This window comes from Mesobacillus jeotgali (assembly GCF_031759225.1).
GTDB lineage: Bacteria > Bacillota > Bacilli > Bacillales > Cytobacillaceae > Mesobacillus > Mesobacillus jeotgali_B.
This window is the reverse complement of record NZ_CP134494.1, coordinates 2546199-2776884: the sequence shown is the minus strand read 5'-3', so window position 1 is coordinate 2776884 and position 230686 is coordinate 2546199. Positions and strand designations below refer to the sequence as shown.

Sequence of the window (230686 nt, the reverse complement as noted above, 5' to 3'; positions counted from 1 at the left end):
TGTTACCTGCCTTTTTTCATACTATTTTTAGTGTGGTCTTAATCCGTAAAAAAACAGATGTCTTTTTATGGGAAAGATTTTTATGGAGTTTTTAGTGTGAAAAAGATAAAATGTTGAAAAGGCTTGAAGGAGGTGCGGTTATGGTGCAAATATTGTATTTGAACGTCGGTATGCCAGAGGAAATCAATTGGAACGGCAAAAAAGAACAGTCAGCAATCAGGAAAAAAAGGGTGGCACAGGCTTTTCTCTCGAAAGATTCATTCAGGGGAGATGGTGTGGCAGCTACAGAATTTCATGGTGGTCCTGACAGAGCTGTCTGTTTTTATCCGATGGAGCACTATACAAAATGGTCAGATGAATTCGGAAAGGATCTTGCAGCGCCGACCTTTGGTGAAAATATATCCGCATCTGGCATGACGGAAGCTGACATCTATATAGGTGATACATATAAGCTTGGTGAAGCTGTGATCCAGGTGTCACAGGGCAGAGTGCCTTGCTCGAAAATTTCAAAAAACAACCAAATTGGCCAACTGCTGAAAAGGGTAGTCGAAACAGGCTATACCGGTTATTTCTTCCGGGTTATTCAGGAAGGAATGGTCTATGAGGATTCGGAAATTATTTTGTTGGAGAGGAAACAAAATAACATGTCGATCCTAAGAGCGAATAAGATTTATTTTCACGATCGAAATGACTATGGTGCAATTGAAGAACTACTGCATATCGATGAGCTGGCAGAAGAGTGGAAGAAAAACCTTGCAACGCTGTTAAAACATAAAAATTAAAATATTTGATTTTTATGTTTGACATTTGCCATTTACCGCTTTAATATAGTAAATAATATAAGATTGAGCGATGACGAAGAGTAGTAACTGGATCAGGTACTTCAGAGAGCTGATGGGTGGTGTGAATCAGCGTAACTGTTGCAGCGAATGGACTTCCGAGCTTCCGGACCGAACCCTGAGGGCAGTAGGCTCTGGCGAAATGGCCTTATCGTTATAAAAGGCAGGCATTAGGCATTTTATGCTCGATGCTGTTAAGTGAGCTGTTTTAAACAGCTAATTAAGGTGGCACCACGGGTCTCTCGTCCTTATTGTATTCAATGAGGATGGGAGGCCCTTTTTGTTTATTTAAATTTAATGATAATAATATTATGTAAACTCGATGAGCAAGAAGAGTAAGCAGGATGATTTCTGTTACAGAGAGCCGGGCAAGGTGAGAACCGGTACAGAAATGCCCGCTGAATGGCCTTGTGAGAGGCAGCCTGAAGGAACAGTAGGGCTGCCCGGGATTCCTCCGTTATAAGGATAGGGTATATCGAAAGCTTCTTTGGCTTTCCTGTACCTGAAGAGAGGGAGCTCTACAGCTCCAATTTGAGGTGGCACCGCGGTCCAATCGTAATCGTCCTCTATACAGCACAATCTTTGTGCATGTATAGGGGGCTTTTTTATTTTTAAAGGAGGATCTATATGAAAGTAAAAGCAGCAGATGTTTTAATCGAGGAGATTGAGGGAGATACGTTAACTCCTATATCTGTATTTCAAATGATTTCTGGAAAGAAAAAATTCCTTCTGGAAAGTTCTCATAAGCATAATGACTCAGGGCGGTTTTCTTTTATAGGCTGCGATCCGATTTTCGAGCTTTTGAATGAAAAGGGCGAGACGTATCTGGCAAGAGATGGCGTTAAGGAGCGATTACCTGGCTCATTTTCTGAGGCGCTTAAAGAGATGCTTCCTAAAATAGATCAAGGACTGGATATTCCTTTTTTAGGAGGCGGCGTAGGTTTTGTAAGTTATGATTTCATTCGCGAGTTTGAAGAAATTGGACCGCTAAAGGATGATCCCCTCGATATGCCAGTAGCACATTTGATGTTCTTCAATGAAGTCATCGTGTTTGACCATCTTAAACAAAAAATCAACCTGATCGGAATCCAGTTCCCAGGATACAGCAGTGATGAGCTTTTAGAGAAAATAAAGACACGTAAAGAAGAACTGGATACGTCAGTGAAAAAACAACGTGAAAATAGATTTTCTCTATCTGATTTTAAATCCTCGCAAACCAGGGAGGAGTTTGAAAAATCGGTCAAGATCGCAAAATGCTTGATTGAAGAAGGAGAAATCTTTCAGGTGGTGCTCTCAAGAAGGCTAACAGCGGATGCAAAAGGAGATCCATTTTCGTTCTATCGAAAGCTGCGAGTGGATAATCCCTCCCCTTATATGTACTTCATTGATTTTGAAGGCTATGTTGTTGCCGGTACATCCCCTGAAAGCCTTGTGAAGTACAGGGATGGAACGATGATCACAAATCCGATTGCAGGAACAAGGCCAAGAGGAAAAACAGCTGATGAGGATACAAAACTGGAATTGGAATTAGCCCATGATGAAAAGGAATTGGCCGAACACAAGATGCTTGTCGACCTGTCAAGGAACGATTTAGGGAGGATATGTGAAATCGGCACTGTAAAGGTGGATAAATTCCTGGCTGTTGAGAGGTACCAATTTGTCATGCATCTCGTATCCGAAGTGAGCGGGAGGCTCTTGGCGCTTGCTCACCCGATTGATGGTCTAGCGGCATGCCTGCCTGCAGGAACAGTGTCAGGGGCTCCCAAAATCCGGGCGATGCAGATCATCAACCAGCTTGAAGCTGAAAAAAGAGGTGTTTATTCAGGAGCAGTCGGTTACTTCTCTGCTTGTGGGAGTATGGATTTTGCCCTCGCAATCAGAACATTGGTTGTCAAGGATGGTAAAGGCTATCTTCAGGCAGGTGCCGGTATAGTATATGATTCTGATCCTTCAAAGGAGTTCGATGAAACCAACCATAAATTAAAAGCATTGATGGAGGCAGCCAATGATTCTTCTCATTGATAATTATGATTCATTTACCTATAACCTTTACCAATACTTGAGTGAACTGGGGGCTGAAGTGAAAACAATCCGGAACGACAAAATAACGATTCAGGAAATCTCTCGGATTAAACCCGAAGCAATTGTCCTTTCTCCCGGTCCAGGCCGGCCAGAGCAAGCTGGAATCTGTGTCGAAGTTGTTGAACAATTGGCGCGAACTATTCCGATTCTGGGGATATGTCTTGGCCATCAGGCGATAGCCCATGCATTTGGCAGTTCGATCATCAAGGCTAAAAAAGTCAGGCATGGAAAAGAGTCAAAGCTTCATCACACAGGAATTTCAATAATGAATGATTTGGATATTCATCCTGAAGTAATGAGGTATCACTCTTTGGTAATCGACCGGGCGACGCTGAATGAAGATTTTGAGGTGCTGGCGGAAGCAGCTGATGATGGGGAAATCATGGCTATCAAGCATAAACATTATCCTTTATACGGACTTCAGTTTCATCCAGAATCGATTGGCACGAAGAACGGAAAACAGATTTTGTCGAACTTTTTAACTGAAATCAGAGAGGAGAGTTTAACTAATGAAACAGTATCTTGAAATGGTGGTTGAAGGAAAATCGCTGTTGGAGTATGAAATGGAAGAAGCAGTACAGGAAATTTTCACCCAGGATACTTCAGATGCCGAAATTGCCTCATTCCTGACTGGACTTAAAGTAAAAGGAGAAAGTGCTGAGGAAGTATCAGGTCTGGTAAAGGCAATCAGAAAACATGCACTGAATTTTACAAAAAATATACCGAATGTTCTGGATAATTGCGGGACAGGTGGAGATGGATCTAAAAGCTTCAATATTAGCACCACATCCGCCTTTGTCATTGCCGGAGCCGGTATTACCGTTGCGAAACATGGCAACAGAAGCGTATCGAGCAAGACCGGAAGTGCAGATGTCCTGGAGGTGCTGGGTGTCAGCCTTGACTTCACCCCAGAAGCCACAGAGGAAATCCTAGAACAGAATGGAATTGCATTCCTATTTGCACCTCATGTCCATCCGAAATTAAAGCAAATCATGAAGGTAAGAAGGGATCTGAAAATACCGACAATCTTCAACTTGATTGGACCTCTGACAAATCCTGTACAGCTTGATTTCCAACTGCTTGGGATTTACCGGAGGGATATGCTCGATAAGTTTGCCCATGTGCTGGCAAACCTGAACAGGAAGCGGGCCATCGTCATTAACGGAGCGGGTGGAATGGATGAAGCATCTCTAGCGGGTGAAAACAAAATGGTCCTCGTTTCTGATGGAGAAATCAAGAAAATCAATCTCAACCCCGAAGAAGTGAACTTGCCTCTATACGATAACAGCAGGATCAGGGGTGGAGATGCACGTGAAAATGCTGACATATTGCTACAAGTCCTTCAAGGGAAAAAAGGTGCACAACGCGATACAGTGCTGTTGAACGCTGGACTTGGAATTTATACCGCCGGTAAGGCGGAGTCGATTCTTCAGGGAGTGAATCTGGCAGCGGAGAGCATCGATTCTGGCAGGGCATTATCCAAACTCGAGAATTTAATCAGCATCAGCAATCAAAACAAAAAGGCGGTAGGATGAGATGGGAACGCTACTTGATTCAATCATAGAAAGAAAAAAAGTCGAGGTGGAAGAGCTGAGGAAGTCAGCCAAGGAGATACTTGAAGTTTCTTCGGAGTCCCGATCTCTGCTAAAGGCGCTAAAACAGGCAAACAATGTGGCAATCATTTCAGAGTTTAAAAGGGCTTCGCCTTCGAAAGGAGACATCAATCCCTCTTTGGATCCAGCTCATCAGGCAGGAATATATGCCTTGTCAGGTGCATCGGCTATATCAGTGCTGACGGATGAAAAGGGCTTTAAGGGGTCTTTCAGCGATCTGAAAAAAGTCAGAGAAGCAGTTGACCTCCCGGTTCTTTGCAAGGATTTTATCGTTGATCCTATTCAAATAGACATGGCCCGTTCGGCAGGAGCAGATGTCATCTTGCTCATCGCAGCAGCATTGCCCCTGGAAAAACTTTCAGAGCTATACAATTATGCCTCTGAAAAAGGGCTTGAGTGCCTCGTTGAAATCCACGACGAGTCAGATTTGGAAAAGGCACTTCATATAAATGCCAAAATAATTGGAGTCAACAATCGTGATTTGAAGACATTCGAGGTCAATCTGGAAAATACCGAAAAACTCGGACCTCTTGTCAAAAAAGCAGGTGCGATGCTGATCAGCGAAAGCGGTATAAAAACACGGGAGGACATAGTCCGTGCATCGGCTGCAGGTGCCAGCGGGGTATTGATAGGAGAAACTTTTATGACCTCATCAAATCTCCAAAAAACTTTCAGCGAGTTCTCCGTTCCGATTGTGAGGGAACAGCATGAAGGTTAAGATTTGCGGCATTAAAACGGTTGAAGCAGCGAGCCATGCTGTAGGGAATGGAGCCGATGCTCTTGGATTTGTCTTTGCAGAAAGTAAAAGGCGAATAACAGTTCTGCAGGCACAACAGATCATTTCGGACTTACCGGCACATGTCTGGAAGGTAGGTGTTTTTGTGAATGAGGGTGCTGCAACAGTAGAGAAGATTGCCGAAACTGTCGGCCTTACTCATATTCAGCTTCATGGAGATGAGGTGCCTGAGGATTATCGATCAATTGGGCTGCCGTTAATAAAAGCTGTTTCTGTTAAGTCACCGGGAGACCTTGAGAAAATTACAGAAATAAAAGCAGATTATATCCTCCTAGACAGTCCGCCAGCTGAATATCGGGGAGGAAACGGTTCAAGTTTTGAATGGGATCTGGCAAGTGCATTAGGAAAGTCAAACAAAACTGTCATCCTTGCAGGTGGCTTGGATTCTGCCAATGTCAGCAAAGCAATTGCCAAGGTCAACCCCTTGATGGTTGATGTCAGCAGCGGTGTCGAAACAAACGGAGAAAAGGATCCAGTGAAAATAAAAAGATTTATCCATAACGCAAAAAAATCGGGGGAGGAATAACAGAATGAGTTCAATTACTTATAATTTACCAGACGAAAAAGGGCATTTCGGAAATTTCGGTGGCAGGTTCGTACCAGAAACATTGATGCAGGCAGTTCTCGAATTGGAGAAAGAATACAACAGGGCTCTGGAAGATGAGGAGTTCCATAACGAATTGAATAAATTAATGAAGGATTACGTCGGCAGGGAAACGCCATTATACCTGGCAAGTAATCTTACAGAGCATGCTGGCGGAGCAAAAATCTATCTTAAAAGGGAGGACCTAAATCATACAGGTGCCCATAAAATCAACAATACTGTCGGTCAGGCCTTGCTTGCTGTCAGGATGGGAAAACGGAAAATTGTCGCTGAAACTGGGGCTGGCCAGCATGGAGTTGCTACTGCAACAGTATGTGCTCTGCTTAATTTGGAATGTGTGATATTTATGGGCAAAGAGGATATCAGGCGTCAGCAATTAAATGTTTTCAGGATGGAACTCCTGGGGGCAAAAGTAATCAGTGTAGATGCTGGCAGCGGGACATTGAAGGATGCGGTCAATGAAGCTCTTCGCTACTGGGTCACAAATGTCCAGGATACTCATTATATCCTTGGATCCGTAATGGGTCCTCATCCGTTTCCAAAAATGGTTCGTGACTTTCAAAGTGTCATCGGAAAAGAAACGAAACAGCAATTTTTCGAGAAGGAAGGAAAGCTGCCAGATGCTCTTGTAGCTTGCATTGGAGGGGGCAGTAATTCGATTGGTTTGTTTTATCCGTTCATTGAGGATGAAAGTGTGTCAATATATGGTGTAGAAGCGGCGGGACTCGGCCTTTCGACTGACAAGCATGCTGCTTCACTAACCAAGGGTAAACCAGGAGTGCTGCATGGCGCAATGATGTACCTTCTCCAGGATGAGGATGGACAAATTCAGGAAGCACATTCAATATCAGCCGGCCTGGATTACCCTGGCATTGGTCCTGAACACAGTTATCTTCATGATATTAATCGAATCACATATGAATCTGTAACAGATGACGAAGCACTTCATGCCTTTCAACTGCTTTCAAAATTAGAGGGAATCATCCCTGCTTTGGAAAGTGCCCATGCCATTGCATACACAGTCAAGCTAGCCGCCAGGATGAGTAAAGATGAAAGTATTGTTGTCTGCTTATCTGGCCGGGGTGATAAAGATGTACAGACAATAAAGGACAGAATAGGGGGACTGGAATAATGGATAAAATTAAAAAAGCTCTTACTGAGAAAGGGAAAAAGGCATTTATTCCATATATAATGGCTGGGGATGGTGGACTTGAAACTCTGGAAGAAAAGCTTTTGTATTTACAAGAGTGCGGTGCTGATGCCATAGAAATTGGCATCCCATTCTCTGACCCTGTTGCGGACGGACCCACCATCCAGAAAGCTGGCATCCGTGCGCTTCGAAGTGGGACGACATTGCGGAAGGTACTCGAGACCATTCAAACCTTCAAAAATGAAATCTCAGTACCTCTTATTCTGATGACCTATATGAATCCCCTTGTAGCATATGGAATCGAAAAGTTCGCTGAGGATGCCGCGGAAGCTGGTATTTCAGGCTGTATCATTCCTGACCTTCCAATTGAGGAGGAAAATTTCGTTCTCCCAGCGTTTGAGCAGCAGGGAATCTCACTGATCAGGCTCGTGACTCTCACAACACCTGTTGAGAGAATAAGAGAAATCGGAGCGAGGGCGACAGGATTCATTTATGCAGTTACCGTAACCGGAATCACGGGTGCACGAAACAATTTCAGCAAGGAACTTGCCGGTTTCTTAGATATGGTAAAGAAATCCAGTTCCGTTCCAGTGCTGGCGGGGTTCGGAGTTTCAAGCGAAGAACAAGTAAGAGAAGTGTGCCAGCATTGCGATGGTGTGATCGTTGGCAGTAAAATAATTGATTTATTGGAGCAAAATGATTTAGCGGGAATAAAACAGCTCGTTTCCAGCGCTGAAGAGGCTGGTCTGCAAATTTATAAGTAACTTTTAATCTTATAAATTGTGACAAAGGGAGTCGCTAAACCAAAAAAAAAGCCGCTGCAAAAAAGCAGCGGCTACTTCTTTTCAGCCGTGACACATACTGTCAGAACGGGTCTAACGTCAAGATATGAGACCTCTGGGTTTTTGAATCCCGCATTAAGTAAATCTTTGCTCATACGTTCTCCCAACTGCTTGGCAGTGTCTGCAGTCGAGCCTTCTTCACGAGGCTGGACAGTTAGCACAATCCTGCCTCCTTGTTTTAACAATTGAAATAAATGCCTTAAGGAAGTAAGAGGCTGGTCCCAAAGGGGGTAATTGTTTACAGAAATCATCTTATTGTAACGATGATCTGGTTGGAAGTCGGCAACATCACCGATGGTCAAATGTACTTTCCGTGTATCAATCCATTCTTTATTTCTCTTTGTCGCTTCGTCCTTCATTTTAGCAGATAAATCAATTCCATCCACTTCAATTCCACGATAATTTGACATCAAAGTCTTTATACCATACCCCGGTCCGAAGCCAATTTCGAGGATTTTATCATATCTATTCACTTGAAGCTTCCTTATACTCCATTTGTTAATTTTCCGGTTCTCAAAATACATTATAGTACCTGCAAGCTTTCCAAGTATGCCTTTTGGCTTCTCGAACTGCTTCGCCATTGAATCAATCATATTGGTCACTCCTGATTTTTTTACCCAGAATAAATACTGGTTTTTCTTCTATACCAGTAATCCTCTATTTTTAAACTTCTGTGTTCTAACCAATCATTTGTAGTGTGACTTCGAGGAATATAGACAGTCTATTCTGAAAATTATTTCTCGGGAAAGCGCAGAAAAAGACAAATACCTACATTAAATTAAAGATAAATGAAAAGATTGACTGAATTTGTCAAACTTTATAAATGTTTTTTTGGTAAAAGCGTGCGATTTGTTACAGTACAATACAATATTTGTTGTTTATACTTTATTTAAAGATTTTGATCAATAATTTTTGGCTCTGATAAAGCTCATGTTGTTTTCATTCTGTTGATTGTTGTGGTAGGCGAAGCGACATGAACGAAAATCACAGCCGTGTTTAACAGAGCCATTTTTTAAAATAGCGAATTAATCAGTTTCAATAAAGGACGTTGAACGAGATGAAAATGTATGAAGCGATTCTCGACATCTTAGGGAAAAAGGGAAATGCGACGATACCAGTGATTTGCCAGGAAATGAGTGAACAAAATCAAAGCATTATTAGCAATGCACAAGATATAGTAGAACCCTCCTATATAAAAACTCTGGTTAGCAGCAACAAAGAATTATTTCTAGTAAAAGATGATATCGTTTCAATAAGGCCTGATAAAGAACCGGTCATGATGACGGTTGTACTGCACGGATATCCTGGTCCTGAAATGAGGGTGAGAGTAGATTTTAAAAGGAATATCTTCACGTATTTCGAATGGCATCTTGATTCAAAAGCTTCTCAGCCACTAATAATAGGGACATTTGGAAGCGTAGAGGATTTTAAAAAGAAGCTGTATCCATTGAAATTATGGGAGTGGGAAGAAGACTATCAAACAGACGGCATCGTAGTGGATGGTACCAGCTGGTCAGTAATATTAAAAACAAAGGGCAGGACCTATGAGAGCAGGGGCCTTGATTCCTTTCCAAGACAGTGGAAAGAATTCTGCCAGGCTGTCAGCATACTCGTGGGAAAAAAGTTTTCATGTTAACCGCAGTGTTTCTGCGGTTTTTTCTTTTCATAAATATGATAGGGTTAGGATGATTCAAGGATATAATGATGAAAACTTTGCGATTTTTAGGTACAATATAGAGATGTAGTTTCAAACATGCGACCATGGAGGTCAATCGGAAAATGAAAGATATATCAGTACAAGAATTAATCAGCTCAAAAGAATTCATACCAGTCGATGTAAGGGCGCCAATCGAGCATAATGATTCGGCAATACCCGGATCGGTCAATATACCATTATTCACTGACGAGGAAAGACAAGAAATAGGCACGATTTTTAAGCGTTCAGGTGAAGAAGCTGCAAAATGGAGAGCCATGGAGATTGTTTCCCCGAAACTCCCACACTTGCTGGGGGAGATTAAGGACCTTAAAAAGACTGGTGCTGAGCCAGTGATCCATTGCTGGAGAGGCGGGATGCGAAGCAGGTCTGTAGCGTCCTTTCTTGAATACGCAGGCATACCAGCTTTGCGCCTGGAGGGCGGTTATAAAGCATACAGGGAATACATTCTGGAGAAAATCCCTCAGCTGCTGCCCGAAAAGGCCATCGTTTTGCATGGAATGACTGGTACCGGCAAAACGGATATTTTGCAGGCTCTCCAGGAAAAGGGATACCCCGTTGTAGATCTAGAAAAAATGGCAAACCATAGGGGATCTATTTTTGGAATGATTGGCAAGGGAGAGGCACATAATCAAAAAACATTTGACGCTTTACTGTTTGACAGGCTGAATGAGATAAAAGGTTCAACCTACTTCATCATCGAAGCGGAGAGCAAAAGGATCGGACGGGCAGCCCAGCCTGAAGTGATGCTCCAGAAGAAGCTGAATGGGATCCATTACCTGGTGAAAAGCTCCATACCAGAAAGAGTCGAACGAATTTACAACGAATATGTCCAGCCATTTATTGGACAAGGCTGGTTTGAAGAAGAAGTTACGGAGAAGGTAACAAAGCTGATTAGGCGGATCAATCACGAAATTTCACCATCACTGGCAATAGCCCTGGAGGAGAAAAATTACAAAGATTTAATTGAGATTTTGCTGGTCCATTATTATGATCCACGTTACAACCACGCACTACTTGAATATAAGGGCCCTTTTACAGAAATTGATGCAGACGACCCAGATGTCATAAAGAATATTGAAAAAGTGATACAGAAAACACTTTCTGGCTCAACAGCGGTTTAAAAATGATTGATAAAAGGTAATGAAGTAGGGAAGGCATAAATTGCTTTCCCTTTTTTTCTTTTTCAAAAGCGCAGGGTTAAATTATTTTGATCTTGAATTCGATATTCGTCACGCAAAATTCTGAATATTTGATATATAATTAAAATGTGGAACACTTCAAACAGGAGGATGAATATGCGCGAATCGAAAAATTGCCACCACCGTTTTTCATTGCACGAGGAACATGTTGGATTTACGACCAATGATGGTGTAGACATTTTTACAGCCGGAACAAGATTTCAAAAATGCATCACATGCGGGCATATTGAAATGCCTGTAGAACATAGTGAGATGATTGAGACTAGTCAGATTGAAAAGAGAAATAATCTTTTTGCACCTAAAAACATGTATGCTACTTTGATGAGTTTATAGATTATTAGCAATGAATTCATAAACCGGTATAACCGGTTTTTTTGTTGTCCTTTTTAAAAGATAGAATTTTATTGAAATAATAAAAGCTTATGGTGAAATTAACACTATATTGATAGTCAAAACCTTTGGTTAAAAGAAAATATCATGTTAATATATTATGTAAACGGTTGATATCTGAATTATAATATTATTCTTTGAATTGACAGTTAAAAATGAGCACGACAGGTAACAGATAATTAATGATTATTAGAATTGGCAAGGGGGTTTTTTTGTGAAAAAGCCAGTTTCGGGAAGCAAGGCATGGCCAGGATTTCATGGGCCAAACCAGGGGTATGTCGAAGAGTTATATGAAATGTTCCTTCAAGATCCAGATTCCGTTGATGCTGATATCAGGGAGTATTTTGAACAGAACTCTAATCTTCAAACTAACGAATCTGAAATTCGTAATGGAGCAGAAGTCGCTGCAGGAAAACCAGCAGGATCTCCTGCCAAAATCGCAGCTGCATTAAGATATGCAGACTACATTCGGTCCTATGGCCATTTATCTGCGAATATTTATCCATTGCAGGGCAGCAGCAAGGATCCTCAGCTTGAGGACTATGAGAAATGGGGACTGACTGACGCTGATTTGACGGATATTCCGGTAGATCTCGTTTGCCCAAGCGCACCTTCTTCTATTAAGAATGGCAAAGAGGCTTTTCAATTTTTAAAAAAGGTTTACTCAGACACGATTGCGTACGAATTTGAACAAGTAAATGAAATGGCTGAAAAAGAGTGGCTAAGGCAAAAGGTCGAGTCGGGTGAATTGATCCCTAATGTGGATAGAGAAAGAAAAATCAGCTTGTACGAACGCCTTACAGAGGTCGAAAACTTTGAAAAATATCTGCACCGGACTTTTGTCGGCCAAAAGAGGTTTTCAATCGAAGGCCTGGATTCAATGGTACCGCTTCTTGATGAAGTCATCTCTGGTGCGGTGAATAATGGTGTTGAAACAATTAACATTGGAATGGCCCACAGGGGGAGACTCAATGTCCTAGCCCATGTTCTCGGCAAACCGTATGAAATGATTTTTGCAGAGTTCCAGCACGCGCCAAACAAAGAACTTGTGCCATCCGAAGGTTCAATTGGGATTAACTTCGGCTGGACTGGCGATGTGAAATATCATCTTGGACTTGACCGGAAAATCAAGTCGGACACTACAGCCAATGCCAGACTGACACTGGCCAATAACCCGAGTCACCTTGAATTTGCCGGCGCTGTGGTTGAAGGTTTTACACGCGCTGCCCAGGATGACAGGAATGAACCGGGATACGCAAAATATGATCCTGTAAAAGCAATGGCCATCCTGATCCATGGCGATGCTGCATTCCCAGGGCAGGGAATCGTGGCGGAAACGCTGAACCTGAGTCGTTTACATGGATATAAAACAGGTGGAACGATTCATGTCATCGCAAATAACACAATCGGCTTTACAACCGAATCTATGGATTCACGTTCCACTCGTTATGCCAGTGACCTGGCGAAAGGATATGAAATTCCGATCATCCATGTCAATGCCGATGACCCAGAGGCATGCTTGATGGCTGCCAGGCTCGCATTTGAGTACAGAAAGACCTTCGGAAAGGATTTCTTGATTGACTTGATTGGGTACAGACGCTTTGGCCATAATGAAATGGATGAGCCAATGACAACCAATCCTGAAATGTATGTGATGGTCCATAAACATCCGACTGTCAAGAAAATCTATGGAAATATGCTTGTAGAACAAGGTTCTATGTCAGAAGAGACGCGGACTCAGATTGAGCAAAGAATCTCAAACAGACTGACAGAAGCGTACGAAAAGGTACCTAATAAGGAAAAAGAAGTCAAGAATGAACCGGAAATCCCAGAAGTAGTGGAAATGGGAATACCGCAAATCGAAACTGGGGTTCCAATTGAAGTATTAAGGAAAATAAATAGTGATCTACTTAACTGGCCAGAGGGCTTCAATGTCTTCAATAAGCTGGAGAAAATCCTTCAAAGAAGGAAGGATGCTTTTTCTGAAAGCGGTAAAATCGACTGGGGTCTCGCTGAAACTTTAGCATTTGCTTCGATCATAAAGGATGGCACGCCTGTCCGACTGACTGGGCAGGATTCAGAGAGAGGAACCTTCGCCCAGAGGAATCTAGTACTGCATGACAGTGAGACTGGCAAGCAGTTTTCGCCTCTTCATGTGTTGCCTGATGCAAAAGCTTCATTCTCGATTCATAACAGTCCGCTTTCTGAAGCTGCGGTAGTAGGCTTTGAATATGGCTATAATGTGTTCGCCCCAGAGACCTTGGTCCTCTGGGAAGCACAGTACGGGGATTTCGCGAACGCTGCCCAGGTATTATTCGACCAATTTGTAGCGGCTGGAAGAGCGAAGTGGGGGCAAAAATCAGGTCTTGTCATGTTGTTGCCTCATGGTTATGAAGGACAGGGGCCAGAGCATTCAAGTGGAAGAGTGGAAAGGTTCTTAACGCTCGCCGCTGAAAATAACTGGACGGTTGCAAACCTTTCTTCTGCGGCGCAATATTTCCATATCCTAAGGAGACAGGCGGCGATTTTAAAACAGGAAGCTGTACGTCCGCTAGTGTTGATGACGCCTAAGAGTCTGTTGAGAAACCCTACCGTTGCGGCGGATCCACAGCAATTGGCAGAAGGCAGTTTCAAGCCGATCATTGAGCAGCCAGGACTTGGAGGCCAGCCGGAAAAAGTCGAGCGCGTTGTACTGTGCACAGGAAAAGTGAGCATAGACATCGCTGAAAAAATACAACCAGAAGAGCATGGATGGCTGCATGTATTGAGAATCGAAGAAATCTATCCATTCCCTCTTGAACTATTAAAAGAGATGTTAGGTCGTTATCCTAATTTGAAAGAAATCGTCTGGGTTCAGGAAGAACCAAAGAATATGGGTGCATGGACATTTGTTGAGCCTAGAATCAATGAAGCAGCACCGAATGGGCTGGAAGCTTCCTATATTGGCAGAAGAAGACGCTCAAGCCCGGCAGAGGGAGATCCAAACATCCACAAGTTGGAGCAGGCAAGAATTGTAAATGATGCACTGACAAGGACAAATGGAGGAGGAAATGAAAATGGCAGAGATTAAAGTTCCGGAATTAGCCGAATCAATCACCGAGGGAACGATTGCCCAGTGGCTGAAGAAAAAGGGTGATCAAGTGGCGAAAGGTGAATATGTTGTTGAATTGGAGACCGATAAAGTAAATGTTGAAATTATCTCTGACTACGATGGAGTACTGACTGAGTTACTCGCTGAAGAAGGAGATACAGTGAAGGTAGGGGAAGCCATCGCCATCGTTGGCGATCAGCAAGGTGGAGATAATACCGGGAATGATTCTGCAGCATCTAGCACAGGCAGAGAATCCGAGTCGCCAGATGAGACTGCTGGAAGTGCTGGAGAAGGGGAAAGCACTGAAGCGAGCCAATCAAGTAATCAGCCTGCTGCTGAGGAAGCATCAGAGCGGATCATCGCGTCACCTGCTGCAAGAAAGCTGGCCAGGGAAAAAGGCATCGACTTGAGCCAGGTAACCTCTCAAGATCCACTTGGCCGAGTACGGAAACAGGATGTGGAGTCTTATACTCCAGAGCAAAAAAATACTCAAAAGCCTGCTGGTGAAAAAACAGCTGCGCCAAAGGCTGCTCCTGCCGGAAACTCAAATAATGATGACGGCCGCGTTGAGCGAATCAAAATGTCACGCAGACGTCAGACAATTGCCAACAGGCTGGTTGAAGTCCAGCAGACAGCGGCGATGCTTACGACTTTCAATGAAGTCGATATGACGGCCGTAATGGAACTAAGGAAAAAATGGAAAGACCGTTTCTATGAAGAAAATGATGTCCGTTTAGGCTTTATGTCCTTTTTCACAAAAGCAGTTGTAGCAGCATTGAAGAAGACTCCTTACCTGAATGCTGAAATCCAGGGAGACGAAATCGTCCTTAAGAAGTTCTATGACATTGGAGTCGCTGTCGCTGCGGACGAAGGACTTGTAGTCCCAGTCATCAGGGATGCAGACAGGAAAAACTTCGCCGAAATCGAAAATGACATAAACGAACTGGCTGAAAAGGCCCGAACCAACAAACTATCCTTGAAAGACCTTCAGGGAGGAAGTTTCACAATCACAAATGGTGGCGTCTTTGGATCATTGCTATCAACACCAATCATCAATGGCCCACAGGTAGGTATCCTGGGAATGCACACAATCCAGCTGCGCCCAGTAGCGATCGATAAAGAACGAATGGAAAACAGACCGATGATGTACATCGCATTATCCTATGACCACAGAATAGTCGACGGAAAAGAAGCCGTTACCTTCCTCAAGCGTATCAAGGAATTGATGGAAGACCCAGAATCATTGTTGTTACAGGGGTAAACATTAAGAGCACTGCCGGAAAATTAGTCGGCAGTGCTGTTTTTTTTTTGATTAGGTATGGGACATGTTGCGGTGACTGGTGGTAAAGCAAATCGACAAAGCTGGGTAAGCATGATTCGATATTTTGGTAGATTTAAGGGTGGTTGAAGCCAGATTGGTTTAAAAACTGTTGGTATTGTGACAGGTATCAGGGTGTAGGGTCCAAAGCTGTCAAGAAAGCGCCGTTATTGTGACAGGTTTCAGTGTTTCGAGCCCAAAGCTGTCAAGAAAACACCGTTATTGTGACAGGTTTCAGTGCTTCGAGCCCAAAGCTGTCAAGAAAACACCGTTATTGTGACAGGTTTCAGTGTTTCGAGGCCCAAGCTGTCAAGAAAGCGCCGTTATTGGGACAGGTTTTAGTGTTTCGAGCCCAAAGCTGTCAAGAAAACACCGTTATTGTGACAGGTTTCAGTGTGTGGAGCCCAAAGCTGTCAAGAAAACACCGTTATTGTGACAGGTTTCAGTGTTTCGAGGCCAAAGCTGTCAAGAAAGCGCCGTTATTGTGACAGGTATCAGTGTTTCGAGCCCAAAGCTGTCAAGAAAGCGCCGTTATTGTGACAGGTATCAGTGTTTCGAGCCCAAAGCTGTCAGGAATCCAATGTTACTAATAGACTCAATAAAAAAACGGACTATAATTCATCACTTAATTCGTGTTTCAATCAAAATAAGAATCCTTAGTCTTTCCTGTTGATTTATAATTCTTCTTCAACACCCTCAAGAACGTCCTCCTACTAACCTTCCCATTGCACCAATCATAAACGGTTTGCGTGGTGATCTTCTTTTCTGGAAACAGAACTTTGATTTCCTCTATGTGCCGGACGATTGCTTTTTCAATTCTTTCGCGCGTCCCACACTTTCCGCAAACGAGGTCATATTGATCAATTTCGGTATTCAATGACCCGCATTCGCGGCAATTCATTCCTTTTTCCAGGTGGTCATATCGGTACTCTGGCAGAGTGGCGAACGGGTTCTTAACCTGATGCATGGAAAGTAGTGTTTGGGCAAGTTTCTTGTGGCTTTCATCTAACTTGGAGGGAGTATTATTTAATTCTTTTAGGAACCGATTAATTTGTGTGGGTAATATGATTGGTTGATCCATCGGGGCCTGGTAGAGGGTGAATTCAGGATTGTTGAAGACGACAGTGGCACGGACTAGGTGATTCATCTTGAGGTTTTGCAACAGCTGCCGGAAGAGGGTTTCACTTCGTGTCAGCTGAATGACGGGGTTTTTGTACTCTCGTCTTCTATTGACCGAATATAATTTGTCCCCTTCGAGATAGTAATCACCTTCGTGATATTTGATGTCGATAAGATACACTGCATCTTGGGCAATGATCACTTTATCCAGCTGGAAATAAGAATTATTCGCTTTGAGCAGGAGATCGTCGATAATAAACCTTTCTTCCGCGAGGCTTTCGGTCATCCGGTCGAAGTGCACTTCTCCGGTAAAACCTTTTTCCATAGTCCAAAGCTGGAATTTATCCGATGATGATAATTCCATTCTTTTGTTTAGATGTCGCAATGCGATTAACTCAGTTGGTTCAGTGCGTGTTTTTAGTAGCATGATCCACTTCCTTTCTATACGCTAATTTTAATCTATCCACAAAAGTAATTTTGTGAATTTTTTGTTAAATTTTTGATAAATAAAAAAACCGCTCAACTGCCAATCTGGCAGCAAGCGGCTTTGTCACGTGGCGACGATGTTTCTGATTAACGGTTCTTAAATGGTTTTAATCCTCTTTTTGAGATTTCTGTTTTAAGTATTTTTGCCCATTCTTTATCACTTTCCGACTTTAATGCATCACGATACGAGACCACCAACATTTCATTGCTCATAATTTTCATTTGCATTCCTCCTCGGTAAGAATGGATTGAATTTTCAAACTATATTGTATAGTTTCATTCATTGTAAAGGTTTATTAAAGTTTTGAAAACCCATTATGAAGAATTTTTATTAGAAATTTTTTCTTGTTTTGGTATTGGGGCAAAACCTTAATACTCGAACTGCTTTAAAAGCCGCCTCCACATTGTTAATCTAACGAATTCGAAAGCCTCCATTTAATTATCGGATATGTACAAAACCACCATAGCCACATTATTTAACAAAAAAAGCTTGCATTTTACATTCGAAGAATTTATTATATACCCATAAGGGTATCGAGTGGGGATTTGATACTCAACATAATCAATTTTTACAACGGGAGGAATTATAATGGGTATGCAAGCTATTACTGCTGAAAAATTAAATGAATGGGTAGTAAGCAAAAAAGAATTCTTTATTTTTGACGTTAGGAATGTAAAGGATTTTGAAGACTGGAAGGTTGAAGGGGAAAATATTGAATATCTTAATATCCCTTACTTTGATTTGATCGATGGTGTGGAAGAAGTAGTTGACCAGCTTCCTAAGGATAAAGACATCGTGGTGATTTGCGCCAAGGAAGGTTCTTCTGTAATGGTTGCTGAAATGCTTTCTGATGCGGGATTTGATGTGTCTTATCTTTCTGGGGGAATGAAGTCTTGGAGCGAATATCTTTATCCTGTTGAGGTTTATAAAGATGAAAAAATCAAAGTGCTTCAGTTCATTCGTGTTGGCAAAGGCTGCCTTTCTTACATGGTCCTATCTGAAAACGAGGCACTTGTTGTGGATCCATCAAGGTTCACGAACCGTTATACTGACATTGCCAAAAGCGAAAATGTAAACATCACTCACATCGTGGATTCTCACCTTCATGCTGACCACTTATCGGGCGGCAAGGAGCTGGCGGAGGTTACGGGAGCGAAGTATTACCTTATGAAGAGTGAAGGTGCTGTATTTGACTTTGAAGCGCTTGAGCAGCATGATAAAATTGAGTTTGATAACATTTCACTTGAAGTCTTAGCCGTTAAGACACCTGGACATACCCCGGGAAGTGTTTCTTTCTTTGTGAATAATAAACTTCTCTTCTCTGGCGATACTATTTTTGTAAATGGGCTTGGCCGCCCAGACCTCGGCGGCAAGGCTGCTGAGTGGGCAAAAGACCTGTATGATACTGTTTATAGCAAAGTTTCCCAAATTGCGGATGATGTAATCGTATTGCCAGGACACTATGCTGCTTTTGATGACGAAGTAAATGAAGAAGGTTTCATTGGAAGCCAGTTAGGTCTGATCCGCAAGCAAAATGAAATCATGACCGGCAAAACAATTGAAGAGTTCGTCGACCATGTAGCACAATCCGCATCAAGCGAGACACCACCAAACTTTGAAGATATCGTTGCGATCAACCGCGGGGTAAAAGAAGTGACAGCAGAAGAAGCGATGGAGCTGGAAATCGGCCCTAACCGCTGTGCTGTGCACCACACTCATTAATGCCTTGTTCAGCTTCTACAGGCTATTAAGCTTCATATCCGTGTAAATACTATGAAAAAGAGGAGAGCACAGCTTTCCTCTTTTTAAACGTAATACTGTGCGCACTTTATGCTTGTGAGGTGAGAATTTTGGAAGAAGAAAAAGATAAAACGAACCAATGTGCTGGGGGTTCCTGAGGCATTGGACCAAAGCGTACAGGTGATGAAGGGCAAGGGAAGTTTTCTGGCTTTCCCCCTATATGACCGGGCACGTACGTATGGCTCCTGGCAGGAGTCATTTATTTGATTTCCAAATTATTTTAAAAATAACCTCCCTGCAGATAGGGGGAGGATACATAAGATTCAGGGGGAATAGATCAAATGCTGGATGTACTAGTAGTTGGAGGCGGGATTTCAGGTGGATCAGCTGCAATATATACTTCCCAGGGCGGGTTGAAGACGGCAGTCGTTGATTCACGGAAATCCCAGATCAAGCAAGTTTCAAAATTAATTAATTATCCGGGCGTAAAGGAAATTACTGGTTCAGATCTTCTGGAGAACATTAAGGAGCAGGCAATTGCTTCAGGTGCTGACTGGTACGAGGGTGCAGTGGAATCTGTCGACCAAAATGATGAAGGCTATTCAGTCATTTTAACTGACGGAAAAACATTGACAGCAAAGTATGTGGTTATTGCTACGAACCTTCAAACTTCACTGCTAGAGAAGCTTGGCTTTGAGTTGGCAGTGAATGAAAAGGTACCTAGCGGTAAAATTAAAAAGGTTATGGGAATTGATCGCGATGGAACCACAAAACTTCCAAATCTTTATATCACCAGCTTGTTAGCGGGTCTTTCAAGTCAATCAGTCATTGCCGCAGGACATGGAGCTTCAATCGGCATTTCGATTGTGTCAAAGGAAACTGGAAAAACCTATATGTGGCATGATACGTGACCATAAAAGCGGGGAATTTTCCCTGCTTTTTTTTATATTTTTTAGTAAAAAGGAAGGAATGAATTTTAAAAATATTGAATATTCAAACAAGGGTGTTATAGTTATGAGTAAACGCTTACATAATTAAACTTATTTAGGAGGTTGATTGAATGGAAAATTTGCTGCCATACACTGTAGGTGAGTTATTGGAAGTCCAAGCCAGGAATTATCCGGAACACGAAGCGGTCGTATATTCAGACCGTGACTTGAGGATGAATTATAAGGAGTTCAACACGCTTTGCCGTAAAGCTGCCAGAGGATTAATGAAGCTTGGAGTGAAGAAAGGCGAACATATTGCTGCGTGGTCCTCTAATACGCCTGAATGGGTGGTCTCCCAATTTGCCACTGGAAAAATGGGGGCAGTCCTTGTGACGGTCAACACCAATTATCGGACGGCTGAATTGGAGTATCTATTAAAACAGTCGGATTCTACGACAATCATATTGATGGAGCAATTTAAGGATGCTTCATATATTGACATGGTCTACGAGATTGTCCCAGAGTTGAAATCGAGTGAACCTGGAAAGCTTGATAGCAGTACTCTGCCATATTTGAAAAATGTCATTGTAATGGGGGAAAAACGTTTTCCAGGGACGTACAGCTGGCAGGACATCCTGGATATGGCCGATAATGTGACAGAGGAAGAACTTGACGAACAAATGGCCACTCTGAAGCAGAGTGATGTCATTAATATGCAGTATACTTCAGGTACGACTGGATTTCCTAAGGGAGTTATGCTGACTCACAGCAATATTGTCAATAACGCCTATAATGTTGCCTCCGCAATGAAGCTTACGGACCAAGATAGATTGTGTATCCCTGTCCCGTTTTTCCATTGCTTCGGCTGCGTAATGGGGACGCTCGCTTGTGCCACTGTGGGAGCTACAATGGTGCCGGTCCAGGAATTCAGCCCAAAAGCAGTTCTTGAGACAGTCGAAAAAGAAAAGTGCACTGCACTTCACGGGGTTCCAACTATGTTCATCGCTGAGCTGAATGATCCTGACTTCGAAAAATATGACCTGTCCTCTTTGAGAACTGGAATCATGGCTGGGTCCAATTGCCCGATTGAAGTGATGAAGGCAGTCAATGAAAAAATGGGTGCTACAGAAATTACCATTGCCTACGGCCAAACAGAATCCTCTCCGGTTATTACGCAGACCAGGACGAATGATCCACTCGAATTGAGGGTGGAAACAGTGGGTAAAGCCCTTCCTGAGGTCGAGGTGAAAATCGTCAAGCCGGGCACGATGGAGGAAGTTCCAAGAGGAGTTCAGGGAGAACTGTGCACTCGCGGATATCATGTAATGGACGGGTATTATAAAAATCCTGATGCAACAAGGGAAGCAATTGATGGTGAAGGATGGCTCCATACAGGGGATCTTGCAGTCATGGATGAAAACGGCTATTGTCGAGTAACTGGCAGATTAAAAGATATGATCATCAGGGGCGGGGAAAACATTTACCCGCGTGAAATCGAAGAATTCCTGTACAGACATCCGAAAGTCCTTGATGTCCAGGTGGTAGGCATCCCAGACAGCGTGTATGGTGAGGAAGTCATGGCCTGGATCATTTTAAAGGATGGAGAAGCTGCTACAGCAGAAGAAATCAAAGAATATTGCAAGGGGAAAATTTCGAAGCACAAGATCCCAAGATATATCGAATTCACAGATAGCTATCCAATGACCGCGTCAGGTAAAATACAGAAGTTCAAGCTGAAAGAACAAGCATTGGAAGCTGTAGAAGAGCTAAAGAATGTATAAAGAGGAGAGGATGGAATCACAGAGATTCCATCCTTTTCCTTTTGCAATCCGTCGTATGATGTTTCGAACTATACAGGAAGGTTCTAAATGACTAAAATTAAGCTAAAGGTATATTTTGGAGGAAATACAATGCTGATTAATGAAAAGGAATTTAAAATTAAGGATCTGGATTACATAATCAGATCTGCGGTGGAAGCGGATGCCGAGGCTTTATCAGAGTTAAGGCTCCAAATCGATGGGGAGACTGAAAATCTTGACCGCGAGCCAGGGGAGGCATTCATTGATGCTCAGGGATTTAGAACACTCATAAAAGCGGATTCGGAGAGTGATAGGAACCTATTTTTGGTGGCTGAGACTGATGGGAAACTGATCGGTTTTTCTAGATGTGCTGGAACTGAACTGAAGAGGTTCAGGCATAAGGTGGAATTCGGTGTCTGTGTTTTAAAAGGATTCTGGGGCTATGGTATTGGCAAAAACCTTTTACAAGAATCGATTTCATGGGCAGACGGGGAAGGGATTAAGAAAATGACTCTGAATGTGATGGAATCCAATGAAAATGCCAAAGCACTCTATGAAAAGTTGGGCTTTGAGGTAGAAGGCATCTTGAAGGATGACAAACTTTTATCTGACGGGAAGTACTATAATATGATTGTTATGGGGCGCTTAAATCATGTTGATGAGGAGATAAGCAATGAATAATGCCTTACAGGAAGCTTTTGATCAATCAAAATATAAGTTGACCGGCCATGGAAGGCGAAATATCCAGGTCTTAAAGGATGCATTTGAAGATGTCGATGGGCAGCTTGATAGTGATCTTTATGGAGAAGGAAAAGTAATTGAGGACTTTCAGGACAAAATGGCTGCGTTCCTCGGCAAGGAGAGGGCTGTTTTCTTTCCGAGCGGAACGATGGCACAACAAATCGCATTGCGCATTTGGTGTGATGAAAAAGGATTGCCAAAAGTAGCGTATCATCCTTTAAGCCACCTGGAAATCCACGAGGAAGACGGACTAAAGGAATTGCATAATATCAAAACGACCCTCATTGCAGATGAAACCCGTGTCATCGAGCTTGAAGATGTAGTATCCATGGAGGACTCCGTTGCTTGTTTATTGCTGGAGTTGCCGCAGAGAGAAATTGGCGGGCAGCTTCCAAGCTATGAAACTCTTGAAGGCATATCAAAATATTGCCGAAATAATGGGATCAGGCTGCATCTTGACGGTGCGAGGCTCCTGGAAGTTCTGCCTTATTATGAGAAAACGGCTTCGGAAGTGTGCGAACTTTTTGACAGTGTCTATCTCTCTTTTTACAAAGGAATAGGAGGGATTGCAGGTGCAATCCTTGCGGGCGGGGAAGAATTCGTCACTAAGTCAAAGGTGTGGAAAAGGCGATATGGCGGAGATTTGATTAGCCTTTACCCATATATTGTTTCAGCAGATCATTACTTCAACCAGAAATCAAACAAAATGCCGCTGTATTATGAGAATGCAAAGGAACTGGCGGACTTCTATAATTCGTGCCATTCTGTATCGACTCTTCCCAAGATTCCCGTTTCGAACATGTTTCATGTTCATTTTCCTCAGCCTAAAGAGGAGATAGAGACGGTCTTAATTGAAGTGATGGGCAAAACAGGAGTGGGGTTAATAAATCACCTAAGGGCAACGGGAGAATCATCATGTTATTTTGAAGTAAGTGTTGGGGATCGTTATGGAGAAATTCCAATAGAAGCAGTGAAACATGCCTTTATACAGCTGGATGAATGCATGAGAAATAAATTCCCATCATGATATTTACAATTTAGCAAATAAATCACACACCGTTGACGAAATTTAGAACATCATTTTGAACATTTTGTTACAACTGCACCGGCAATATATTAATTAATATCATTACTCCCTATAATATAGTGTATATACCTGAATCAATATCAAGGTTTCAGGTTAATGGGGGTATGGTCTTATGAAATGGCTTTGGGTTTTAATGCTGTCGGCCATAAGTGTTCTATTCTTGTTTAAAGGAATTGAGCTATGGTCGGTCATTGACCATGTGGATGGGGATGGCATCGGGATAACCTTTTTAGGTTTTAGCATTAACGATAGAGTTTTGAATGAAAGTATATCGGGATATGCGCTGGGTTTTACGATTGCGTCGATCATACCATTTCTGGTTGCAGCAAATATTGCTCTTAGGGCAAAAATGAAAAAGCATTTAGATGCAGAAAAGATATAGATTAAGCCTGGCTCAACAAAAAGCCTGGCTTATTTTTTTACACAAGAAGATGTTACATCCATAACACGACGGGAAAAATAGTACAAAACTGAGGGAGGAAGCAAAATGTGCGGAAGGTTTTCATTGTTTGAGGACATAAATAGTTTAAAAGAACAATTTCAATTCGATTTTCCGGAGGAACTTGATGCCAGGTACAATATCGCTCCTGGACAGGACATCCTGACGGTGATTGGTAATGGAGAAGGCAGAACAGGGACCAGGATGAGGTGGGGATTGATTCCCTTCTGGGCGGACGATGAAAAAATCGGCTACAAAATGATCAATGCGCGTGCTGAGACAGTCGATGAAAAAGCGAGCTTCAAGCATGCACTTAAACAAAGGCGCTGCCTCATCCTTACTGATGGTTTTTATGAATGGAAAAAAGAAGGGAAACAAAAGCAGCCATACCGTTTTGGGATGAAAAATAAAAAGCCCTTTGCTTTAGCAGGGCTGTGGGAAAACTGGAATAAGGACGGGAAGGAGATTACTTCCTGTACGATTATCACGACCAGTCCAAATGAAGTCACCGAAAAAGTTCATGACAGAATGCCTGTGATTCTTCCTGAAGACAAGCTTGGTCTCTGGCTTGATTCTTCTATGGATCAAACAGATAAGCTAAAAGAGCTGTTGGTGCCATACAAGGCTGACTTCATGGAATTTTACTCAGTTTCCACCGCAATAAATTCGGCTAATAATGAAGGAAAGGAATTGATTGCTCCAATAAACAGCTTGTAAAAAAAAACTCTTTAACCCTTCGATGTTTAATACAAGTCTTGATGGTGGTATAGAAAGACACAGCCAAACACCAAGATGAAAACATCCTGGAAAGAGGGGTTAACATGAATGGATTTACTAAAACAGGATTTTATGAGCTGATTTACAAGAATGAACGTTTTTCTTTTTTACAATATATTCGAAAAGATGTAATATGTGATGTTTGTTATATAACTTTGAAGAATGTAATTACTGGTGAAACAATGACATTTGATCAATCAGAAGTGCGTGCTCTGAAAATAGCAGGGGAAGAAGCGAATGCCAGCTAACTGTTGCCTAATGGATCATCTATTCTTTATACTATAGTATAAGAAATTAGTTAAAGGAAGTGCAGAAGATGATCCACACCAACTGGCACGAGCGCGAAACAATTAAGAAACTGAAATGCGTTCACACAGATGCAAAGAAATACATTGTAAATGACAAGCTGACATCTGGAAAGGTATATGATGTCAAAAACGAGACGGAGGAATTTTATTTCATAGTAGATAATTCCGGCAGAGTTGGCGGTTATTACAAAGATTATTTTGAAGAGGTAAAATAAGTTAGCAGGCTGCACTGAAATCGTGCGGCCTGCTTTTTCGATTGGCCAGCATTCTATTTCATAGAAGTAATTCCCAGACTATGTTCCCTGGTGGTATGATAAATGGATATACGACCAAACGGGAGATGGGAAGATGGAAAAAATCATGCTGGAAGGTAATACAGTAAAACTGTTGCCAATGGAAAAAAGTCATCTTGATGGTTTATGGGAAGCTGGTCATCATCAGTCAATTTGGGAATTTACATCTTCAAAGGTCAGAAGTAAGGCCGAAATGAAAACGGTCATTGAAACGGCAATAGCAGAGAGGGAGAAAGGAACGCAAATTCCATTTACCGTTTTTGACAAGAAAACGGGGAAAATAGTTGGAAGCACAAGATTCCTGGATATTTCAGAAGCACATAAATCACTTGAAATAGGATGGACCTGGTACAGTCCGGATTATTGGAGAACAAGGGTGAATACAGAATGTAAATTCCTTCTCCTTCAACATGCTTTTGAAAAAAAGGGAGTAAACAGGGTGCAGTTTTGTACTGACTCGAGGAATGTTCGCTCCCAGGCAGCCATTGCCCGTCTCGGTGTAGAAAGAGAAGGGGTGCTGCGCAAACATCGAATTATTGCTGATGGCTATGTAAGGGATACCGTCATCTTTAGCATTCTGAAAGAAGAATGGCCAAGGATTAAAAAAGGATTACAAGAAAAATTGAAGTGAAATAGTAGCAAAAGGAAGGTTATTTCTTTGGTATATTTAGGAGTAGGGCTTGGGGGAATGTTAGGCAGCCTCTTGCGATACTTGGTCAGTCTAAGTACAAATAATATTTTAAATATTGGCTTTCCCATGGGCACGCTAATTGCGAATCTTGCTGGCTCGTTGTTCTTAGGTTGGTTCACAGCCCGTATCGTAGAAAGAAGCAAATTGAATCCTGTGCTGATGGCAACCATAGGTACGGGGTTAACAGGATCATTCACCACTTTTTCAACCTTCAGTTTAGAAACCTTGTTAATGATTGAGAAAGGCAGCATAGGGTTAGCAGTATTCTATGTGCTTCTTAGTGCTGTTGGTGGTTTGCTCCTAGCTGCAGCAGGCTATAAACTTGGTGCAGAACCTGGCAGGGAGGCTGGAAAATGAATGGACTTGTAATGGTAGCTTTAGGAGGAATGGCAGGAGCTCTCTCGAGGTTCGGAGTTCAAAAAATAATGCCTCAAACGTTTTTGCCGGCAGCAACGCTCTCTGTGAACCTACTGGGATCATTTTTGCTTGGATGGATTGTCGGTCAAGGAATCCATGGGAACCTTTATCTTTTCGCAGCCACAGGCTATATGGGAGCATTCACTACTTTTTCAACTCTCAATGTTGACTTAGTCAAGTTGATTAACAACAAACAAAGTAAACCTGTTGTGGTCTATGTGATCAGTACTTATATCGGTGGCCTTATCTGTGCAGCAGCAGGTTTATTTTTGGGCAAAATATAACACCATTTTATACTGCACCATCATGTTAGTTCAGTGGCTAACAATTTCGGTGCAGTGTATAATGGTGTTTTTTCTTTAGGTTTTATTGTAATTCTCTCTTTTTCTTCAAAAGCTCTGATAGGAGCTTGTCGAGTTGCTCATATCCAGGTTCATCTTTGGACATGAAGGACAGCCTGCCAATAGTGGCGTTGATTTCATTTTGGAGTACCATCAATTCCTCTGTTTTGTCCTTATTTTCTGGATTAGGCAAAGAATTTTGGCTGTTCAACTCTTTCATGCCGAATTCTTTTCTGCTGATCTTTCCGTTATCGATCCATAAAATTTTGTCACTGATTTTCTCTTGAAAATAAACATCATGGGAGACCACCAGGATCGAACCATGAAAATTCAATAGTGTTTTTTCGAGACTTTCCCTGCTGGCAAGGTCGAGGTGATTTGTCGGTTCATCCAGAATCAGCAAATCGATTTCAGCCAACAGCATCATTACAAGCTTCACTCTCGTCCTCTCACCAAGACTCAAGTGGCTTAAAGGTACGATAAGCTTTTCTTCTTTGAGACCCATATTGGCAAATATGGTCCTCGCTCTGCCAATCGACTCCCTATTTGAAAGTCCAGTATACTCAAGTGCCGTTTTATTTGGGGGGAGGTCTGAAACATCCTGGCTAAGATATCCGATTTTTAATGTCTCGCTCACCCATACCTCACCGGATGTTGTTTTTTCTTCACCAATCAATATCTTGATCAGCGTAGATTTCCCGCTGCCGTTTTTACCTAGAAGGGCCATTCTTTCTCCATGGTTCATATAAAAATGGCTTTCTTTAAACAAACAACGGCTGCCAAAGGACTTTGACAGCTTTCGGGCTTCTAAAATCCGTTTCCCTTTTTTTCGCCCATCCTGAAATTCGAAGCGGACCTTAGCCTCTTCCTTGGGTTGTTTTACCTCATTCTTTTCAAGCTCTTGATTCAGACGTTTCATCTTAGATTTAATTTGATTGTCCATCTTCTTTGCCTTCATCCGATGGTATTCCTTATATCCGATTTGCCTTCTTTCGGAAGCAGAACCTTGTTTCGTCGAATCCCTATGAGCCTTTTCTGACCAGTTTTTAAGATTAGCCATTTGCTGTTCAATTTGTTGCTTATGTTTTTGCTGAATTTCGTATTGATGAAGCTGGATCTCATACAATCTCTCTTTTTCCTTGCGGTAAGAAGTGTAGTTACCTTTATATAAGCTGGTTGCACCATCCTCAATTTCGATAATTTCTGTGACCGTCCGGTCGAGGAAATACCGATCATGTGAAATGATGATCACGGCGCCTTTAAAAATCTTCAATTCGTCAATCAGCCACTCTACGCCCTGCAAGTCCAAGTGGTTTGTCGGCTCATCCAATATGAGCAGTTCCGGCTTGCTTGCCCAAACACCCGCGAGTGATATTTTCAACTTTTCACCGCCGCTTAACTTGCCCCAATCAGGATTTGCCAAATCAATTTCCTTGTTAAGTCCTAACCGGCTTGAAAGCTGAAAGAGATTTCCGTCTGTAAGAGAATAGCGATCTCCCAATTCATGAATGGCATATTCAGTTGATTGTTTAAGATAACCGATATTCAGGCTTCTGTTAAAAGTTTCGATCCTCCCTTGATCAGGGGTCAGACTACCATTAATGATATTTGCCAAAGTAGTCTTACCAGCACCATTGTTGCCCACAAGGCCAATTCTGCTGTCTTTTTTTATATCTAATTCAGCATTTTTCAGTATTTGCTTCTCATCAAAGCTCTTTTGAATACCTCTTATTTTCATGATCGTCATAAAAAATTCCACCTTTCGTTTTGTGACTACTGAATGAAGGTGAGTATTTTCTCCATCAAAAAAACCTCCCAGGTGTTTTCCCGGAAGGTTCTGCAATGGCAATCACAATTGATTCAAGCGCCACAAAACAAGCATAGAAATGCCAAAAGGCAATATGCTTTAATCAGGCTATAAATCGACTTGGAATGGCTAAAAGGGCAGACTAATCCTATTTCCGGGCAACACGTTTTTCATATTGAAAAATCGGGCAGAAAATAAGATTAGTATTTCATCGGCTCTTTACCATTCCCTTCGAGTATCGTTAATACACAGTATAACTTGATGAAAAGTTGAGTGTCAACCACAATATTCCATAAAAAAAGCCTGGCATGAATACCAGGCGGATTGCTTATACTTGTTGTTCAACTTTTACAGAAGTATCTTTTGTTTGATAAATTCTCCTCGCCAATAAAGTTTGGATAATCAGGAATATTCCCCCGATTGTCCAGTAAAGCGGAAGGGCAGAGGGGGCGTTCAGCGAGAACATGACAATCATGATCGGTGACAGCATCCCCATGATCTTCATTTGTTTCTGCTGTTCTGGTGTCATGTTCATCATGCTAACCTTGGACTGAAGGAAGTAGATCACGCCAGCTGCTGCGGTAATCCATAAATCCGAATGTCCGAGGTTAAACCACAGGAATGAATGGCTGGCAATTTCTGCAGAACTACTTATTGCATAATAAAGACCCATTAAAATAGGCATCTGGATCAGCATAGGCAGACATCCGACTGAAAGTGGATTCACTCCATGCTTTTGATAGAGTCCCATCATTTCCTGCTGTAGCTTCCGCTGCTCCGCAGGATCTTTGGTTCCTTTTAGCTTCTTCTGGATTTCATCCATTTCTGGCTTCACGATTTCCATTTTTTCTTTCATGTTCTGCTGGTTTTTATATTGTTTTAACATTAGCGGCATTAATACCAGTCTGATCAACAAGGTGATCATGATGATGGCGAGCCCGTAACTTCCACCGGTCAGCCCTGCAAAAAGCTGAATCAGCCACGTGAATGGATTAACAAATGTTGTCTGAAAAAAGGAACCTTCGCTGGTCATAGCCTGGCAGCCAGTTAATAGAATTGGTATAAATAGAACAAAAATCATGGTGTAAAGCTTTTTCATTATTCTCCTCCTAGAGTATAAATTAGTAATTAACTAAAGGAGAAAAATGGCTGTCTTCATCACCGGGATCAATCTTTATTCTTATTCGTTTAAGGATACGAAGTTGAAATCTTGTTAGGAGATCAGCTTTGTTTTTAAAAGCTGCATCATAATCAGATGACTTCAATTTGATTTGTAAAATATACGAGTCTATAAATGAAGGGTTACTGAACATCCACAGGGCGGACATCGACATGCTTATTAACAAGGTCAAATAAACACTATAAACCGCTGTTGCATCCACGGATTGTGCATATAATTCAAGCAGCATGCCATCACCTCTTTCACTTTTTGACTCATTAATCAAGTATATTTGAACAATCACCTATTATCAATATACGATTAAAGGAAATGAAAAGTTTCGTTTCCTAGAAATTGTAAATATTGAACTGGTTTCAAATTGAAAAAAAGAGGTTAAGTATATAGAACAAATATTCAATATAAACAGCGCCTATTCGAAAGGGGTAGCGATTATGAAAAGAGTATATGGATTAATGATCAATTCAGGAGATGCTGATGAGATGCTCTGGGATCACGGAGTATGGGAAACCGAAGAGGCAGCAAATGAATATATTGTAAATGAAATGTCCACGATCAGCGGTGTGTGGGTGGGAGAAATCCAGGTCAATGATGGAATTCCAGAAGCAGCAGACTATGCAGAGGAAGAAATGGTAGAATGCGCACTATGTGGGATCGAATATAACCCGGAGGATGTCAACACCGATGATTACGACGAAGCTGTGTGCATCAACTGCGAACCGGGATATAAGGAAAATATGAATATAGCATAAAGCTGTATGGCTGACTCAAGGTTGGATAAATTCTGCGCCATGAACTAGAGGTTCATGGCTTTTTGATTAAGTATGCATGCATTTAGACAGCTTTCCAGGATATGGGGGCAAAGCTGTCAAGAAAATTCCGTTATTGTGACAGCTTTTCAGGATATGGAGGAAAAGCTGTCAAGAAAATCCGGTTATTGTGACAGCTTTCCAGAATATGAGGGCAAAGCTGTCAAGAAAATCCGGTTATTGTGACAGCTTTCCAGAATATGAGGGCAAAGCTGTCAAGAAAAGCTTGTTATTGTGACAGCTTTCCAGAATATGAAGGCAAAGCTGTCAAGAAAATCTGGTTATTGTGACAGCTTTTAAGTAGAAGGGGCCAAAGCTGTCAAGAAAATCCGGTTATTGTGACAGCTTTCCAGAATATGAGGGCAAAGCTGTCAAGAAAAGCTCGTTATTGTGACAGCTTTCCAGAATATGAAGGCAAAGCTGTCAAGAAAAGCTCGGTTATTGTGACAGTTTTTTAGGGGAAGGGGCCAGAGCTGTCAAGAAAATCCGGTTATTGTGACAGCTTTTAAGTAGAAGGGGCCAAGGCTGTCAAGAAAATCCGGTTATTGTGACAGCTTTTAAGTAGAAGTGGCAAAAGCTGTCAAGAAAAGCTCGTTATTGTGACAGCTTTTCAGGATATGAAGGCAAAGCTGTCAAGAAAAGCTCGTTATTGTGACAGCTTTTCAGGATATGAAGGCAAAGCTGTCAAGAAAAGCTCGTTATTGTGACAGCTTTTCAGGATATGAAGGCAAAGCTGTCAAGAAAACCCTGTTATTGTGACAGCTTTTCAGGAAAAGGAGGTAAAGCTGTCAAGAAACCCCCACTGGTATCGTATATAAACTTACATTCCCCAGTAAGTGACCGTATCAAAAATTCCAACGACTATTAAAAGGAATCCTGCAAATCTCTGTACAATTGATCCTAGCTTGCGGCCTTTTTTCATCAACGAACCGTTCAGCCCGATGTAGGAGATGATTGCCGCAAAGATAATCAATGGGATCGTAGTACCAATGGCAAAAACAGAAGGCAGCACAGCACCGTAGGAAGTATTCAAAACGATTGGCATAAGGGTAAAAAAGAATAAGGAAAACATTGTAGGACAAAATGCGATGGAAAAGCTTACCCCCATTAAAAACGAGCCTGTTTTCCCGCTTCCTGTCCACTGCGGCAGAACGGAAGTCAAACGAGTAATCCAATTAAATGCGAATAGTCCAATTAGTGACAGGCCAATCAGGATGAATAGGGGACCCATCAATTTACGGAACCCGGAGAAGAACTCTGGCAAAACTTGCTGGAAGCTTTGTCCGACCAGCCAGACTGCAAGGCCCAGCAGTGTAAAGACCAAAATTTTACCTAGCAGGAAATAGAAAATCTCGACCCATTGGCTTTTTGATTGCAAGCTCCTATTGCCATAGTAGGTAATAGCACCAATATTTCCTGTCAGCTGGCATGGGGCAAGTGCGCCGACAAGCCCTAACAGGAAGCTAGCCAATAAGGGAATTTGCTCAGTCTGATTCACAAGCGTGAAAAAAGGGCCACTCAACCAGTTGCTGATTTCCGAAAAGAGTTGATACATACAATTCCTCCACTAAACACTATTAACACCATGATACTAAAAAAATATCAAAATAGTATGCAGAAAAAAACAGCAGGCATTCCTCCTGCTGTTAATTCATTGCTATATGGGCTGTCAGTAGCTTATAGGCATTATCTACTTCATCATCTGATGGAGGTTCGACATCTTTAAGTGGATACTCGAGGCCTAATGCTTCCCATTTATAAACACCAAGCTTATGATAAGGCAAGACTTCAAGCTTTCGAACATTCTGCAGGGTGCCAATAAACTCGCCTAATTTGGTAAGGTCCTCAATTTCATTTGTGACCCCGGGGACGAGTACATGGCGAACCCAAATTGGTACTTGATGATCAGATAAAAAGCGGGCGAAATCCAATATATGATCATTTGCCATACCTGTCAGTTTGATATGTTTTTTCCTATTGATATGTTTTAAATCTAATAGGATCAGGTCAGTGTAATTCAAAAGCTCTGCCAGCTGCTCCTGAAAAAGGGGAGCGGTTGAGTAACAACCTCCAGAAGAATCAATTGTAGTGTGCACTCCGAGCTTTTTGCATTCCTTGAATAGTTCTGTAATGAAAGGAATCTGTAAGAGCGGTTCACCGCCGCTCACAGTGATGCCGCCGCCTGATGCATCAATGAAAGGCAGGTAGGCTTTTAAATCATCGATGATTTCGGAAACAGACATCTGTTTGCCCGTGCCGATCTCCCAGGTGTCTGCGTTATGGCAAAATTGACAGCGCAGGAGGCACCCCTGTGTAAAGATGACATAGCGAATCCCAGGTCCGTCTACGGTTCCGAAGGTTTCAATTGAATGAATGTTTCCGATCATGATGATTTCTCCTTTCTTAAAACAGGAGTTTCCGCCACAGGGGAGGGAACTCCTGTTTCTGTACAAAAATTTTATTTACATTGTTTCGTGGAACGTACGGTTAATGACATCCATCTGCTGCTCACGTGTAAGCTTGATGAAGTTTACTGCATATCCAGATACACGAATTGTCAGCTGCGGATATTCTTCAGGATGCTCCATAGCGTTCAACAGAGTTTCTCTGTTAAAGACGTTGACGTTTAAGTGATGTCCTTCTTTGATCGCATAACCGTCAAGGATGGATACAAGGTTATTTGTACGGCTGTCTTCATCTTTTCCAAGCGCCTTTGGCACGATGGAGAAAGTATTTGAAATGCCGTCCATTGCATAGCTGTATGGCAGTTTTGCTACAGATGACAGGGAAGCAAGTGTTCCCTTTGTATCACGGCCGTGCATTGGGTTAGCACCTGGCGCGAATGGTTCTCCAGCGCGGCGACCATCTGGTGTATTGCCAGTCTTTTTGCCATAAACGACGTTTGAAGTAATCGTTAAGATTGACATTGTATGAACAGAATTGCGATACGTCGGATGCTTCCGCAGTTTTGTCATGAAGTTTTTCACGAGTTCAACAGCGATGCAGTCAACACGATCATCATTGTTTCCATACTTAGGGAAATCGCCTTCAGTTTCAAAATCAACGGCAATGCCGTTTTCGTCACGGATTACTTTTACCTTGGCATGCTTGATAGCGCTCAATGAATCCGCCACTACGCTTAGGCCTGCGATTCCAGTTGCCATGGTGCGAAGGACTTCAGTGTCATGCAGCGCCATTTCGATTCTTTCGTAGCTGTATTTATCATGCATGTAGTGGATGACATTGAGTGTGTTGATGTAAAGGCCAGCAAGCCATTCCATTACATTATCGAATTTTGCCATTACTTCTTTATAGTCAAGTACATCGGAAGTGATCGGGCTAAATGCTGGAGCCACTTGGACCTTGAGTTTTTCATCAACACCGCCATTGATTGCATAGAGCAATGCCTTTGCCAGGTTTGCACGTGCTCCGAAGAATTGCATCTGCTTTCCGATTTCCATCGCTGACACGCAGCATGCAATACCATAGTCATCTCCATATTCACAGCGCATCAAATCGTCATTTTCATACTGGATTGAGCTTGTTTTGATGGACATCTCAGCACAATACTTCTTGAAATTCTCAGGCAGGGCAGGTGACCATAACACTGTCAGGTTTGGTTCTGGTGCAGGACCGAGATTATCAAGTGTATGAAGGAAACGGAAAGAGTTCTTCGTAACAAGTGATTGTCCGGTATGTGCCATACCGCCGATTGATTCTGTTACCCAGGTAGGGTCACCGCTGAATAACTCGTTGTAATCAGGTGTACGTGCGAATTTCACCAGGCGAAGTTTCATGACAAAGTGGTCAACAATTTCCTGTGCTTCTTTTTCAGTAAGTGTGCCATTTTGAAGGTCGCGTTCAATATAGATGTCCAGGAATGTTGCCACGCGTCCAAGGCTCATCGCTGCGCCATTCTGTTCTTTGATTGCTGCAAGGTATGCGAAGTAGACCCATTGGAAAGCTTCTGTTGCATTGGATGCTGGCTTGGAAATATCATAGCCATAGCTCTGAGCAAGCTGCTTCAATTCATTCAATGAACGGTATTGCTCAGAGATTTCTTCTCTCAGGCGCATGGTGTCCTCAGTCATGACATTACTAGTCATTCCATGATCTTTCTTCTTTTGCTCCATCAGGAAGTCAACACCATAAAGAGCAACACGACGGTAGTCACCGATGATGCGGCCGCGGCCATATGCATCTGGCAAGCCAGTAATGATACCGGCCTTACGAGCCTGAAGCATCTCCTTTGTATAGACGTCGAAAACACCCTGGTTATGCGTCTTACGGAAATCAGTAAAGATCTTTTCGACTTCCTTATCCAATTCAAAACCATATGCTTCACAAGCGGCCTTAGCCATGCGAATGCCGCCGAATGGCTGCATAGAGCGTTTGAATGGCTGGTCAGTCTGGAAACCTACAACCTTTTCTTTTGATTTATCAAGATATCCTGGCCCGTGGGAAGTGATCGTCGATACAACCTTGGTATCCATATCAAGGACACCGCCATTGTCACGTTCCTGCTTTGTTAATTCCATTACCTGCTGCCATAATTGAAGTGTTTCTTCAGTTGCCCCTTCAAGGAAGCTGGAATCACCAGTATATTCAGAGAAGTTTCTTAAGATGAAGTCCCTAACATTGATTTCTTCCTGCCAAGCACCATTTTTAAAGCCTTTCCATTGTTCCATTTAAGTTCACCTCTAAAATAGATGTTTATATAACAGTTGCTACACTTTAATCATACTACGGATATAACAGTTTGAGTGTGACATATTTGTGAAAATATGAACAAAGTAATATTTATCTGGATTCAAGTGAAATTTTTCAAGTGAAATAAAAATCTGTATTATAATTGGATGAGAGGAATTCAGTTCTGTTATATAAGAATCCCTTTATATATATAATTCTATCAGGAAATTTTACACTGTGTTTATAGTGTTATGTATGTTTTGTGTCAATTACAGCAAAAGAAAAAACAGGATGAAATATCCTGTTCTTAAAAGAGCTTAATCGACGACGATATAGGCGATCATCGGTCCATTATGTTCTGCTGACGGATGTGTAAGGCAAATCAGCCTGTACGTTCCTTCTTTATCAAACTGTAAGGGCACTACAGTTTCTTTCCCTTTTTTTACTACCCCTTTAATATCGGTTCCTTCTATAATGAAAGGGTGTTCCTTTCCGTTGACTCCAAGTATTTTCAAACTAACCTTTTCACCTTTTTCCAAAAAGATTGTACCTGGATCCCATCTGTATGCTTCAATTTCTTTTCCATCTTCCATAGTGGACTTAAACTCGCCGGTCACCATGTGGATTTCCCGGATCTGCTCATTCTGGCCGCCTATTGCCGGGGTGGCATCAGGCTTTAGGCTCAACCAAATAGATCCGACGATGGCAATAAAAGCGATTAGTGCAATAAAGTATAATGTTCTTCTTTTTAACACAAAGAAATGCATTGTTTTCACCTCCTTAATATCCTCTTTAAATATCTATGCTCGTCCCCTAGCTGAACTTGTCTAATTTTTTTTGAATATCGCTTGTATAGATTAACAGGGCAACAACAAACTATAGATTAGATAGAAAACAAGGAGGAAAGTATGTACCGTTTATTTACGCATAATGACTTAGATGGTGTGGCCTGCGGGATCCTTTTCAGGCTTGCATTCGGTGAAAAAGCAGATATTCGTTATAACTCTGTTTCGGGGCTAAATTTTCAGGTTGAGAAATATTTTGAAAGAATGAATGACCGCATGAAAAAGGAAGACCACTTGTACATAACAGATTTATCTGTCAACCATGATGTGGCAGAAAAAATAAATCAGTTCGTAAATGATGGGGGAAAGGCAAAACTGATTGACCATCATAAAACAGCATTGCATTTCAATGAAAATAGCTGGGGCATTGTAAAAGTAGAAGATGAATCGGGGACACTGACAAGCGCGGCATCACTTGTATATGACTACTTAGTCCAAGGAAACCATTTGGCCAGGAATGGTGCGCTTGATGAGTTTGTTGAGCTTGTCAGACAATATGATACCTGGGACTGGGATATTCTGAAGAACTACAAAGCTAAAAATTTAAACGACCTGTTTTTTATGGTTTCGATTGAAGAGTTTGAAGAGCGGATGGTCCCCCGTCTGACATCAGGCGATACATTTGAATATGATGATTTTGAAAAAAAACTACTGGAAATGGAAGAAGACAAAATCGAACGATATATCAGGAGGAAAAAACGGGAAATCATCCAGATCGAAACAGATGGGTTATATGGCGGAGTGGTTCATGCTGAATCCTATCATTCAGAATTAGGGAATGAGCTTGGAAAGGAATATCCACATTTGGATTATATAGCGATTTTGAATTTGGGCGGAAAGAAAATAAGCTTCAGAACCATCCATGATGACGTAGATGTTTCTGCTGTCGCAGGGGAGTTTGGCGGAGGCGGACATGCCAAAGCTTCTGGTTGTTCAATGAATAAGGAAGCCTATAACCGCTATATTGAACAAGCTTTTCCGCTGGATCCGATCAAGCCGGATGCCTTTAGAAATACTTATAATGTAAAGGATTCGAAAAAGGGCTGCCTCTATGAAAATCGTGACCGGGAATTTTTCTTGATTTATACTGATGGAACCAGTTATTTTGTTCAGTTGGAAAGTAAAGAGCGGCATGGACCTTTCGACAGTTTTGAATCAGCTGACCGCTTTTTGAAAAGAGAGTACGGAGCAGCCCTTGCAAGGGATGAAGTTTATATCTCCTATTTAGAAAATATCGTTTTTAACGGAAGGAATTGAAGCAGACTAGGGTGCCAAAATCATAGTCAATTATTTAAATGTAGGTCACCGATGAAATTTATTGGTGGCCTGTTTTTGTGTAAAGTTGGATGGTAATAAGTTAGGATTGTTCCATTATCGGGAATCAACTAAAAGAACTGATTTTCAGCATTCCTTATAAAAAGGTTCGTTTAAAGTTTACAATCTTTTCAGATTATTCCAGTTTGATTAAAAAACAATAACACTAGACAACTTTCGACAGATTTCTGTTAAAATGGGTGAAGAGATTAGACACTGGATGTGGTAGGATGAAGAATGTTTTTGGCCTGTTTATGTTGTTATTAATAATAATCTATTCTTCTGTTGATTTAGTGGCAGCAGAAGGAGAAGAAGATCCCATTTTGACTTCTGAAGCTGCTGTCTTAATGGACACGGAATCAGGTGCGATTTTATTTGGGAAAAATGAAGAAGCAAAAATGTATCCTGCGAGCCTGACAAAGATTGCAACCGCCATTTATGCAATAGAATCAGGTGACCTTGATGAGTTAGTCGTTGTTAGTAAGGAGATTGAGAATATCGATGGTACAAGGGTTTATCTCAATCCTGGAGAGCAAGTGCCTTTAAGGAAACTGGTTCAGGGAATGCTCATTAATTCAGGCAATGATGCTGCATTGGCAATCGCTATTCATTTGGACGATTCAATGGAGAGCTACTCAAAGAACATAAATAAGTTTTTGGAGACCCATATTGGTGTGGAAGACACACATTTCGTCAACCCACATGGTCTATTCGATGAAAATCATTATACAACAGCCAAGGACCTTGGCATGATCCTAAACTATGCAATGAATAACCCTGATTTCAGGGAGATCTTTGGCACTAAACAATTGGAATGGGATGGAGAATCGTGGGATACTACGATACTTTCCCATCATCGTATGCTTAAAGGTGAAATTCCTTATGAAGCTGTAACTGGTGGAAAAACAGGTTTTGTGGACCAATCGAAGCAAACGCTTGCAACCACGGCAGATAACGGCAATTTGAAATTGACGGCCATATTGCTGAAATCGGAATATAAACGAAAAATTTATGAAGACACCATCAAGCTTTTCGACTATGGTTTCGCTGGTTTTAATTCCTCTCAAATCAAGAAAGGGGAAACCTTTGCAGCTGGTGATTTGAAGTTCAAAGCTGGCGAGGACCTCTTTGTGACTGAACCAATAGAAGATGGCAAGAGAGTGGTCGAAAAAGACGGAATTTTGAAGATCGAGAATAAGGATGGAGAAATCATTCAATCCATTGAGCTTAAACCATTGATTGGAAAAAAACCTGAAGTAAAGAAGGAGGCTTCGCCAAAACCTGAGCAAAGTGGATTGCTTTCTGTCAATACGATATTGGGAGCATTGGTACTAGTGGCGGCAGCTGGAGTGTGGGTAATAAATCGAAAACAAAAAAAGAACAGAAGATTCCGAAGCAGGTGATTTAGCCTGCTTTTTTATTTTCCTGAATCTGAAGTTTTTTCCCATAAAAGTAAAAAATTTGATTGTAAAGAGGCTTTACAAGGAATTAAAGTATTTTTACAGTGTGTTAATAAGAGATTAATAGAGTCCCATTATAGTAGAGAGCGTAGTAAACAACTTATCTGGAGGTCTTGAAATGATTAAAGCTAACTTTAAAAAGAAGATTCTTCCGCTCGCGGTTCTATCAACTGTAGCGTTCGGCAGTATAGTGGGAACGTTCAACGCTGAGGCCAAAAATGAAAAAAAAGATAATTCTGCAGAGATTAAAAATGTCATTTTCCTAGTCGGTGATGGAATGGGAGTTTCTTATACTTCTGCATACCGCTACTTAAAGGACGACCCGAATACAACTGAAGCTGAAAAAACTGAATTTGATAAATATCTTGTTGGCAATCAAATGACTTATCCTGAAGACCCTGAACAAAATGTAACTGACTCTGCTTCCGCAGCAACAGCAATGTCTGCGGGAATCAAGACGTATAATGCAGCAATCGCTGTTGACAATGACGGCTCTGAAGTAAAGACAGTTCTTGAAGCTGCTAAGGAAAATGGAAAGGCAACAGGCCTTGTAGCGACTTCCGAGATTACACACGCAACTCCTGCATCTTTTGGGGCGCACGATGAAACCCGCAAGAACATGAATGGTATTGCTGATGATTACTTTGATGAATTGGTTAATGGAGAGCACAAAATCGATGTCATGCTTGGCGGCGGGCTAAGCAACTTTGAACGTCCAGACAGAAACCTTGCAAATGAATTCCAGAAAGATGGTTATAGCTATGTAACGAACAAGCAGGAGTTGCTCGATAACAAAAACGAAAAGGTACTTGGACTTTTTGCACCTGGTGGTATGGACAAGATGATCGACCGCAATGAAGAAACTCCATCCCTTGAGGAAATGACAAAATCAGCAATTCAGCGTTTGAACAAAGACAAGGATGGCTTCTTCCTGATGGTAGAAGGCAGCCAGGTTGACTGGGCTGGCCATGACAATGATATCGTTGCTGCGATGAGTGAAATGCAAGATTTCGAGATGGCATACAAAGCAGCGATCGAATTCGCGAAAAAGGACAAGCACACATTAGTTGTTGCGACTGCTGATCACTCAACAGGCGGATACTCAATTGGTGCTAACGGCATTTACAACTGGTTCGGTGCACCAATTAAGGCCGCCAAACGCACGCCTGACTTCATGGCTGCCGAAATTGCAAAAGGAGCTAATGTAGAAGAAACATTAAGGAAATATATTGATTTTGAATCTCAAGATCTTCCATCGCTGACAGTCGAAGAAATTCAATCTGTAAAAGATGCTGCTGCAGGTAAAGAAAGGGACATTGACAACGCTATTGAGAAGATTTTTGACACACGTTCAAATACTGGCTGGACAACAGGCGGCCACACTGGTGAAGATGTTCCCGTATACGCATTCGGACCTGGTAAAGAGCGTTTCTACGGACAGATTGACAATACTGACAATGCAAAACACATTTTTGATATTCTGGCTAACGGCAAGAGGAAATAATGAAATAACCACTCCCGCAGAAACCTTGGATCTGCGGGAAGTTTCTTGAGAGGGGTTTTCAATATGAAAAAATACCTGCAATTAATATTGGCTGTTTCAATGCTGACAGGCTGTTCATGTGCCGAGGCGGAGTCAAGTAAGGAAAGTATAACTGCAGAAACCTTTGCGGAGAAACCAATAAAGAGAAATACAGATGTATTTGTACCTAATCCGCAAGTAACGGATGACAGGGAACTTAAAAAACCAGGCGATTCTTTTACTGACGATAAAGGAGAATTAACCCTTAAGGCAGTGAAGGAAGTCAATAAAACATTCAATCTGGATGGAATTGAATACCGAGTTAAAGATGTTAAGTTGCTGCACTTTATTCCTGATTACAGCCTGATTGATTTCTTCCATCCGTATACACATGAAGAAGAATTTGATTTTGTTAAAATTGGCGTGGAAGTAAAAAATCTTTCCAGTGAAAGCTATCATTTTGGTCCGGTGGCTATGGTGAATATCAATGATACAATTCATAAAACATGGGAAGATGATTTTTACCTGGAGGAATTACATGGTGAGATTTTAACCGGACAAGAGAAGCAAGGGAATCTTGGATTTATCGTGGATGAGCTTGATACCCTCGAAAAAGTAGAAATCCTTTCAGGCGACCTGGTTGATAAAGATAAAAAGAAAATCGGGGAACCCATTAACCTTGTTGTAACTTTTGAATAAAAGGTTAATATTTTTCATGGCATGGGTTTTACTGGATGTCAGTTTGGTTTTACAAACTAACGAGAAGTTCAGACCACATAATAGTCTTATTGAATGCAGAAAGCCATGGAGCATCCATGGCTTTTTTTAACGGAATTACAGGTTTGGATTGTTATTGTTTTAATAATGAAGTAGAAAGAAGCATAATGAATGATATTATTATCATGGCAATTACCCATAGCCAGGCCGACTGCATGTTTCCCGACTCAAGCGCTACATAGATTGCAGTTGGGGCGGTTTGGGTCTTTCCGGGCAAATTGCCGGCAAACATAAGGGTAGCTCCAAATTCCCCGAGGGCTCTGGAAAAGCTTAAAATAAGTCCGGTGATTAAAGTTTTTGCTGAAAGGGGAAGAGTAACATATAAAAAAACCTTCCACTCATTTGCTCCGTCTACTCTCGCAGCTTCCTCCGCTCCAGGATCTATTGACAGGAACCCAGTCTTTGCTGATTGATACATCAATGGAAAGGCTACGACAGACGCAGCAATGACAGCTGCCCACCAGCTAAAAATAATGGGACTGCCGAATACAGATTCAATTAGTCTTCCAATGGGGCTATTGATGCCAAAGATTACAATCAAGAGAAATCCCACCACAGTGGGAGGGAGTACTAAAGGCAATGTTAACAGCGTTTCTACAGCTGTTTTACCAAAGAAATGCCTCCTTGCCATAAACCTTGCAGCGAATATGCCGAATAAAAACACAAACAATACCGACACAGAAGCAATCTCTAGCGAAAGTTTAATGGGGCTCCAGAACTCAGTGCTCATAAAATATCATTCCAATGCTGCTTTAAAGCCATATTTTTTGAAAATTTCCATTGCTTCTTGTCTTTTTAGGAAATTGAAAAAGTCGACAGACTCATTAAGATGCTTAGTTGCTGCAACTACACCGACTGGATAAACAATAGGATCGTGAAGTTCTTTTCCCTCCAAAGGAATGATCCTTACTTTATCGGAAATCAGTGCGTCTGTCTTATAGACAATGCCAGCATCAACATTTTCTGTTTCAACGTATGAAAGAACCTGGCGGACGTCCTTAGTGGGTATGATTTTCTGCTCTAAGTCATCCCATAATTGCAATGAAATCAGGGCTTGTTTCCCATACATGCCGGCAGGAACAGATTCAGGAGTGCCAATGGCAATCCTTTTAATGTTGTCGGCAGTTAAGGATTCTGCTGAGGTAATACCTTTGCTAGTTTTTTGTGTAATCAATACAAGTTCGTTCTTTAAAAGTCTTACGCTATGTTCTTGATGTAAAAGCTTCTTGGAATATAAGTAATCAAATTTATCTTCAGCTGCGGAGATAAACAAATCCACGGGGGCACCCTGGGAGATTTGCTGTTGCAGGGAACCTGACCCGCCAAAATTGTAGACTATCTTAATTCCCGGATTTTGTTTCATATATAGCTGTCCCGTCTCTTCCATTACTTCACGGAGGCTTGCTGCGGCAGAGATGGTCAATTCGGTTTGGGTTGTTGCATTGTCAGCCGAACAGCCCGAAATGAAGAGTGACAAGGCGGTGAAAAGAATAATATGTAATTTCTTCAATCCTGACATCCTTTCAAACGTCCTTTTTAAACATATTCAATAGATATAACTGATTATATCGAAATTAGCTAGATCCTACATAGAGAAAATATCACAAGTTGGTGAAAATATCATGAAAAGGGGGCGGAAAAAAGAATATAGGGGGAAAAAGAAAAACTGCCAGATCGGCAGTTTTGCAATTGTTATTGACTCTGTCCAGTTCTTTGATCAATCTGCCTGCAAACCTCGTCTGCGGATAACCCGTTCGCCTCAATGACTGATCCTTGTGTTGAAACATCCTGCATTCCCATGACGTTTGAGTCCATCCCGGTCAGAACACAATAGTCACAGCCTTGAGCATCAGCTTCTGAGCGTATTTCGACGACATCATGCCCTCTTTCACGCAAGGCTTCTGAAATGTTTGTAAGAGATTGCTCTACACCTATTCTTGCCATCAGTAACACCTCCTCACTAATCTAAGTTGTCCGCCAGCCGTATAAAATATTCTTTTCGCAAGACAATATTAAAGAAGACTTTAGTAAGTGGAGGGGTATACATGAGCAATAAAAGAAAAAAGGATCCTTCAACAATCGGATTGAATTCATCCCAGGTTGAAGGGCAGGGCACTACGGTAAGCGAGACAGGCAGCCGAACAGCATCTTCTGCACGAAAAAAGCAAAAAAGAGGTTAACGGGATGTAATAAAGGCAAAAGTAAAACCCTCGGAGAGTATCCGAGGGTTTTGATGTTTAAGCATACATTTCAGCAATTTGTTTTTGGAGCTCTTCATTTTCAAGGTATTCATCATAAGTCATCTGTTTATCAATTAACCCAGAAGGAGTAATCTCCATAATTCTGTTTGCCACAGTTTGAACGAACTGGTGGTCATGTGATGAAAAGATCATTGACCCTTTAAAATTGATCATGCCATTGTTCAATGCCGTAATCGATTCAAGATCCAGGTGGTTTGTTGGCTCATCCAATAGAAGCACATTTGCACCTGATAGCATCATTTTTGACAGCATACAACGAACTTTTTCTCCTCCGGAAAGGACACTTGCTTTCTTAAGGACTTCTTCACCAGAGAACAGCATACGTCCAAGGAAACCACGGAGGAAGCTTTCGCTATCATCCTTTGGAGAGAATTGGCGGAGCCAGTCTACCAGTGTAAGGTCGCATCCTTCAAAGAATTCAGAGTTGTCTTTAGGGAAGTAAGCCTGGGAAGTCGTTACACCCCATTTGAATGTCCCGCTATCAGGCTCCATTTCACCAGTAAGAATCTTGAACAATGTCGTAATCGCGATTTCATTTTTTCCAACGAGCGCGATTTTGTCATCTTTATTCATGATGAAGCTGATATTATCCAATACCTTTACTCCATCAATCGTTTTTGTAATTCCGTCCACTCTCAATAGGTCGTTGCCGATTTCGCGGTCAGGAGTAAAACCAACGTAAGGATATTTGCGTGATGATGGTTTAATATCATCCAAAGAGATTTTATCAAGCAGCTTTTTACGGGAAGTAGCCTGCTTGGATTTAGATGCGTTTGCACTGAATCGCGCAATGAACGCTTGTAATTCCTTTATTTTCTCTTCTTTTTTCCTGTTTGTATCCGACTGCATTTTCAATGCCAGCTGGCTTGATTCATACCAGAAATCATAGTTCCCTACATAAAGTTGGATTTTACCAAAGTCCAGGTCAGCAATATGGGTACAAACTTTATTCAAGAAATGACGGTCGTGGGATACAACAATAACTGTGTTCTCGAAGTTGATCAAGAATTCTTCGAGCCATTGTATCGCAGCGATATCAAGATGGTTTGTAGGTTCATCAAGAAGGAGAACATCCGGCTTGCCGAATAGTGCCTGTGCAAGAAGCACTTTTACTTTTTCTCCACCGCCGATATCAGCCATTTTCTTATCATGAAGCTCCTCGCCAATCCCTAGACCTTTAAGAAGAATCGCTGCTTCAGATTCTGCTTCCCAGCCATTAAGCTCAGCAAACTCACCTTCAAGCTCAGCGGCCTTCATACCGTCTTCATCAGTGAAGTCAGCCTTCATGTAAATCGCATCTTTTTCCTGCATCACTTCATATAAACGGGCATGTCCCATGATGACGACTTTCAGCACTTCCACATCTTCATATTCAAAGTGGTTCTGCTTCAATACTGCCATCCGCTCACCAGGTGTCATCGATACATTGCCTGTTTGCGCTTCGATTTCACCAGATAAAATTTTAAGGAAAGTCGATTTGCCTGCTCCATTAGCACCGATCAGGCCATAGCAATTTCCCGGTGTGAACTTAATATTAACGTCTTCAAAAAGCTTGCGGTCACCATATCTCAAGCCTACATTTTGAACTGTAATCATTTATTTAGTAGCCTCCAATAATATATATCCCAAAGATTATAACATGTTTAAATGCTATGAGCGAATGTATAAAACATTTTTTTGCGTATTGGTGTTTCTAAAGGGAATAAAATGGGAAAAGGCGAGAGTAGTAATTAATGAGTTCGTTGGATTCGGGTTATCATAATGTCGACGAAGTGTCTATTGGGAAATTAGTGAATTTTTTTGATTGTCGGTGTCAATTTTTTTGCTCATTTTCACACATATTTCATATTTTTCATGTAAAATAAAACTAGACAAAGATGGTAAAAGGAGTTTTTGAAAATGGCTAAAAAGCAGCTGGTTGATTTTGTTAACCGTCTAAAAGAATCAGGGATAAAAGTCAGCTTCACTAAGCCAAAATCAGAATTTTTCTCCCTGAAAAAAACAGAGAAACATCCCACCACAGTGAATTCACATTAAGAGATAGACAGGCTTTTCATTACAAAGTTTCCTTCGTCTAAGCAATAAAAGACAGTAATAAGGGTGAGTAAACTCAAGAAGGTAAATAGACCACCAAAAAAACGGTTTTCAGCCGTTTTTTTGGTGGTCTATTCTTTATATTTCTTCCATTATTTTCTTGAACACTTCATCTTTATTGAAGTCTTCACCCATAGGGAATTTTTTTATGAATTTGTTGTTTTCATCGATCAGATAAGTAAATGTACTGTGGACATAGAACCCGTTACCTGGATCACGATATTGGAATTGGAATGTATCGGCAACTTGTTTAATTTTCTTTTGTTCCGCCAGTGTGTCGCCCTGATCACCAGTCAAGAAAATCCAGTTACCATCATTTTCGAGTCCGAAGTTGTCCATATACTTCCTGAGGACTTCAGGGGTATCTCGATACGGATCAATTGTAATAGTTACAAATTGAACATCCTTACCGTAAACACCTTCTTTTATTAAGTCTTTTCGCAGCAGGTTCATCTTTTGAGTTGTCGTCGGACAGATGTCAGGACAATGGGTATAAATAAATTCCACCAATTTGATGGTTTCTTTTTCTTCTCCAAAAGTATATTGTCCCTCATCCATGGTTACGAGCGTAATGTCCTCTGGTATCTGTGCATTTGCATCCCTGACTAGAAAATATGAAATTCCAGATGTAATTCCTATTAAAATAATAAGTGAACTGATAAGATATATTTTTTTCATTACACAATCCTCCCCCTTATAAAGATATAAAAAATATAAGGAAAATCATATGGACATTGTGTGAACTATGTTTAATAAGTCTTTTTTAAGAAAATGTTAAGTGAATATTCTTGAAATAAAATAAATGAGATTTATAATGAAGTGTAAAAACATTTTCAATGTTCATGGGATTAAAAAGGGGAATAAGACTTGAAAGCTGATAAACTTATAAAATTTATTTTACAGATCATAGGATTGATCCTGATTAATAAAGCTGGTTTTTTTATTGTAGAATTATTAAACCTACGCATCCCAGGGAATGTCTTGGGAATGATCCTTCTTTTCGTGCTGTTATGGACAAGAGTAGTCCGGCTTGAATGGTTTGAGGGTGCAGCGGATTTTCTCGTCAAGCATCTATCGTTCTTTTTTGTGCCGATTTCAGTTGGATTGATGACTCTCGGGGGATTGATTGCCGAAAAAGGGATTCAACTTGCGGTTATTTTAGTATTGAGTGCTATTGTAGGCATGGTGTTTGCGGGGGGCACTTCAAATGTACTGATAAAGCGAAAGGAGGGGAAGGAAACTGGAGACTCTGCTCACGATTTTTAGTATACTCATAACTCTGCTTGCGTACCTTTTCGCCAGGAAGGCTGCAGGCAAATATCCGTCCCCATTAACTTCCCCGGTATTTTTGAGTACAGTGATTGTCATTGCCGTATTGCTGTTGCTGAACATATCTTATAAGGAATATGAACCTGCAAGTGAGATTATGACCTATTTTCTTGGGCCTGCTACAGTAGCTTTAGCGGTCCCATTATATCGCCAAAGAAAAATCATCTCTGCCTATGCAGTTCCCGCTCTGTCCGGTCTTGTCGCAGGAATTGTCTCGACCATACTCTCAGCTGTGTTCATCGCGTATTTGCTTGATTTGTCGGATTTGATACTCGTTTCTTTGACAATCAAGTCTATTACAATACCTGTAGCTTCCGAGGTTGCCAGGATCATCGGGGCAGACTCGATTCTGGTCGCTGCGTTCGTCATGATTACAGGCATGCTTGGGGCGATGATTGGCCCATTTCTTATGAATTCCATGAAAATCCGAGACCCTTTTTCAAGAGGGTTGGCAATCGGCACCATTGCTCACGGAATAGGGACAGCAGAAGCCGCCAGGGAAGGAGAACTGCAGGGCGCAGTTTCAGGGGCAGCAATGGGAATGGCTGCAATAATCACTTCGTTGTTCCTGCCGATCATTCTCCCTGTGTTTTTGTAAAGAAGCGTATGAAAAAGGAGACCTTCACTGGTTTCCTTTTTCGTATTTATTCTATATTGCAGTACTCGACCGGACAATTCTCACAGTCGATCTGTTGTTTTAAGTAGTCCAGGTTATGGATGATGATCCTCTTCTTGTGTATGGAGATGATCCCTTGATCCCGCAGTTCCCCGAGCATGCGGCTGACGCTTTCTCTGGCGGTTCCGCAGTAGTTTGCTAAATCCTGATTCGTGATTGGCACATTAATGTGTATGCCGTCCTGCTGTTCTGTGCCATAACTATTGCTCAGCCTGATGAGAGTCGAATACAAAGCTCCTTTTTTGCCGTTCAAGACAAGGTCGCGGAATTTAGTGATTGTTCTCCGTATATGGTCATTCATCCACTTAAGAAATTGATACGCGAGCTGGCTGTTATTGAACAATGTTTGTTCCAGGTTTTCAATATTAACAGCTGCTGCTTCACCATCTTCCACCACTCGTGCGTTGAATAAATACCGTGGTCCAGCTGTAAAAAGGGTTAGCTCACCTACAATATCGTTTTTTTTACATAATCTTAAATACAATTCTTTCCCTTCGGCGTTCATTTTAGAGATTTGTACCTTGCCGGACAGAATAACAAACATTTCCTTGGCTTCCTGCCCCTCGCGGAATAAAAAAGTACCTTTCTTGATCTTGATGATCCTTTCTGATGCTTTTATTAGTTCGCTCATCTCATAAGTTAAGTTATTTGGATTATCCTGGCTGGCCACACAATCTCCACCTTTTCCGTTCGTTATTTATACCTAATTTAATATGAAATATAAACAAGAGGTCAATAGAGAAAATGTGAACAATCTTTTAGGGCAAGTGTTTTTTATATTAATTGGATAAATGTGGTTGACTAATTGTATATAAACGAAGTAATCTATAATAGAAGAAAAATTTTTCAATAGGGAGTATGTTTTATGTTAGGTGTCGTTCTTAACTAACCGTTAATTTCATACGGTCAATCCGGATTTATTATAGGCCTGATATAGGTTTATTTAAATATGCACTGGATTGAATGTTAAGAACAATGAACATAGTAAAGCATGCTTGATATCCGTGAGCATAAGCTGTGTCCTTGTACACAGCTTTTTCTTATGGAGAGGTTTGCCTGCAGCAATGGCTGCGAGGCATTTTTAAGCCGCTGTGGACTTGTTCCATAGCGGTTTTTTTATATTCTAAGGAGGTAAAGAAATTGAACGAACAAACTTTTACGGTTCTTGGTTACGATAAAATCAGGGAAGAGATAGCCGGCTTTGCTTTGACACAATCAGGCCGTGTGAAAACACGGGAAATGCAGCCGTCCACGAATCAGAAGCAGATTGAATCGTGGCAAGAGGAAGTTTATGAAGCGATTGAAATCCTGAAAATCAGTTCCAGTGTCCCCATCCACGGTCTCGAAGGTATGGAAATGATTCTTAAAGGATTTTATAAAGGAGTCCCGCTTCGGGCGGAGCAACTTGTGCTCCTGCTTTCTTTCCTGGAAACCTGCAATAAGATCCGCCGTTTCATGAAGGATAAAGAGTTTGTCGCTCCAAGAGTGTCTGCTTATGTGTATGGGATCGAAGAGCTTCCCGAACTAGCCGCAGAAATTCAAAGATGTATCAGGAACGGACAAATTGATGATTATGCATCTAAGGAACTATTAAAGGTTCGGAAACAAATTGGCATCCAGGAAGAACGATTGAAGGAAAAGCTTAACCAACTGTTGAAATCCGCAAAAATAAAACCATATCTTCAAGAAGCTGTTATCAGTCAAAGAAATGGCAGGTATGTTGTTCCTGTAAAAAAGGAATATCGAGGGAAAGTAAGAGGTTCGGTCCTTGATACTTCAGCATCGGGCTCCACTCTTTTTGTGGAACCTGAAGAAATTGGCTTCTTCCAGGATCAAATGGAGTGGCTCTTTTTAGAAGAACAGGCAGAAGTGGAAAAAGTGCTGTTTCACTTGACTGGCCTGGCAGAGGAAAAAGAGAAGGAAATCCGAATGGCTATGGAAACAATGGCTCATTATGACTTTCTGTTTGCAAAAGCGAAATATTGCAGGTCAATTGATGGGAAGAAAGTTAAAATTCATGATGACCCAGTCATTGTATTTAATGAAGCACGCCATCCGTTGCTTGGAGAAAAAGCGGTTCCGTTAAGGATTGAAATTGGAACAGATTATCATGCGCTCGTCATTACTGGACCAAATACAGGCGGAAAAACTGTGTCAATCAAGATAGCAGGATTGCTGATATTAATGGCGCAAAGCGGATTGCTTTTGCCGGTTGGTGAGGAGAGTGCCGCGGGAATCTTTCATAAAGTGCTAGTCGATATAGGCGACGGACAAAGCATTGAGCAAAACCTCAGCACCTTTAGTTCTAGGATTGTAAATATTATAGAAATATTGAAGGAAGCCAATGACAAGACGCTTGTCCTTCTTGATGAACTTGGTTCAGGAACTGATCCAGGAGAAGGGATGGGCCTAGCAACAGCCATCCTTGAGAACTTGAACAATAAAGGGGCAACTATATTTGCCACAACCCATTACAGCGAGATTAAAGATTTCGCGGATCATCATGAGGATTTCATGAATGGTTCAATGGAATTCAATCTCGAAACTCTTAAGCCTACTTACCGTCTGCGAATAGGAAAAGGGGGGGACAGCCAGGCTTTTGCCATTGCGCTGAAATTAGGCATCCATCCAAAGTTGCTGGAACGGGCCCATCATATAACCTATAAAACGGATAAAGATTACACATCGTTATTTGTGGATGACCCTGCTGCATTGAAAGAAAGAGAACAGCAAATCACCGCAAACAGGCACAAAAGACAGAAGTCATTCAAAGCCTCGAAGAAGCCAGTGAAAGTGTTTGAGATGGGGGATAGTGTGCATGTATTAAGCACAGGGGATCTGGGAGTGATTTTCAAGGGACCGGACAGTCAAGGGAATTATCTAGTCCAGATCAGGGAGCGTAAGATCGAAGTGAATTATAAACGGCTTAAACTGAATCTGCCTGCTTCAGAACTTTATCCGGAAGACTATGATTTCAGTATTATATTTGAGTCCAAAGAGCATCGAAAGCTATTGAACAGGATGGAGAAAAAACATATTGAAGAAAGTATTATACGAGAAGATATCTAGTTCTATTTTTTAGTTATGTCTGTATGGAGAGCCTTTAAAAAAGGCTCTTTTGTCCGAATTTGTCCGAATTCTATGTGATATCTTGAGTGATTTCCCCTATATATTATTCGGTTCCAACCAAGTTCCTAATAAAAACGCTTAGGAATAGGGATGTAAACGCTTCGAAAATGGACATAAACAGTTCATGGGGTTATCTATTAACAAACTTAGAGTTGAGGTTTAAGATGAATCTAACAGTAAAAAATGTGACTTTATTCACAAATAGAGGAGTCTTAACAATGAGTGAACAACCAATCGAAATTGCCATCTCCACTGCATTAAAAAAGAAGAAATACCTCATGCAATCAAAGGGGAAGTACCTCTTGCGTGCAGCGCTGGCTGGTGTTTATATCGGCTTCGGCATTATAGTCTCTTATCGGTTGGGTGAATATTTTTCTGATGCTCACTCAGCTGCAACACCTATCGCAAGTTCGATTTTTTTCGGTTTGGCACTGGTCTTGATTTTGTATGGCGGGGGAGAATTGTTCACAAGCAACACAATGATGATGACGATCAGTTCTTTGAAGAAGGCAACGACGTGGAAAGATACCATTGAAAACTGGATTGCATGTTATTCAGGAAACCTATTGGGAGCATTGTTTTTTGGAGTTCTAATCATGCTGTCGGGACTCTTTATGTCGCCAGAAAAAACTCAATATATGATGGAAACTGTGAGCATGAAAATGAACACCCCGGCTTATCAACTGTTCTTTCGAGCAATCCTTTGCAATTGGCTGGTTTGCCTTGCTGTGTGGGTTCCATTCAGTATTAAAGGAGATGGAGCAAAAATAGGAGTCACAATGCTTTTGGTCTTTGCTTTTGTGGTGTCAGGTTTCGAGCACAGTGTCGCAAACATGGTACTCTTTTCGGTCGCGCTTCTCGTGCCGCATCCTGAAACCATCAGTATGGCCGGCAGCGTGTATAATCTGGTGCCTGTAACATTGGGAAATATAATAGGCGGCGCTTTCTTTGTCGGCACTCTTTATGTATACCTGAATGCCAAAGGGGTTGCAAACGAGGAGAATCAAACAGCAGCCCGATCAGTGTATGGACAAAATTTACTAAAACGTATGTAACTAAAAAAAATCCGCGGATTTCCGTGGATTTTTTTGTTATCGCTATATTTAATCATTTCAATAAAACATGCTCATCATAGCATCTGATAGCTCCATTCAGTTTTAGGCATTTAGAGAAATTGCAAATGCCTAAATGCGGGTTTCATGATAGAGCTATTTGCTTAGGCGGTACGATCAACCTTTAAAGGAATTCAAAATCCACTCTCCAACAACCCCGCCTAAATAAACTCCCACGATTCCAAGGACTCCTGCGAGAACTGGAGGTGCTGGAAGAGGCAGCTTCAGGAATTTAAAAAGAATCCCAACTATTACACCAGCCACTAAGCTTAAAATGATTTCTTTCATGTTTTCACCGCCTCTTATGGCAAAATGGTTAATAAATGATATAGTGAACAGACGTCTGATCAATTAGCAACATTATTTTAACATGACCAAGATAAAATGAAAACGCTTTATTTATTCTTATATATTACATAAAACGAAATAATCTATTCTTATATTAAAATAGTGGTAAGATATAACTCTATAACTCGTGTACGGAGGATTTTTATGGACAGGCACGTTAAGCGCAATATCTTTACATTGCAAGGTTTTTATCTTTTTGTCTTCTTTGGTATAGGCAGTTTATTTCCTTTGTTAAGTGTTTACTTAAGCGAAGTTGAAAACTTGAATGGATATCAGATTGGTTTGATTCTGTCGATTGGTCCGGTCATTATGATTTTCTTCCAGCCATTTTGGGGAATGCTCGCCGACATGAAAAATTCCCATAATGCGCTGCTTACATTAACTACATTCGTAACAGGTATGGCTGCTTTGGGTTATGTTTTCTTTGATGGTTTTGTTTCGTTCATGATCATCGCAACGACCCTGGCGATTTTTCAAAGTGCTATCATCCCGTTATCGGATAGTATTTCCTTAAAATATACAAGTAAAACGGGAGTCAATTATGGGAATGTCCGATTATTTGGTTCACTTGGTTTTGGACTTGCGGTTTTTGAGATGGGCAGATTGTCTGAATGGAACCCCCAAGTAATATTCTACGCTTTCTTCCTGACCTTATTGGTTTCGGCAGCTATTTCAATAAAGATGCCTCAGGAACCTTCAGGTCGGCCAACAGGACTATTCTCAGGAATGAAGGATTTAATGCGGATGAAGAAGTTTCTTATCTTTCTAGGAGTAACATTCATGATTTTCGGACCAAATCTCGCCAACAACTTTTACTTCAGCCTGTTTGTGGAAGACAGGGGTGGTACTTATACAGGGATTGGAATCGCCTTTCTTATCGCGGTGTTATCTGAGATTCCCTTTATGAGGGTTGCAGGAAGCTGGATCCGTAGACTAGGACTGCTGCAGGTCGCTTTTATTGCAGCGATTGTTTCATTAATAAGGTGGATTTTTTATTTTACAGAGCCGGATTTATCATTGGTTTACGCATCGGCTGTGATCCAGGGGTTTTCGCTTGGACTGTTCATTCCTGCGGGTTTGCAGTATATCCGCGATATCACTCCACTGCATATTACGGCTACAGCAGTGACGATATACTCTGCAGTTGGCAATGGCTTGGGCAATTGGTTTTTTACATTCTTCGGCGGAATCGTTTTTGAGGAATTCAATATTTATGGAGTGTACCTCTTTTTTGCTTCGCTGACCTTAATGGGAGTTTTGCTGACAGTCTGGTTAATAAAGGATGAAAAAAGAAGTCATTCAAAACAGATTACTACAAACTAAGATCTTTTATGAAGTATTCCCAAATGCCTGTCCTCCATTATAGAAGGGCAGGCTTTGTTATTTCTTTCAATAGGATATAAAACTGTAGTATGGATTCAGCGTTTATTTCAAAAAATAAATGAAGTACGAAAGGAGGGACTTTCCATGAGAGAGAATAAGGGTAAAAATACCGAGCTTGCAGGGCGTATATATGATACATCGGATTATCAGAAAAATGACGAACTTTCGAATGGGCTTGCAATGACACATGAGCAGGCTAGCGACAGTTATGTAGAAGGGCAAATCGGCGGGAAAATTGAACGTTCGTCCGGTGCAGAAGAAGAATTGAACAACAGAGGATATCAGTAAACAGGAAGTAGGGGATCCAAGTGTCACATAAAGGTGAATTCCAGTCAAATCGCGATCAATACAAAATGCCGGACGCCTTAAAGCAAAAGAAGGACTTTGTCTATCGAGTAGGCTATACTTCAAGTACTGGCAATCAGACAAATAACGAAGAAGAACCGGTCAAGAGATCGGATCTATGAAAATTGCAGGCCCTTGTAAAAAAAGGGCCTGTTTCTATCTGGGGCGGGCTACGATCCCGTTATGGACCTTGATAAAACCATGTTTCAGGATATCCAATCCGTTTTCGTATAAATAGAGTCCCATCTGCTCGACGGTCATCAGTTCCCGGTATGTGTGGTTCATGACATCGGCCATGATTTCATAGTACAGCTTGGATTTTAATTGAGCTCTCGGTGTTGTCATGATGATATATCCGCCTGTTTTTAGGAATCTCTTATGCCAATCCACGACTTCGCTTTTTAAAGTATCCGGAAAGTGCTCAAGCAACCCGACACTTAGGACGATGTCAAATTCATGGCCAAAAGGAAGATTGCGAATATCTTCAACAATGTACTCAGTCTCAAAATCCTTTTTATGATAGACTTTATTTCCTCCTGTTGAAGGATTGCTTCCGAGAAAGGGATAGGTATCAGGAAAATCCCTGAACCTTGTATCCTTACAGAATGGGTCATAATCCACAAACACAATTTCGCCGCCAGGATACATGGCACTTAACTGCATGGCTTCATATCCTTCGGCAGCTCCGAGAAAAAGGATTCTAGGCTTGATTAAATCCAATCCTTCGAATAAAGCGCGCTTGCCCCTCGGGTCCCAGATCCCATCCTCAATCCTGTGTGCGTAATTCCAAAGGTGAATCCTGATCAGTTCACCTAATGCAGACTTTGTTTCTGCGAGCTTGAAATTACTTAGGCTCTTCATGAAATTCCGTTTCGACATATCCATTTCAGCAGGAACATCCTTGACGAACCACTCGTGGAATGATTTATTGAACATTTGCCATGATACGTTCGCTGGAAGACTTTGTTGATGTTCTTCTTCCCAATCTTTTTTTTCCTTAGCGAAGGAAGTTACCTCATATGGTCTTCCTATATCTTTCCAACGCAGCTGACTCCAATCATTCACGGTATTCAGTTTTACAAACTTATTGTAGTCCTTTTCGGAAAAATTCCTGAGATCCATTCTGTGCGAAGGCTGCAAGCGGGTTTCATTTAGCTGAATGTCAGTTTCCATACCTAATTGAAGCAAACACATCACCCCAAATCCATTTATTGTTAACTTAATTCGAGTCAAGGTGAATAAAACCCTTTAAAATAGCTGGAAATTACAAAAAAGCACATCCTTTAGTGGATGCGCTTTTTGGAAAGAGGATTTGTTCATTTAAAGCTTTCCGCGTCGTATCACTTTTTTGGGGGTTAGGGTGCCTTTCTTTAGATAGACAAATCCTCCTTCGAGTGCAGAGCCAAAGACGAGCTTAGAAGATGCTGATATAACCTTCATCTTCATCCCTCCTAGAAAGAATTGGCTTGCGTAATAATTTTACCCTTCAGAAAAGTTGTTAAAACTTCAAAAAATAGGATCGATACCTAAGAATGATAAGGATCCGTTGCTTCAAAATAAGCTTTTTCCGCTGCATCCTGTGTAGCAAAGAGAGCATCATCATCCTCAATTACATGCAGGGTCTCATTCAGGAATAGTGCAAACGCATTAGGGTCTTTCGGGTGCTGGACAATTTCGCCAGCTTTTATGTTTGATACAGAAGGTACATGCGGGTTTCGGTAAATGACATATACTTCATCACCAAACTTCAAGTTTTTCGGGTCGATTACATCCATTTGAATATCCCCTTTCGAGAGTTTCAGTGTTTGGACTTACGAAAATCTGTCACATGGAAAGCATATTTCCTAGTCCTTATTGGCAGGTGAAGAGAACCATCTATAAATTCTCATTTTGCTGTTTTATTTCATCACCCGTTAGGATGATATTTCCTGCTTCAAAATCGCGATGCTCATCAACAGATCCGCCAGGCACATATCGTTGATTTGGAGTATATGTTGAACTGAATGAATCTTTCTCTCTTTTCAAATCATCTTTTTCAGCGTCCATTATTTCACCCCCTGATAAGGGTAGTTTTTGTATTGAGATAAAGGATATACAGCCTATTATTTAGTTCGTAATTCTTGGAATAGACACTAATTCGTCACAAATGTAAGGGTTTACATTCTGATGTGGTGGTATAATAAAAGTGTAGAAAGAAAGTATTTAACATCTTAGGAGGCTCAACCAAATGTGTTCGTTCCGTAGTGAACGAAAATTGGTTATTCCTAAAGTGTTGCAAGTTCATCTTCAAAAAGTCAGCATCACCAGTTGCAGGGATCAATACCTATTCGCAAGTTAACCAGATTGATGTTGTTCTTCCGATGGAGCAATTCAAAAGGGAAAAAGCAGATGTTCAGCCTACTAAAGACTTGTACGCTGGAAAGAAGCTTCTTACCAAAAGAGAATCAAGGTAATCAATTGATACTTGGAATGGCACCGATTCAAAAGGAAGTCAACAAATTTCAGGTGAAACAGTCTTAGGATCGTCGCTCCTTGTAAGCAGTTGCCATTCAAAGCGAGTGGTCAGTTGGGATGCATGACACAATTGAAGAAAAAACAGCTAACACTATAGAGGATAATGAGTCTCTCGGTGATTATACCGAAAAATGTGTTTGTAAAGGTGGTCAGTATGAGAGAAACCTTTTAAATGGCACCTTTAATGCGGAACAAGCACACATCGGCTATAGTAAGAGGATCATACAACTCAATAGTTCCAAAAAAAGTTTTGGGCTGATGCTGGTTGGGTCTCCTAAGATGTTAAGAAAGAAGCTCGAATATGAGCTTCTTTTTCTTTGTAAATATACTTCTGTTTAAATCTGAAAAGGCACCTTTCTCAAGAAAGGTGCCTTGTTAGGTTACTCCTCTTTTTTCGATAAGCAACGATCACATTCCATTAAATATGATTCTGCTTGTTCCTGCATGCCTTCACCACATTCAGGGCACACCTTTTTTGGTAAGTTACGAAAAAATTCCACCGGACTCATCATTCTAAAACTCCTCCTTTTATAGTACAATTTATATTTTATTTAACCTGTTATAGTACAGTATAAACATTATCTGATAATTTGTGTAGCCTTTTTTTGAAAAAATTAAAAAATAGGTGTTTGTTCATATCATTGAGTTAGGGTATTAGTCATTTGGAGGGAAGGTTGATTTCTTTTTGTGGAAGCCTGAAAGAAGTCAAAACCAGTAATTACCAATAGTCTTAAAAGTCAATAGATAAAAGTGACAAATTTATTACATTATATTTAATAAACCCTTTTATTCTTTCCTGTTTTAACATACAATCGAGATGAAACTTTAAATGGGGAATGATGCCTAAATGGATAATCCGGAATTATCCTTCAATCCAATACTATTGTTTGCAGCTATCTTATTGACAGTAATGTCATCTTATACAGCACTTGATTTGTTCAGTCTTATTAAATCTTCAGACCGTAATAAAAGATTCCTGTTTCTGGGTGGGACATTTTCACTTGGTATTGGGATTTGGGTTATGAACTTCTTTGGAATGCTTGCCATGAATATCAATGGCACTGTTTCGTATCGAATTCCAATAACCGTATTATCCATTATCCTTGTTATTTCTTTTACAGCGATGGCGTTTTATACACTGACTGGCAAGACGTTGAAAAAGAGCAATTTGATTGCTGGAAGTTTATTCATGATGCTTGCAGTCCTGGTTGTCCATATCCTGGGTATGTACTCAATGAGGTTGGATTTCAGTTATGAACCATCGATCCTGATTATTGCTCTTATACTTGTATTCGTGTCATTTTACTTTTCCTTTTGGATGCTGTTCTTTTCGAAAGGCTTCACTCAAGGAGACCATGGGTGGATTAAACCGCTAAGTGCTCTTTTCGTAACCGCTGCTATTGCTGAAGGACATTTCCTTTTAACAAGAGCATCCTCAATTAATACGAAGAACGGTATCGTTGAGCAGACCGGAATACCAGAGTCCTTAATCAGCTATCTAATTGTTTTTATTTCCGTACTCATCCTTGCTGGTTTGATCGGTTCAAGTGCATTAATCAGCAAAAGGCTTGCAGTTACTGATACGAACTTAAAGGATATAACCGATGCACTAAACTCATCTTCGATCGTTGCAATAACTGACCCTAAAGGTAATATTACTTATGTTAATGAAAAGTTCATTGAAATCTCAGGCTACAGTGAGGGTGAACTTTTAGGCCAGAATCACTCGATTTTGAATTCAGGTTTGCATACAAAGGAATTTTTTAAGCAAATGTGGAAAACAATTGGCTCCGGTGAGGTTTGGAAGGGGGAGATCCGTAATAAGAAGAAGGATGGTTCTTATTATTGGGTCGATACGACAATAGTACCCTTCTTGAATAGTAAGGGACGGCCATATCAATATGTCTCGATTCGTTCTGATATTACGCTAAGAAAACAGGCGGAAGCAAGCCTGAAAGAAACACTGAAAGAAGTCAGTGACATTAATTTTGCGCTTGATCAATCTTCCATCGTGGCTTTTACCGATGAGAAGGGGATTATCAAAAGTGTGAATGATAAATTCTGTGAAATTTCTAAATACACCAGGGAAGAACTGATTGGTAATGACCATAGCATATTGAATTCCGGATTGCATTCAAAGGAGTTCTTTAAGAATCTTTGGAAAACCATCGGTACTGGCCAGGTTTGGAAAGGGGATATCCGGAACAGGGCGAAGGATGGTTCGTTTTACTGGGTGGCTACTACGATTGTTCCTTTCCTGAATGAAAATGGCAAGCCATATCAGTACCTGGCAATACGAAATGACATCACTGAAAAGAAAAAGTCAGAAGAGATGCTGCACCGCCAGGATAAACTTGCTGCTGTCGGACAGCTGGCTGCTGGTGTTGCCCATGAAATCAGGAATCCGCTGACATCGATGAAAGGATATGCTGAATTCCTGCAGCTCGATGAAACAGATCCACAACGCCAGGAGTTTATAGAAATCATTCTTGACGAAATTGACAGAGTCAATAATATAGTCGAGGAGTTCATGGTTCTTGCCAAACCAAAGGCTGTCGAGCTTGAGGAACAGAATATCATTCCGATTGTCCAAAATGTAGTATCAATGTTGAAATTCGAAGCTAGGAAAAGGAATGTCAGGCTGGATTTTGATGCAACAGAGGAAATTATCCAAATCGAGTGCGATGAGAACCGTCTGAAGCAAGTATTCTTGAATTTCATTAAAAATGGAATCGAAGCAATGCCGGATGGCGGAGATCTGAAAGTGAGAACAGAGATACAAGATGATAATGTTGTCATTTCCATCAAGGACACAGGTGTAGGAATCCCGCCGGAAACTCTTAAGAAAATTGGCGAACCGTTTTATACCACTAAGAAAAATGGAAACGGACTTGGTCTGATGGTAAGCTTCAAGATCATTGAAAGCCACAATGGCAAGGTTTATATCGAAAGCGAACAAAACAAAGGAACAACATTCAAAATTATGCTGCCGGCAAAAACTGCATAGTACATTTTAAAAGAGGCTGACTCAGAAGGTCGCCTCTTTTATTATGTTATTCAGGTGGAATTTAATAAAAAAAGTTTGTGTATTAGGGAGTGATCTTCCAAATTAATACCGAGTTGATTGAAGTCGAAGGCGTGTAGACTCCTCCGAAAATGCTAACGCATTTCCATCGTGTGTGGGCGAACTCGAAGAAGCCTATTCAAAGTCCTGCGGGCTTAGCTGGGTATCTGAGACCCCGCAGGCGCCAAAGGCGACGAGGAGGCTCAGCGTCAGCCCCGCGGAAAGCGAAGCGCATGGAACGGAAATCAACGGACTATTATTACACTCTAAATATCAGAATTTGTCGATAAAATGTTGGAAATATGACAAAAAAATTGATGATTTTTTCACATCGCAATGAAAATTTAGACTACTATGAAATTAAGGGAATTATTAAAAATATTTACCGGAGGGGAAGCTATGTCATCGATTAGCCAGGTCAGGACGGTCTGTGGTTATTGTGGAACAGGCTGCGGTTTAATATTAGATGTAGTAGATAATACGATAGTGAAAATCAGGGGAGACAAGGAGGCACCTGTAAATAAAGGACAGACATGCGTAAAAGGTGCTTTTGCTTATCAATATGTCCATGCCCAAAAAAGATTGAAAACTCCAATGATCAGGAAAGCAGGGAAGTTGGTAAAGGCGACATGGGAAGAAGCATACACTTACATGGCAAGCCGATTATCTGAAATCAAAACTGATTTTGGACCAGATGCTATATCAATGTTTGCATGCGCGAGGACTACCAATGAATCAAATTATATTACACAAAAGTTCATGAGGACTGCTATCAGAAGCAATAATATTGATGGCTGTAACCGAACCTGACACGCTCCAAGTGTCGCCGGTCTGGCGACTGTTTTTGGAAGCGGTTTCCCGACAAACACATTGGAAGATATTGATGAAGCAGAAGTGCTTTTACTTATGGGGTCGAACACGACTGAAGCACATCCAATCATAGGAAATAGAATGAAAAAGGCTGCCAAGGGCGGTCTGAAGATAATTGTCATTGATCCAAGAAAAATTGACATGGTCAAGTCTGCCCATAAGCATCTGCAAATTAACGTCGGAACGGATATTGCGCTGATCAACGCAATAATCCGAATTATCATCAAAGAAAAGCTCTATGACCAGGAGTTCATTGGCAAGCATACTGAAGATTTCGACGCCTTGCTGTCAAAGGTCGAACGCTATACACCAGAATATTCAGCAGAAATCACCGGTTTGGCGGCAGAAGATATCATCGAGGTTGCTCGTCTATACGCAAATGCCGGCAAGTCTATGATTGCATACACACTTGGTATTACTGAACACCACTGTGGAGTGAACAATGTATTTGATATTGCTAATCTTGCTCTGCTTACTGGCCACATTGGCAAGAGTGGTTCTGGCATCATGCCTTTAAGGGGACAGAATAATGTCCAGGGTGCCGGAGATATGGGATGTTTGCCGAACCAGCTTACAGGAGCAGTCAGCTTATTGAATGACGAATACCGTGCACGTTTTGAGAAAGCATGGAATATGCAAATCAGCAAAAAAGTCGGTGACACCCAGACAAGGACCTTCGATAAAATTGAAACAGGTGATATCAGGGCCTTGTATTGCATAGGTGAAAATCCATTAGTCGCAGATGTTCATATGAACCATACAAGAAGCTTATTGGAAAAGCTTGATTTACTCATCGTCCAGGATATTTTCATGACAGAGACAGCCGAGATGGCGGATGTTGTACTGCCTGCCAAATCATGGGGGGAAGTTGATGGGACATACACGAATACAGACAGGAGAGTCCAGCGGGTACGTACTGCGGTCGCTGCCCAAGCTGGAGTGAAAGAAGATTGGGAGATATTGTGTGAACTATCGACAAGGATGGGCTATCAAATGGAGTATAGTTCCAGTGAAGAGATCTGGAATGAAGTAAGAGAACTAGCCTGGGAGATGTATGGAGGCATATCATATCCACGCCTTGAAAAAGAGTATGGAATTCACTATCCATGTCCTGATGAAAATCACCCTGGCACGAAAGTACTTCACGAAAGATTCCACGCTGAAAAAGAAACTAAGAAACGCTCGAGTTTCGTGCCAGTAGAATTCACGCCACCTTTAGAACAGCCTGATGAACAATATCCATTCACCCTGACGACTGGCAGGAGGTATGAGTCATATAATACTCATACCCAAACTCGACACTATGCAGCAGGAGTGAAAATCAAACAAACTGAAGAAACCCTGGATATCCATCAGGAAGATGCAAGTCGACTGGGTATTAATGATGGAGATCTCGTAAGAGTCAGTTCACGTCGTGGTACTCTTGAAGTTAAGGCGAAAATAACAGAACAGGTTGTACCAGGTCTCGTTTTTATGAGTTTCCACTGGTCCGAGGTGCCAACGAACGTACTGACACTGAATGAGTATGACCCAATTTCAGGTACTGCAGAATTTAAGGCTTGTGCCGTTAAAGTCGAAACCATTGCATAATAAAGCTAAAAAGCTAAAATCCCGCAAAAGGGGTTTTAGCTTTTTTTATGTCCTGAGAACTTTCTATATTGATTCTGACTAATGTTTATTGTCATGAGCAGCGATTTTTTTTAATTTCATGACTGGGTGTTTTTGACGCCATTAATTATCCGAAAGTTGACGGTATTGCCTGTCCAGAATTAGTCGATTATAATGTCCGTATATAATTCGAAACATTTCGACATTTATTCTGGAGAAAGGAAAAGACGTCCCCCATAAATGTATAACTGCGCCAACAGTTATACAGGAGACGTCCCACCAAAAAGTATATGGTTATTGTATCAGATTATCAGCTGATTGAAAACACTCATACTGGAGTTTTTAGTTAGGGGTGCGGGGAGGATTCCTTCCCCATGCTGTGGTAAAGACATGTTGGTTAGAGGTACAAAGAATCGAAAAGCCAAGGATCATACAGGTCAGAGTAAAACATATAACATCCGAAGATTGCAGTGCACCAATTGTCAGACCATCCATCATGAACTTCCAGATTTATTGATTCCTTATAAACGCTATGAGGCTGAATGTATCGAAGACGTTCTTACGAACCCGTCCGCCCATATTGTTGCTGCCGATGATTCCACTCTTTCGAGATGGCACGGCTGGTTTCATCAATTTGTGGATTATTGGATTGGCTGTTTGAATTCCATCATGATCAGGACCAACCAGGGAAATATCCCCCAGGATGTCACGTCCAAATGTTCAGGGACCGCACTTCAAAGGATAGGACGCTTGGCAGGAGATGCCAATGGATGGCTGACAAGAATTGTCCGGCCCATCGTAAATATTAATTTATGGATACATACCCGTTCCGCATTCATTGTCCAATAGCACCTGATTTACACTCGTGATAGACACAGAGAGGAGAGTGTATCATGAGTGATCATAAGAAATCAGAAGAATTGGCAGTGCATCGTTTTCAGCTAATATCCCCTTTATTAGCAGAGGGGCTTGACGCTGGGAAAGTAAAGGAATTAAGAGACCAGATAGCGAAGGCCAGCGGTCTTTCAGAAAGAACCATCAGGCGATATTTGGCTCAATTTCAGGAAGATGGGTTTGGGGGACTAAAGCCACAAGGAAGAAAAGGTGCTCGAAAGTCTGAGGCTATCCCTCCTCATTTATTGGAACAGGCAATCCTTCTGCGTAAGGAAGTGCCGAGCCGGAGCGTGGCTCAAATCATACAGATACTCGAATGGGAAGGGTTGGCTGAACCAGGGCAGATCAAAAGATCAACGCTCCAGGAAAAGCTCGCTGAAAAAGGTTACAGCACCCGGCATATGCGACTCTATTCCCAGACAGGAGTAGCTGCCAGAAGATTTCAGAAGCGACATCGCAACCAACTCTGGCAGTCAGATATCAAGTATGGTCCCTACTTGCCGATTGGTCCGAATGGAATAAAGAAACAAGTGTATCTTGTCGCCTTTATCGATGACGCCACCAGGTTTGTGCTTCACGCAGCTTTCTATCCTACCTTGGATTCAAGGATCATCGAGGATGCCTTCCGCCAGGCTATCCAGAAGTATGGTGTTCCAGAGGCTGTTTATTTTGATAATGGAAAGCAATATCGAACCAAATGGATGTCGCGTACCTGCTCAAAAATAGGCACCCGCCTTACTTACACACGGCCGTACTCAGCTGAATCAAAAGGGAAAATTGAACGCTTCAATAGAATCATAGATTCATTCATTAGTGAGGCTGTCATCGAAAAGCCCAATACACTTGATCGTCTGAATGAGCTTTTCCAAGTGTGGCTCACAGAGTGTTATCAGAATAAGCCTCATTCTGCACTTGGGGAGAAAATCAGCCCGGAAACGGCATTTCGTTCAGATAAAAAAGCGATTAGGTTCATCGATCCTGATACCTTGAGTAATGCATTCCTCCATTGTGAAACAAGGAAAGTCGATAAATCAGGATGCATAAGTTTCATGGATCAAAAATATGAGGTCGGCCTGGCTTTCATTGGACGACAGGTTGAGGTGGTTTATGATCCTGCGAATATCGAGGAGCTTACCATTGAGTTCGAGGATCATACTCCTTGGAAAGCCAAGAAACTTGTCATTGGGGAAAGAGCTGGGAAGCGTCCTGCATTACCTGAGCACCTGCAGGTGCAGGGTGTAGAATCTTCAAGACTATTAAAGGCAGCTGAACGAAAGAACCAGGAACGCCTAACCGAACAGAAACCTGCCGTGACCTTCCGTGCCGTTTGGAAGGAGGAAGATTCCCGTGTTTGAAGCATTCTATGAAATGGACAACACTCCTTTCGCCAGAGATCTTCCGACTGATCAATTGTATGATTCCTCCATGGTGCAAGAAATCCTTGGTAGGCTGAAGTACACAGCTGAAAGACAGCTTTTTGCCGTTCTGAGTGGGGATAGTGGTACTGGAAAGACCACAACCATCCGTAAGTTTGTGGACAAATTGGATAAAGGGAAATTCCATATCCTTTACCTGTCCGACTCTAAGTTAACGCCTCGTCATTTTTACAAAGGTCTTTTGGAACAGTTAGGCTCTGAAGCGAAGTTTTATCGAGGAGATGCAAAACGGCAGCTTCATCGTGAGATTGAATTAATGAAAGGCATACGAGGGCTACAACCTGTAGTGGTAGTGGATGAAGCTCATCTTCTGGACCGGGAAATGCTTGAAGAGGTTCGTTTCCTACTGAACTTCAAAATGGATTCGCAAAGCCCGATGGCGCTTATCCTGGTCGGTCAAAGTGAATTATGGGATCGGCTTCGACTCCAATCATACGCAGCCATACGCCAAAGAATCGATATCCAGTTTCAGCTAGGACATCTCGACCGTGCCCAGGTTGAAGAATATGTTTCTAGGCACCTTCGATATGCCGGTGTTGATCAACCAATATTCTCTGATGGAGCACTTGACGAGATTCATCGCTTCTCTGGTGGTGCCGCAAGGCTCATTAATAAGCTCTGTACACATAGTCTTCTCTATGGTTCACAAAATGGCCGAAGGATCATTGATGATCATATGATCAAGCAAGTCATCCAGGGGGAACTTTCATGAAAACCCGCTGGAAAGAGATGAATTATAATGAAGAATTGGATTGTTGGGTTGTGTTTTGGGGAGAGAACTCCGGCTATAAGATGCGATGTGGTGAATGGTTTGATTTACATCTAGGAAATGGTCGGACCCTTTCCTGCCGCCTGGAGCTGGGCAGAGATTGGTATATTCTTACCGGCCGAAATGACGTTAGATTCTATCTTAAGAAAAATGAGACCTATCAAGTTGATTTGTAAAAACTTTTGGGAAGCATGTGAACTGCTTCCCTTTCAATTTTGGACAGTAGTTCCGTCAGTTTTAGGACAATTAACATCGTCAAGTTCTGGACATTGTAGAACGTCATTAACAACTGGGGAGCATTAAGAAAAAAATGGTATTACAAGAAAACAATAGAATTAATTTCTAATTAACTAGAAATTATTCCTACGAAAGCTTCATTTAGACTGAATATTCAGTAAATATGACATGTTCTCGTTATAAATCTGTTATTCTCGTAATCCAATTTAAATATGGCTGTTCTTTTTGTACCGAAATTCTATGTTACGATAATTCACGTGATAAAAATTAGCCGATGGGAGGCAAACAAATGAAAAAATCATTATTATCTTTGGTTGCAGCAGCGGCAATTTCTGGAGCTGCCGGGACTCAAGCACAGGCAGAGGAAATCGTCGTACATAAGGGAGATACACTTTGGGGTATTTCTAAGGAATACGGCGTAACAGTAGATTCACTTAAAAAATGGAATAACTTAAAGAGTGATATCATCCATCCAAACGACTTACTAGAAGTATCTCCTATTAAATATGCACAAGTCAGAAAAGGCGATACGCTTTGGAGTATTGCAAAGGCATATGGTGTTACAGTAAATGATCTTAAAGGCTGGAATAAATTATCATCTGACTTAATCCATCCGGGGATGAGCCTGGCAGTTTATACAAATATGCCGGCTGAAATGAAAGTTGAGAAAACGAATGATGTTAAGCCGGCCGCAACACCAGCAGCTACGACTACAGCCGCTCCAGCAAGCCAGGCAGAAGCAAAACCAGCTGCAACAAAGCCTGCAGCACCATCAAACCAAATTACTGTTGAAGCTACGGCTTATACAGCGAATTGTACGGGTTGCTCTGGAATTACGAAGACGGGTGTGGATTTGAAAGCTAACCCTAACGCAAAAGTAATTGCCGTTGACCCAACTGTCATTCCTTTAGGATCAAAAGTATATGTTGAAGGCTATGGCTATGCTACAGCAGAAGACATTGGCGGAGCTATTAAAGGAAATCGAATCGATGTCTTCATCCCAACTCAAAATGAAGCAATTCAATGGGGAAGAAAACAAGTGAAAGTGACGATTTTGGATTAAATTGCTGTTAGAAAGCATTGGAATTTTGAACTGCACCCCGATTGTTAGTCCTACCTAACAATTGGAGGTGTAGTTTTTTTATTTTTCCTGTTTCGCTTTCGTTTTAAACGTTTTACCATTGATAACTTTCTTTTGAGTGATATTGGGCAAGATAAGACTTAAGAAAAACTGTGTGAATCTGGAGTATTGTTCTTCGATTTTTTCAAGGACTATGTTAGCTTTCTGGGAAATAGAGGTCTTGATTTCGGAAAGTTGTTCATTTATTGTTTCTCCTGCAGCATCCTGTTTTCCGAGTCGTTCCATGATTGTTTCATGGAATATTCCTTGTAAATCTGCATGTTTTGAAAGCATCTCCTGCAATTCTTCCTGCTTTTTAGCCTGTATAGCCAATGCTTCAGTCACATCTTCATATTCAAGAAGCTTCCGGTTCAGATCCTGAATCATTGCTTGCTGATGGGCAAGCTGGTTTAATATCACTTCGCTCGTCAGTTCACGATTCACGAGGTCCTTGGAAAATTGCTCGTGCATCTTTTCGAGTTTAATCAGTTTATCATCGATTTCAGTTGTGGATTCCTTTTGCTCAGAGATGTTTTCCATAACTTTTTCTGAAAAATCCTCCTGTTTCGCCAACAAAGAAACCATTTCTTGAAATTGAGTGATTTGTTCTTTTCTGCTTTCCTCCAGGGAACGGTTATAGTTTGTTACGCTTCCTGTCAATTCATCATTCAGCTTTTGCTGCTCATTCAGTATTTCTTGTAAATAATTGAGACGGAACTTCTCCTGGTTACTCTGTTCTGTGACTTCGTCCGTATTACTAAAAACCTGTGGTGAAATAAATCCATTGACGAATATAGGCATAGGCATCACTCCTGTAATAAGTTGTCATATATATTATGACTTCTGCTGAAAAAGTGGTACCGGCGGAAAAGATAACACTTATTACCTTTTATTAAATGGAGCAGATTGCAGCAAGCTAATAAAAATTGCACTAAAGAAAGGAGCAGCTGTTATGCTAACACAAGGGCAACTGTCGGCATTCAAGGCAGAGCTTCTCAAAAATAAACAAGATCTTGAGTCCCACCTTGACGAGAATGACCATTTTGACCTAAGAAGCGGTCATGCACATGAGTCAACCGGCGAACTTTCAAGCTATGATAACCATCCTGGTGATGAGGGTACCGAGCTATATGAGCGGGAGAAAGATATCGCGCTGAATGACCATATTGAATATCAGATCCAAAGTATAGAAAAAGCTGTCCAGGCCATTGATAAAGGAACTTATGGCAAATGCGAAATATGTGGGCAAGAGATTCCATATGAGCGACTTCAGGCCGTCCCGGAAACGACATTTTGTGTAGAGCATACCCCAGACCGGACTGTTTCTCATAACCGCCCAATAGAAGAGGGTGTGCTAATGCCGCCTTTTGGAAAGTTTGATTTGGATAACAAGGATGAAAATGTTGCTTATGATGCCGAAGATGCCTGGCAAGAGGTATCCAGTTGGGGAACTTCTGAAACACCATCTGATTTTATGACGCCTCAGGATCACTATAATGACACCTATATTGAATCTGAAGAAAATGTAGGCTATGTTGAAGATTTTGAGAATTTCATCGGCAACGATATTACAGGCAAGGAAGTAACGGTTTATCCAAATAAGCAGCATGAGAAATACGAAAGCGCATTGGATGAAGAGGGAATCATGACAACATTTGGTGATCTTCCTGCTTATGAACATGACCCATATGTAGAGGACGATAAATAGTTCTACCAAAAGACCAGAAATGGTCTTTTTTTTTATTACATATCTATTGGATGTTTTGTCAGGATTAAAACATCCCATGACAGGGAAAAGACAAGTATACTGAATGGGCTATGAGAGGTGAATCATCATTGAAAAAGAAACTTAAGTATTATGGCAAGAGTTTAATGGCAGAACTCAAAAAAGACAGAGCGACCGGCCTTGCTGCTCAACAAGCGTATTATTATATGCTTGCTTTGTTTCCATTGCTGATTCTGTTGATTGCAATAGTGCCTTATTTGAATATCGATCCCCAGAAAGCAATAAATGTCGTGAATTCATTACTGCCTTCGGAATCGGCCGAATTATTAAGGGATAATGTTGTCAAATTAGTAAGTGAACGGAATGGCGGCCTGCTTACTTTTGGTATCATTGGTACGATATGGTCAGCATCCAATGGAATGAACGCTTTTATTCGAGCGATGAATATTGCTTTTGATGTTGAGGAAACGAGATCTTTTATCAAGGCAAGACTTGTCTCGATTATGCTGACTTTCGGTCTAATCCTTGCATTTATTGTTGCACTCCTGTTGCCTGTCTTCGGAAAAGTAATACTGGATACGGTGCAATCGGTCATCCATATTCCGGAACCATATGATATTGTGTTCAACATTGTAAGGTGGATTGTCGCAATTGTCGTTATGTCTGCAGTGTTGGCAGGTTTATATCGAGTAGCACCAAATAAACATTATCCATTCAAGCATGTAATACCGGGAGCTATATTCGCAACAATTGTCTGGCAGCTGATTTCTCTTGGATTTTCTTTTTACGTTAGCAATTTCGGAAACTATTCAGCCACATATGGAAGTATTGGTGGTGTCATCGTCTTGATGCTATGGCTGTTCCTGACAGGACTTGCACTTGTTCTTGGCGGTGAGATCAACGCAATTTACCACAGGGATAAGACAGGTGAAGAGCCGGTAGAAGAGCATGGAGAATCAGTCAACGCTTAAGATATTTCAAGAAAGTTTCTTTGGGAAAATCAATCCTTTATTCAAAAGAGCCATAGAAAAAACAGCAGATCCTCTGCTGTTTTTTTATGGACTTTTATTGAATTACAATGGGTGAATTCGAAATGCGTCCTGACTATCGAAAAAAATAGAGTCATCCGCATTTCGAAGAAACTGCAAAAGTAAAGTCGTATTTAATAGAGCAATTCATAAACTTCATTCAATTGCTGTGAGCGTTTATCGTCCATTTCGTTTTTGGCATATTCAATGGCTTCAGGAAGAATTTTATTCAAAAATTCAATTTCCTCGGCGGTTAGGTCTTTAACAAAGTCACCTTCAGAAGGGTAATTACCATGTTCCAAGCGACTATAAATCTTCTTGCTAAGTGGATAGGTCTCTGTATAGTTGGATATGATTTCGCGTAGATAAGCCTGTGTTTTTTCCATTGTCTACTCCTTGAAATACTCTTTGAATTGATCGGAATCAGTTATTTGATCATTTTGGTAATATGGATTCTCCTCAGTTGCATCACTTGGATCCAAATTTGTTTTGATGACCAGCTGCGGTCCTTTAGCAGGTTCTCCGATCACTCGGTCGGTCATTTCCTTGAAATCAGGCAGTCTTTTATTTCCGGGCTGTTTAGGCTCCATTTTTGAACACCTCCATATTTATAAGTTGCATAAGTAAAGAGTAATTTATGTACACAGCTAATTATTGGAAAACCTTCCATAAGTGTTTTCTCTTGTTCCTTGCAGGGAAACATAAAATGTACTTAATAGGAATGGGGTGGCGAATTGATGAAAGCAGTTACTTATCAGGGTTCTAAGGATGTACAAGTTAAAAATGTAGAAGCACCAAAGATTGAACATGAACAAGATATGATAGTGAAGATTACTTCAACGGCTATATGCGGATCGGACCTCCATCTGTATCAAGGCAATATGCCACTTAGACCAGGCTACATCATTGGGCATGAGCCAATGGGTATCGTCGAAGAAGTGGGCCCTGGAGTGAAAAAATTGAAAAAGGGAGATCGAGTGGTCATTCCTTTCAACGTTTCATGTGGTGAGTGTTTTTACTGCCAGAACCAGATGGAAAGTCAGTGTGATAACACCAATGATTATAAGGATACCGGTGCCTATTTTGGTTACACAGAGCAGTATGGCAACCATCCGGGTGGGCAGGCAGAATATCTAAAAGTGCCTTACGCTGATTTTACATCATTCGTCGTTCCTGAATCATGTGAGCTGGAGGATGAATCGCTTCTGTTCCTCTCCGATGTCATCCCAACTGCATGGTGGAGTGTGGAACACGCGGGTGTAAAAAAAGGGGATACGGTTATTGTACTAGGCAGCGGTCCGGTAGGATTGATGACTCAAAAATTTGCCTGGATGAAAGGGGCAAAGCGTGTCATCGCTGTCGATCACCTAGACTACAGACTGATGCATGCTAGAAAGACCAATAATGTAGAGATATTTGATTTTACACAGGAAGATGATCCTGGGAAATTCCTGCAAAACTTGACTGATGGCGGAGCGGACGTGGTAATTGATTGTGTGGGAATGGACGGAAAGAAGTCTGTCGTGGAAAAGGTAGAACAAAAACTGAAGCTTCAGGGAGGAACTCTTTCCGCTCTGGAAATCGCCCATACAGCAGTAAGGAAATTCGGTACTGTGCAAATTACAGGTGTTTATGGCTTAAGATACAATATGTTCCCCCTTGGCCGATTCTTCGAACGCAATATTACGATGAAAATGGGCCAGGCTCCGGTAATTCACTATATGCCGAAACTGTTCGATATGGTCACAAACGGAGAATTCGACCCAACTGACATTATCACTCATAAAATTCCGTTAGAGGATGCAGCAAAAGGATATGAGATGTTCAATGATCGGAAAGACGACTGTATCAAGGTTGTTTTAAAGCCTTAAGAGTTTAGGTTTATATCTGGATTATGAAATGGGCAAAAGTAAAGTCTGGAAGTTATATACAAAGGTCCTGGATAAAGCAATAGCTTTTTCAGGACCTTGTTTATTATAATGGACAAAAAGGTAACGGTTAGGAGCACTAATATTGGGAAAAATGTTTGCGTTTTTTTATGATAAACTCATGGGGCCTCTTGAAAAGAAATGGATTGCGAGTGTCCGGAAAAAAATAGTTTCTGGATTAGAGGGAAATGTACTGGAAATAGGAGCAGGAACAGGAGCGAATTTCCCATATTATTCAAAGGGGAAGTTGGAAAGGCTTGCTTCATTGGAGCCAAATCCTTATATGCTTGAACAGGCAAAAGACAGGGCCAAAGAACTTGACTTGCCTGTCGAGTTCTATGAAGGGAGAGCAGAATCCCTTCCATTTAAGGATGGGGAGTTTGATATTGTGGTAGCCACACTTGTTCTATGTTCGGTGAGCGATCCGCAAAAGGTGTTTAAGGAAATGAGAAGGGTGTGCAAAAAAGGCGGGAAAATTGTCCTTTTCGAGCACGTAAGAACGGAATCAAAATCGCTTGCTGCCCTGCAGGATTTCCTTACTCCCGCGTGGAAAAGGTTGTGTGATGGTTGCCATTTAAACAGGGATACAGGACGGTATATGGAAGAATCCGGAATCGAATTGGTGAAAGAAAAGAAGTATTTTAAGGGTGTTTTTGTTGAATACGAGGGAGTTAATCCAGGATAAGCCGGCCAGGCACATCATTTCACTCTCTCCATAGACTAATAAAAATAGTCTGGGGAGGTTTGACATGTATCCATATTATGACCATTACAGACAGAACCAAAAGCTTATAAGTGCCCTGATTAAAGCGATTAATGGTGAATACAGTGCAACACAATGCTACGAAAAACTTGCCGGGCTGGCACCTAATTCAGAACAGAGGGACCAGATCAAAGAAATACTAGAAGATGAGAAAAGGCATTTGCGTCAATTTACACAAATTTATACAACATTGACAGGAAAGCAGCCACAGCTGCAGATGACTGAAGAATGCAGCGACACGTATAGGCAAGGACTTGAATCATCTTTCAAGGATGAGCAAAAAACGACGGATTTTTATCACGAGGTAGCGGATGAAGCTACTGATCCGGTCATAAAAGAAGTGTTCAGGCGTGCAGCTTTTGATGAACAGAACCACGCTGTGTGGTTCCTCTATTATATTGGGAAAGAGAAGTAGGAGCTGGTTAATTCCAGCTCCTTTTCCTATTTTTATAGTTTTCACTATTTCTACATATTTAATATAAAAATAGGTCTATAACTTATACTAGAATGGGTATAGAGCAAATGAAAAGCAAATTTACATAAGGAGGAACAAAAATGAAAAACAGTCTCGCAATTATAATTGGATTTTTAATCTTCGGCTCATTATTTGTTGGCTGGAAAATAAGCCAGGACCTTGGGGCAGCCGAGACAGCCAATGCGCCTCAGCCGCAAACTGAGAGTTCAAGCAAAGAAATTGAATTCAACCCGCCAAGCATGGAGGACATCCCTGATGGACCTCTTGGAGAAAGTATTAAATATGGACATGAACTAGTGATGGAAACGAATACAGTTGCCGATGAATATGTAGGCAATAATCTCTCATGCGCCAGCTGCCATGCGAATGGAGGCACAGTAAAAGAAGAAGCACCAATGATTGGGCTTTCTGCGGTTTATCCTGAATACAGGCCGCGCGAGGGAGAGGTTTACACTCTGGAAGATCGAATCAATGGGTGTATGATCCGTAGCATGAATGGAAAAATGTTCCCTACGGACAGTAAGGAAATGCGTGCAATGATCGCTTACCTGCAATACATGTCAGAAGGTGTGCCGGCTGGTGCGGAACTTCCGTGGAGAGCGCCAAAAGAGCCAAAACAATTCCCTGTCCCTAGTGTAGAAGATGGTGAAAAGCTTTATGCACAATCATGTGCTAGCTGCCATGCTGCTGATGGTTCCGGTACGGGAACAAATACAGGCCCAGCTGTTTGGGGAGAAAATTCATTCAATGACGGTGCAGGTATGTCAAGACTGACGAAAATGGCGGGATATGTGCAGAAAAACATGCCTAAAGGTCAGGGAGGAACCTTAACTGATCAGCAAGCGATTGATGTTGCTGCCTATATCCTTTCCCATGACCGACCTGAATTCAAGGGACATGAAGCTGACTGGCCAAAAGGCGGAAGGCCGGCTGACATCATGAATAAGGAAAAACGCGAACAAGTCAAAAACGGTACAATCGACTGGGAAGCCATTCTTTCTGTGAAAAATTAAAAAAGCAAAAACCAGCACCTGGATGATGTTCAGGTGCTGATTTTTTATAGTTCACCTTTGTACAGATCAAGGTAACCTAGCATGTATGAGGTAAAAGCACTTATAAGAACAATGCTGACCATCAGGCATAGCAGCAGCCAGTCCTTTTTGGAGACGGTGATGACTTTGTGAAATTCTCGGGACCTACTTCCGGTAAAACCTTTTGACTCCATTGCAATGGCGGTTCTTTCAGCTTTCCTGATCCCGCTCGCAAGCAGGGGAATCGCGTACTGCTTTATTTGCCTGATCTTATCCGAAAGTGTGATGTTTCTTCCTGCACCTCGTATTCGATGGGCACTTCTGATAATCTCGAATTCTTCTTTTATCAAGGGAAGGAATTGATAGCCCGCCATGATGGAATAAGCAATTTTTGGGGAAAGCCTGCATTGCTGCATCAAGCTAAGCAAGAAATTAATCGGATTTGTCGTAAGGGCAAAAAGCAGTGAAAGGGAAGCAAAGCTCAGCACTCTTAATCCGAGCGATAAGCTTCTTTCAAACCCTTCTGAAGTGATAGAAATGAAAGACCACTCCCAGATTATGCTTTCTTCTGAAGATACTCTTGGAAACAATAGAGATGACCACATATAGACAATGCCCATAAAAAGAAAAGGAGAGAATAATAGTATCCACTTTTTGAAGCTGACCTTGCCAAAAATAAAAGTGACCGCAATAGTTAAAATGAGACTTAGCAAGGGGGTGACTGGATCGAAAAATATTGACAACAGCAAGATGCTGACAAGAATGCTTAGGGCTTTAATGCTTGGATTCATCGCATTTAACTGCATAGCTTCCCTCCAGATGCTTCTCCAATTCCCTGAGGAAAGGCAGCCTTAAATTTGCTCTTGCCAAAATCTCAGGCTGTTTCCAAAGCTTGTCAGGAGAATCGTAAAATATCATTTTTCCTTGATCAAGTACCAAAACTCTATCTGCGACACGATCAATTAAATCCATATCGTGAGTAATAATAATCATGCTGCCCATCTCTGGTACAGCCTCCAAAGCAAAATCGATGATTTCCTTTGAGGTGATTGCATCCTGTCCGAACGTAGGTTCGTCCATGGTCAGGACTTCCTGTCCATTCACCAGCATCACAGCCACACTTAGCCTTCTTTTTTGGCCCTGGCTCAACGCAAATGGGTGGCTGTATAAGTGGTCGTCCATTCGAAGCCTTTCCAAAATATCTCTATTTTTATATTTTAGCGTTCCATGTTTCGCATGCAGGCTGTAATTAATTTCTTCGATCACTGAATCAGTAATAAATTGATGCTCAGGATTCTGGAATACGTATCCTAGCTTGCTCCATTTCTTCTGTTCGTGCCAATCTCTTAAAGGGTGGCCATAAAATTTTAATTCGCCTTGTGAAGAAACTAATCCGGACAAGCATTTAGAGAGAGTCGTTTTTCCTGATCCATTTGAACCGGCAATTGCAATGAATTCACCTGCATTTATGGATAAAGTAATATCCTGGAGGATCGATTGGCCACCTTTTGTAAAACCAACATCAGATGCTTCGAAAATTGAATCAGGAGAATTTTGCTTTGACCTGCGGATATTAGCAGATAAATAATCAATTGTCCTGCTTACATCTTTACTGTTTTCAATAAGCTCATTGATTGTCAGTGGCAGGGAAGAGGACTTTAGCAAGCCAGCTTCCAGGAGATTCAGCCCCGCGTCTATAGAGCGGGGAAGCCATATCCCTTCTCTTTTCAATTCCTGGGCATATTCAGCAAAGCAATCACCAGTATGACCATCAAAAAATAGCTCCCCATCAGAATTCAATATGATGCAGCGTTCCACCGTTTCAAGCCAGTAATCCAGATTATGTTCGATAACCAGGATGCTGAAGGTGTGGTCATTCTTCAATTTTTTTAATGTCTTTACTAATTCAATACTGGAAGCAGGGTCCAGATTAGCGGTAGGTTCGTCAAGAATCAATAATTCTGGATCCATTGCCAGTGCACAGGCAATCGCAAGCTTTTGCTTTTGCCCGCCGGATAGGGAATGGATCAGCCTGTTTTTATATCCTGCCATGTCAACTAAATCAAGGGCATGATCAATTTTTTCTTCCATTTTTATCTTGGGACAGTGTATATTTTCTAGTACAAATGCGATCTCTTCCTCGACCGTCAGCATGCAAAACTGTGCATCAGGATCCTGCATGACCAATCCGATTTTTCGATTAATCTCTCCGGGCCCAAAAGAGGTTAAAGCACGTCCTCTATAAGTAATTACGCCATTCATTATTCCATCCACTGAAGATGGATATAGATTGTTCATGCAGTATGCGAGTGTGCTTTTACCTGAGCCGCTAGGTCCCAATACAAGAATATTTTCATTTTCGTAAATATCAAAACTGATATTCTTCAAAACATTCTCCTTGTCTGAATCGAAACGGAACGTTAGGTCTGAGACTTCAATTAAGGGAAGACTAGGCTGAGATCTCATTGTCCTGCTTAGCCTTTCTCGCTTCCTTTCCAAGGGGGAAGCTATTCAACGCTCCTGTTTTAGCGAGGCTGTCACTTATGTATTTGCCTAGTAGGCCGGCCAAAATAGCACCACTCACAAGCCTGGTGAAAAACATTGCAGCCACATAACCAGGTGAAAGTGCGGCAAAGCCGCCCAAAAAGTAGCCCCATATGAAGCTAGTGACTGATGCCCCCATTCCAGCTGCTACAAGCACCCATGTTGAGTAGTTTTTCCACTTGGTTGCCGCAAAGGCTGCTTCTGCTCCTAATCCCTGAATAATGCCAGCCAGGATCAACCTTGGACCAACCGCATTACCCAGCATGACTTCAATTGTTGCAGCTATCGTTTCTGAGAGAACCGCGGCCCCAGGCTTCCTGATAATATAGGCAGCTATGATGGATACAATGAACCAGATGCCGAATATGAAGTCATAACCGATCAGGCCGAATAGCCCCACTAGCAAATTGCCGAACTGTAGGAAAAGGAGGTAAATTACGCCGAAAACGACTGCCAGGACGGATAAGACAACAACCTCACGAAGCTTCCAGTTAGCAAGCATTATTGGCCCTCCTTACGAGTAGGGCTATTTGCTGACATGGTTACGGTCATGACGATATGGGAAGAGTCACTTTTGCGTGCACCTTCAAAAGCGCTTTCCAAGGCGGTAAAAACTTTATTGGCATCACCATCTAATCTCGAAGCATAATGAACTCCTCCGTTAAAAACACCTTGCTGTTCTACAGTCTTTATCTGTTCCATAATGACATCCATATATCCTGGAATACCTAATGGATAGAGGGCAAACTGTGTTGCGACCTCCTGGCTGATTTTTTTAGTAAGCTCGTGGTTCATTAAGACAGAATCTTCCGCCATGAAGGTATCACCGGCACTGTCACCAGGACATCCATTTGAGAAGGTAGCGTTGAGTACTACATGGTCTCCATCCTTTGAAGCATTCAGGAAAATCGTTTTAACTACATCAAATACATGTTCAGACCGGCCTCGCACACATGTGCTGACATCATCTGTCCCCATCCAAACTTTTGAAGTGTCTACTTCCTTAAGGGAGGAGAGGATAATTTCCACGAATCTGTCTGACATAGGGTAAATTGAAAACCTCGCGCCAGTAATCTCGCTAGTACCGCAAAACTCTTTCATTTTACTTCAGCTCCTTTTTTAATTGAATGAAAAACAAAAAACTGCATCCAGCGTGGTGGATGCAGTTGAATTCATTCGTTATTTAAAAGAGGCATAACGAAGAGCTTCGCCTGCACTTCCCCACGCTGGTATTATCCAGATCGGGTGATAAGGGTCAGAACAATGTTCTTCTCAGCCAAAAGCTCCCCTAGTGCGTATAACTATGCAGTTGTTGTTTCCAAAATCATCTTAAGGGAAATGAATCTAAATGTAAATGGCTAATTTTAAAAAATTTAAATCATTCGGAATCATTCCCGAAGAATTTCCTTTGGTAATAGCTTTCAAGGGTGCCGAGTTCTGCATTCAGCAGTCTCTCCATTTCCTGTAAATCAGATTTCGAGACAACCGGGTCACTCAATGACCAATTAATGGTATAGACAAAATAGTAATCTTTGATTTTACGGAAGATCACAATCGAGTTCGGAAAAACATCAAATTGTCCTTTGATATTATACCTCTTTGTGTACGACCAATTTGTAAGCTTCATAGAAAGTCTCCATGTTTTTCGAAAATAATAGGGGTAAGATTGAAAGCCGCTATTTATGCATTATGGTAATAAAACAGATTAAAGAATTCTCCATATTAGATACCCTAAAAGGCTAAAGGAAAACCGGTATTTGAAGCGACATAGTGTTGTAAATTGATAGATTATGTTAAAATAAAGTTCGTGGTTAGCGACATATATCTACATAATATCAGACTGCTAGCAATGTGATGAATTGTATTTTTTACATAGAAGTAGTAGGATTTGGAGGGAAATCTATTCCATGAATGAGGCCCAGAGAATTCAATTGAACGTAAGAGTGTCCAAGGAAACATCTGATAAGCTTGATGAGATTGTCGAATATTATCAGGAGAATACAAAAATCGGAAGAATATATAAAGGCGATGTTTTGACAGATATTATCGAAAAATCATATGAGATCATGCAAAAACAAAAAAAGTTGAATAGATAAGATCCCCTCTTGAATCAATGCTTTACTGTTGACACATAAATTATCGTAATTCTTTTACGTTGAGACTTCCTCACAACATTTAGATCACGCTCGGATTTTTTGGAGAGCTAGAATGTTTTTCGAAATGAAATATGAGCAAAAAGAACTATGTCAAATTGTCAACGTACAAATATGGCGAATTAGTGAACAAAACAGTTGCACTAATCAATAATAAGTCGTATTATTTAAATAATCTGATAATACGATAAGGTGGTTATTGATTATGATGCGAATGGCAATTGCAGGTGTAGCCGGCTTTGTCCTTGTGTTCATTGAGTCATATATTGTGATGGTTTTAAAACAGTATGAGACGATTGAGTTCGGAGGGATGGCCCCGTTTGTAAGTGTCTGGTCGATGAACTTTTTCCTTGTCTTCTCTATCTTAACCCATATTAAATTCTGGTACGAGGAACGGGAAGCACAGCGTGAGGAAGATGCTGCGGAAAGAGACCGATTCATTAGTTGAATTTATGTTGTCAAACACATATGAGGTATTTTAGGGAGAGAAAGGCAAGTAAGCCTTTCTCTTTTATTTTGTCTGGTCCTGGTCACTATTATCGCGGTCGCGTTCTGCATCCTCAGCTGCTATTCTTAATTCCTGAAAGAAAAGTTGATCATTGCAGACCATGCTATGCTGTTGTTCATTTTCCTCATTTGTCTTCTTATGATGACTCTGTTTTTGCTCCATGAATTATTCCTCCTTAGGCTTTTATTCCTTCATTCCCTTTTCAACAAGAATCATGCTTGAGATAACTTGTTGTAAGTATTTGCTATTGATATTAAATCATGCAAATAAATTCATTAACCTGGATTGCTGTGGGAAACTAATGTTACTTTGACTGAGGGGAGTTTTGGATGGAATGAAAACGGTTTATCATTTTGATACAGATCAGCAATTTCTTAAAATTGATTTTATACCAGCACCAACACTGGATCCATGGCATGCTTATGTATTTGATGAAAATTGGAATGACATCATACATACTGCGACAGCCATATCAGACACTATGGGAGAGGCTATCGAATATGTTTATGAAAGCCTCGAAATACGAGGCAGGATTACCGTACTGACCGACCTCAAACCTGTGAATTCCCTGGCAGAGCATGTGGATGTTTCTTTATTTCATTTGCAGGCATTACTCTTTGCTTCTGCAATCATCGTTAAAGGTGATTTTCCGGATTTAGAACGCTTTGGTTTTTCAAGAATGAAGACAGGCAGGGGGAATATACTTTATATTCTTTCCTCTGAGGAAATAGAAAATGATTCATGCCGTTTTTTATAATGTATCTTAACAGAGTCTTTCCTCTCAGGAAGGGCTTATATTTTTGTTCCAGTGGCAATGAACGTTGGATTTTCGAGGGTTCGTTTTCTTCCGTTTATCTGATTGATTGTTTTTGCTGGTTTTCGGGATCGAGGTAAGAGGGAGATTTTGGTATAAGGTAAGTAAAAGTATGGGAAAATGGAGGTGATAGCAGAAGGAGTGATAGAATGGGTGAAAAGGAAATGCAAGATATGTTCGAATGGGCAGGTTTAACAGATGTATATGAGCAGCATGGCTATAAAATGTGGCTGAGCGGTCTTGAAGATAGCATTGATGTCGAACTATTGGATCATTTTTCGGACGCTTATTCATTTGAAAGTGCCGAAAGCATGTTTTATGACGAGTTCTTGTTCCACCTAAGGGTTTTCAAGAGTATCACCAAGAATAATGAGCTTCCTCACCGGTATTGGTGATGTTTTTGTAGATAGATAACAAGGGAGAGGAGTTGAGAATATGGAGCCGATCTCAGATCATTTAATGGAGAACCTGGACGTTATTTTTGTCGGTTTCAACCCAAGCATCCGTTCTTCGGAAACTGGTCATCATTACGCAAATCCAAACAACCGATTTTGGAAGATACTTTTTGAAGCAGGGATCACACCTAGAAAATATGTATCTTCCGAGGATTATAAGCTGCTGGAATTAGGCTGCGGGATGACGAACATCGTAGCCCGTCCGACTAAAGCTGCGGATGAAATTACAAAAGAGGAATACCAGCAGGGCAAGGAGGAGCTAAAGAAAAAAGTCCAAAAATACAGGCCGAAAATCGTTTGTTTCGTCGGAAAGGGCGTTTACCAGCAATATAGCGGAAAAAAAGATATACCGTGGGGAAAGCAGAAAGAATCCGTTGTGAGAGGCACTGTCGATTTCGTCGCCCCATCCTCAAGCGGACTCGTAAGGATGAAAATGGATGAAGTAGTGAGGATTTATAAAGAACTCCCTCTCTTAAGGGATGGTTTAAAATCCAAATAAAAAAAGGAACTGAGATGTAGAGAAGCCGAGTTCATAAAGTGCTCTTATGGGCTTGAAATCGCCTTCCATAGGGGCACATTTAGGAGCTAATCGCACCCTTTTATCGAGTAACCAATTCCGATAAGGGTGCTTATTATTATTCTAGGGACTTAACTATACCAGAGTTTGTGTGCAATTTCACGAACCTGATGTGCTCCATTTATTTACTATGACAAGGGCATCGACAATCGAATCATATCTCTGCACTGAATCCCATTCTCGAAAATAGGTTCTTCATAATTCCTTATAAAAAAATCATGTTCTATTCCGGTGATTCTGAAGCCAACTTTTTGATAAAGAGCCAGTTGGTTGATACTTGAATTCCCTGTACCGATTTCAATCGTATCGTAACCGTTCTCGGCTGAGGTTTGAATTCCATGTTTAAGCAGTAAGGTACCTAAACCTTTGCCTTGGTGAGATTCGTCGACAGCCAGGTTCATAATTTCGATGATATGGTCACTGACCGGGACAAGTACGATTACCCCAATTGTTTCCCCATTTTCTGACTCCGTAACATAGCATAAGCCTTCATCTAAATACCTCGAAACTAAAGCTTTAGAAGGATCAGCCATGAGCAGCAATTTCCAGGGAGGCTGTTCGCCTTCTTTTAACATTCTAATGTTCATGTGTTTTCCCCTTATATAATAATCGATATGTGATTTTGATTAAGAGATACCCCAAAGCACCGCCTACTGTATTAAGAATGATATCATCGATGTCGAAACTGCCAACCCTTGTGGCAAACTGGAGGATCTCTACGGATGAAGTTGCCAGAAAAACAGAAGTGGCCGTCCGCCAAAATCCGATGTGGCTTTTAAACAGCCAGGGAAGGAAGATTCCTAACGGGAAAAAGGCAAGAACATTGCCTAATAAGTTGGACTTCCAGATATTTTGATTGATGTGAGAAGAAGCTTTTATGTAATCTGTGATTGTTTTAAATGGGATGATGTTATAAGGGTTGGTTCCTGTAGAATTGATTTCATACGCAGCCTGCCTGTATGGGCTGAGAAATAATAAAATGACGGCAATGATAATGTACAAAATGAATAAAGTATAGGATATAGCTGAAATCCATTTCTTGTACTTAATATCTATTATATTTATCATAAATTCTCCTTTGGTGATCACGAAGATATTTTAAAAGATACATAGGCTTTAGTTAAAAAGACATATCAGATATTAGTTACCCAAACCGGCAAAAAATTAAATAGAAAATTATACTTATTAGTAATTAAATAAAAACCTTGCCACATGGCAAGGTTTTAGAATATGTATTACATCATCCTGCCAAGGCAGGGCCCCTGCCGTCCGTACAGTGGTTAAGTGTCCCGCAACAAGCGAATGTCCGGCAGAGGCAGTTATATTTTAACACAATCATGTTGGAAAAATACAATTTTAAGGTGGATACTTTTATTTTTATTTGTAATAGTGGTATGATAACAGTGATTTTAACACAAGGAGATGATTTACATGGCTAAAAAAGGATACATACAAATGCAAAACGGTGAAAAAATCGAATTCGAACTATACCCAAACGAAGCACCTGGTACAGTTGCGAACTTTGAGAAGCTAGCTAACGAAGGCTTCTATAACGGATTGAACTTCCACCGTGTAATTCCTGGTTTTGTCAGTCAGGGAGGATGCCCTCACGGTACTGGTACTGGCGGTCCTGGCTACACAATCAAATGTGAAACAGAAGGCAACCCGCACAAGCATGTACCAGGTTCACTTTCTATGGCACACGCAGGTAAAGATACAGGCGGCAGCCAGTTCTTCATCGTACATGAGTCACAGCCACACTTAAATGGCGTGCACACTGTATTCGGTAAAGTTACTTCTAATTTGGAAGCGGCTAAAGCGATGAGCAACGGTGATGTTATGGAAAAGGTAGTTGTATCAGAAGAATAGGATCATAAAAAAGAGCCTGATGGCTCTTTTTTTGTTCTTATTTACCCATTGAAGCGAACGTACGCTCTTGTTAAAATGAATTCAAAAGAAAATTGTCTACAATGTTAAATTCAAGAGTCTAATATTTAATAAATTTGACTATACTATCTAATTTATTTAAAATTATATAAAATAGTCGAATTTAAATGGTTAGGTGGAATGGCAATGGAGCCAGTATCTGTTTTCATAATGGATGTTACGGATTCTTCTTCTGCAGGTTATGGTGAGGAGTTGAGTGATTATTTAGGGAAGCTCGAGACAAATATAAAAAATTGGTATGGAAAAATTGGTTCCGTACAGGTTAAACACCGGTCTGGAGACGAGCTCATTTTTCTGAGTGAAGGATACTCATCAGCCTTCATCACAGCTTTTTATATCAGCTCGATCTGGAGCTACGAAAAAAACCTTCCGTATTTTGGGCTTGCCTATGGCAGACTCGATAAGAAAGTAAAAGAAATTGATATTGAAAAGTGGATTCATCCATTGGTGAAGCAGGCAAGAAATGCGAACGAGCATATTAAAAAACAGAAGGACAGGGAAACCTTTTGTTTTCAAATTCCCGACAAGGAGCCAGGTTTGCAAACATTAATTAATGGGATGCTTAGCCTGCAGAATGTACTAAGAATGGAGCAGACTGATATACAGCGGCTTGTATGCTCGCTCTATCTTATTTATGGCAAACAAAATACTGTGGCACAGCTTCTCGATCGCTCAGCTCCTACGGTTTACAGCCATTATAAAAAAGGGCACTGCGAGCAGATCCTCCGAAGTTATCGTGAAATTGTCAGTGTTTTGGATGACAGTGAAGCACATGAGTTCCCAAATAAGGAATATAAGCAAATGAATACGCTTGAAGAATCCATAAGAACAAATCTAAAAAGCCAGGTGCAGCACATGTTCAACCTCTAGATTCTGGTGAAAGGAGCATGCATGCTTTTATTGAGTCTGATTTTAGCGCATCTACTAGCCGACTTTTACCTGCAGACGGACACTATGGTACAGGACAAGCTGAAAAATATTAAAAAGCATATTTTTCATCATTTTCTGATGAACTCAACCGTACTTGGTGCAGGCTGGTTATTTTTTTACCCTCAGGATGATCCCTTGATGGCAATCATTTGGCCGTTATTATTCATACCAGGCTCACATCTAATTATTGACCTTGTTAAGATCAAGCTTGTGGATCAACTTACCGCACGTGAAAATTTAAATAAACTATGGTTTTTTATAGTAGACCAGCTGCTTCATCTTTTCATGCTACTGGTAGCGATGCAGTTATTTTTTAATATATCACTCGTTTCTAATATTGATAGATTCATAAGGCTTCTGTTTGAGAAAGGTAGGGATTTGGACCCTTCTGGTACAATCCTGGTGATTGTCATTATTTAAATATTGGGAACAACTGTCAGCGGCCATATGATACGGATCCTTCTAGGCTCTCTGCCCGGGCAGCTGTTAACCTTTGAAGGGAAATATACCTTTAAAAACGAACTGAAGGAGCCGGCATACCCACAAACGAGCATGGGTGACAGAGGACTGTCTGAACAATACAGTTATATGATTTTCAATAAGCACGATATGTCACGCGGAAAGCTGATAGGGTATATCGAGCGGCTTCTGGTTATTTTGCTTACGTACTACAGTTCATATCCGGCAATCGCCTTCATTGTGACCGCAAAATCAATCGCCCGTTTTAAGCAGATGGATGATCGTGACTGGGCAGAGTATTTTCTCCTGGGAACTTTGACGTCCATGTTCCTAGGAATCATGTTTGGGATTCTTTTAAGGGAAATATTAAATTAAGAGTCACTTTCAGTTGAAGCTGAATTAAAAGACATTTTGCAGTTGAAGCAAAAATGAAAGTCAATTTTTACAATCGAAGCCTTTAGACAATCTGCAATGATGATGCAACCCTTTGTACCAGCTCCAGGGGGCAAAAAAGTTGGAAACAGCTTTCAAAGTGCCAAGGTATATGAGTAAATAGCGGAGTGATTTGAATGAACATCGTCCTTTTCAATAAAGATTTGCGTATTTCCGACCATCAGCCTCTGGCAGAAGCGGCTAAAGCGGGGGAGGTATTGCCGCTGTATATATTTGAGCCTTCACTATGGAAGGAGACCGCTCTTTCCGCCCGTCATTTTCAATTTATTGTTGAAAGTCTGGAAGAGCTGGCAAAAGGAATTGAGGGGAAGGGAGGACGCCTCTTATACGCAATTGATGAGGTGGAAAGAGTTCTGGATAACCTCTTGGATATCTATGACTCCATAAACTTATTTGCCCACAAGGATTATAGGTTAATAGACAAAGCTGAAAAATGGGTGAAGCAAAATGAACAGGTTCTTTTTACTTTTGGTCCGGAACTTGAAGATGTTCGCGATAAGCAGTTCGATCATCGTTTGAACTCTTACTTGAAAGAAATGTTAGCAGAAGTTCCATCCAAGATTGATGTTCCGTTAAAGACACCAGATTTTTTACTGACCGATTTAAAAAAACTCAAAAATTTCAAGTTCAAGGGAAATAAAATCCGCTTCGGTCAGCAAGGGGGAGAAGGGAATGCGGAGGAAACACTGGATTCTTTTCTAGAAGGCAGATTTTCAAACTATATCGAAAATAGCCAAAAACCGCTGCCTTCCTCCCTTTCATCTTCAAGGCTTTCTGCTTATATTACATGGGGAAATATTTCAATCAGGTCCATTTATCAAAAAACAGCAGAAAAGTCGCAAGCATGTGAGCTGGAGGAAGGTAAAAAACAGCTTGATGAGTTTTTATCAAAGCTCATTGCCAGGATTAAAGTTTCCAGTATGGAAAGGCAGAATGAACAACTTGCAGATCTAAGTGTAATCAAAAGGGAGTGGAATGAAGATTGGTACCGGCGCTGGCTCGCAGGGAGAACAGGGATCCCGATTATTGATGCAGCCATGAAGAGTCTGGATAAAACGGGATGGATGAACTTTTCGTTGCGGGGTATGGTAATATCCTTCATCACTAATTCACTGCTCCTTGATGAAGAGAAACCGTCCACTGCACTGGCTGAGCTTTATTTGGATTATGAACCAGCTTTACATGATTACTATATCCAGCTATATTCTGGGTTGCGCGGCAAAATGAAAATCATGGACCCTGTTAAAATTGGCAGGCAGCTTGATCCGGATGGAGCTTTTATTCGCCGGTACATACCTGAATTAAGCAGGCTTCCGGCTGAATATATCCATGAACCATGGCTATATCCTGGCTTTTATCAGCTTGGATACGATGCTCCGATGGTCGATGTGAAAAAAGTGAATAAATATGCCAGGCTTCAATATCATGAATTTATGGGCAGAGGTAAGCCAGGCAGGCAAAAAACAGTAGGGGATGACGAACAGTTATCCTTTGATATTTAACGAGGATTCAGCCATTTCATTCCTCCCCTTAAAATAGGTCAATGAAACTCCGATTAGGGTAATCATGCCGCCTGCTATTGTCATGGATGCTGGTACTTCTCCCAGCCAGATCCAAGCGATTATGAAAGAAGCAGCGGGAGTAAGGTACAGAGAACTTGCTGCTTCCGAGGTACCAGATTTTGCCGTAATATAGGCTAAAGCAAAGTAAGCAACCACCGTTGGGAAGAGACCGAGGTAAATAGCGCTCATCGTGGCTCCTATCGGGGCTTCAGCAATCTCATCCACAATCCCTGGAGCAAGGAAACCCATGAACAAGGTAGCTGCCCATATCGTATAGGCTGTAAAAGGAAGAGCACCATACTTGTTCAAGTAATTTTTTTGAAACACAAAATAAAGAGATTCGGATAATGAAGCAATTAATATTAGAAGTACACCAAAACCTAGATTAAAACCTCCTTCAGCTCCCATCGAGATGAAAATGATTCCGAGCATGCTGATCGAAGCGCCGGCCCAGTACCATTTCCCGGTACTCTCCTGGTAGAAAATTCTCCCCAAAAAACCAATAAAAACAGGTGAGGTAGAAACAAGCAGGCTGGCGGCTCCGGCGCTGACACTTTGTTCACCAAAATTCAGGGCTGTTTGGTAAACTGCGAAACCCAGGAATCCGAACAGGAATATTACAGGCCAATCTTTTCTTTCTGGAAGCTTCATTTTTGTTAGTGCAGCGTAGCAAAGAAGAGCCACTGAGCCAATAAAAAGCCTAAGGAATGACAAATGTTCTGGAGAATAGCCTTCTAGTCCATGCCGAATCCCCGCAAATGCCGACCCCCATAATAAAATCACGAGCACATGTGCAGCTGCCATCCTTATGTCCATGTAATTCACCTCGAAAAAACCATCCAATTTAACCCTGTGTATCAGGTTTATCTTTCAAATATAACGAGGTATTGGTAAAATGTATCCAACCAATAGGGGGATTTTAAAACCAACCAATTATGAATGGAGCAGGTTCATGAAAGCGCCAAAGTATAAAGTAATAATCAATTACGTGAAAGAACAGATTACACATGGGATATGGCCAGTTGGCAGCAGGCTGCCGAGTCAGCGTGATCTTGCAAAACAATTCGGTGTGAACAGAAGCACAGTCGTCACAGCGCTGGAAGAGTTGGCTGCTGATGGACTGCTCGAGGGGAAGCTGGGGATGGGTACAATAGTCATTAACAATACCTGGACCCTCATGCGGTCTGCGCCTCCTGTTAATTGGAATGTACAGGTAGGGCGGGGCACTCATCAGGCAAGTTTGTCTACAGTTCAGACTATAAATTTGGCAGAATCCGATAAGAGTTTGATCCAGCTGAGTAAAGGAGAACTATCACAGGATTTATTTCCGCTAGAGGAAATGAGGTCTGTTTTAATAAAAGTTGGACATGAACTGGAGCCATTCGGATATGAAGACCCAAAGGGAAACCGGCAGCTTAGGGAAGCGATTGCTCAATACCTCGCTCAAAAAGGAATAATGGTTGATGCTTCATCCATTTTAGTCGTATCTGGTGCTTTACAGGCATTGCACCTCATTTCCATCGGGTTATTGGAAAGGGAATCAACCGTTTTCCTTGAGAATCCATCTTATGTGCAATCCTTGTCCACCTTCCAGTCTGCAGGCATGAAACTTCATGGTATCTCGATGGATACTGAGGGGATCATCCCTGAGATGATAAAGGAAGCCCATCAAAGCAAAAATTCTGTGTTATACTGCCATCCGAATTTTCATAATCCCACCGGTACTCTTATGGGAGAAACCAGAAGGCATGAGCTGCTTAGACTGGCAGAGACAGCTCAGCTTCCAATCATTGAGGATGATGTTTACGGAGATCTCTGGCTGGATTCTCCGCCGCCGTCTCCTATTAAATCTCATGACAGGCACGGAAATGTTCTATATCTTGGGAGCCTTTCGAAGAGCCTGAATCCTGGGTTGAGAATCGGGTGGGTTGCCGGTCCAGAAGCAGTCATCGACCGGCTGGCTGACCTGAAAATGCAAACAGACTACGGTTCGAGCTCTTTATCGCAGCGAGCAGCTGCAGAATGGCTGTCAAGCGGATTGTATGAGAAGCATTTAACCAACGTCAGGGAGCATTTAAAGGTGCGAAGAAATGCTGCCCTGGAAGCATTGCAAAAACACTTGGGCAATTATGCAGAATGGGAAAAGCCTGAAGGCGGATTTTTCATATGGGTAAAAATGAATTCGGATATATCCCTGTCTGATTTATACCGAAAAGCCCTCGCACATGGAGTGTTAATCAACCCCGGGCGAATTTATGCCACCCAAAAAATGCAGAATTTCCGGCTTTCTTTTGCGAATGCACCAGTTGAGGATCTCATTAAGGGGATCGCCATATTAGAATCGCTGATTGAAGACTGATAGAATACAAGAATATGAGTTTTTAAATAAGGAGAATATGTTTATATGAAATTAGTATCTTGGAATGTTAATGGCATAAGGGCATGCGTACGTAAAGGGTTCATGGATTTTTTCAAAGAGGCGGACGCAGACCTTTTTTGTATACAGGAAACGAAATTGCAGGAGGGCCAGATTTCCCTTGAACTTGAAGGGTATCATCAGCTCTGGAATTATGCTGAAAAAAAGGGGTACTCCGGAACGAGGCCACTGAAAAAGTCCCCACTGGATAGCTTGTTAAATAGGACCGGTTGATTTCCACTCCAGGTTGCTTCGCTTTCCGCGGGGCGTGCGGTGAGCCTCCTCAGCGCTAAAGCGCCTGCGGGGTCTCACCTGTCCCGCTGATCCCGCAGGAGTCTACGCACCTTCCGTTCCAATCAACCTAGTGCTACTAAACCTTATTTAGACAAACTATAAACCGTTCAAATCCTGACTTTTTTAAGGGATTTGGGCGGTTTTTATTTTATAATAGAATTAATTTAGCTGAAATGGGTGGTTCCAATGATGTCAATGCAACAATCAATCAAACTAAGTCCTTATATGGGTCTCTATGACCTTATCGTGCCAAAGGATAATATGTTGCGTCAGATTAATGATCTGGTTGACTTTACCTTTGTTTATGAAGAGCTCAAGGATAAGTATTGCCTTGATAACGGCAGGAACGCAATCGATCCCATTCGCATGTTCAAATATCTATTATTAAAAACCATCCATGACCTTTCGGACGTGGATATTGTTGATCGTTCGAAGTATGATATGTCGTTCAAATATTTTCTGGATATGACTCCAGAAGAGGAAGTTATAGACCCGAGCTCCCTGACCAAATTCCGTAAATTGAGGTTAAAGGATATTAACCTCCTGGATCTGCTTATTAATAAAACGGTGGAGATTGCTTTAGAAAAAGAGATCATCAAAAGCAAATCCATTATTGTCGATGCCACTCATACAAAAGCCCGTTATAATCAGATGAAACCGAAAGAAGTTCTGATGGAGCGTTCCAAGAAGCTAAGGAAGGCAATTTACCAAATCGATGAATCCATGAAATCCAAATTTCCTTCCAAGACAAAGACTGATGTGTTGGAGGATGAAATTGCCTATTCACAGAAACTCATTGAAGTGATTGAAAAGGAAGAGACCCTGATTCAATACCCGGTAGTAAAAGAACAGCTTAACTTATTGAAAGAGACGGTCGCAGATGACCTTGAACAGATCAAATGCTCAAAGGATCATGATGCGAAAGTGGGACACAAGACGGCAGATTCCTCTTTCTTTGGATACAAGACCCACCTGGCAATGAGCGAGGAACGAATCATAACGGCAGCTGTCATTACGACAGGCGAGAAAAACGATGGCAAGCAACTTCAAACTCTTATTGAGAAAAGCGAAGACGCAGGTATACAGGTTGAGACTGTGATCGGCGATGCGGCGTATTCAGAAAAAGACAATATTAAGTACAGTAAAACAAACAAAATAAACTTGGTCGCAAAATTGAATCCAAGTGTTACCCAGGGATTCCGCTCAAAGGAAGACGAATTCGAATTTAATAAGGACGCTGGGATGTATGTCTGTAAAGCAGGACACCTCGCAATCAGAAAGGCTCGAACCGGAAAGAAAAACACTGGAACGAACCAGGTAGATACCTATTATTTTGATATTGATAAGTGCAAGCGTTGCCCCTTAAGGGAAGGCTGTTATAAAGAAGGTGCGAAAAGTAAGACGTATTCTGTTTCCTTGAAGTCAACTGAACACCTAGACCAGGCAGAGTTTCAGGAAAGTGAATACTTTAAGCAGAAGTCCAAGGAGCGCTATAAGATTGAAGCGAAGAATAGCGAGTTGAAACACAGACACGGGTATGATGTAGCCACATCCTCGGGTCTAATTGGCATGGAAATGCAAGGCGCCATGGCCATTTTCACGGTCAATTTAAAAAGAATTTTAAAACTGAAAGGGCAACAATAGAGGCCAAAGGGGACAAGAAACTGGAAAAAAAGCCGATTCAATTCCAAAAATATGGAGTTGGATCGGCTTTTTTGTTTGGTTATCATGAAAATCTAAAAAATCGGCAGATTTTCAGTGGCCTGCTCCGGAACGGCTGTGTTTTCAAAAAAACAGCCACTTTCAGTGAGGTATGGCATCGGATCAGCTGAGCATGACCATGAGGGTCGAGCCATAACTGCGGAGTTCGAGGAATTTTATCTTGTCAATGTCTATACTCCTAATTCCCAGCGTGATCTGGCGCGCCTCGGCTACCGCCTATCCTGGGAAGAACTGCTCAAGGAATACTTGCTGGAATTGGAGAAGACGAAGCCTGTAATTCTTTGCGGTGATTTGAACGTCGCCCATAATGAGATCGATTTGAAAAATCCAAAACCGAACCGGGGGAACTCTGGTTTTACAGACGAAGAACGAGGCAAGATGACTGAACTTCTAGCCAGCGGCTTCGTAGATTCCTTCAGACATCTGCATCCTGAAGTGAAAGATGTCTATACCTGGTGGTCTTATATGTCTAAAGTAAGAGAAAAGAACATCGGATGGCGTATCGACTATTTTATCGTTTCTGAAAAACTGGCCTCTGCAATCAAAACTGCAGGCGCAGAATGTTTTGTCATGGGCAGCGACCACTGCCCCGTGACACTTGAATTAAGTCTATAAAGTGATTGAATCCCCTGAGCTGTGCTCCGGGGATTTTTTTATCTCGAGTTTGGACAGCTTATCGCTGTTTTCTCTTAAAGCTGATAGAAGCAGCCCCAGGTTCGGCCAACCAGAAATAAGTAACAGTATGACATATTTAAGTTGATTAAATAAAAAATCTTCCCATTAGACACTATGATACTCTGCTATTTTAATAAATTCAAAGAATTATCAAAACCTTTCCTTTTGCTTTTTGGTTAAATGTTATATACTATAAGTTAATAAGGATAACACATTAAAAAATCCTTGATAATAATTACATATTAATTATTGGGGGTACGTTGGTGGTGAGTTCTATTAAACTAACAAAACGGCAGGAAGAAATCGTTCAAATTGTCAAAGAGGATGGCCCTATTACAGGTGAGCAGATTGCCGAAAAGCTTAAGCTGACGCGGGCGACTCTCCGGCCAGACCTGGCGATTCTGACGATGGCAGGGAGCCTGGAGGCGAGGCCAAGAGTGGGTTATTTTTTCAATAAGGAAAAAGAGAGGCTGTTTGAACCTACTGAAGTTCTTAATCTCAAGGTAAATGATTATAAAGGCCATCCGATTGTCGTCCAGAAATCATCTTCCGTTTATGATGCGATTGTCCAGATGTTCCTTGAGGATGTAGGGACGCTATATGCAGTTGATTCGGAAGGCTGTCTTGCTGGGGTCATCTCAAGAAAAGATTTGCTGAGAGCTGCGATCGGGAACAAGAATCTGGAGGATCTTCCTGTTAGCGTCATCATGACGAGGATGCCAAACATTATCACTGTGAAACCCGAGGAAACACTTGTCCAGGCTGCTAAGAAGCTTGTGACGAACAGGATTGATTCTCTCCCTGTCGTCCGGGAACTCTCAAATAAATCCGATTCATATGAAGTCATCGGACGAATTACCAAAACAACCATAACTAAGGTTTATTTAGAAATAGCAGAGCAAAAATCTGTCTAGGAAGTGAGCGCATTTTGGATATGAAGGAAGTTGTTTACGTAGTATCTGATTCAGTCGGGGAAACGGCGGAATTTGTAGTTAAGGCTGTGGCGACCCAATTTAATGGAGGACAGGTCGATATCAGAAGGAATTCATATGTGGAGGATGAGGAAGACATTGAGGATGTCATCATGGTTGCGAAGCAAGGGCGTTCCATTATCGCATATACCATTGTCGTTCCATCTCTCAAGGCCTATCTCGATAAAAGGGCTCAGGAGGAAGGAATCTATGCGGTTGATTTGCTCAATCCATTGATGAATGCCTTTGAAAAGAAGTTCAATAAGGAGCCAAACCATCGGCCAGGCATGATGCGCAAGCTGGATGATGAGTACTTCCGTAAAATTGAAGCGATTGAGTTTGCGGTCAAATACGATGATGGCAGAGACCCTCGCGGCATTTTAAGAGCGGATATCGTACTTGTTGGCGTTTCCCGTACTTCAAAAACACCTTTGTCGATGTATCTTGCCCACAAGCGCTATAAGGTCGCCAATGTACCGATCGTTCCTGAAGTCAAGCCGCCAGATGAACTGTTTCAAGTACCTAGGAGCAAATGTGTAGGTTTGATCATTTCGCCTGATAAGCTGAATGAAATCAGGACGGAAAGGCTGAAAGCGCTTGGGCTGGGTGCGAGGGCGAATTACGCAAGCTATGAACGAATCCTGGAAGAGCTTGATTATGCTGAAAAAATCATGAAACGTGTGGGCTGCCCTGTCATCAATGTTTCCAACAAGGCGATTGAAGAAACAGCAGGATTGATACTTGATATTTTAAAAAGTGAGAGGAGTTTTGGCTGATGTCTAAATTTGTTTATCTTTTTAATGAAGGAAATAGCGGAATGAAAGAAATCCTTGGAGGTAAGGGAGCGAACCTGGCAGAAATGACGCGTATCGGGCTTCCTGTACCGTTCGGATTCACGATTTCCACGGAAGCATGTAATGCCTATTATGACGCAGGCAAGACAATTCCTGCAGAAGTACAGGCGCAGGTTCTTGAAGCTCTTGCTGAACTTGAAGCGAAAACCGGCAAGAAGCTGGGGAATCCGGAGAACCCGCTGCTGGTATCAGTACGTTCTGGTGCAGTATTTTCAATGCCCGGGATGATGGATACCATCCTGAACCTTGGCATGAATGATGAGACCGTCGAGGGTATGGCCAAACTAACCAATAATCCACGTTTTGCATATGATTCATACCGTCGCTTTATCCAGATGTTCAGTGACGTCGTTCTCGATGTTGATGTCTTTTTCTTCGAGCGATTACTGGAAGAAACAAGGGAAGCGAAAGGCTACACAGCAGATCCGGAAATGACCGCGGAAGACTGGAAAGAAGTTATCCAGGGCTATAAAAATATCGTTACGAAACATACAAGAAAACCATTTCCTCAGGATCCAAAGGAACAGCTATTCCTTTCTATCAATGCTGTGTTTGATTCCTGGAATAATCAGCGTGCAATTGTTTACCGCCGTTTGAATAAAATCCCTTCCCATCTGGGGACTGCTGTTAATATCCAGAGCATGGTATTCGGAAATATGGGTGATGATTCAGGAACTGGTGTTGCTTTTACTCGTGACCCGTCTACCGGTGAGAGCATCCTGTATGGCGAATACTTGATCAATGCGCAAGGCGAAGATGTCGTAGCTGGCATAAGGACACCTCAGCCAATCCAAACATTGAAAAATGAAATGCCTGCCGTTTATCAGCAATTCGTTGAAACATGCAATCGCCTCGAACAGCATTATGAGGATATGCAGGATATTGAATTCACAGTTGAACGCGGGGAGTTGTTCATCCTACAGACCCGTACCGGGAAGCGTACTGCTCAAGCAGCTATCCGTATTGCGACAGAACTTGTAAATGAAGGGATCATTGATAAAAAGACAGCCCTTCTTCGTGTGGATCCGGAACAGCTCGATCAGCTTCTGCACCGCCGTATCGATGAGGATTTTGAGCGGAACCAACTGGCAAAAGGACTGCCTGCTTCACCAGGGGCTGCCACTGGGAAAGTGGTATTTGATGCCGATGAGGCTGAACTTCTTGCAAATGAAGGTCAAAAAGTCATTCTTGTAAGGCCTGAAACAACTCCGGATGATATCCATGGAATCATTGCTGCCCAGGCGGTCGTCACAAGCCGCGGAGGAATGACAAGCCATGCCGCTGTAGTAGCGCGAGGTATGGGTAAGGCTTGTATCTGTGGCTGCGAAGCGATGAAAATCGACTTGCACGAAAAGCAATTTCGCGTTGGCGATGTGGTAGTAAAGCATAGTGATATCATTACGATCGACGGTGGAACCGGTGAAATCATGCTTGGTGAAATCCCGATGATTGAACCTGAACTTTCAGAGGAGTTCCAGCTTCTCCTTTCATGGGCCGATGAAGAGCGTAAAATCGGCGTTCGCGCCAATGCGGATAATCCTGAGGATTCTGCCAAGGCACTGGAATTTGGTGCGGGTGGTATCGGACTTTGCCGTACTGAGCATATGTTCATGGACGCTGCAAGGGTCCCAATTGTCCAGAAGATGATTCTTGCCGAAACGTTTGAGGAGCGGAATGCCGCATTGGATGAACTATTGCCGATGCAGAGGGAAGACTTTGAGGGCATCCTTGAAGTGATGCAGGGATTGCCTGTAACCATTCGTTTGCTCGATCCGCCTTTGCATGAATTCTTGCCTGATAAAGAAGAGCTCTTGGTTGAAATTACAAAACTGCAAATCCTGGACCCTGAATCGAAAGTGCTAAAGGAAAAGGAAGCGCTGTTAAAGAAAGTGCGACAATTGGATGAATTCAATCCGATGCTTGGCCACCGTGGCTGCCGCCTTGGAATGATTCACCCTGAAATCTATGAAATGCAGGCGAGAGCCATTTTCTACGCTGTAGCTAACTTAGCTGATAAAGGAATTGATGCTCAGCCTGAAATCATGATTCCGTTAGTTGGCCATGTGAATGAATTGAAGGAAATGCGTGAGCTAGTGAACGCAGCTGCGCAAAGCATCAAGGAAGAAACCGGGAAGAACTTTGAATACACGGTCGGAACAATGATTGAGATTCCGCGTGCAGCTTTGACTGCGGATCAAATAGCTGAGGAAGCAGACTTCTTCTCATTTGGTACGAATGACCTTACACAAACAACATTCGGCTACAGCCGCGACGATGCAGAAGGCAAGTTCCTTCAAGCATATATTGAACAGAAAGTACTCCCTGAAAACCCATTTGCCGTACTTGATCGTGAAGGAGTAGGCAAATTGGTTGAGACGGGTGTAGAACTTGGCCGCAAGACAAAGCCGGGCTTAAAGACTGGGATTTGCGGGGAGCATGGCGGTGAAAAGAGTTCGATTGAATTCTGCTACAATGCAGGGCTTGACTACGTAAGCTGTTCGCCATACCGTGTACCGCTTGCGAGGCTGGCTGCTGCTCAGGCAACAATCCGCCACGAGAGAAACAACGAAAAAGAGGCTGTTATAGCGAAATAATCCTTAATGGGGAGCGTGATTTAATATCGCGCTCCCTTCAATTCATCATGATTATTTCCTTATTAATAGGTAACTGATGGAAAAAAGGGTATACTAAACTATATACGCAATTCCTCGGGTCTTCTGGTGTTTCCACTTACCATGAGAAGGCGTGAGACCAAACCAGAGAGGATGAGGGAAATGTTAGTGAAACTTTACCAGGCAAAAGCAGGAGATGGAAGCAAAAAAAAGGGATTGAGGAGAACGCAATCCTATTTCATGACACCTGAGGATGCATTATCAGAAGCATTTGCTTTAAAAGAAAAAATGGATTCAAAATATGCAAATGAAATAGAATGGGATTATCAGGGTCCTTTTACAGGTACCTCTGAAAAAATGAAAATACTTAAGGGATACTTAAAAGGCAACAGACAGAGCAGTCCGTTCTATCTTGAGATCCTGAGCGTCGAGAATGTTGATAAAATTAAACCGGTGTCACCAATCAAGCCTAAAAGTTTTACTAAGGATGACAAAAAGGTTCAAACCAAAGTCATGCAAAAGTTGAAAGTGAAGAACGCCTAGTCAAGCCGTTCCGCTGTATTTAAGAATCATACCAGATGGAAGGGCATGCACAGTATTTGTGCGGCCCTTTCTTTAGGTATTTTTCAAAGCTCTTCTCGTGCTTTTTTATTGCTTAATTTACATATTTTAAGGGGTTCAGCTATGAAGCAAATTGACATGATCCACCAGCAGGCCGTGGAAAATACCAAAACTAAAATAATGGATGACATCGAGAAATTCCTCGGTGAAAAGGAAGCCCTTCCTGATTTCAAGGAGTATTTAGATAATAGAAGTACTTATATCAGCCAGATTTGGCTGAATGTGTGGCTGACAAAATCCACGAATGACTTTTCTAAGCGTGATAAGAAGGCTTTTTTAAGTGAGCGCGGATATGTAGTTGAAGGTGTGGACCGAAAGCTGATCAATAAGCTTTTCAGAAATGAAATGAGAGACTATGAGCCCTTCAATACCATGGGGTGGGTAAAGTCCAGGATTGATGAACAAAACTGGGAAGAACAATACTACAACGCAAGAAAGAAGTTCCTCAAAAAAGTGGAGGAAGATCGGTTGCTTGAGCATAAAGCAGGCATCAAGGAAAAAATATACCAGGTTGCCCAAACGGTCTTAAGTGACTTCCAGGAGTCAGCCTATTTAAAAATCAGGCATATGATGGCAAAGGAATTAAAGAAGATTTTTAATGAGAATCAGAAATATGAGGATATCGATACATATATGCTGGAAGAGAGATTGACTGTGATTGGGTCTTTCAATCCGGATGATTATAGGACCATGGCTGACTTTTATGATGAATTGACCGGCCAGATTCACCAAATAGCTAGCTGGGGGCGCTTTTATTTTGAATATGAGACCTATGAGTATCATTTCGAAAAAAAAGTCTTAGAGTATTTTTCCCAGGTAGCTGCAGAAAAGATAATGGGAAGTCTGGATCAGCAACTGCTCAGCGAGTATGAGGATGTGTTCGAGGACAAACTTTCAGCTGGAGAGTTGAAACGAATCATTAAAGACCTCACTGAAGCTTATTTAGACGGTTTTCTTTTCAAGCTGCAGGAAGAGTATGTAACGGATTTAATGAACCTCGCTGATACAGAATTTGATGAAGCTGGACATCGAGCAATATATGAAAGTGACCTTCGGGAGAGGATGCGCAGGAAAGAAGAAGAGAGGGCGGAACTTGAGCGGAAAAGGGAAGAAGAAGCTCGCATGCTGGAGGACATTTTCGGCCGTGAATACAATCCTTCACTTAGGAGAAATGTTCGATATATTCTTCATATCGGAGATACAAATACAGGCAAGACTCATCACGCTCTCGAAAGGATGAAGGAAGCGAGAACTGGCTTGTATTTGGCACCGCTTCGTCTGCTTGCTCTTGAGGTGTATGAAAAACTCAATTCTGAGGGTGTACCATGTTCCCTTAAAACGGGAGAGGAAGAAAAGCCTGTAGAAGGTGCCAACCATATATCCTGCACGGTTGAAATGTTCCATGAAAAAGACTTTTATGAAGTGTTTGTCATTGATGAGTCCCAGATGATCGCTGATAAGGATAGAGGATTTTCCTGGTTCAAAGCCATTACAAATGCAAATGCAGAAGAAGTCCACATCATCGGCAGCAAAAATATCAAATCCATGATGATGGACCTGCTGGATGATGCAGTGGCAGAGATTTACGAATATACCCGTGATATCCCGCTCCAGGTCGAGAATAAAGAGTTCAGCCTGAAGCATACGAAGAAAGGCGATGCTCTTGTTTGTTTTTCCAGGAAACAGGTGCTTGAAAATGCATCGAAACTGCAGAACAGCGGCCGCCAGGTGAGTATGATTTATGGAAGCATGCCGCCAGAAACAAGGAAAAAGCAAATGGACCGTTTCATCAAGGGAGAAACAAGCGTCGTGGTTGCAACCGACGCGATTGGAATGGGACTGAATTTGCCAATCAGGAGAATCATCTTTTTAGAAAATGAAAAATTCGATGGAACAAGACGAAGGAGGTTGACTTCCCAGGAAGTAAAGCAAATAGCAGGACGTGCCGGCAGAAAGGGCATTTACAATGTTGGCCGGGTTGCTTTTACCTCAGATATAGGGTTGATGACAAAGCTGCTCGAAAAAGAAGATAAACCGGTAGAAACGTTTTCGATTGCTCCCACCTCCGGGATTTTTGAGAGATTCCAAAAATATCACCGTTCTCTTGCGGTATTTTTTGAACTATGGGATAAATTCGAGAGCCCTAAAGGGACGAATAAAGCTTCACTTTCGGAAGAAAGGGAGCTGTATGAGTACGTCAGGGATACTGAAATCGAAGCCAGACTGCCGATGATGGAGCTATATGGATTTCTTCACTTGCCTTTTTCATCCAAAGAACCTGCCCTCATTGAACAATGGCTCGAAACGATCAAAGCAATCGTCGCAGATGAAGAATTGCCCGAACCACCTGTCAAAACTTCTTCTTTGGAGGAGCTGGAGCTGTCTTACAAAGCTATTGGCCTCCATCTGTTGTTTTTATACAAGCTTGGAAGGAAAACAGAGGCTGTTTACTGGGAAAGGGTTCGTACGGAGTTAAGCGACGATGTCCATGAGTTCTTAAAGTCAGAAGTCAAAAATTATAAAAAGAAATGCAGGCATTGTGGAAAGGGAATTCATGTCGATTCCCCATATCAAATTTGTGATTCCTGCTACTCAGCAAGAAACAGGAAAAGGGCAGACAACAGGGATCGATGGAGATAGGCTGCTGTGGGCAGGGCTTCGAAAAGAAGCCCTGCTTCTTTTAGGTACAGTAGTATATAATAGCTCAACCGCCATATGATTATAGAAGGAAAAAATAAAAAGGTGTGATCAGATGACTGTCCATGTAGTTAGGTCTGGCGAAAACCTTTGGGCAATTGCCGTGGCATATGGTGTATCGATCCAAAGCATTGTCGATGTCAATGGGCTTCCTTCCACTAGCTTAATCATTCCGGGACTGGCACTATATATTCCAGATCAGCAGCCTATTATTCGCTATTATAAAATCAAGGCTGGCGATACACTGTGGCGAATTTCTTTACAGTTTAGGACGAGTGTCAGCAGCATCATGAATGCGAATCCGGGACTGGATCCAAATAATTTGTATATTGGCCAGAACATCAATATTCCTTCCCCAGTTCAACCACAGTTTTCAACACTTGGATTTATCGTACCAGGCTCCTCTCCAACCTTCCTTGCCGATTTGGACAGAATGGCGCCTAATCTAACTTTCATTGCTGTTGCAGCATTTTCCTTCACGAAAGAAGGTTATGCCTATGTGATTGGCGATGATGGCCCCATTGTCCGCAGAAGCCAAGAATTGAATATCATCCCCTTATTATTGATCCAAAACACTACTTCGGCCGGTTTCAGCAAAGAACTGGCAGGCGATGTCCTGGCCTCCCCGATATACCGCAGGAACCTGGTTGCCAGTCTGGTCAATTTAGCGAATCAAAGAGGGTATGGCGGTATAAGCGTGGACTTGGAATTTATTCCTCCACCTCAGAGAGAAGATTTCAATAGCTTCCTCCGTGAACTGAAAGCGGCAATGGGCAATCTTATTTTACATGTGAATGTCCACGCGAAGACTGAAGATATCCCAACCAATCCAATCATTGGAGCCTATGACTATAAATCAATTGGTGAGATTGCTGACATTGTGGCCGTCATGACAATTGATTACGGTTACCCTGGAGGTCCGCCCGATCCCGTTTCTCCCTTATGGTGGATTGCACTAGTTGTCAGATACTCATTGACCTTGATTCCCCGTGAGAAATTACAAATCGGTCTTCCACTTTATGGTCATGATAAGGTGGTTTCGACCAATCAATATCGTGCTCTGTCAGTCCTTGACGCCCAGAATCTTGCTATTTCTACCGGTGCAGTCATCCAATATGATACCGCAGCCAGGTCACCATGGTTCCGGTACTGGAAAGGGGCTGAAGAGCATATTGTCTGGTTTGAGGATATCCGGAGCTATATTGAAAAATATAGACTGATTGATTTATATGAGCTTTATGGCGCAACCTACTGGCAGCTTAGTTTGAAGGCTCCACAAAATTGGGCTTACCTGGATAAGGTCAATGTCATCAAACGATGAATTCTTCATGAATCGTCCCAACTTGTGGCTAATTCAATGCCTAAGGAGAGCAGGTTGAGAGGGGATTTGACACTTCATAGTAAGTACCTGTTTTTTCGTCAAACAGGTGCTTTTTTTACTTAATAGGGTAATTGCCTGCTCTTTTGGGGTATTAGTAAGTAAATTGATTCATATAAGAGGAGGTCGATGAAATGAATAACTTTCTGAAGAGCGGCTTTTTACTCGGACTTGGAGCTGCGGTCGCCGGCAAGGAAAAAGTAGATGAAACCATCATGAAGCTGGTGGAAAAGGGGAATATGACTCAGGCTGAAGCAGACACGATTTTCGACGACTTTTTTAAAAAAGGTGAATCGAAGAGCGAGGAATGGAATGGAGAATTCAAAGAGATGGCGAGAAACCAGCTATCAGACCTTGGATTTGTAACAAGGGAAGAATTAGACACTGTCAAGGCGCAGCTTGTGCTTTTGCAAAAAGAAATTTCACAATTGCGCAATGGCGGATTGAATAAGGATATTGACCAGGTTGAAAACAGAATGGAGAATGTTCCTCCTGGATTTTCAAAAGACATTGATTAGCAGCAGGTGATGGAATGTTGACGGACCGACTGAGACGTTTAAATAGATACAGAGAGATCGCATCAACCTTTGTTAAGTATGGGTTTGGCTATGTACTTGAAGAGGTGGGGCTGTTCCATGTCCTTTCTTTGAAGGATAGGATTGCTGCTGATGTGAAGAGCGGAAACACAAAGGAAGCGGGTTATCGTATAAGGTGCATGCTGGAGGAATTGGGGCCAGCTTTTATTAAGCTCGGCCAGCTCCTGAGCATCAGGAGTGACATGGTGCCTGAAGAGATTGTTAAGGAATTGGAATTGCTTCAAGATCAAGTTCCCCCAGTGCCTGTGGATGAAATAAAGGAAAAGCTCCATCATGAGTTTGGCAGGCCTGTTGAGGATGTGTTCCGCTATTTTAACGAGGATTACGTTGCTGCCGCGTCGATTGGACAGGTTCATGAAGCCTTATTGGTAACAGGAGAATCTGTCATGGTCAAGGTCCAGCGGCCAGGCATTATCCGGACTGTTCATACAGACCTTGAAATTCTAAGGGACATAGCAAGATTGATCGAACAAAGATATGAATGGGCTCAATATTACAATATTACAGACATGGTTGAAGAGCTGTCTGAATCCATTCGCAGGGAACTCGATTATACAGAAGAAGCACGAAATACGGATATGGTCCAGATGCAGTTTGAAGATTGCGATTCTATCAAAGTTCCTGTCGTTTTCCATGATTTTTCGACGCCCCAAATTTTGACCATGGAGAAGGTTGAAGGAATCAAACTCAATGAATTGAATAGGACTATGATTCAGGACGAGGAAAGGCGAAGGATTGCCGAACTATTGGTAAGTGCATTCATTACTCAAATTTTAAGGGAAGGTTTTTTTCACGGTGATCCACATCCTGGCAATATTTTATATAACCCTGAAGCTCAACAGCTAATATTCATCGATTTTGGACAAGTAGGCCGTTTGTCAGCAAGCTTGAGATATGATACTGCCTCAATGATGATGGGCATTATGCAAGAGGATACCCACCGAATCGTCAAGTCGATATACAGTATGGCCTATGTTCCTTCAGACATTGATGACCAGCATTTTTATGACCGGGTAGATGGAATCAGGAAGACGGTTGAAAGGTCATCAAAAGAGGGATTGAGCTTAGGAATTACGGTCAAAGAATTGTTTGCGGCTGCACAGGAACATCGGATTATCCTGCCTAAGGAAATGACTATGATGGGAAAAGCGCTGATTACGATTGAGGGCATCATTTCTGAAATCGATCCAAGCCTTGACATGATTGAGCTGGCCAGGCCTTATGGAGAGCAGATCATGAGGGAGCGGTATGATCCGATAAAAATGGGCAAACGGCTTTGGAATCAGGCGGAGGACTTAACGGATACAATCACCAATATTCCAAATCAAGTTGAAAATGTTCTGGATCAGGCTTCCAAAGGGGATTTGAAATTTGAAATAAGTTTATCGGAAATAAATCGGATTCTCCATAAGTTTGACAGGATCAGCAACCAGGTTTCTTTCAGTTTGACACTGCTTGCTTTCAGTATTGTTGTCCTTGGGCTGATTGTCGGGGCAACATTTGGCAATAATACTATACTGACGAGCGTACCTGCTATTGAAGTCGGGTTTATCATTGCATTCGGAATGTTCTTATGGATTATTTATTCTATATTAAAGTCGGGTCGCTTTTGATAAGACTTTAGAATAGGCAGTGTTGACCCCATTGCCTATTTTTTATGAAAATAGATAGAATATATTTTTGAATTTTATTCGGAGGAGTTTATTATGCCTTGCAGGACTACTGATGAACTGAACGAACTGGTAGATGAAGCAAAAAAATACACTGATGGCGGAAAGGTTGCAGACTATATTCCTGCTTTGGCGAAAGCGAATCCTGAGGAGTTGTCTGTCGCTATTTTTCATGATGATGGAACTTGTGTTTCAGCTGGAGACATTCATCAAAAACTGACATTGCAAAGTGTTTCCAAAGTGCTGACGCTTGCGCTTGCCCTGATTGATTACGGGGAAGAAGCTGTGTTCAACAAGGTGGGTTATGAGCCAACTGGCGATCCATTCAATTCAATTGTCAAGCTGGAATTCAGCCCTTCGAAACCGTTGAATCCCATGATTAACGCTGGCGCTTTAGCCGTTACCCATATGATCAAAGGGAAGGACGCAGAGGAACGATTCGAACGGATTCTTTCTTTCATTCAGGATCTGGCTGGAAATTCTTCTATTGGTTATTCATTGGAAGTCGCGGATTCAGAGTATGAAACTTCTGATCTCAATAGGGCCTTATGCTATTTTTTGAGGCAACATGGTGTGATTGATGAGGATGTGGAAGAATTACTGAAGGTTTATACGAAGCAATGTGCAATCGAAATGGACTGCCTCGATCTTGCACGTATTGGCTGCGTGTTCGCAATGGATGGTTTGGAGCCAGTCACAAATCGAAGGTTGATACCTGCCCATGTCGCTCGCCTTTGTAAAACGTTCATGGTTACTTGTGGGATGTACAACGCCTCAGGAGAATTTGCTGTCAGGGTAGGGATTCCTGCGAAAAGTGGTGTATCAGGCGGTATTATGGGATCAGTACCAAACAGATTTGGAATTGGCATTTTAGGGCCAGCCCTGGACGAAAAAGGAAATAGCATTGGCGGAATCAAGCTGCTGGAGAGAATGTCTGACAAATATAATATGAGCATGTTTTAATGGTATTGGGTTTGTTAACATAAAAAAGCAATCAGTCAGAAGCAAAAGTGAAGGACGAGTACATGAGTACCGTCCTTTGCTTTTTGTTATAGAAGAAATTATACAAGGCGCTTGCGCTTTTTGTACTAGCCCCCGAATGCTTCAAGTATATCCTCAACTTCCTTCATGTTGAGTAGTTTTGCAGCATCTGTTTGTTCATTCATGGTTCTTGCCTTAACAGGTGGCTGGATAAGATAGCTGCCATTTTCCAGCATTGATCGTATGTCAGCTAGCTGCTGGAGGATTTCAGCAGACCCTCCACTCAATACGGGTTTGGGCGTTAGGTAGTGATGGAGAGCGGAGAGAACAAGATGACCCAGCGAACTGTTTTCGGCATGATATTCGATTTGGTCAACGATTTTTTGTGAAACCGAATAAGACTCACCGGTTTTGACATCAATATATCGTTCAGGGACAGTTATCGCGATTTTATTAACATAATCCGTATAGGTGTTTGACATACCGATCATCCTTCAATGGAAATTAGTTCCTCGGTATTCTCATGTTGTTTTTTAAGCTGGTTCATTTTGGCTAAAATCATGAGTCCGAAGACGTTCAGTTTTTCCAGGTTCTCTGGAAAAGTCAGCTCAATCGGGCGCCCCTTATCAGCCCATCTTACTGCAGCTTCCTGAATTTGTTTTTGTGCCAATTTTGCCGCACCGCCCACGGCGATGTAGCGTGATGCCCCTTTGATTTCGCTGGAACTGCTTCTGGCGCGGTCAAAGTGCTCAAGATACTTTATAGCCATGATTCTCAATTGTGGAATCACATATTTGCTGATGTCTTTCCTGACACCGGCAAAGGGTTCGACATACCATTCTGATTGGCCGGCGAAAAGCTTTTCTTCTAGCTCTGACCGAGAATCAAAAGTGTATAATTCATTCTTGCTTACTTTTTTTATGATCGTATCCAAGAATAAGTTGATTCCAAAATGGTCACCTTCAACTGAGGCAACAGGTTTACTGTTCTTGATTCCAACAAAGTCTACTGAATCCCCGCCAAGGTCACCAATGATGATTCCTTTCTTGGAATCCTTCACCAGGTTGTCGTCCTTTATTGTCAATGTGTCAATGTCCCGAATTAAACCTAAATAGGCACATGCTCCTTCCGCACCGACAATCACATCCTTGATTTCCAGTTTGACAATCAGTTCTTTTGGCTCAGGAATTCCTGCCACTTTATGGAGAGTAATGGTATGGCTGCCAATCAACTTCTGCTTCAGTAATTCTTTTCTCTCCTTATATTGTGTGGTTGGAAGAGAGACAGCTAATTGGTCGATGCAGTAGTTTAATTCTATATCGGTTGAATTTATGACAGAAGCATGGTAGGCTGCAGCGGCAAACAGAAGGATATATGTGCGGTCTTCGTCAGCTTTTTGATTATTGCTTGCGGTCAGGCTGACATTTCTTTGCTTGGCAGCAGCCTTTCCAGCATAAAAAATTTCTCTTTTGTTTGTGATCGCCGGGCTTTTTATCTCTACGATCAAATTTTCCTCTAGTTCAATATCTTCCTCGTCATAGGGCTTTTCATAAAACTCGTCATCATACAATGCGATGGCGTTTGGCATTTGGTACTCCCTGAGCTCTCCTTGGTCAGAGGCCAGGACTTTATACCAGCTGTTGCCTATGTCGACTGCGAAATAATTAAAATTGTTCATTTTATCCTCCTCCTTTTGAATCCTATGCAAAATGCATGTTCAATTGTGCAAGTACCTAATTTTTATAGAATGAAAGAATTACAATCGTGTAAAATTCAAAGAATGCGAAAAAATCCGCATTTGTACTGATTCATTCATCTAGTCCAAAAAACCTGGCAGGAATAGGATAAATTGTACAAGAAATTAAAAAGGAGGAAATATGAATGACTAATGATCATAAAGGTTCACGTGGTTGTGTGAATGTGAATAAATCTGCTTCAATGCCGGAATGCGAAAATGTTAGGGCGGTTCCTGCTGGAGTAGGACCTCTTGCCAACCTTCCTATAACACTGGCTGATGTCAGAGTAACAGATCATCTTGTAGCAGAAATCCACTTCCCTGACCCAGTACTTGAAATTAAGGATATTAAAAAGCGGGTGAAAATTGTCCAATGCAGATTGCTTCTAGGGACTACATTCCCTACAGCAGGCGTCCCGTTGTTCATCAAAGGCTACATCCGGAAGAATATCCAGTATGCTACACCTTGCCATCACGCTAAGAGTGATTGTGTATCATCAGAAATCCGGTCATTGACTGTTGATGTTCCTTTTGAGTGTGTAACTGTCCTGACACGCGATCGCTTCATTAGAGGACCAATTTTACCTGTAGCGAATACTCGTGATGAGTTTGATTTCTTCAGAGCTCAAAAGCTAGGACATGGATTCCCTGAAAAGGACGAATTATTATCAAGCGACTTGTCACAATTCCATCAGGTAAGCACTCAGAACTATAACCCAATCACATATTGTGAATTAGTGGAAAGCAGCATTGTACAATGGGATGAAGCAATCGACCGTTATCCGCTGCCTAATAATGGGCCATTCGAGGAAGGGACATTCCAAACGATCATTGAAAAAACATTCCTGCAATTTCGTGTGAGAGTTTATCAAAACCAGCAAATCGATATCTCTGATTTATTCGATGGGGATTAAGAAGTAGCAGGATTCCATTAATACAGAAACTTTCAAGGCGATAAAAGCATGGCGAAGTCCAGAAAAATCTGGCGCCGCCATGTTTTTTTGTCTTTATGTTCCATACATATTCACGATTAACACTTTTTGCTAATTGACAATAGAAGGAAAAAAAGCGTCAAAAAATTTTTTGTGTGGGTGTTTGGCCAGTACATCACAAATAAATAAAGGGTTCACACCGGGTATCTGTCTTGAATTTCCCGAAAACATAGGGGCATACGCCTAGACCCAAAAAGTCTAAGCGCATAGGATAGAACATCTTCACTCTAAGGAGTTCTAAGGAGGAGCCATGTATGTTTGAACTAGATAAAAATAAAAAGCCTGATTTTGAGTGTAAGCCTTCAACAGATCACTTTGAATGCACACCAAAGCATCACCATCCACATGTAAGCCTAGGAAAGGTCGTAACGAAAGTTCCAGTCGTCCTGGCGGAGCTGACCCTGCACGTGAATCTGGATACGATGATCAATTTCCCAGAGCCGGTGCTAGAGATTAAGGATATTAAAAAGAGGATCAAATTGACTCAATGCAGACTGCTATTGCCAACGAATAAATTATTTATCAAAGGGTTTGTAAGGAAGAACATCCAATATGCAAGTCCGAGCCAGGAAATTGAAGCTTCTACATCCTCATCAGTAGCTTCTGACCTGCACTCATATACTGTTGACATTCCGTTCCAGGTAGTGACAGAGGTAAAGCACTTCCTTTCCCATCCTGTCATGCCGCAAGTGAACAACCGGAAGGAATTTGATTTCTTCGTCTCTAAACCTTTGTCAACTGGATTCCCGGAAAAAGATGAATTGCTGACAAGTGACCTGAGCCAATTCCACCAGGAAAGCTCTCAACATTATAATGAATTGCCTTTCTGTGAATTAGTTTCAAGCCAAATCATCGAATGGGATGAAGCAATTGACCGTCAGCCGCTTCCAACATCTCATCCAATTGATGAAGGATATTTCCAGACAATCGAAGAGAAAATGGTCATCGACTTTACTGTACGTGTTCTTCAAAATCAACAAATCCGCGTTTCTTCAGCAACAAATGATCCAGATTGCTATGACGAATCAGAATAAATAACAGTTTAAGGCGGGGTATTATACTAGGCATCATTAGTATATGCCCCTTTATGTTTTGACCTCTCTAGAGAAAGGAGGGCAGGGATAGGTTGCAATAAAAGCAGACCCTTCCATTAAAGATGGAAAAAAGAAATAGAACGTTACATGAAATGAATTTATTCCAGGGCAATTGGCGAAATCATTCATTGGGTCATGAGGAATCGAGGGTTGACTCAGAAATGGATGAAGTATTCGATGAAATCGATAAGGTTCTAGCCCGAGATTTCAATGAAACTGGATTCAGGCCTAAGGGAAAGAGTTCAGGGAAGCCGTTGATTCTCGCTCCTCCTGTTATTAAAAGTGTCGAAGAAAAACCTTCTTCTAGGAGACAATTTACAATGGAGGAAGTCGAGGAAGAATCAAGTGACTTATTAGAGGTTGTGGGCGGAATCGAGGATTATATAGAAGAGGAACCGCAGGAAAATTATGAGGAATCCTCTAGTGAAATACTATTTGATGAGTCCAGCAATCTTTCAGATAAGGTTGCAGATCAGTTATTAGCTTTAGATGAATCCACGGACGAACCTTATTATTATGAAGACCTTGATGAATCAGTTGAAAATCATTATGAATCCACTGACTATCAATATGAATCCGCTGAATCGTCCTCGGACCCTATGAAATTAGCAACTGCCGCATATAGTGGAAAGAATTCAAAGACGGAAATGACGAAAGTGAGGCTGCCGTTACACCTGGCAGATGTAGATCTTGAAATTGACATTTTTGACACATTCACACTTGCGAGACCAATTTCGGCTGTGTCTAATGTAGAGTGTTCACTTCACTCGATTGATGCTGAGGTATTGCTGCCTTCAGCCAGCTTATTCACCAAAGGCACCCTTCTGTTGAATATCGATTATGCATGTACTGATAAATCAGGGACCATGCACTCTCTCATGATTCACATCCCATGGAAAAAGATCATTCCGGTAAAATGGATCCATCAGCCCGAGCTATCTTCCAAGAATAACAAGGAATATTTATTCACTTCTAGTCTTGGAATGGAAGAAGGTTATACCCGCGAGTATCGTGAGAGTTTAGTTGAAAAAGTGGAAATTAGCCTATCAGGCTTGCATTGTATATGGAATGAACAATTCATACAAAACGACAGAGTCATGATCCAGGGTACGGCAAGGATGCAAATTGATCTCTATCAGAAACAATCCCTCGACTTACAAAAGCTGCTTTCTCTATAAGGAAAAAAAGGGTGCCTCAGGTGAGACACCCTTGCTTGCGTGTTAACTTTCATGCCGCTTCATTAGTTCTTTCATCCTGTCTTTCATGCTCTTAGGCTGATGGTCCATCTTGTAGCCTGTGTCGCAGGAAGAAGAGGATTCTTCTTCTTTGCCGCCATAGCAGTACCCTAAATTTACCTGCTGTTTCTGAAGCAATTTGAAGAATAAGCCGACTTCCATCTTTTCTGTGATTCTGCTGAATCGGCCCCAGTTGTCAAAATCCTTGTAAAGGTCAAGGTCATTGACAAAAGATGCAAGCAATTTGCAGTCAATCGGCTCATTGTAGTACTCATACGTATACGCACCAGAAGTACAGTTATCAGCACCATGGCCTTTCTTGTCAATGAATCTTCTTTCGTACACAGTGTTCTTTTGGCTCAAGTGTTCGTAATCTGGGTAATTGTAAACTTTGACAGCCTGGCTGCAAGTGAATGGTACATCGACGCTGTAGTCCTTCAATACTCCGCTACACTGTTCTACATATTGGATATTCTTGTGGACAACTCCAGTTATATAGAGTTTAACCTTGTCATAGTCCATTGCTGAACGGATTGCCTTACATTGTGTAAGAGATACATTCCTGCGCATATGCTTGATCTCGCGTGCTGCTGTAGGAAGTTCAATGTCGCTTTCTACCTCAACTTGCAGCTCAACTTCAGCTAGCGCTACATCAATGTCAGCGACTGGATACTGAAGGTAATTGCCATAAGGATAGTAAGAATCATTATCGCAATCAACCCGAAGCGTCTTAGCTTCATCACATGAAAGCTGTGGCGGGCAGCCATGGTTTGAATTGCAACCTGTATTTCTCTTCATATCTTTCACTCCTTTTTTTTTAATCAAAAGCAGTAAGAAACAGTATAAGTCTGCTCCTTTCTTTTGACTTACTATTTTATATGCCAGTACTACACTAAATGAATAGACGAATGATAGAGGGCAATCACATATTTTTATTATCAGGGAAGTGGAGTTAATAGGATTCGGGACAAGTGCTGAGATTCAAACGCAAAACAGAACCCCACATAGATGTGGGGTGGGTGTTTTGTTTACTTATTCAGGAAAATCAACGTCCAGAGCATAATAGCTTCTTAGGATCCATTTTCTTCGCTTTTACTGGCGGGAAGCAGGTAATGCCGACGAAATCTTTTAAATCTACTTCGAAACAAGCCCCCGTCCTTACGAAGCCTTCAATTCCATGTTGTTTCCCTTCACAACGTTCCGGGCAGAGCAACTCGAGGATCGCACAGCATTTGGAACCCTTTGTAAAATCAACTACACGGAAAAAAGTAGACTTGATATCATAAAAGCATCCATCGATTTTTACAACGCCGGTACCCACGAAGGTCTCACAGTCGCCTTTGCTGCATCCGCATAATAGTTTGAATGGAATGGTATCGTAATTCGACTGTTTGCACTGATTTAAGAGTTCTCTGATTGATCTTTCACAGCTGACATCACAACCATCTTTATTCTGCTTTACTTTATGCTGTGCATCATTAATGTCCCTGACCTTTTTGCACACACAATGATGGGAATGTTTATCATCATGGTGGCCTTTTTGGCAGCCACAATCGTCATCATCCCAATCTTTATGCTTATCTTTGTCTTTTTGCTTCTCCCAATCCTTATGATCATCCCAATCCTTATGGTCATCATATTTTTTACGCTTACCCATATTGCGGTCCCTGGACTTTTCCTTTTTATGATCGTAATCATCGTCAGGTCGATGGTCATTTTTGTAATAATAATTCATAAAACGCGCCTCTCCTTTCTTATAGAGTGGTGTTATACTAACAAGATATGGGGAAAAGCAGTGGTTTGTATGGGGATGTGACTATACAAAAGAAATTCTTAAAGAAATTCTGGGAAAACTGATCTAGAAAATTTGCTATTTGCCTATTTTACATTCAATATAAATATCACCAAAACGATTAAGGAGGCCATCCAAATGTTGAAAGAACAGGTAGAGAAGTATATAGGATCTCAAGGGGGTACAGTTGAATTACATAATGAAGAAAAAGAATATGCAGAACGTCATGGACTTCTTAATGGGGTTCATGTAAAAGAATTAGAGCACGGAGCTCGGTTCAGAGATGCATATATAGAAAGAGGCAACAAAGAGACTGAAGAGTTCCTCGGTGAAGAATCATCCCAATTCCTTAGTCAGCCAATTGGTTATTTCAAAGAACGAAAAAATGAATTCATGTATTTGGAATCCAGGTGGTTTGACTTGATTGGAGTGGATGCCGTCAGTTTTGAGAAGGATGATGTATTCGGTACATTTGATGTCATGCTCGGACTAAAGCTTCAAAAGAAATATGAATCGGACATCAAGAAATACCTGGGGGAAAACCTGCATGGTGAGGGTTCTAGATTCGATTTGATCTTTGATGCAAATGAAGGAGTATGGAGCTTGAATTTCGCATTCAATGGAATTGAAGGATACAAGGAGGATCTATCCATCGGAGAGGCTTATAATCTGATCTATGGATTTCTTTTTGGTCTTGCAGAGTCAATGGAAAATAGATAACCGAAAAGCGCCTGGATGGGCGCTTTTTTCAATGCTTTAACATGGTATCATACTACTATATTAGAATACTAAAATTTACCATATCTGTTGACATTCACATCAAGGAAACATAAACTTAATATAAGTTATTAGTCAATAGGTAAAATTCAGAAAACGGGGTCGGTCATGAGTAAATTAGCGATTGGGAAAACAGCGATCCTGCTGGCATCATTCACAGAAGCAGAAATGGCTTTTTTTCAGGATACTTTAAAAGGGGTAAGCTATTGCCTTGGCAAAGTAGGATCGATGAATATGCAAAAAGTTATTTCAGCAGTGGAGACAGCTGCCAAACGTCATGGTCTCATCCATCCAAATTTGTATCGTGAAACCCATGCGTTATACCATGCAATCATGGAAGGCATGGAAGGGGTGACACGAGGCCATCTGTCCATTGGTGAAATGAGCCGTACTGTCGGCCTTCGTTTTGCGGTTGTCCGTGGTACACCATTTTCCGATGAAGAAGAAGGAGAATGGATCGCCGTCGCTTTTTATGGAACGATTGGCGCGCCTGTAAAAGGATCTGAACACGAAACGGTCGGTTTAGGAATTAATCACATATAAAGTTGCATTGCCTATAGTCCACTAGTCAGTAGGAGGCGATGATGGTTAAGTATGCCATTGTCGTCTCCTTTTTATTTTATCCGATCAGGAGGTTACTTTAATGGTTGTTTTAACGGGAGAAACGTTATCTTTGGAGCAAATCAGGCAGGTCTGCTACTTCGACGAGGCAGTCGCCATCAGTCCCGAAAGCATGAAGAAGGTTACCGAGAGCAGGGAAGCAGTAGAGAAGATCGTTGCCGACAAGCGTACAATCTATGGAATCAATACAGGATTCGGTAAATTCAGCGATGTCATCATTGATGAACAAGATGTCAATGCATTGCAGTTAAACCTGATCAGGTCTCATGCCTGCGGAGTAGGAGAGCCGTTCCCCGAGGTCGTTTCACGTGCGATGATTTTACTCAGGCTGAATGCGTTGATTAAAGGTTTTTCCGGTATCAGGCCGCTCATCGCTGAAAGGTTGAGGGATTTGCTCAACCTGCGGATCCATCCGGTTGTCCCGCAGCAGGGCTCACTTGGTGCTTCTGGTGATTTAGCGCCACTCTCGCATCTGGCATTAGTATTGTTAGGTGAGGGTAAGGTCTTCTATCAGGGAAGGGTATGCCCGACAGAAGAAGCATATAAAAAAGAAGGTCTTGAGCCAATTGTATTACAGGCTAAAGAAGGCTTGGCGCTGATTAATGGAACGCAGGCAATGACGGCAATGGGTGTGGTCAACTGGATCGAAGCAAAAGATCTGGGACATCAATCAGAATGGATTGCTGCCCTTACAATGGAAGGTTTGGAAGGTGTCATTGACGCATTCCATCCCGCGATTCATAAAGCGCGCGGCTACCAGCAGCAAACGGATGTAGCGGAGCGCATGAGGGATTTACTGGCAGGCAGCAAGCTGACGACTCGGCAAGGTGAAAAAAGGGTCCAGGACGCCTATTCATTAAGATGCATTCCCCAAGTGCATGGGGCATCATGGCAGGCGCTTGACTATGTAAAAGAAAAACTTGAAATAGAAATGAATGCAGCAACAGACAATCCACTCATTTTTGACGGGGGAGAAACCGTCATTTCGGGAGGCAATTTCCATGGCCAGCCGATTGCGATTGCGATGGATTTTATGAAAATAGCTGTTGCGGAATTTGCCAGTATTTCTGAAAGACGGATTGAAAGATTGGTCAATCCGCAATTGAATGACCTTCCGCCATTCTTGAGTCCGCAACCTGGACTTCAGTCTGGAGCGATGATCATGCAATACAGTGCAGCATCACTCGTTTCTGAAAATAAGACCCTTGCTCATCCTGCAAGTGTAGATTCGATTCCCTCCTCTGCCAACCAGGAGGATCATGTGAGCATGGGAACCATTGCTGCCCGCCATGCACATAGTATCATCCAAAACGTCAGACGGGTACTAGCTATTGAATGTATTTGTGCTCTTCAGGCAGTCCAATATCGAGGTGTTGAAAAAATGGCACCTAAAACCAGGAGCTTCTATCAGGAGGTAAGAAAAATTGTTCCTTCCATCACAGAGGACAGAATTTTTTCTGAGGATATCGAGAGGCTTGCAGACTGGCTAAAAAAAAATGAATATCAGTGGACAGCTGTAACACAGCAGGAGAGTCTGGTTTAATACTATAAAAAATCGAGGAGTGTTGTAAAAATGGCAATTGAAGCAAAGCGCAATATCAAAGCAAAAAAAGGCCTTGACCTGGAGTGTAAAGGATGGGAACAAGAAGCAGCATTAAGGATGCTCTATAACAATCTTGATCCAGAGGTGGCTGAAAAGCCCGAGGATCTAGTTGTCTACGGCGGAATTGGCAAAGCGGCGAGGAACTGGGAGGCATTCGACGCTATCGTTGAAACGCTGCGCAGGCTGGAAAATGATGAGACAATGCTCGTTCAATCTGGCAAACCTGTCGCCGTATTCAAAACCCACGAAGCTGCACCAAGAGTGTTGATCTCCAACTCTGTATTGGTACCTAAATGGGCGAACTGGGATCACTTTCACGAATTGGATAAAAAAGGATTGATGATGTACGGACAAATGACTGCCGGAAGCTGGATTTACATCGGTTCCCAGGGAATCCTCCAAGGCACATATGAAACATTCGCAGAGGTAGCGAGACAGCACTTCAACGGTTCCCTTAGAAACACCATTACGCTCACTGCAGGGCTAGGCGGCATGGGTGGAGCGCAGCCTCTGGCAGTTACGATGAATGATGGCGTCTGCTTAGCAGTGGAGGTAGATCCAGAACGAATCAAAAAGCGAATCGATACACGATATTGCGACAAAATGACACATTCAATCGACGAGGCAATACAGTGGGCAAATGACGCCAAGCATAAGGGAGTGCCTCTTTCAATCGGCCTGGTTGGCAATGCGGCAGAGGTCCATCTGGAATTACTGTCGAGAAAATTTAAGGTTGATATTGTAACGGACCAGACTTCCGCTCATGATCCATTGAATGGTTATATCCCGGTTGGTCTTACTTTGGAAGAAGCGGCAAAACTTCGTGTCGAAGATCCTGAAGAATATGTGAAGCAGTCTTCTTTCTCAATGGCAAAGCATGTCGCTTCCATGCTGGAATTCCAGCGGAGAGGTGCTGTTACATTTGATTACGGCAATAACATCCGCCAGGTAGCCAAGGATCAAGGTGAGCAGCATGCATTTGATTTTCCAGGATTTGTTCCTGCATATATCCGGCCGCTGTTCTGTGAGGGAAAAGGGCCGTTCCGCTGGGCTGCTTTATCTGGAGACCCGGCAGATATTCATCGTACAGATGAACTGATCAAGGAGCTTTTTCCTGAAAACAAAGCCCTTCAGCGCTGGATTGACATGGCCCAGGAAAAAGTCGAATTCCAGGGACTGCCGTCAAGAATTTGCTGGCTTGGCTATGGTGAGCGAGTGAAAATGGGATTGGCAATCAATGAACTGGTGCGTAATGGTGAATTGAAAGCGCCGATCGTCATTGGTCGCGATCATTTAGACAGCGGGTCCGTCGCTTCTCCGAATCGTGAAACAGAAGCAATGAAGGATGGCAGTGATGCAGTCGGCGATTGGGCGATTCTTAATGCACTAGTCAATGTTGCAGCAGGCGGATCATGGATTTCTGTCCATCATGGCGGGGGCGTAGGCATGGGATACTCCCTTCATGCAGGAATGGTCGTGGTAGCGGACGGTACTGACCTTGCTGAAGAGAGGCTTAGGAGAGTCCTGACTACGGATCCGGGAATGGGCGTAGCCCGCCATGCAGATGCAGGCTATGAAAAAGCAATCGAAACAGCGAAAGAAAAAGGCGTCGACATCCCGATGCTTCCCTAATTTGTAAAAGGGCAGTGTTTAAAGGTTTAATATGAAGCATTGTCCATCCTATTCTAGGAAATTTTAGAAAGAAAGGATGAGAAGATTGACATATGATGTAATACTTCACAATATAGGCCAGCTAATTTTGCCCAAAACTTCTGATTATCCACTGAAGGGACAGGATATGAAAGAACTGAACATAAGTGAAGACGCAGCATTAGGAATTCAGGATGGAAGAATTGCCTGGATTGGTAGCGATGCTCAAGCTGGATCACTTAAATCTACCGAGAGAATTGATGCTGAGGGTAAGGTAGTGTCTCCAGGGCTCGTTGATCCGCATACACATTTGGTATTTGGCGGTTCCCGTGAACATGAACTTTCATTGAAGCAGGCTGGAGTTCCTTATTTAGAAATCCTCGCTCAGGGAGGCGGGATTTTATCGACCGTTGGTTCCACTAAAAAAGCGAAAGAGGATGAATTGTTTAGAAAAGCCTCCTTCCATCTAGAAAGAATGATTTCATACGGTGTCACCACCATGGAAGCAAAAAGCGGCTATGGTCTGGATGCTGATACAGAACTTAAGCAGCTAAGGGTGATCAAACGCTTAAAGGAAAAGTATCCTATATCTGTCGTTTCAACGTTTCTTGGTGCGCACGCTGTCCCGCCTGGATTTAAAGGGAAAGAGGAGGAGTTCCTGGACGAAATGGCCGGGCTGTTCGATGTAATCAAAGATGAAGAACTTGCAGAGTTCGTAGATATTTTTTGTGAAACAGGTGTTTTTACAATCGAACAGTCAAGGAAGTTTTTACAACAAGCAAAGGAAAAGGGATTTGGCTTGAAAATTCATGCTGATGAAATTGACCCGCTTGGAGGTACGGAGCTTGCTGTATCATTGGGAGCGGCAAGCGCAGACCACCTGGTTGCTGCCTCAGATGAAGGAATAAGACAGCTCACGGAAGGCAATACAGTGGCAGTCCTGTTGCCAGGAACGACGTTTTACCTGGGGAAGGACCATTATGCCCGTGCGAGAAAGATGATTGATGAGGGTGCGGCAGTTGCTTTGGCGACAGATTTCAATCCGGGAAGCTGTGTGACTGAAAACCTGCAGATGATTATGTCACTCGCTGCCTTAAAACTGAAAATGTCCGCTGAGGAAATATGGAATGCAGTCACGGTCAATGCGGCCCATGCAATTGGAAAAGCGTCTCAGGCAGGGTCTTTGGATGTAGGAAGATCTGCAGATTTCGTCATCTGGGATGTTCCTAATTATCAATACATCCCGTATCACTATGGTGTGAATCACGCACAAAGTGTCTACCATTCTGGTAAAAAACTTTGGGAAAGGACCCCTTATGGTGAAATTCAGTTTTCTTCAGCCAGGTAAGCCAGCGGTCTTCAAGGACCGGTTCGTGACGAAGGTCAATGAACAGCTAATTCCTTATTCAGAGGGCGAAACTGGCGAGATTGGCTTAATCGGTCTTCCATACTCTAAAACATCAATTTCTTTATCACAGGCATCTGATGCACCTAAAACGATCAGGGCAAGCTTAAGCTCATTTTCAACTTTTTCTGGTGAGAGAGACAGAGATTACGAGGATGTAAAGATACTTGACTTTGGCGATGTGCAAACCCATCCAACTGAGATGGAGGAATCGATTGATAGACTCCATATCAGTGTCAGGGAAATGCTGGAGAAAGATGCCTGTCAAAGGTATATCATGCTTGGCGGAGACCATGGTGTCAGCTATCCTTCCATTCGAGCCTTCAAGGAGCACTACGGAGAAATAGGAGTTATCCAATGGGATGCACATCATGATGTCAGGAATCTTGATGATGGCGGACGGACAAACGGCACCCCATTCCGAAGCCTTATTGATGGGGGACACTTGAAGGGTGAGAATCTTGCACAGATTGGGATTCGCGATTACGCGAATGCCAAAGAATATCATTCCTATACGATAGAAAAAGGGATTTCAGTCTATACCATGGAGGATGTTGAACAAAAAGGGATTCTCCCGATCATTGAAAGGGAACTTGAAAGACTCTCAAAATTAGTGGATGTAATATACTTATCTGTTGATATGGATGTTGTGGACCAGGCTTTCGCGCCAGGATGTCCAGCAATTGGGCCAGGCGGCATCACTAGCAGGGAATTGCTTGCAAGTATTTCAACTGCTGCCTCCCATGAAAAAGTGAAGGGGATGGATATCGTAGAAATAGATCCTTCAAAAGACTTCAGGGATATGACAAGCAGGCTGGCAGCTGCCGCTATGCTTCGTTTTATGTATAATTGACATGCAAATCAAACAGCCTGCAGAATTCTTGTCTGCAGGCTGTTCTTTTTTAGGTCAAACCGCTAGGATATTAAAGAATATCTAGCTTTGCCACCAGGGTAACCAGAATTTGAAGGAGCGCCTGGATATTCACCGCAACATCAGTATCTGTTGTCTTGACCTCAACATGCTTGGATCCTTCAATAATAGTTTTTTGGGTATTTCGCTGTTTTGTTTTAATCACTTGTTTGATTTCATTGACAACGGCTTTACCTTTATCAGAATCACCAATCGCGATGCTGATGACAGCAGCAATTGCAGCCTGGAGACCAAGTTGTAAGGAGATAGCTGCCTGAGTATCAGTTGTATGAACATCGATGCATTCGGAATCCTTGATAATGATCCATTCGAAAGACTGTTGCTTTGTGACTAGCTTTTGATCAGCTTCCTGAACCACATCTGCTTCGTTTCCTTTTCCAGTATCACAATGATCCAACGCTCTCCATTTTTTTTCATTGCTCATCTTTTTCACCTCTTTCAAGATTAATAGATTACAGAATGTCCAATTCAGCAACGAGGGCAACAAGAACCTGCAGTAATGCTTGAACATTTACTGCTACATCTGTATCAGTTGTTGTGACGTTGACATCTTTGGAATTATTGATAATGATTTTTTGCGTGTTTGTTTGTTCAGTTCCCATTTCCTGAATCAGCTGCTGAGAGACGTATTGTCCTTGATCAGAGTCTCCAATTGTGATGCTGATGACTAATGCGATGGCTAATTGCAGGGCAACCTGCAATGATACCGCTGCTTGTGTGTCAGTAGTATGAACCTTGATGTTGCAAGAGTCTTTAATCCAAATTAACTCATCAGAGTCCTGCTCTGTATACTCTAACTGGACTGCCTCCTGCTCCACATCTGCTTTTTTCTTGCAGCTTTTACCAGAATGGTGCGGGTTGTGATTATGGTAATAGTTTGACATTGCTTTCACTCCTTTTAATCTAGTATGGAATATCTTATTACTGGAGCCTCTCAATAGCTTGTGTATATACCCTAAATAGAGTCCATTTTATAAAAAATAGACACCCATCTATAGGGTGTCTGGGGGTTAGTCTATTATTTCTGTGATCCCTTGTTTGAATTGCTGTTGACGAATGACTCCACTTGCTTGCTTAAATCTTCAACCAATTCTTTGATGGCCTGTTTCTTATCATCAGTGATCTTATCTTTAATATCCTTTTTGCTGATTCCGTTTTTCTGCAGAATGTCCGTTACAAATAAGTCGACAAGACTATTAGGAATTGGATTTGGTTTTTTCGGATGTTCACTCACGGTATTCACTCCCTGTAAATTATTTCGTCTTATTAAGATATGAATTCATTTGAATAATGGACAGGGCGGAAAACTAAACTTAGTGACATTTAGGCAGTAAAAGGAAGAAAAGCAATTGTCCAATTTTCGTTGCTTGAACTATTTTGCTTTTAAAGTTAGAGTTATTTTATACATATCTAAAGAGGGTGTAAGCATTTGAGCAAGAGGTATTTTACCATTGGGATGGCAGGTCATATTGACCATGGAAAAACTTCACTGACCAAGGCGTTGACGAATGTCGATACTGACCGCCTGAAAGAAGAAAAAGAGCGGCAAATTTCAATTGAACTTGGCTTTGCGCCATTATATGAGGATGAGGAATTGCAAATTTCCGTAGTCGATGTTCCAGGACATGAACGCTTCATCCGCCAAATGATTGCCGGCGTTGCCGGGATCGACCTCGTCGTGCTGGTGGTCGCTGCGGATGAAGGCGTCATGCCGCAAACAAGGGAACATCTTGATATCCTCGGGTTTCTCGGAATCCGCTCCGGTATTATCGCGATCACAAAGACCGACAGGGTAGAAGAGGAATTCATAGAACTCGTGAAAGACGATATTTTAAGTGAGCTTGATGGCACAGTCTTTGAGAACGCTCCTTTTATGATGGTCGATAGTCTATCTAAGAAAGGAATTCCGGAATTAAAAGAATTGATCATTGAAACGCTTAAAGAGCAAGAAATGAGGGATGCCAAAGGAGCGTTCCGGCTGCCGATTGACCAGGTATTTACAGTGAAAGGGCAAGGTACCGTTGTGAGAGGCACTGTTTACGAAGGAACGGTAGAAGAGGGCCAATTATTAAAAATCCTGCCGACCGGTTTGGAGGTCAGAGCACGCCAGCTGCAGGTTCATCATCAGCCGGCGAAGATGGCTTACGCAGGTCAAAGGGCAGCCATCAATCTATCTGGCGTCTCTCGGGATGATCTTGAACGCGGGGAAGTGCTTGTGTCGTCCGAGCATTTTATCGTAACGAATACCATTGATGTGGCGATCCGAGTCGTAGAGGATCTTGAGCACCTGGTAAAACAAAGAACGCCTATTAAGTGCCATATCGGAACTGCAGAGGTAATGGGACGGATTGTCTTTTTTGACAGAAATGAACTGAAAGAAGACAACGGGGAAATCCTTTGTCAGCTTCGTCTTGATGAAAAAATCGTCACGAAGCGGGGAGACCGGTTCATTGTCCGCCGTCCAAGTCCACAGGAAACGATTGGCGGCGGCTGGGTTATTGACCCTCGTGGAAATAAATATCGTTTTGGCAAGCAGACGATTGAAGAGCTTGAGAAAAAGAAGGCTGGCACCCCAATTGAACGGATAAATGCCGCTTTATATGAAGCAAAAAGTTTACCTGTCGAAGAACTGATAAAGCGAACCGCTCTTGATGAAGAATCGATTTTGTCCAATTTAAATGATGACCAATTCGTCCAGATTTCGAATAAGGAGTATGCTCTAGTATCCGTTGTTGAAGTCATTGAAGAAGAAATCAAGGACCGGCTGGAAGACTTCCATGTTGAAAATCCAATGCGAATCGGGATGAACAAGGCCGAATTGCTACAATCACTGCAAAAAACTTTCTCTAAAACCCTGCTTGAATTTGTGATTGATAACGCTATAACCAAGGGGTTACTGAACAGGAAAGAACAGTATATTTCTTTGGGGAACTTTGCTCCACACGTTCCGAAAAACTGGGTGAAGCGAACTGAAAATATGCTAGACGAACTCAAGAAGGATGGCCTGAAGGTTGCATACCTGAATGATTATATAAAAAATGCCGGAATCCCTGAATCTCTTACAGCTGAATTGAAACGATTCCTTGAAGATCAAGGAGAGATTGTCATGCTCGATGATCAATATGCCTGGTATGGCGCTCATTTTGCAGATGCAGTGGAGAAACTGAAAAAACATACAGGTGATGAGTTCGAAGTACCACAGGCAAAGGAAGCCGTGGAGTTATCGCGAAAATACATGATTCCTTTCCTCGAGCGGCTCGATGCACTGGGGTATACACGAAGAGTTGAAAACAAGAGGGTTTGGCGGAAATAATACGTTTCATGAAATTGAATAATAACGGTAGAAGTGCTCTAATAAGAGTGTCTTTCTGCCTGAACGGAATCCTTATGAATGAGGAAATACATGCATAAGGGTATCTATCCACTTGAACGAAACCCTTATGAGTGGGGAAATACATGCATAAGGGTATCTACCCACCTGAACGGAACCCTTATGTGCGGGGAAATACATGCATAAGGGTATCTATCCACCTGAACGGAACCCTTATGAGTGAGGAAGTGCATGCATAAGGGTATCTATATACTTGAACGCTATCCTTAAGTGTGGACTTCTGAAGTTAGACAAAAATGAACAATTAAAAACAGCAGATTTCAGGGAATCTGCTGTTTTTAATTAGTTTACATAACAATATTATTTAACTCTCAGTGGATTTCACTTGCAATGGAGGTGGAATCAACCAACCTTTTGTTTTATTCAATTTAAGCATTTTGGCTCCGAATTGTGCTTTAGCCATATGGAATTGACCATACATAATGCCTATATCTTCCCTGATGGCTTGGCCAATCATGGTGCTGGCAGCTACTAAGCCTTCTGCAACATCCTTCGAAACGGCAGCGGCAATTTCAGGGTCACTGAATCTTGCTCCTGGAGGGATATCTTCCAGATGGGCAACTGGGCGTTCTGGAGGTGCAGGAGGAAGACCAATTCCATTTGATTTTAGCAACTCTTCTACCTGTTTGTTTTCTTCCTGCATTGCTTCAATAGCTTCCTGGACTAGTTTTTTTAGATCCTCATCACCTATATGATTGATAAACGTCTGGTATGCTGCAATCAATCCATGATTGACTGACAGATGAGTCCATGTTCCAAATACTTCACCATAATGCAATGGTTCATCTTTAGGATTTCCGCTTAATACTCCCATGATCGCACTCCTTATCGTTTCTAAATTCATTATTTTTGCTCCTTATTAAAGGAAGTTGGTCCATTGATTATTTTGCATTCTGCAGTTGTATTCATACCTTCTTCTAAGTGGGAAATTAATACATTAGTGATCAAGCAAGGACAAGCAACGAAAAAAAGGAGTTATATTGTAATTGACAATCCCATTTTACGAAATTAAACGACCTTGAAATTCCATCATACATTGAGGAAATACGTATGTTACAGTAAAGGAGAGAGGATGATCTTTTTGAATAAAACAGTCTTTACAGTTTTTTTAACAACAAGCATTTTGTTTGCCGGTTGCACTAAGGACCAGATAAATGTCACTGAACCAGACCAAAAAACGATTGAACAGGCAATGTTGGACAGTGGGATCGCGCCTGACAACATTATTTTTACTGAAGAGATAAAGGGGCAAAATGCATTTTCAATATATGAACAAGTAGAAGGATTTGGCGTCACTCACTATGTTAAATCAGATAAAGGTTGGCAATACAGAGGGGGATCAGAATTTGGGCATCCTGCAGGAGATCCTGAACCTCTATCATTTGGTGTGGCAACATGGTTGCTCGGAGACTATTCCCTTGATGGGAATAGCAGATATAATACCGTGTTCCTCGGAGAAATCCACCAACCGGAAATTTCTAAGATCATTTTGGAAGTTAACCATGGTAAGTACACTGCAAAAATCATATCCAGTAATAGCAGGAAATTCTGGTACCACCAATCAGGTATTGTAGATGCCCAGAGTCTTGTCACTAAAATCTCCGGGTATAATTCTAATGGAAAATTGATATTTGAAAAAAATTTAAATTTGAACGAACAATAAAGAGCTTGGTCATTCCCAAGCTCTACACTCATTCCCCGAAAAATCCTTCGTATATTTTGTTGATATCATCTCTCAACTTTTCAACTTGTACGATCCTGGCTTCCCTCAAATATTCTCGCCCATCTGCATAGAGGACGAGGACGGGTACGGTAAAAGCCATTAGAAATCCAGCGATCTCTTCAACTTTTCCTGCGTTTACCAATCCTGTTTTGATTTTAGGGAAATCCTTCATGACTTCCTCAACCTGAGGAAGCAAACCATGGCAGACGCTTCAACTGTCAGTCAATACATAAATGAAGCTTAATTCATTATTGCTTATCAAGCTTTTGACTTCGTCCATCGACATTAATTCTTTCAACTTTTATCAACCTCCTATCATTTTTTACCCATTAATAATTAGGTTAGCCTTCTGTTCTTTAATCATACTAAAAAAAGGGTAATGGGTATAATAATGAGGAAGGAGTGACAGTGTATGGGAAATCCATGGCATGAGCGTTTTGGTTCTGAAGAGTATGTGTACGGTGAAGAGCCAAATCTTTTTATAAAAAAACAGTCTAACAGGCTGGAGAAGGGGAAAAAAGTTGTCTGCTTCGCTGAAGGAGAAGGCAGGAATGCTGTTTACCTTGCGCGAGAAGGTTATGAAGTTACTGCCTATGACTATGCGCTTAATGGCTTAAAAAAGACGGAAAAACTGGCTCAACGTTATGGAGTCAATATCACCACAAAACAAAAGGACCTTATCCAAGAACAGGTACCAGTTGAGGAATTTGACGCAGCCATAATGGTTTTTGGCCATTTTTCCAAACAGGACCAAAAAACAGTATTCGACAAACTAGTATCTGCTGTAAAACCTGGCGGCATAGTCATGATGGAAGTATATTCAGAAGACCAGGTCCGTTATGGAACAGGCGGGCCAAAAACAATAGATATGCTATACGATCCAGTTGACCTGCTACAGTGGGTGAAAGGATATAAAACATTGCATTTCTTCTACGGAGAAGAGGAGAGAATCGAAGGCCAATTGCATACCGGTGTTGGACATATTATTCAAGCAATAATTGAAAAATAAGGCATGATAGACAAGGCGATTCTTCATAAAAGAAGGTCGCTTTTTTGTGTTTTTTACAAGGATTTTCCAATGGATTGTCGAATTATATACAAAGGAGAAATGATAGGACAAATCGAGACGCACCACAAGTGTCAACTCAACCTTGTTTCACTGCTGATAGGGTGAACAGGGAAGAAGTCTGGGGAGGTATTATGAAAGAAACAATTCATAGCTATGATGATTTATTAAGAATGCTAGATCAACTTCTGAAAGAAAAAAGCGAGTTCAATTGGGATCAGTTTTACTCTGACCGCGAGAGAAAAATTCCTTTTTTTAAAGATCATCCTGATGAGAATTTAATGGAATATATGGAATTGAAGAAAATAAAAGCAGGAAAAGCTTTGGAATTAGGCTGTGGACCAGGGAGGAATGCTATTTATTTGGCCCGGCACGGTTTTTATGTTGATGCCGTCGACCAATCGGCAGAAGGACTGGAATGGGCTAAAGAAAGGGCAATAGAACAAAAGGTTCAAGTGAATTTTATTCAAAAGGATATTTTTGAAATGGAAATTGAAGAGGGTACATATGATCTTGTCTACGATTCAGGCTGCTTCCACCATATCCCGCCGCATAGGAGAATGAGCTATATTGATCTCGTCCAGAGAGCTTTAAAGCCTGATGGTGCATTTGCGCTAACCTGCTTTGTACAGGGAGGAGAGCTTGGTGGGGCGGATATTTCTGATTGGGAAGTGTATAGAAGGAAAAGCATGCACGGCGGCTTAGGCTTTACTGATGAAAAGCTTAAGGGGATTTTTCACCATTTCACACCGGTTGAAATCCGGAAAATGAGGGACTTAAATTCTGAGACCGAAAAATTCGGGACATCTGCTCTTTTAGCTGCCCTTTTCAAAAATAAATAATGGAGTGAATAAATTGGGATATATACGTGAGCTAAGAAGGCTGGTCGGCCATAGGCCACTGATTTTACCAGGAGCAGTCGTGCTTATATTTAATGATGTAGGCCAGTTACTGCTCCAGCATCGAAGTGATGGTGGATGGGGGCTTCCGGGCGGTTTGATGGAATTAGGAGAGAGTCTTGAAGAAACTGCAAGAAGGGAAGTTAAAGAAGAAACAGGACTCGACATAGGAGAATTGAAGCTCGAGGGTGTGTTTTCAGGTGGACAATATTACTTGAAAGTCGCAAACGGTGACGAACTTTACTCAGTAACTACTGTCTATTCAACAAAGGATTATAAAGGTGAACTCGTGTCGGATGAACTAGAGTCGATCGATCTGCAATTCTTCAGTTTGCATCAATTGCCCGATAGTTTGCAAAAAAGCTATCTGGATTTTATACAACATTATATTCAACAAAACACCATAGACTGTTGTTAAAAGAAGCTGAATATATATGTTATTAATGACCCTGAAAAATTATACAGGAGTGTTCAAATGACGACTGAACAAAAATGGGAAGATTTCTATTGTGAGGAAGTTATATCAGGCAAAACACCGGTTGAAAAGGTATATGAAACGGAGCATTCCCTCGCGTTTTATCATACTCGGCCATATTATGAGGTACATATTATTGTCATTCCTAAAAAACATATTTTATCATTTTTAACAGTATCGGATGATGAAACGGAGATTCTGAATGATGTTCTCAAGGTAGTAAAGATGGTCGCCTCTAAGCTCGAGAAGGATTTTGGAGCATGCACCATTTCTACTAACATAGGAAACTATCAAAGCAACAAGCATTTGCACTGGCATGTTCATTTTGGTCCGAGGATACGAGACGGGCAAGGAAGGTTGCTTCATGATCACGAAACAAAATAATGGTTTTGAGTTAATAGACATACTTGAAATAAACGTAATGGATATGGAGCAATACCAGCCGCTGGCAGGATCATACGCCATTATGATGGTGAGAGGAAAATATCTAATTGGATATAACACTTTAAGGCAGCAATGGGAACTACCGGCCGGGAAAAGGGAAAATGATGAAACCCCTTTGGATTGTGCTAGAAGAGAACTTCTTGAAGAAACTGGACAATCCGTCATGGATCTTAAATTTGTTGTCCTAGCATGGGTAAGGAATCATCTTAACGGAGCAGAAAAGTTCAACCCATTATACTACTCGACAACTTATTTTCTGTCCCCCTTTCAACAAAACCAAGAAATGTCTAAAATAAAACTCTGGGACCTTAAAGAAACTGTTCACATCGACCAGGTTGATTTGGCAATTTTAGAATACATTCATCAGTTAGAACATTAGGAGTTATAATGAAAAGAAGATTAAATCTAAAACAAGTGCTTGTCGCAAGCTTTTTTATCGCTACAATTCTAACAATCGCGAATAATATGATTGATTGGGAAAATAAAATTTACTCTGGCATTTTTGCGTTTATGGTCAGTTTAGCAGTTTTCAGTATTTTGGAGAAAATGTTTAATGAATAAATTTGAAAGGACTTAGGCTTAAGTCCTTTTGTGTTGTGTAGGAGTTTTTTTAGAGGTTGGATATGGTGGGTTGGTATTAATATTAGTTCTAGTTGGATTGAAAAAGGGGAAAAGGAAATATGCTAGCTGCGGGAATTCATGGATTCATCCTTGCTTTCGGATTGATTCTTCCATTAGGAGTCCAGAATGTATTTGTTTTCAATCAGGGATCAATGCACAAACAATATAGGCGAGTTTTGCCAGTGATTTTGACAGCTTCGATCAGTGATACAGTCTTGATCACTCTTGCAGTTCTCGGTATATCAGTGATCGTTCTAAAAATTGCCTGGTTAAGTACGTTGTTAATATCAGCTGGCACTCTGTTTTTAATCTACATGGGTTTTTTAACTTGGAGAAGCAGGCCAACTGATGTAACTGCAGAGGCAGAAGCCTTTTCCCCGAAAAAACAGATAACCTTTGCGGCATCGGTTTCTTTGCTTAATCCGCATGCGATTATGGATACAATCGGGGTAATTGGAACGAGTTCATTGAACTATGCGAGACCAGCGAAATTCACCTTTGCACTTGCCTGTATTTTGACTTCCTGGATCTGGTTTTTCGTTCTTGCCTTAATTGGACGGCAAGTGGGGATGTTAGGGAAATCAAATAGTTTTCACATTATCTTAAATAAAATTTCCGCTTTAATTATGTGGGGAACGGCCATTTACCTGGCGTTGACTTTTTAAAGCTAAGGAAGTTATGCAAAGAGAGAGAAACAAGAGTTCTTCATAAATCATGAAGGGCTCTTGTTTCTTATCGTCTTCTGCGACGTCGAAGATATTGAACTTCTGACTCAAGTCCATCCACACGCTTATTGTTTTCTGCTAGCTCGCTCTTCATTGCATCCAATTGCACTTTAACATCCTTCAACTCCCCTAATAGCTGTTCTACCTTATTTTCTAATCCTGAAGTATTTGCTTCTTCTTTTTTCGAGTCTGATTTATTCAATGTCTTGGAAAACAATGATAAAGTCGTTGGATTTACAAATCCCTGTACAGCTGTCATAAGAGAATTAAGGTTATCTGCATTTAATTGGCTTTTCTGTGAATGGCCATTATCATCTTTTCTTCCTTCTGGTAATTGATTGAAAATCGCCTGTGTGAAGTTAAGTATTCCATCTAGTGACGGTTCTTTTTTTAAGGATTCAATATGTGGCTTTAAATCTTTTTCATTCATCTAACATCATCCTTTCTTTTAATATAGAATCTCCCCGGCTAATACCGGTATAGCCAGGGAGACTGTAAGGAACTTCAGGTCACAAATCTTTCAGAGATTAAGCAGCACCGTTTTCTGTAGCAATTACCTCGCCGATGCAGTTGAAAAGGACGTCAACTAAAGCATCCTGAGCCAACAAGATTGCAACGACCAAAGCAATTGCCAACAAAAGAACTACAATCGCAGTGATTAACATCTCTCCACCTCCCTCCACTTTAGAAGATAGGTAAGATCCGAACCTTACAACAACATCATATGTAAAAATATCGGACGAGCATCAGCTTGTATCATAGAAAAGAAAATAAGGGCTGCCTATTTATATAACTACGAGTGAAATGATTTATCTAACCTTTTTTGAGGCTGGCAGAGAGCTTAGCAAGGTGGATTGAAATAAACTTCAAGTGCTGGCCTTATCTAAAAATCCAGGTTCTCCGTCAAGAGAGGTCTTTTTAGGATAAAAGAGGATTTCTAATTTAATGGACGAATTCTTTTATTAGTCTATAAAAAAGGGGAATCCATGTGATTGAATTAGTGAGTGTAAAACAGGAGGATGAAGCAATTCTCCAAAATTTAATACAATTTTATATCTACGAATTTACTGTCTTTCAGGATATCAAACTTGAAGAATCGGGATTTTTTGCTCCATTTGATTTAAAACCGTATTGGACTGAAGTCGATTTACATGCTTTTTTTATCATGCATGAGGGAGAACTGGCGGGTTTTGCCATGGTTGAAAGTGGAGATCCGAATGTCATCCTGGAGTTTTTTATCATGAGTAAATTCTACCGAAGAGGATTTGGGAAAGCAGCGGCGGTCAAGCTGTTTGATCAATTCCTGGGGAACTGGAGTATCACTCAGGTAGAGAAAAATGAGCCGGCAAGGAACTTCTGGCGTAAAGTGATTGGCGATTATACTGGCGGCAACTATATTGAAAAGGTCGATGATCACAATCGTTCAATCCAAGAATTTAATACCGGATTATATGCGAAAAAATGATTGCAAAAGGTCTGAAGAGTTGTTTATAATGGTAAAAATATCAAATCGATGAAAAAGAGAGTAGTTATTCTATCTTTGCTTCAGCGAGCCAGGGACGGTGGAAGCCTGGTGCATCAGAATAATGAAGCGCACTTTTGAGATGCGGTCCTGAATTTGAGTAGGGATTGCCGGGATTTACCCGTTATCAATGGAAGAAGGTTCCGAATTTCGGAACAATTGGAGTGGTACCGCGGGATAACTCTCGTCTCTTATTTAGAGACGGGAGTTTTTTATTTTTATAAGGGGGGTCATTTGATGGACTATGTAAAACTGTATGCAGAAGTGCTTGCCGCTGGGCTAGAGGGGGTTCTCACGTCTTCAGAAATAGAACGTATTATTGAGAAACCGAAATTTCTGAATCAGGGTGACTTAGCTTTTCCGTGCTTCCAATTGGCAAAAACGATGAGAAAACCGCCAGTCGAGATTGCGAAGGAGTTAAGTGCTCGGTTGCAAAGCTCAATTGATGATTCGATGGAACGTTTTGAAGCGGCCGGTGGCTATGTAAATGTGTTCCTAAACAAGCCGAAAGTGACCAAAGAACTCTTCATTGAAATCGGGCAAAAGAAGAATCATTACGGTGACCTTGATCTTGGGGAAAATCAGATTGTGACAATTGACCTTTCTTCCCCCAATATCGCTAAGCCCTTTTCCATGGGCCATCTGCGGTCAACTGTTATAGGAAATTCATTGTCGCTTATTTATGAAAAGGCTGGATATAAGACCGTAAAAATCAACCATTTAGGAGATTGGGGAACTCAATTCGGCAAGCTCATCACTGCATATAAACTTTGGGGAACAGAGGAGAAAGTAAAGAAAAACCCAATACAGGAGCTGCTGGCGCTTTATATAGAGTTTCATGATGAAGCAGAAAGCCAGCCTGAGCTGGAGCAAGAGGGACGGAACTGGTTCAGGCGTCTGGAAAATGGGGATGCTGAGGCACTTGAGCTATGGAAATGGTTCAAGGATGAGTCACTTAAGGAGTTTAAGAAGATTTACGATCTCATGGGAATTGAGTTTGATTCATATGCCGGAGAAGCTTTTTATAATGACAAAATGGATTCAATCGTGGAAATGCTAAAAGACAAGGAGCTGCTTATAGATTCGGATGGGGCACAGGTAGTCAGCTTGGAAGGTCATGAACTACCGCCATGTTTGATAAAGAAATCGGATGGCGCGACTTTGTACGCTACGCGGGACTTAGCCGCAGCTAAGTACAGATTCGAGGAATATTTATTTCTAAAATCATTGTATGTGGTCGGCAATGAGCAAAGTCTGCACTTTAAACAGCTAAAAGCAGTGCTGGGAAAAATGGAATTCCCATGGGCTGATGGTATTATTCATGTTCCATTTGGCATGATGTTAAAGGATGGCAAGAAAATGTCCACGAGAAAAGGGAAGGTAGTCTTGCTCGAAGATGTTCTTAATGATTCCATTCAGCTGGCAGAAAAGAATATAGAAGAAAAAAATCCTTACTTGGAAAATAAAGCAGAGATTGCAAAAATGGTTGGTACCGGCGCAATTGTTTTTCATGACCTTAAGAATTTTCGGATGAACGACATTGAATTTTCCCTTGAAGAAATGTTAAAGGTCGAAGGGGAAACAGGACCTTATGTTCAATATACAAATGCAAGGGCACAATCGTTATTGAAAAAGGGAGGATATGAAGGGGCGAATGGAGACTTCAAAATGGCTGCTATCGCTGAGTGGCCAGTGATCACTGAGCTACAGAACTTTCCGGAAACAATCAAGAGAGCGATTGATAAAAATGATCCATCTCTGATTGCTAAATATGTTCTTGATTTGTCCCAGGCATTTAATAAATACTATGGAGAAGTCCGCATCCTCGAAGAAAATGCAGAAAAGAATGCACGTCTTCTATTGGTCCATTGTGTAAGCACTGTGCTCGAAGAAGGCCTTAGAATACTGGGAATCAAGGCACCAAAAGAAATGTAAAAGGAGTCCCTGGTATCAACCAGGGACTCTTTTAGATTCAATTATGTTCTATATAACTGGCGAAAATTTCACCAGCGGTATCGCTGTACTTCAATTCTACATCTGTTTTGTCAAAAAACCATGTATCGTTTGCTTCTACAAAAAATGTGATGCCGTCAATCTCTTGCTGTTCGGCGGCTATGGCAGGAGTTTCAAGTGAGAATGCCAGGCTGTAACCTTTATTCTTGTCGCCAAACCCGGCATATTGAGGATAAAGGCGGATGTGAAACGGTTTCTGTGTATCAAATTCCTTTTCAAACCATTTGTATGCGTTTTGATCAATCTTGATTGTCATCTTTGCACCATCCTTTCGTTAGCTTTATTGTAAAACCTCAAAGGTACTGGCTGCCGTGCTTTATGTCACACTTTTCGCAATGTCATGACATTGTCAAAAATGTTCAAATTAAAAACAGCTCCCCAGATGAGGAGCTGAAAAGCCTAAAGACTAATTTCCTTTTTACGCATTGCTTCGGGGATATAAACACAAAAAGGCTCACTGGCCATATAGTCTCCAGTGACAGCATAGGTTCTCGAACGTGAACCGCCGCATACATAGCGGAATTCACAAACGCCACATTTCCCGCTGTATTTGTCAGGACTGCGCAAGTCTTTGAAAATAGGGGAGTTTCTATATATTTCTGCTAATGGCTTTTCACGGATATTCCCTCCGACAAGGGGCAGGAGCCCTGATGGCATGACATCGCCGGTGTGGGAAATAAAAACAAAACCATTGCCGTCATTCACCCCTTTAGGAGCCCGCTTTAACCCATCAATGACGGAGGCCATATCTTTAGTCAATGTATCCTCATAGCGGATGCCTAGTTCTTTGGTGAGTTTATTTTCTCTTGCTTTTTGCTGGTATACCACACGTCTGTAATGCTGGGCAGCTGTGGTCTTGATGTCGTATGGTGCAGTTTTGCTTAACTCATAAAGCCATCTGAACACTTTTTCGTGTTCTGCCGGAGTTAAGCAAGCATCGAGTTGTCCCCGACCTGTCGGCACAAGCAAAAAGATATACCACATTACTACCTTTAGTTCTTTCATTAATTCTGCCATCTGTTCAAGGTGGTCATAATTGTAGCGGGAAATAACGGTATTAAGCTGCAATGGCATGTTTAATTCGTACAAGTACTTTACTTTTTCAATCGTAAGTTCAAATGAACCGGGAGTTCCGCGAAAATGATCATGGATCTCTGGAGTAGGGCCATCAAGGCTAAAAGCCCATCGTGAGAGCCCAACTTCCTTAGCCCTTTGCATTTTTTCCATTGTCACATTATCTGTTGCACTAGGGGTCATGGACACGCGCATCCCTTTTTTTATTGCATAATCTGCAAGGTCAAAAAGGTCTTCCCGCATCATGCAATCTCCGCCTGTAAAAACAAGCATGGGATTACCCATGTCAAAAATTTGGTCGATCAGTTTTTTACCTTCTTCAGGGGTCAATTCCATTGGATCAGGTTTATTCTGAGCATCTGCCCTGCAATGCAAACATTTAAGCTGACAAGCCCTTGTAACTTCCCAAATAACGATGTAAGGATTTTCATCAAAATCAACCATTCCAGGATGGAAGCCTGAGGATTGGGAATGTCCAACTTCATGCATAAATATCACCAACTTTTTTATCTTTTATTTATTCATTATAAAATATGTGATTTTATGCGCATGTAATGAATGTTACATAATATCGAAAATGGTCCACACTAAAAAGTATAGACAAGACTTCCTCTATAATCCTGAGAACACCGAATAGCAAACACAGCTTTCAATAAATTATTTGAATAATTTGAAACTTATTTTCTGACCACAACGTCTATTTATAGGGAGCATCAGGATTGGGAAAAAGGGGGATATCAGTGAAGAAGTCAGTTCCGTGGATCACCTTGTCTATTTTAGTTGTAGTAAGCATATCCAGTTGGATCACTTATAGCCTTTATAAGCCTGCTCCACCTGAATTAGAAGTTGTTGCTGCCAAGCATGTTGTGGAGGTAAAGCCTGTAACTTATTCATTAAGGAAGTGGGGAAGGACTGCTTCAGCAGATATTAATACTGACCCTGCTGTCCTTGTAAGAGAATCCACTCCACTCATTGTTGATCCAAGTGACAATATTGAGCTATTATTTAATCACTCACCTGATACGGTTAAATGTTACTTATGGGAAATGGAGACAGGCAAACTCGCATACAAAGAACTAACAGCATACCCATTGAACCTCGAGTCGTCTAATATAGCTTCTGGGGATTACGCCTTGGAGATTCTTGCCAAATGGGAAAATGGCTATGTCCTGTATAATACAAGAATCATTGTAAATGATGATAAACCTTGACCAGCCATGGGCTTGCTGAAAAGCATCCTCATGGCTTTTTGTTTATTCATCGCACCGAATAATTCCTTTTCAGCCATGCCATACTAAACTAAAACAGTACCAATTGATGTGCAATACAGTTGGTAAAAAGTCCTGGAAGGGGCAGGTGGAACCGGCCCTTTTCTTTTTTTGCAGAGGGGATGTAATTTGACAATAGTATCAGACGTTAATCAACTAATATCAACGATAAAAGGAATTGAAGCACAGTTATCTTTAATGGCGTTGAGCACCACTGTGCCTGAAGCAAGTAAAACCTTTCATGACACAATGCTAGTTCTTGGGGAAATAAAGACAGATCTGCAAAACAGGATAACACATATTGAAATAAAAAATCCCCAACATAAAAGCTAGTAGGTGAGGAAATGAATGAATGGACGCACATTATTATTTCGTCTGTGCTATTCGTTGTGACATTATTTGCAATCACGAAGATTGGTGGAAAGAAGCAACTGTCTGAGCTGTCTTTTTTTAAATATGTTTCGGGCATTACGATAGGAAGTATTGCTGGCGAAGTAATAATGGGTATGGAAGGTAATTTACTTCATGGAGTATTGGCAATTGTTATATTTGGATCATTCACATATTTGCATGACCTTATTGGAATTAAAAGCAAAAAGTTCAGGGATTTATTTGAGGGTAAGGCAACGGTAATAATAAAAGATGGAAAAGTGATGGAAGAGAATCTGAAAAAGGAAAAATATACAATTGATGAATTGAATTCTTTGTTAAGGCAGAAAAATGTTTTCAAAACTGCAGACGTTGAGTTTGCTGTTCTAGAGCCAAAAGGTGATTTGAGTGTATTGTTAAAAAAGGAATACCTCCCATTAACTCCGAATGATTTAAACATGCCGGTAACTCCTGAAAAAGAAACGAATACGGTCATCATGGATGGAAATGTATTGAATGATCAATTATCATTGGCTGGGAAAAACAAAGCATGGCTGGACATTGAGTTAGCTAAAGTAGGAGTAACTCTTGATAATGTGTTTATAGGTCAAGTCGATTCTTATGGCAGGCTATATATTGATACATATGATGACAACGTTAAAATCCCATCACCTCAACCGGGGAAGTTATTGTTGGCCATGCTGAAAAAATGCCAAGCAGACCTTGAAATATTTGCTCTTGAAACAGAGACTTCTGAAGCTCAGGATCTGTATAATAAGAACGCAAGAAAATTGGAAGAAGCCATCCAAAAAGTAAAGCCGTACCTGAAAGAGTAAACAAATCCTATGTAATCATTTCCGGTATAACGCTTAGACTAAATCAAATACTAATTGATGGGGGAGATATAAATACTCCTCTAATTCAAAATAGGAGTGCTGCCGGATGAATAGATCTGCATGGATTTCTACGTTGATGAAATCGAATATGTCTCAGAATATGATGAAAATGTTCGGATACAGACGGAAGAGAAATCGCTCCATGACCTACTCGATTATGGGAGTTGTAGCAAGTGCTGCAGCAGCGTTTATTTTCCGTAATCGAATGGGAGGTGGAATGAGGCAGCTTATCCAAAATTCTAATGCTGGATCAGCTTTTAATAAGCCAATGGCGGCAGGTATTACAGAATTTGCAAAAGAAATAACCTCAGGTTTAGATACAAATAAGGCGAACAGTACTACAGGTTTCCATTCGACTACCTCGACGAACCCGGAGAGCAGTCAAATGATTAACCAAATTGCTTCAGCCGCCAAAGACACAGGAAATAGCCAGCAGGTGGATCAATTAGCTGATCAATTGATTAAGCGCAACCTTTAGTAAGGTTATTTCCGTACTAAAACAGATTTTAATAATAGACACCAAAAAAGTCTCGCTGTGCCTTCAGCGAGACTTTCTTGGTGTCTTATAGATGTAATGAAAGTCATTGTATGTTCAATGAATTAGTTCCTTTTTACCTTGTTATGAAAGCGAAATAGTCCTAGTGACATAGTTTGGTAAAGTTACAGCAATATTAAACTTATATTTCATTAATGTAACAAAAAGAGAGTTAATAAGGAAAAAAGCCCCTTCAATCCCTGTAATAATAGGGTTTAGCGATTAATTGCCATGTAAACGGTATTTTTACCAGAGGAAAACTATTCCTCACAAACCAATATTTATAGATTCAAAACAAGTTTGGGAAACTCTACTATTAATTTGTAACGAAATCAAAGGAGTTGCTCAACATGAAAAAACAGCTTTTAACGGTGGCTGCAACAGCAGGGATTTTATTTACATCATTCAATGGATCAGCTAGTGCTCATGATAAATTACACACAGTCCAGTCCGGTGAATCTTTATGGAAGCTTTCAAATATATATAATGTTGCTATAAATGATATTCAAAAGTGGAATAATCTTTCAGGCACAACAATCTATGTAAATCAAAAACTATCAGTCTTAGCTCCTCACAGTCATTCATCCGAATCACATACTGACGTCAAGGAATCTGATTCTACCTATATCGTAAAATCAGGCGATACCTTATGGGGAATATCAAAGTCGTACGGAAAGTCCATAAGTGGACTTAAATCCTTGAACGGATTAACATCTGATGTTATCTACCCTGGGCAAAAATTGAAAGTTTCAGGATCTGCTGCAACAACAGCAAGCTCTCCAACAGCAAATACGTCCAGCACATACACAGTCCGTAGCGGTGACAATTTGTCAACGATTGCTGCTCGCCATAATTTATCGCTATCACAATTGATGTCTATCAATAATCTGAAATCTCATCTGATCTATCCTGGTCAGGTATTGAAGCTATCCGGTTCATCAACAACACCAGTAGCGACTAATGTGTCAGCATCCAATACAACAGTAATGGCCACATATGGTTCAACATCTAAGGTGAATTCATTGATCGGTGAAGCGAAAAAGTATATAGGAGTACCATATGTTTGGGCCGGCAGCACCCCGGCTGGATTCGATTGTTCAGGTTATTTAAATTACGTATATAACAATGTTGGCATTTCGATCCCTAGAACAGTAGAAACCATTTGGAAAGCAACAAAATCTGTTTCTACTCCACGCGTAGGAGACCTTGTATTCTTTGAGACATATAAAGCAGGTCCTTCTCATGCTGGTGTCTATCTAGGTGATGGTAAGTTCATTCATGCTGGTTCTTCAAGAGGTGTAGAAATCAGTGACATGAACAACTCTTATTGGAAGCCGCGTTATCTGGGCGCTAAAACAACATTTTAATCTGATTGTTTACCAATACCCTGCTGCTTGAATTTCGAAACCTCCAATTTGGAGGTTTTTTTATTTTATTGGATCTTTTTAAGCGAAATGTTTTTTTATCTCATGTTGATTGTAGTGGAAGGCGCGAAGACTCCTCGAAAATGCTACCGCATTTCCTTCGTGCGTGGGCAAGTTCGAAGATGCCCAATCAATGTCCTGCCGGAAGAGCAAGTCATGGGGAGACTCCGCAAGCGCATAAAGCGACGAGGAGGCTCCCCGACTGCAAGGAAGAATTGGTTTATGAAAAATCCGGCCTCTGGGATTTTTCATTATTCTTCCCCGCGGAAAGCGAAGCGCATGGAACGAAAATCAACAGCCCAGTTTAACAGAGCCATTTTTATTAAACGAAGACTATCATTTTACTTAACACAGCTTTTAATTTGTAAACCATATTATATATAGCGTATAATCCAATTAAAATCTTATTTACTAACGTGCAAGTGGTTGGATGTTGACCATTTAAAATGAAAATTATTTGTACATAGTGAATTCTGGTGAGTTTAATGATTTGGAGGCATATAAAATGAGAATTCCTATTTTAAAATTAAAAGATTATTTATTGGTTTCAATTCAAGTAGAACTAGATGACCAGACGGTACTCACTTTTCAAGAAGACCTGTTAAATAAAATTAAAGATACAGGAGCAAAAGGTGTTGTAATCGATTTGACTTCTGTAGATATGATTGATTCTTTCATTGCAAAAGTTTTGGGTGACGTGATCGTAATGACAAGCCTGATGGGCACTAAAGCTGTGCTGACCGGTATCCAGCCAGCGGTCGCTATTACCTTGATTGAACTTGGCATAACATTGGAAAACGTCCATACTGCACTGGATCTTGAACAAGGAATTTCGATTTTAAGCCAATTGTTAGAGGGTTAGCCAGATGACAGAACCGATTATTATTAATATTAATAATGAATTTGATATAGTGCTTGCCCGTCAAAAAGGGAGAGAAGTTTCGAAAGAACTCCAATTTGGCGGTGTAGACCAAGCAAGAATAACTACAGCCATTTCTGAACTCGCAAGAAACATTTATTTATATGCCGGAAGCGGAAAAATTACTATCGAGGTCTTAGAAGAAAACGGCCGAAGAGGGATTCAGATTTCTGCTGCTGATGATGGTCCAGGCATAAATGACATCCGGATGGTCTTACAGGATGGGTATTCTACTTCAGGAGGTCTTGGTGCGGGGCTTCCAGGAGTTAAAAGGTTGATGGACAGCTTTGATATTGATTCAATGCCCGGAACCGGTACTAAAATCACGATTACCAAATGGGCGAGGTAACAAGTGATATACGTAAGGATAATTACGACAAAATGAAAAAGGATGTCCAGCGAAAGCTGGACATCCTTTTCACTATCTAAAAGAGCCATTGCTCTTGAACTTGTTTTCGTGCCAACTCCATGATTTCTTCCTCTGATGTTTCACGATCAGCTATGACATTCGTTAAATAATTCTTCCCCTTTAAGTCTACAGAAACTGTTACTTCTCTCATTGTACATTATCCTTTCCTTCTGTGTTTTCGTGATCTGTAATCCTTCCGTGTTCTTCTTTTTACCAACTATCGAGGTTGAATAAACATCGGATACTGGCAGCAATCACTCTTTTTTTGCATTATGTGTCTTGCTAAGGAATGGAACAACATCGATAATAAAAAAATGTGTAGTTTCTGGAAAACACAAAAGTGTTGCAGATTAAGCCTTGGTGTTTGGCCATTTTTGTTAAAGGGAATAGATGAATACAAAGATTAAGGAGGGAAGTACCATGGCAGATTCGAAAAAGGATCAGCAAAGCCTGGTCGAATATGAACGAGAAAAATTAGGGGAAGAGAAAAAGATTGATGAGTTCAAAAATCAGGGTAGAGAACCCGATCAGCAAAATAGATTAAAGGATCAAGAAAACCTCAGAAAATAGTGGAAGACAAGCTGGAGTTAGTCCAGCTTGTTTTTTCTTTGTTTGTTATTGGCTTGAAAAATTAAAAAGTTCTCTTTTTTAGAAGGAAATTTTTTACTTTAAGTTGAATATATATTATGGAAATATAGAGAAAAGAAAAGGGGAACAATATTTTGAATGCACATAATGCTGACCGAGCGGGGAGCTTGCTGATAACATTCGCAGTTATTCTTCTCTTCGCATCCTTACCAATTGGGATTTTTATCGTTACTTTCATCCATCAATCCATCTACATTGATAAGTCGCAATGGTTTTTTGACAGTCCAATGTCTTCCTATATTACAATGGTTTCCATTTTGTTAATTATTCCAGTATTGCTGATTATCATAGCCGTCTATCTTTTCAAAACAGATGAATCGAGAAAAAGAAGTCTCAATGTATTTATTGCTTCCATTTTTACACTGCTAATCATGGCTGCGGGCGGCTACTTAAGTATCGACAATTATTACTATATGGATAAGGATGGCTTATATTATGATGAGCTTTGGAAATTAGAGCAAACCGTATATCCGTGGGATAGAATCACTGAAATGAAACAAGTTAACAAGAAAGAGGCCGGTACATTAACGCCTGATAAGTTGATTTTTACTTATGATAATGAAAAAATTGAATTGCCGTTGAGCCCGAAGCTTAGAAACGAAGTGGATCCCGTCATCGATTATATCGAGAATACAAAAGGAATCGAACTTGTCATGGAAATTATCACAATAGATGAAGAATAGTAGAGAACCCTTCCATCAGTTTGATGAAAGGGTTTTTATTATTCAATCATATTAGCGAAAAAAGGAACGTCGCCTTAATTTTTGAAAATAAAACTGGAAGCCGTAGGCTAAAATCGCAAAGGAATAAATTACACTAAAGAAATATATTGGTTTCAGACGTTGTAATTGATAGATGTCCATTTTCCTGAAAAGATTACTCATAGGGAATGCTAATAAATAATCGATCACAAGATTTATTCCTAAATACTGCCAGATGTTTCCGAACGCAAGCTTGAACACCCATAGATTTGCCACAAAAAAAGGGCCAAGCGTGAAAGTAAGATCATTGTAAATGCGCGTTCCAATACTCCCGGATACTTTCCATAGTTTATATGGGTGTGATAGAACCAGTAAAATAGATACTAATCCTGTAACAAATATCGTGACAGGAAGAAACTGCTTGAATGCCCGTTTTGGATATAATAACAAAGTGGACCATGAAATTAAAAGCAGACCAAGCCTGAATATATTATGTAACATAGTGGCTCCTTTCTGACTCAAATCAAAACTTTTTTCACATAATGCATAGTTTCTCCATAATTACAAAATATAATAATGTCTTATTAAAAAAGTTCTGGTTGTTTTAAAGATTTAAATATGATAAATTTAACCTCACATGACTTTTGTCCTAATAAGGAGAATTTTGCCATGATCAACGAAGAAGAAAAATTAATCTTTTTAAAAGAACTTGGACGTTTGATTGATGATTATAAAAGATGTTGTGATGACGAATATCAGGAACAAATTTATGAAGATATCATGCATTTAATCAACGTAATCAATTAATATAATCAATCCTCCCTGCTTCAATATGTAGAAGCAGTTTTTTTCTATACAAACATGATCAATATATGTATGATAGAAAAAGCAGAGATACTGTAACCAAAAGATTTCGGGAGGGTTTTAGCAGGTTGGAAATGAACAGGCTGAGAGAATTAGAAGATAAAATTCAAGAATATGAAACGATTATTTCTGAAATGTCCGCACCCATTATACCTTCCATTGTTCCTCAAACTATCCTGGTGCCAATCACAGGGCTAATTCGAGCTGAACGGTTTGATAAAATCCGCGGAAAGTTGCTTAACTTTATTCATAATAAGGATATTGAAACCGCAATCATTGATTTGACTGATATCAGTGGAGAAAGAGTTGAGGGGGTTTGCCTTGAGGAAATAGGAAGAGAGCTGCATGAAATGGATTCTTCCATGTCATTGATGGGTGTTAAAACGTTATTCGTAGGGATGAATCCGGAACTTGTCAAGCGAATGGTACTCGATGGAATAAAATTAGAAGCACAGACATTCTCGACTTTTCAATCAGCATTAAAGCATTTAATGAAAGAAAAAGGGTTGGAATTCAGAAAAATATCAGAATAAAGCGAACCCGCCAAAGTAGTGAACTGCCCCCTGTCAAGTAGACAGCGGAAATAATAAAAATGATCTAAGCGGCTTTAGCTCTATATTCCATAGGGCTAAGGCCGTTTAATCTTTTTTGATATCTTTCATGATTATAAAAATGTATGTACTCATCTATCGCAGTGGTAAGTTCCTCGAATGTCTTATATTTATGTAAATAATACTTCTCACATTTCAAAGTCCCAAAAAAAGACTCCATTGGCCCATTATCAATACACCGACCAACTCGTGACATGCTCTGTGTCATCTTTGCCGCATCTATCTTACGTTTGAACCCTTTAGAGGTGTATTGGAATCCACGGTCACTATGGATGAGAGGGTGTTCTCCATTCAAAAATACTGTCGCCTGATCAAGCGTTTTGAATACCAGTTGATTATTATTGGAGTGTCCTAGAACATAACTTACAATTGATCCGTCATAAAGGTCACGAATCGCACTTAAATAAGCCTTCTTGGATTGACCATACTTAAATTCTGTTACATCTGTAACCCATTTTTCATTTGGTTTTTCGGCTGTAAATTCACGATTTAATATATTGTCTGCCACATGTTGAGGTGTAGAGCGTTTATATTGCTTCTTCTTGATACGAATGACAGAGCGTAATCCAGCCACTTTCATCAAGCGATAGATTCTTTTATGATTAAGTTTCTCCTCGAACTTTCTATTCATGTGAAGGGTCATTTGGCGATAGCCGAAGGTGCTATCAACTTTTACATGAAGAATTTTCATCTCTTTAATGATTTCTTCATTCAGTACTTCACGTGAAGAAGGAGTACGATTAAGCCACTTATAGTATGCGGATCGTGCAATCCCTGCGATTTCACATAGTAAACTAATACTTAAATTCTCTTTTTTGTGAAGCTCCTGAATAGCGATGTACTTATCCTCAAATCGTATTTGGCTTATTTTTGCCTCCTTTCGATCTCCTCTAACTTTTTTAAGAATAAATTCTCCGCACGTAACCGTTCATTTTCTCTTTCTAACTTATTCATTTGAAGTTTGATTTTCTCTTCTGGGGTTAGTTTAGCTTCTTCTTTCTTATGACCACGTTTATCCTTTAGCGCTCCATCTCCGCCATTTTCATACTTCTTAACCCATTGATAAACTTGCTGATAAGAAACATTATAAGTATTAGCTGCTTCTTGATAATCTTTTCCGTTTCCCAAGCAGTCAAGTACAATTTGTATTCGTTCCTCCCAAGTTGTTTTTCTTCCCTTAGTCATAGAGCTCGTCCTTCCTTGTGACGTATCTTTTAATTCACTATGACTATTATACTTCTTAATCCAACCTCTGAGGACAGATGCATCCGATATTTCATACAATCTAGCAACCTCACGTATAGAATACGTCCCAGACAGACAATCTCTAATGGCAGCTAGCTTCAATTCCTTAGAATACTTTTTCCAAGTAGAAGACTCTTTTAGACCATCCAAACCATACCTATCATACTTGTGTTTCCAGTCTAGAATCGTTGAATGGTGCACGTTATATTTTGACTCAAGATCATATGTTGAATAATGCTCATCTAATTCCTTTAATATCTCGTATTTCTCTTCTGCAGAGTAATATCTTTTGGACATAACAAATACTCCCCCATAAGCAGCCAGATTTTTATTTTTTAATCTGTCTACCTATAGGGGAGCATATCATAGCTCTGGCGGGTTATTTTGCGGTTTATTTTTCTGGTTGAGATGGAGTTGAGATTTCTTCTAAAGCTTGTCCTGCTTCATCCTCCATCTGACTGGTGACGGCAAGATCTCCTAATGATACAATCCCAATCATTTTTCCGTCTTCTACAATCGGGAGCCTGCGGATTTGCACTTCGGCCATTAAATCAGCAGCTTCTTCAGCGGTCATATGGACAGTTCCTCGGACTGGGTCGGTTGTCATGACCTCGGAAATGGGTGTATCCATTGAAGTATTTTGTGCGACTGCTTTCAAAACAATATCCCTGTCTGTAGCCAAGCCTGTCAATTGGTCATTCTCACAAATCGGCATGACCCCCACATCAAGATCCTTCATTTTAGCTGCTACCTCATGGATTGGCGTATCAGGACTGCAATATTCTACATCTCTAGTCATGACTTTTTCAATATTCACAAGTTCTTCCTCCTTTTCAAATGTATATAGGATGATTACCCGAAAGCTAATAAGGAGAAACTGTTAGTTTTTTGCAGGATCTGTTGGTAAAATATGAGTAAATACGAAATGAGCCTAGAAAAGAGGGGGAAAAACATGATTGATCTTAGAAGCGATACCGTCACAAAACCAACAGAAGAAATGCGCAAAGCCATGTACATAGCTGATGTGGGGGATGATGTTTATGGAGAGGATCCAACAGTCAGGGAATTGGAAGAAACGGCAGCCGAAATACTAGGTAAGGAAGCTGCTTTGTTTGTGACAAGCGGGACACAGGGCAATCAAATTGCTGTACTGACGCATTGCCGGCCAGGACAAGAATTATTATTAGAGGAAGAATCCCATATTTTTTATTATGAATCAGGGGCTGTCGCTGCACTTGCCGGAGTACAGACGAGGACCATACCTGGGCAGAGGGGAGCAATGGACCCACAGGATGTTTTAAACGCGATAAGAACGGAAGATATTCATTTCCCAGAAACTGGATTGATTTGTTTGGAAAATACTCACAACCGTGCAGGTGGAGCAGTCGTACCGGTTGAAAATATGAAATCGATCTATAATATTGCCCAGGCAAATAGAGTACCTGTTCATCTTGACGGTGCCAGATTGTTCAATGCCGCGGCTGCTGCAGGTGTGGATGTGAAGGAATTTGCTAAAAACACAGATACAGTCCAGATTTGTCTTTCAAAGGGACTTGGAGCTCCAGTCGGCTCCATCATTGCCGGTGATGCTGAATTTATCACGACAGCCCGCAAATGGAGAAAGCGCCTAGGGGGCGGCATGAGACAAGCTGGGGTCATTGCGGCACCAGGTTTAATTGCCCTGACAAAAATGAAAGACAGATTGGGAGAAGACCAATGGAATGCAAGGATATTGGCTGAAGCAATTGAGGCAATTCCAGGTATGAAGCTTGCCCGCCAGCCGGAAACGAATATTATTGTTGCGGATGTAGAAGGTCTAAACATGACTTCCGATATTTTTGTCGAAAGACTCCGCGCTGAAGGGATCATCTCCGGTACCTTTGGCCCTACTTTTGTTCGTTTTGTAACTCATTATGATGTAAATGAAGATCAAATTCAGAAGGCAATCGAAGCGATAGCCAAGGTTGCCAGACAATAAAGCAAAAGCTGGATGGTCACATCCAGCTTTTTTTATAGGAACGAAACCTGGATGTTTATAGAGACCTACAGCCTTGTTATAAACCAGGCATAACCATAATAGATATACAGGAGGAATTCTTTATCTACTTTTAAAGTTGAGACTCTAAAAAAGGTAAGAAATCCTAAATAAGTGATCATCCGTTTCTACTATTAACGTAGTAAATTTGAATGGCAACTACTAGAAATGTATAATTGTACTATGTCTCAAAAGGAAATAGGGGGAAATGAATAATGTATATCGTTCATTCAACTGTAGAAATACCAGAGGGCAAGGTAGATGAGGTGATAGGAATCTATCAAAAAAGATCCCGGCTGGTAGATGAATATGAAGGATTCATTTCCTTTAATTTGCTTCAAAACGAACAAAAACCTTCAGAGTTGACCGTCCAAATCTGCTGGGAATCGAAGGAAAATTATATAAAATATATTACGAGTGACGCATATAAGAAAGTTCATGAACTTGAAAAGAATTATCCCGATCAGGAACTTGCTTCCATACGGCCTACTGTTGGACGATACCAGGTGGTAGCACAATGAATCAGACATTAATCAATTCAATTATAGAAGAGGTTACCGACGGGATTTACAAGGATTATCCTATCCTGCTCGAAAAATATGGAGAACGCGGACGTCAAAAATGCAAAGAGGACAATGAACATCATATTAAGTATCTTCAAACAGCGGCTAGCATGGATGAGGAAAAATACTTCATTGATTATGCCCATTGGTTAAATGGGATACTGACTTCAAGAGGGATGAGGACAGAGCATCTTATAGACAATTTTAATAGGTTGATCGGTGCTTTTGAAAAAACAAATGATAATCAATCTGCAAGAGCATTTATTAATATGCTTGAACGCGCGAATGCTTCATTATCAGAAAATGCAATATTAAATGATTGAGGTGAGGTGACATGGACAAGGCAATAGAGCTTTCTCATTTTTTACTTGAAGGTGATCAGGATGCCTCCTGGGAACTGTTAGAAGCCGAGAGAAAGGCTTCGAAAGACAGTTTATATATTTACGAAAACATCATTACGGCCGCAATGAGGCACATCGGCCATTTATGGGAGACTAATAGAATCACTGTTGCCGATGAACATTTGGCAACTTCGACATGTGATTATATATTGGCTCGATACAGCTGGCAAAAGGGCAGGGACATGCAAATTTCCTTAATTGGGAAAAAAGCGATGTTTCTTTGTGTTGAGAATGAACAGCATTATCTTGGACTGAAAATGGCTAGCCAGTTGTTCAGTGAATATGGTTGGGAAACAAAGTTTCATGGGCCTAACCTTCCACTGGAATATATTAAAAAGGCCGCCGTGGAATGGAAGCCGGATGCAATATGTCTCTCTTTTTCGATTCTTTACCATGCGGAACAGCTTCGCCCTTATATTAAAGAGCTAGAGGAACTGCCAAACCGTCCAGCTGTGATTGTAGGCGGGCGACTGCTAAGTCAATATGAATTTGACCGTTATGGGTCGGAACAGACACTTTTCCTTAAAAATCTGGAAGAAGTAAATGATTGGCTGGATCGTCACCAGCATGGAGTGAACTCAAATGTCGGATCTTAAATTTTCACCGCAGCCTTACTTTTTATTAGATAGTGACTATAATATATTAGAATTTTCTCAAATCAGCTCGGAAACTTTTAGTATAGGAGATAAGTTTCTTGATTTGGTGGATTGGGAAAGCCATGCCAAGACGAAGTCTATATTGGGAAATAAAACAGGCAGGGCGGAAGGTGAATTGATCATGAAAACCAAAGAATCGCCCTACGCCCTTTTTGATATTAGTGTAAACTGGAACGAAAGTAAGGGCCATGTCATTTGTATTGAAAAAGACCACCGGCTTATGGAGTTAGAAGGTATTGTTGAAAAACATCGTAAACGGCTGGCAGATACGAATATTGAGCTTCTTGAAAAAAAAGAGTTGGTCGAAAAGACCCTTTTCGAGATAAAAAGTTTGTCATGCCCATTCATCAGATTAACCAAAAGTGCAGCATTGGTGCCGCTTTTTGGGAATTTAGATCATGAACTGATCTTTCAAAATGAACAGAGGGTATTGGAGAAAGCGCAAGAAGGTGGATATCAGGAAGTACTTTTCGATTTTAATGGGGTTGGAGAGTTTACAATTGAAGGAGTAGAAGCTTTTGTAGCACTGGTTAAGGAACTGCAGATGATGGGGCTTCAGCCATTGATTATTGGTATTAAGCCGAATCATGCCTTTTACCTTAATAATTCAAAGACAGTCCCTGATGTTCCTTATTTAAATAGTCTAAGCAAAGCGTTTAAAAGATCAATCTAGATTAGACACTTCGATAATTTTTATCGAAGTGTTTTTTTGTTCTTGAAAAAGAGATATTTATGGCCATAACTTTAGTGTCCTTTTAGCAATTAATCCTATTTAAGCAGTGGTTTCCCAATATTTAAGAATGGGGATTTTCCATTTTTTATATTGGCTCACCATGTCATTGGTACCATGTTATTTTAAAATCTATATAAGGAAGAAACCAGTTCTTAAAGAATTTTAGTACCAGTCTGAACACGTTTTTGAATTGGAAAATAAATTGGTAAAAGACTTCCAAATACAAACTGACATCCATATCATATATACATTTTTCCCAATCAAATAGGCTTAGTTATCTGTTGATATTGGCTGAAAATTTAAAATATACTTATCTCTGCAGCCGGCCAGCTGAAAAATTTGCAAGGGTGAGAGGAGCAAAAGAATGAAAAAGAAGAGAATACTTGGATCTGCAGTACTTAGTTTAGCAATGGGAGTTTCGTTGTTTGCGACAGGGGCTTTTGGTGCAGGAGTGCAAGAAAGCCAGGATACTTACCGAGTTTTAATTAAAGGTCCGAGTGCTGAAAAAGCAAAAGTAAAAGAACAGTATGGCAAGCGCTGGGATTTTGGTAATCAAGGATTTACGGCCGAGGTAAATAGCAAGCAATATCAAGCGTTGTTAAAGAATAAAAATATCGAAGTTTCACAGGTAGGGATCCATTCAATTGATGCTCGTGTTGAAAGAAACAGCAAAGGAAAAGGTAAGGGTGAGTACACTGCCCAGGCATCTTATCCATCTGACCAGACTCCTTGGGGCATCCAAGCGATCTATAATGATAATTACATCCAATCCACAAGCGGAGGAAACGGAATCAAGGTAGCTGTCCTGGATACAGGTATCAACCGCAACCACATTGACTTGACGGACAATGTTGAACAATGTAAGGATTTCACCCAATCGTCATCTTCCATGGTCAATGGAACATGTACTGACCGCCAGGGACATGGCACACATGTTGCCGGTACAGCTGTCGCCAATGGTGGATACGATGGAGCAGGAGTGTATGGAGTGGCGCCGGAAGCAGAACTTTGGGGCTATAAGGTATTAGGAGATAATGGTTCAGGATACTCAGATGACATTGCAGGGGCAATCCGCCATGCTGCAGACGAGGGTGTGCGCACAGGAACTAAAGTCGTCATCTCGATGTCATTAGGATCTAGCGGCAAGGATTCCATGATTGCAAGTGCTGTTGACTATGCATATAGCAAAGGCGCACTAGTTGTTGCCGCAGCAGGCAATAGTGGACCAAGTGCCAACACGATTGGATATCCGGGTGCTCTAACAAATGCAATCGCGGTTGCGTCACTCGATAATGCATTCGTTAATGGTACACATAAGGTTTCTGACTTTTCTTCTCGTGGCAACCCAAATACGGATGGTGATTATTACATCCAGGAAAAGGATGTTGAAGTTGCAGCCCCAGGCGGCGGAATCTATTCAACAGCTGTAGATGGAAACTACACAACTATGAGCGGTACATCAATGGCAACGCCACATATTTCCGGTCTTGCAGCTAAATTATGGTCTTCGAATAAGTCTTGGAGCAATTCACAGCTTCGTTCTGAAATCCAAAGGCGTGCGAAGCTATATGACATCAAAGGCGGAACAGGAGCAGCTACAGGCGATGACTACGCGTCTGGATTCGGTTTCCCACGTGTAAGATAATATTAATTGAAAGTGTCACAAACATATATCTCTGCCAGCCATTCGGGTTGTTTGATCCGGGTGGCTTTATTTCATGAATTGATGTAATATATGAAGAAACAATTTATAAAATATAGAATTTTTAAAAAAATAGTACTTTAGAACTGTTTAAATTGTTGGAAAAGATGGTAGATTAAAATAAAAAAGGAAGGTGAATATATGCAGTTTGGACCACTCATAAAATTTTATAGGATTCAACAAGGTCTGACACAAAAGGAACTGGCAAATGGCATATGTTCAGTTCCCCATTTAAGCAAGATCGAAAGCAATTCTAAAGAAGCCAACCAAGAAACAATGGGGCTGTTACTTGAAAGACTTGGTGTAAACCTTGCTTCCATTACGGAAAATGAAGATCAAATCAAGCAACTGGTAAGCGAACTGAATGAGAAAATTGACTACATACAAGAGGATGAAGCAGAAGTTGTAAGCGAAAAGTTGAAGGAATTTGAAGGTATAATACCGTTTACTACTAATTTACATAAATATGAGCTTACCAAGTTTAGATATTTGATTTTCAAAGGTTCGTTGACTGAAGCACAAGTGCAATATGAACTTTTGAATAAGCAGAAGAAAATATTTTCCCAACCTCAGATGGCTTTATTTTCCTATCTTTATGCTGTAATGTTATTAAAGAAGAGAATTTATAAAAAAGCTGATGTAATTTTAGATAATATCGGCAGAGGATCTAAGTTTGATATATCTGATGGAGAATTACTATATCATCGTGCTCTTGCAAAGACCTCGCTTGAAGATCTGGGGTATGCAATTTATTACGGAAAGATGGCTTTGCAAGAATTTGTGAAGGAACATAATTTTAAACGGATCCTTCATGTGTTGATGTTACTTGGTATTAATTATACAAATTCAAAGATCTATGAAGAAGCTCAGGACTGCTACAAACATCTCATTAGAAATGCCGAGATTTTAAAAGAAGTTAAGCTTTTACCAGAAATATATCACAATATGGGTTATCTCCAGAAAAAACTGAAAAATTATCAAGACGCTATCTTCTTTTTTGAAAAGAGTTTATCTCTACAAAATAAAGAAACTCAACATTATTTGATCACATTATATACAATTGGAGAGATCAATTACGAACTGAAAAACGAAGATAAGGCAAGAGAATCGTTTCAGGAAGTTTACGAGTTGTCGAAACACCCTGAAAACCGTAAATATAGGGTTCTAGCAAATTATTATTTAATGACTCTGGAAGCACCTGAAAAGTCGCTTGCCTATACAGAATCTAAAGTTATACCTTTTCTCGAAGAAAATGATGGCAAGAGTGAAGAATTAATTTGGTTTTACAAAATGCTATCAAACCACTATCAAAAGATAGGTCGGTTTGATCAAGCAGTAAAATATATTGAAAAAATTAATTAAATGGAGGAATGGAAAAATGAAAAAGAAGTTAACTGCTTTAATGACAAGTGCAATGGCTTTAGGTGTTTTAGTAGCTGGTATGCCGCCAATCCTGCCTCCAGTTTAATAAAGTTAGAAAAAAGGCCATCATATGGCCTTTTTGTTTTTTATACGCAAAAACTTGGGAAAGTTTTCATGATGTTAAATTACCCCCAGAACCCTCATATAATAAACGAACTATTTGTACGAAGCAGGACATATTACCTGTCCAGTGAAAACATGAGGAGGTTCGGTATGGGAACAATTAGCATGGATATTGACGAGCTATTGGAAGAGACATCGGATACTGCTGAGCATGATTTGAGTTTTGCGCTGAACCAAATTGAAATTGACACTTTACTTGAAATTACCCGCCATTGGTAGAAAATATCAATCCGTTCCAGGATACTCTGGAGCGGATTTTTTATATTATTGGAAATACAAGAACGTATGTACTATAATTAGTTATAAACATTTCTCTAATTGGGCCAGGTGAGTGGATGCAAAATGTTGTGAAGATACCAGTAAGAACATTGGCTGAGTATGTTTATAAAAGCGGGAGTATCGTATCAGGGTTCAGCTCAACTTCCTCTTTTACCGAAGGCTCTCGAATTCATCGTGAAGTCCAAAAAACATATAAAGAACAAGATCAAAGCGAGGTTTTTTTAAAGACTGAAATTGAATATGAGAATTTGCTTTTTATAATTGAAGGGCGTTGTGATGGCCTTCTGGAATATGATGGCCGCATTACGATTGATGAAATTAAATCAACCTCACTAAGCCTGGAAATGATCAATGAAGATAGTAATCTTGCTCACTGGGCCCAGGCAGAATGCTATGCCTATATGTACTTGCAGGATCATGGGCTGGACTGTATCGATATCCAGCTTACCTATGTACAGAAATCCTCAGGTGAAATGAAAAGGTTCCTTAAAACTAGGACATATGAAGAAATAAAGGAATCAATGGTATACATGCTATCGATATATGCTCCCTATGCAAAATTGCGGTTAGAACATAAATTGATAAGGAATCAAAGCATTAAAGAATTGGCCTTTCCATTTGCCCAATATCGGAAAGGGCAGCGGCAGCTAGCTGGTTCGGTATACAAAACAATCCTTGAAAAAAAGACCTTGTATGCAAGTGCTCCAACTGGTATTGGGAAGACTATTTCTACAATTTTCCCTGCGATTAAAGCAATCGGTGAAAATCATTTGGGAAAGATTTTCTACCTGACTGCCAAGACAACGACCAGACAAACAGCAGAGGAAGCTTTTAGTCAATTGTTTGCCGGCGGCCTTAAAATGAATGTAGTGACTATAACGGCAAAGGACAAAGTTTGCTTTACTGAGCAGGGGATATGCAGTAAAGAGCACTGTGAGTTTGCGGACGGTTATTATGACAAAATCAATGACGCTGTACTCGATATCTTGCAAAATGAAAACTCTTTTAATCGACAGTGCATTGAACAATATGCATTTAAACATAAGATTTGCCCTTTTGAATTTTCACTTGATCTTGCCTATGCAGCTGATACAGTCATTTGTGATTATAATTATATATTCGATCCAAAAGTTTCCTTAAAACGCTTATTTGATGAACAAAAAAAAGATACTGTCCTCCTTGTTGATGAAGCTCACAACCTGGTTGACAGGGGAAGGGATATGTATTCATCGACTCTGGAAAAGGCACCATTTTTACAGCTAAAGAGAGAGTTTAAGGGGAAAAACGAAAACATACATAGGGTATCCAAGTTAATTAACGACTATTTTATCAAGGTGAAAAAGCAGGCAGAACCTTCAAAAAAAATAGAATTTGAAGAGCCTCTTGGGGAATTCAATCAGTTGGTATTGGAGTTTATCGAACTGGCTGAACAGGAGCTGCTTAGCGAAAAATCAGAAAATCAAGAATTGTTGCTTGACACCTATTTTGCAGCGCAGAATTGGCAAAGAATCAGCAAGCTATATGATGAACGGTTCATTCTATATGCAGAGGTACAAGGGAATGAAGTGAAAATAAAGCAATTTTGCCTTGATCCTTCTTATCTAATCAATCATGCAGGTAATAGTTTCAAGGCGCGTGTTTTCTTTTCTGCCACTTTGAGTCCTATTGGATATTACCGTGATATGTTAGGGGGAGAGGAAGATGATTATGTTGTCAGAATTCCTTCCCCATTTTCCCAAGAACAGAACCAGGTAATGATCCAGCCTTTATCAACCAGATTTAAAGATAGAGAAAAATCTGTAAAACCGATAGTTAAAACTCTAGTCGAAACCATTCAGACAAAGCCAGGCAACTACCTGATCTTCTTTCCGTCCTATCTCTATCTGAATTCGGTGTTGGAAGAATGGAATCTCGGCGATCATGGGATACCGACGATTGTACAGGGTTCAGGAATGGGAGATGCCGATCGTGAAGCGTATCTGGAATCCTTCAAACCAGGCGGATCAGATTCACTGGTAGGTTTCGCTGTCTTGGGAGGGATTTTTTCAGAAGGTGTTGATTTAAAGGGTGACCGACTGAATGGGGTGTTGATTGTGGGGGTTGGCCTGCCTCAAATCGGCTTCGAGAGGGATTTGATCAAACGGCATTTTTCTTTTACAAGTAAAAATGGATATGATTACGCCTATGTTTATCCCGGAATGAACAAAGTCCTTCAAGCTGGAGGCAGACTGATTCGTTCCGAAAAGGATACGGGAATAATTATACTGATTGATGATCGTTATTTACAGCCTCAATATCAGTTTCTGATGCCGGAATTATGGAAAAGTTATACTATTAAATAGACAAACATCCTGCTTTTTAGAGGATGTTTTTATTTTATTTTATTTTTTTTGATATATCGAAAGCCAAACCGGCACAACTTCCGTCTAATGAATAAGAACGGAATAAGGAGGTGCACCTATTGCTGCCATTGATTAAAAAAGCACAAAGGGGAAATGACAAAGCATTTCTTGAGCTTTTCCAGCAATATGAGCAGGATCTATACAGAATGGCATTTATATATGTGAAAAACCAGAGTGACGCATTGGATGTTGTACAGGAAACAGCTTACAAGTCATTCAAATCTATTAAAGAACTGAAGGAGCCTAAATACTTTAAATCATGGCTGATCAGAATAGCCATCAGCTGTTCACTCGACATTTTAAGAAAGCGGAAAAAGGTTGTTCCATTGAAACCTGATTTTGAGGAATTTATTTCAGAAGCAGTTGAGGCGGATTTGACTTCCGAAATTACGTTAAGAGAATTGATTGAAGAGTTGCGGGAGGAAGAAAAAAGTGTAATCCTGCTGAGATTTTATCAAGGAATGACTTTGAAAGAGGTTTCTGAGACATTGAATATCCCGCTAGGCACAGCAAAGACAATATTGTACCGGGGGTTGGCAAAGCTTCGCAAAAATTTGAAGGGAGATGACGCAATTGAGCAATAGAATCCAAACGGAAATGAGCAAAATCGAAATACCGAATGAATTGAGTGAGCGAAGCAAATTAGGGATTGGAAAGGCAAAATCTGAGATGGGAAAAAACAATAAAAAGAAATGGCTCGCCTTTGCAGCACCTGGTCTTGCTGCGATCATTGCTTTAGGAATTGCAGGTCCTGGATTGCTATCCAATCAGCCTCCAGAAAATCCCGTCATTCAAACTGTACAAACCAGTCACGCTTTTGATGTTACTGACCCAAAAAGACTTGTCGGATGGGCAGACAATGTATTCATTGGAAAGGTGGAAGGACAGTCTGGAACATACGACGAAGATGGAATGGTTGAAACACAGTTCCAAGTGCAAGTTTCAGAGAATATTAAAGGTGAATTGCATGGAGGGATAACAGTCAACCAGCAAGGGGGCTATGAAGGCAAGAACCTGATCCTGATGGAAAATGACCAGCTGCTCAAAGAAGGAGAAAGCTACTTATTTATATCCAGAAAGAATGAAGAAAAGAACTGGCATACAGTAGTTCCGGTTTACGGAGATATCCTTATTAAAAGTGAAGAACATAAAGCAGAACTCCTAAACAAATATTATCAGGCATATCAGGAAGAAATTCCATTTGAGTAAGGTTAAAAGACCAAGATAGTGGTCTTTTAACCTTTTCTGAAGAAAGCACGAATAGTTTCTTTCATTCTCTCTTTATTCATACTAAATTGCTGCAGGCGATGGCCATTTGCCCCTGAAGGATGTGGAAAGCCTAATAAAATGTTTTCCTCTTTAATTACGCCTTCTCGAATATACCGGGATAAAACCTCTTCTACTCCTTTTCCAAGCGGGATGATTAAAGCGTTTTGAAGTTGTGCTGCCTGGGGTTTAAAGTATGTCTCAAGAAACAGAGTCAATAATTCATTCTTTAGGATTTTCGGGCTATGGCCAGTATAGTTTTTACCATTAATAAATACGGCATAAGGGATCAGAGAGGTAGTGTGGAGCAAAAAATCCTTATCACTAAAAAGCTCCTCAGAGCTCCCCAAGTGCAACACTCTGTTCAAGTCTAAATCGTCGAGCATTTGAATGATGTTTCTTCGAATTATCCCAAAAAACCTGGCCTCTCTCTTACAGATATATGCTGACTCATCAAATGAAAGGTTTTCCTCGAGACATTTTCGTGCTACGGCAATCGATTTATTCATTTGCTGAAATCCGGGTGTAATGCCTATTATGAACACCTTTGCCTCTTTATTGATATATTCATTATGAGTACAATAGTAGATTTCAATGTCACTTTCCTTAGCCAACAGGAAGTCTGGAATCAGTAATTCGTCTCGAGTATAACTCTCTTTCAAAGGGAGATATCCGACTTTCTTGCTGTATTTCTTCAGTCCGATCATCTTTAACCTCATTTCATTCCAAGTTAATTATATTGGTTGTTCCTATCTTAAACTTCGTCTGATTAAAAATTTTTCTATACCAGCTGTGATGTCTGTATGGTTTCTTCTTTTATTTTTCACATATCCTTGAGGAATAAAACAAGGTTTCCATTGCAATTGAATTTGGGAAACTGATCTTCGGCAATTACGTTCACCGTATTTTTTTAATAAAAAAAGTATTGACTCTAACACTGCGTCATAGTTTACGATTTAAATGTGGAGGTGATCGAGGTATGTACAAAGTAAAAGAAGTTGCAGAGTTTACGGGAGTGAGTATACGTACACTGCATCATTATGATCGGATAGGGTTACTTACACCAGAAGCGGTGTCCACTGCAGGGTATCGACTGTATTCAGAAGAAAATCTTGAGCGCCTTCAGCAGATTTTGGTTTTCAAAGAAATGGATCTCTCTCTTCATGAAATTAAGGAGATCATTGATCGGCCGGAATTTAACCGCAAGGAAAATTTAATAAAGCATAAAAAATTACTAATAGCTAAGAAGAAGCGGTTAGAAGAGATGATCATCACGGTGGAACGGACGATTCATTCAATTGAAGGAGGTTATCATATGGCAGAAAAGGATATGTTCCAAGGATTTGATATGAAGGAAATAAAAGAACATCAGAAGAAATATAGTGAGGAAGCGAAAGAGCGGTACGGAAAAGAGGCCGTCGAAAAAGTTGAGAAGAAGACTGCTGGGTATACAGCTGATGATTGGGGGAACATCCAAAGTAAAACCGATGAAATCTATCGGCGGCTTATTGCCGGGATGGACCAGGGACCGGAAGCTCCGGAAGTTCAGCAGGCAGTAGCAGATTGGCGCCAGTTTATCACTGATCATTATTATGAATGCACACTGGAAATCTATCGAGGGCTGGGTAATTTATATGTGGATGACCCACGGTTCACAAAGAATATAGATAAATACCAGCTAGGGCTGGCAGCTTTCTTTAAGGAAGCGATACACGTTTATTGTGATCAGCAAGAAAAGTAACCGAATAGTCACCGATAAAAACAGTCAATTCAGGCTGTTTTTTGGTTTCTATAATGAAACATATCTCTATTTCCTACGTATTATTGATAGCCAGATGTACACACCATGTTTCAAGATTCAATAAAAAGTGAAAGTGGTTAATACTAGTCAGAAGGAGGGTTTTCATGAAGAAGTTTTTTAAAAGAATCAGACTTGTATTTAAGGTGCATAAATTTTTACCCTTTTTAATAGAGTTCTTTACTTCGAGGTTGGTACCATTAAAGCAAAAATTCGTTTCAGCTGGTTTGATCATCGGCTACTTTCTCTTGCCATTTGACATCATTCCTGACTTTTTCACATTAATCGGAGTCGTTGATGACGTAGGTGTCCTGCTTATTATTTTCCAACAGATCATAAAAATGGCTCCAGGTGAGTTAAAGGAAAAACACAAATTGGAATAAAGGGCGATCCGGTATGTAAGTCTATAGTAATGGGTTGGCTCCTTAAATTTTTATATAAGGCATGAGTTTTGATATAATACGAAATAGAGAATCTTGCATCTTGTTACTAATTCAATTTGGTGCATTTCGAGACGGGGGGAAGCTTGGTGCACAGAAATCAATATCTATATGAATACCTTAAAGAAAACAGCAATAATATGACTGAAGAATGGTATGGAAATATCGATAAGCTAAATACTGCCGGTGTATATGCATCTAATGACCCTGGGGTGATCAGGGCGTTAAAAAAACAAAATCATGATTTTCATTTGCATTTTATTGAGTTATTCAATAAAGGGGAACAAGAATTTTTTCAGGATTTCGAGCCATGGATCATCGAGATCGCAAGTGATTTTGAACATATCAATACGCCTATTCAATACGTGATCAGGGAATTTAAAAACGTAAGGAATCAGTATTTTGAATATATCCGTAGGTTTGTTCAGATGAACCCGGGGATCACAAGGGGAGAAGTCGATTTATGGTATGATGTCATCCTTAAAGAAATGGACGAAGTCATTTTACGTTTCGTCGAGGCTACATATAGATACTCTCAAAACGTATTGAAAGCCCAGCAGGAGACAATCAATGAATTAAGTGCTCCAGTTATTTCATTAAGCAATCATCAAGGTTTGCTGCCTCTTATTGGAGATATTGATACGTCAAGGGCGAAAATGATACTCGAAAATACACTTAGACAATGCGCTAAAAGGGATATTCATCACCTTTTTGTCGATTTATCAGGCGTTGTAATGATTGACACTATGGTTGCACATCAAATATTCCAGTTATTGAATGCGCTGAAATTAATTGGCGTAAAGACGACGCTTTCGGGCATAAGACCTGAAATTGCCCAGACAGCCGTCCAGCTTGGACTTTCTTTCAAAGATAATGAAATAAGAACAAATCTGGCCCAGGCTCTAGAACAAAAATAAAAAGGCTTTCCGCAGAAAGCCTTTTTATTTTGTATAGGAAATTATAAAAGTATCTTGTGAGGATAACTCCATATGGGTGTCTTAATCCAGCTCCAGCGCCTAGCCCCTCGAGTCGCTTGTCTAGTTTCGCCTCCTAGAAACTCCGAAACTTCAACTCCGCCGGCAGAAGCAAAAAACGCTTCTTTGTCGGAGTCTCCAGTTTCTGCGTTTCTGGGCAGTCGGCTACACATTTCGATTTCGGTCCTGCCAATGAAGTCAAAGAACGACTTCACTGTCAGGCCCTCCAGCGCTTGTCGGGGCTGGACAAGGCGCTAGCGCTTTTTGTCCTTACGCCATTAAATATTGATCTTCACGAAAACCCGTCTTATCCTGGACAATTTCATCCACTTCTGAACCTTCTAGCGTTTCTTTCTTTAGCAATTCTTCTACGAGTACATCAAATTGTTGTCTGTGTGCATTTATGATCATCTCAGATTTTTCTAGGGCGTCATCGAAAAGCTCCTGCATCTTTGTTTCTTTCAAGCCTTTGCTGAATGTTAGAGAGAAACCTTCCTGCAGCAAGCCGGTGTCAACCATTTGCTCTATAATCTGTTTAGCCTGCTGGACATCACCACTTACTCCGATGCTGTGTTCACCGAGAATCATCCTCTCGGCTACACCGCCAGCAAGAATCATTGCGATACGGTCAATTAAGTCGCTATGAGTCGACAATTGTAGTTCTTTTGGAATCGGAGCCACATATCCCAGGGCTTGCCCTCTAGGTATGATTGTTGCTTTTCTTACAGAACCAGGTTTAGTGACTGCCGATACGAGTGCGTGTCCCGCCTCATGGATGGCAACCCTCCGCTTCGTATCTGCATCCTGAAGAGTACGGGAAGTACTTCCGAGGATGGTCCGATCAAGAGAGTAGTCGATATCACTCTTTGAAATGAAGTCCTGTCCGTTCCTTAACGCTCGTCTGCTCGCCGTTTCAAACAATGAGTGCAGCTCTGCGCCTGAGAATCCAGAAGTACTTTCAGCCAGGGCATCCAGTGATGCTGCAACATCGTTAGCAAGGTTCTTTCCTTTTATATGGATATTAATGATTTCTCTTCTGCCTTTCGTATCCGGAAGGGGGACATTGAATGAGAAATCGATACGGCCAGGACGAAGGAATGCATCATCCAGCATGTCTTTTCTGTTTGTAGCCGCAATGAAAAGGATTCCATCGTTAGAATGTCCACCGTCAAGCTGGACAAGCAGTTCTGTAAGTGTCTTTTCCCCTTCTTCACCGCCATGTGGCTTACGCTTGCCGGCAAGGGCATCGACTTCATCGATGAAAATGACAGCCGGCCCTTGCTTCCGTGCACTTTGGAATAAGCTTCGGACGCGTGAGGCACCAACACCGATGAACATTTCATTGAATGCAGATCCGCTGGCAGAGAAAAAGTTGGCGTTCAATTCACGAGCAATAGCTTGAGCAAGCAAGGTTTTACCTGTGCCTGGAGGTCCATACAACAAAATGCCCTTAGGCGGCTTAATACCCATCTTTGCTGATTTTTCAGGATTTTTCAAGATTGAGAGAGTCTGGAAGATTTCTTCCTTCATTTCGTCTTGCAATCCACCAACATCGTCTAATGTAATGGAAGGCAGAGGATTAGGCTTTGATAGACTATTCTTCATTCTATTGCCTGTACCTATACCACCAGTTTTCTTTTGAATGACAAACGCAGTGCCTAGCAATAGCAATAAAACTCCGCCGAGGATCCAGGCACCATATTTGCTGTTATTCATATATTCATAATTCACATTATTTTTTTCTACTAATTTATCGACCATTTGGCTGCCGGGAGGAACTTGGGAAACTAATGTAGAATCTTTAGTTTCAAGCACTAAAGTTCCATCCATTTTTTCAGTAAGGGTTGCTTCGCTGCCATTAAGGCCTTCTATCGTCTTGACAAGAGAAGAAAAAGGGACAGATACTTTATCATCAGTATTTTGAACTACAAATGTCGCAGCAATCGTAACTATAACCATAAACGCCGCAAAAAGCGGAAGGATCTTAGAAACAAACTTCGGATTAGAATTCATGGTTTCAGCTCCTTATCAATTCTATATACCATTATAAGTAATATACCTATGTTAGTAATGGGTAAATTGTATGACTCGGGCTGGTAAATACATGAAAATAATAGACTAGATGTTTAAAGTGCTTGTAAATGAGGGTATAGAGCCTATTTCCGGAAAATTGTTGGGAAAATTATTGTGGACAAATTGTGACGATTATAGGATTTAGTAAAAAATTGGCATTCATTCAAATAGCTTCTTGAAACTTTTGGAAGTTGAAGATAGGATGGAAAGAGAATAGTTTAGTATTTTTTTTGCATTCATAGTCTGCACACGGGAGGGGTCTGTTTGAAAGGCTGGAAGAATCCCATACTCTTAGTTCTGGGAATTGGGGTTTCAAACATCGGTAATTGGATATATTTTGTAGCTATAAATTTATTAATTTTAAAATTAACGGGTTCTGCCGCTGCTATCGCTGGATTATTCATCATTAGACCATTGGCAATCCTTTTAACAAATACATGGGCGGGCAGCGTAATTGATCGTGTCAATAAACGAAGATTAATGATATACATCGATATCCTGCGGGGGATATTCATTGCAATCATCCCATTTTTCAATACCATTGTTCCAATATACATACTTATGTTCTTAACAAATATAGCGGGGGCATTTTTTGGCCCCACTTCAGAAACTTACATAACAAAGCTTGTTCCACCTGAAAAAAGAAAACGTTTCAATTCCTTCTTTTCGTTTGCAACGTCTGGTGCAATGCTTGTGGGACCAAGTGTATCAGGATTGTTGATTATGTATGGAAGCATAAATACAAGTATTTATATTAATGCTGTAACATTTTTCTTATGTGCTTTGGCTATTTACTTCCTGCCGGATGTGGATGAAAAGCTAAGCGATGAAACAGTTAGAGATCGGATTACGATGAAAATGATCGCAGCGGATTGGAAAGCTGTCATCAGTTTTGGAAAAACAGCATCAGGATTTATGGTGATTTTTCTAATATTTCAATTCATTACTTTAATTTCTTTTTCTCTCGATTCTCAGGAGGTAACCTTCATACAACAGGTTATAGGATTATCCGAAAAGAATTACGGATTACTGGTTAGCCTGACTGGAGCTGGTTATGTTGTTGGTTCATTAGCAGTATCAGCGCTGGCGAATCGCCTTTCAATTAAAATGCTGTTGGGTATGGGGTCTTTTCTGTCGGTAATTGGATACTTAATGTTTTATCTAGCATCTCCAGAAACAGTACCACTGGCTGTGGTCGGCTTCATCATTATCGGGTTCTTTTCACCATTTTCCTTTACTGGATACGCAACTTTTTTCCAAAACAATGTACCAGTTGACTTAATGGGGAGGTTTAGCAGTTCGTTTGCCTTCTTTCAGGCAATGGTTCAAATCGTGTTAACATTGTTATTGGGTTATTTAGCAGAAGCAGTTAAACTGCAAACAGTCACGGTCGCATTTTCTGCAATTGGACTGTTACTCGCAGTAGCCCTGACGTCGATCATTTTTCTGCAGTCAAAGAAGGATCTTTTCATAATTGACGCAGAGAACAATTTAACAGAAGAGGGATAGAAAAGCTGTACTGGTTATCACCAGTACAGCTTTTTTGTTATGTATATGATCTATGTTCGATGAGTCCCTCCATACATAAAACCCTTTGAATAGTAGAAAATACATTTGATTGAAGAAAAGGGAATCAATAGAAGGTGCAAGTGGCGGGTTAAAAGGGAGGGAAGAGTTTGTTCCATGCTTTAGTTATTTTAGGTGGCGTCTCTTTGTCAATTGGAATGGGAAAGTGGGAAAAATGGAAGGAATTTCTGCCTACTTTTTATTATTGGGCCTTGTTTAGCTGCTTCTATGAGTACATATCTTATATCGGCAACAAACACTTATGGCAGTTTGAAAGAAACTTCATCAGTCTATTTGTCACTGAAACACTGTATACCTTCATTTTTTACCCTAGCATGATCATCCTCTTTCTGGGGAACTATCCAGAAGGCAGAACCAAAACAATTTCTCATTACATTAAATGGATATCTTTGTCTGTTTTGATCGAGACCATCGCGTTTAAAATAGGGGCCATTAAATTTGCCCATGGCTGGTCAATGGGTTGGGAAGTTTTTTTCTATAGTACGATGTATCCAATGCTCAGGCTTCACTACAAGAAGCCTTTGGTTGCCTTAATTCTTTCGGTGTTCTTTGTTCTCTTTTATTTATTGATCTTTGATTATCAGCTTATATAGAGTTAATATGCACTTGTGGATTGGCTGGCAATTTAGGGAATAGTTTCAAAAAATGTGCAAATCTTAATATTAATTGAAGCAAATATGAAATTTGAGGTGTAATGTGATTTGTCTTACTTACAGGATAAAGAGCGAAAACTCATCATACTTTCTCTCATTGTGATTTCACTCTTCCTATCCCCTTATTTTATATTAGGAGACGATGCCCACATCCGGGTCCATGACAATCTTGACTCAAATTTGGCCTGGTACAAGGTGCTTGCTGAAAGTGGACAGCTAACCGGTTCTACAGATTCCAGGATACCTCAAATCATCAATGGGTTGCCGAGGAATGCGCTTGGAACCGAGTTTAGCCTGATTGTATGGCTGTATGCTTTGTTCCCGACAATGGTTGCATATGGAATAAGCCAGGGAATCACCAGGTTTATAGCTTTCCTGGGTATGTATTTAGTTTTGAAGGATCATTTTATTAAAGGAGAAGATAAAAGCCTGATTCGTGTCGGCACAGCTCTTGCATTTGCCCTTACTCCTTTTTGGCCGTCCGGGATGCTCAGTACCTTGGGTATGCCCCTTGCACTCTGGGCTTTTTTGCATATCAGGAAGGGGATGGTTTCCTGGTCGCATTTTCTTGTGCTTACACTCTTGCCATTTTACTCAAGTATTGTATTGGGTTTTTTCTTTTTCCTCACTGCAATGGGAATCCTCTGGCTTTATGATGTCATTCGCAGAAAAGGATGGAATTGGGGGTTCTTTTTAGCGATAGCGTATATGACAGCTGTGTATTTAGTCACTGATTACAGACTGGTATACTCTTTCTTATTTGATGGGGAACCGAATAGCAGAGATGAATACTTTCACGCACGCCTGTCGTTCTGGCATTCTGTCAGGCTTACCTTCAAAAATTTCTTCCTTGGACACACACATGTAATGACTGTACATACTTTTATAATACTGCCAGTCATAGTGGCAGCAATGATTCTTATTTGGAAGCATAAAAAGTGGAAGAAAGAACGGAGCTTTGTGATTCTGTTCATCCTTAACTTTGTATTATCTGCCTGGTATGCATTTTGGTTTTATAAAGGCTGGCTTCCATTAACTGAAAGATTCCACTTCTTGGATACATTTAATTTTGCCCGGTTTCACTTTTTGCGTCCATTAGTCTTGTACATACTGTTTGCCATTGGCCTGAAGATTCTATGGAATGAAAAAGTATTGCAGAAAACTGTGCCCTGGTTAACTGCTGCCCAAATTATCCTGCTTTTGTTCTCGAATGAAGAAATCGTGCACCGCAAAAAGCCCAGTGTCGGGGAATTTTACGCAGTAGAACAATTTGAAGCTATCAAAAATCACATTGAAAAACCTCAACATCAATATCGTGTAGCCAGTATAGGCTTGCATCCAGCAATCGCTCAATATAATGGATTTTACACGCTGGATACCTACAACAATTTTTACCCCCTGAGTTATAAAGAACAGTTCAGGAAGATTATCGAAAATGAACTTGAAAAGAATAAGAGGATCCGGATCTACTTTGATGAATGGGGCGGACGCTGTTATCTTTTTACCGATGAATTGGGTAAGCATTATATGTTTAAGAAAACGACAAAGAGAAGAATTCAAAATATTGATGTGAATATAGAGCAGTTTAAAGAAATGGGCGGGGAATTTATCTTTTCTTCAGTTCCAATTGATAACGCATCAGAAAACAACCTGAAGCTGGATAAAGTCTTTGACTCTAAGGAAAGTGCCTGGAAAATTTACCTCTATGAAGCTTTATGACACCAAGGAGGCTAACAGATGAATTTGCCAATCTTTACAATTATCGTACCTTGTTATAATGAAGAGGAAGTTCTGGAAGTGACAATTGATCAGTTGACTGCTAAGCTCAGTGAACTGATCAAGCAAAATTTGGTATCAGAAAAAAGTAAAGTTTTATTTGTCGATGATGGAAGCAAGGATAGGACCTGGCACTTGATTTACAAAGCAAGCTTGAACAATGAAATGGTAAAAGGCCTTAAGTTATCAAGGAATGCCGGACACCAAAACGCCTTGCTTGCCGGACTCTTTTCTGCAAAAGAGGCGTCCGATTGCATGGTAACCATTGACGCTGACCTGCAAGATGACATTCATGCTATTAACGAGATGGTTAAAAAGTACAACGAGGGTTACGAAGTTATATACGGTGTGAGAAGCAGCAGGGAGAGTGACACATTCTTCAAACGTTTTACTGCGGAAGGATTTTATAAACTGATGGACAAGCTGGGAGTCAAACTAGTCTTCAACCATGCAGATTTTCGGTTGATGAGCAAGAGGGCTGTAGATGAATTGGAGCATTTTGCGGAAAGCAATATGTTTCTGCGTGGAATTGTCCCCTTAATCGGTTTTAACTCAACTTCAGTTTGTTACGAAAGAAGAGAACGCCTCGCTGGGGAAACGAAGTACCCATTGAAGAAAATGCTGGCTTTCGCCTTCGATGGCATCACTTCATTTTCAGTGACACCGATCAGATTTGTGATGCTTATAGGATGTCTTTCCTTTTTCGTAAGCCTTTTATTCGGTCTTTATTTTCTCACATTGAAGCTTTTTGGGAACACAGAGCTTGGGTGGACTTCCTTAATAACTTCTATTTGGCTTATCGGAGGCCTGCAGCTGATTGCGCTTGGTTTGGTTGGAGAGTATATAGGGAAAATTTACAAAGAAACTAAGCGGCGCCCGAAATATATTGTCGATGTAGATCTGTTTAATCTGCCAGTGTCGAGAAAGCTGATTAACATGGAAGGAGCAGATTATGAGCCAATCAGTGAAACTCGGAAGCTATCTGAGAATAACTAACCAGCTGGCGCAAAAAATTGGACTTGGGTCTGTAAGCTCTCAGGAAGTCATTAAATTTTTGCTGGTCGGTTTATTGAATACCATTGTAGGAATGGGTTTTATGCTTTTTCTGAAAAATGGGCTGGAATGGCCGTTTTGGTACGCCACATTCACCGGAAATACAGTCGGCGCTATAGTCAGCTTTTTAATGAATAGAACTTTTACATTTAAAAGCAAGGTTCCCATTCTGGTGGGGTTACCGAGATTTACTGCAGTTGTTCTCTTTTGTTATATATTTTCTTTTTCAATCAGCCGGCTGATTACAGGTTCAATGGACTCCTTTTCAATTGGGCAATTTTATATCGATTCAGACAATATCGCAATCCTCTTAGGTTCAATCATCTACACATTCTCTAACTATGCTGGCCAAAAATCCTTTGTTTTCAAGCCTCACACTGAAAGCAGCTCTTGATGCTGCTTTTTTTATTGACTAAATGTCCAATTAAAGATAAAAATTAATAAGTACATTTGCTTTTGTTGTTTTTCGAAATAATGTGAGACAAGTACTTAAATTTAATTATTAAAGGAGCAAGACTACTTCATGAATATTTGGGAATTAATTGTGGCATTTATACTCGGTTTAGTAGAAGGATTAACTGAATTTGCACCTGTATCGTCTACTGGTCATATGATTATTGTCGATGACCTGTTATTGCACTCTAAACAATTGTTTACAGAGCCTGTTGCCAATACTTTTAAAGTAGTTATTCAATTGGGATCTATTTTAGCTGTGGTCATTGTTTTCAAAGATCGATTCATTAACCTGTTAGGCATGGAAAAGGGTGTTTCAATCGCGGATTCCAAGGGCAGACTGAGTTTGCCTAAAGTTATTGTAGGGTTGATTCCTGCAGGGGTGACTGGCGTTTTATTGGAGGACTATATCGATGAACATCTATTTTCGGTAGAAACCGTCATCTTTGGATTAGTAGTCGGAGCATTCCTGTTAATAATCGCTGACCGCTTACAACCCAAAACACTTAAGACCGAAGATGTTGATCAAATCAGCTATAAACAGGCATTTGGAGTAGGTTTGTTCCAGTGTCTTGGATTATGGCCAGGATTCTCAAGATCCGGTTCAACCATAGCGGGAGGAGTACTTCTCGGTATGAGCCATCGTGCGGCCTCAGATTTCACTTTCATTATGGCGGTTCCAATCATGCTTGGTGCAAGTGGGATTTCCCTGCTGAAAAACTGGGAATACTTCACGATTGATGCATTGCCATTTTTCACGGTAGGTTTTATCAGCGCATTCGTGTTCGCGTTGATTTTCATCAGATTCTTTTTGAAGCTAATCAATAAAATCAAATTAATGCCATTCGCAATCTATCGTATTGTTTTGGCAGGGATCATTTACTTTATTTTTCTTTAGTTTAAAAAGGAAAAGGCCATCAAGAGCCTTTTCCTTTTTTACGTTTACAAATATCCTTTACCAGCGGTGGGCTTTCGCGTTCCCTCTTGCAAGAATGGTGTTCTTCGTGACCTGAGTCTGGCCATTCACTTGAGAATTTAAGCGCTTGCGCCTGGTCCAAGGGTGGTGGAAAAGTTCTGAGTGCGGATCCAAATGATCTTTGTAACTCATACAATCACCTCAGGAATGGATTTTTGAAACGTCTGATATTCGAAAGAACATCATCTATAGCGTTTGTATTATCAAATAGCAATATACATCAGACAAAATGAGTGAAGCAAATAAATCTTTTTTTGCTTTTTTTGTAACTTTTTACAATTTTCATCGTATTATTCTTTGTGAAGCCACTTTATATAATTTTTTAGGAAATGAGGAGATTCTATGTCGCAATTTGCCCTCGAGGTAAAGGAGCTGACTAAGACGATTGGTAAAAAAACAATCGTTGATGACGTAAGTTTTCAAGTGGAACGGGGAGAAATATTCGGTCTGCTTGGTCCTAATGGTGCCGGCAAAACAACCATTATCCGGATGATTGTCAGCCTGATCAATCGTACTGGAGGAACTGTCCTTGTAAATGGACATGATTTGGATGATTCTTTTACAGAAGCAATGAATGAATTAGGGGCCATTGTTGAAAATCCTGAATTCTACAAATACCTTAGTGGATACAAAAACCTCAGGCATTATGCTCGTATGGCTTTAAGTGAAATTACGGAAGAGCGGCTAAACGAAGTGACCAAGTTGGTAGGACTTGAAAATGCAATCCATGATAAAGTCCGCACTTATTCATTGGGAATGCGGCAGCGCCTGGGAGTGGCACAAGCGATTTTACATAAGCCCTCAATTCTAATTCTGGATGAACCTACTAATGGACTTGACCCTCAGGGTATTCGTGAGTTCAGGGATTACTTGCGCTTACTCGCAAGCCAGGGGACATCTGTTTTAGTTTCTTCTCATTTATTGTCAGAAATGCAGCTCATGTGCGATCGATTTGCCATCATCGAAAAGGGAAAATTAATACATATTTCTTCTATGCATGAGCATGAAACATCAGAAACCATAGATGTAAAAACGATAGAAATGGAACTTTCGAATCCTGGTCTTGCTTCCAAGCTTCTGGAAGAACAAATGACTGATGTAAAAGTAACATCAAGTAAAGGCAATCGAATGACCTTATCAGCCCGCAAAGAACAAATTCCAATGATCAACAAGCTGTTTGTTCAAAATGATATCGATGTTTACGAAATATTAAATGTGAAAGCTACACTGGAAGATCGATTCCTGGAAATCACCAATAAAGACAAAAAGGAGCAGATGGTATGATTCCTTTAATTCAAAATGAACTGATGAAGATATTCGGCAAAATGGCTAGCTGGATATATATGGTCATTATCGTGATGGCAGTTTTAATTGCCGGAATTATTTATATGAAGTTCAGTGCGGATCCAAATCCGAATTGGAGACAGGACACCCAGGCGGAGATTACAATGCTTGAAAATCAGATGGAAGCCGCCGCCTCTGATGATGAGAAGAAAATGATTCAGAACCAAATTGAACAGACACAGCAATTTCTTGATCAAGATATAAACCCAAATGAAAAAACAAACTGGCACTTCATGAATGACGTGGTTGTAGGTGTCAGCTCACTTGTCACCTTGTTTGTGGTGGTTGTCGGCAGTGCCAATGTCGCAGCAGAATTTTCTGATGGAACAATCAAGCAGCTATTGATTCGTCCGCATCAAAGATGGCGAATCCTGCTCTCAAAGTACATAGCTGTCATCATTTATGCATTATTGTTGGTTCTAACACTGATTGTATCCGGGTTTATCATTGGGTTGATCTTATTTGGCAGTGGTGATTTTAATATGAAGATATTTGAAATCACACTTGAAGGAAGAAAGGTTGCTATTGTCGGTACACAATTCATGTTAAAAATGCTTTACTTCATTCCAAGTTTGCTTATCGTCATGACGATAGCATTTATGCTGTCAACCTTATTTAAAAGCCAGGCTCTGGCGGTTGGAATAGGGATTTTCGTTCTCTTCTTTTCCTCAACGCTTGGAGGTATCATCCTGATGCTAGCTGACAAATACACATGGGCAAAATTCTTGATTTTCCCACATCTGGATTTGACGGTCTACGCATTACAGGATCGAATCCTTGAAGATATAACATTACCGGTATCGCTCTCCATACTGGCTGTATATTACGCAATATTTATGATGCTCACCTTTTTCTTTTTCCAAAAGAGGGATATCAGCATTTAAGCAGAATAAAGTAAAGAGCGGTCTTGTGACCGCTCTTTTTAAATGGTAGATGAAAGGGGAGAGGTGAAGGTGAATCCTGTTTTGTTGGATTTTCCATCCGAATTTGAAACAGACCGTCTATTAATCAGGATGCCGCTGCCTGGTGACGGAGCTGTAACTTGCGAATCAATCAATGCATCTTTAAAAGAACTTAAACCATGGATGCCATTTGCCCAAAAAGAACAAAGCGTTGAAGAAACAGAGATCGTGATCAGGCAAGGCTACATTAACTTTTTGAACCGGTCAGACCTGAGGCTCCTTGTATTTAAAAAAGATACCGGAGAATTTGTAGCGTCGTCCGGTCTGCATAGAATAGATTGGGACGTCCCAAAATTTGAAATCGGTTATTGGATTGACACCCGTTTTAGTGGAAAAGGGTATATGACAGAGGCTGTCCAGGGAATCACTGATTTTGCCGTCCGGGAACTTAAAGCCCGGAGGATCGAGATAAGATGTGATTCATTGAATACCAAAAGCAAAGCGATCCCCGAAAGACTTGGACTTGCTCTCGATGGAATATTAAAGAATGATTCCCTTTCCGTTGACGGTGAATTAAGGGATACTTGTATTTATTCAAAGGTATTTTAACTAATTGGTTGAGGCAAACTGTTTCCAACTGAGGCGAATGCCCGAAATTTTGTCTGAAGTAGTACCAGGTTCAGACAAAATTGCAGCGATTGCCCGTAACTTTATCCGAAGTAATGCCAGGTTCGGACAAGACTGAGTCGAATGCCCGAAATTTTGTCCCAATACTAATCAGGCCTGCTCATAAGATGTAATTTCTTAATATACCATAACAAAACGAGCAGCCAATTCAGGCTGCTCGTTTTTTAATTATTGTCCTTGCCACTCTCTAAGCTTGTCAATTACTTTGTTGCCGACCTTTCCGGCATCTTCCTGCATCTGGTCAAATACTTTTTTCCACTTTGGCGCTTCTTCTTTCAGTTTTTCTTCAACCTTGCCAGCACGCTCTTTTAATTCTTGCTCCAATTCATTTGCTTTTTCCTTGATAGCTTTTTCTGTTTCTTCATAATCAACTGCGGCACCAGACTTCCGTTCGTTGACAGATCGTACCTTGAAATCCTCCTGCTCGATATGGGGCACTGTTTCTTCCATGATTGCCCTGAATAGAGGGACTACATCTTTTGAGCTGCTGCTGGATAAATAATGGTCGCGGTCCGTTTTATCATATCCCAGCCATACAGCTCCCACAATGTTCGGTGTATAGCCAACAAACCATTGATCCTTCGTTCCATTAATATCTGCATAAGGGAGCTGTGTAGAGCCGGTCTTGCCTGCAATCTCAACACCTTCAATATTTGTCCCTTTTCCAGTCCCTGTTTCTACAACATTCAATAGCATGGACGTCATTTCATTAGCCACTGATTTAGAAGTAACACGTGTTGACGTGCCTTTATGCTCTGCAATCACTTTACCTGTCGGCCCGACAATTTTCGTAATCAAATGGGCATCATGCTTCTTCCCGCCATTAGGGAAGACAGAGTATGCTTCTGCCATTCGCAATGGAGAAACACCATTATGCATACCACCCAATGCGAGTGCCAGGTTCTGGTCCTCTTTTTCGACTTTGATGCCAAATCTTCTTACAGCATCGATCCCTTTATTCAAGCCGATCTCATTTAAAAGCCAAACAGCAGGTATGTTAATGGACTTTTCCACGGCCTCATACATGGGAACTTCTCCTTGGTAAGTGTCTGAGAAGTTCTTTGGACTGTAATTTTTAAATGACATCTTCTCGTCGACAAGCATCGAATCATATTCATAACCTTCTTCAAGCGCAGGTGTATAAACGGCCAGAGGTTTCATTGTCGATCCTGGCTGAGCCCTTAGGTGGGTAGCGCGGTTGAATCCACGGAAGACTTTTTCACCGCGGCCTCCACTCAGTGCACGTACGCCTCCATTAGCTGGATCTAGCAGTACAGAACCACTCTGAACCAAAACATCTCTGGATCGATCAGGGAATAGGTGGTCTTGTTGATATACATTTTCCAGTCCTGCTTGTATATCCTGATCAAGTTCAGTATAGATGCGATAGCCTCTGGTCATGATTTCATCCTGGGTAAGACCATATTTACTTGTAGCTTCGTCTAAAACTGCATCGACATAAGAAGGATATTTTCGGTCTGCGAGCGAACCGCCTCCATCTTCCAATACGATCTTTTCAGACTTGGCCTGTTTATATTCGGAATCTGTAATCATTCCTAGTTCGTTCATTTTAGAAAGAACGACATCCCTGCGTTTGATAGCAGCTTCGTAATTATTGTAGGGATCCAGGGCAGACGGTGCTTTAAGCAGGCCGGCAAGCAGTGCGGCCTCACTTATGGTGACTTCCTGAATATTTTTGGCGAAATATTTCTTGCTGGCATTGTTGATGCCAAAGGCGCCACTTCCGAAATACACCTGGTTCAGGTACATTTCTATGATTTCATCCTTTTCATACTCTTTCTCGAGCTCCACTGCCAAAAATAATTCTTCCACTTTACGTTTGTATGTCCGCTCAGATGATAACAAAGCGTTTTTGGTCAGCTGCTGAGTTAGAGTACTCCCACCGCCAGTAATGCCTCCTGCTAATAGGTTTCCGAAGAAAGCACGGGCGATCCCTTTTATATCGAATCCGTTATGTTCGTAAAACCGTTCATCCTCAATAGCGATGACGGCATTCGGAACATGCTCTGGCATATCTTTGATTGACACTCCACCGGTCCGGTTCGTAGCAAGCTTGCTTGCTTCCTCACCATTGCGATCATAAATCGTGGTAGCCTGGCTCAATCCATCCTTCAGTGTCTGCACATTTGCTCTGCTGGCGATAAAAGCAAACCAAAGAATCGATAACAATATGAAAACCAATAAGATTAATAACAAGATTTGCGTCAGGTGACGCCGTTTCCAGAATCGGACAACAGCCTCCCAAAATCGTTGAAGTAAATGCATATCATTTCTCCTTTTATAAATGAAGCTTTAAGTGCAAAAAATCAGGTTAGATTCCTAATTTAAATTCCATTATATATGATTTGCTGTATTTCAGGAAAGTTGAAGCCGTTCACCCAGTATCAGAGAGCCTTAGAGTTATGGATGCATGCTAAATTCCTGGACAAGAAGCGCACTCAGTAACGGAATGACAGAAAGGCTTTAATTTGAGGGAATGTGGCGAGCTAGGTATAAATGTTCAACATACATCAAAACTGACGGATGTATTCTTTCAATCGGAGGCGGACAAATGAAACTTTTAGAATAAATGCTGATTCTCTTAGGAAGGGTAGTAAATAACAAAAGGCATGAATTCATCCATGCCTCCCAAACATTAATTAAAATTTGAAATCCACTGTTTGTTCTTCAAAGGTTTCCTTTTCATCTTGATTGAGAACTTTGCTGGTTGTAACCTGGATAGAGTTGATATCAGAGTTCTCAACGATAAAACCAATATTTCCTGCTTTCTTTTCACCAGGGCGAATTGCTCCATTCAGTTCCTCTAAGTATATATCCTCTGCCCAAGTTTTTTCTTCACCAGTATCAGATTGTATATGGGAAACTGGAGCGAAATTCAGTATTTCGTTTGACTTGTTTTCTATTTCCACAAAGATTTTCAGAAACGTAAATTGCTCTTCATGAGTATAACTGTGGTAAAAGTCTATTAAGCTATAGTCAGGAGTGTAATCAATAATTTTGGCTTCCTTTAGGACCATTTCAATGGGTCCTGCAGTAAGGCCCTTATCTAATTTAGTGTAGGCAAGTAGTTTGGCGGCCCCTTTTTCATCCCTGAATGTTTCACCGGCACTCAACAATGTTCGATCATCAGTAACCTGAGGGTTAGGTGCATAATCATTCATTGACTTCCTAGGCGAGGGAGTAACTTCGTTTCGGTCTTTCTGAATCGGTTGTTCTTTTTCTATCTTTGAAGAGTTGGAGTATTCATCGATATTGCACCCAATAAGCAAAGATAGTAAGAGTACCACAAAAATTAACTTTCTCATTTCGCACCTTCCAGTAGTTGATAAACAGACTTCCCGCTGCCTGAGGGACAGCGGGAGCAGTGATTTCCTTATTTATCTTCAATAACAATTTCTTTATTCCCGTTTTGCAGGATGCTGAATACATGTTTAGCAAGGTCGGTATTTTCAATCTTGCCGGACAGAGCTTCACGTGTTGGGCCAAATGCATAAACGTTAACGTCCTCACCCGTATGGCCGCTGGTTGTCCAGCCTGTATGTGAACGCTTGTTGAAGATTTCTTCAATAGCATTATCGATTTCTGTTACATCCCCTTGAGCAGCAGCTTTGACTGAATCTATTTCTTCAGAAGTCAACTCTAAATCAATATAGTTGGAAAGCGTTTCTTCGATATCTGCACCATCGGCAATTTCAGCTGCCATGAAGTCTGGTGTGCGTTTGGCGGCTTTAATTGGTTCTGGGAACCAGTTGTAAATTCCGTCAGCCCCAATTGAATAGCCGCCAGTTGAGTGGTCAGCAGTAGCAATTACAAGAGTATGCTTATCCTTTTTGGCAAAATCAATCGCTGCCTTGAATGCTTTTTCGTAGTCTTCCATTTCACTCATCGCACCCACGATATCATTATCGTGACCTGACCAGTCGATCTGGCTGCCTTCAACCATCAGGAAGAAGCCGTCTTTATCTTTGTTCAATCTTTCAATTGCCGACTTAGTCATTTCTTCAAGAGAGGGAATATCCTCTGTACGGTCAATCATTTTTGGAAGTCCACGAGGGGCAAACAATCCAAGTATTTTCTCATTATTATCGCTTGCCAGCTGTTCTTTTGTAGAAGCGAAGCTATAGCCATCGTGTTGGAATTCTTCAATTAGGTTACGGTCTTCTTGAACAAAGAGATCAGTGCCTCCTCCAAGAAGGACATCAACCTTGTGTTCACCGTTAATTAAATCATCGTAGTAGTCCTCTGCGATTGCATTCATGTTTCTGCGGCTCTCATCATGTGCTCCGAAAGAAGCAGGAGTTGCGTGGGTGATTTCAGAGGTAGCAACGAGCCCGGTCGCTTTCCCTTGTTCTTTTGCGGATTCAAGTACTGTTTTTACATCGGATTTATCGTTATCGACACCGATAGCCGCATTATATGTTTTAACACCAGCAGACATTGCAGTGGCCGAGGAAGCAGAATCAGTAATATTTTGTTCAGGATCTTCTGCATAAGTTGACTGCTGGCCAACAAGGTATTTGTCGAATTCAGTTCCTTCAGCAAGTTTAGTGTTCGGGTCGTCTTTTAAGTAGCGGTAAGCGGAGGTATAGGATACTCCCATTCCGTCACCAATCATAAAAATGACGTTTTTGATTTTAGCATTATTCTGTTTAGGCGATTCCTTAGCGTCAGCAGTGAAAGCTCCTGAAAGGCCTCCAATGGCGAGCGTTGATACGACAGCAAATGGAATCAATTTCTTTTTGAAGTTATTATTCATTTTCATTTCCCCCTCTAAATTACTAGTTTACGTGCCTATTATAATTAAACTTTTAGAATATTTCTCAATTTAGAAAATCTAGTATTTTTAAGAATAAATAGAAGAGTGAGAGGTTAGAATTAGTAAGTAGTGAGGACTATAACAATGGGATTATTAAGGATTCGAATGTAACTGGGAAAGATAGTGTAAATGTATCGATAAATTGGATATATTTGTAAATTAAATTATTATAGGGCAAAAGAAGTGTTTTTAAAGGGGGAGTAAAAAGACGAACCCTGAGTTCGCCTTTTTACATTGCATTTGCATTTACCAGCCAGCTGGTAGCATGGCAACCGGCATAAGAGATACCTTATAAGTGTATCCGCCATCCTTCGTGCCAGTTGGCCATAAAGCTGTTGCCATGTAGATCACTTTAACAGTGTTATCCTGAGAAAACTCTGTTACGTACACAATTCTGTCAGCCATGAAGCCAATTTGTTCCTGAGTCCATAGAATTCTGTCGGCCATGAAACCAATTTGGTTAACTGTGTAAAGTACTCCATCTAAGGTTTGAGAATAAGAATCCGCACCCATTTGTCCTACTGTTACCAGAACATCAGCGGAAGTAGTAGCAGCTTGGGCTTTTTGCTGTGGACTGCCAACAGCGACTAGAGATAAAATCATCGCAAAAGCAATGATTGATTTGGTGATCATTTTTAACATGCAAATTTTCCTCCTTATTTATACCTTGTTGGGTATTTAATATCACGATTCTTACTATATACCCTAATAGGTATTTTGTCAACTGGAATATTTAAAGTTCCCATTGTGGTTTTAGCAAGTCAGGAGTAAGATGGAAGAGATGAAAAACAGAAAGGAGTTGGTATCTTTGGGTCATTCAAAAGAACCTGATCCCGATAGGTTCGGGGAAGTCGATGATTTATTAGATTTGATACAATTGAATGCTGCAAGACTATCAACTCTGAGTAAAGGTAGTTGGCTTCCTCAATAATAGAAGAGGAGGTTGATCAAATGCTTGAAATCTATAAAAGCAGTGAAGAAAGACATTTACTATGTGTGGAAGAAATCTCAAAAGGCTGCTGGGTTAATATGGTTCATCCTTCTGAGGATGAAATACTAAGAGTAGCGAATGAAACTGGAGTAGCAGTGGATTTTATTAAGGATGCCCTTGATGATGAAGAGCGTCCAAGGATTGAAAAGGAAGATGGAATGGTCTATATAATTGTTGACTATCCCTATATCACGCATGATGAATCTGGCTTCCCAATCTATGAAACTATTCCTGTCGGGATCATTCAAACTCCGTACTGTATCATAACTGTTTCCTTGAAAGAGACACCTGTATTGAATGAATTCAAATCAAACAGAGTCAAGGAATTTTATACTTTTAAAAAAACGAGATTTGCCCTGCAAATCCTATACGTGATTTCGATCTACTATTTGCGGTACCTGAAACAAATCAATAAAAAGACGAATGAGATTGAGCGCGAGCTGCATCAGTCAATGAAAAACAAGGAATTGTATGCATTCCTCGCATTAGAAAAAAGCTTGGTTTACTTCACGACCTCACTTAAATCAAATAAAGTCGTACTTGCCAAAATCATGCGATTCAATTATTTGAAAATGTACGAAGAGGACAAGGATTTGTTGGAGGATGTCATCATTGAAAATACCCAGGCTATTGAAATGGCTGAGACATACAGTTCGATTTTAAGCGGAATGATGGATGCGTTTGCCTCTATTATTTCTAATAACCTTAATATGGTGATGAAATTCTTAACATCAATTACCATCATTCTATCGTTTCCGACGATGGTGGCAAGTTTCTACGGTATGAACGTTGATCTACCATTTCAGCACTATCCCTATGCATTTTTCCTCGCAATCGGTATGGCTGTTTTATTGGCAGGATTAACTGCATTCATTTTCTGGAAAAAGAAATACTTCTAACGGAGCGTCCGGACACCTGTCCGGGCGTTTTTTAGTCTAAAAATTTCATTTATACATATTTATGAATTAACAGAGATGGTATTTTAAATTGATATCACATGCAAAAGGGTGATTGAATGGCTGGAATATTCGTCAATTTTTATAGGAAGATGTTATCTGCTTTAATTATAGTTGTTTGCACGTTCAGCTTTTTCCTAATAGCCGGTTTTATATCGTCCTCAAACATCAGCATTTTTAAATTCAAGGTGAACGGAGATATTGGAGCAGAGGTTTTCTTAAGAATCATAAGTTACGAAAACCCTTTAATCGGACATGCATTGACAGGATCCAATGCTGATTTACCTATATTTTCTACAGGCTTTAAATTGCTTACAAATATTGAAATGAATGATATTAGGAGTCTGGTCAGGACTGAAATACCGGGGTTTATGGCATTCGATTCTAACTTCCTTATTGCGGATGAAGGTGTAGATTTCACGGATATTCCGATCGAATCTGCACCCCCAATGGAAGTTCTGCTGCAAGAAAGGGATATGGCAGCAAAAGAATTGAAGGAGCTGAACAACGGCAAAATTTACAACGGTGCTTCCCCAACAGAAAAATCGGTATTCATTTATCATACTCACAGTTGGGAATCATACCTGCCTTTGCTTGGGCTAGAGGGTGCCGAGAATGAAAATGAAGCTGTTGATGGCAAGACGAACATCACCATTGTTGGTGATTTGCTCGGACAGGAATTGGAAAAGCGAGGGATTGGGGCCAGCGTGGATAAGACTAATATTGGCCAGGAATTAGACAAGAAAGGCTGGCTGACACATAAGTCATATGAGATTTCACGTTCATTGGTTCAAGAGGCGATGGCTGGCAACAAGGAATTAGAATATTTTATTGATCTTCATCGGGATTCTGTCAGGAAGGATTCGACCACAACAACGATCAATAATGAGCCTTATGCCAGATTAGTTTTTGTAATAGGCGAAGAAAATAAGAACTTCCAGAAGAACCTGAAGTTTGCAAACGAGCTTCATAAAATCCTGAATAAGGAATATCCAGGTATTAGCAAGGGAGTCTTGCCAAAAAAGGGAATCGGAGTTGATGGAATTTATAATCAAGATTTGCATGCAAATACGTTAGTAGTTGAGGTCGGCGGTGTTGACAACAATATGAAGGAATTAAAGAATACAATAGCAGCGTTAGCAGAGGCGATCAGCCAGATTTACTGGAAGGCGGAAGAGGTAAATGGCTGATTATGAAAAATATTTCTGGCTAGTGTGGACGATTGCCACTTCAATGATAGCGTATTTTTATTTTCCTTTCACGGTTACCATTGCATCTTTCCTATCAGGAATGTTCATAAGCAGTAAATGCCTTGTTGAGGATTTTTTAACTTTGCAGGAAGAAGAAGAGCAAAAGGAAAAAAACCATTGAAGCATTCAACTTGGTCATGACCCCGTCAAGTAGACAAGACAAAAAAGCTACGCAGCTAACGCGTGTCGATACTCAATCGGCGCGCGTTTCTTTAATTTCTTTTGAGTCCGTTTGTAATTGTAATGATAGATGAATTCTTCGATTGCTTGCCGTATTTCCTCTTCTGATTTACACTGTGCTATATACAACTTTTCGGATTTGAGATGTGAGAAGAATGATTCTACGCATGCGTTATCAAGGCAGTTTCCTTTGCGAGAGTGGCTGCCCTTGACGCCGAATGTCTCTAACCTATTGTTGTATGTCTTGGACGTATACTGGAAGCCTTGATCCGAATGGAGAACGGCTCCAGCTACGTCCTTTTTATTTGTCCATTCATCAACAGTTTTTAATACGAGTTCTAAATCATTTCGTTTGGATATTTGCCATGCCACGATTTCATTGTTGAATAGATCTTGAATGACCGACAGGTAATAAAACTCTTTGCCGTCAGAAACATATGTGATATCTGTTGCCATTTTCTGATTTGGACCCACCGCTTTGAAATTTCTCTTTAGGCGATTTGGACATATAACTGAAGGTGTATGGCCATGGCGTTTCCTTTTCTTCCGGATCACCGACTGTATGCCCATCTCCTTCATCAACCTGTACACTTTTTTATGGTTGATCAAAAAGTCACTTTCCTTTAACCAATCTGTTATTCGAGGACGCCCGAACTCTGGATGAATAAAATGAATGGCCATTATATGTTCTCGTACATCCTGTTCTTGTTTGAACCTTTCCTCGCGTTGTGGCAGAGTTGCTTTCCACTTATAGTAAGAGGCACGCTTGATTCTGGCGATTTCCATTAACCAGGTGACAGGGTATTTCCCCCTTAACCCTTCAATGATTTCATATTTTGCCTGACGGGTGATGTCTTCTCCTCCTTTACCAGATTTGGATACTGCTTTTTTAAGTATTCTACCTGTGCCTTCAAATAATCTCTTTCTTCTTCCACCGTTTTAAAGTTAGTACGTGGCCTTCCTTTTAAAGGGTTTGATACTCCACGCCGCTCATCAAATGACTGTCCGTTCATCCACTTCTTTACCCATACTTTAAGCTGTGTACAATTGCGGATCCCTAACTCTTCGGCCACTACCTTATAACTTTTAGATCCATTAACGTATGTTAATACTGCTTTCTGTTTGAATTCATTTGTATAACGTTGAAACTGTTGTCCTTTCTTAGCCATAGAAAAATCCCCTCCAAGTATCCATTCTTACCTCCATGGTACCATGGAGGTTTTTTTGAATGTCTACTTAAAGGGGATAATATCAACTTCAATGGTTTTTTGTTTGGGTTGATGCGGAATTCTTACTTGAACCAGCCCTTTTTCCTGAACCAGAAGAACATGGTCACTCCGATAGCAAACATGGCGAACAATGCTCCGAAGTAACCATATTGCCAGGAGAGTTCAGGCATATTCTCGAAATTCATTCCATATACCCCAGCGATGAAGGTCAGCGGCATGAAAATGGTTGTTATGACTGTAAGTACTTTCATCACTCGGTTCGTTTCATGTGAATTCATCGATAAATAGGCGTCCCGGATGTCTGTTGTCAATTCACGACTCGCCTCTACTTTTTCGGCTAACCTCAATAAATGGTCATGGATATCCGCAAAATATTCTTTTTGTTCCAGGACTCCAGATAAGCGGTGGGAATTTATCATCCTGTACACTAAATCTCTCATTGGAGTGATAGTATGCCTCAATGAGAGCAATTCATGTCTTGTATCGAATAAATCTTCAAGCAGATCCTCCATCGACCGGTCGGCTGAATTCTCATCTATTTCATTCAATAAATCTTCAATGCGGTAGACGTGAGGAAAATAATTGTCGACTATCTTATCTAAAATATGATAAAGAACAATAGAAGGGTTCCACTCACCAGGCACCTTTGCGTGCTCTAATCTCCTCCAGACTTCATCCACTTCACTCGTACTGACACTATGGTACGTTACGATATAGTTGTGTCCTAGGAATAGATCAACCTCCTCTTTCTGCATAGACTCTCCATGCAATGCCTGAAAAACAAAAAAGTGATAGTCATCATAATAGTCCAGCTTAGGCCTTTGAAGTGTATGGATACAGTCTTCAATGGATAAGGGGTGAAATTGTAGCGGAGAGTTCAATAATTGGATCTCTTCATCTGTAGGTTCATTGAAATCAATCCAGTACCAATTACCAGGGTTTGATACCAATGACTCAAGGCTTTGACCTGTTTGAATATCACCTGAAGGACTAACGGAAATTGTACGTATCATAAATTCTCCCGTAAACTGTAATCTTGGCCAGCTATCAATGATAAATCATTGATCAGAGCATGCAATCATCAATGATGCTGACAACCTCTTTCTATTATATTAGCAATGCATGTCCGGAATCAAAACAGAAGCAATTTGCTTCAGGTAGATTGATTACTTCAAGTCGCCGAATGAAGGATGATGGAAAAAAAGTAAAATTGCTATAATTGGGATTGATAGCAATATGGCATGTAAAGGTCTTTTAAAATGGAGGCCGAGGACGGAGAACATAATGACATTAAAGAATGCTGAATTAAAGATGCCCCAACCATTTTCATAAATGAACAAACCGGCTCTTTGAAAAAAGTATTCAGTGACAGTAAAATTAGCTACCCATGCTAATATATAGAACAACGCATTCTTAAAGGCTTTAGGAATGTATTTAAGATAAATCATTAAAATGATTGGGATAATGATCAAACTGAAGGTTAAATCAATGATTGAGTGATTCAGCCATGATGTACTTGGATTATATGCCCATAAAGTATGATTGAAGAATATGAAGTTATACAATAAATTGCACATTATATAAAATTGAATCGTTGGATAGAAATCCTTCCATCGGTTCCAATCCACAAAAAAATAAGCAAGCACCAGAAGGACCGCTACTACAATAGCAAGATACATAACATAACTTCCTTTATTATTTTATTCTAGTGTTGCCCTTCTCAGGATTCAAAATACAATACAGGTTCGTACAGGAGGATAAGAAAAATGCTGCACCATATAGAAATCAATTAAGCGATATAAAAAAAGTTCAAACTTCCAGCTGATACCCATATCCCATTTTTGATATACTTCATAGTTCAATTCACTTAAGAACCAGCCCCAAAACTCGATGGACACTTATTTGGTTTTTGTTCAAACTCATGAAAAGTTTATTGATGCAGGATATCACCGGTCCCGGGTCGGGTTGAATCATCTCGCCTTTTGTGCAGAATCTCGAGAAAAAGTTGACCAAATGACGGAAAAATTAAAGGAAAGAAACCATATTATCCTTTATCAAGATCGACATCCTTTTGCAGGAGGATCAGACCACTATGCGGTATTCTTTGAAGGTCCTGATCGTATGAAAGTTGAATTGGCAGCACCGTGAATGACAAACGATAATTTTTTCCATGTGTAGATTCCTTATATAAAGGGAAAGGTATTTTACTTTTATATTATAGGAGGCTATGTGGAAATTATGGCAGAGGCTTTTTTGGGAATTGTCATCTCGGCGATGGCAACAGGTCTAGGAGCGATCCCAGTTTTATTTCTAAATAATGTCTCATCAAGGTTAAAGTCATTGCTTCTCGGATATGCATCGGGGATTATGATGGCGGCGACTACCTTCAGTTTGATACCAGAAGCTATGAAAGCATCAAATATTTGGGTCTTATCCTTCGGTATGTTATTAGGTACATTTATTCTGAATTTTATCAATTCGAAGACAGAAGACCTGGATACTAGTGATTTAAAATTTTTATCAGGTGTCGATCGAAAAACATTGGTCATCATTACAGCCATCACATTGCATAACTTGCCTGAAGGACTGTCAGTCGGGGTAAGTTATGGAACCGGAGAAGGTAATCTGGGTGCAATCATTGCTTTTGCAATTGGCCTGCAAAATGCACCGGAAGGATTCCTGGTTGGGCTTTATTTAATCCATCAGGAAATGACCAGAATGAAGGCCCTATTGATCGCTACTTTTACTGGGGCTGTTGAAATAGTAACAGCAGCAATTGGATACTTCCTTGCATCTGAAGTGGATGGTCTCGTTCCCTATGGCTTGAGTTTTGCCGCTGGGGCAATGCTATTTGTTATCTATAAAGAATTGATACCAGAAAGCCAGGAGGATCATCATGTTAAATTCCCAACGTATTCCTTTATCATTGGCTTGATATCCATGCTCTCTCTCACATTGCACTTCGGGTAAATTGAAGGCGCATTAGTCGTCCATGGCCTAAAGAATGAAATTAGAAACGAGTTCTATAATGTGAGGCACCCAACGATTGAGATAAGTACCCTTATGAAGAGTGGTTAAGCTGTGTAAGGGTATCTATGGGATAGAACGGTACCCTTATGAAGAGCGGATAAGCGTTATAAGGGTATCTATGGGGTAGAACGGTACCCTTATGAAGAGCCGATAAGCGTTATAAGGGTATCTATGGGAAAGAACGGTACCCTTATGAGGAGCGGGTAAGCGGTATAAGGGTACTGATGGAAACAATATCCACTGCATCAAAAGGATCTCAAACGTTTCGAGGAGTGTATTCCTTTGCATTAGAAGGGATAATAGCAAAAGTATTGGGTAAAGTCAAAGAGAGTCTGGTATTCTAATGATATACATATAAGGAGGGATCAATATGGGAGAATGTAAAATCGACCACAGTAGAGAAGACGTCCAGAAGAAATACGAGTCACAAAAAGAATTCCTGCCGGAAGAATTTCACCCTATGTTCAATCAATTTTTTGAAGAAGAGCATACTCAGGACATTCTGAATGAAGTATTCCATATGCTGAAAAAGTATGATCTGGTGACAGAAGAGGAAAGAAGCGAGCGTAACAACAGATTGAAATTGGTTTTAAGGAACGTTTAATGAAATGAAAAGGAGCCTGGTGCTCCTTTTTTTTGCTCTGTAATAACTAAATTTTGAGTTGGCAATATTTGAGGAATAAACGGAAAAATTCCGCCTAAATTGGTAACGGTCCTTATTTCCTTAAAAATAAGGGTCGTTTTTCCGTTTATTCAATCAAAATCATTCTAGTTTGGCTTATTTATTGCAATTAAACGGAATATCTCCGCTTATTTCCGCCTCAAAAAGGGTCTCTATTGACAATAACCGGAAATTCTCCACTTATGAATTCTCTTACCTACATGAATAATCAACAATAACGTCCCAGCGTGTTATTTAAAAAAATATGAATCATAGCCAGAGCGCATAGAAAGGTACCCTTTAATAAATACCATGCGAATAAGTGAAATATACAGAAGATTTTTGTTTTTATTTCCAATAAAAAACTTATTGCCAGCAAAAACCAGAAGGAGTAAAATTAGGTGGATATTTCGGTATCCAAAATAATTTGAATCATTCGAAAGAAGAGGGAATGCATGGAAAGTCCTTCACAAATAACAAAGAGGAATGAAAAGAATAGCATTATAAACGGTGTGGCTTCTACGGTTGTTATGAGTATGAGCAATAACTACTTTGCCTTGTTTGCCATTGGGGTCCTTGGTGCTACGAATTATCAAATTGGTTTAATCAGTTCTCTGCCCCAAATTGTCGGCATGTTCGCCATGATTCTCGGCACAGTGATCATGGGCAGGCTTCAGGAAAAAAAGAGGTTCACCAGTCTCTCGATTTTGTTCACTCGTTTATTTTTGCTTGGAATGTTCTTTGTCATATATTTGCCGGAAGAGTACAGGGCCTGGGCGTTTGTTTTGCTCATTGGTTTAATGAATCTTCCCGGATCATTCGCGATGCTTAGCTGGCAGTCATTTATCGGGGATCTCATTTCAGACAGCCGCAGAAGCGGTTTCTTCAGTGAGAGGAACAGGATCCTGACCATTGCTGGTATGGTTACGACATTGCTAATTGGAATCGGGCTGCAATGGTTTGATAAAACTAATCCGCTGCCATATCAAATACTTTTCATTCTCGCATTTCTATTTGGGATTATGGAAATTTTCTATTTAAATAGACATATAGAGCCGAAGAAAGATATTGTAACAGACAAGAAACGGTTTAATTTTGGCTGGGATGCATACCAGCATAAACCATTCATTTACTTCTTGATCTGCGGGTTGTTTTTCAACTTCGCCTGGCAGTTAGCCTGGCCTTTGTTCAATATCTATAACATTAAAGTGGCGCATATGACGGGTTTTTGGATCAGTATCATTACAGTGGCGAATCAGGTAGGCCAAATCATCAGCTTCAAATGGTGGGGAAGAATGGCTGACAAGCACAGCAATGCTAAAATGCTGGCGATAACAGCTGTTGGGATGGCATCAGCGCCATTCCTTACGATACTTTCAACCAATATGTATTATCTAACCTTCGTCAATTTTTCTTCTGGTCTGTTTGTTTCGGGAACAGTGCTTCTGTTATTTAATCAGCTTCTTGAAGTGACGAAGGAGCAAAACCGCGGAAGCTTCATAGCTCAATACAATATCCTTTTAGCGATTATTGGCTTTATCGCACCGCAAGTAGGAGTATACTTGCTCCAATTAAGTTCAATCCATACAGCTATGAATCTCGCATCAATTTTACGGTTGGTCTCCGGAGCGGTATTTTTACTATTCTATATTTACATGAAAAAACGATACTTCAACAGTAACAATGTGGCGGTCCAAAAAGCATAAGGAATGCAGAAGTCAAATTTCTTTTTGAGTGAAGTGCCAAATCAGCTTAGAAAAATCCCGGTCTTTAAAGGCCGGGATTTTTAATGAGGAATTTATAAAGGAATTTGTTGGACTAACACCGAATAAACTTTATTAATATTGTAAGGACAGGTTGTGTAGCCATGACTATTATTTGCTATCTTCTCATTTCGTATCTTCTTGGCAGCTTGATGGCCGGTTATTTCGTGGTGAAGATACTTGGGAAAAAAGATATAAGAGTTGAGGGAAGTGGCAATGTTGGGGCAAGGAATGCCGGCAGGGTACATGGAAAAGTGTCATTCGTCTTTACTTTTCTTGGTGATGCACTAAAAGGGGCGCTTGTGGTCTTGATTGGTGAATATTTAAATTTATCACCCGAATTATTCTTGGTTGGATTAGGGTTTGCCATTCTCGGCCACGTTAAGCCGATAACCTTAAACTTCAAAGGAGGCATGGGGATTTCTACATTTATCGGTGGTATGATCGCTTTTGAACCCTTGTCAGCCCTCATCCTCGTTATTGGTTTTATATTGCTATATCCAGTTTTAAAAAGTTTCACATTTGCTGGACTGGGTTCATTTGTTTTGCTTCCAATCTGTTTTTATTTCCTGGGCGTACAGCTCCTGCCTATTTTAATTGCCGGCGTCCTTGTATTAGCGATCATCTACATCCACCGTGAGGATCTATCTGAAAGATTTGAAAAGAGAGCAAAAAAATAACGTAGGTATAAATGTTGATCAGCTCCTATTAAAATGGACCGCAGTTTAAGAGCAGTTAATGTTTAGCATTCACACATTTTGAGGTAAGGAACTGAATAGGATAATGTATCCATTCGAAAGGAGCCTGAAATATGTGGACTTGGGTTTGGCTCTTGCTGCTGCCGATCATGATATTGCTGCTGATTGAAGAAGTTAGTCAATTTATTTGGCGCAGTTATTTAAAGGAACCTCAAGATAGAAATGAAAGGTTTTTCAGCCGTACACTTGAAAGTTTGAAAAAAATGAAGCAGAAATACCGTAAAGATCCTTCGCATTAATGTGGGGGATTCTTTTTTAGAATAATAAAATCTTCCTCCTGATTGAAATATCCACTCTGTTAAACTATGATATAGTTATATTCAGAAAATTTAGAAATGAAGAAAGGATGATAGTATGATTAAGAAAATTCCAGAAAGCTGGTGGGAAAATTTATCCGTTCCTGCTATAGCTGCACCAATGTTCCTTGTTTCAGGTCCTGATTTGGTAAGCGCTTGCTGTAAAAGTGGTGTGATAGGATCATTTCCGGCGCCTAATGCCCGGCCAATAGAAGTTCTTGATGAATGGATGGGCAGGTTGAACGACGAATTAGCAGAAGCAAAGAAACAAGATCCAGAACGAAAAGTAGCACCTTGGGCTATGAATATGGTGGTACATAGTACTTACAGCAGGCTTGAAGAAGAACTTGAGTTATTAAAAAAGCATAAGCCTCAGCTTGTTATTACTTCACTGGGCAGTCCAAAGAAAGTGGTAGACATTGTACATGAATATGGAGGCCTTGTATTCTCGGATGTCAGTGATGTGAAGTTCGCCAAGAAAGCAGCAGAGACAGGAGTAGACGGCCTCATTTTAGTGGCTAACGGAGCAGGGGGCCATGCAGGGGAACTGAATAGCTTTGCTTTTGTAGATTCTGTAAGGACATTCTGGGATGGAATCATTGTGCTGGCAGGATCGGTCACTACTGGAAAAGCTGTGCTTGCTGCCCAGGCAGCAGGTGCTGATCTTGCTTATATGGGGACAAGATTCATTGTCGCCAAAGAAAGTATGGCCAGCGATGAATACAGACAAATGGTGGTTGATGCTACTCAGGAAGACCTTCTCCTTACCGACGCTTTTTCTGGCGTGAAAGCGAATATGCTAAAGCCAAGCATTGTCAGGGCAGGACTGGATCCAGAAACCCTCCAGAAAAAGGATAGTGTGAATTTTGATTCAATGCAAAGAGAGACAAGTGCGAAAGCCTGGAAAGATATTTGGTCTGCAGGGCAGGGAGTTGGGGCCATCGAGAAAATTCAAACCGCGTCGGAAATCATTGGCCAATTAGAAGCGGAATACAGTGAAGCTTTAAGTAAGTTGAACTCGAAAGCAAGCAAACTCAAGCCTTTTATTCTGGAATAAGCCTAAACTCACCGAATGGGAGATATCAGCCTTCGGTGACTTTTTTAATTGCCCATGAAAAAGGGTGGCATATTTCAGCCAAAAAGCTTCATTGCAAATATGGGTCATAAAGCTGATACGAGGTACTTTATATCGTTATAAAGGTGTTTAATCGATTAATGGCCAGAAGTATGTTATTATTAAGGGTATATTTTGAATATGCGAATTCATTGTTTGTTTCCCTTGAATTCCCTGAGGAGACTGATACAATGCAAAAAAAAATCCAGGACCTGATTTCCAGTGTAAAAGAAACGGGAGCCCATATTTTTTATTCATTCGAAAACGAAGAGAAATATGTTGATAATCTTATAGTCTATCTTACTGCGGCAATCGGGCTCGGCAACCATGTGATGATTATTGAAAATGACCGTATTTTGCCTGAACTACAGAAAAGAATCAAATCGGAGCTAGATGAAGAACAACAGAAAATGATTCATACAATTAATAATTATGAATTTTACTGCTATCGCGGCAACTTTAATAAGGATACGATCCTTAGTTATTTAGATAACATGCTTGCGCCCTTTTTGGAAAACAATATTCCTGTTCAGACATGGGCTCATGTTGAATGGAGAGAACAAGAGGAAATTTACCAGACTCTTGGGAATTATGAAAAAGAAGCCGATCAAATTCTTCAGTCCGCAAATCTAATAACCGTTTGTGGTTATGATGCCAGTAGAGTAACTAAGGCATTGGAAGATATGCTGATGGACTCACATGATTATTACATGACAGACGATACAATAAATCCTATAGATCGAAAAAGCAAAATAAATTAACCTGCCGTTGTGAACGGCAGGTTTTTGTCATTCTATAGGAAATTATAGAAGTATTATTGTGTCGATAACTCCATTATGGGTATTTTAATCCAGCTCCAGCGCCTAGCCCCTCGAGACGCTTGTCTAGCTGCGGCTCCTAACTCCTTGAGACGTTTCGGTCCTGCCAATGAAGTCAAAGACCGACTTCACAGCCAGGCCCTCCAACGGTTGTCGAAGTTGGCAGTCGCCTCCGCTTTTCGATTTCGTTCCGCCCAATGAAGTCAAAGAACAACTTCACCGGTCGGCCCTCCAACGCTTGTCGGGGCTGACCAAGGCGCTTGCGCTTTTTGTTCTTCTACACAGATTTCCTCTTAATCAATTTAAACGGCAGGGTGATCTTTTCTGCGTACTTACTGTTTTCTGAACGCTTGATAAATGCTCTAAAGGCATAGGAACCTAATTGATTAGTGGGTATGTCAATTGTCGTTATCGCCATGATTTCAGAGATTGGATGGTTATCAAAGCTCAATACGGCCACATCTCCGGGTACCGCTAGTCCATATTTTGTTGCTTCGGTAATCATTCCTGCTGAAACCTGGTCATTACCCACCAGAAAGGCTGTAGGCTTTTCTTCCATTTTTAAATATCGGTCCATCACCCTCTTACCATCCTGAATAACTAAACAATCACCAATGACCCACTCATCGTGTACCAGGTGGCCAATTATCTCCATCTTTTGATGATATGTCTTTTGGCGTTTCTGGCTGTTTGCTCCTTCAAGCCTTCCTAAACAGATGGCAATTCTGTCATGCCCCATAGATATCAAGTATTCCAGCCCCAGGTTGAATGCATCCTCGTGCTTGATTGAAATAGACGGGAATTCATCTTGATCCGAATCTTCACATAACACAATAGGACCATCATCTTTATACTTCAAGAGTAAGTTAAAGGGAATGGCACGTGAAGTAAAAATAACTCCATCAATAAGGTGGCCTCGCAGTTGTTCCAACGCCTCGAATTCCTTTTCTTGTTGATATCCTGTTTGGAAAAGAACAAGCTGGATATTATGCTTGATTGCTTCTTTAGCAAGACCTTCAAGTAGTTCAGAGAAATATGGATGGTTAATCGTGGGCAATACAACTCCAACCATATTTGTCTTACCACGGGATAAATGGACAGCATTAATATTTGGACTGTAATCCAGTTCCTTTATAGTTTTTAAAACCGCCTCCCGTTTAGCTGGACTTACATATGGATGATTATTCAACACCCGGGATACAGTGGTAACAGATACTCCAGCCTTTCGGGCAATTTCTCGGATATTAGCCATGTATAAACCTCGCGATTATTTTTTCTTGACCTGAAACGCGTTCCATGAATTATTGTGATTACAAACATATCACAAAGGAGTGTTCATTATGTTAACAGGAATTATGATGTTGGCAGGGTTATGCCTATTTGAGATTATTTTAGCAAAAATAGCATTAGGCAGTACGGAAATAAAGGAATTTAATTACGAGGAATTTTTTAATGGGGAATAATACATTTACACAACTTCCTGCAAGGGTATTAAGCGAATAAAATGAAGAGCCATACCGTTTAGAATATAACATTTTCACCAATCTAAAGTGTTACAATAAAAGATAGGAAATTATTTGGGGAAGAACTTGAAACTTTTTCCCAGGTCTTCCGTAAATAAATACGTCAATCAGAAAGAGGTGATAGAAATGGGTAAAACCAAAAAGGTGATGGCTGGTATATCAGCGACAGCTTTGATGATGGGACTGGTAGGATGCAACAACAACCCTCAGGCTATTCCGGACCGGGATTGGGATCAGGATTCTTCTGGCAGTGAGGGGGAAGATTGGAGCTCCGAGCAGGCAGAAGAAATTCCTCCAGTACCGGAAGGAACCGATTGTTCAGACTGGGAATGGGACAATGAAGATGGTGTTTGGGAATGTGATGATAACAATTCCCCGTATTTCGGGCATTACTTTTTCGCAGGGATGTTCTTTGCAAACCGATCATTACTCTACAAGAGCAATGACTATATGAAATACAAGCAGAGCTCGGCATTCAAAGGTGCAAGACTGGACAGTAATTATAAAAATACTTCGCCAAAGGGCAGTTCAGGATTCGGAAGCGGATCAAGAAGCACTACTGGCGGTTAAGGGAGAGAAAAAATGACGAATTTATATGTAAGCTTTGCCGCTTATTTAGGACTTGGATTGGTATTGCTAACCGCTGGGGTAGGCTTATTCGTGCTGGCTACACCCAAAATCAAGGAATTTGAACTGATTGGCAAAAGAAATATTACAGCTGCTCTTTCACTTGGCGGGAAGATGTTGGGCCTTGCAATCGTTCTTGGCGCAGCTGCGGAATATTCGATTTCCCTCCTTGATATGGCTATTTGGGGATCAATAGGAATTTTTACACAAATCATTGTTTTCTTTGTTGCTGAGGTTGTTACGGTCAGATATAGCCTGCAAAAGGCAATCGAGGAAGACAACCGTTCTGTCGGTGTCATTCTCTTCTCACTTTCCCTTGCTGTAGGCTGGATCGTTGCAAAGAGCCTTTCTTACTAGGAGGAATAAGCATTAATGAAAAAGCTGACTTACTTCATTCATGATGGAAAAGGCAATTATGAACCATTTTATGAATATTCGATTCCAAATGTCGGGATGGATGAATTTTATGCCCGACAGCTATGCACTTATTTTATTATTAAAGGGACTCAGTATGAGCTTGTGTCCAATGAGATGGCTGGTGATGAAGAAATTCTGGTGCTTGAAGAGCGGGGAAAGAACAATTCCGTCCTTGATGAAAAGAACTATCGGGGAAAAGGAATTCATGTGGAATTCCGCAGGCACAGGGAAAGTGAAAATTATCGGTTGATTAAGGCAATTCCTTGCCGGACTCACTTAGATGTAATTCGCTATCTATTGAAGGATATCATTGATGTCCCTGACTCAGGTCAGATGGCTGTGACTTCTACCGAAGTGGATGAAGATAGGGGAGTTTACGTGCTTTATGTGAAAGCAATTGAGGAAAACGACATGGAATAGGAGGCCATTCCATGAAAAACTACAAGAAAAAGAGAGAACAGTTCTATAGTGGAATCAAGAATTTCTGGCCAGATCTATATGGAGAGGAATATGCTTTGTTTGATCTAACAACAATTGATCAAAAGGAAGCTGAAAGCATCAGGATATGCACAGAGCGGATCGGAAAGATTTATTTTAAAGTGGCTGATCTTCTGAGGAATGTAGACCTGGATACCTTAAGAGAACTGGGGTATCCGGGTGATACGCTTGACTTTATACGGCTAAAGACAATGAATATGGAAAGTGTCATCGCAAGGCTCGACCTTATAAAAGCTGAAAATACATATAAGTGTATCGAGATTAATTCTGATACGCCAACTTTTATTAAAGAATTATTTAGTGTAAATGGAACTGTAGCTAATCAGTTTGGGTTCGGAAATCCTAACGAAGGAATGGAAGTGCAATTGGCGAGAGCTGTTAGGGCTGCTGTCGCTGCCTCAACCAAATGGCTTAATGAGACAGAGCCATACATTGTGTTCACTGCTCATGAAGACAATATCGAAGATCGAAATACCGTTTTATATTTACAGGAGCTATATGGTTTACCTTCAAGGTTCATTGCTCTGGATAAACTAAGGATCTTACCAGGGAATGGACTCTTTGATGAAAAAGGGCGAAGAATCGATATCCTCTACCGACAAACATTCCCAATCGAAGGGCTGATAACGGATGAAGACGAACAAGGAAATAAAATTGGACTTTGGCTGCTAGAGCTTGTAAAGACAAAGAAATTGGCCATAATCAATCCACCCTCTGCTTTTTTATTGCAGAATAAAGCTGTCCAGGCGGTAATCTGGGGTTTGCATGAAAGTAAAGATGCTTTTTTCACAAACGAAGAGCATAAATGGATAGAGGACTATTTCCTGCCAACCTACTTGGAAGCAGAGCCCTTTTACGATAAGCAGGCACCTTATGTAAAAAAGCCGATATTCGGAAGAGAAGGAGATACCGTCCAAATATTTAGCTCCACTGGCAAATTGTTAATGGAAGAACAACATAAAAACTACAATGATGTTCCATCCATATTCCAACAATATATAGAACTGCCGACTGTTACATATAATTCAGAAAAAGGGAAGCAAATTGGACACATCCTTACTGGAAGTTTTCTGGTGAATGGTAAAGCTTCAGCGCTTGGCTACCGTGTCGGTGGGGAGATTACAAACAACCTGTCTTGCTTTTTACCAGTTGGATTGGCTTAGCAGAAAGGAGGTCCAACCATGTGGATTTTACAAAGGTTGTTTACAAAACTGCTTAAAGTCAGCCTTTTGAAGATTATCTTGATCGTTATTGGAGTAATCCTTTTAAGCAGCCTGATTATTAAGGCACTGGAACCAGAGACTTTTCCAAGGTACCTCGATGCCGTTTGGTGGACAATGACTACGGTCGTGACGGTTGGTTACGGGGATTACTCACCAAGCAGTGATCTCGGAAGACTTTTCACTATGATCTTGCTTTATACGGTTGGAATAGGTGCCATGGGTATTATCATCGGTAAGATTTTTGACAGCCTGACCTTGTATAAAAGAATGAAGGAGGAAGGGAAGTTGGCTTATAAAGGTAAGGATCACTATATACTGATCGGTTCCTCCAGAGATAAACTAAAGAATGTTGTCGAGGAAATCCTGAACTCCAATAAAAAATGCGATATCGTCATTGTCGATCACAGCAATGAATCGCCAGTCCAGCATGACCGTGTACATTTTGTCAGTGGAAATCCTGCTGAGGAAGAAATCCTGATGCAAGCAAACATCCTTAAATCAAGATCTGTCGCAGTCTTTACAGATGACAAAATGGATCTGCCGGAATTTGCAGATGGGAAAACCTTGCTCATTGCGTCTAGGGTAGAACATATCTCGAAGCAAGCTAATAGAAATATTTATACAATTGCTGAGATTATGAAAGAGAAGCATATTGCGCTATTCGAGCATGCAAACATCGATGAATTTATTTTATCCAATGAATCAGTATCTAAACTTATGGCTCAGGCCGCAATCTATCCTGGATCAAGCAAGCTGTTTAAACAGCTTCTCAGTAATATGGAGGGAGAAAAGCTCTATAAGATCGAGAAGAAGCAGCATTGGGCTACCTATAAACAAGCAGCCATGGAACTCTTTGACCTTGGAGCAACACTAATATCGGATGGACATTCGCTGGATGTTGCCCGGAAACATGATGAAAAAATTCCTGAAGGAACTAAGATGTTTGTGATTTGCGATGAGGAAACTTATAAAAAAATATCCAGCAACTAAGACTTTGCTAAAAATATTCTTTTTTAAGTTTAAAATGTTTTGGGAAGGATATAATAATCACGCAAGGTTAAATTGCAATTTTTTTAATCGCTAGGAGGCAACAATTGTGGAACGTGGTAAGGTAAAATGGTTTAACAGCGAAAAAGGCTTTGGATTCATTGAACGCGAAGGCGGGGAAGATGTATTTGTACACTTCTCAGCAATCCAGGGCGAAGGGTACAAATCTTTAGATGAAGGACAAGAAGTTACATTTGATGTTGAACAAGGCCAGCGTGGCCCTCAAGCTACAAACGTACAGAAAGTCTAACTAAGGATTTCTAAAACAGACTCAGAATACTGGGTCTGTTTTTTTATTAGAGAGGTACACTATTTAAAGCTCTTTATTTAGCCTTCGCCAAAAAAAATAACACATCCCTGATGTGCCAAATTAAAATCCAAAAAAGGAGCTGATAATATTTCGCTTTTTGAATTTCTTTAAAGTGTTACCAGGCGTCAATGAGAGCTTGTTTTCATCTTGCACTGTTTCTCGTTGTGCAGCAGCTTCTTCCATGCCTGTAATCACTTCGGTCAGCCGGGCTACTTCATTTTGCAGTTCTTCAATTTCTCTGCGATGCTGGAGGATTTGATAAGAAACTACTTCATCAGCCTTTCTGTCCAGCCTTTTTTCGATCTCCTCCAGGCGTTTCATCAGCTTTTCCACTGTAAAATCTGGTTTAACAGCTGGTATGGTCGCTTTTCTGTGCTTTCTTCCCTTGATTTTTAAGTCTTGTAACAATACCCCATTACTAAGCTGTTCTTTGATGTCCTTTAAAACTTCGATGCTCTCCTCAGAAAATTGATAATGCCCCAACTCCGTACGCTCCATTTGAAGGTTTGCCTGCTTCACCCATCGCTGAATCGTGCTGGGAGAAACACCGAGCAGCTTTGCGGCTGCGCTAGTATTCATAAAAATCCCTCCTTATTATATTGAGAAATTCGCTTTATCTTTTTCTTTTCCTTTCCTTGTGACAAAACTAGTTAGCTTTCGGCAAAGAAAGTGTTGAAACACCACCATGTATCTTTTAGGGATAGAGACAATGAAATTATTCGGAAAAACAGTCGATTTATGATATTTTTTATCCTTTTTTAAGAAAATTGCAAACTATCTATGGTAGATGATGGTAATATTAGATTAGCGATTTGAAGGGTTGGGACATGAATGATAAAAAAAGCATTATTAAAAAAGCTAGTGGCAGCATGCCTTCTCATTTCAGCCTTTTATGTGGGTATTCTTCATTACAAAATTGTTGAAAACTCTAAACTGGATGTACCAAAGAATGCTGATTATCTAATCATCCTTGGAGCACGTGTAAAAGGAAATGTTCCTTCGCTCGCACTGCAATACAGAATTGACCATGCAGCAATGTATTTAAAAGAGAACCCAAACACGATTGCGATTGCCTCTGGCGGCAAGGGACCAGGGGAGGATATTTCTGAAGCAGAATCAATAAAAAGGGAACTGATTGAAAAGGGAATTGAAGGGTCAAGAATCATCCTCGAAGATCAGTCGACTGATACGTATGAAAATATCCGGTTTTCAAAAAAATTCATACCAGAAAAAGCTGAAAGCGGCTTAGTAGTGACGAATGATTTCCATATTTACCGAGCAAAGATGATTGCGGATAATGAAGAATTGACAATAGATGGTTTACCGGCAAAGACGCCGATTCAAGCAGTTTTTAAGTCATATACAAGGGAGTACTTAGCGCTGACGAAATATTTTATCATCGCTCTTTTCAGTTAGGTATAAGCAATAAAAGAAGTGAGGTGTACATATGAACGCTCCTGGGTTTGTTTTGAACTTAATGGCTTGGGGTGCTATTTTTATTCTGGCAATTCAGATATATAGGAAGCAGGATGTTAAACCAATCATATGGAAGATGACCATTGTCATTTTTGTTGGCTTATTCTCTTTTTCTATTAACCTGCCATACATGGAGCAGCAGATAAAACTAGCCATTCTTCCTCTTGGTGTATGGATTTTAAATGGAATCTATTCACGTAAAGAAGGGGGCATAAGCTGGGATAAGTATCGGAAATATGCCTGGTTAGGTTTCTTCGCCAATTTTATCTTTTTAGCAGTTTCACTTATCAGTCCACTAATCCATTCGGTTATATTCCCTGCAAATGAGATATCAACCTATCTTTCGGATGTCAATAAAGGAAAGATCATTCAAACGCATCCATCTGCTGGCAGTAAGATATTGGACATAGATTCTCTTCTTGATCAATTGGACAGTTTCAAGGAAGAATCAGTATATAGTGAAAAATGGTACTACGAAGCCTTTGAGTCTGCCGGTGAACTTTCAAAAGCGGAAGAAAGATTCCCGTATCAGCTTTCCGGAACTGAAGCAAAATGGGGGAGCGGGATCGATCCTCTGATTTTTGTTGAACAAGATGGAAAAGGGATCTTAATCTCAACAGGACAAAAGCAAGTATACTTTAGAGCAGAAAAATCTTTGCTGAAGAAGGGGGAGTAACTTCATGAGCAAAAAGGTGCTTGTGCCACTTTTACTTATCCTGATGTTAATTGCTGGCGGAGTTTTATATTGGTATTATCTAGCGCCCCCAGCAAACTTTCCAGATCAGGAGAAAGTAAAGGAAACCTTGAGTGATCCTTATAATAGAATGGAAATAGCGGAAATACAAGACACGATTTTTCTTGATGATAAACATGTGTATATTCCTTTTATAACAGAAGAAGAAGATCATGGTATAAGCTTTTGGGAGTGGGAGAAGCATGAGTGGCAATTATCAAGCTTTTCTACCGGAAGCATGCCGGAAATCTGGAAGATTGATGCCGATGACCCGTCCTCACATTTTATAATATGGAATTTTCATCCAGAGAATGATTTGGATTATTTGACGTTTTTTTTGATTAAAGAACGTGGGTTTTCCGTCAGTGAAGGAAAGGAACAGTATGATCCCGGCATTCAAATGGAATACAGAGCAGAGGCTGGGGAGAAGTCATATGGATATACACCAATTCCTTCAGAGTGGCAAAAGTATATGAAAGCAGAAAATAAAATGATGGCAGCAATGATACCTGATTCTATTTTTGCTGACTTTTTTCCGCCACCTCAATATTATTTCGGCTGGCGATCAACAGCAATTGACGGGTCCACTGAGTATCCTTCATACCCAAACAATAATGGTTTTGGCCGCGGTGGTTCGTCAACTGAGCATCTTCGGTTTTTAGGTGAAAATGATATTTTTGAATGAGGTCAGGCTTGTGAGCAGAATTAAAGTTTAAGGAAACTACTGATTCCTGTTCAGTAGCTTTCTTGTTGTTTGGGAAATTATAGAAGATTGATTGTGTGGATAACTCCATATGGGTATCTTAATCCAGCTCCAGCGCCTAGCCCCTCGAGACGCTTCGGTCCGCCCAATGAAGTCAAAGAACGACTTCACCGGTCGGTCCTCCAGCGCTTGTCGGGGCTGAGCGAGGCGCTTGCGCTTTTTGTTCTATAATGAAACTTTTTAGCGAAAATATTCGTATTAATATGGGAACCTTTGAAAAAAGCCGAAACGATGTAGAAAACTTATCAGGTTCTAAAAGATGAAAGCAGGGTAATTAGTTAAAAAAATGTGATAAAGGAGAAACAATAAATGAAAGTAAAGCACATCTCAGTTTTATTTAGCCTATTCATTTTCGCTCTAGGGATTTATACTGCTCCTGCACTTGCTTCCAATGACAATGATGAAGATGTCATAAATGAGAAGTACGGTCCACCGATTGTTGTTTATGGGGAGGCACTTTCTGATAAGCAAAAAGAAGAAGTCAGGAACTTGCTGGGAATCAAAGATCCTTCAAAAGTTAAGGAGATTGTGGTTACAGGGAAAGACCTTGTAACCTATATTGACGGCGATGAACATTCGAATATGTATTCATCTGCCAAGATTACCAGGAAGGATACTGGAGAAGGACTTGTGATTAACCAGGTCACTCCGGAAAATATAACAGAAGTAACGGACGAAATGTACGCCAACGCGCTGTTGACTGCAGGAATCGAGGATGCGATTGTAGATGTGGTTTCACCTGTCAAGGTGACCGGACACTCCGCTCTGGTGGGAATCTACAAGGCATATGATGAAGGAGAAGGAACAGCTCTTGATAAGGATCGTACTGAAGTTGCCAATCAAGAATTGAACCTGGCAACTAAACTAGCTAAAAAAGAGGGGCTCGATCAGGATAAAGTTAGTGAGCTTCTCACTGAAATTAAAAAAGAAATTGCTGCACAAAACCCAGCCACAAAAGAAGAGATTGAAAAGATTATCGATGATAAGCTAAAGACGCTCGAGATTCAGCTTAGCCCTGAAGACAGACAGCTACTCGTTGACTTATTCAATAAAATGCGTGATCTGAACATCAATTTTGACAATGTGAAGACTCAGTTAGAAAATATTTCTACAGATATTCAAAAAAGAATTGAAGAAGCAGTTGGAGACAAAGGATTTTTGGAATCAGTCTCAAATTTCTTTAAAGAGCTCATCGAGAGCATAAAAAATATATTTTCTTAGAACAGAGGATTTTTTCCTCTGTTTTTTTGAAACCTTATTGGAGGGGACTAAATTTGAATATCCGGCAAGCCGAAGAACGAGATACAGAGAATTTTGCACAACTCATTCAAGAAGTTGAAAGTACAACGAGTTTCATGCTGTTTGGTCCTGGTGAAAGAAGATACAATCCCGAAGCTCAGAGGAAAATCATACAGGCTTTTACAGCGGAAGAGAATTCAACTATTTTCCTGGCTGAAGCGGATAGCGGATTGGCAGGCTATTTAATTGCAAAAGGAGGAAGTGCAGCCCGAAGTGAGCATTCAGCTTATCTTGTTATTGGAATAAAAGAAAATCATCGAGGTAATGGGGTTGGCACAAAACTTTTTGAAGAGCTTTTTAGCTGGGGAAAAGAAATTCAGCTTCACAGACTTGAATTAACGGTGATGACAGAAAATAAGGCAGGTATCGCTTTATACGAGAAGATGGGCTTTGAAATTGAAGGAACTAAGATAGACTCATTGGTAGTGGATGGCCAGTATAAAGATGAATATTATATGGCGAAAATACTTTAAGTGAAAAAATAATAATGGGACAATCTCATTGGCATGAATAAAACCGTCTGGCCCCACAGTTGGAACCAGACGGTTTTGTTAGCATAGAACATTAGTTATTGTTGCAGCGCTTCCCATTCTTCTCTCAACAATCCCATTTTTATTGAATCATAGTACTTCCCATTATAAAGTCGGCATTTCCTGATCCGTGCTTCTTCCACCATACCCAGTTTTTTGCCGACCATAAGCATCCTGGAATTCCCGGACCAGGTTGTAAAACCGATCCTTGGTATAGGGAAGGTTTCAAATAGGTGTGCAATCCATATTTTCAATGCATCTGTTCCATAGCCGCCATTCCAATATTCTGGAAGGTAAATGACAATTCCGATTTCCAGCCATTGTGAAGATTCGTGTTCCCAGTAATATGTCACCATTCCAATAATTTCATCGTCTACTTTAATAAGGTACTTTCTGTCATATCCTTGGTCGATGAGATTCGACATTTGTTCCTTGAACTTGTCAAGGGGTACTTGTCTAAGAGGATAGTAGGGTGCATCCCATTTTTTCCATTCAGGATGTTCGTCATTGTGGATCAGCTCCCACCATGTGTCCAAATCTTGTTTCTTAACTTTGCACAAAATGACCTGTTCACCTGATAATAGATCCGGTGTTTGCATTTTCCGTACCCTCCTTAGCAGATATGAGGCAATACATTTATGGTAACTAATTCTCTTTTATTCTAGTATTTCCTGCGATAATTCAAAAATACAAAAAATGTTCAAATTCCATATAAAAAAGACGCTGGGATCAGCGTCTCTTTAGTTAGTTGCTTCATCATCTATAAAGGCATTTTCATTAACTGCGAAGAAATTTAGTCCAGCGGCGATTGCGAAAGCTCCTCCAAGTAATGCGAATGTAGTAATCATTATGTAATCGCTCCTGTCATTAATTGTTTTTTGTTTTGTTACTACATATATTCCCGAAGCAAAAGCTATTAAACATATTATTACGAAAAAATGACATTTAAATTAAATCATTCTAATTCAATGGAGGGTACCGTATGAAGATATATAGCAGAAAAATGACGAAAGAGTTTGCAATTGAGATTTTAAACTGGCATTATGATCCGCCATATGACTTGTATAACAATGTGGTTACCGATGAAGCAATCCTTGAATTACTGAATGAGGGATATACAGCGGTTGTGGATGGAAGAGAGGAATTGATTGGTTTTTATTGCAGCGGGCAAGCTGCCCAGGTTCCAGCTTTAAGAGAGTCGGGTGCTTATTCTGAGCCAGCAGTGGACGTGGGTGTAGGATTGGATCCTAAGCTTACTGGGCAGGGGTTTGGTAACGAATTCTTATCATTCATACTTAATGAACTGGAAGGTTTACATATAAATTCGACTCTTAGGCTGACTGTCGCTAAATTCAATAAAAGGGCAATCAAGTTATATGAAAACATAGGTTTCAGTATGAAATCTGAATTCAAAACAGAAAATAACATATTCATTACTATGGTAAAGTGGTGAAAAAGTGATTCGTCATCGCGTTTGGGCAACTGGGGACTTTTTTTAAAAGTCAATCATAAATAATTTGTATTTGTTAAATAATCCCTTTATAATGAAAAAGCTGTGTGAAATTCAGATTTCACATTTAGCGATATATAGATTGAAGGGGAGAAGAAAGATGAAGAAATTTTGGATTTTACTTTCAGCGATCACATTCGCAATCGGGTTGACTGCATGTTCAGCGGAAAAGGAAGAAGCACAACCTGAAAAGAAAGAAACAGAAAAGGCAGAAGAGCCAGCTGCTAACCCTAAGAGTGTTCTGTACAAATTTTACATGAGCCTTGTAAGATCTATCAACGAGGCTGATGCTGACCTTAATGCATACGAAGGTGAAGAAGATCCTGAAGCACAGGCAGAATTAAAAGCCGCAGCTAGTGAATCTGCAGCTGCAGTTGCTGCTAAGGTTGAAGGACTTGAAGTCCCAGCTGAATTGAAAGATCAAAAAGCAGATCTTGAAGCTGCACTTTCCGATATTGCAGAATCATACAAGCTAAAAGCAGAGGAGCTTAAGAAGGATGCTCCAGCTTTTGACGCTGCTGATGAAAAATTCACTCAGGGTGAAGAAAAGATTGGCGCTGCATTTGAGAGCGTTGAATTGAAAAAACCTTCTCTTGCGAAGGAATTGTAAACCGAAGCAAGAAAAGCTGTGCCCATGGCACAGCTTTTCTTTGTCTATAGGCCTTTATCATTCAACAGTTTCATCAACAGGTTCTTTAACTCCATTTTTCTTGTTGAAGTATGCATCCATCACAGCACGGCCAATTTTTTTATTTGCTCCGTGGTCGACACTGCCCTGATAAGCCCAGGGAACAACAACTGCCATGGCTATTTCTGGATTGTCAGATGGTGCATATCCAACAAGGCTAAGATTCATCGTTGGGATTAGTTTTTCACCGGGTACCCGGTACTGTCCGTCATAGAACGCCTCTGCCGTTCCAGTCTTGCCAGCAGGCGAGTATGTTGCTGTGCTGAAGTACCGATAGGCGGTACCACCTGGCTCTTGCATAACTTTTTTGAAACCGGTATGGACTCTATCAAGCCATTGTTCCTTAATGCCAGTATCGTTCAGTACTTTTGGAGAAAAGGACTTATATACTGATCCCAGCTCCTCACCATTGGTCGAAGGTTCACGGATTTCCTTAACGATTCTTGGCTGCATTCTGTAGCCTCCGTTGGCAATCGTGGAGATATACTGGGCAAGCTGCATATTTGAATACGTATCATATTGTCCAATGACCAAGTCAAGCACTTTACCAACTGGGGAATTTGCTCCTTTTGCCCCTGTTTGTTCATTCGGCAGGTCAATACCTGTCCGGATTCCAAGGCCAAAAGAGGCAAAGGAATTTCGGATCGTATCCCAAACCTTCGGATCAAGATTCAAAGGTTGCTTATAACGATAAACACCATTTCCAATCCGGATAGCAGTGTGGAACATATAGACATTGGATGACAACTTCAAAGCCTCAATATCATTCGGGGTTCCTAAATAAGCATAAGATTTTTTGATTGGAGTTCCTTTTATATCAAGTGCGCGATCATCAAACCGGGTAGCTGAATTGATAGCGCCTGTTTTATAGCCGGTCAACACCGTCGCTCCTTTAACTACAGAACCCACGTTAAAAGTTTGGCTGATGTTGCCAAGTGCGTCGTCTTTCATAGACATTTCGTTTGTTTCCTTATCTTTTACGATCTTTTTTCCCGCCATTGTCAATATTTCACCAGTGTTTGGATCCATTAAAACGACATATGCACTGTCAAGGAGTGAAGTTCCAGGTGATCTTTTGGCAGCCCATAATTCTTTTTCGATAATTTCCTCTACCGCAAGCTGGAGGTCCATATCGATACTTAGAATTAAATCTTTTCCGCGCTGTCCTTCTGAAACTAGTTCCTTTTCCAATAGCTCACCGGACTTATCAGTCACATTCACTATTTTTTCTTTCTTGCCCTGCAGTACATCCTCATATTCCATTTCAAGATTGCTTTTTCCGACGCGGTCATTGAGTGTATAGCCCCGTGACAGGAAATAATCGAGTCTTTCAGCCGGAAGGCCTTCACTGCTGGTTGTGATTCGTCCTAGTACAGGTTTGAAGGCATCTTCATAATTATATTGCCGATCCCAATCTGTGGTTGCATTAACACCAGGGAGCACGGAAAGATTCTCGTTTACAACTGCAAATTCTTCCATGGTGACATCCTTGTTTTTGATAATTTGCGGTACAAATTTATAACCGCTGTTCATGATGCTGAAAATGGCCAGCTCTTCTATATCCTCCTTAGTTAGTTGATCAAGGTGCTTTTTCGTAATTCTTTCAATCTGCAGTTTATATAGATCTTTATCTTTAAGCTTTTTATTTCTAAAAAGCTCCATTTCTTTATCTTTTATTAGTTTTTTTGCTTCTTCAGGATGCTTGATCATCCAGAAATCTTTCATATCTCGTTCTCGCACTTTATCTGTATCTTTGTCAATGATTTTGGCCAATTTTGCGGCAACCTCGAGCATCTCTTTTTGGGACGCACCGTTGTTCGTATATGTAATAGCATTCAGTGGTTTGTTGTCGACAATCACCTTAAGATCTCTGTCCAGCATTCTTCCTCGCGGTACAGGATTATTGACTGTCACATCTTCCTTTCGGTTTATTTCGCGTTTATAATCTTCTCCATGAACGATTTGCACGATGCCGAGGCGCAACACCAGCAATGAAAAGAGAATGAAGACTGAAAAGAACAAAATATTAACCCTAATAGGCGTTGTATTCTTTTTTTTAGGCAAATAAACTCACATCCTATGAAAATATAAAAACCATCTATTACCATTAGTGTACGTAAAGATTTACTCAATTGTAAAGGTTTTCCTGAAAAAATAAAAGGAATCCTTCATTTAAAAGGATTCCTACATCATTCATAAAGGTTCTTCTGGGATGATCATATTGCCATTTGCACTGGGGATTTTCCGTTTTTCTATATTGATTTCGTCAGAAGAGTATATCAGCACAATCATTTTTCCTGGATATGCTTTTGCCCTGATCAGGATTGGCTGATTGTATTTGTTTTTGAAAGTGAAATCCGGACCATACCAACTTACTGTTGCATCCCTGCCTGGAGGAACGTAGGGAACCTGTTTACTATGGGAATAGCGCTCAAGTATCTTTAAGCCTGAGCGGTCAGCAGCATTAAAGAGTGTTGACGACACTTGGCAGATTCCTCCGCCAATACCCTCAGACAGTTCACCTCTGACAATGATTGGTGCAGGCCGGTAGCCTTTTGAGGCCGTGCGTTTGCCAACAACCTTATTGAAGGAAAAGGTTTCCCCCGGAAAAACAACATGATTATTAATCGCTTCGGCGGCAAGGTTGATATTATGCGTCCGTTCCTTGTTCCTGCTATTGAAATAGGTTATATAATGGCCAATTAAATTTGTTCTAATACTTGAGATAATTTCGCTGTCGACCTTTGGGTAAACAGGTAAAGTAGGGATTTGGATCTGTGAGTGATGTTGTTCAAAAAAACTCGTGGTGAAACTCTTCTTGAACCTTTTTTCATCGAGTATGTATCCTACGTCTTCAGGAATGATTTTCCCGTAATCATCCAGACCGGCATTTGCCGGATCTTTCCTGATCTGGAGAGACAGCTGTTTATTTAATGTTTCCAGCATTGTGTGATTGAGGATTGGATATCCAAACCATGGAATTGAAAAATCAGAGCGCTGTACTTCTGCAACCGGTTCACCATCCCACATAATATCTATTTCGTCTTGATTATTAGCAGTGCTGCTTGAAAGTATAAAACCAATTGTGAGTAACCATTTCATTTATTTCACCTCCCGTGATATTATGGATAAGCAGATTGAGTTTAATGTATTTTGGGATTGATGGTGTTTAATGGAAAGCAAAAAGGAATTTCAAGAATGAATTTATACACTATACGGCAGCACTCTAGTTCACTTCTAGAGTGTTATTTTTTTTGTGAAAATGACCGGTGTCCAAAATTTTCTAAATAAACCGTTGAGTTCTTTGTTATGTTTTGTGTAAAATTACACTATAAATAACGATTGAGAAAGTGACACTGATTAATTTTGTCTTTCCAATTCTTAATTTTTCTTAAGAAATTATTAAGAAAATATCCCCTATCTTTTTGGAAGTAGCTGGCATATAATTAAACTGTATTAATTATAATAGTACACTTAGTACAGATAGGGGGTCATTATGTTTGAGCTTGACCTGAGGAGCCGAAAGCCAATATACGAACAGCTGGTAGATAAAATGAAAGAGCTGATCATTAATGAAGTGCTCAAACCTGATGAACAATTGCCTTCGGTGCGGCAAATGGCACAGCAATTGACAATTAACCCAAATACAATTCAAAAGGCATATAGGGAGCTTGAAGTTCAAGGCTTTATTTATTCATTAAAGGGCAAGGGAAGCTTTGTCAATCCGATGGATCCAGGCAAAGATGCTGATAAAATCCTGCAAGTAAAGCAGGATCTGGAAAAGCTTCTGCAGGAAGCACTTTACCTGGGCATTCCTGCAGAAGAGTTGCATGAGATGATAAAGAACATTGATGCGTTGAAAGGGGGAACCGGGCAGGATGATTCAAATGATAGAGATAAATAAAACATTTGAAAAACAAGAGGCCGTTAAGAATGTCAATATGACGATCAATAAAGGCTCCATTTATGGGTTGATTGGATCTAATGGAGCTGGCAAGACAACCATCATTAAATTGATTGCGGGTATATATAAACAGGATGATGGACAGGTGCTTCTCGACGGTTCACCAATTTTTGAAAATCAGGCTTTAAAGGAGAAAATATTTTACATATCCGATCAGCCATACTTCTTTCCTCAGTACACCGTCAAACAGATGGCGAAATTCTATAAAAGCATATATCCTGCATGGAATGAAGATAGGTTCCTGAAATTAGCGGAAGTCTTTGATTTCAGCATGAACAAAAAATTACATTCATTTTCTAAAGGAATTCAAAGACAAGCTGCCTTCTGGCTTGCTTTATCCACGATGCCGGAAGTTTTGATTCTTGATGAGCCTATGGATGGATTGGATCCGGTTGCTAGGAAAAAGGTTAAGAACCTCTTAATACAGGATGTGGCAGACCGGGAAATGACGATTTTGATTTCCTCGCATAACTTGCGGGAAATTGAAGATATCTGCGACCACATCGGAATATTGCATCATGGCTCCCTTCTCATGGAAAAAGATCTTGATGATCTAAAATCTGATATCCATAAGGTCCAGGTAGCCTATCGGGGGGATACTCCAAATCATCTGGAAAATCAGCTGGCATTGCTGCACTGCGAAAGAAGGGGAAGTGTCATGGTATGCATTATCAGAGGAAAAAAAGATGAAATACAGAAAGTGATCAATCTGACTGAGCCTGTTATCTTTGATATCCTCCCATTAACTTTAGAAGAAATTTTCATATACGAAATGGGGGATATCGGCTATGCAATCAAAAATATCCTTGTTTAACAAAGAGATGGTGCTGCAGGTTGGAAGAAACGTCGGCTGGATTTCCGCTATTTACTTCCTTGCTTTGTTTTTTGCGATTCCATTGCAAATTATGATGATCTATTCCAGTGAAAATTACCGAAATTTAATGCCGGTGCAGAGATTATTTGATTTCCAGTTTCCTATTCAGTTCATTATGTTCATTACAGTACCAGTGGTTATGGCAATCTTTCTTTATCGCTTTCTGCACGTCAAGCAAGCAGCGGATTTAATCCATAGTCTGCCAATCAAACGGCAGCAAATCTTTCACTTTTACACTCTGACGGGCTTTGCGTTTCTGATTGTTCCAGTCATCCTAGTTTTGTTGATTACTGTCATTATTCACGGTGCGTATGATTTGAATCTATATTTCCAGCTGGAGGACATTTTCAGATGGGCAGGTATTGTCATCCTATATAACTCTGTATTTTTCCTTTCAGGTGTATTTATTGCAATGGTTACAGGAATTTCGGTGGTACAGGGAGTCCTGACATATATCATGCTATTGTTTCCAGCCGGGTTCACTTTACTGATCATTTATAACCTTGGATTAATGCTGTACGGATTTCCAAGTGATTATTATCAGATCAGGAATATAGAATATCTTTCACCTATATCGCATCTGGCTTTTTTAGAGGGCGAGAACATCAGTGCCAAATCCTATTTTATCTACTCAGCTCTTGTTTTGGTTTTATATTTCCTTTCTCTATATCTCTATAAAAAAAGGAATATAGAAGCAGCCTCAGAAGCTATTGCTTTTAATGGTTTGAGAATCATTTTTAAATATGGAGTCGCTTTCTGTATGATGCTGCTTGGTGGCATGTATTTTGATGCTATGCAGAATAAATTTGCCTGGTTGATATTTGGATACGCTGCCGGGGGAATCATCGGATATTATGCTGCCGAAATGGTTCTTCAGAAAACTTGGAGGGTTTTTGGGAGAGTAAAGGGCCTGGGATACTTTGCTGCCGGGATGGTAGTCTTGATTTTGATTAGTCAAGCATTCGCTCCCTATGAGAAAAAAGTGCCTGCACTTGATGACATCAAGAGTGTCACCTATGCTAATCACATTTATATCCATCAGGATGACCGACTTGCTCCAAAACCACTTTTGCAAAAAGAAACTATTGAAGCTGTCCGAATCTTTCATGAAAGCATTCTTAAGAATGAAAGAATCAATGAACAAAAAATGGAATCCCAGGAATCTGCTCTGTTTATCTATGAACTCAAAAATGGAAAAAAACTAGTTCGCCAGTACACCATTGATCGATACGACTATGAACCACTATTGAAGGAGATATATGAATCACTGGAGTATAAGCGTGCACATGAGCCTATTTTTAGGATCAATACGGGAGACATAACCTCCATTAGAATAAACAAGCACTTTTCTGAAAGCCCATTGACCATTACTGATGAGAACAAAATCAACGAGGCTTTTGAAATCCTTAAAAAGGAAATTGAACAGGAACCGTTCACCATTGATTCTTATCCGGTAGGCAATCAGTCAACCATTGAAATTATGTCGGGTATAAACAATTTCGATCATATAGAACTAAAACAGTCATATAAAAGCTTCATCGCATGGCTGGAGAAAAATGACATGCTTGAGGAAGCAATGGTGACGCCAGAAGATATTGAATATATTGTCGTGTCAAATGAGTCGATTAAAGAAGAACAATTCAAGGAATATCCAGAAGAAGAAATAACCAATCGAATTATGAACGATAGAAACGCGCTTAAACTGAGTGATCGCGACCATGTGTTATCAGCGATTGAGAGCGCAGGTCACGGCTGGTTTAATGAATCGCCGTACACAGCAATTTTCGTTTATAAAAACGGGAACTATAAGGAAATACGTACTTTTAGCGATAATCATGTTCCCGACTTTATCAGAGAGTATTTTAAAGAAAACTAATAGAAAAAAAGAGTTGTAAGCAAAGCGGCTTGCAAAAGATAGTAACAGGCAAGGGGGATGGGTATGGCTATTCTTGATTTTGATGAGCTTTATAGAATACATGGAAAGAAGCTGTGTCAAATTGCTTTCAGTATCACAAAAGACAGGCATCTGGCAGAAGATGTTGTCCAGGAGACTTTTATAAAGGCATATAAAAAGGCAGATACCATCGTAGATACGCATAAAATCGGCTCATGGTTAGCAGCAATCGCTGCAAGAACGGCCATTGATTATTTGCGGGCAGAAAAAAGGAGGAAGTGGCTTCCGTCTGACCAGTCCATCATGGAGCAAATTTTCAGTGATCATGATACCGAGCAATCGCTTGAAAAGGAAGTCGAAATCATTCTTTTCAAAGAGGAAATCCAGCACATGCTTTATTTGTTGACGAATGAGTATCAGCAAGTATTGGTATTAAGGTTCCAGTACGGTTTAAAAGAAGATGAAATCGCCTGCAAGCTAAATTTAAAGTCAGGCACAGTCAAAACTCGGCTTCATAGAGCACGGAAACAATTGAAAAAAGTTATGTCAGAGAAATACCCAGCCTAATAGTTAATACGGGCGATTGATTCAATCGCCTATTTTTTTCGGCACAACGCATGGAAAAAAATATAATTTATTCAAATAATTAGTAGATGAGGTGTATTTAATGATAGAAATCAAAGATTTAAGTCATGATTTTAAAATAGGCAAGAAAGGGAGGGAAACGGTAATCCCTGTGTTGAAGAATGTTTCATTCAAAGTGAACAATGGTGAAATTGTCACGATTGTGGGCAGAAGTGGATCAGGTAAATCAACCCTCCTTAACCTTGTCAGCGGATTTATCAGGCCAAAAGAGGGAGAGATCATGATTAATGGGGTGAAAACATCCTCCATGAACGAAACAAAATTTGCGGATTTTCGCATTGAGCACCTTGGATTCATTTTTCAAAGCTTTCAGCTGATTCCTAGCATGACTGCCTATCAAAATGTTGAACTGCCGCTAATCCTTAAGGGGATCAAAGAAGAAGAGGGGAAAATACGCACTAATGAAATCCTTGAAATGGTGGGATTATCAGACTACCAGGATCATTATCCTGGTGAGCTTTCCGGTGGGCAGCAGCAAAGGGTGAGCATTGCCCGAGCGCTAATAGTCAATCCGCCCATCATTCTTGCAGATGAACCAACTGGCAGTCTGGACTCAGAAACAGAGGAAGATTTACTGAATTTCATCATTAAATTAAACAGGGAGCTTGGCATTACATTTTTAATCATCACCCATGATGATAAGGTAGCACAAATAGGGCATCGAACCATTGAATTAAGGGACGGTAAAGTTGTTGAGGAGGTATATGCAAATGAGGCTTAAAGATCAATTTAATTTCGTCAGGCAGAATATGAAAAAGAACCGGACCCGGTTGTTCATGACAATACTGGCGACGGCAATGAGCGTAGCTTTCCTTATTGTACTGGCTTCAGTGGGGTTTGGGCTTCATAAATCAATAGTAAAGGAAACGCTGGAGAGAAGGATTGTCACAGAGATAGAAGTCCCCGGAAAAGAGGATTCTAATAATGGCTTCACACAGCTGACGAATGAAGATATTTCTTACTTCGAAGAAATAAAGGATGTCAAGGCCGTGACACGAAGAAAAAACCTGCAGAATTATATGTTTGAAGTGGATGAACACCTGACAGATGCCGAGGCAGTAGTGGCGCATATGCCATCTGAAACAAAGGCTGGGCTTGAACTTTCGGAAGGCCGGCTTCCAAAAGCAGAGAATGAAGTGGTCGTTGGGTACCATTTCTTCCACGATTTACGCCCTAATAACGAGGTAACTGAAGAACTTTATGATGAAAAAGGACAGATAAAAGAAGAATTCCGCTATAAAGGCGAATTGGTCGGCAAGAAAATTACCATGAATGTCATCAAGTTCGAAGACGGTAAAGAGGTGAAAGAACCTTTAGAAGTAACAGTTGTCGGAATCCGCAAAAAACCAACAAAGGAATGGATTTACGACAGTGTAGTATTTGTTTCAGAAGGAGTTCTTCAGCAGGTTGAGGAATTCACTGGCACGCCACGTGGAATGCTGAAGGATCCCAACAATCCAGACATGGAACTGCCAACCATCCCTGCTGACCAGTATGATCAAGTGAAGATTTACGCAAAAGATATGGAAGCAGTGAAAGATATTACGGCAAAATTAAAAGAAAATAATTACCTATCCTATTCGGTCATTAATGAGCTCAAAGATGTCAATGTCATGTTCACCATCGTAAAAGCTGGTTTAATATTTATAGGGACCATCGCAATCATCATTGCATCAATCGGGATCTATAACACAATGACTATGGCTGTTACAGAAAGGGCACCTGACATAGGAATAATGAAGGCCATTGGTGCGAATCCAAAGACAATCAAAAAGATTTTCCTGCTTGAAAGCAGTTATATCGGGTTGATTGGGGCAGCGATTGGAACTATTGTCGCTTATGCCATCAGCTTTATCGTCAATTTTGGGCTCCCACTCATCATTAAACAGGCGTTCGGAGAAGAACCGCCAGAAGGTTTGATATTCAGCCACATCCCATATACATTGCCACTCATCAGTTTTATCATCTGCTACCTTGTCACCATCCTGTCCGGGCTGCGTCCTGCACAGCGGGCCACTAAAGTTGATGTTCTCCAGGCAATGAGAAGGGAAGTATAAGGATGGAATCGTGGAAGCTTGTGTTAGCTTCAAAGTTAGGTTTTCATTTTAGACTATAGGAGCCCGAAAAAACAAGAATCTGGAAAATAGGTTACCAATGAAGCCGGTTGGTATCCAAAACACCTAGATTCTGTAAAAATAGGTCACCAATCAAGCCGATTGATACCCAAAATACCTAGATTCTGTAAAAATAGGTCACCAATCAAGCTGATTGGTGACCAAAATAGCCAGATTCTTGAAAAATAGGTCATCAATAAAGCCGATTGGTGACCGAAATAGCTAGTTTATTGAAAAATAGGTCACCAATACAGCCGATTTGCGCCCGAAATTACAATTCCCTATAAAACCGAGCCATTACAGAAAATAGAGTAAGGACCAGTCACGGATACTGGTCCTTTTTACATTATTTTTTGGCGCAAGTGATGGAGTCAAGCTAAAGAACAACGGTCAACACTTTTTTCAACTTCTAAAAACCATACTCATAATTTTATTGAACGTTTTTCATTATCAGGCGTCTTATGAAAAAACGGTTTGCGAACTGGGGGTAGTGGTATGAAGCAAAATGTAATTGAACTAGATGCAGTTTCAAAGCATTTCGGGGATCAAGTGGTACTTAACAACGTATCCATGAGTGTAAAAGAAGGAAATATTGTAGGTCTTCTAGGTCCAAATGGTTCTGGTAAAACAACTATGATCCGCCTTATGAACGGTGTGATCAACCCAACAGACGGAACGTTATCCATACTCGGCATGGACCCGGGTATCGAGGGAGATGCGGTGAGGAAGGCAACTGGAATTTTGACTGAAAATGCTGGTCTGTATCACGAAATGTCTGGACTTGATAATCTTATTTTCTTTTCCAAACTATATGGAAACTATGACTCAAAGAAAATCCACCTTTACTTGGAGGAATTTGAACTTGATGACCATATGCATAAAAAAGTAGGCGCGTATAGTACAGGGATGAAACGTAGGCTGGGGATCATCAAGGCGATTCTCCACAATCCTAAACTCCTTTTTCTCGATGAACCTACGAATGGACTGGACCCCGAGGGAATTAAATTGGTACTAAAGTTTCTGAAGGACTTAAATGAGAGGGAAGGAACGACTATATTTCTTTGTTCACATATATTGCATCAGCTAGAACATGTTTGTAAAGAGTACTTTTTTCTAAATGACGGTAAGATCACTGATTCTGGTACTATTCATGAGCTTCAACAAAGGCATGTGAGCCAAATTAAATTGAAAGTTATTACTAATTTGCTGCCTGATGTATCACTTTGGGAAGGGTATCCGGTTTTAATAAAGGATAAAAATACATTGCAATTCTTATTGCCTTCAAGTGAACATATAACCCCTCTGCTTCAAAAAATCATCCGTGGTTATTGGGTTCACCATGTGGAGGTTGAAAATAATGATTTGGAATCCCTATATTTTAAGATCAGGAGTGGGGTCGATGAATAAAAAGTTAATATGGCTTATAGCAGCTAAAGATATAAGAGGAATAACCAGCTCCGTCCAGGTATGGCTGGGACTGATTTTATTGCCGCTGATTTTTTCGGTGATTTTTCCGTTAGCTTTCATTCTTTTGGTAAAGAATGTACCAATTACATCCCCGGAATTGACTGATTTAGTTGAAAATATTGTGCAGGGGCTTAAAGGTACAGAGAGCGGGGAACTGATAGGCAGCCTCCCAAGCATGAACCATCAAATTATTTTTGTCATTGTGAATTATCTGCTTGGTTCGATCTTTTTGCTTATACCGACCATTAATGCAATGATGATTTCCCTTCATAGTTTTGTTGGTGAGAAGGAAAAACGCACAATGGAAACCCTATTGTTTTCTCCTATTACTGTGATGGAATTGTTCATTGGTAAAGTTCTTGCAGCATTGATTCCATCAATTATTATTACTTGGGTAAGCTTCTTCCTGTTTGGCGTGATCACTGTAAGCTTGACTTATAATATGTTTGGTTATTTTATTTTCCCAAATGCAAATTGGTTAATACTGATGTTTTGGGTTGTCCCGATGATTACCATCTTCACAATCCTTGTGAATGTGTTCATTTCTGCCAGGGCTAAAGGTTTTCAGGAGGCACAGCAGCTGGGAGGTATCATAATCCTTCCTGTCATGGGTCTTTTCATAGGCCAGGCAACCGGCTTTCTTGTCATTAATCCCCTTTTACTTACATTAATAGGTCTCACCATTTTGATTTTGAATTTTATCTTATTAAAATTCATGACCAAATATAATGATCGAAATACTTTATTTGAAAAGCAAATATAGTTTGGTAATGCCAGATGCAAACTAGATAAAGTTGATTAGTAAAATAGTGGAACATTAAGTGGCGGAAACCCTACCTTTGAAAATGTATAGATTGATTAACTTTGGAAAAATCTAAACCTATCGCTTATTTCACAGGGGGATAGGACATATGTCAGTTATTGTTATGCAAACATTTGAATTGAAACAGGATAAATTTCCAGATGGCATCAAGAACTTGCGTTTAATCCAAAATTTCCGCAACGAGCACTATGACCATAGGGTGGAGCTCTTGTCGCCAATTTCAGGTGAGGACCACACATATGCCTTGATTTCCACTTACGAAGGATTGGCAGAAATGGAGCTTCAAAATAAAAAGATGTTTGAGGACGAGGATTATAAAAACCTCATTGGAGAGTTCTTTCTGGAAAACATCGTGCAAGGAAGTATGTACACCCAGATGTATCGAACGATGACTGGACTCAGTAACGACACAGAATCAGATAAAGAAAAGAAATAGTGAATGAAAAGTCGATCCATTAGGACTCGACTTTTTTCTTGCCTGATTGAGAGTACATAAATTACCGATGATTCTCGAATGATAATACATGTTGAGGAAGGGGGTAAATCAATGGATTATTTTCTGCCATCATCAAAATCGGGATGTGGAAACAACTCAAATGAAGGTGATTTGAAATGGTGGCAATTGTCACTGATTGGTGTTGGTTGTACGATTGGCACGGGTTTTTTCCTTGGATCAGCCATCGGGATTAAAGTTACCGGGCCATCGATCGTCATTTCATTCTTGCTTGCGGCTTTCGGCACATATGTTGTTTATAATTTATTGGCGAAAATGACAGCTGAGGATCCGCAGGATGGTTCATTTTGCTATTATGCAAAAAAAGCATATGGCCAGTGGGCTGGATTCAGTTGCGGCTGGAATTATTGGAGCTCCAATATTCTGATTATGGGAAGTCAGCTTACTGCGCTATCAATTTTATCCCAGTTCTGGTTTCCTAACATCCCATTATGGCTTTTCGCTACTGGCTATGCCATCCTCTCTATCGGTGTGGTACTTACCGGGAATAAGGGATTTGACAAGGTTGAAGATCTATTGGCCATTATTAAAACAGCAGCGATAATCATGTTCATTTTAATAGCTGCCGCGGCTCTTTTCGGATTGTTTAATTTGGAAACAAAACAGGTGATACTTCCAAATAGTCCAAAAAAATTATTTCCTGAGGGCATAAAAGGCTTTTGGTCATCATTGATTTATGCCTTTTATGCATATGGAGGGATCGAAGTAATCGGGCTGATGGCAACACGTTTGAAGAATAAAGAAGATGCACCAAAAGCAGGCGTGATCATGCTGATCTTACTAGTCATCATCTATGTACTTGCTTTGGGGCTCGCTGTGATTATGGCAGCACATGGGGCTTTTACCCACAAAGAAAGTCCTTTCGTCACAGCGCTGGAACCATATAACTTAGCTTTTTTTCCTCATGTGTTCAACGCAGCAATCATCGTCGCGGGCTTCTCGACTATGACTGCATCGTTGTTTGGGGTCACCACCTTGCTCGTAACCCTGGCCGATGATGGAGATGCTCCCAAGGTCTTTTCCAAGAAAGTCAAAAAGCTGAAACAGTTGCCACTTCCATCATTGGGGCTGGCGGTTGTCGGATTAACTGCTTCCATCATTACAGCCTTGCTGCTGCCGGGTAAGATTTATGAATATATCACTACTGCCGCTGGAATCCTGATATTGTTCAATTGGGCTTTTATCATCATTTCAGCTTTGAAATTGCTCGAATTGAAAGCGTGGGGTAAATTGATTTCTTTTATAGGAATTGTCCTTATACTAGCTGCTGTAAGCGGAACGATAATGGAAAAGAGTATACGCATGGGCTTCTTTATTAGCATTATTGTTGTCTTGCTTATCGGATTGATTTCTATTGTTTTGCAGAAAAAGGTATGGAATAAAGCAAGTTGAGCATGATAACGGGAAAATAATAAAAAGTTGCGGAGGTTTTCCATATGAAACATCTTAGAGCTTTAGCATTGAAATTCCTTGCAAGCCTTGTTGTCCTTTATGTCATTCTAGGTTTGATGTACAATATGTCTTTTACAAATGTCTTTTTGATTTCCCTAGTGCTTGGGCTTGCCTCTTATGTGATTGGTGATTTGTTCCTGCTCCCAAAAACGAATAACACAATCGCTACTTTGGCCGATTTTGGACTTGCATTTATGATCATTTGGATTTTGGGTGAAAGTTTAACGTATGGTGAGAGTTTATTGCTGGCATCCCTGATATCAGCGGCAGGCATTGCTGTATTTGAATATTTCTTTCATAAGTATATCTCAGGAAACGTTCTCGAAGAGGGTGGCAGGGAATACAGGAATGGTAATTACCAGTACCAGACAGAAGCGTCTGAAGAACTATATCCAGTCAGACCTGATGTGAGAAGTGAAGAGGATAATGAAAAATAACATTAAAAAAGAGCTGCATCTGAAAATGCGGCTCTTTCTTTGTTGTATAGGAAATTAAGAAGTATTATTGTATGGATAACTCCATATGGGTATCTTAATCCAGCTCCAGCGCTTGTCGGGGCTGACCAATGGGCTTGCGCTTTTTGTTCTTTAATCTTTTACATAAGCAGTATCCTGCTTCTTGGAAACTTTGAATTCAATTAACTCAAAAACAATTCCATAAATGAATGAGGTTAGGAACATGGACGCGAACATATCTAGAATATAATGTTGTTTCACAAACAGGGTGGAGAGGATGATCAATGATCCCATAACTGGTATGAAGATTGAATGGACCATATGTTTATTACGGATACTGATACTGCCCAGAATGATGGCGAACGTGGTTAATACATGGATGCTTGGAAAAGCGTTGTAAGGTTGGTCATGACTATAAATCATTCCTACCAGGTCTATAAGGATCCCATCTCCGACAAGTTTTGGACGAGGGACGGTGGTTTGGAAGAAGAAATAAATCAGGAAACAGATTAATTCCCCCACTACAATTAAGGTCAATGTCTTCAAATAAACTCCGGTATCTTTATACCAAAAGTAAACCAGGTAGCCGAAAATAAAAGCGTACCAAATAATATAAGGTACGATAAAGACTGGAAGGAAAGGAATCATCCCGTCCACTTGGGTAGAAAGGATTACAGCATCCCTGGGATTATCATTTAAGATTTTATAAACCAAGCCTAAGATCGGCATAACCAGTAAAAATAGTAAATAAGGCAATTCTCTCTTTTTATTCTTCATCTCGTTTCCCCTTTTGCTAAATTGCTTATGGTGTATAAATACCACAAACAATATTTTTTAACCCCAGAATCATCCTAGCATTTCCTTCCATCACTGATATAGACGGAATAAACGCGGTTTTAGTTCCCATTTCCTATTCATAATAATAATTGCTTCTTAAGAAATTCCTATAAAATCCAGCAAATATCGAGTGCAACGTAACACCTGCATTTTCAAATATTCGTATTGTCTTAATCCCAAGGGTATTTATCTACAAAAATACATACATTCTACCGGGTATTACTTCATACCCTGAATTATGGAATGTTAGGGGGCGGAGTAGTTGAAAAAGACTGATGTTGGGAGAGATTTGCTGACCATCATATACTTATTAACACTTTTTATGGTAATTAGCTTTTACTTTGGCTCAGGGAGTTTGGCTGATTTCACAGGTAAACTATATGCCCTTTATCCATCAGAAGAGATTGTCAGGAATATGCAGGACTTGATCCTGTTGGCTGCTTCGGAGGGATCATTAGGGATTACTAGAAATGGTGAGCCTTTTGAAGCTGTGGTAGTAACATATGTTTACAAGAGTATTCCTATCATCATCACGGCTTTTGCATTGGCCATTCCATTAGGAATCGCAAAGGGAATCTTTGATTACCGCAAAAAAAACACAGTGACAGGTATCGGTCAAGGGTTGACGTCTTTTATTACGGCTCTGCCTGATTTCTTCCTCATCTTATCATTGCAATGGATCATCCTGTTCCATTTCCGGTTCATAGACTGGTTTGGAAGTGAGCAGTGGTATAATTTTATCCTTCCGTCGCTTTTAGTAGCTTTATATCCACTTATGTATCTTGCGAGAGTGACATCCGCTGCATTATCGAATGAGGATGGTGCCATGTATATCCGAACGGCAAGGGCAATGGGTCTTACCGAAAAACTTGTGATCAAAAAACACATCCTGAAAAAATGCAAGGCTGCAATCATCCAGCACATTCCGGCTGTCACGACATATATCTTATCGAATCTATTGATGGTTGAGTGGCTGCTGGATTATAAAGGTGCTGCGTGGAGATTATTGTATGCAATTCAACGCAGCAATGATCTTAAACATAATGAAATGGGGCTGGCAGTTGAGCTATCTATATGCTTTATGGTTATTTTGTTCATATCGCAGTCATTAAGTATCCTTCTGCAGCAAAAGCATCTTACTGAAAAGCCTAATCCTGCAATTCAAATACTGCGGATGATCTTTAGATACTTTTTAATTTCAATCTTTATTTGTCTTTTGTTTGTGCTAATCAGTATGACTCCAAAAATATGAAGAATAATAGTCTTTCAATAATAGAGAGAAAACAGGGGGTTGGCCATGAATAGGAATTGGTCTTTTTGGCTGGGGTCATTAATGTTTGGCTTCCTATTATTTTTTGCTGTTTTTAGTTCTGATCTATCTTTTATCGACCCAAGTCCAGCTGACAGCCGCATGAGGTTTTACGAGGATGGCTCTATGGCCAGGGCACCATTCCCTCCATCACTTGAAAATCCACTAGGAACTGACAGTGACGGCAGAGATTTACTGAGCCTGTTGATTATCGGGACAAGAGACACATTGCGTTACATATTTATGATTACTATTCTCCGATATTTGATTGCCATTCCATTAGCATATCTTTCTGCCCCTAAACGAGGACTGGCATATATCATTTCAAACGGATGGAATTCATTGTTCGGCAGCGTGCCAGCGGTTTTTTCAGCAATCATGATTATTTTGCTCTCGAAACCTGTATGGGAGTCTCAGACAGGCTCGGATCTTCCAATGTATTGGTCAATCCTTCTTTTAGCATTGATGGAGGTAGGGAGGGTAAGTGTTCTACTGTCACACGAAATTCATGACCTGTCTGAAAAAGAATATGTAAAAGCAGGAATTGTTATCGGAAACGGTCCTTTCAAATTATTCAAGAACTATTATCTTCCTAACCTTTCACAAAGTCTGGTCATTAATTTTTGTAATGATTTGAGCCGGGTAACATTGTTAATCGGTCAGCTGGCTTTATTCGGCTATTTCATTGCATCCAAATCCATGGTGCTTGAAGGCGGTATAATCGAAATCTCCTCAGCTACCTATGATTGGCAGGCACTTTTGGAAAAAGCAAGAAGTGATCTCATAAAAGCTCCCTGGATTCCCATCTTTCCGGCTCTTGCTATCACTTTTACCATCCTCGCTTTTAATCTCCTTGGAGAGGGACTGCGGCAAAAGTTTGATATAGTGTCGGGATCGTCCGAAAAAACTGCTTTAAAAAATATCAAACAATCTTTCCGGAAATTGAAATTTCTTGATAGGAAGAAGGGTATCCTCATACGATGGTTTCTGGTATCCATGTTGATATCAGCGGGAATCATTACAATTGGATTAAATACCGCCGATGAAAAAATTCCATCTGCTGCAAAACCAGATAAACAGCAAGATGATAAATCTACATCAGTAGGGGATGCGTATAAGAAAGTGGGTGACATGTTGGTGCCATTAACAGAATCTACAACGAAAAAGGGAGGATTATACGATAGCGTTTCATTCATCAAAACCAAGATGAAACAAACAAAATCGAATCCCTATCCAGTATTTGAAGATGAGGAAGGGATAAAATTAGTCTGCCAGAATAGTATTGATAAATGCATTAAACCGGTTTTCTATTTGGAAGAACCGGTGAAAACTCCTGCAGAGGCAGAACAAATCCTAAAGGGTCACATGCCTGATGATACGATTACAAAAGAAGTCATTGAAGTAAAGGGAGAAAGGATTTATAACATGGTGAGTGAGACCTTCAGCAAAAGTTACCCATTAGAAGATAAAGGTGGATTTAACATCATTTATAAACGAAACGAAGAAAACAAGATATTTGCCGCAACAGTGACGTTTGGTCACAAAAAAAGTGAATAAGGAGTCTTTAAAATAGTAAAAACCCTTGATATAAAATCAAGGGTTTAAGCGTCCCAGAAGAGATTCGAACTCCCGACCTACAGTTTAGGAAACTGTTGCTCTATCCTGCTGAGCTACTGGGACATGGTAAGTATTAAGATCATTAATGGAGAAAGTAATTAGATTAGTGTTCTATCCCCCGTCCTCATCTCAGAAAGTAAACCAAGAAGCGGCTCGATGAGTACGCTGAAGCATTATCGGTGATGCGGATTCTGACGTGCTGAGCTACTTGGACATGTTTAAATATGAAATTAGAAATTGTGAAAGTAATTAGATTAGTGTTCTATCCCGTCCTCACTTCAGAAAGCAAACCTAGCACCGGTTGGATGAGATCTAATGACAGCGACTCAATAATTATACGATGGATCCGGGAAAATTTCAAGATGATTTTTACTGTAAAATTGAAAAAGCGTTCAAGAAGCTGAGTACCAGGCTTCTTGAATGCTTTTAATGCTGTCTTTTATGGAAAAGGCCCATAACTTCCAGTGTTTCGGTTATATTCACGAAAGCATCAGGATCGATTTCTTCAATTAGTGTTTTGACTTCTGTAAGCTCATAACGTGAAATGACAGTAATGATGACATTGCTCTTCTCGTTTGAAAAACCTCCAACAGAATCCACCACCGTTACCCCCCGGTAGACATTTCCTAACAGGTGCTGCTTTACTTCTTCCCCTTTTCTGGTAATGATCATCAAAGTAAGCTTGACATGATGTGTATGGACCTTATCAATCACTTTTCCAAGTACGAAAATGGAAACAAGCGTATTTAATGCTGCATCCCAGCTGAACAAAAAGCCTGACAACAAGATAACGATAGAATTCATGGCGAATAACAGTGTACCCATAGGGAAATCTTTTCTTCTTGCCAGAAGCATCCCAATTATGTCGAATCCTCCTGATGAACCTGATGAACGGAAGATGATCCCAATTCCAAGTCCGACAATTGCTCCGCCAAATATAGATGAAAGGATCGAGTCCTCAGCAAGCTTTATTACCGGAATTGCATAAAGTGCAATAGATATTGTAATAACAGACAGGATTGTATAAAAAATGAATTTCCTTCCCAATTTCATATAGCCTAATATCAATAGCGGAAAGTTCAAAAGGAAATTGAAAATCCCCGTATTGATAGAAGTTAGCATAGATAAAATGATGGACAGACCGCTAATCCCGCTGCTCATTATACCGTGAGGAATTAAGAAAAGGTTAAATGCAAATGAAACTATGATTGAGCCAATGATGATTCCTGCTGACTTCAATGGCAACTCCTCCAAAAAAACAGTGTGTAAAAAATATTATATAGATGAAAATAAAGAAGTGAATTTAAAAGTTTATTTAAAATTCATTAAGTATTTTGATTTGATCTCTTTCATATTAAGTTCTGGGTAGGGAAAAATAATGTGACTTCATGCTGGAGGTGAGCAGCTTTGAGAGAGGATTCAATCAGGGACCTGGTGACAGTAACAGATGACACGGGAAAAGAAAGGAAGTTTGAAGTAGAAGCATTGTTTGAAATGAATGGAGAATCCTATGCAATGCTTAGGAATGAAGATGGAACAGTTTTAATGAAAGTAGAAGAGCAGGGGGAAGACCAATTCCTCGTTGGTTTGGAAAGTGAAACAGAAAAGTCACAATTGCTAGATGCTTATCAGATTGCAGTTGATGCAGCACCTGCAGAAGATTAAGAAAAGCCGTCCAAAAATGGGCGGCTTTCTTGAAGGGATTTATGTCTTTTGTGAAGAATTATAAAAAAATAAAATTTTTTCTTCGGGGGGACATATGGGATTTCCAGTATTAGAAACTGAACGGCTCCTTCTGAGGGAAATAAAAGCGGAGGATGCACAAAGGTTATTTATCAATTTTTCCAATCCTGAAGTCATGAAACATTATGGTTCGGAACTTATGGATGATATTGAAGAAGCGAGAGGCCTGATTCATTCTTTCCATATTGGATACAAGGAAGGAAAAGCTATTAGATGGGGCCTCCAATTAAAAAATAATAATAGTCTCATTGGAACTGTAGGCTTTCATGCCATTTCAACGAAAAATCGGAGAGCAGAAATAGGTTATGAGCTCAACCAGGGATATTGGGGAAAAGGCTTCGCTAAAGAAGCAATATTAAAGGTTGTGGAATATGGCTTTGAAGAAATGGCGTTAAAAAGAATTGGTGCCGTAGTTTTCCTTGAAAATAAGTCTTCCAGCGAATTGCTCCTCAAGCTTGGCTTTTCCAAGGAGGGTGTTCTCAGGGACTATATGGTTCAAAACGGCATTTCCTATGATACGAATGTGTACTCTTTATTAGCACATGAATAACCAGTTTTAATAGTTGATCTATCAACGTCAACATGCAACAAGACAAAAAGCTCAGATCCTGAGCTTTTTTCTGTTAACATCTCTTTAGTGTATATTCCGTTTCTTGAATCTGCCGCCACGCACTTCGGCAATATTTCCCACGGCAAGGAAGGCTGATTCATCTAATTCCTCGACAATGGATTTCAATTTTGCTTCCTCAAGACGAGTGATGACACAAAAAATGACTTTTTTATCGTCTCCTGTGTATGCCCCTTCTCCTGTTAAATACGTGACTCCGCGGCCCAGACGAGCCAGGATGGCTTCTCCTATTTGCTTATGCTGATCACTAATGATCCACGCAGCTTTTGATTCATCAAGTCCAGCAATGACTATATCGATGGTTTTGAATGCTATGAAATAGGCAAGGATGGAATACATCGCACGATCCCAGCCGAAGACAAACCCTGCTGTGCCAAAGATGAAGATATTGAAAAACATGATCACTTCCCCAACAGAAAAAGGCAGCCTTCTATTCGCAAGGATAGCAAGAATTTCTGTTCCGTCCAATGACCCTCCGTATCGGATGACTATTCCCACACCTGCACCAAGAACGATTCCGCCAAATACGGTTGCCAAAAGCAAATCTTCCGTGAAAACTGGCCAATCATGGAGAAAACTGGTAGTCAATGACAAAACAGTGATACCCAGGAGAGTGGATAATGCGAATGTCTTACCAATTTGTTTATAACCTATGAAAAAGAAAGGGATGTTCAAAACAAAAATAAAGAGGCCGAGGCGCCAGCCTGTCAAATGTGAGAGGATGATTGAAATACCAACAATACCGCCATCAAGAATTTTGTTCGGGACAAGGAATTCCTCGATTCCAACGCCCATAAGTACAGCACCTAATATAATGAAAAATATTCTTTTGGCGAGTTTGGTTTTGGTAATGCCCTTATGTTGCTGTTGAACTAGAGCTTTTTCTGAAATGCTGTTCATACCTTCCCCCTTAATAGTTCCTTAAATATAAATATATAGCTTATTTTATCACAATTTTTTAACCATACTGAATTATAGAGTTTCAAGGATTTTATTTTCCAGTGTTGGAATGAAGGGAATTGGGTAGTAAATAGGATAGTTATTTCGTATAAATTGAAAAGGTGTTGTTGCAGATTGAATCTGACCTTAGTCATTGGGCTTTTTTTACTGGTGCTCTTTTTGATTGGTATGATCGGCATCAAAATAATTAAAATACCAGATATATTATTATATATTTTGCTTGGACTTCTTTTATCCATATTTATTAAGGAATCCAAGGTAATTGAAATGGCGGGAGAGATCGGTTTAGTCCTGTTGTTCTTCATACTTGGCTTGAAGTTCCCGGTTGACAGATTGGTTTCGAACAGTGCAAAGGTATGGAAAGGCGGGCTGCTGGATGCCGTACTTGGTATATTTGTAACTGCGTTAATAGCCCACCTGTTCGGTCTGGATTGGGTATCCTCATTGATTGTTGGAGGAATTGTCTATGCAACAAGTTCCTCGATAACAGCCAAGCTGTTGGAGGAAAAGAATAGAGTCGATAACAAAGAATCCGAATTCATGCTGCTAATCCTGATTTTTGAAGATTTGATTGCTCCTATCCTTGTAACCGTGTTGATTGGTCTCTCTGGAAAGGGTTTGTCAGTAACAGATTTTATGTTGATCCTTTTAAAAATTGCCATTCTCGCAGGGAATGCAGTATTCTTTGCAAAAGTGGTCTTCAAAAGGTTAGAATCAAAACTAAAAGAAATTATTAATAATGATATTTTTATTGTCTTGGTTACCGGAATTGCCCTCACATATGGAGGCATTGCGATGATGCTTGGTTTATCTGAGGTAATCGGGGCGCTGCTAGCCGGTATGATGCTTTCTGAGTTGACCATAAAGGATAAGGTTGAAAGAGCGGCTTTGCCAGTAAGGAATATATTCCTGCCATTCTTCTTCCTGAATTTCGGTCTTCACATTGAATTGACAAGTGATATCCCATATTTTGGCTTATTGGTTGTGCTGGTATTGTGGTCATTGATCCATAAACTGATTGTCGGTTATGTTGGAGGTCAATGGTATGGTCTGCCGAGAAGCTATTCCTTAAAAGCGGGGCTATCTCTGACTCAACGCGGAGAGTTTTCCGTCATCATTGCCGCGCTCGCGACAGGTGAGTTGAAGGTTTTTGCCAGCCTATACATTTTGGTGATCGCTTTCGTGGGAACAATCTTGTTCCAGATGGCTCCAGGATTGAATAAGTTAATCGTTGAGAAAGTGAAGGAAAAGAAGAGTTAAGCATTAAAGGGATCGTCCCTTTAATGCTTTTTTGTGTTTAAAGAAATCAACTGCAAGGAGCACGGTTGCTCTTATATCATTCCAGGATTTCCTTTACACGGCCAACCTGCCCGTCCTCCAGCCTAACCTTAATTCCATGTGGGTGTGAGGGTGAATTGGTCAATATATCTTTAACGACTCCCTGAGTAAGTTTACCGGTTTTCTGGTCTGCTTTAAGGACTATATTTACTTTTGAACCAGTTTTGATATCATTTCGATTTTTGCCATCTTTACTGTTTGCCATGATTCTTCCTCCAGTCTCTAAATTCGAAGAATGATAAATGTTATTGATGAGTATTCAATTCTACCATTATTTGCATTATTATAAAGAAAAAAGTAAAGAGGGATGATCTTGAAGTCTGGGAAGTGGGTAGGGTTAATATTATTCATATTATTGATTGGCTCCTTAATTGGTTATTTTCAACAGAAACAGCAAGAAAAATACAGAGGTCTTGATCTGATTCCTGAACAAACGGCGGATATTCCGCTGTATCCTGGGCTGAAGGCTGACAGTCCAGTGTATAAAATAAAAGGTGATCATTGGGGAGAGATCATGCATTTTTACGAGAAGGAACTACCGAAAAAGGGATGGCGTAAAATCATGATACATGCCTCACAAGATTCTACAGAAGATGGAGCCGGATTCATATCAAACTGGGAGAAGAAAGGGACGAACTGGGTACTATCAATAAGTGGGGGATACTTCAAAGCCCCGGAACAGACAGAGGTCGTTTTTGAAAAGCGAGAAGCCTTAAAAGCAATGAAATGGATTGAAACGGATGTATCTGAAATTTGCATAAATGAACAGCCTGACAGAAGCGATGACTGTTTTGCCTTGACAGACAAGCAGGCAATTGAACGAATAAGTGAATTAATCAATTCAGCTCCAGAAGCTGATAATCAGCAGATTTATTATAATGATAAGAGTGTCGTCGACTTCCGATCATTTAAGATTACTGTTTATTATGACCTTGAAAAGGGGATCTATTTCGTCTCAGACAGAGGGACGAAATGGATGGAACCTGAAAGAGAGTTCTTTGAATTGACAAGAATTTCAAAAGAATATTGATGATTCTTCATTTATAGACTTTATTATGGAATGAGTCTATTTTACTGGGAAAACCCGATTATTTTTATGTATCTGCTGGAATCAGCAGTTTGAAAAGAGATTATTTTTGACTAAAAGTGTATCCTATTGTTAATAAGTAATTGTCTTTGACAAACATGAAAAAGGGGAAGTGACCTTTGTGAATCCAACATATGCAGTTGCAGATGAATTACAACAGAATGCTCGAACAATCGCAAAGGAAATGGTAGATTCCATAGTCGGACTTATTGGTCTGGAGATACCCAGGCAGGAAATTGACCAGGCAATTATTGTTTATACGGAGTATCTTAGTTTTCTTGGTGACTCGATCAGAAACAAGGATGAGACAACCTCTGAGGGACTTCTGGAATGGAGCAAGCAAAACGGCGAACGGGAAGCAGCCAAAGGCGGAAGAGTTTCTGACATCCTTTTTAGATATCCTCCAACAAGGATGGTTTTTATCGATAAAATGGCTGAGATTAGTTTGAGGCATGGTGTGAACACCGAAGATTTAATTTGGATCAATAAAAGAGTGAATAATATGCTTGATATTAGCATTAATGAAACAGTATTTGCATTTGAAAGGCAGACTTCGAAACAAATGAGAGAAGTCCAGGATGAAGTGGATATTTTATCGACTCCAGTTGTTCCGGTGCAAGATAATGTTGCAGTGTTGCCTTTAGTAGGGAAAATGGATCATGACCGGGCCAGATTAATATTGGAAAGGGCTATTCCCTTGGTTGCAAGCCAAAAAATACAGTTTTTAATCATTGATTTTTCAGGAATTGTTACGATTGATGCAACAATTGCCAAACATATTTTTGACATCCATAATGTTCTAAGGCTATTGGGTGTCCACTCAATCGCAACTGGAATGAGGCCAGAACTCGCCCAGGCTGCAGTGGAGGGTGGAGTTGATTTTTCCAGCATCAAAACATTTGCTACAGTAAAACAAGGGATCGATAGCATAAATAATGAGGTGTAAGACGCTAGGAGGATGGATTTGAATTACAAAAAGCCTGATATCAAACTAATTGCATTGGATATGGATGGAACACTCCTCAATGAGCGACACGAGGTCTCTGAAGAAAATAGACAGGCGATAAAAGAGGCAGAAAGAAGAGGTGTCCATGTTGTCCTTAGTACTGGGCGCAGTCTCAAAACTGCAAGGGACTATGTATTGTCCCTGGAATTGTCTTCTTATCTTGTAACGGTCAACGGGGGAGAGATTTGGGGGCCAAACGGAGAATTGGTGGCACGGAACATGGTGGACACTGAACATATCCAGTGGATGTATGATTTAACACGAGAGCATAATACAGGGTTTTGGGCGACAAGCAGTGAAGACGTTTGGAGAAATAATATGCCTGAGGACCTGTTTTCACAGGAATGGCTTAAATTCGGCTTCCAAATCGAAGAGGACGAAATAAGAGAAAGTGTCCTCAATAAGTTAAAAGACAAAGGTGTATTCGAAATCAGCAATTCAAGTTTGAAAAATATAGAAGTTAACGCACTCGGCATTAATAAGGCAAAGGGCCTGGAAAAGGTTTGTGGACTTCTGGGGATATCGATGGACAATGTGATGGCAGTAGGTGACAGCCTGAATGATATAGCCATGATTACGGAAGCAGGCCTTGGCATTGCTATGGGCAATGCACAGGAAACTGTAAAAGAAGCTGCAGATGAAATAACAGGTACAAATCGAGAAAATGGTGTGGCACAGGCCATCGAAAAATGGGTTCTTTCATAATTAAGGAAGCAGATTGCTCTGCTTCTTTTTTATTTGGCTCAGTTACCATTCATTATCGATGTTCAGTACGTGTGAGAGTTCATTAGCGGAGGATATCCGGTTATTGTATACAAAGTAAGCTATTGATGCAGAAATAGGCGGAGGAATTACGGTTAACTGCCAAAAAAAAGACCAAATCAAACGTTTTTGATTAAATAACCGGAAAAACGACTCTTATTCTTAAGGAAATAAGAGCCGTTTTCAGTTTAAGAGGAATTTTTCCGTTTAATAGAACTTTATATTAAACAGTTGTCTGATTTTCTGTAGAGTGCTTTAACAGCACCTGTTTGAACCCATTTGAATCAATGTCATTCAAAAAGGCTTTATTTTCTGCAAGTTCTACTACAGCCTGTCCGTTTACAGCTTCTGCATACACCTTCTCAATTGCAGCCTTTTCGACTCCTTTCCCTATATGAATAGCTTTAGGTGCCGAGTGTCTTGAAATCATGTTCCTGATTTTAATATGGTCAGCATGATTGCTGCCGCCAAATACTTTGATATCTGATTCCGCACTTGTAAACCCGCTTATTTTCACGTTTTTGAGTATGACATTTCTGGAACGATACTGCAGCGCGATTGCTGGTTCACCGCCATAGTCATAAGAAGGGTCACCAATCACAGTAAAATGGTTCACCGCTACATTTTTATAAGCTGATACGACCATCGCCCTGGGAGAAGAATTTGCATACAAATCGGTATGAACCGGTTTATAAGAGATGATGTTGGCCGCCAGAATGTTGATGGCTGTTTTGGATTCAGGATCGTTCTCCTTGTGGTGCCCTATATGCCTGAAATTATATGATCGATTGTCATTGACAGATAGATGGCCAATGATGACAACATTGCTGGCTGCTGAAGAGTTATGATGCGCCTTGATCTCGACTCCGCCAAAGCATCTTGCTGATGAATTGTTCAATAGCCAAACATTTCGAGATCCATCGTCTATTTCAATGCCATTTGAATTTGAAAAACCCTCTTTATGTGTTTTGCCGCTTGGATCACACATATGGCAATTTGAAATGAAAATATTATCGCTATGGTGAGTGGTAATGCCGTCATCCCCGAACCCGTGTCCGTTCAGATTGTCGAGCCAGATAAACTCGCTGCCGCCCCGGGCCCGATAACCATCACCATAATAATTATACAGAGGAGAAGAGATATCAAAGCAGTGCAGGCCTGGGTTAATAGCTTCAACATCCTTTACCCAGCCATACTTTACATTGGCGTAAAGCAGGCAGCTGGAATGATTTCCCCAGGTACTGGTCTTTTCGACACTTCCCAAACGTTCGACATTCCAATCCAATGTCATTCCTTTTACATATACATTCCTGTTTCCAGTGCGATGGTGTTTGTTTGTCATGAGTCTCCTGCTTTTAGGGGCGGAATCATGTAGCTTGATGATTGTTTTTCCTTTTCCTGCACCAAGCAGATAGGTAAAGGATGGCAGTCTGATCTCTTTTACCAGAAAAACTCCCTCAGGAATATGAACTTTCACGCGACCTTTGCCAAGGGCCATTTTAAAAGCATCTGTGCAATCAGTTTTTCCATCCCCAAGTGCGCCAAAATCCTCTATATGGACCTCGCGATTAATTTCTTTTAGTAAATTTTTGTATTCTTCATTCAAGACTTCAAGCCATTGAGGAAAAACATTGCCGTTTTTATCAACAACAGTGTCGAATTTTTTTGCATGGTCAAATGCTGATTTTGTCTGTATGATCCTTCGGAAACCTGCGCTTAGATTGCTGAAGAATGAAGAAATGCTTGTATTATTTTTTACACTTAAAGGTTTGTAATCTTCACTTGCTTCCTTAAATAATTCATTTGTCTCCTGAACTAATTCAAATATATTAAGACTCTCTCCTGTTAAACGGGAAATCCATTCAGCATTTTTTGCTGGATCATGTTTTCTATCGATAGTTACCATGTAGTTCCCACCTTTATAAAAAAGCTGCTTGCATATTATTTCCCGCTATAGGGAAGGATAATCTATTCGTGATTTAAAAATACTTTAAATCAAAAGTAATAATAGGTTTTATCCCTTTTAAGTAGGATATGTTAGAATAAAACCGTTTCCAATAGAGAGTGAGGGGTTTAAATGATTACCTTAGGTCCCAGGGTAATAAAAACTGGGTTGGCCGTAGCACTGGCATTATACATAACAAACTGGATTGGATTGGAGCCAGCCGTTTTTGCGGCTATTGCCGCTACATTTACAATCCAGCCTTCAATATACCGTTCGTGGAAACAAGTATTAGAGCAGTTTCAGGCGAATACTCTCGGCGCAATTGTCGCGATTGCATCGATATTTTTATTCGGGAATAACCCGATTGTGATCGGGCTTGTAACAGTAATAGTCATCATCATAAGCTTGAAGCTTAAAATGGAAAGTTCGTTATCCTTAACGCTGATTACGGTTTTGATCATGATGAGCTCGCAAGAATTTAATGGAGTCGTTGCAGCGGCAAACAAATTTATCATCGTCCTTGTTGGGATGGGTTCAGCATTCCTTGTTAATCTAGTGATCTCGCCGCCAAATTTCAATAAAAATTTCATCGAAAAAATGGACAGTACTTTTAGAAACATGTCATTGCTGATTAGAACAGCCATATCGAACGAGCTGACTGAAAAGACATTTCAGGACCAATGGAGTCAGCTTAGAAAAGATATCGCCAAGCTTGAAGAGCTCTATAAAATACTAGATGAAGAAAGAATGAAAATATCAAAGGTGAAACCCTTTGATATCAGAGAACTGGTATTGTTCAAGCAAATGCTTGCCTGTCTTCAACAGGGCTTAAGATTGCTGGATATCGTAGAAGATCATTTTTTTCAAAGCCGTCCTGAACAGCAGGAGACAAATGAATTTGATGATCAATTCGAAGAACTGATCCAATATCATGAAATGATCCTTCTTAAATATTCAGGGAAAATCAAAGAACTAGAATCGGAAGAATTCCTCACGAATAGCGGGCTATTTCTGGAATCAATCATAGTGGACACCTCAATCGAACGCAATGATCGATTGCGTCTCACCATTATCGGGTCAGCAATGTATGACTACGCTTTTCAGCTTCATCGACTCAACGAGTTGATTAGTCAATATCAAAACAGAAAGACTGACACAGATAAAGCATTGAAAAAACTTTTTTATTAGGGAAATGCCGCCATTCATTTGAGTCCAATAAAAAACATATGCGTGAGGACAAGAGAGCGATCCATGATTTCATTGCCGGCACATATGTAACTTATGAAAAACCCAATGAAATACAATATGAACAATAAAATGAGTATTTAACCGACACCTGGCCTGCCAGGTGTTTCTTTTATACTATCAGACTTCACGAACTTTAGAATCAATAAAAATCCATCCTTTATCTCTCCGAATTTGTGGAAAAACTTGGTGATTCCTAAACTGTTATTATGGTATATTAATGCTTAATAACTTGTTATATTGACCTTTGTATTTGCTTTCTGATTGTGTAGCATCCATTATGCAGGTTTTCCTGTTTTTAAGGGGGAGAAGTGATTGCGACCGATTTTATTAGGTATTTTTGCAGCCTTCTTTTTTGCATTCACCTTTGTTTTAAATCAATCGATGGAGTTATCTGGGGGAAGCTGGATATGGAGCGCCTCCCTTAGATACATATTCATGGTTCCTTTTCTAATGGCCATTGTGGCAGCAAGGAGAAACTTAAAGCCGGTAATTCAGAGTATCAAACAAAATCCTTTTCCTTGGTTTCTTTGGAGCTTTGTTGGCTTTGTCTTGTTTTATGCACCACTTACATATGCTGCTGCCTTTTCACCAGGTTGGCTGATTGCAGGGACATGGCAAATCACAATCATATCCGGCGCTTTGCTCAGTCCCTTGTTTTATGAAAGGAGAATGACAATTGAGGGTTTAGTAACGGTGAGGGCTAAAATACCCTTCAAGGGACTTGGGATGTCAGTGATTATTTTAGCAGGAATCTTGCTAATGCAATTAGAACATGCAAGACATTTACCGTTTAAAATGGTTTTACTCGGGGTCATCCCAGTTTTGATCGCATCTTTCGCTTATCCTCTGGGAAATAGAAAAATGATGGAAGTTACAAACGGAGATCTTGACGCATATCAACGTGTCCTTGGAATGACTCTTGCCAGTCTGCCTTTTTGGGTGCTCTTAGCTTTATACGGACTTTTGACAGTGGGCCCTCCTACAATGAACCAAAGCTTCCAGTCCCTTTTAGTAGCCATCACATCTGGAGTGATAGCGACTGTTTTATTCTTCAAGGCTACAGACTTAGTGAGAGGAAATATGCAGAAGCTCGCTGCTGTTGAAGCAACTCAGGCAATGGAGGTTCTGTTTGCCTTGGCAGGCGAATTTTTTATCCTGTCACTGCCTCTGCCAAACTCGTTATCCTGGATCGGAATCATCCTCGTCATGCTTGGTATGGCACTTCACAGCCTTTCAACCATCAGAAAAAAAGAAGGGCAAATAAAAATCAGTGCGTAGAATGACCCTATCAGGATTGTAAATCATCACAAACTATATAAAATTGTTAAGGAGGGTTGGAATGGAGTTAAATGAAGTTAAACTTACGGAGCAAATGGCAAAAGTTTTTAGCATAGCAGAACAGGAATGCAAACAGCGCGAAAGCCGATGCTTAATGCCTGAGCATCTTTTCCTTGGATGCTTGGATGGTGGTTCATACCCAATAAAAGAGGCAATACAAAAGAGCGGCCTGGACATCGATTCTTTGAAGAACTCATGTAATCACTTTCATGAAAACCTTTCTCTCGTAATCTGCGAACCTATTAAAACTCCATTTTGTCAATCAACGAAACTAGTTATTGATCAAGCAATAAGCTACATGAGAAACTACAATCAAATTTTTCTAAACGCAGGTCATGTCCTGAAGGCTTTGATTAAATCCGGACATACTGATAGAGTTTTGACTCCGGAACAGCAAAACACATTTCTAAGTCTGGCGACAGTATCCCGGGATATGTATCTGGATTTATCAGGTTACTGTCCACAGAAGCAGCTTTACAAGAATATTAGAATGGTCAGGAATGAAGATGTTGAGAGGCTGAACCTGTTCATAAAAGAAGAGTTTGGGGCGCGATGGACTGAGACGATCAAACAGGCGGTTGAGCGTCATCTTCCATCCATTTATATCGCTGAAGATCAATCAGGGGATATAATTGGCTTTGCAGCTTTTGACACACATCAACCGGGTTATTTTGGCCCTATGGGTGTCACGAAATACAAAAGAGCTAGAAGTATTGGAGAGTCATTGCTGCATGTTTGCCTGGAAGGAATGTTAAGAAAGGGTTATAAAGAAATTATCATCCATCAAGCTGGACCAATCGAATTTTATGAAAAAGCGTGTAACGCGAAAGTCATTCCTTTAAATGAATAAGAGCTACTTCAGAGACCATACTCATGGTCTTTTTTTCATGCCATTCCTCTGATACTAATTTCCTATATATTACAAATATAGTAATACTTTGTATTCATTTTTGTTTGAATAGTGTAAATATTCAATAAATTAAAAGGTTTTTACAAAATTATGCAGTATTTCTTCGGTAATCAAATGAGCAGGGGGTGCAGGGAATTGCGAAATAAAAAGAAGGTTACAGTAAGAAAACTGTCGGCAGTAATGTTAGCGTTCCTGATGGTGTTTTCATCATTTACTAGCCAGCCGTCTTTTGCAGCCGAACAGAAACCTAAGAGTTTTTCAGAGGAAGAACTCGTGCTGGAGAAACAGCGTGAGCAAGCTTCTGAAAAAGCAGAAGATCAAGGAACTCCATCAGCAGAGATAAACGAACTGGCAAATCTGCTGGACGGACTGGGAATCTACCCACCGCCTTTGAAAGACGATGATCCAGCAGTAGAAAAGGAAAAAGATGCAGCTCTTTCTGAAGCATTTAAAAAGGACCAAGAAATCGATGTCATCATCAGGATGAAAGACCAGGCAGACCTCAACAAGATCTATCCTCAAGTGAAAACCAAGAAAAACCGCGCTGAAAAGATCAAAACAATCCAAGACCACCTCAAAGATAAAGCGACCAATTCACAAAAAGGAATCAAACAGGCACTGGATGTTTTAGAAACAAAGGGGAAAGTCAAGCAGAAGGATTCTCTCTGGATTATCAATGGAATCACCGCCACTATCACAAAAGAAGGTTTTGAAGAACTTGAGAAACGTGACGATGTAGCTGAAATCTCGCTCGATCAAACACTCAGCCTTCCTGAAGTGACGGTGGAAGATAATCCACCGCGTCTTCCTCAATGGGGACTAGAGAAAATTTATGCTCCAAAGGTATGGGGTCAATACGGATTAAAAGGTGAAGGTATCGTGGTGGGGATCATGGATTCCGGTGTAGACGGAAATCATGAAGCTCTTAAACAAAACTACCGCGGCCGGGATGGCAATCATCAATATTCGTGGATTGATGTATCAGGCCAGGGCTATGAGACACCGAATGACGGTCATGGCCATGGTACCCACGTAGCCGGCACAGCAGTCGGAGGCGGCAGCGGGGAACCGATTGGAGTAGCACCTGAAGCAGAATGGATTGCTGCAAAAATTTTCAACGATGGGGGTTCTACGACTCTATCTGCCATTCATCAAGCTTTTCAATGGTTCATGGCTCCAGGTGGTGACCCATCAAAGGCTCCTCATGTAGTCAATAACTCATGGGGGAATTCCAATACTTATAACCTTGAATTCTATGAAGATGTTAAGGCTTGGGTGTCAGCAGGAATCTTTCCATCTTTTGCAGCAGGGAATGATGGCCCTGGATCACAGACAATCGGCTCACCTGGCAGCTTCCCCGAATCGTTTGCAGTTGGCGCAACTGATATGTATGACCAGGCAGCATCTTTTTCCAGCCGTGGCCCGGTCTTTTGGAAGGATGAAAACGGTGATGAGCAGCGGATCATAAAACCTGATATTTCTGCACCCGGCCACAAAATTTATTCAGCCTGGCCGGCTAAAAGGAATGAAGGGAAATACAACACAATCAGTGGTACATCAATGGCAACTCCACATGTCACTGGAGCAGTAGCTTTATTATTGCAGGCTAATCCAAACCTGACAATTGACCACATAAAAGAAACACTGAAGAAGACTTCCAGAGTGGAACCGCAAATGGGTACTCTGCCCAACGATTCCTATGGAACGGGAATAATGAATATTTACCAGGCTATCACCGAAACCGCTTTTGCCGGTGAGCTCACTGGCAAGCTGACAAATAAGGATGGTGAGCCGATTGAAGGGAAATTTGAAATAAAAGAAGAGGCTATTTCCTATACCATTGGGAAGGGCGGGGAATTCAATTACAAAATCAGGGAAGGAAGCCATAAAATCCAGGTTACATCATTTGGCTATCAGGATTACGAAACAGTTATCGACCTTAAAAAAGGCGAAACTTTATCTGTAAATTGGGTATTGGAGAATGCCCAAACATTTAGTGTAACTGGAAAAGTAACG

The 230686-nt window shown here is 40.7% G+C and carries 245 protein-coding genes, 1 tRNA gene, 3 pseudogenes, 1 riboswitch and 3 other annotated features (1 of these 253 running past the window's edge); of the genes and pseudogenes, 179 read left to right on the top strand and 70 right to left on the bottom strand.

The window, feature by feature from the left end:
- The first annotated feature begins 140 nt into the window (after window positions 1-140).
- From RH061_RS13935 to trpA, 8 genes are all read left to right on the top strand, one after another.
- Window positions 141-782 carry an MOSC domain-containing protein gene (locus RH061_RS13935; RefSeq protein WP_311071002.1) on the top strand — a complete coding sequence of 214 codons (642 nt, stop codon included), beginning with the start codon at window positions 141-143 and terminating at the stop codon, window positions 780-782.
- 61 nt (window positions 783-843) lie between these two features.
- Window positions 844-1092: a binding site (T-box leader), on the top strand.
- Window positions 1093-1152: 60 nt separating this feature from the next.
- Window positions 1153-1409, top strand: a binding site (T-box leader).
- 57 nt (window positions 1410-1466) lie between these two features.
- A complete protein-coding gene (gene trpE / locus RH061_RS13930) occupies window positions 1467-2861 on the top strand; it encodes an anthranilate synthase component I (RefSeq protein ID WP_311071000.1) in 1395 nt (464 codons plus the stop codon).
- Complete coding sequence (locus RH061_RS13925) at window positions 2845-3447, top strand: anthranilate synthase component II (RefSeq protein ID WP_311070998.1); 603 nt, start codon at window positions 2845-2847, stop codon at window positions 3445-3447. Before trpE ends, RH061_RS13925 begins: the two co-directional genes overlap by 17 nt.
- Window positions 3431-4456, top strand: a complete 1026-nt coding sequence (trpD, locus tag RH061_RS13920; RefSeq protein ID WP_311070996.1) for an anthranilate phosphoribosyltransferase — start codon at window positions 3431-3433, stop codon at window positions 4454-4456. Before RH061_RS13925 ends, trpD begins: the two co-directional genes overlap by 17 nt.
- 1 nt (window position 4457) lies before the next feature.
- Window positions 4458-5252, top strand: a complete 795-nt coding sequence (trpC, locus tag RH061_RS13915; RefSeq protein WP_311070994.1) for an indole-3-glycerol phosphate synthase TrpC — start codon at window positions 4458-4460, stop codon at window positions 5250-5252.
- A complete protein-coding gene (locus RH061_RS13910) occupies window positions 5242-5856 on the top strand; it encodes a phosphoribosylanthranilate isomerase (protein WP_311070992.1) in 615 nt (204 codons plus the stop codon). Before trpC ends, RH061_RS13910 begins: the two co-directional genes overlap by 11 nt.
- 4 nt (window positions 5857-5860) lie before the next feature.
- The gene (gene trpB / locus RH061_RS13905; protein WP_311070990.1) at window positions 5861-7066 is read left to right on the top strand and encodes a tryptophan synthase subunit beta; all 1206 of its coding nucleotides are present in this window, start codon (window positions 5861-5863) and stop codon (window positions 7064-7066) included.
- On the top strand, window positions 7066-7848 hold the full coding sequence (gene trpA / locus RH061_RS13900) for a tryptophan synthase subunit alpha (RefSeq protein WP_311070987.1): 783 nt from the start codon (window positions 7066-7068) through the stop codon (window positions 7846-7848). The genes trpB and trpA overlap by 1 nt, the downstream gene beginning before the upstream one ends.
- Before the next feature lie 71 nt (window positions 7849-7919).
- Here trpA and RH061_RS13895 read toward each other — a convergent pair whose 3' ends face one another.
- On the bottom strand, window positions 7920-8519 hold the full coding sequence (locus RH061_RS13895; protein ID WP_311070985.1) for an SAM-dependent methyltransferase: 600 nt from the start codon (window positions 8517-8519) through the stop codon (window positions 7920-7922).
- A 464-nt stretch (window positions 8520-8983) separates the two neighbouring features.
- Here RH061_RS13895 and RH061_RS13890 point away from each other — a divergent pair, with 464 nt between their 5' ends.
- From RH061_RS13890 to odhB, 5 genes are all read left to right on the top strand, one after another.
- Complete coding sequence (locus RH061_RS13890) at window positions 8984-9562, top strand: hypothetical protein (RefSeq protein ID WP_311070983.1); 579 nt, start codon at window positions 8984-8986, stop codon at window positions 9560-9562.
- A 143-nt stretch (window positions 9563-9705) separates the two neighbouring features.
- On the top strand, window positions 9706-10764 hold the full coding sequence (gene mnmH, locus RH061_RS13885) for a tRNA 2-selenouridine(34) synthase MnmH (protein ID WP_311070981.1): 1059 nt from the start codon (window positions 9706-9708) through the stop codon (window positions 10762-10764).
- A 174-nt stretch (window positions 10765-10938) separates the two neighbouring features.
- Complete coding sequence (locus tag RH061_RS13880; RefSeq protein ID WP_311070980.1) at window positions 10939-11175, top strand: hypothetical protein; 237 nt, start codon at window positions 10939-10941, stop codon at window positions 11173-11175.
- Between the two features lie 271 nt (window positions 11176-11446).
- Window positions 11447-14302 (top strand): 2-oxoglutarate dehydrogenase E1 component, encoded by a 2856-nt coding sequence (sucA, locus tag RH061_RS13875; protein WP_311070978.1) that lies wholly within the window; start codon window positions 11447-11449, stop codon window positions 14300-14302.
- Window positions 14289-15584 carry a 2-oxoglutarate dehydrogenase complex dihydrolipoyllysine-residue succinyltransferase gene (odhB, locus tag RH061_RS13870; RefSeq protein ID WP_311070975.1) on the top strand — a complete coding sequence of 432 codons (1296 nt, stop codon included), beginning with the start codon at window positions 14289-14291 and terminating at the stop codon, window positions 15582-15584. The genes sucA and odhB overlap by 14 nt, the downstream gene beginning before the upstream one ends.
- A gap of 694 nt (window positions 15585-16278) precedes the next feature.
- On the opposite strand, the gene RH061_RS13865 is transcribed toward odhB, so the two are convergent.
- Complete coding sequence (locus RH061_RS13865) at window positions 16279-17187, bottom strand: NERD domain-containing protein (protein WP_311070973.1); 909 nt, start codon at window positions 17185-17187, stop codon at window positions 16279-16281.
- A 146-nt stretch (window positions 17188-17333) separates the two neighbouring features.
- Complete coding sequence (gene sda, locus RH061_RS13860) at window positions 17334-17468, bottom strand: sporulation histidine kinase inhibitor Sda (protein WP_311070971.1); 135 nt, start codon at window positions 17466-17468, stop codon at window positions 17334-17336.
- A gap of 367 nt (window positions 17469-17835) precedes the next feature.
- On the opposite strand from sda, the gene RH061_RS13855 reads away from it, so the two are divergent.
- The 12 genes from RH061_RS13855 to RH061_RS13800 all read left to right on the top strand — a co-directional run bounded on the left by RH061_RS13855 (window position 17836) and on the right by RH061_RS13800 (window position 26752).
- Window positions 17836-18969, top strand: a complete 1134-nt coding sequence (locus RH061_RS13855; RefSeq protein WP_311070969.1) for an MBL fold metallo-hydrolase — start codon at window positions 17836-17838, stop codon at window positions 18967-18969.
- 359 nt (window positions 18970-19328) lie between these two features.
- Complete coding sequence (locus RH061_RS13850) at window positions 19329-19898, top strand: FAD-dependent oxidoreductase (RefSeq protein ID WP_311070967.1); 570 nt, start codon at window positions 19329-19331, stop codon at window positions 19896-19898.
- Between the two features lie 158 nt (window positions 19899-20056).
- Window positions 20057-21697: an AMP-binding protein gene (locus RH061_RS13845; RefSeq protein WP_311076400.1), complete on the top strand. Its 1641-nt coding sequence runs from the start codon at window positions 20057-20059 to the stop codon at window positions 21695-21697.
- Between the two features lie 129 nt (window positions 21698-21826).
- Window positions 21827-22396: a GNAT family N-acetyltransferase gene (locus RH061_RS13840; protein ID WP_311076399.1), complete on the top strand. Its 570-nt coding sequence runs from the start codon at window positions 21827-21829 to the stop codon at window positions 22394-22396.
- On the top strand, window positions 22389-23483 hold the full coding sequence (locus RH061_RS13835) for a threonine aldolase family protein (protein WP_311070966.1): 1095 nt from the start codon (window positions 22389-22391) through the stop codon (window positions 23481-23483). Before RH061_RS13840 ends, RH061_RS13835 begins: the two co-directional genes overlap by 8 nt.
- Window positions 23484-23655: 172 nt before the next feature.
- A complete protein-coding gene (locus RH061_RS13830) occupies window positions 23656-23925 on the top strand; it encodes a hypothetical protein (protein WP_311070964.1) in 270 nt (89 codons plus the stop codon).
- A gap of 105 nt (window positions 23926-24030) precedes the next feature.
- A complete protein-coding gene (locus RH061_RS13825; protein WP_311070963.1) occupies window positions 24031-24699 on the top strand; it encodes an SOS response-associated peptidase in 669 nt (222 codons plus the stop codon).
- Window positions 24700-24803: 104 nt separating this feature from the next.
- Window positions 24804-25007: a hypothetical protein gene (locus tag RH061_RS13820; RefSeq protein WP_311070961.1), complete on the top strand. Its 204-nt coding sequence runs from the start codon at window positions 24804-24806 to the stop codon at window positions 25005-25007.
- Between the two features lie 68 nt (window positions 25008-25075).
- Entirely contained in the window at window positions 25076-25282 is a 207-nt protein-coding gene (locus RH061_RS13815; RefSeq protein ID WP_311070959.1) for a DUF6501 family protein, read from the top strand.
- Between the two features lie 133 nt (window positions 25283-25415).
- Complete coding sequence (locus RH061_RS13810; RefSeq protein ID WP_311070957.1) at window positions 25416-25991, top strand: GNAT family N-acetyltransferase; 576 nt, start codon at window positions 25416-25418, stop codon at window positions 25989-25991.
- Between the two features lie 27 nt (window positions 25992-26018).
- Window positions 26019-26408: a fluoride efflux transporter CrcB gene (gene crcB / locus RH061_RS13805; RefSeq protein ID WP_311070956.1), complete on the top strand. Its 390-nt coding sequence runs from the start codon at window positions 26019-26021 to the stop codon at window positions 26406-26408.
- Window positions 26405-26752: a fluoride efflux transporter FluC gene (locus RH061_RS13800; RefSeq protein WP_311070954.1), complete on the top strand. Its 348-nt coding sequence runs from the start codon at window positions 26405-26407 to the stop codon at window positions 26750-26752. Before crcB ends, RH061_RS13800 begins: the two co-directional genes overlap by 4 nt.
- 82 nt (window positions 26753-26834) lie before the next feature.
- Here RH061_RS13800 and abc-f read toward each other — a convergent pair whose 3' ends face one another.
- The 3 genes from abc-f to RH061_RS13785 all read right to left on the bottom strand — a co-directional run bounded on the left by abc-f (window position 26835) and on the right by RH061_RS13785 (window position 30025).
- Window positions 26835-28556 carry a ribosomal protection-like ABC-F family protein gene (abc-f, locus tag RH061_RS13795; RefSeq protein WP_311070952.1) on the bottom strand — a complete coding sequence of 574 codons (1722 nt, stop codon included), beginning with the start codon at window positions 28554-28556 and terminating at the stop codon, window positions 26835-26837.
- A 388-nt stretch (window positions 28557-28944) separates the two neighbouring features.
- Window positions 28945-29715, bottom strand: coding sequence for a membrane protein insertase YidC (gene yidC, locus RH061_RS13790; RefSeq protein WP_311070951.1), 771 nt, complete (start codon window positions 29713-29715; stop codon window positions 28945-28947).
- A 22-nt stretch (window positions 29716-29737) separates the two neighbouring features.
- Window positions 29738-30025: a hypothetical protein gene (locus RH061_RS13785; RefSeq protein WP_311070950.1), complete on the bottom strand. Its 288-nt coding sequence runs from the start codon at window positions 30023-30025 to the stop codon at window positions 29738-29740.
- Window positions 30026-30227: 202 nt separating this feature from the next.
- Here RH061_RS13785 and RH061_RS13780 point away from each other — a divergent pair, with 202 nt between their 5' ends.
- Complete coding sequence (locus RH061_RS13780; RefSeq protein ID WP_311070949.1) at window positions 30228-30545, top strand: PHD finger domain-containing protein; 318 nt, start codon at window positions 30228-30230, stop codon at window positions 30543-30545.
- 877 nt (window positions 30546-31422) lie between these two features.
- Here the strand turns inward: RH061_RS13780 and RH061_RS13775 are convergent.
- From RH061_RS13775 to RH061_RS13760, 4 genes are all read right to left on the bottom strand, one after another.
- Window positions 31423-32157, bottom strand: a complete 735-nt coding sequence (locus RH061_RS13775; RefSeq protein ID WP_311070948.1) for an urease accessory protein UreH domain-containing protein — start codon at window positions 32155-32157, stop codon at window positions 31423-31425.
- A gap of 91 nt (window positions 32158-32248) precedes the next feature.
- Window positions 32249-32989, bottom strand: coding sequence for a pyruvate formate-lyase-activating protein (pflA, locus tag RH061_RS13770; protein WP_311070947.1), 741 nt, complete (start codon window positions 32987-32989; stop codon window positions 32249-32251).
- A gap of 75 nt (window positions 32990-33064) precedes the next feature.
- Window positions 33065-35290: a formate C-acetyltransferase gene (gene pflB, locus RH061_RS13765; RefSeq protein ID WP_311070944.1), complete on the bottom strand. Its 2226-nt coding sequence runs from the start codon at window positions 35288-35290 to the stop codon at window positions 33065-33067.
- 318 nt (window positions 35291-35608) lie between these two features.
- Window positions 35609-36058 (bottom strand): cupredoxin domain-containing protein, encoded by a 450-nt coding sequence (locus tag RH061_RS13760; RefSeq protein ID WP_311070943.1) that lies wholly within the window; start codon window positions 36056-36058, stop codon window positions 35609-35611.
- A 141-nt stretch (window positions 36059-36199) separates the two neighbouring features.
- Between RH061_RS13760 and RH061_RS13755 the strand changes: the two genes are divergently transcribed.
- From RH061_RS13755 to RH061_RS13740, 4 genes are all read left to right on the top strand, one after another.
- Window positions 36200-37393: a DHH family phosphoesterase gene (locus RH061_RS13755; protein ID WP_311070942.1), complete on the top strand. Its 1194-nt coding sequence runs from the start codon at window positions 36200-36202 to the stop codon at window positions 37391-37393.
- A 287-nt stretch (window positions 37394-37680) separates the two neighbouring features.
- Window positions 37681-38853, top strand: coding sequence for a D-alanyl-D-alanine carboxypeptidase family protein (locus tag RH061_RS13750; RefSeq protein WP_311070941.1), 1173 nt, complete (start codon window positions 37681-37683; stop codon window positions 38851-38853).
- 175 nt (window positions 38854-39028) lie between these two features.
- Entirely contained in the window at window positions 39029-40414 is a 1386-nt protein-coding gene (locus RH061_RS13745) for an alkaline phosphatase (RefSeq protein ID WP_311070940.1), read from the top strand.
- 63 nt (window positions 40415-40477) lie between these two features.
- Window positions 40478-41131 (top strand): DUF4352 domain-containing protein, encoded by a 654-nt coding sequence (locus RH061_RS13740; RefSeq protein ID WP_311070939.1) that lies wholly within the window; start codon window positions 40478-40480, stop codon window positions 41129-41131.
- 151 nt (window positions 41132-41282) lie between these two features.
- On the opposite strand, the gene modB is transcribed toward RH061_RS13740, so the two are convergent.
- The 3 genes from modB to RH061_RS13725 form a co-directional block, all read right to left on the bottom strand.
- Entirely contained in the window at window positions 41283-41939 is a 657-nt protein-coding gene (modB, locus tag RH061_RS13735) for a molybdate ABC transporter permease subunit (RefSeq protein WP_311070938.1), read from the bottom strand.
- A gap of 6 nt (window positions 41940-41945) precedes the next feature.
- Window positions 41946-42728 (bottom strand): molybdate ABC transporter substrate-binding protein, encoded by a 783-nt coding sequence (modA, locus tag RH061_RS13730; protein WP_396654810.1) that lies wholly within the window; start codon window positions 42726-42728, stop codon window positions 41946-41948.
- A gap of 173 nt (window positions 42729-42901) precedes the next feature.
- Window positions 42902-43153, bottom strand: coding sequence for a YkuS family protein (locus RH061_RS13725; RefSeq protein WP_311070935.1), 252 nt, complete (start codon window positions 43151-43153; stop codon window positions 42902-42904).
- Window positions 43154-43254: 101 nt separating this feature from the next.
- On the opposite strand from RH061_RS13725, the gene RH061_RS13720 reads away from it, so the two are divergent.
- Window positions 43255-43389, top strand: coding sequence for a YuzL family protein (locus RH061_RS13720; RefSeq protein WP_311070934.1), 135 nt, complete (start codon window positions 43255-43257; stop codon window positions 43387-43389).
- A gap of 57 nt (window positions 43390-43446) precedes the next feature.
- Here RH061_RS13720 and RH061_RS13715 read toward each other — a convergent pair whose 3' ends face one another.
- Window positions 43447-45066: an ABC-F family ATP-binding cassette domain-containing protein gene (locus RH061_RS13715; RefSeq protein WP_311070932.1), complete on the bottom strand. Its 1620-nt coding sequence runs from the start codon at window positions 45064-45066 to the stop codon at window positions 43447-43449.
- A 303-nt stretch (window positions 45067-45369) separates the two neighbouring features.
- On the opposite strand from RH061_RS13715, the gene RH061_RS13710 reads away from it, so the two are divergent.
- Window positions 45370-45507 carry a hypothetical protein gene (locus tag RH061_RS13710; RefSeq protein WP_167832465.1) on the top strand — a complete coding sequence of 46 codons (138 nt, stop codon included), beginning with the start codon at window positions 45370-45372 and terminating at the stop codon, window positions 45505-45507.
- A gap of 135 nt (window positions 45508-45642) precedes the next feature.
- Here the strand turns inward: RH061_RS13710 and RH061_RS13705 are convergent, their stop codons facing one another.
- Window positions 45643-46242 (bottom strand): SCO family protein, encoded by a 600-nt coding sequence (locus RH061_RS13705; RefSeq protein WP_311070928.1) that lies wholly within the window; start codon window positions 46240-46242, stop codon window positions 45643-45645.
- 189 nt (window positions 46243-46431) lie between these two features.
- Between RH061_RS13705 and RH061_RS13700 the strand changes: the two genes are divergently transcribed.
- The gene (locus tag RH061_RS13700; RefSeq protein ID WP_311070926.1) at window positions 46432-46830 is read left to right on the top strand and encodes a CidA/LrgA family protein; all 399 of its coding nucleotides are present in this window, start codon (window positions 46432-46434) and stop codon (window positions 46828-46830) included.
- Window positions 46805-47491 carry an LrgB family protein gene (locus tag RH061_RS13695; protein ID WP_311076398.1) on the top strand — a complete coding sequence of 229 codons (687 nt, stop codon included), beginning with the start codon at window positions 46805-46807 and terminating at the stop codon, window positions 47489-47491. The genes RH061_RS13700 and RH061_RS13695 overlap by 26 nt, the downstream gene beginning before the upstream one ends.
- A gap of 46 nt (window positions 47492-47537) precedes the next feature.
- Here the strand turns inward: RH061_RS13695 and RH061_RS13690 are convergent, their stop codons facing one another.
- The gene (locus RH061_RS13690) at window positions 47538-48200 is read right to left on the bottom strand and encodes a Crp/Fnr family transcriptional regulator (RefSeq protein ID WP_311076397.1); all 663 of its coding nucleotides are present in this window, start codon (window positions 48198-48200) and stop codon (window positions 47538-47540) included.
- A gap of 509 nt (window positions 48201-48709) precedes the next feature.
- Between RH061_RS13690 and RH061_RS13685 the strand changes: the two genes are divergently transcribed.
- Both RH061_RS13685 and RH061_RS13680 read left to right on the top strand, forming a co-directional pair.
- The gene (locus tag RH061_RS13685) at window positions 48710-50638 is read left to right on the top strand and encodes an endonuclease MutS2 (RefSeq protein ID WP_311070925.1); all 1929 of its coding nucleotides are present in this window, start codon (window positions 48710-48712) and stop codon (window positions 50636-50638) included.
- Between the two features lie 278 nt (window positions 50639-50916).
- The gene (locus RH061_RS13680) at window positions 50917-51753 is read left to right on the top strand and encodes a formate/nitrite transporter family protein (protein ID WP_311070923.1); all 837 of its coding nucleotides are present in this window, start codon (window positions 50917-50919) and stop codon (window positions 51751-51753) included.
- A gap of 174 nt (window positions 51754-51927) precedes the next feature.
- Here RH061_RS13680 and RH061_RS13675 read toward each other — a convergent pair whose 3' ends face one another.
- On the bottom strand, window positions 51928-52098 hold the full coding sequence (locus RH061_RS13675; RefSeq protein WP_311070921.1) for a XapX domain-containing protein: 171 nt from the start codon (window positions 52096-52098) through the stop codon (window positions 51928-51930).
- Window positions 52099-52302: 204 nt separating this feature from the next.
- On the opposite strand from RH061_RS13675, the gene RH061_RS13670 reads away from it, so the two are divergent.
- The 3 genes from RH061_RS13670 (at window position 52303) to RH061_RS13660 (ending at window position 54008) form a co-directional block, all read left to right on the top strand.
- Entirely contained in the window at window positions 52303-53481 is a 1179-nt protein-coding gene (locus RH061_RS13670) for an MFS transporter (RefSeq protein ID WP_311070919.1), read from the top strand.
- Between the two features lie 144 nt (window positions 53482-53625).
- Window positions 53626-53829, top strand: coding sequence for a YozQ family protein (locus RH061_RS13665; RefSeq protein WP_311070918.1), 204 nt, complete (start codon window positions 53626-53628; stop codon window positions 53827-53829).
- Between the two features lie 20 nt (window positions 53830-53849).
- Complete coding sequence (locus RH061_RS13660; protein ID WP_311070917.1) at window positions 53850-54008, top strand: hypothetical protein; 159 nt, start codon at window positions 53850-53852, stop codon at window positions 54006-54008.
- A 34-nt stretch (window positions 54009-54042) separates the two neighbouring features.
- Here the strand turns inward: RH061_RS13660 and RH061_RS13655 are convergent, their stop codons facing one another.
- From RH061_RS13655 to RH061_RS13645, 3 genes are all read right to left on the bottom strand, one after another.
- Entirely contained in the window at window positions 54043-55074 is a 1032-nt protein-coding gene (locus RH061_RS13655) for a class I SAM-dependent methyltransferase (RefSeq protein WP_311070915.1), read from the bottom strand.
- Between the two features lie 338 nt (window positions 55075-55412).
- Window positions 55413-55661, bottom strand: coding sequence for a transcriptional regulator SplA domain-containing protein (locus tag RH061_RS13650; RefSeq protein ID WP_311070913.1), 249 nt, complete (start codon window positions 55659-55661; stop codon window positions 55413-55415).
- A gap of 100 nt (window positions 55662-55761) precedes the next feature.
- Window positions 55762-55932: a hypothetical protein gene (locus RH061_RS13645; protein ID WP_311070911.1), complete on the bottom strand. Its 171-nt coding sequence runs from the start codon at window positions 55930-55932 to the stop codon at window positions 55762-55764.
- Between the two features lie 197 nt (window positions 55933-56129).
- Between RH061_RS13645 and RH061_RS13640 the strand changes: the two genes are divergently transcribed.
- Both RH061_RS13640 and RH061_RS13635 read left to right on the top strand, forming a co-directional pair.
- Window positions 56130-56339 carry a hypothetical protein gene (locus RH061_RS13640; RefSeq protein WP_311070910.1) on the top strand — a complete coding sequence of 70 codons (210 nt, stop codon included), beginning with the start codon at window positions 56130-56132 and terminating at the stop codon, window positions 56337-56339.
- Window positions 56340-56457: 118 nt separating this feature from the next.
- Window positions 56458-56739 (top strand): hypothetical protein, encoded by a 282-nt coding sequence (locus RH061_RS13635; RefSeq protein WP_311070908.1) that lies wholly within the window; start codon window positions 56458-56460, stop codon window positions 56737-56739.
- A gap of 41 nt (window positions 56740-56780) precedes the next feature.
- Here the strand turns inward: RH061_RS13635 and yhfH are convergent, their stop codons facing one another.
- Complete coding sequence (gene yhfH / locus RH061_RS13630) at window positions 56781-56912, bottom strand: protein YhfH (protein ID WP_167832475.1); 132 nt, start codon at window positions 56910-56912, stop codon at window positions 56781-56783.
- 335 nt (window positions 56913-57247) lie between these two features.
- On the opposite strand from yhfH, the gene RH061_RS13625 reads away from it, so the two are divergent.
- The 7 genes from RH061_RS13625 (at window position 57248) to RH061_RS13595 (ending at window position 66341) form a co-directional block, all read left to right on the top strand.
- Window positions 57248-59407: a PAS domain S-box protein gene (locus RH061_RS13625; RefSeq protein WP_311070905.1), complete on the top strand. Its 2160-nt coding sequence runs from the start codon at window positions 57248-57250 to the stop codon at window positions 59405-59407.
- Between the two features lie 411 nt (window positions 59408-59818).
- A complete protein-coding gene (gene fdhF / locus RH061_RS13620) occupies window positions 59819-61924 on the top strand; it encodes a formate dehydrogenase subunit alpha (RefSeq protein WP_311070904.1) in 2106 nt (701 codons plus the stop codon).
- A gap of 336 nt (window positions 61925-62260) precedes the next feature.
- Window positions 62261-62791 (top strand): DUF6431 domain-containing protein, encoded by a 531-nt coding sequence (locus tag RH061_RS13615; protein ID WP_311070903.1) that lies wholly within the window; start codon window positions 62261-62263, stop codon window positions 62789-62791.
- A gap of 44 nt (window positions 62792-62835) precedes the next feature.
- Window positions 62836-64191, top strand: a complete 1356-nt coding sequence (locus RH061_RS13610) for a DDE-type integrase/transposase/recombinase (RefSeq protein WP_311070902.1) — start codon at window positions 62836-62838, stop codon at window positions 64189-64191.
- A complete protein-coding gene (locus RH061_RS13605; protein ID WP_311070901.1) occupies window positions 64184-64984 on the top strand; it encodes an ExeA family protein in 801 nt (266 codons plus the stop codon). Before RH061_RS13610 ends, RH061_RS13605 begins: the two co-directional genes overlap by 8 nt.
- Window positions 64981-65217: a DUF5348 domain-containing protein gene (locus RH061_RS13600; protein ID WP_311070899.1), complete on the top strand. Its 237-nt coding sequence runs from the start codon at window positions 64981-64983 to the stop codon at window positions 65215-65217. Before RH061_RS13605 ends, RH061_RS13600 begins: the two co-directional genes overlap by 4 nt.
- A gap of 350 nt (window positions 65218-65567) precedes the next feature.
- Window positions 65568-66341: a 3D domain-containing protein gene (locus tag RH061_RS13595; protein ID WP_311070896.1), complete on the top strand. Its 774-nt coding sequence runs from the start codon at window positions 65568-65570 to the stop codon at window positions 66339-66341.
- A gap of 78 nt (window positions 66342-66419) precedes the next feature.
- On the opposite strand, the gene RH061_RS13590 is transcribed toward RH061_RS13595, so the two are convergent.
- Window positions 66420-67199 (bottom strand): hypothetical protein, encoded by a 780-nt coding sequence (locus RH061_RS13590; protein ID WP_311070894.1) that lies wholly within the window; start codon window positions 67197-67199, stop codon window positions 66420-66422.
- Window positions 67200-67350: 151 nt separating this feature from the next.
- On the opposite strand from RH061_RS13590, the gene RH061_RS13585 reads away from it, so the two are divergent.
- Together RH061_RS13585 and RH061_RS13580 are read left to right on the top strand one after the other, a co-directional pair.
- Window positions 67351-68106 (top strand): TraR/DksA C4-type zinc finger protein, encoded by a 756-nt coding sequence (locus tag RH061_RS13585; protein ID WP_311070893.1) that lies wholly within the window; start codon window positions 67351-67353, stop codon window positions 68104-68106.
- Between the two features lie 128 nt (window positions 68107-68234).
- Window positions 68235-69095, top strand: a complete 861-nt coding sequence (locus RH061_RS13580; protein WP_311070892.1) for a YihY/virulence factor BrkB family protein — start codon at window positions 68235-68237, stop codon at window positions 69093-69095.
- Window positions 69096-69286: 191 nt separating this feature from the next.
- Here RH061_RS13580 and RH061_RS13575 read toward each other — a convergent pair whose 3' ends face one another.
- Together RH061_RS13575 and RH061_RS13570 are read right to left on the bottom strand one after the other, a co-directional pair.
- Window positions 69287-69538: a sigma-G-dependent sporulation-specific acid-soluble spore protein CsgA gene (locus RH061_RS13575; protein ID WP_311070891.1), complete on the bottom strand. Its 252-nt coding sequence runs from the start codon at window positions 69536-69538 to the stop codon at window positions 69287-69289.
- A 3-nt stretch (window positions 69539-69541) separates the two neighbouring features.
- A complete protein-coding gene (locus tag RH061_RS13570; protein ID WP_311070890.1) occupies window positions 69542-69742 on the bottom strand; it encodes a hypothetical protein in 201 nt (66 codons plus the stop codon).
- Window positions 69743-69889: 147 nt separating this feature from the next.
- On the opposite strand from RH061_RS13570, the gene RH061_RS13565 reads away from it, so the two are divergent.
- From RH061_RS13565 to RH061_RS13550, 4 genes are all read left to right on the top strand, one after another.
- Window positions 69890-71023: a zinc-dependent alcohol dehydrogenase gene (locus RH061_RS13565; protein ID WP_311070888.1), complete on the top strand. Its 1134-nt coding sequence runs from the start codon at window positions 69890-69892 to the stop codon at window positions 71021-71023.
- A 151-nt stretch (window positions 71024-71174) separates the two neighbouring features.
- Window positions 71175-71765, top strand: coding sequence for a class I SAM-dependent methyltransferase (locus RH061_RS13560; RefSeq protein ID WP_311076396.1), 591 nt, complete (start codon window positions 71175-71177; stop codon window positions 71763-71765).
- Window positions 71766-71829: 64 nt separating this feature from the next.
- Window positions 71830-72258, top strand: coding sequence for a ferritin-like domain-containing protein (locus RH061_RS13555; protein ID WP_311070886.1), 429 nt, complete (start codon window positions 71830-71832; stop codon window positions 72256-72258).
- A gap of 140 nt (window positions 72259-72398) precedes the next feature.
- A complete protein-coding gene (locus RH061_RS13550; RefSeq protein ID WP_311070885.1) occupies window positions 72399-73331 on the top strand; it encodes a c-type cytochrome in 933 nt (310 codons plus the stop codon).
- Between the two features lie 44 nt (window positions 73332-73375).
- Here the strand turns inward: RH061_RS13550 and RH061_RS13545 are convergent, their stop codons facing one another.
- From RH061_RS13545 to RH061_RS13525, 5 genes are all read right to left on the bottom strand, one after another.
- Window positions 73376-74155: an energy-coupling factor transporter transmembrane component T family protein gene (locus RH061_RS13545; protein ID WP_311070883.1), complete on the bottom strand. Its 780-nt coding sequence runs from the start codon at window positions 74153-74155 to the stop codon at window positions 73376-73378.
- On the bottom strand, window positions 74124-75815 hold the full coding sequence (locus RH061_RS13540; protein WP_311070881.1) for an ABC transporter ATP-binding protein: 1692 nt from the start codon (window positions 75813-75815) through the stop codon (window positions 74124-74126). The genes RH061_RS13545 and RH061_RS13540 overlap by 32 nt, the downstream gene beginning before the upstream one ends.
- Complete coding sequence (locus RH061_RS13535) at window positions 75799-76395, bottom strand: ECF transporter S component (protein ID WP_311070880.1); 597 nt, start codon at window positions 76393-76395, stop codon at window positions 75799-75801. The genes RH061_RS13540 and RH061_RS13535 overlap by 17 nt, the downstream gene beginning before the upstream one ends.
- Window positions 76395-76994 carry a YkoF family thiamine/hydroxymethylpyrimidine-binding protein gene (locus RH061_RS13530; protein ID WP_311070878.1) on the bottom strand — a complete coding sequence of 200 codons (600 nt, stop codon included), beginning with the start codon at window positions 76992-76994 and terminating at the stop codon, window positions 76395-76397. Before RH061_RS13530 ends, RH061_RS13535 begins: the two co-directional genes overlap by 1 nt.
- A gap of 100 nt (window positions 76995-77094) precedes the next feature.
- A riboswitch (TPP riboswitch) is annotated at window positions 77095-77193 on the bottom strand.
- Window positions 77194-77271: 78 nt separating this feature from the next.
- Window positions 77272-77520 carry a hypothetical protein gene (locus RH061_RS13525; RefSeq protein ID WP_311070876.1) on the bottom strand — a complete coding sequence of 83 codons (249 nt, stop codon included), beginning with the start codon at window positions 77518-77520 and terminating at the stop codon, window positions 77272-77274.
- Between the two features lie 280 nt (window positions 77521-77800).
- On the opposite strand from RH061_RS13525, the gene RH061_RS13520 reads away from it, so the two are divergent.
- Together RH061_RS13520 and RH061_RS13515 are read left to right on the top strand one after the other, a co-directional pair.
- Window positions 77801-77989, top strand: a complete 189-nt coding sequence (locus RH061_RS13520) for a hypothetical protein (protein ID WP_192471732.1) — start codon at window positions 77801-77803, stop codon at window positions 77987-77989.
- 262 nt (window positions 77990-78251) lie between these two features.
- Window positions 78252-78494: a hypothetical protein gene (locus RH061_RS13515; RefSeq protein WP_167832490.1), complete on the top strand. Its 243-nt coding sequence runs from the start codon at window positions 78252-78254 to the stop codon at window positions 78492-78494.
- Window positions 78495-78557: 63 nt separating this feature from the next.
- On the opposite strand, the gene RH061_RS13510 is transcribed toward RH061_RS13515, so the two are convergent.
- Window positions 78558-78716: a hypothetical protein gene (locus RH061_RS13510; RefSeq protein ID WP_311070873.1), complete on the bottom strand. Its 159-nt coding sequence runs from the start codon at window positions 78714-78716 to the stop codon at window positions 78558-78560.
- Between the two features lie 172 nt (window positions 78717-78888).
- Here RH061_RS13510 and RH061_RS13505 point away from each other — a divergent pair, with 172 nt between their 5' ends.
- The 3 genes from RH061_RS13505 to mug all read left to right on the top strand — a co-directional run bounded on the left by RH061_RS13505 (window position 78889) and on the right by mug (window position 80322).
- Window positions 78889-79311, top strand: coding sequence for a hypothetical protein (locus tag RH061_RS13505; RefSeq protein WP_311070871.1), 423 nt, complete (start codon window positions 78889-78891; stop codon window positions 79309-79311).
- A gap of 206 nt (window positions 79312-79517) precedes the next feature.
- Entirely contained in the window at window positions 79518-79763 is a 246-nt protein-coding gene (locus RH061_RS13500; RefSeq protein ID WP_311070870.1) for a hypothetical protein, read from the top strand.
- A 40-nt stretch (window positions 79764-79803) separates the two neighbouring features.
- A complete protein-coding gene (gene mug / locus RH061_RS13495) occupies window positions 79804-80322 on the top strand; it encodes a G/U mismatch-specific DNA glycosylase (protein WP_311070869.1) in 519 nt (172 codons plus the stop codon).
- 206 nt (window positions 80323-80528) lie between these two features.
- Here the strand turns inward: mug and RH061_RS13490 are convergent, their stop codons facing one another.
- On the bottom strand, window positions 80529-80987 hold the full coding sequence (locus tag RH061_RS13490; RefSeq protein WP_311070868.1) for a GNAT family N-acetyltransferase: 459 nt from the start codon (window positions 80985-80987) through the stop codon (window positions 80529-80531).
- Window positions 80977-81468 (bottom strand): VanZ family protein, encoded by a 492-nt coding sequence (locus RH061_RS13485; protein WP_311070867.1) that lies wholly within the window; start codon window positions 81466-81468, stop codon window positions 80977-80979. The genes RH061_RS13490 and RH061_RS13485 overlap by 11 nt, the downstream gene beginning before the upstream one ends.
- Before the next feature lie 363 nt (window positions 81469-81831).
- Between RH061_RS13485 and RH061_RS13480 the strand changes: the two genes are divergently transcribed.
- From RH061_RS13480 to RH061_RS13460, 5 genes are all read left to right on the top strand, one after another.
- Window positions 81832-82269, top strand: coding sequence for a peptidylprolyl isomerase (locus RH061_RS13480; RefSeq protein ID WP_311070866.1), 438 nt, complete (start codon window positions 81832-81834; stop codon window positions 82267-82269).
- 204 nt (window positions 82270-82473) lie between these two features.
- Entirely contained in the window at window positions 82474-83217 is a 744-nt protein-coding gene (locus RH061_RS13475; protein ID WP_311070865.1) for a hypothetical protein, read from the top strand.
- A 21-nt stretch (window positions 83218-83238) separates the two neighbouring features.
- Complete coding sequence (locus RH061_RS13470) at window positions 83239-83697, top strand: DUF3307 domain-containing protein (protein ID WP_311070864.1); 459 nt, start codon at window positions 83239-83241, stop codon at window positions 83695-83697.
- 27 nt (window positions 83698-83724) lie between these two features.
- Complete coding sequence (locus RH061_RS13465; protein WP_311070863.1) at window positions 83725-84111, top strand: hypothetical protein; 387 nt, start codon at window positions 83725-83727, stop codon at window positions 84109-84111.
- A gap of 194 nt (window positions 84112-84305) precedes the next feature.
- The gene (locus RH061_RS13460) at window positions 84306-85691 is read left to right on the top strand and encodes an FAD-binding domain-containing protein (RefSeq protein ID WP_311070861.1); all 1386 of its coding nucleotides are present in this window, start codon (window positions 84306-84308) and stop codon (window positions 85689-85691) included.
- On the opposite strand, the gene RH061_RS13455 is transcribed toward RH061_RS13460, so the two are convergent.
- Window positions 85674-86567, bottom strand: a complete 894-nt coding sequence (locus RH061_RS13455) for a DMT family transporter (RefSeq protein ID WP_311070859.1) — start codon at window positions 86565-86567, stop codon at window positions 85674-85676. The genes RH061_RS13460 and RH061_RS13455 overlap by 18 nt on opposite strands.
- Before the next feature lie 79 nt (window positions 86568-86646).
- Here RH061_RS13455 and pdxR point away from each other — a divergent pair, with 79 nt between their 5' ends.
- The 13 genes and pseudogenes from pdxR (at window position 86647) to glsA (ending at window position 103220) form a co-directional block, all read left to right on the top strand.
- Window positions 86647-88110, top strand: a complete 1464-nt coding sequence (pdxR, locus tag RH061_RS13450) for a MocR-like pyridoxine biosynthesis transcription factor PdxR (RefSeq protein WP_311070857.1) — start codon at window positions 86647-86649, stop codon at window positions 88108-88110.
- Between the two features lie 45 nt (window positions 88111-88155).
- Window positions 88156-88374, top strand: a pseudogene (locus RH061_RS13445) (endonuclease/exonuclease/phosphatase family protein); the annotation flags it as partial.
- A gap of 273 nt (window positions 88375-88647) precedes the next feature.
- On the top strand, window positions 88648-90105 hold the full coding sequence (locus RH061_RS13440; protein ID WP_311070855.1) for an IS1182 family transposase: 1458 nt from the start codon (window positions 88648-88650) through the stop codon (window positions 90103-90105).
- 123 nt (window positions 90106-90228) lie between these two features.
- Window positions 90229-90798 (top strand): annotated as a pseudogene (locus tag RH061_RS13435) (exodeoxyribonuclease III); the annotation flags it as partial.
- A 326-nt stretch (window positions 90799-91124) separates the two neighbouring features.
- Window positions 91125-91772 (top strand): transcriptional regulator CcpN, encoded by a 648-nt coding sequence (locus RH061_RS13430; protein WP_311076395.1) that lies wholly within the window; start codon window positions 91125-91127, stop codon window positions 91770-91772.
- 14 nt (window positions 91773-91786) lie between these two features.
- Window positions 91787-92605, top strand: a complete 819-nt coding sequence (locus RH061_RS13425; RefSeq protein ID WP_311070854.1) for a pyruvate, water dikinase regulatory protein — start codon at window positions 91787-91789, stop codon at window positions 92603-92605.
- Window positions 92605-95277, top strand: coding sequence for a pyruvate, phosphate dikinase (gene ppdK, locus RH061_RS13420; protein ID WP_311070853.1), 2673 nt, complete (start codon window positions 92605-92607; stop codon window positions 95275-95277). Before RH061_RS13425 ends, ppdK begins: the two co-directional genes overlap by 1 nt.
- 180 nt (window positions 95278-95457) lie before the next feature.
- Window positions 95458-95838, top strand: coding sequence for a hypothetical protein (locus RH061_RS13415; protein ID WP_311070851.1), 381 nt, complete (start codon window positions 95458-95460; stop codon window positions 95836-95838).
- Between the two features lie 141 nt (window positions 95839-95979).
- Window positions 95980-98556, top strand: a complete 2577-nt coding sequence (locus RH061_RS13410; protein WP_311070849.1) for a DEAD/DEAH box helicase — start codon at window positions 95980-95982, stop codon at window positions 98554-98556.
- A 112-nt stretch (window positions 98557-98668) separates the two neighbouring features.
- Window positions 98669-99934 carry a LysM peptidoglycan-binding domain-containing protein gene (locus RH061_RS13405; protein WP_311070848.1) on the top strand — a complete coding sequence of 422 codons (1266 nt, stop codon included), beginning with the start codon at window positions 98669-98671 and terminating at the stop codon, window positions 99932-99934.
- Between the two features lie 191 nt (window positions 99935-100125).
- Window positions 100126-100509: a phasin family protein gene (locus RH061_RS13400; protein WP_311070845.1), complete on the top strand. Its 384-nt coding sequence runs from the start codon at window positions 100126-100128 to the stop codon at window positions 100507-100509.
- A 14-nt stretch (window positions 100510-100523) separates the two neighbouring features.
- On the top strand, window positions 100524-102200 hold the full coding sequence (locus RH061_RS13395) for an ABC1 kinase family protein (RefSeq protein ID WP_311070844.1): 1677 nt from the start codon (window positions 100524-100526) through the stop codon (window positions 102198-102200).
- Between the two features lie 93 nt (window positions 102201-102293).
- Window positions 102294-103220, top strand: coding sequence for a glutaminase A (gene glsA / locus RH061_RS13390; RefSeq protein WP_311070843.1), 927 nt, complete (start codon window positions 102294-102296; stop codon window positions 103218-103220).
- A gap of 125 nt (window positions 103221-103345) precedes the next feature.
- On the opposite strand, the gene RH061_RS13385 is transcribed toward glsA, so the two are convergent.
- Together RH061_RS13385 and RH061_RS13380 are read right to left on the bottom strand one after the other, a co-directional pair.
- Window positions 103346-103720: a hypothetical protein gene (locus RH061_RS13385; RefSeq protein ID WP_311070841.1), complete on the bottom strand. Its 375-nt coding sequence runs from the start codon at window positions 103718-103720 to the stop codon at window positions 103346-103348.
- Window positions 103721-103725: 5 nt separating this feature from the next.
- On the bottom strand, window positions 103726-104916 hold the full coding sequence (locus RH061_RS13380; RefSeq protein WP_311070840.1) for a ParM/StbA family protein: 1191 nt from the start codon (window positions 104914-104916) through the stop codon (window positions 103726-103728).
- Between the two features lie 203 nt (window positions 104917-105119).
- Here RH061_RS13380 and RH061_RS13375 point away from each other — a divergent pair, with 203 nt between their 5' ends.
- From RH061_RS13375 to RH061_RS13365, 3 genes are all read left to right on the top strand, one after another.
- Window positions 105120-105887, top strand: a complete 768-nt coding sequence (locus tag RH061_RS13375) for a CsxC family protein (protein ID WP_311070839.1) — start codon at window positions 105120-105122, stop codon at window positions 105885-105887.
- A gap of 332 nt (window positions 105888-106219) precedes the next feature.
- Entirely contained in the window at window positions 106220-106999 is a 780-nt protein-coding gene (locus tag RH061_RS13370) for a CsxC family protein (protein WP_311070837.1), read from the top strand.
- 221 nt (window positions 107000-107220) lie between these two features.
- Window positions 107221-108237: a hypothetical protein gene (locus tag RH061_RS13365; RefSeq protein ID WP_311070835.1), complete on the top strand. Its 1017-nt coding sequence runs from the start codon at window positions 107221-107223 to the stop codon at window positions 108235-108237.
- A 42-nt stretch (window positions 108238-108279) separates the two neighbouring features.
- On the opposite strand, the gene RH061_RS13360 is transcribed toward RH061_RS13365, so the two are convergent.
- Entirely contained in the window at window positions 108280-109092 is an 813-nt protein-coding gene (locus RH061_RS13360) for a CsxC family protein (protein WP_311070834.1), read from the bottom strand.
- 247 nt (window positions 109093-109339) lie between these two features.
- Window positions 109340-110029, bottom strand: a complete 690-nt coding sequence (locus tag RH061_RS13355; protein WP_311070833.1) for a CotY/CotZ family spore coat protein — start codon at window positions 110027-110029, stop codon at window positions 109340-109342.
- Between the two features lie 195 nt (window positions 110030-110224).
- Here RH061_RS13355 and RH061_RS13350 point away from each other — a divergent pair, with 195 nt between their 5' ends.
- From RH061_RS13350 to hutG, 6 genes are all read left to right on the top strand, one after another.
- Window positions 110225-110806: a branched-chain amino acid aminotransferase gene (locus tag RH061_RS13350; RefSeq protein ID WP_311070832.1), complete on the top strand. Its 582-nt coding sequence runs from the start codon at window positions 110225-110227 to the stop codon at window positions 110804-110806.
- Window positions 110807-110971: 165 nt separating this feature from the next.
- Window positions 110972-111406: a histidine utilization transcription antiterminator HutP gene (gene hutP / locus RH061_RS13345; RefSeq protein ID WP_311070830.1), complete on the top strand. Its 435-nt coding sequence runs from the start codon at window positions 110972-110974 to the stop codon at window positions 111404-111406.
- A 100-nt stretch (window positions 111407-111506) separates the two neighbouring features.
- Window positions 111507-113027, top strand: a complete 1521-nt coding sequence (gene hutH / locus RH061_RS13340; RefSeq protein WP_311070829.1) for a histidine ammonia-lyase — start codon at window positions 111507-111509, stop codon at window positions 113025-113027.
- Between the two features lie 30 nt (window positions 113028-113057).
- Window positions 113058-114719, top strand: coding sequence for a urocanate hydratase (gene hutU / locus RH061_RS13335; protein WP_311070827.1), 1662 nt, complete (start codon window positions 113058-113060; stop codon window positions 114717-114719).
- An 85-nt stretch (window positions 114720-114804) separates the two neighbouring features.
- Window positions 114805-116085: an imidazolonepropionase gene (hutI, locus tag RH061_RS13330; protein ID WP_311070824.1), complete on the top strand. Its 1281-nt coding sequence runs from the start codon at window positions 114805-114807 to the stop codon at window positions 116083-116085.
- Complete coding sequence (hutG, locus tag RH061_RS13325; protein WP_311070823.1) at window positions 116054-116995, top strand: formimidoylglutamase; 942 nt, start codon at window positions 116054-116056, stop codon at window positions 116993-116995. Before hutI ends, hutG begins: the two co-directional genes overlap by 32 nt.
- A gap of 70 nt (window positions 116996-117065) precedes the next feature.
- Here the strand turns inward: hutG and RH061_RS13320 are convergent, their stop codons facing one another.
- The 3 genes from RH061_RS13320 to RH061_RS13310 form a co-directional block, all read right to left on the bottom strand.
- On the bottom strand, window positions 117066-117497 hold the full coding sequence (locus RH061_RS13320) for a spore coat protein (protein WP_311070822.1): 432 nt from the start codon (window positions 117495-117497) through the stop codon (window positions 117066-117068).
- A 28-nt stretch (window positions 117498-117525) separates the two neighbouring features.
- Window positions 117526-117957 carry a spore coat protein gene (locus RH061_RS13315; protein WP_311070820.1) on the bottom strand — a complete coding sequence of 144 codons (432 nt, stop codon included), beginning with the start codon at window positions 117955-117957 and terminating at the stop codon, window positions 117526-117528.
- 134 nt (window positions 117958-118091) lie between these two features.
- Window positions 118092-118307 carry a spore coat protein gene (locus RH061_RS13310; protein ID WP_311070818.1) on the bottom strand — a complete coding sequence of 72 codons (216 nt, stop codon included), beginning with the start codon at window positions 118305-118307 and terminating at the stop codon, window positions 118092-118094.
- A gap of 195 nt (window positions 118308-118502) precedes the next feature.
- On the opposite strand from RH061_RS13310, the gene selB reads away from it, so the two are divergent.
- Window positions 118503-120386, top strand: coding sequence for a selenocysteine-specific translation elongation factor (selB, locus tag RH061_RS13305; protein WP_311070817.1), 1884 nt, complete (start codon window positions 118503-118505; stop codon window positions 120384-120386).
- 382 nt (window positions 120387-120768) lie between these two features.
- On the opposite strand, the gene RH061_RS13300 is transcribed toward selB, so the two are convergent.
- Complete coding sequence (locus tag RH061_RS13300; protein ID WP_311076394.1) at window positions 120769-121278, bottom strand: DUF3231 family protein; 510 nt, start codon at window positions 121276-121278, stop codon at window positions 120769-120771.
- A 267-nt stretch (window positions 121279-121545) separates the two neighbouring features.
- Between RH061_RS13300 and RH061_RS13295 the strand changes: the two genes are divergently transcribed.
- Window positions 121546-122127 carry a hypothetical protein gene (locus RH061_RS13295; RefSeq protein ID WP_311070816.1) on the top strand — a complete coding sequence of 194 codons (582 nt, stop codon included), beginning with the start codon at window positions 121546-121548 and terminating at the stop codon, window positions 122125-122127.
- 28 nt (window positions 122128-122155) lie between these two features.
- Here RH061_RS13295 and RH061_RS13290 read toward each other — a convergent pair whose 3' ends face one another.
- Window positions 122156-122359, bottom strand: a complete 204-nt coding sequence (locus tag RH061_RS13290) for a YbbN family protein (protein ID WP_311070815.1) — start codon at window positions 122357-122359, stop codon at window positions 122156-122158.
- A gap of 240 nt (window positions 122360-122599) precedes the next feature.
- On the opposite strand from RH061_RS13290, the gene RH061_RS13285 reads away from it, so the two are divergent.
- The 7 genes from RH061_RS13285 (at window position 122600) to RH061_RS13255 (ending at window position 126357) form a co-directional block, all read left to right on the top strand.
- On the top strand, window positions 122600-123196 hold the full coding sequence (locus RH061_RS13285; RefSeq protein ID WP_311070814.1) for a class I SAM-dependent methyltransferase: 597 nt from the start codon (window positions 122600-122602) through the stop codon (window positions 123194-123196).
- Between the two features lie 191 nt (window positions 123197-123387).
- Complete coding sequence (locus RH061_RS13280) at window positions 123388-124095, top strand: class I SAM-dependent methyltransferase (RefSeq protein ID WP_311070812.1); 708 nt, start codon at window positions 123388-123390, stop codon at window positions 124093-124095.
- Window positions 124096-124108: 13 nt separating this feature from the next.
- On the top strand, window positions 124109-124570 hold the full coding sequence (locus RH061_RS13275) for an NUDIX hydrolase (protein WP_311070810.1): 462 nt from the start codon (window positions 124109-124111) through the stop codon (window positions 124568-124570).
- 57 nt (window positions 124571-124627) lie between these two features.
- A complete protein-coding gene (locus tag RH061_RS13270) occupies window positions 124628-125011 on the top strand; it encodes an HIT family protein (protein ID WP_311070808.1) in 384 nt (127 codons plus the stop codon).
- Window positions 124992-125450 carry an NUDIX domain-containing protein gene (locus RH061_RS13265; protein ID WP_311070807.1) on the top strand — a complete coding sequence of 153 codons (459 nt, stop codon included), beginning with the start codon at window positions 124992-124994 and terminating at the stop codon, window positions 125448-125450. Before RH061_RS13270 ends, RH061_RS13265 begins: the two co-directional genes overlap by 20 nt.
- An 8-nt stretch (window positions 125451-125458) precedes the next feature.
- The gene (locus RH061_RS13260) at window positions 125459-125632 is read left to right on the top strand and encodes a hypothetical protein (RefSeq protein WP_311070806.1); all 174 of its coding nucleotides are present in this window, start codon (window positions 125459-125461) and stop codon (window positions 125630-125632) included.
- Between the two features lie 119 nt (window positions 125633-125751).
- Window positions 125752-126357 (top strand): LysE/ArgO family amino acid transporter, encoded by a 606-nt coding sequence (locus RH061_RS13255; RefSeq protein WP_311070805.1) that lies wholly within the window; start codon window positions 125752-125754, stop codon window positions 126355-126357.
- A gap of 67 nt (window positions 126358-126424) precedes the next feature.
- Here RH061_RS13255 and RH061_RS13250 read toward each other — a convergent pair whose 3' ends face one another.
- Both RH061_RS13250 and RH061_RS13245 read right to left on the bottom strand, forming a co-directional pair.
- On the bottom strand, window positions 126425-126847 hold the full coding sequence (locus tag RH061_RS13250; protein ID WP_311070803.1) for a hypothetical protein: 423 nt from the start codon (window positions 126845-126847) through the stop codon (window positions 126425-126427).
- Between the two features lie 97 nt (window positions 126848-126944).
- Entirely contained in the window at window positions 126945-127082 is a 138-nt protein-coding gene (locus RH061_RS13245) for a hypothetical protein (protein ID WP_311070801.1), read from the bottom strand.
- A 323-nt stretch (window positions 127083-127405) separates the two neighbouring features.
- Here RH061_RS13245 and RH061_RS13240 point away from each other — a divergent pair, with 323 nt between their 5' ends.
- Together RH061_RS13240 and argS are read left to right on the top strand one after the other, a co-directional pair.
- The gene (locus tag RH061_RS13240) at window positions 127406-127882 is read left to right on the top strand and encodes a GNAT family N-acetyltransferase (protein WP_311070799.1); all 477 of its coding nucleotides are present in this window, start codon (window positions 127406-127408) and stop codon (window positions 127880-127882) included.
- Between the two features lie 39 nt (window positions 127883-127921).
- Window positions 127922-128134 (top strand) — a binding site (T-box leader).
- 42 nt (window positions 128135-128176) lie between these two features.
- Window positions 128177-129874 carry an arginine--tRNA ligase gene (argS, locus tag RH061_RS13235; protein ID WP_311070796.1) on the top strand — a complete coding sequence of 566 codons (1698 nt, stop codon included), beginning with the start codon at window positions 128177-128179 and terminating at the stop codon, window positions 129872-129874.
- Between the two features lie 37 nt (window positions 129875-129911).
- On the opposite strand, the gene RH061_RS13230 is transcribed toward argS, so the two are convergent.
- Both RH061_RS13230 and RH061_RS13225 read right to left on the bottom strand, forming a co-directional pair.
- Window positions 129912-130208, bottom strand: a complete 297-nt coding sequence (locus RH061_RS13230; RefSeq protein WP_167832540.1) for a HesB/YadR/YfhF family protein — start codon at window positions 130206-130208, stop codon at window positions 129912-129914.
- Between the two features lie 143 nt (window positions 130209-130351).
- Window positions 130352-131515: a TIGR04053 family radical SAM/SPASM domain-containing protein gene (locus RH061_RS13225; protein WP_311070795.1), complete on the bottom strand. Its 1164-nt coding sequence runs from the start codon at window positions 131513-131515 to the stop codon at window positions 130352-130354.
- A gap of 251 nt (window positions 131516-131766) precedes the next feature.
- Here RH061_RS13225 and RH061_RS13220 point away from each other — a divergent pair, with 251 nt between their 5' ends.
- The 7 genes from RH061_RS13220 (at window position 131767) to RH061_RS13190 (ending at window position 136786) form a co-directional block, all read left to right on the top strand.
- Entirely contained in the window at window positions 131767-132237 is a 471-nt protein-coding gene (locus RH061_RS13220) for a hypothetical protein (RefSeq protein ID WP_311070794.1), read from the top strand.
- A gap of 186 nt (window positions 132238-132423) precedes the next feature.
- Window positions 132424-132627, top strand: a complete 204-nt coding sequence (locus tag RH061_RS13215; protein ID WP_311070793.1) for a DUF1657 domain-containing protein — start codon at window positions 132424-132426, stop codon at window positions 132625-132627.
- Between the two features lie 11 nt (window positions 132628-132638).
- Window positions 132639-133499: a DUF421 domain-containing protein gene (locus RH061_RS13210; RefSeq protein WP_311070792.1), complete on the top strand. Its 861-nt coding sequence runs from the start codon at window positions 132639-132641 to the stop codon at window positions 133497-133499.
- A 106-nt stretch (window positions 133500-133605) separates the two neighbouring features.
- Complete coding sequence (locus tag RH061_RS13205) at window positions 133606-134037, top strand: hypothetical protein (RefSeq protein ID WP_311070790.1); 432 nt, start codon at window positions 133606-133608, stop codon at window positions 134035-134037.
- A gap of 407 nt (window positions 134038-134444) precedes the next feature.
- Window positions 134445-135461, top strand: a complete 1017-nt coding sequence (locus tag RH061_RS13200; RefSeq protein WP_311070789.1) for a C40 family peptidase — start codon at window positions 134445-134447, stop codon at window positions 135459-135461.
- Between the two features lie 562 nt (window positions 135462-136023).
- Complete coding sequence (locus tag RH061_RS13195; RefSeq protein ID WP_102263056.1) at window positions 136024-136380, top strand: STAS domain-containing protein; 357 nt, start codon at window positions 136024-136026, stop codon at window positions 136378-136380.
- Between the two features lie 4 nt (window positions 136381-136384).
- Window positions 136385-136786 carry an anti-sigma regulatory factor gene (locus RH061_RS13190; RefSeq protein ID WP_311070788.1) on the top strand — a complete coding sequence of 134 codons (402 nt, stop codon included), beginning with the start codon at window positions 136385-136387 and terminating at the stop codon, window positions 136784-136786.
- A 76-nt stretch (window positions 136787-136862) separates the two neighbouring features.
- On the opposite strand, the gene RH061_RS13185 is transcribed toward RH061_RS13190, so the two are convergent.
- The gene (locus RH061_RS13185) at window positions 136863-136997 is read right to left on the bottom strand and encodes a BA3454 family stress response protein (protein ID WP_311070787.1); all 135 of its coding nucleotides are present in this window, start codon (window positions 136995-136997) and stop codon (window positions 136863-136865) included.
- A gap of 269 nt (window positions 136998-137266) precedes the next feature.
- Between RH061_RS13185 and RH061_RS13180 the strand changes: the two genes are divergently transcribed.
- From RH061_RS13180 to RH061_RS13165, 4 genes are all read left to right on the top strand, one after another.
- Window positions 137267-137416 carry a hypothetical protein gene (locus RH061_RS13180; RefSeq protein WP_311070786.1) on the top strand — a complete coding sequence of 50 codons (150 nt, stop codon included), beginning with the start codon at window positions 137267-137269 and terminating at the stop codon, window positions 137414-137416.
- Window positions 137417-137568: 152 nt separating this feature from the next.
- The gene (locus RH061_RS13175) at window positions 137569-138177 is read left to right on the top strand and encodes a hypothetical protein (RefSeq protein WP_311070785.1); all 609 of its coding nucleotides are present in this window, start codon (window positions 137569-137571) and stop codon (window positions 138175-138177) included.
- Between the two features lie 687 nt (window positions 138178-138864).
- Window positions 138865-139002 carry a hypothetical protein gene (locus RH061_RS13170; protein WP_023614008.1) on the top strand — a complete coding sequence of 46 codons (138 nt, stop codon included), beginning with the start codon at window positions 138865-138867 and terminating at the stop codon, window positions 139000-139002.
- Between the two features lie 131 nt (window positions 139003-139133).
- Window positions 139134-139592: an STAS domain-containing protein gene (locus RH061_RS13165; protein ID WP_311070784.1), complete on the top strand. Its 459-nt coding sequence runs from the start codon at window positions 139134-139136 to the stop codon at window positions 139590-139592.
- Between the two features lie 64 nt (window positions 139593-139656).
- Here RH061_RS13165 and RH061_RS13160 read toward each other — a convergent pair.
- Window positions 139657-141212 (bottom strand): IS3 family transposase gene (locus RH061_RS13160; protein ID WP_311070782.1). Its coding sequence is split into 2 segments (ribosomal slippage): window positions 139657-140573 and window positions 140573-141212, totalling 1557 coding nucleotides; the frame shifts between segments, so codons are not numbered across the junction.
- 94 nt (window positions 141213-141306) lie between these two features.
- Window positions 141307-141732 (bottom strand): CBS domain-containing protein, encoded by a 426-nt coding sequence (locus tag RH061_RS13155; RefSeq protein ID WP_311070781.1) that lies wholly within the window; start codon window positions 141730-141732, stop codon window positions 141307-141309.
- A 135-nt stretch (window positions 141733-141867) separates the two neighbouring features.
- On the opposite strand from RH061_RS13155, the gene ltaE reads away from it, so the two are divergent.
- The 11 genes from ltaE (at window position 141868) to RH061_RS13100 (ending at window position 152440) form a co-directional block, all read left to right on the top strand.
- A complete protein-coding gene (ltaE, locus tag RH061_RS13150) occupies window positions 141868-142893 on the top strand; it encodes a low-specificity L-threonine aldolase (RefSeq protein WP_311070780.1) in 1026 nt (341 codons plus the stop codon).
- Between the two features lie 272 nt (window positions 142894-143165).
- On the top strand, window positions 143166-143471 hold the full coding sequence (locus RH061_RS13145; protein ID WP_311070778.1) for an antibiotic biosynthesis monooxygenase family protein: 306 nt from the start codon (window positions 143166-143168) through the stop codon (window positions 143469-143471).
- Window positions 143468-143836, top strand: coding sequence for a hypothetical protein (locus tag RH061_RS13140; protein ID WP_311070776.1), 369 nt, complete (start codon window positions 143468-143470; stop codon window positions 143834-143836). The genes RH061_RS13145 and RH061_RS13140 overlap by 4 nt, the downstream gene beginning before the upstream one ends.
- An 11-nt stretch (window positions 143837-143847) precedes the next feature.
- Window positions 143848-144510 (top strand): cobalamin B12-binding domain-containing protein, encoded by a 663-nt coding sequence (locus RH061_RS13135; RefSeq protein ID WP_311070774.1) that lies wholly within the window; start codon window positions 143848-143850, stop codon window positions 144508-144510.
- Window positions 144497-145243: an STAS domain-containing protein gene (locus RH061_RS13130; RefSeq protein WP_311070772.1), complete on the top strand. Its 747-nt coding sequence runs from the start codon at window positions 144497-144499 to the stop codon at window positions 145241-145243. The genes RH061_RS13135 and RH061_RS13130 overlap by 14 nt, the downstream gene beginning before the upstream one ends.
- Before the next feature lie 424 nt (window positions 145244-145667).
- Complete coding sequence (locus RH061_RS13125; RefSeq protein WP_311070771.1) at window positions 145668-146948, top strand: S8 family peptidase; 1281 nt, start codon at window positions 145668-145670, stop codon at window positions 146946-146948.
- A gap of 198 nt (window positions 146949-147146) precedes the next feature.
- Window positions 147147-148367: a helix-turn-helix domain-containing protein gene (locus RH061_RS13120; protein WP_311070770.1), complete on the top strand. Its 1221-nt coding sequence runs from the start codon at window positions 147147-147149 to the stop codon at window positions 148365-148367.
- A 273-nt stretch (window positions 148368-148640) separates the two neighbouring features.
- The gene (locus RH061_RS13115) at window positions 148641-148769 is read left to right on the top strand and encodes a hypothetical protein (protein ID WP_311070768.1); all 129 of its coding nucleotides are present in this window, start codon (window positions 148641-148643) and stop codon (window positions 148767-148769) included.
- Between the two features lie 116 nt (window positions 148770-148885).
- A complete protein-coding gene (locus RH061_RS13110; protein WP_311070766.1) occupies window positions 148886-151171 on the top strand; it encodes an ATP-dependent DNA helicase in 2286 nt (761 codons plus the stop codon).
- A gap of 119 nt (window positions 151172-151290) precedes the next feature.
- Window positions 151291-151815 carry a sigma-70 family RNA polymerase sigma factor gene (locus RH061_RS13105; protein WP_311070764.1) on the top strand — a complete coding sequence of 175 codons (525 nt, stop codon included), beginning with the start codon at window positions 151291-151293 and terminating at the stop codon, window positions 151813-151815.
- On the top strand, window positions 151805-152440 hold the full coding sequence (locus RH061_RS13100) for a hypothetical protein (RefSeq protein WP_311070762.1): 636 nt from the start codon (window positions 151805-151807) through the stop codon (window positions 152438-152440). The genes RH061_RS13105 and RH061_RS13100 overlap by 11 nt, the downstream gene beginning before the upstream one ends.
- A gap of 26 nt (window positions 152441-152466) precedes the next feature.
- Here the strand turns inward: RH061_RS13100 and RH061_RS13095 are convergent, their stop codons facing one another.
- On the bottom strand, window positions 152467-153204 hold the full coding sequence (locus tag RH061_RS13095) for a uracil-DNA glycosylase family protein (RefSeq protein ID WP_396654809.1): 738 nt from the start codon (window positions 153202-153204) through the stop codon (window positions 152467-152469).
- 272 nt (window positions 153205-153476) lie between these two features.
- Between RH061_RS13095 and RH061_RS13090 the strand changes: the two genes are divergently transcribed.
- The 3 genes from RH061_RS13090 to RH061_RS13080 all read left to right on the top strand — a co-directional run bounded on the left by RH061_RS13090 (window position 153477) and on the right by RH061_RS13080 (window position 155652).
- Window positions 153477-154238, top strand: coding sequence for a MerR family transcriptional regulator (locus RH061_RS13090; protein ID WP_311070758.1), 762 nt, complete (start codon window positions 153477-153479; stop codon window positions 154236-154238).
- Window positions 154239-154402: 164 nt separating this feature from the next.
- Window positions 154403-154678 (top strand): YkvA family protein, encoded by a 276-nt coding sequence (locus RH061_RS13085; protein ID WP_311070757.1) that lies wholly within the window; start codon window positions 154403-154405, stop codon window positions 154676-154678.
- Window positions 154679-154824: 146 nt separating this feature from the next.
- Window positions 154825-155652 (top strand): STAS domain-containing protein, encoded by an 828-nt coding sequence (locus RH061_RS13080; protein ID WP_311070756.1) that lies wholly within the window; start codon window positions 154825-154827, stop codon window positions 155650-155652.
- Window positions 155653-155979: 327 nt separating this feature from the next.
- On the opposite strand, the gene RH061_RS13075 is transcribed toward RH061_RS13080, so the two are convergent.
- On the bottom strand, window positions 155980-157722 hold the full coding sequence (locus tag RH061_RS13075; protein ID WP_311070755.1) for an AAA family ATPase: 1743 nt from the start codon (window positions 157720-157722) through the stop codon (window positions 155980-155982).
- Between the two features lie 324 nt (window positions 157723-158046).
- Here RH061_RS13075 and RH061_RS13070 point away from each other — a divergent pair, with 324 nt between their 5' ends.
- The 6 genes from RH061_RS13070 (at window position 158047) to RH061_RS13045 (ending at window position 164202) form a co-directional block, all read left to right on the top strand.
- Entirely contained in the window at window positions 158047-159291 is a 1245-nt protein-coding gene (locus RH061_RS13070) for an MFS transporter (RefSeq protein WP_311070753.1), read from the top strand.
- 203 nt (window positions 159292-159494) lie between these two features.
- Window positions 159495-159962 carry a CBO0543 family protein gene (locus RH061_RS13065; RefSeq protein ID WP_311070751.1) on the top strand — a complete coding sequence of 156 codons (468 nt, stop codon included), beginning with the start codon at window positions 159495-159497 and terminating at the stop codon, window positions 159960-159962.
- Window positions 159963-160070: 108 nt separating this feature from the next.
- Window positions 160071-161741: a DUF6044 family protein gene (locus RH061_RS13060; protein WP_311070749.1), complete on the top strand. Its 1671-nt coding sequence runs from the start codon at window positions 160071-160073 to the stop codon at window positions 161739-161741.
- Between the two features lie 18 nt (window positions 161742-161759).
- A complete protein-coding gene (locus tag RH061_RS13055; RefSeq protein WP_311070747.1) occupies window positions 161760-162794 on the top strand; it encodes a glycosyltransferase family 2 protein in 1035 nt (344 codons plus the stop codon).
- A complete protein-coding gene (locus RH061_RS13050; RefSeq protein ID WP_311070746.1) occupies window positions 162751-163245 on the top strand; it encodes a GtrA family protein in 495 nt (164 codons plus the stop codon). Before RH061_RS13055 ends, RH061_RS13050 begins: the two co-directional genes overlap by 44 nt.
- A gap of 129 nt (window positions 163246-163374) precedes the next feature.
- Complete coding sequence (locus tag RH061_RS13045) at window positions 163375-164202, top strand: undecaprenyl-diphosphate phosphatase (protein ID WP_311070745.1); 828 nt, start codon at window positions 163375-163377, stop codon at window positions 164200-164202.
- A 57-nt stretch (window positions 164203-164259) separates the two neighbouring features.
- Here the strand turns inward: RH061_RS13045 and RH061_RS13040 are convergent, their stop codons facing one another.
- Complete coding sequence (locus RH061_RS13040) at window positions 164260-164412, bottom strand: YpzG family protein (RefSeq protein WP_311070743.1); 153 nt, start codon at window positions 164410-164412, stop codon at window positions 164260-164262.
- Window positions 164413-164622: 210 nt separating this feature from the next.
- Between RH061_RS13040 and RH061_RS13035 the strand changes: the two genes are divergently transcribed.
- The 3 genes from RH061_RS13035 (at window position 164623) to RH061_RS13025 (ending at window position 167135) form a co-directional block, all read left to right on the top strand.
- Window positions 164623-165564, top strand: a complete 942-nt coding sequence (locus RH061_RS13035; RefSeq protein ID WP_311070742.1) for an ABC transporter ATP-binding protein — start codon at window positions 164623-164625, stop codon at window positions 165562-165564.
- Window positions 165561-166508 carry an ABC transporter permease gene (locus tag RH061_RS13030; protein WP_311070740.1) on the top strand — a complete coding sequence of 316 codons (948 nt, stop codon included), beginning with the start codon at window positions 165561-165563 and terminating at the stop codon, window positions 166506-166508. Before RH061_RS13035 ends, RH061_RS13030 begins: the two co-directional genes overlap by 4 nt.
- 69 nt (window positions 166509-166577) lie before the next feature.
- Window positions 166578-167135, top strand: coding sequence for a GNAT family N-acetyltransferase (locus RH061_RS13025; RefSeq protein ID WP_311070738.1), 558 nt, complete (start codon window positions 166578-166580; stop codon window positions 167133-167135).
- 246 nt (window positions 167136-167381) lie between these two features.
- On the opposite strand, the gene RH061_RS13020 is transcribed toward RH061_RS13025, so the two are convergent.
- The 4 genes from RH061_RS13020 to RH061_RS13005 all read right to left on the bottom strand — a co-directional run bounded on the left by RH061_RS13020 (window position 167382) and on the right by RH061_RS13005 (window position 172692).
- The gene (locus RH061_RS13020; protein ID WP_311070737.1) at window positions 167382-169499 is read right to left on the bottom strand and encodes a transglycosylase domain-containing protein; all 2118 of its coding nucleotides are present in this window, start codon (window positions 169497-169499) and stop codon (window positions 167382-167384) included.
- A gap of 374 nt (window positions 169500-169873) precedes the next feature.
- Entirely contained in the window at window positions 169874-170539 is a 666-nt protein-coding gene (locus tag RH061_RS13015) for a DUF4352 domain-containing protein (RefSeq protein WP_311070735.1), read from the bottom strand.
- 68 nt (window positions 170540-170607) lie between these two features.
- The gene (locus RH061_RS13010) at window positions 170608-171990 is read right to left on the bottom strand and encodes an alkaline phosphatase (protein ID WP_311070734.1); all 1383 of its coding nucleotides are present in this window, start codon (window positions 171988-171990) and stop codon (window positions 170608-170610) included.
- 306 nt (window positions 171991-172296) lie between these two features.
- Entirely contained in the window at window positions 172297-172692 is a 396-nt protein-coding gene (locus RH061_RS13005) for a hypothetical protein (protein WP_311070732.1), read from the bottom strand.
- Window positions 172693-173001: 309 nt separating this feature from the next.
- Between RH061_RS13005 and RH061_RS13000 the strand changes: the two genes are divergently transcribed.
- From RH061_RS13000 to RH061_RS12990, 3 genes are all read left to right on the top strand, one after another.
- The gene (locus RH061_RS13000; protein WP_311070730.1) at window positions 173002-173940 is read left to right on the top strand and encodes a magnesium transporter CorA family protein; all 939 of its coding nucleotides are present in this window, start codon (window positions 173002-173004) and stop codon (window positions 173938-173940) included.
- A gap of 116 nt (window positions 173941-174056) precedes the next feature.
- Window positions 174057-175187, top strand: coding sequence for a stage II sporulation protein P (spoIIP, locus tag RH061_RS12995; protein WP_311070729.1), 1131 nt, complete (start codon window positions 174057-174059; stop codon window positions 175185-175187).
- Window positions 175180-175368 carry a hypothetical protein gene (locus tag RH061_RS12990; protein ID WP_311070727.1) on the top strand — a complete coding sequence of 63 codons (189 nt, stop codon included), beginning with the start codon at window positions 175180-175182 and terminating at the stop codon, window positions 175366-175368. Before spoIIP ends, RH061_RS12990 begins: the two co-directional genes overlap by 8 nt.
- A 47-nt stretch (window positions 175369-175415) precedes the next feature.
- Here the strand turns inward: RH061_RS12990 and RH061_RS12985 are convergent.
- From RH061_RS12985 to RH061_RS12975, 3 genes are all read right to left on the bottom strand, one after another.
- Window positions 175416-176596 (bottom strand): IS3 family transposase gene (locus tag RH061_RS12985; protein ID WP_311070725.1). Its coding sequence is split into 2 segments (ribosomal slippage): window positions 175416-176308 and window positions 176308-176596, totalling 1182 coding nucleotides; the frame shifts between segments, so codons are not numbered across the junction.
- A gap of 122 nt (window positions 176597-176718) precedes the next feature.
- Window positions 176719-177669 (bottom strand): magnesium/cobalt transporter CorA, encoded by a 951-nt coding sequence (gene corA, locus RH061_RS12980; protein ID WP_311070723.1) that lies wholly within the window; start codon window positions 177667-177669, stop codon window positions 176719-176721.
- 153 nt (window positions 177670-177822) lie between these two features.
- Window positions 177823-178335: a CBO0543 family protein gene (locus tag RH061_RS12975; RefSeq protein ID WP_311070721.1), complete on the bottom strand. Its 513-nt coding sequence runs from the start codon at window positions 178333-178335 to the stop codon at window positions 177823-177825.
- Window positions 178336-178555: 220 nt separating this feature from the next.
- On the opposite strand from RH061_RS12975, the pseudogene RH061_RS12970 reads away from it, so the two are divergent.
- From RH061_RS12970 to RH061_RS12935, 8 genes and pseudogenes are all read left to right on the top strand, one after another.
- Window positions 178556-178804: pseudogene (locus RH061_RS12970) on the top strand (VOC family protein); the annotation flags it as partial.
- 90 nt (window positions 178805-178894) lie between these two features.
- Window positions 178895-179626, top strand: a complete 732-nt coding sequence (locus tag RH061_RS12965; RefSeq protein ID WP_311076393.1) for a ZIP family metal transporter — start codon at window positions 178895-178897, stop codon at window positions 179624-179626.
- A 430-nt stretch (window positions 179627-180056) separates the two neighbouring features.
- Window positions 180057-180290, top strand: a complete 234-nt coding sequence (locus RH061_RS12960) for a hypothetical protein (protein WP_311070719.1) — start codon at window positions 180057-180059, stop codon at window positions 180288-180290.
- Window positions 180291-180802: 512 nt separating this feature from the next.
- Complete coding sequence (locus RH061_RS12955; RefSeq protein WP_311070717.1) at window positions 180803-182053, top strand: MFS transporter; 1251 nt, start codon at window positions 180803-180805, stop codon at window positions 182051-182053.
- 161 nt (window positions 182054-182214) lie between these two features.
- Window positions 182215-182790: a glycerol-3-phosphate acyltransferase gene (locus RH061_RS12950; protein ID WP_311070715.1), complete on the top strand. Its 576-nt coding sequence runs from the start codon at window positions 182215-182217 to the stop codon at window positions 182788-182790.
- Window positions 182791-182921: 131 nt separating this feature from the next.
- The gene (locus tag RH061_RS12945; RefSeq protein WP_311070714.1) at window positions 182922-183107 is read left to right on the top strand and encodes a hypothetical protein; all 186 of its coding nucleotides are present in this window, start codon (window positions 182922-182924) and stop codon (window positions 183105-183107) included.
- Window positions 183108-183222: 115 nt separating this feature from the next.
- The gene (locus RH061_RS12940) at window positions 183223-184221 is read left to right on the top strand and encodes an NAD(P)H-dependent flavin oxidoreductase (protein ID WP_311070713.1); all 999 of its coding nucleotides are present in this window, start codon (window positions 183223-183225) and stop codon (window positions 184219-184221) included.
- Between the two features lie 248 nt (window positions 184222-184469).
- Window positions 184470-185039 carry an MEDS domain-containing protein gene (locus RH061_RS12935; RefSeq protein WP_311070712.1) on the top strand — a complete coding sequence of 190 codons (570 nt, stop codon included), beginning with the start codon at window positions 184470-184472 and terminating at the stop codon, window positions 185037-185039.
- 334 nt (window positions 185040-185373) lie between these two features.
- Here the strand turns inward: RH061_RS12935 and RH061_RS12930 are convergent, their stop codons facing one another.
- Window positions 185374-186348, bottom strand: a complete 975-nt coding sequence (locus RH061_RS12930; protein WP_311070711.1) for a LacI family DNA-binding transcriptional regulator — start codon at window positions 186346-186348, stop codon at window positions 185374-185376.
- 88 nt (window positions 186349-186436) lie between these two features.
- Between RH061_RS12930 and RH061_RS12925 the strand changes: the two genes are divergently transcribed.
- The 7 genes from RH061_RS12925 (at window position 186437) to RH061_RS12895 (ending at window position 190681) form a co-directional block, all read left to right on the top strand.
- Window positions 186437-186559: a hypothetical protein gene (locus RH061_RS12925; protein ID WP_311070710.1), complete on the top strand. Its 123-nt coding sequence runs from the start codon at window positions 186437-186439 to the stop codon at window positions 186557-186559.
- A 186-nt stretch (window positions 186560-186745) separates the two neighbouring features.
- The gene (locus tag RH061_RS12920; RefSeq protein WP_311070709.1) at window positions 186746-187189 is read left to right on the top strand and encodes an aminotransferase yhxA; all 444 of its coding nucleotides are present in this window, start codon (window positions 186746-186748) and stop codon (window positions 187187-187189) included.
- Between the two features lie 12 nt (window positions 187190-187201).
- The gene (locus RH061_RS12915) at window positions 187202-187603 is read left to right on the top strand and encodes a DUF350 domain-containing protein (protein ID WP_311070708.1); all 402 of its coding nucleotides are present in this window, start codon (window positions 187202-187204) and stop codon (window positions 187601-187603) included.
- Between the two features lie 15 nt (window positions 187604-187618).
- Window positions 187619-188083, top strand: coding sequence for an RNA helicase (locus RH061_RS12910; RefSeq protein WP_311070707.1), 465 nt, complete (start codon window positions 187619-187621; stop codon window positions 188081-188083).
- An 11-nt stretch (window positions 188084-188094) separates the two neighbouring features.
- A complete protein-coding gene (locus RH061_RS12905) occupies window positions 188095-189324 on the top strand; it encodes a glutathionylspermidine synthase family protein (protein WP_311070705.1) in 1230 nt (409 codons plus the stop codon).
- 18 nt (window positions 189325-189342) lie between these two features.
- On the top strand, window positions 189343-190374 hold the full coding sequence (locus tag RH061_RS12900; protein WP_311070704.1) for an ion channel: 1032 nt from the start codon (window positions 189343-189345) through the stop codon (window positions 190372-190374).
- A 106-nt stretch (window positions 190375-190480) separates the two neighbouring features.
- Window positions 190481-190681: a cold-shock protein gene (locus tag RH061_RS12895; RefSeq protein ID WP_101641882.1), complete on the top strand. Its 201-nt coding sequence runs from the start codon at window positions 190481-190483 to the stop codon at window positions 190679-190681.
- 120 nt (window positions 190682-190801) lie between these two features.
- Here the strand turns inward: RH061_RS12895 and RH061_RS12890 are convergent, their stop codons facing one another.
- Window positions 190802-191320: a MerR family transcriptional regulator gene (locus tag RH061_RS12890; protein WP_311070703.1), complete on the bottom strand. Its 519-nt coding sequence runs from the start codon at window positions 191318-191320 to the stop codon at window positions 190802-190804.
- A 252-nt stretch (window positions 191321-191572) separates the two neighbouring features.
- Between RH061_RS12890 and RH061_RS12885 the strand changes: the two genes are divergently transcribed.
- From RH061_RS12885 to RH061_RS12865, 5 genes are all read left to right on the top strand, one after another.
- Entirely contained in the window at window positions 191573-192157 is a 585-nt protein-coding gene (locus RH061_RS12885; protein ID WP_311070702.1) for a YdcF family protein, read from the top strand.
- A gap of 31 nt (window positions 192158-192188) precedes the next feature.
- Complete coding sequence (locus RH061_RS12880; protein WP_311070700.1) at window positions 192189-192893, top strand: hypothetical protein; 705 nt, start codon at window positions 192189-192191, stop codon at window positions 192891-192893.
- A 4-nt stretch (window positions 192894-192897) separates the two neighbouring features.
- The gene (locus RH061_RS12875) at window positions 192898-193635 is read left to right on the top strand and encodes a hypothetical protein (protein ID WP_311070698.1); all 738 of its coding nucleotides are present in this window, start codon (window positions 192898-192900) and stop codon (window positions 193633-193635) included.
- A gap of 387 nt (window positions 193636-194022) precedes the next feature.
- Window positions 194023-194934 (top strand): DUF1002 domain-containing protein, encoded by a 912-nt coding sequence (locus RH061_RS12870; RefSeq protein WP_311070697.1) that lies wholly within the window; start codon window positions 194023-194025, stop codon window positions 194932-194934.
- Between the two features lie 53 nt (window positions 194935-194987).
- On the top strand, window positions 194988-195485 hold the full coding sequence (locus RH061_RS12865; protein ID WP_311070696.1) for a GNAT family N-acetyltransferase: 498 nt from the start codon (window positions 194988-194990) through the stop codon (window positions 195483-195485).
- Window positions 195486-195580: 95 nt separating this feature from the next.
- On the opposite strand, the gene RH061_RS12860 is transcribed toward RH061_RS12865, so the two are convergent.
- Window positions 195581-196141, bottom strand: coding sequence for a GNAT family N-acetyltransferase (locus RH061_RS12860; RefSeq protein ID WP_311070695.1), 561 nt, complete (start codon window positions 196139-196141; stop codon window positions 195581-195583).
- 383 nt (window positions 196142-196524) lie between these two features.
- Here RH061_RS12860 and RH061_RS12855 point away from each other — a divergent pair, with 383 nt between their 5' ends.
- On the top strand, window positions 196525-196995 hold the full coding sequence (locus tag RH061_RS12855; protein WP_311070694.1) for a GNAT family N-acetyltransferase: 471 nt from the start codon (window positions 196525-196527) through the stop codon (window positions 196993-196995).
- 157 nt (window positions 196996-197152) lie between these two features.
- On the top strand, window positions 197153-197662 hold the full coding sequence (locus RH061_RS12850) for a hypothetical protein (protein WP_311070692.1): 510 nt from the start codon (window positions 197153-197155) through the stop codon (window positions 197660-197662).
- 57 nt (window positions 197663-197719) lie between these two features.
- Here RH061_RS12850 and RH061_RS12845 read toward each other — a convergent pair whose 3' ends face one another.
- A complete protein-coding gene (locus RH061_RS12845) occupies window positions 197720-199804 on the bottom strand; it encodes a peptidoglycan D,D-transpeptidase FtsI family protein (RefSeq protein ID WP_311070690.1) in 2085 nt (694 codons plus the stop codon).
- Window positions 199805-199933: 129 nt separating this feature from the next.
- The gene (locus RH061_RS12840; RefSeq protein WP_311070689.1) at window positions 199934-200842 is read right to left on the bottom strand and encodes a VanW family protein; all 909 of its coding nucleotides are present in this window, start codon (window positions 200840-200842) and stop codon (window positions 199934-199936) included.
- A gap of 394 nt (window positions 200843-201236) precedes the next feature.
- Here RH061_RS12840 and RH061_RS12835 point away from each other — a divergent pair, with 394 nt between their 5' ends.
- The 11 genes from RH061_RS12835 (at window position 201237) to RH061_RS12785 (ending at window position 211924) form a co-directional block, all read left to right on the top strand.
- Window positions 201237-201644 (top strand): GntR family transcriptional regulator, encoded by a 408-nt coding sequence (locus RH061_RS12835; protein ID WP_311070687.1) that lies wholly within the window; start codon window positions 201237-201239, stop codon window positions 201642-201644.
- A complete protein-coding gene (locus RH061_RS12830; protein WP_311070686.1) occupies window positions 201619-202518 on the top strand; it encodes an ABC transporter ATP-binding protein in 900 nt (299 codons plus the stop codon). The genes RH061_RS12835 and RH061_RS12830 overlap by 26 nt, the downstream gene beginning before the upstream one ends.
- A complete protein-coding gene (locus RH061_RS12825) occupies window positions 202493-204454 on the top strand; it encodes a DUF6449 domain-containing protein (protein ID WP_311070685.1) in 1962 nt (653 codons plus the stop codon). The genes RH061_RS12830 and RH061_RS12825 overlap by 26 nt, the downstream gene beginning before the upstream one ends.
- A gap of 63 nt (window positions 204455-204517) precedes the next feature.
- Window positions 204518-205039: an RNA polymerase sigma factor gene (locus RH061_RS12820; RefSeq protein ID WP_311070684.1), complete on the top strand. Its 522-nt coding sequence runs from the start codon at window positions 204518-204520 to the stop codon at window positions 205037-205039.
- 100 nt (window positions 205040-205139) lie between these two features.
- Complete coding sequence (locus tag RH061_RS12815; protein ID WP_311070681.1) at window positions 205140-205838, top strand: ABC transporter ATP-binding protein; 699 nt, start codon at window positions 205140-205142, stop codon at window positions 205836-205838.
- A complete protein-coding gene (locus RH061_RS12810) occupies window positions 205828-207174 on the top strand; it encodes an ABC transporter permease (protein ID WP_311070679.1) in 1347 nt (448 codons plus the stop codon). The genes RH061_RS12815 and RH061_RS12810 overlap by 11 nt, the downstream gene beginning before the upstream one ends.
- A 552-nt stretch (window positions 207175-207726) precedes the next feature.
- A complete protein-coding gene (locus RH061_RS12805) occupies window positions 207727-208638 on the top strand; it encodes an ABC transporter ATP-binding protein (protein ID WP_311070677.1) in 912 nt (303 codons plus the stop codon).
- Window positions 208631-209461, top strand: a complete 831-nt coding sequence (locus tag RH061_RS12800; RefSeq protein WP_311070675.1) for an ABC transporter permease subunit — start codon at window positions 208631-208633, stop codon at window positions 209459-209461. The genes RH061_RS12805 and RH061_RS12800 overlap by 8 nt, the downstream gene beginning before the upstream one ends.
- A 148-nt stretch (window positions 209462-209609) precedes the next feature.
- Window positions 209610-209957 (top strand): hypothetical protein, encoded by a 348-nt coding sequence (locus RH061_RS12795; RefSeq protein WP_311070673.1) that lies wholly within the window; start codon window positions 209610-209612, stop codon window positions 209955-209957.
- 111 nt (window positions 209958-210068) lie between these two features.
- A complete protein-coding gene (locus RH061_RS12790; RefSeq protein ID WP_311070672.1) occupies window positions 210069-211427 on the top strand; it encodes an amino acid permease in 1359 nt (452 codons plus the stop codon).
- A gap of 44 nt (window positions 211428-211471) precedes the next feature.
- Window positions 211472-211924: a YndM family protein gene (locus tag RH061_RS12785; RefSeq protein ID WP_311070670.1), complete on the top strand. Its 453-nt coding sequence runs from the start codon at window positions 211472-211474 to the stop codon at window positions 211922-211924.
- Between the two features lie 150 nt (window positions 211925-212074).
- Here RH061_RS12785 and RH061_RS12780 read toward each other — a convergent pair whose 3' ends face one another.
- Window positions 212075-212719, bottom strand: coding sequence for a phosphatase PAP2 family protein (locus RH061_RS12780; protein ID WP_311070668.1), 645 nt, complete (start codon window positions 212717-212719; stop codon window positions 212075-212077).
- Window positions 212720-213041: 322 nt separating this feature from the next.
- On the opposite strand from RH061_RS12780, the gene RH061_RS12775 reads away from it, so the two are divergent.
- Window positions 213042-214031, top strand: a complete 990-nt coding sequence (locus tag RH061_RS12775) for an ABC transporter permease subunit (RefSeq protein ID WP_311070666.1) — start codon at window positions 213042-213044, stop codon at window positions 214029-214031.
- Between the two features lie 45 nt (window positions 214032-214076).
- On the top strand, window positions 214077-215645 hold the full coding sequence (locus RH061_RS12770; protein WP_311070665.1) for an ABC transporter permease: 1569 nt from the start codon (window positions 214077-214079) through the stop codon (window positions 215643-215645).
- Window positions 215646-215694: 49 nt separating this feature from the next.
- Here the strand turns inward: RH061_RS12770 and RH061_RS12765 are convergent.
- Window positions 215695-215768 (bottom strand) — tRNA-Arg (locus RH061_RS12765).
- Between the two features lie 363 nt (window positions 215769-216131).
- Window positions 216132-216944, bottom strand: a complete 813-nt coding sequence (locus RH061_RS12760) for a YitT family protein (RefSeq protein WP_311070664.1) — start codon at window positions 216942-216944, stop codon at window positions 216132-216134.
- A 168-nt stretch (window positions 216945-217112) separates the two neighbouring features.
- Between RH061_RS12760 and RH061_RS12755 the strand changes: the two genes are divergently transcribed.
- Together RH061_RS12755 and RH061_RS12750 are read left to right on the top strand one after the other, a co-directional pair.
- Window positions 217113-217370: a DUF1292 domain-containing protein gene (locus RH061_RS12755; RefSeq protein WP_311070663.1), complete on the top strand. Its 258-nt coding sequence runs from the start codon at window positions 217113-217115 to the stop codon at window positions 217368-217370.
- A gap of 94 nt (window positions 217371-217464) precedes the next feature.
- Window positions 217465-217998 (top strand): GNAT family N-acetyltransferase, encoded by a 534-nt coding sequence (locus RH061_RS12750; protein WP_311070661.1) that lies wholly within the window; start codon window positions 217465-217467, stop codon window positions 217996-217998.
- An 84-nt stretch (window positions 217999-218082) separates the two neighbouring features.
- Here RH061_RS12750 and RH061_RS12745 read toward each other — a convergent pair whose 3' ends face one another.
- Window positions 218083-218976: a YitT family protein gene (locus RH061_RS12745; protein WP_311070659.1), complete on the bottom strand. Its 894-nt coding sequence runs from the start codon at window positions 218974-218976 to the stop codon at window positions 218083-218085.
- Window positions 218977-219150: 174 nt separating this feature from the next.
- Here RH061_RS12745 and RH061_RS12740 point away from each other — a divergent pair, with 174 nt between their 5' ends.
- Complete coding sequence (locus RH061_RS12740; protein ID WP_311070657.1) at window positions 219151-220296, top strand: cation:proton antiporter; 1146 nt, start codon at window positions 219151-219153, stop codon at window positions 220294-220296.
- 76 nt (window positions 220297-220372) lie between these two features.
- Here the strand turns inward: RH061_RS12740 and RH061_RS12735 are convergent, their stop codons facing one another.
- Window positions 220373-220579, bottom strand: coding sequence for a YwbE family protein (locus RH061_RS12735; protein WP_311070655.1), 207 nt, complete (start codon window positions 220577-220579; stop codon window positions 220373-220375).
- 108 nt (window positions 220580-220687) lie between these two features.
- On the opposite strand from RH061_RS12735, the gene RH061_RS12730 reads away from it, so the two are divergent.
- From RH061_RS12730 to RH061_RS12720, 3 genes are all read left to right on the top strand, one after another.
- Window positions 220688-221404, top strand: coding sequence for a hypothetical protein (locus tag RH061_RS12730; protein WP_311070654.1), 717 nt, complete (start codon window positions 220688-220690; stop codon window positions 221402-221404).
- Window positions 221405-221582: 178 nt separating this feature from the next.
- Window positions 221583-222407 carry an STAS domain-containing protein gene (locus tag RH061_RS12725; protein ID WP_311070653.1) on the top strand — a complete coding sequence of 275 codons (825 nt, stop codon included), beginning with the start codon at window positions 221583-221585 and terminating at the stop codon, window positions 222405-222407.
- Between the two features lie 12 nt (window positions 222408-222419).
- Entirely contained in the window at window positions 222420-223172 is a 753-nt protein-coding gene (locus RH061_RS12720; protein ID WP_311070651.1) for a Cof-type HAD-IIB family hydrolase, read from the top strand.
- A 280-nt stretch (window positions 223173-223452) separates the two neighbouring features.
- Here the strand turns inward: RH061_RS12720 and RH061_RS12715 are convergent, their stop codons facing one another.
- Window positions 223453-225135, bottom strand: a complete 1683-nt coding sequence (locus RH061_RS12715) for a glycosyl hydrolase family 28-related protein (protein WP_311070650.1) — start codon at window positions 225133-225135, stop codon at window positions 223453-223455.
- A gap of 171 nt (window positions 225136-225306) precedes the next feature.
- Between RH061_RS12715 and RH061_RS12710 the strand changes: the two genes are divergently transcribed.
- The 4 genes from RH061_RS12710 to RH061_RS12695 form a co-directional block, all read left to right on the top strand.
- Window positions 225307-226362, top strand: a complete 1056-nt coding sequence (locus tag RH061_RS12710) for an FUSC family protein (protein ID WP_311070649.1) — start codon at window positions 225307-225309, stop codon at window positions 226360-226362.
- A 372-nt stretch (window positions 226363-226734) separates the two neighbouring features.
- Window positions 226735-227700, top strand: a complete 966-nt coding sequence (locus RH061_RS12705; RefSeq protein WP_311070647.1) for a DMT family transporter — start codon at window positions 226735-226737, stop codon at window positions 227698-227700.
- Between the two features lie 61 nt (window positions 227701-227761).
- Window positions 227762-228610, top strand: coding sequence for a GNAT family N-acetyltransferase (locus RH061_RS12700; protein ID WP_311070645.1), 849 nt, complete (start codon window positions 227762-227764; stop codon window positions 228608-228610).
- A 195-nt stretch (window positions 228611-228805) separates the two neighbouring features.
- Window positions 228806-230686 carry the start of a carboxypeptidase regulatory-like domain-containing protein gene (locus RH061_RS12695; protein ID WP_311070643.1) on the top strand. It continues 7200 nt past the right edge of the window, so the window shows 1881 of its 9081 coding nt (coding positions 1-1881); its start codon is at window positions 228806-228808; its stop codon lies off the right edge, out of view.

Bases quoted from the DNA above. Each gene is read 5' to 3' on its own strand.
- RH061_RS13935 (WP_311071002.1), top strand. From the start codon at position 141: ATGGTGCAAATATTGTATTTGAACGTCGGTATGCCAGAGGAAATCAAT.
- trpE (WP_311071000.1), top strand. From the start codon at position 1,467: ATGAAAGTAAAAGCAGCAGATGTTTTAATCGAGGAGATTGAGGGAGAT.
- RH061_RS13925 (WP_311070998.1), top strand. From the start codon at position 2,845: ATGATTCTTCTCATTGATAATTATGATTCATTTACCTATAACCTTTAC.
- trpD (WP_311070996.1), top strand. From the start codon at position 3,431: ATGAAACAGTATCTTGAAATGGTGGTTGAAGGAAAATCGCTGTTGGAG.
- trpC (WP_311070994.1), top strand. From the start codon at position 4,458: ATGGGAACGCTACTTGATTCAATCATAGAAAGAAAAAAAGTCGAGGTG.
- RH061_RS13910 (WP_311070992.1), top strand. From the start codon at position 5,242: ATGAAGGTTAAGATTTGCGGCATTAAAACGGTTGAAGCAGCGAGCCAT.
- trpB (WP_311070990.1), top strand. From the start codon at position 5,861: ATGAGTTCAATTACTTATAATTTACCAGACGAAAAAGGGCATTTCGGA.
- trpA (WP_311070987.1), top strand. From the start codon at position 7,066: ATGGATAAAATTAAAAAAGCTCTTACTGAGAAAGGGAAAAAGGCATTT.
- RH061_RS13895 (WP_311070985.1), bottom strand. From the start codon at position 8,519: ATGATTGATTCAATGGCGAAGCAGTTCGAGAAGCCAAAAGGCATACTT.
- RH061_RS13890 (WP_311070983.1), top strand. From the start codon at position 8,984: ATGAAAATGTATGAAGCGATTCTCGACATCTTAGGGAAAAAGGGAAAT.
- mnmH (WP_311070981.1), top strand. From the start codon at position 9,706: ATGAAAGATATATCAGTACAAGAATTAATCAGCTCAAAAGAATTCATA.
- RH061_RS13880 (WP_311070980.1), top strand. From the start codon at position 10,939: ATGCGCGAATCGAAAAATTGCCACCACCGTTTTTCATTGCACGAGGAA.
- odhB (WP_311070975.1), top strand. From the start codon at position 14,289: ATGGCAGAGATTAAAGTTCCGGAATTAGCCGAATCAATCACCGAGGGA.
- RH061_RS13865 (WP_311070973.1), bottom strand. From the start codon at position 17,187: ATGCTACTAAAAACACGCACTGAACCAACTGAGTTAATCGCATTGCGA.
- sda (WP_311070971.1), bottom strand. From the start codon at position 17,468: ATGAAAATTATGAGCAATGAAATGTTGGTGGTCTCGTATCGTGATGCA.
- RH061_RS13855 (WP_311070969.1), top strand. From the start codon at position 17,836: ATGGGTATGCAAGCTATTACTGCTGAAAAATTAAATGAATGGGTAGTA.
- RH061_RS13850 (WP_311070967.1), top strand. From the start codon at position 19,329: ATGCTGGATGTACTAGTAGTTGGAGGCGGGATTTCAGGTGGATCAGCT.
- RH061_RS13840 (WP_311076399.1), top strand. From the start codon at position 21,827: ATGCTGATTAATGAAAAGGAATTTAAAATTAAGGATCTGGATTACATA.
- RH061_RS13835 (WP_311070966.1), top strand. From the start codon at position 22,389: ATGAATAATGCCTTACAGGAAGCTTTTGATCAATCAAAATATAAGTTG.
- RH061_RS13830 (WP_311070964.1), top strand. From the start codon at position 23,656: ATGAAATGGCTTTGGGTTTTAATGCTGTCGGCCATAAGTGTTCTATTC.
- RH061_RS13825 (WP_311070963.1), top strand. From the start codon at position 24,031: ATGTGCGGAAGGTTTTCATTGTTTGAGGACATAAATAGTTTAAAAGAA.
- RH061_RS13820 (WP_311070961.1), top strand. From the start codon at position 24,804: ATGAATGGATTTACTAAAACAGGATTTTATGAGCTGATTTACAAGAAT.
- RH061_RS13815 (WP_311070959.1), top strand. From the start codon at position 25,076: ATGATCCACACCAACTGGCACGAGCGCGAAACAATTAAGAAACTGAAA.
- RH061_RS13810 (WP_311070957.1), top strand. From the start codon at position 25,416: ATGGAAAAAATCATGCTGGAAGGTAATACAGTAAAACTGTTGCCAATG.
- RH061_RS13800 (WP_311070954.1), top strand. From the start codon at position 26,405: ATGAATGGACTTGTAATGGTAGCTTTAGGAGGAATGGCAGGAGCTCTC.
- abc-f (WP_311070952.1), bottom strand. From the start codon at position 28,556: ATGACGATCATGAAAATAAGAGGTATTCAAAAGAGCTTTGATGAGAAG.
- yidC (WP_311070951.1), bottom strand. From the start codon at position 29,715: ATGAAAAAGCTTTACACCATGATTTTTGTTCTATTTATACCAATTCTA.
- RH061_RS13785 (WP_311070950.1), bottom strand. From the start codon at position 30,025: ATGCTGCTTGAATTATATGCACAATCCGTGGATGCAACAGCGGTTTAT.
- RH061_RS13780 (WP_311070949.1), top strand. From the start codon at position 30,228: ATGAAAAGAGTATATGGATTAATGATCAATTCAGGAGATGCTGATGAG.
- RH061_RS13775 (WP_311070948.1), bottom strand. From the start codon at position 32,157: ATGTATCAACTCTTTTCGGAAATCAGCAACTGGTTGAGTGGCCCTTTT.
- pflA (WP_311070947.1), bottom strand. From the start codon at position 32,989: ATGATCGGAAACATTCATTCAATTGAAACCTTCGGAACCGTAGACGGA.
- pflB (WP_311070944.1), bottom strand. From the start codon at position 35,290: ATGGAACAATGGAAAGGCTTTAAAAATGGTGCTTGGCAGGAAGAAATC.
- RH061_RS13760 (WP_311070943.1), bottom strand. From the start codon at position 36,058: ATGCATTTCTTTGTGTTAAAAAGAAGAACATTATACTTTATTGCACTA.
- RH061_RS13755 (WP_311070942.1), top strand. From the start codon at position 36,200: ATGTACCGTTTATTTACGCATAATGACTTAGATGGTGTGGCCTGCGGG.
- RH061_RS13750 (WP_311070941.1), top strand. From the start codon at position 37,681: ATGAAGAATGTTTTTGGCCTGTTTATGTTGTTATTAATAATAATCTAT.
- RH061_RS13745 (WP_311070940.1), top strand. From the start codon at position 39,029: ATGATTAAAGCTAACTTTAAAAAGAAGATTCTTCCGCTCGCGGTTCTA.
- RH061_RS13740 (WP_311070939.1), top strand. From the start codon at position 40,478: ATGAAAAAATACCTGCAATTAATATTGGCTGTTTCAATGCTGACAGGC.
- modB (WP_311070938.1), bottom strand. From the start codon at position 41,939: ATGAGCACTGAGTTCTGGAGCCCCATTAAACTTTCGCTAGAGATTGCT.
- modA (WP_396654810.1), bottom strand. From the start codon at position 42,728: ATGTCAGGATTGAAGAAATTACATATTATTCTTTTCACCGCCTTGTCA.
- RH061_RS13725 (WP_311070935.1), bottom strand. From the start codon at position 43,153: ATGGCAAGAATAGGTGTAGAGCAATCTCTTACAAACATTTCAGAAGCC.
- RH061_RS13720 (WP_311070934.1), top strand. From the start codon at position 43,255: ATGAGCAATAAAAGAAAAAAGGATCCTTCAACAATCGGATTGAATTCA.
- RH061_RS13715 (WP_311070932.1), bottom strand. From the start codon at position 45,066: ATGATTACAGTTCAAAATGTAGGCTTGAGATATGGTGACCGCAAGCTT.
- RH061_RS13710 (WP_167832465.1), top strand. From the start codon at position 45,370: ATGGCTAAAAAGCAGCTGGTTGATTTTGTTAACCGTCTAAAAGAATCA.
- RH061_RS13705 (WP_311070928.1), bottom strand. From the start codon at position 46,242: ATGAAAAAAATATATCTTATCAGTTCACTTATTATTTTAATAGGAATT.
- RH061_RS13690 (WP_311076397.1), bottom strand. From the start codon at position 48,200: ATGAGCGAACTAATAAAAGCATCAGAAAGGATCATCAAGATCAAGAAA.
- RH061_RS13680 (WP_311070923.1), top strand. From the start codon at position 50,917: ATGAGTGAACAACCAATCGAAATTGCCATCTCCACTGCATTAAAAAAG.
- RH061_RS13675 (WP_311070921.1), bottom strand. From the start codon at position 52,098: ATGAAAGAAATCATTTTAAGCTTAGTGGCTGGTGTAATAGTTGGGATT.
- RH061_RS13670 (WP_311070919.1), top strand. From the start codon at position 52,303: ATGGACAGGCACGTTAAGCGCAATATCTTTACATTGCAAGGTTTTTAT.
- RH061_RS13665 (WP_311070918.1), top strand. From the start codon at position 53,626: ATGAGAGAGAATAAGGGTAAAAATACCGAGCTTGCAGGGCGTATATAT.
- RH061_RS13650 (WP_311070913.1), bottom strand. From the start codon at position 55,661: ATGGATGTAATCGACCCGAAAAACTTGAAGTTTGGTGATGAAGTATAT.
- RH061_RS13645 (WP_311070911.1), bottom strand. From the start codon at position 55,932: ATGGACGCTGAAAAAGATGATTTGAAAAGAGAGAAAGATTCATTCAGT.
- RH061_RS13635 (WP_311070908.1), top strand. From the start codon at position 56,458: ATGCATGACACAATTGAAGAAAAAACAGCTAACACTATAGAGGATAAT.
- yhfH (WP_167832475.1), bottom strand. From the start codon at position 56,912: ATGATGAGTCCGGTGGAATTTTTTCGTAACTTACCAAAAAAGGTGTGC.
- RH061_RS13625 (WP_311070905.1), top strand. From the start codon at position 57,248: ATGGATAATCCGGAATTATCCTTCAATCCAATACTATTGTTTGCAGCT.
- RH061_RS13610 (WP_311070902.1), top strand. From the start codon at position 62,836: ATGAGTGATCATAAGAAATCAGAAGAATTGGCAGTGCATCGTTTTCAG.
- RH061_RS13600 (WP_311070899.1), top strand. From the start codon at position 64,981: ATGAAAACCCGCTGGAAAGAGATGAATTATAATGAAGAATTGGATTGT.
- RH061_RS13595 (WP_311070896.1), top strand. From the start codon at position 65,568: ATGAAAAAATCATTATTATCTTTGGTTGCAGCAGCGGCAATTTCTGGA.
- RH061_RS13590 (WP_311070894.1), bottom strand. From the start codon at position 67,199: ATGCCTATATTCGTCAATGGATTTATTTCACCACAGGTTTTTAGTAAT.
- RH061_RS13585 (WP_311070893.1), top strand. From the start codon at position 67,351: ATGCTAACACAAGGGCAACTGTCGGCATTCAAGGCAGAGCTTCTCAAA.
- RH061_RS13575 (WP_311070891.1), bottom strand. From the start codon at position 69,538: ATGGAAAAAACACAGGCTTATCTACGCGAAATCATATCCAACTATACA.
- RH061_RS13570 (WP_311070890.1), bottom strand. From the start codon at position 69,742: ATGGAGCCTAAACAGCCCGGAAATAAAAGACTGCCTGATTTCAAGGAA.
- RH061_RS13565 (WP_311070888.1), top strand. From the start codon at position 69,890: ATGAAAGCAGTTACTTATCAGGGTTCTAAGGATGTACAAGTTAAAAAT.
- RH061_RS13560 (WP_311076396.1), top strand. From the start codon at position 71,175: ATGTTTGCGTTTTTTTATGATAAACTCATGGGGCCTCTTGAAAAGAAA.
- RH061_RS13555 (WP_311070886.1), top strand. From the start codon at position 71,830: ATGTATCCATATTATGACCATTACAGACAGAACCAAAAGCTTATAAGT.
- RH061_RS13550 (WP_311070885.1), top strand. From the start codon at position 72,399: ATGAAAAACAGTCTCGCAATTATAATTGGATTTTTAATCTTCGGCTCA.
- RH061_RS13545 (WP_311070883.1), bottom strand. From the start codon at position 74,155: ATGCAGTTAAATGCGATGAATCCAAGCATTAAAGCCCTAAGCATTCTT.
- RH061_RS13540 (WP_311070881.1), bottom strand. From the start codon at position 75,815: ATGAGATCTCAGCCTAGTCTTCCCTTAATTGAAGTCTCAGACCTAACG.
- RH061_RS13535 (WP_311070880.1), bottom strand. From the start codon at position 76,395: ATGCTTGCTAACTGGAAGCTTCGTGAGGTTGTTGTCTTATCCGTCCTG.
- RH061_RS13530 (WP_311070878.1), bottom strand. From the start codon at position 76,994: ATGAAAGAGTTTTGCGGTACTAGCGAGATTACTGGCGCGAGGTTTTCA.
- RH061_RS13525 (WP_311070876.1), bottom strand. From the start codon at position 77,520: ATGAAGCTTACAAATTGGTCGTACACAAAGAGGTATAATATCAAAGGA.
- RH061_RS13520 (WP_192471732.1), top strand. From the start codon at position 77,801: ATGAATGAGGCCCAGAGAATTCAATTGAACGTAAGAGTGTCCAAGGAA.
- RH061_RS13515 (WP_167832490.1), top strand. From the start codon at position 78,252: ATGATGCGAATGGCAATTGCAGGTGTAGCCGGCTTTGTCCTTGTGTTC.
- RH061_RS13510 (WP_311070873.1), bottom strand. From the start codon at position 78,716: ATGGAGCAAAAACAGAGTCATCATAAGAAGACAAATGAGGAAAATGAA.
- RH061_RS13505 (WP_311070871.1), top strand. From the start codon at position 78,889: ATGAAAACGGTTTATCATTTTGATACAGATCAGCAATTTCTTAAAATT.
- RH061_RS13500 (WP_311070870.1), top strand. From the start codon at position 79,518: ATGGGTGAAAAGGAAATGCAAGATATGTTCGAATGGGCAGGTTTAACA.
- mug (WP_311070869.1), top strand. From the start codon at position 79,804: ATGGAGCCGATCTCAGATCATTTAATGGAGAACCTGGACGTTATTTTT.
- RH061_RS13490 (WP_311070868.1), bottom strand. From the start codon at position 80,987: ATGAACATTAGAATGTTAAAAGAAGGCGAACAGCCTCCCTGGAAATTG.
- RH061_RS13485 (WP_311070867.1), bottom strand. From the start codon at position 81,468: ATGATAAATATAATAGATATTAAGTACAAGAAATGGATTTCAGCTATA.
- RH061_RS13480 (WP_311070866.1), top strand. From the start codon at position 81,832: ATGGCTAAAAAAGGATACATACAAATGCAAAACGGTGAAAAAATCGAA.
- RH061_RS13475 (WP_311070865.1), top strand. From the start codon at position 82,474: ATGGAGCCAGTATCTGTTTTCATAATGGATGTTACGGATTCTTCTTCT.
- RH061_RS13470 (WP_311070864.1), top strand. From the start codon at position 83,239: ATGCTTTTATTGAGTCTGATTTTAGCGCATCTACTAGCCGACTTTTAC.
- RH061_RS13465 (WP_311070863.1), top strand. From the start codon at position 83,725: ATGATACGGATCCTTCTAGGCTCTCTGCCCGGGCAGCTGTTAACCTTT.
- RH061_RS13460 (WP_311070861.1), top strand. From the start codon at position 84,306: ATGAACATCGTCCTTTTCAATAAAGATTTGCGTATTTCCGACCATCAG.
- RH061_RS13455 (WP_311070859.1), bottom strand. From the start codon at position 86,567: ATGGACATAAGGATGGCAGCTGCACATGTGCTCGTGATTTTATTATGG.
- pdxR (WP_311070857.1), top strand. From the start codon at position 86,647: ATGTATCCAACCAATAGGGGGATTTTAAAACCAACCAATTATGAATGG.
- RH061_RS13440 (WP_311070855.1), top strand. From the start codon at position 88,648: ATGATGTCAATGCAACAATCAATCAAACTAAGTCCTTATATGGGTCTC.
- ppdK (WP_311070853.1), top strand. From the start codon at position 92,605: ATGTCTAAATTTGTTTATCTTTTTAATGAAGGAAATAGCGGAATGAAA.
- RH061_RS13415 (WP_311070851.1), top strand. From the start codon at position 95,458: ATGTTAGTGAAACTTTACCAGGCAAAAGCAGGAGATGGAAGCAAAAAA.
- RH061_RS13410 (WP_311070849.1), top strand. From the start codon at position 95,980: ATGAAGCAAATTGACATGATCCACCAGCAGGCCGTGGAAAATACCAAA.
- RH061_RS13405 (WP_311070848.1), top strand. From the start codon at position 98,669: ATGACTGTCCATGTAGTTAGGTCTGGCGAAAACCTTTGGGCAATTGCC.
- RH061_RS13400 (WP_311070845.1), top strand. From the start codon at position 100,126: ATGAATAACTTTCTGAAGAGCGGCTTTTTACTCGGACTTGGAGCTGCG.
- RH061_RS13395 (WP_311070844.1), top strand. From the start codon at position 100,524: ATGTTGACGGACCGACTGAGACGTTTAAATAGATACAGAGAGATCGCA.
- glsA (WP_311070843.1), top strand. From the start codon at position 102,294: ATGCCTTGCAGGACTACTGATGAACTGAACGAACTGGTAGATGAAGCA.
- RH061_RS13385 (WP_311070841.1), bottom strand. From the start codon at position 103,720: ATGTCAAACACCTATACGGATTATGTTAATAAAATCGCGATAACTGTC.
- RH061_RS13380 (WP_311070840.1), bottom strand. From the start codon at position 104,916: ATGAACAATTTTAATTATTTCGCAGTCGACATAGGCAACAGCTGGTAT.
- RH061_RS13375 (WP_311070839.1), top strand. From the start codon at position 105,120: ATGACTAATGATCATAAAGGTTCACGTGGTTGTGTGAATGTGAATAAA.
- RH061_RS13370 (WP_311070837.1), top strand. From the start codon at position 106,220: ATGTTTGAACTAGATAAAAATAAAAAGCCTGATTTTGAGTGTAAGCCT.
- RH061_RS13365 (WP_311070835.1), top strand. From the start codon at position 107,221: ATGGATGAAGTATTCGATGAAATCGATAAGGTTCTAGCCCGAGATTTC.
- RH061_RS13360 (WP_311070834.1), bottom strand. From the start codon at position 109,092: ATGAAGAGAAATACAGGTTGCAATTCAAACCATGGCTGCCCGCCACAG.
- RH061_RS13355 (WP_311070833.1), bottom strand. From the start codon at position 110,029: ATGAATTATTATTACAAAAATGACCATCGACCTGACGATGATTACGAT.
- RH061_RS13350 (WP_311070832.1), top strand. From the start codon at position 110,225: ATGTTGAAAGAACAGGTAGAGAAGTATATAGGATCTCAAGGGGGTACA.
- hutP (WP_311070830.1), top strand. From the start codon at position 110,972: ATGAGTAAATTAGCGATTGGGAAAACAGCGATCCTGCTGGCATCATTC.
- hutH (WP_311070829.1), top strand. From the start codon at position 111,507: ATGGTTGTTTTAACGGGAGAAACGTTATCTTTGGAGCAAATCAGGCAG.
- hutU (WP_311070827.1), top strand. From the start codon at position 113,058: ATGGCAATTGAAGCAAAGCGCAATATCAAAGCAAAAAAAGGCCTTGAC.
- hutG (WP_311070823.1), top strand. From the start codon at position 116,054: ATGGTGAAATTCAGTTTTCTTCAGCCAGGTAAGCCAGCGGTCTTCAAG.
- RH061_RS13320 (WP_311070822.1), bottom strand. From the start codon at position 117,497: ATGAGCAATGAAAAAAAATGGAGAGCGTTGGATCATTGTGATACTGGA.
- RH061_RS13315 (WP_311070820.1), bottom strand. From the start codon at position 117,957: ATGTCAAACTATTACCATAATCACAACCCGCACCATTCTGGTAAAAGC.
- RH061_RS13300 (WP_311076394.1), bottom strand. From the start codon at position 121,278: ATGGGAGTATTAAGCGGAAATCCTAAAGATGAACCATTGCATTATGGT.
- RH061_RS13290 (WP_311070815.1), bottom strand. From the start codon at position 122,359: ATGAAGGATTTCCCTAAAATCAAAACAGGATTGGTAAACGCAGGAAAA.
- RH061_RS13285 (WP_311070814.1), top strand. From the start codon at position 122,600: ATGGGAAATCCATGGCATGAGCGTTTTGGTTCTGAAGAGTATGTGTAC.
- RH061_RS13280 (WP_311070812.1), top strand. From the start codon at position 123,388: ATGAAAGAAACAATTCATAGCTATGATGATTTATTAAGAATGCTAGAT.
- RH061_RS13270 (WP_311070808.1), top strand. From the start codon at position 124,628: ATGACGACTGAACAAAAATGGGAAGATTTCTATTGTGAGGAAGTTATA.
- RH061_RS13265 (WP_311070807.1), top strand. From the start codon at position 124,992: ATGATCACGAAACAAAATAATGGTTTTGAGTTAATAGACATACTTGAA.
- RH061_RS13260 (WP_311070806.1), top strand. From the start codon at position 125,459: ATGAAAAGAAGATTAAATCTAAAACAAGTGCTTGTCGCAAGCTTTTTT.
- RH061_RS13255 (WP_311070805.1), top strand. From the start codon at position 125,752: ATGCTAGCTGCGGGAATTCATGGATTCATCCTTGCTTTCGGATTGATT.
- RH061_RS13250 (WP_311070803.1), bottom strand. From the start codon at position 126,847: ATGAATGAAAAAGATTTAAAGCCACATATTGAATCCTTAAAAAAAGAA.
- RH061_RS13245 (WP_311070801.1), bottom strand. From the start codon at position 127,082: ATGTTAATCACTGCGATTGTAGTTCTTTTGTTGGCAATTGCTTTGGTC.
- argS (WP_311070796.1), top strand. From the start codon at position 128,177: ATGGACTATGTAAAACTGTATGCAGAAGTGCTTGCCGCTGGGCTAGAG.
- RH061_RS13230 (WP_167832540.1), bottom strand. From the start codon at position 130,208: ATGACAATCAAGATTGATCAAAACGCATACAAATGGTTTGAAAAGGAA.
- RH061_RS13225 (WP_311070795.1), bottom strand. From the start codon at position 131,515: ATGCATGAAGTTGGACATTCCCAATCCTCAGGCTTCCATCCTGGAATG.
- RH061_RS13210 (WP_311070792.1), top strand. From the start codon at position 132,639: ATGAATGAATGGACGCACATTATTATTTCGTCTGTGCTATTCGTTGTG.
- RH061_RS13205 (WP_311070790.1), top strand. From the start codon at position 133,606: ATGAATAGATCTGCATGGATTTCTACGTTGATGAAATCGAATATGTCT.
- RH061_RS13200 (WP_311070789.1), top strand. From the start codon at position 134,445: ATGAAAAAACAGCTTTTAACGGTGGCTGCAACAGCAGGGATTTTATTT.
- RH061_RS13195 (WP_102263056.1), top strand. From the start codon at position 136,024: ATGAGAATTCCTATTTTAAAATTAAAAGATTATTTATTGGTTTCAATT.
- RH061_RS13190 (WP_311070788.1), top strand. From the start codon at position 136,385: ATGACAGAACCGATTATTATTAATATTAATAATGAATTTGATATAGTG.
- RH061_RS13185 (WP_311070787.1), bottom strand. From the start codon at position 136,997: ATGAGAGAAGTAACAGTTTCTGTAGACTTAAAGGGGAAGAATTATTTA.
- RH061_RS13180 (WP_311070786.1), top strand. From the start codon at position 137,267: ATGGCAGATTCGAAAAAGGATCAGCAAAGCCTGGTCGAATATGAACGA.
- RH061_RS13170 (WP_023614008.1), top strand. From the start codon at position 138,865: ATGATCAACGAAGAAGAAAAATTAATCTTTTTAAAAGAACTTGGACGT.
- RH061_RS13165 (WP_311070784.1), top strand. From the start codon at position 139,134: ATGAACAGGCTGAGAGAATTAGAAGATAAAATTCAAGAATATGAAACG.
- ltaE (WP_311070780.1), top strand. From the start codon at position 141,868: ATGATTGATCTTAGAAGCGATACCGTCACAAAACCAACAGAAGAAATG.
- RH061_RS13145 (WP_311070778.1), top strand. From the start codon at position 143,166: ATGTATATCGTTCATTCAACTGTAGAAATACCAGAGGGCAAGGTAGAT.
- RH061_RS13140 (WP_311070776.1), top strand. From the start codon at position 143,468: ATGAATCAGACATTAATCAATTCAATTATAGAAGAGGTTACCGACGGG.
- RH061_RS13135 (WP_311070774.1), top strand. From the start codon at position 143,848: ATGGACAAGGCAATAGAGCTTTCTCATTTTTTACTTGAAGGTGATCAG.
- RH061_RS13130 (WP_311070772.1), top strand. From the start codon at position 144,497: ATGTCGGATCTTAAATTTTCACCGCAGCCTTACTTTTTATTAGATAGT.
- RH061_RS13125 (WP_311070771.1), top strand. From the start codon at position 145,668: ATGAAAAAGAAGAGAATACTTGGATCTGCAGTACTTAGTTTAGCAATG.
- RH061_RS13120 (WP_311070770.1), top strand. From the start codon at position 147,147: ATGCAGTTTGGACCACTCATAAAATTTTATAGGATTCAACAAGGTCTG.
- RH061_RS13115 (WP_311070768.1), top strand. From the start codon at position 148,641: ATGGGAACAATTAGCATGGATATTGACGAGCTATTGGAAGAGACATCG.
- RH061_RS13110 (WP_311070766.1), top strand. From the start codon at position 148,886: ATGCAAAATGTTGTGAAGATACCAGTAAGAACATTGGCTGAGTATGTT.
- RH061_RS13095 (WP_396654809.1), bottom strand. From the start codon at position 153,204: ATGATCGGACTGAAGAAATACAGCAAGAAAGTCGGATATCTCCCTTTG.
- RH061_RS13090 (WP_311070758.1), top strand. From the start codon at position 153,477: ATGTACAAAGTAAAAGAAGTTGCAGAGTTTACGGGAGTGAGTATACGT.
- RH061_RS13085 (WP_311070757.1), top strand. From the start codon at position 154,403: ATGAAGAAGTTTTTTAAAAGAATCAGACTTGTATTTAAGGTGCATAAA.
- RH061_RS13075 (WP_311070755.1), bottom strand. From the start codon at position 157,722: ATGAATTCTAATCCGAAGTTTGTTTCTAAGATCCTTCCGCTTTTTGCG.
- RH061_RS13055 (WP_311070747.1), top strand. From the start codon at position 161,760: ATGAATTTGCCAATCTTTACAATTATCGTACCTTGTTATAATGAAGAG.
- RH061_RS13050 (WP_311070746.1), top strand. From the start codon at position 162,751: ATGAGCCAATCAGTGAAACTCGGAAGCTATCTGAGAATAACTAACCAG.
- RH061_RS13045 (WP_311070745.1), top strand. From the start codon at position 163,375: ATGAATATTTGGGAATTAATTGTGGCATTTATACTCGGTTTAGTAGAA.
- RH061_RS13040 (WP_311070743.1), bottom strand. From the start codon at position 164,412: ATGAGTTACAAAGATCATTTGGATCCGCACTCAGAACTTTTCCACCAC.
- RH061_RS13035 (WP_311070742.1), top strand. From the start codon at position 164,623: ATGTCGCAATTTGCCCTCGAGGTAAAGGAGCTGACTAAGACGATTGGT.
- RH061_RS13030 (WP_311070740.1), top strand. From the start codon at position 165,561: ATGATTCCTTTAATTCAAAATGAACTGATGAAGATATTCGGCAAAATG.
- RH061_RS13020 (WP_311070737.1), bottom strand. From the start codon at position 169,499: ATGCATTTACTTCAACGATTTTGGGAGGCTGTTGTCCGATTCTGGAAA.
- RH061_RS13015 (WP_311070735.1), bottom strand. From the start codon at position 170,539: ATGAGAAAGTTAATTTTTGTGGTACTCTTACTATCTTTGCTTATTGGG.
- RH061_RS13010 (WP_311070734.1), bottom strand. From the start codon at position 171,990: ATGAATAATAACTTCAAAAAGAAATTGATTCCATTTGCTGTCGTATCA.
- RH061_RS13005 (WP_311070732.1), bottom strand. From the start codon at position 172,692: ATGTTAAAAATGATCACCAAATCAATCATTGCTTTTGCGATGATTTTA.
- RH061_RS13000 (WP_311070730.1), top strand. From the start codon at position 173,002: ATGCTTGAAATCTATAAAAGCAGTGAAGAAAGACATTTACTATGTGTG.
- spoIIP (WP_311070729.1), top strand. From the start codon at position 174,057: ATGGCTGGAATATTCGTCAATTTTTATAGGAAGATGTTATCTGCTTTA.
- RH061_RS12990 (WP_311070727.1), top strand. From the start codon at position 175,180: ATGGCTGATTATGAAAAATATTTCTGGCTAGTGTGGACGATTGCCACT.
- corA (WP_311070723.1), bottom strand. From the start codon at position 177,669: ATGATACGTACAATTTCCGTTAGTCCTTCAGGTGATATTCAAACAGGT.
- RH061_RS12975 (WP_311070721.1), bottom strand. From the start codon at position 178,335: ATGTATCTTGCTATTGTAGTAGCGGTCCTTCTGGTGCTTGCTTATTTT.
- RH061_RS12965 (WP_311076393.1), top strand. From the start codon at position 178,895: ATGGCAGAGGCTTTTTTGGGAATTGTCATCTCGGCGATGGCAACAGGT.
- RH061_RS12960 (WP_311070719.1), top strand. From the start codon at position 180,057: ATGGGAGAATGTAAAATCGACCACAGTAGAGAAGACGTCCAGAAGAAA.
- RH061_RS12955 (WP_311070717.1), top strand. From the start codon at position 180,803: ATGGAAAGTCCTTCACAAATAACAAAGAGGAATGAAAAGAATAGCATT.
- RH061_RS12950 (WP_311070715.1), top strand. From the start codon at position 182,215: ATGACTATTATTTGCTATCTTCTCATTTCGTATCTTCTTGGCAGCTTG.
- RH061_RS12945 (WP_311070714.1), top strand. From the start codon at position 182,922: ATGTGGACTTGGGTTTGGCTCTTGCTGCTGCCGATCATGATATTGCTG.
- RH061_RS12940 (WP_311070713.1), top strand. From the start codon at position 183,223: ATGATTAAGAAAATTCCAGAAAGCTGGTGGGAAAATTTATCCGTTCCT.
- RH061_RS12935 (WP_311070712.1), top strand. From the start codon at position 184,470: ATGCAAAAAAAAATCCAGGACCTGATTTCCAGTGTAAAAGAAACGGGA.
- RH061_RS12930 (WP_311070711.1), bottom strand. From the start codon at position 186,348: ATGGCTAATATCCGAGAAATTGCCCGAAAGGCTGGAGTATCTGTTACC.
- RH061_RS12925 (WP_311070710.1), top strand. From the start codon at position 186,437: ATGTTAACAGGAATTATGATGTTGGCAGGGTTATGCCTATTTGAGATT.
- RH061_RS12920 (WP_311070709.1), top strand. From the start codon at position 186,746: ATGGGTAAAACCAAAAAGGTGATGGCTGGTATATCAGCGACAGCTTTG.
- RH061_RS12915 (WP_311070708.1), top strand. From the start codon at position 187,202: ATGACGAATTTATATGTAAGCTTTGCCGCTTATTTAGGACTTGGATTG.
- RH061_RS12910 (WP_311070707.1), top strand. From the start codon at position 187,619: ATGAAAAAGCTGACTTACTTCATTCATGATGGAAAAGGCAATTATGAA.
- RH061_RS12905 (WP_311070705.1), top strand. From the start codon at position 188,095: ATGAAAAACTACAAGAAAAAGAGAGAACAGTTCTATAGTGGAATCAAG.
- RH061_RS12900 (WP_311070704.1), top strand. From the start codon at position 189,343: ATGTGGATTTTACAAAGGTTGTTTACAAAACTGCTTAAAGTCAGCCTT.
- RH061_RS12890 (WP_311070703.1), bottom strand. From the start codon at position 191,320: ATGAATACTAGCGCAGCCGCAAAGCTGCTCGGTGTTTCTCCCAGCACG.
- RH061_RS12885 (WP_311070702.1), top strand. From the start codon at position 191,573: ATGATAAAAAAAGCATTATTAAAAAAGCTAGTGGCAGCATGCCTTCTC.
- RH061_RS12880 (WP_311070700.1), top strand. From the start codon at position 192,189: ATGAACGCTCCTGGGTTTGTTTTGAACTTAATGGCTTGGGGTGCTATT.
- RH061_RS12875 (WP_311070698.1), top strand. From the start codon at position 192,898: ATGAGCAAAAAGGTGCTTGTGCCACTTTTACTTATCCTGATGTTAATT.
- RH061_RS12870 (WP_311070697.1), top strand. From the start codon at position 194,023: ATGAAAGTAAAGCACATCTCAGTTTTATTTAGCCTATTCATTTTCGCT.
- RH061_RS12860 (WP_311070695.1), bottom strand. From the start codon at position 196,141: ATGCAAACACCGGATCTATTATCAGGTGAACAGGTCATTTTGTGCAAA.
- RH061_RS12855 (WP_311070694.1), top strand. From the start codon at position 196,525: ATGAAGATATATAGCAGAAAAATGACGAAAGAGTTTGCAATTGAGATT.
- RH061_RS12850 (WP_311070692.1), top strand. From the start codon at position 197,153: ATGAAGAAATTTTGGATTTTACTTTCAGCGATCACATTCGCAATCGGG.
- RH061_RS12840 (WP_311070689.1), bottom strand. From the start codon at position 200,842: ATGAAATGGTTACTCACAATTGGTTTTATACTTTCAAGCAGCACTGCT.
- RH061_RS12835 (WP_311070687.1), top strand. From the start codon at position 201,237: ATGTTTGAGCTTGACCTGAGGAGCCGAAAGCCAATATACGAACAGCTG.
- RH061_RS12830 (WP_311070686.1), top strand. From the start codon at position 201,619: ATGATTCAAATGATAGAGATAAATAAAACATTTGAAAAACAAGAGGCC.
- RH061_RS12825 (WP_311070685.1), top strand. From the start codon at position 202,493: ATGCAATCAAAAATATCCTTGTTTAACAAAGAGATGGTGCTGCAGGTT.
- RH061_RS12820 (WP_311070684.1), top strand. From the start codon at position 204,518: ATGGCTATTCTTGATTTTGATGAGCTTTATAGAATACATGGAAAGAAG.
- RH061_RS12815 (WP_311070681.1), top strand. From the start codon at position 205,140: ATGATAGAAATCAAAGATTTAAGTCATGATTTTAAAATAGGCAAGAAA.
- RH061_RS12810 (WP_311070679.1), top strand. From the start codon at position 205,828: ATGAGGCTTAAAGATCAATTTAATTTCGTCAGGCAGAATATGAAAAAG.
- RH061_RS12805 (WP_311070677.1), top strand. From the start codon at position 207,727: ATGAAGCAAAATGTAATTGAACTAGATGCAGTTTCAAAGCATTTCGGG.
- RH061_RS12800 (WP_311070675.1), top strand. From the start codon at position 208,631: ATGAATAAAAAGTTAATATGGCTTATAGCAGCTAAAGATATAAGAGGA.
- RH061_RS12795 (WP_311070673.1), top strand. From the start codon at position 209,610: ATGTCAGTTATTGTTATGCAAACATTTGAATTGAAACAGGATAAATTT.
- RH061_RS12790 (WP_311070672.1), top strand. From the start codon at position 210,069: ATGGATTATTTTCTGCCATCATCAAAATCGGGATGTGGAAACAACTCA.
- RH061_RS12785 (WP_311070670.1), top strand. From the start codon at position 211,472: ATGAAACATCTTAGAGCTTTAGCATTGAAATTCCTTGCAAGCCTTGTT.
- RH061_RS12780 (WP_311070668.1), bottom strand. From the start codon at position 212,719: ATGAAGAATAAAAAGAGAGAATTGCCTTATTTACTATTTTTACTGGTT.
- RH061_RS12770 (WP_311070665.1), top strand. From the start codon at position 214,077: ATGAATAGGAATTGGTCTTTTTGGCTGGGGTCATTAATGTTTGGCTTC.
- RH061_RS12750 (WP_311070661.1), top strand. From the start codon at position 217,465: ATGGGATTTCCAGTATTAGAAACTGAACGGCTCCTTCTGAGGGAAATA.
- RH061_RS12745 (WP_311070659.1), bottom strand. From the start codon at position 218,976: ATGAACAGCATTTCAGAAAAAGCTCTAGTTCAACAGCAACATAAGGGC.
- RH061_RS12735 (WP_311070655.1), bottom strand. From the start codon at position 220,579: ATGGCAAACAGTAAAGATGGCAAAAATCGAAATGATATCAAAACTGGT.
- RH061_RS12720 (WP_311070651.1), top strand. From the start codon at position 222,420: ATGGATTTGAATTACAAAAAGCCTGATATCAAACTAATTGCATTGGAT.
- RH061_RS12715 (WP_311070650.1), bottom strand. From the start codon at position 225,135: ATGGTAACTATCGATAGAAAACATGATCCAGCAAAAAATGCTGAATGG.
- RH061_RS12710 (WP_311070649.1), top strand. From the start codon at position 225,307: ATGATTACCTTAGGTCCCAGGGTAATAAAAACTGGGTTGGCCGTAGCA.
- RH061_RS12700 (WP_311070645.1), top strand. From the start codon at position 227,762: ATGGAGTTAAATGAAGTTAAACTTACGGAGCAAATGGCAAAAGTTTTT.